The 225,365-nt window shown below is 62.3% G+C and carries 224 protein-coding genes, 1 tRNA gene, 8 pseudogenes and 2 riboswitches (1 of these 235 cut by a window edge); of the genes and pseudogenes, 96 read left to right on the top strand and 137 right to left on the bottom strand.

Annotated elements, in window-relative coordinates:
- On the top strand, positions 1–1,844 hold the 3' portion of the coding sequence (locus ASD03_RS15940) for an adenylate/guanylate cyclase domain-containing protein (protein WP_025427302.1). The gene continues 328 nt to the left of window position 1, outside the view; 1,844 of the gene's 2,172 nt are visible here — the last part of the coding sequence; its start codon lies off the left edge, out of view; the stop codon is at positions 1,842–1,844.
- Between the two features lie 72 nt (positions 1,845–1,916).
- On the opposite strand, the gene ASD03_RS15935 is transcribed toward ASD03_RS15940, so the two are convergent.
- The gene (locus ASD03_RS15935) at positions 1,917–2,984 is read right to left on the bottom strand and encodes a FecR domain-containing protein (RefSeq protein WP_025427303.1); all 1,068 of its coding nucleotides are present in this window, start codon (positions 2,982–2,984) and stop codon (positions 1,917–1,919) included.
- 646 nt (positions 2,985–3,630) lie between these two features.
- Here ASD03_RS15935 and uvrB point away from each other — a divergent pair.
- A complete protein-coding gene (gene uvrB / locus ASD03_RS15930; RefSeq protein WP_057214366.1) occupies positions 3,631–6,669 on the top strand; it encodes an excinuclease ABC subunit UvrB in 3,039 nt (1,012 codons plus the stop codon).
- Between the two features lie 575 nt (positions 6,670–7,244).
- Here the strand turns inward: uvrB and ASD03_RS38995 are convergent.
- The 4 genes and pseudogenes from ASD03_RS38995 to ASD03_RS15910 form a co-directional block, all read right to left on the bottom strand.
- Positions 7,245–7,382: pseudogene (locus ASD03_RS38995) on the bottom strand (molecular chaperone DnaJ); the annotation flags it as partial.
- Positions 7,383–7,436: 54 nt separating this feature from the next.
- Positions 7,437–8,192, bottom strand: a complete 756-nt coding sequence (locus ASD03_RS15920; protein WP_057208713.1) for a DUF4239 domain-containing protein — start codon at positions 8,190–8,192, stop codon at positions 7,437–7,439.
- Positions 8,193–8,476: 284 nt separating this feature from the next.
- A complete protein-coding gene (locus ASD03_RS15915) occupies positions 8,477–9,199 on the bottom strand; it encodes an LssY C-terminal domain-containing protein (protein WP_025427307.1) in 723 nt (240 codons plus the stop codon).
- A gap of 469 nt (positions 9,200–9,668) precedes the next feature.
- A complete protein-coding gene (locus ASD03_RS15910; RefSeq protein WP_107027611.1) occupies positions 9,669–10,238 on the bottom strand; it encodes a J domain-containing protein in 570 nt (189 codons plus the stop codon).
- 1,087 nt (positions 10,239–11,325) lie between these two features.
- On the opposite strand from ASD03_RS15910, the gene ASD03_RS15905 reads away from it, so the two are divergent.
- Complete coding sequence (locus ASD03_RS15905; RefSeq protein ID WP_025427309.1) at positions 11,326–11,538, top strand: cold-shock protein; 213 nt, start codon at positions 11,326–11,328, stop codon at positions 11,536–11,538.
- 551 nt (positions 11,539–12,089) lie between these two features.
- On the opposite strand, the gene dusA is transcribed toward ASD03_RS15905, so the two are convergent.
- A complete protein-coding gene (gene dusA / locus ASD03_RS15900) occupies positions 12,090–13,181 on the bottom strand; it encodes a tRNA dihydrouridine(20/20a) synthase DusA (RefSeq protein ID WP_025427310.1) in 1,092 nt (363 codons plus the stop codon).
- A 452-nt stretch (positions 13,182–13,633) separates the two neighbouring features.
- Between dusA and ASD03_RS15895 the strand changes: the two genes are divergently transcribed.
- The 7 genes from ASD03_RS15895 (at position 13,634) to ASD03_RS15865 (ending at position 17,501) form a co-directional block, all read left to right on the top strand.
- Positions 13,634–14,095 carry a DUF3828 domain-containing protein gene (locus ASD03_RS15895; RefSeq protein WP_057214286.1) on the top strand — a complete coding sequence of 154 codons (462 nt, stop codon included), beginning with the start codon at positions 13,634–13,636 and terminating at the stop codon, positions 14,093–14,095.
- A 162-nt stretch (positions 14,096–14,257) separates the two neighbouring features.
- A complete protein-coding gene (locus ASD03_RS15890; protein ID WP_057208715.1) occupies positions 14,258–14,641 on the top strand; it encodes a hypothetical protein in 384 nt (127 codons plus the stop codon).
- A 221-nt stretch (positions 14,642–14,862) separates the two neighbouring features.
- On the top strand, positions 14,863–15,102 hold the full coding sequence (locus ASD03_RS15885; protein ID WP_171519872.1) for a hypothetical protein: 240 nt from the start codon (positions 14,863–14,865) through the stop codon (positions 15,100–15,102).
- Between the two features lie 168 nt (positions 15,103–15,270).
- Entirely contained in the window at positions 15,271–15,510 is a 240-nt protein-coding gene (locus ASD03_RS15880) for a DUF982 domain-containing protein (RefSeq protein WP_025427314.1), read from the top strand.
- Positions 15,511–15,881: 371 nt separating this feature from the next.
- Positions 15,882–16,085, top strand: coding sequence for a hypothetical protein (locus ASD03_RS15875; RefSeq protein ID WP_025427315.1), 204 nt, complete (start codon positions 15,882–15,884; stop codon positions 16,083–16,085).
- Between the two features lie 67 nt (positions 16,086–16,152).
- Complete coding sequence (locus tag ASD03_RS15870) at positions 16,153–16,839, top strand: fumarylacetoacetate hydrolase family protein (protein WP_025427316.1); 687 nt, start codon at positions 16,153–16,155, stop codon at positions 16,837–16,839.
- 131 nt (positions 16,840–16,970) lie between these two features.
- On the top strand, positions 16,971–17,501 hold the full coding sequence (locus ASD03_RS15865; RefSeq protein WP_025427317.1) for a gamma carbonic anhydrase family protein: 531 nt from the start codon (positions 16,971–16,973) through the stop codon (positions 17,499–17,501).
- A 98-nt stretch (positions 17,502–17,599) separates the two neighbouring features.
- Here the strand turns inward: ASD03_RS15865 and ASD03_RS15860 are convergent, their stop codons facing one another.
- The 3 genes from ASD03_RS15860 to ASD03_RS15850 are packed head-to-tail and all read right to left on the bottom strand — an operon-like array spanning position 17,600 to position 19,723.
- Positions 17,600–17,995 carry a Fur family transcriptional regulator gene (locus tag ASD03_RS15860; RefSeq protein ID WP_025427318.1) on the bottom strand — a complete coding sequence of 132 codons (396 nt, stop codon included), beginning with the start codon at positions 17,993–17,995 and terminating at the stop codon, positions 17,600–17,602.
- Positions 17,995–18,825 (bottom strand): zinc ABC transporter permease subunit ZnuB, encoded by an 831-nt coding sequence (gene znuB, locus ASD03_RS15855; RefSeq protein WP_025427319.1) that lies wholly within the window; start codon positions 18,823–18,825, stop codon positions 17,995–17,997. The genes ASD03_RS15860 and znuB overlap by 1 nt, the downstream gene beginning before the upstream one ends.
- Positions 18,818–19,723, bottom strand: a complete 906-nt coding sequence (locus tag ASD03_RS15850; RefSeq protein WP_025427320.1) for an ATP-binding cassette domain-containing protein — start codon at positions 19,721–19,723, stop codon at positions 18,818–18,820. Before ASD03_RS15850 ends, znuB begins: the two co-directional genes overlap by 8 nt.
- A gap of 203 nt (positions 19,724–19,926) precedes the next feature.
- Between ASD03_RS15850 and znuA the strand changes: the two genes are divergently transcribed.
- Positions 19,927–20,952 carry a zinc ABC transporter substrate-binding protein ZnuA gene (gene znuA, locus ASD03_RS15845; protein WP_025427321.1) on the top strand — a complete coding sequence of 342 codons (1,026 nt, stop codon included), beginning with the start codon at positions 19,927–19,929 and terminating at the stop codon, positions 20,950–20,952.
- Positions 20,953–21,314: 362 nt separating this feature from the next.
- Positions 21,315–22,517, top strand: a complete 1,203-nt coding sequence (gene zigA, locus ASD03_RS15840; RefSeq protein WP_025427322.1) for a zinc metallochaperone GTPase ZigA — start codon at positions 21,315–21,317, stop codon at positions 22,515–22,517.
- Positions 22,518–23,042: 525 nt separating this feature from the next.
- Here zigA and ASD03_RS15835 read toward each other — a convergent pair.
- Both ASD03_RS15835 and ASD03_RS15830 read right to left on the bottom strand, forming a co-directional pair.
- Positions 23,043–23,423: an RcnB family protein gene (locus ASD03_RS15835; protein ID WP_025427323.1), complete on the bottom strand. Its 381-nt coding sequence runs from the start codon at positions 23,421–23,423 to the stop codon at positions 23,043–23,045.
- A 127-nt stretch (positions 23,424–23,550) separates the two neighbouring features.
- Positions 23,551–25,167, bottom strand: coding sequence for a glycoside hydrolase family 43 protein (locus ASD03_RS15830; RefSeq protein WP_025427324.1), 1,617 nt, complete (start codon positions 25,165–25,167; stop codon positions 23,551–23,553).
- 345 nt (positions 25,168–25,512) lie between these two features.
- Between ASD03_RS15830 and ASD03_RS15825 the strand changes: the two genes are divergently transcribed.
- Together ASD03_RS15825 and ASD03_RS15820 are read left to right on the top strand one after the other, a co-directional pair.
- The gene (locus ASD03_RS15825; RefSeq protein ID WP_025427325.1) at positions 25,513–26,088 is read left to right on the top strand and encodes a TRAP transporter small permease subunit; all 576 of its coding nucleotides are present in this window, start codon (positions 25,513–25,515) and stop codon (positions 26,086–26,088) included.
- Positions 26,085–27,878, top strand: coding sequence for a TRAP transporter large permease subunit (locus ASD03_RS15820; RefSeq protein WP_025427326.1), 1,794 nt, complete (start codon positions 26,085–26,087; stop codon positions 27,876–27,878). Before ASD03_RS15825 ends, ASD03_RS15820 begins: the two co-directional genes overlap by 4 nt.
- Positions 27,879–28,232: 354 nt before the next feature.
- On the opposite strand, the gene ASD03_RS15815 is transcribed toward ASD03_RS15820, so the two are convergent.
- The 11 genes from ASD03_RS15815 to ASD03_RS15765 all read right to left on the bottom strand — a co-directional run bounded on the left by ASD03_RS15815 (position 28,233) and on the right by ASD03_RS15765 (position 41,229).
- Positions 28,233–28,646: a cupin domain-containing protein gene (locus ASD03_RS15815; protein ID WP_057214282.1), complete on the bottom strand. Its 414-nt coding sequence runs from the start codon at positions 28,644–28,646 to the stop codon at positions 28,233–28,235.
- 173 nt (positions 28,647–28,819) lie between these two features.
- Positions 28,820–29,926: a TRAP transporter substrate-binding protein gene (locus ASD03_RS15810; protein ID WP_025427328.1), complete on the bottom strand. Its 1,107-nt coding sequence runs from the start codon at positions 29,924–29,926 to the stop codon at positions 28,820–28,822.
- Positions 29,927–30,381: 455 nt separating this feature from the next.
- On the bottom strand, positions 30,382–31,410 hold the full coding sequence (gene mgrA, locus ASD03_RS15805; RefSeq protein ID WP_025427329.1) for an L-glyceraldehyde 3-phosphate reductase: 1,029 nt from the start codon (positions 31,408–31,410) through the stop codon (positions 30,382–30,384).
- Between the two features lie 119 nt (positions 31,411–31,529).
- Positions 31,530–32,708, bottom strand: a complete 1,179-nt coding sequence (locus ASD03_RS15800) for a Gfo/Idh/MocA family oxidoreductase (RefSeq protein ID WP_025427330.1) — start codon at positions 32,706–32,708, stop codon at positions 31,530–31,532.
- Positions 32,709–32,723: 15 nt separating this feature from the next.
- Positions 32,724–33,485 carry a sugar phosphate isomerase/epimerase gene (locus ASD03_RS15795; RefSeq protein WP_025427331.1) on the bottom strand — a complete coding sequence of 254 codons (762 nt, stop codon included), beginning with the start codon at positions 33,483–33,485 and terminating at the stop codon, positions 32,724–32,726.
- A 76-nt stretch (positions 33,486–33,561) separates the two neighbouring features.
- Positions 33,562–34,257, bottom strand: coding sequence for a D-lyxose/D-mannose family sugar isomerase (locus ASD03_RS15790; RefSeq protein WP_025427332.1), 696 nt, complete (start codon positions 34,255–34,257; stop codon positions 33,562–33,564).
- Positions 34,258–34,263: 6 nt separating this feature from the next.
- Positions 34,264–36,738, bottom strand: a complete 2,475-nt coding sequence (locus ASD03_RS15785; protein WP_025427333.1) for a glycoside hydrolase family 2 protein — start codon at positions 36,736–36,738, stop codon at positions 34,264–34,266.
- Positions 36,739–36,829: 91 nt separating this feature from the next.
- Positions 36,830–37,921: an ABC transporter ATP-binding protein gene (locus ASD03_RS15780; protein ID WP_057208724.1), complete on the bottom strand. Its 1,092-nt coding sequence runs from the start codon at positions 37,919–37,921 to the stop codon at positions 36,830–36,832.
- Positions 37,922–37,925: 4 nt separating this feature from the next.
- Positions 37,926–38,753 carry a carbohydrate ABC transporter permease gene (locus ASD03_RS15775; RefSeq protein ID WP_225906378.1) on the bottom strand — a complete coding sequence of 276 codons (828 nt, stop codon included), beginning with the start codon at positions 38,751–38,753 and terminating at the stop codon, positions 37,926–37,928.
- Between the two features lie 118 nt (positions 38,754–38,871).
- Positions 38,872–39,777 (bottom strand): sugar ABC transporter permease, encoded by a 906-nt coding sequence (locus tag ASD03_RS15770; protein WP_025427336.1) that lies wholly within the window; start codon positions 39,775–39,777, stop codon positions 38,872–38,874.
- Between the two features lie 216 nt (positions 39,778–39,993).
- Positions 39,994–41,229: an ABC transporter substrate-binding protein gene (locus ASD03_RS15765; protein ID WP_025427337.1), complete on the bottom strand. Its 1,236-nt coding sequence runs from the start codon at positions 41,227–41,229 to the stop codon at positions 39,994–39,996.
- 471 nt (positions 41,230–41,700) lie between these two features.
- Here ASD03_RS15765 and ASD03_RS15760 point away from each other — a divergent pair, with 471 nt between their 5' ends.
- Positions 41,701–42,759 (top strand): LacI family transcriptional regulator, encoded by a 1,059-nt coding sequence (locus tag ASD03_RS15760; protein ID WP_025427338.1) that lies wholly within the window; start codon positions 41,701–41,703, stop codon positions 42,757–42,759.
- Here ASD03_RS15760 and ASD03_RS15755 read toward each other — a convergent pair.
- The 6 genes from ASD03_RS15755 to ccoG all read right to left on the bottom strand — a co-directional run bounded on the left by ASD03_RS15755 (position 42,749) and on the right by ccoG (position 49,685).
- The gene (locus ASD03_RS15755) at positions 42,749–43,150 is read right to left on the bottom strand and encodes a lysozyme inhibitor LprI family protein (RefSeq protein ID WP_057208726.1); all 402 of its coding nucleotides are present in this window, start codon (positions 43,148–43,150) and stop codon (positions 42,749–42,751) included. The genes ASD03_RS15760 and ASD03_RS15755 overlap by 11 nt on opposite strands.
- 415 nt (positions 43,151–43,565) lie before the next feature.
- A complete protein-coding gene (gene gndA / locus ASD03_RS15750) occupies positions 43,566–44,996 on the bottom strand; it encodes an NADP-dependent phosphogluconate dehydrogenase (RefSeq protein WP_025427339.1) in 1,431 nt (476 codons plus the stop codon).
- A 180-nt stretch (positions 44,997–45,176) separates the two neighbouring features.
- A complete protein-coding gene (gene ccoS / locus ASD03_RS15745) occupies positions 45,177–45,335 on the bottom strand; it encodes a cbb3-type cytochrome oxidase assembly protein CcoS (RefSeq protein ID WP_025427340.1) in 159 nt (52 codons plus the stop codon).
- Positions 45,332–47,620 carry a cation-translocating P-type ATPase gene (locus tag ASD03_RS15740; protein WP_025427341.1) on the bottom strand — a complete coding sequence of 763 codons (2,289 nt, stop codon included), beginning with the start codon at positions 47,618–47,620 and terminating at the stop codon, positions 45,332–45,334. Before ASD03_RS15740 ends, ccoS begins: the two co-directional genes overlap by 4 nt.
- Positions 47,617–48,114 carry a FixH family protein gene (locus ASD03_RS15735; protein ID WP_025427342.1) on the bottom strand — a complete coding sequence of 166 codons (498 nt, stop codon included), beginning with the start codon at positions 48,112–48,114 and terminating at the stop codon, positions 47,617–47,619. Before ASD03_RS15735 ends, ASD03_RS15740 begins: the two co-directional genes overlap by 4 nt.
- Positions 48,111–49,685 (bottom strand): cytochrome c oxidase accessory protein CcoG, encoded by a 1,575-nt coding sequence (gene ccoG / locus ASD03_RS15730; protein WP_025427343.1) that lies wholly within the window; start codon positions 49,683–49,685, stop codon positions 48,111–48,113. The genes ASD03_RS15735 and ccoG overlap by 4 nt, the downstream gene beginning before the upstream one ends.
- A gap of 187 nt (positions 49,686–49,872) precedes the next feature.
- On the opposite strand from ccoG, the gene ASD03_RS15725 reads away from it, so the two are divergent.
- From ASD03_RS15725 to ASD03_RS15705, 5 genes are all read left to right on the top strand, one after another.
- The gene (locus tag ASD03_RS15725; protein WP_057208728.1) at positions 49,873–51,291 is read left to right on the top strand and encodes a sodium:alanine symporter family protein; all 1,419 of its coding nucleotides are present in this window, start codon (positions 49,873–49,875) and stop codon (positions 51,289–51,291) included.
- A 49-nt stretch (positions 51,292–51,340) separates the two neighbouring features.
- Positions 51,341–52,126 carry a helix-turn-helix domain-containing protein gene (locus ASD03_RS15720; RefSeq protein ID WP_025427345.1) on the top strand — a complete coding sequence of 262 codons (786 nt, stop codon included), beginning with the start codon at positions 51,341–51,343 and terminating at the stop codon, positions 52,124–52,126.
- A gap of 79 nt (positions 52,127–52,205) precedes the next feature.
- Positions 52,206–52,628 carry a polyketide cyclase gene (locus ASD03_RS15715; protein WP_025427346.1) on the top strand — a complete coding sequence of 141 codons (423 nt, stop codon included), beginning with the start codon at positions 52,206–52,208 and terminating at the stop codon, positions 52,626–52,628.
- Positions 52,621–52,974, top strand: coding sequence for a VOC family protein (locus ASD03_RS15710; protein ID WP_025427347.1), 354 nt, complete (start codon positions 52,621–52,623; stop codon positions 52,972–52,974). Before ASD03_RS15715 ends, ASD03_RS15710 begins: the two co-directional genes overlap by 8 nt.
- 127 nt (positions 52,975–53,101) lie before the next feature.
- Positions 53,102–54,091, top strand: a complete 990-nt coding sequence (locus ASD03_RS15705; protein WP_057214279.1) for a hypothetical protein — start codon at positions 53,102–53,104, stop codon at positions 54,089–54,091.
- 139 nt (positions 54,092–54,230) lie between these two features.
- On the opposite strand, the gene ccoP is transcribed toward ASD03_RS15705, so the two are convergent.
- From ccoP to ccoN, 4 genes and pseudogenes are all read right to left on the bottom strand, one after another.
- Positions 54,231–55,094: a cytochrome-c oxidase, cbb3-type subunit III gene (gene ccoP / locus ASD03_RS15700; protein WP_025427349.1), complete on the bottom strand. Its 864-nt coding sequence runs from the start codon at positions 55,092–55,094 to the stop codon at positions 54,231–54,233.
- Positions 55,095–55,181: 87 nt separating this feature from the next.
- A pseudogene (locus ASD03_RS40525) lies at positions 55,182–55,331 on the bottom strand (cbb3-type cytochrome c oxidase subunit 3); the annotation flags it as partial.
- A gap of 14 nt (positions 55,332–55,345) precedes the next feature.
- Positions 55,346–56,077: a cytochrome-c oxidase, cbb3-type subunit II gene (gene ccoO / locus ASD03_RS15690; RefSeq protein ID WP_025427351.1), complete on the bottom strand. Its 732-nt coding sequence runs from the start codon at positions 56,075–56,077 to the stop codon at positions 55,346–55,348.
- A gap of 13 nt (positions 56,078–56,090) precedes the next feature.
- Positions 56,091–57,713: a cytochrome-c oxidase, cbb3-type subunit I gene (gene ccoN, locus ASD03_RS15685; RefSeq protein WP_025427352.1), complete on the bottom strand. Its 1,623-nt coding sequence runs from the start codon at positions 57,711–57,713 to the stop codon at positions 56,091–56,093.
- A 215-nt stretch (positions 57,714–57,928) separates the two neighbouring features.
- Here ccoN and ASD03_RS15680 point away from each other — a divergent pair, with 215 nt between their 5' ends.
- Positions 57,929–58,414: a hemerythrin domain-containing protein gene (locus tag ASD03_RS15680; protein WP_025427353.1), complete on the top strand. Its 486-nt coding sequence runs from the start codon at positions 57,929–57,931 to the stop codon at positions 58,412–58,414.
- Positions 58,415–58,569: 155 nt separating this feature from the next.
- Here the strand turns inward: ASD03_RS15680 and ASD03_RS15675 are convergent, their stop codons facing one another.
- The 8 genes from ASD03_RS15675 to hemN all read right to left on the bottom strand — a co-directional run bounded on the left by ASD03_RS15675 (position 58,570) and on the right by hemN (position 66,684).
- The gene (locus tag ASD03_RS15675; protein ID WP_025427354.1) at positions 58,570–59,280 is read right to left on the bottom strand and encodes a PAS domain-containing protein; all 711 of its coding nucleotides are present in this window, start codon (positions 59,278–59,280) and stop codon (positions 58,570–58,572) included.
- A gap of 443 nt (positions 59,281–59,723) precedes the next feature.
- Positions 59,724–60,647: a lipid A biosynthesis lauroyl acyltransferase gene (locus ASD03_RS15670; protein WP_038577074.1), complete on the bottom strand. Its 924-nt coding sequence runs from the start codon at positions 60,645–60,647 to the stop codon at positions 59,724–59,726.
- A gap of 11 nt (positions 60,648–60,658) precedes the next feature.
- Entirely contained in the window at positions 60,659–61,687 is a 1,029-nt protein-coding gene (locus ASD03_RS15665; RefSeq protein ID WP_025427356.1) for a zinc-binding dehydrogenase, read from the bottom strand.
- Positions 61,688–61,842: 155 nt separating this feature from the next.
- Complete coding sequence (locus ASD03_RS15660) at positions 61,843–63,126, bottom strand: beta-ketoacyl-ACP synthase (RefSeq protein ID WP_025427357.1); 1,284 nt, start codon at positions 63,124–63,126, stop codon at positions 61,843–61,845.
- A gap of 12 nt (positions 63,127–63,138) precedes the next feature.
- Positions 63,139–64,341, bottom strand: a complete 1,203-nt coding sequence (locus ASD03_RS15655) for a beta-ketoacyl-ACP synthase (protein ID WP_025427358.1) — start codon at positions 64,339–64,341, stop codon at positions 63,139–63,141.
- Between the two features lie 2 nt (positions 64,342–64,343).
- Entirely contained in the window at positions 64,344–64,829 is a 486-nt protein-coding gene (locus ASD03_RS15650; protein WP_025427359.1) for a 3-hydroxyacyl-ACP dehydratase FabZ family protein, read from the bottom strand.
- 116 nt (positions 64,830–64,945) lie between these two features.
- Positions 64,946–65,230 (bottom strand): acyl carrier protein, encoded by a 285-nt coding sequence (locus tag ASD03_RS15645; protein WP_107027602.1) that lies wholly within the window; start codon positions 65,228–65,230, stop codon positions 64,946–64,948.
- 104 nt (positions 65,231–65,334) lie between these two features.
- Positions 65,335–66,684, bottom strand: a complete 1,350-nt coding sequence (gene hemN / locus ASD03_RS15640) for an oxygen-independent coproporphyrinogen III oxidase (RefSeq protein ID WP_025427361.1) — start codon at positions 66,682–66,684, stop codon at positions 65,335–65,337.
- A gap of 215 nt (positions 66,685–66,899) precedes the next feature.
- On the opposite strand from hemN, the gene ASD03_RS15635 reads away from it, so the two are divergent.
- Positions 66,900–67,637, top strand: coding sequence for a Crp/Fnr family transcriptional regulator (locus tag ASD03_RS15635; RefSeq protein WP_051509171.1), 738 nt, complete (start codon positions 66,900–66,902; stop codon positions 67,635–67,637).
- Positions 67,638–67,778: 141 nt separating this feature from the next.
- Here the strand turns inward: ASD03_RS15635 and ASD03_RS15630 are convergent, their stop codons facing one another.
- The 6 genes from ASD03_RS15630 to ASD03_RS15605 all read right to left on the bottom strand — a co-directional run bounded on the left by ASD03_RS15630 (position 67,779) and on the right by ASD03_RS15605 (position 73,193).
- Complete coding sequence (locus tag ASD03_RS15630) at positions 67,779–68,207, bottom strand: L,D-transpeptidase (protein WP_025427363.1); 429 nt, start codon at positions 68,205–68,207, stop codon at positions 67,779–67,781.
- A 241-nt stretch (positions 68,208–68,448) separates the two neighbouring features.
- Positions 68,449–69,423 carry an adenosylcobinamide-phosphate synthase CbiB gene (cbiB, locus tag ASD03_RS15625; protein WP_025427364.1) on the bottom strand — a complete coding sequence of 325 codons (975 nt, stop codon included), beginning with the start codon at positions 69,421–69,423 and terminating at the stop codon, positions 68,449–68,451.
- Positions 69,424–70,461: a threonine-phosphate decarboxylase CobD gene (cobD, locus tag ASD03_RS15620; RefSeq protein ID WP_025427365.1), complete on the bottom strand. Its 1,038-nt coding sequence runs from the start codon at positions 70,459–70,461 to the stop codon at positions 69,424–69,426.
- Positions 70,458–71,759 (bottom strand): cobyrinate a,c-diamide synthase, encoded by a 1,302-nt coding sequence (locus ASD03_RS15615; protein WP_025427366.1) that lies wholly within the window; start codon positions 71,757–71,759, stop codon positions 70,458–70,460. The genes cobD and ASD03_RS15615 overlap by 4 nt, the downstream gene beginning before the upstream one ends.
- Complete coding sequence (cobA, locus tag ASD03_RS15610) at positions 71,756–72,598, bottom strand: uroporphyrinogen-III C-methyltransferase (protein ID WP_025427367.1); 843 nt, start codon at positions 72,596–72,598, stop codon at positions 71,756–71,758. Before cobA ends, ASD03_RS15615 begins: the two co-directional genes overlap by 4 nt.
- A gap of 136 nt (positions 72,599–72,734) precedes the next feature.
- On the bottom strand, positions 72,735–73,193 hold the full coding sequence (locus ASD03_RS15605) for a cobalamin biosynthesis protein (protein ID WP_025427368.1): 459 nt from the start codon (positions 73,191–73,193) through the stop codon (positions 72,735–72,737).
- 456 nt (positions 73,194–73,649) lie between these two features.
- Here ASD03_RS15605 and ASD03_RS15600 point away from each other — a divergent pair, with 456 nt between their 5' ends.
- The 3 genes from ASD03_RS15600 (at position 73,650) to ASD03_RS15590 (ending at position 76,057) form a co-directional block, all read left to right on the top strand.
- The gene (locus tag ASD03_RS15600; protein ID WP_025427369.1) at positions 73,650–74,435 is read left to right on the top strand and encodes a TSUP family transporter; all 786 of its coding nucleotides are present in this window, start codon (positions 73,650–73,652) and stop codon (positions 74,433–74,435) included.
- A 547-nt stretch (positions 74,436–74,982) separates the two neighbouring features.
- A complete protein-coding gene (locus ASD03_RS15595; RefSeq protein WP_025427370.1) occupies positions 74,983–75,177 on the top strand; it encodes a hypothetical protein in 195 nt (64 codons plus the stop codon).
- Between the two features lie 286 nt (positions 75,178–75,463).
- Positions 75,464–76,057 carry an isoprenylcysteine carboxylmethyltransferase family protein gene (locus ASD03_RS15590; RefSeq protein ID WP_025427371.1) on the top strand — a complete coding sequence of 198 codons (594 nt, stop codon included), beginning with the start codon at positions 75,464–75,466 and terminating at the stop codon, positions 76,055–76,057.
- A gap of 55 nt (positions 76,058–76,112) precedes the next feature.
- Here the strand turns inward: ASD03_RS15590 and ASD03_RS15585 are convergent, their stop codons facing one another.
- The 5 genes from ASD03_RS15585 to cobU all read right to left on the bottom strand — a co-directional run bounded on the left by ASD03_RS15585 (position 76,113) and on the right by cobU (position 82,745).
- The gene (locus tag ASD03_RS15585) at positions 76,113–76,538 is read right to left on the bottom strand and encodes an EamA family transporter (protein WP_025427372.1); all 426 of its coding nucleotides are present in this window, start codon (positions 76,536–76,538) and stop codon (positions 76,113–76,115) included.
- Positions 76,538–77,182 carry a cob(I)yrinic acid a,c-diamide adenosyltransferase gene (gene cobO / locus ASD03_RS15580; protein WP_025427373.1) on the bottom strand — a complete coding sequence of 215 codons (645 nt, stop codon included), beginning with the start codon at positions 77,180–77,182 and terminating at the stop codon, positions 76,538–76,540. Before cobO ends, ASD03_RS15585 begins: the two co-directional genes overlap by 1 nt.
- Before the next feature lie 122 nt (positions 77,183–77,304).
- The gene (gene cobN / locus ASD03_RS15575) at positions 77,305–81,081 is read right to left on the bottom strand and encodes a cobaltochelatase subunit CobN (protein ID WP_057208739.1); all 3,777 of its coding nucleotides are present in this window, start codon (positions 81,079–81,081) and stop codon (positions 77,305–77,307) included.
- 71 nt (positions 81,082–81,152) lie between these two features.
- On the bottom strand, positions 81,153–82,217 hold the full coding sequence (gene cobW, locus ASD03_RS15570; RefSeq protein WP_025427375.1) for a cobalamin biosynthesis protein CobW: 1,065 nt from the start codon (positions 82,215–82,217) through the stop codon (positions 81,153–81,155).
- A 3-nt stretch (positions 82,218–82,220) separates the two neighbouring features.
- Complete coding sequence (gene cobU, locus ASD03_RS15565; protein ID WP_057214277.1) at positions 82,221–82,745, bottom strand: bifunctional adenosylcobinamide kinase/adenosylcobinamide-phosphate guanylyltransferase; 525 nt, start codon at positions 82,743–82,745, stop codon at positions 82,221–82,223.
- A gap of 137 nt (positions 82,746–82,882) precedes the next feature.
- A riboswitch (cobalamin riboswitch) is annotated at positions 82,883–83,289 on the bottom strand.
- Between the two features lie 309 nt (positions 83,290–83,598).
- Between cobU and ASD03_RS15560 the strand changes: the two genes are divergently transcribed.
- Positions 83,599–85,827 carry an adenylate/guanylate cyclase domain-containing protein gene (locus ASD03_RS15560; protein WP_025427377.1) on the top strand — a complete coding sequence of 743 codons (2,229 nt, stop codon included), beginning with the start codon at positions 83,599–83,601 and terminating at the stop codon, positions 85,825–85,827.
- A gap of 25 nt (positions 85,828–85,852) precedes the next feature.
- On the opposite strand, the gene ASD03_RS15555 is transcribed toward ASD03_RS15560, so the two are convergent.
- Positions 85,853–86,476, bottom strand: coding sequence for a class I SAM-dependent methyltransferase (locus ASD03_RS15555; RefSeq protein WP_025427378.1), 624 nt, complete (start codon positions 86,474–86,476; stop codon positions 85,853–85,855).
- A 124-nt stretch (positions 86,477–86,600) separates the two neighbouring features.
- Complete coding sequence (locus ASD03_RS15550; RefSeq protein ID WP_025427379.1) at positions 86,601–88,058, bottom strand: cobyric acid synthase; 1,458 nt, start codon at positions 88,056–88,058, stop codon at positions 86,601–86,603.
- Between the two features lie 250 nt (positions 88,059–88,308).
- Here ASD03_RS15550 and ASD03_RS39985 point away from each other — a divergent pair, with 250 nt between their 5' ends.
- The 4 genes from ASD03_RS39985 to ASD03_RS15530 all read left to right on the top strand — a co-directional run bounded on the left by ASD03_RS39985 (position 88,309) and on the right by ASD03_RS15530 (position 92,552).
- A complete protein-coding gene (locus ASD03_RS39985; RefSeq protein WP_107027614.1) occupies positions 88,309–88,452 on the top strand; it encodes a hypothetical protein in 144 nt (47 codons plus the stop codon).
- A gap of 867 nt (positions 88,453–89,319) precedes the next feature.
- Entirely contained in the window at positions 89,320–90,318 is a 999-nt protein-coding gene (locus ASD03_RS15540) for an ABC transporter substrate-binding protein (RefSeq protein ID WP_025427380.1), read from the top strand.
- A gap of 283 nt (positions 90,319–90,601) precedes the next feature.
- Complete coding sequence (locus ASD03_RS15535; RefSeq protein WP_025427381.1) at positions 90,602–91,513, top strand: proline/glycine betaine ABC transporter permease; 912 nt, start codon at positions 90,602–90,604, stop codon at positions 91,511–91,513.
- Complete coding sequence (locus ASD03_RS15530; RefSeq protein WP_025427382.1) at positions 91,506–92,552, top strand: glycine betaine/L-proline ABC transporter ATP-binding protein; 1,047 nt, start codon at positions 91,506–91,508, stop codon at positions 92,550–92,552. The genes ASD03_RS15535 and ASD03_RS15530 overlap by 8 nt, the downstream gene beginning before the upstream one ends.
- A gap of 235 nt (positions 92,553–92,787) precedes the next feature.
- On the opposite strand, the gene ASD03_RS15525 is transcribed toward ASD03_RS15530, so the two are convergent.
- The gene (locus tag ASD03_RS15525) at positions 92,788–93,654 is read right to left on the bottom strand and encodes a D-alanyl-D-alanine carboxypeptidase family protein (RefSeq protein WP_025427383.1); all 867 of its coding nucleotides are present in this window, start codon (positions 93,652–93,654) and stop codon (positions 92,788–92,790) included.
- 201 nt (positions 93,655–93,855) lie between these two features.
- Complete coding sequence (locus ASD03_RS15520; RefSeq protein ID WP_158071734.1) at positions 93,856–94,971, bottom strand: acyltransferase; 1,116 nt, start codon at positions 94,969–94,971, stop codon at positions 93,856–93,858.
- A 375-nt stretch (positions 94,972–95,346) separates the two neighbouring features.
- Here ASD03_RS15520 and ASD03_RS15515 point away from each other — a divergent pair, with 375 nt between their 5' ends.
- Positions 95,347–96,696 (top strand): O-antigen ligase, encoded by a 1,350-nt coding sequence (locus tag ASD03_RS15515; protein ID WP_081788862.1) that lies wholly within the window; start codon positions 95,347–95,349, stop codon positions 96,694–96,696.
- Between the two features lie 82 nt (positions 96,697–96,778).
- Positions 96,779–97,795, top strand: a complete 1,017-nt coding sequence (bmt, locus tag ASD03_RS15510; RefSeq protein ID WP_057214274.1) for a betaine--homocysteine S-methyltransferase — start codon at positions 96,779–96,781, stop codon at positions 97,793–97,795.
- 137 nt (positions 97,796–97,932) lie between these two features.
- On the opposite strand, the gene ASD03_RS15505 is transcribed toward bmt, so the two are convergent.
- On the bottom strand, positions 97,933–99,087 hold the full coding sequence (locus ASD03_RS15505; RefSeq protein ID WP_025427387.1) for a pyridoxal phosphate-dependent aminotransferase: 1,155 nt from the start codon (positions 99,085–99,087) through the stop codon (positions 97,933–97,935).
- A gap of 58 nt (positions 99,088–99,145) precedes the next feature.
- Complete coding sequence (locus ASD03_RS15500) at positions 99,146–99,781, bottom strand: PAS domain-containing protein (protein WP_025427388.1); 636 nt, start codon at positions 99,779–99,781, stop codon at positions 99,146–99,148.
- Positions 99,782–99,915: 134 nt separating this feature from the next.
- Here ASD03_RS15500 and ASD03_RS15495 point away from each other — a divergent pair, with 134 nt between their 5' ends.
- Entirely contained in the window at positions 99,916–100,263 is a 348-nt protein-coding gene (locus tag ASD03_RS15495; RefSeq protein WP_025427389.1) for a hypothetical protein, read from the top strand.
- Between the two features lie 501 nt (positions 100,264–100,764).
- On the opposite strand, the gene ASD03_RS15490 is transcribed toward ASD03_RS15495, so the two are convergent.
- The 5 genes and pseudogenes from ASD03_RS15490 to ASD03_RS15465 form a co-directional block, all read right to left on the bottom strand.
- Positions 100,765–102,912: a VWA domain-containing protein gene (locus tag ASD03_RS15490; protein ID WP_113567277.1), complete on the bottom strand. Its 2,148-nt coding sequence runs from the start codon at positions 102,910–102,912 to the stop codon at positions 100,765–100,767.
- A 2-nt stretch (positions 102,913–102,914) separates the two neighbouring features.
- On the bottom strand, positions 102,915–103,442 hold the full coding sequence (locus tag ASD03_RS15485) for an RNA polymerase sigma factor (RefSeq protein WP_025427391.1): 528 nt from the start codon (positions 103,440–103,442) through the stop codon (positions 102,915–102,917).
- Positions 103,443–103,541: 99 nt separating this feature from the next.
- Positions 103,542–104,291: a phosphodiester glycosidase family protein gene (locus ASD03_RS15480; RefSeq protein ID WP_025427392.1), complete on the bottom strand. Its 750-nt coding sequence runs from the start codon at positions 104,289–104,291 to the stop codon at positions 103,542–103,544.
- 407 nt (positions 104,292–104,698) lie between these two features.
- Positions 104,699–105,250: a hypothetical protein gene (locus tag ASD03_RS15470; protein ID WP_025427394.1), complete on the bottom strand. Its 552-nt coding sequence runs from the start codon at positions 105,248–105,250 to the stop codon at positions 104,699–104,701.
- Positions 105,251–105,619: 369 nt separating this feature from the next.
- Positions 105,620–106,585 (bottom strand): annotated as a pseudogene (locus tag ASD03_RS15465) (transporter).
- Positions 106,586–106,691: 106 nt separating this feature from the next.
- On the opposite strand from ASD03_RS15465, the gene ASD03_RS41275 reads away from it, so the two are divergent.
- The gene (locus tag ASD03_RS41275; RefSeq protein WP_025427396.1) at positions 106,692–106,922 is read left to right on the top strand and encodes a hypothetical protein; all 231 of its coding nucleotides are present in this window, start codon (positions 106,692–106,694) and stop codon (positions 106,920–106,922) included.
- A complete protein-coding gene (locus tag ASD03_RS41270; RefSeq protein WP_309141644.1) occupies positions 106,817–107,203 on the top strand; it encodes a DUF1254 domain-containing protein in 387 nt (128 codons plus the stop codon). The genes ASD03_RS41275 and ASD03_RS41270 overlap by 106 nt, the downstream gene beginning before the upstream one ends.
- Positions 107,204–107,352: 149 nt before the next feature.
- Here ASD03_RS41270 and ASD03_RS15455 read toward each other — a convergent pair whose 3' ends face one another.
- Together ASD03_RS15455 and ASD03_RS15450 are read right to left on the bottom strand one after the other, a co-directional pair.
- On the bottom strand, positions 107,353–108,057 hold the full coding sequence (locus ASD03_RS15455) for a 4Fe-4S dicluster domain-containing protein (protein WP_057214271.1): 705 nt from the start codon (positions 108,055–108,057) through the stop codon (positions 107,353–107,355).
- Between the two features lie 107 nt (positions 108,058–108,164).
- Positions 108,165–109,739, bottom strand: coding sequence for a trimethylamine methyltransferase family protein (locus ASD03_RS15450; protein WP_025427398.1), 1,575 nt, complete (start codon positions 109,737–109,739; stop codon positions 108,165–108,167).
- A gap of 330 nt (positions 109,740–110,069) precedes the next feature.
- Here ASD03_RS15450 and ASD03_RS15445 point away from each other — a divergent pair, with 330 nt between their 5' ends.
- Positions 110,070–110,768 (top strand): B12-binding domain-containing protein, encoded by a 699-nt coding sequence (locus tag ASD03_RS15445; protein ID WP_025427399.1) that lies wholly within the window; start codon positions 110,070–110,072, stop codon positions 110,766–110,768.
- Positions 110,769–110,974: 206 nt separating this feature from the next.
- Here the strand turns inward: ASD03_RS15445 and ASD03_RS15440 are convergent, their stop codons facing one another.
- Positions 110,975–111,133, bottom strand: coding sequence for a hypothetical protein (locus tag ASD03_RS15440; protein WP_025427400.1), 159 nt, complete (start codon positions 111,131–111,133; stop codon positions 110,975–110,977).
- 39 nt (positions 111,134–111,172) lie between these two features.
- Between ASD03_RS15440 and ASD03_RS15435 the strand changes: the two genes are divergently transcribed.
- The 11 genes from ASD03_RS15435 (at position 111,173) to ASD03_RS15385 (ending at position 120,381) form a co-directional block, all read left to right on the top strand.
- Entirely contained in the window at positions 111,173–111,793 is a 621-nt protein-coding gene (locus tag ASD03_RS15435) for a DUF1638 domain-containing protein (RefSeq protein WP_025427401.1), read from the top strand.
- A gap of 378 nt (positions 111,794–112,171) precedes the next feature.
- Positions 112,172–112,480 carry a hypothetical protein gene (locus ASD03_RS15430; RefSeq protein WP_025427402.1) on the top strand — a complete coding sequence of 103 codons (309 nt, stop codon included), beginning with the start codon at positions 112,172–112,174 and terminating at the stop codon, positions 112,478–112,480.
- Between the two features lie 45 nt (positions 112,481–112,525).
- Positions 112,526–112,648 carry a hypothetical protein gene (locus ASD03_RS41110; RefSeq protein ID WP_255753466.1) on the top strand — a complete coding sequence of 41 codons (123 nt, stop codon included), beginning with the start codon at positions 112,526–112,528 and terminating at the stop codon, positions 112,646–112,648.
- A gap of 89 nt (positions 112,649–112,737) precedes the next feature.
- Positions 112,738–113,001 carry a DUF1488 domain-containing protein gene (locus ASD03_RS15425; protein WP_025427403.1) on the top strand — a complete coding sequence of 88 codons (264 nt, stop codon included), beginning with the start codon at positions 112,738–112,740 and terminating at the stop codon, positions 112,999–113,001.
- A 197-nt stretch (positions 113,002–113,198) separates the two neighbouring features.
- Positions 113,199–114,002 (top strand): formyl transferase, encoded by an 804-nt coding sequence (locus ASD03_RS15420; protein WP_057214268.1) that lies wholly within the window; start codon positions 113,199–113,201, stop codon positions 114,000–114,002.
- Between the two features lie 259 nt (positions 114,003–114,261).
- Positions 114,262–114,564, top strand: coding sequence for a virulence factor (locus ASD03_RS15415; RefSeq protein ID WP_025427405.1), 303 nt, complete (start codon positions 114,262–114,264; stop codon positions 114,562–114,564).
- Positions 114,557–115,165: a methylenetetrahydrofolate reductase C-terminal domain-containing protein gene (locus ASD03_RS15410; RefSeq protein ID WP_057210906.1), complete on the top strand. Its 609-nt coding sequence runs from the start codon at positions 114,557–114,559 to the stop codon at positions 115,163–115,165. Before ASD03_RS15415 ends, ASD03_RS15410 begins: the two co-directional genes overlap by 8 nt.
- Positions 115,162–116,253, top strand: a complete 1,092-nt coding sequence (locus tag ASD03_RS15405; RefSeq protein WP_025427407.1) for a methylenetetrahydrofolate reductase — start codon at positions 115,162–115,164, stop codon at positions 116,251–116,253. Before ASD03_RS15410 ends, ASD03_RS15405 begins: the two co-directional genes overlap by 4 nt.
- A gap of 99 nt (positions 116,254–116,352) precedes the next feature.
- A complete protein-coding gene (locus ASD03_RS15400) occupies positions 116,353–117,318 on the top strand; it encodes a methyltetrahydrofolate cobalamin methyltransferase (protein WP_025427408.1) in 966 nt (321 codons plus the stop codon).
- 481 nt (positions 117,319–117,799) lie between these two features.
- Positions 117,800–118,147 carry a hypothetical protein gene (locus ASD03_RS15390; RefSeq protein WP_025427410.1) on the top strand — a complete coding sequence of 116 codons (348 nt, stop codon included), beginning with the start codon at positions 117,800–117,802 and terminating at the stop codon, positions 118,145–118,147.
- Between the two features lie 161 nt (positions 118,148–118,308).
- A complete protein-coding gene (locus tag ASD03_RS15385) occupies positions 118,309–120,381 on the top strand; it encodes an ASKHA domain-containing protein (protein WP_025427411.1) in 2,073 nt (690 codons plus the stop codon).
- Positions 120,382–120,435: 54 nt separating this feature from the next.
- On the opposite strand, the gene ASD03_RS15380 is transcribed toward ASD03_RS15385, so the two are convergent.
- From ASD03_RS15380 to ASD03_RS15360, 5 genes are all read right to left on the bottom strand, one after another.
- Positions 120,436–120,867 carry a hypothetical protein gene (locus ASD03_RS15380; RefSeq protein ID WP_225906564.1) on the bottom strand — a complete coding sequence of 144 codons (432 nt, stop codon included), beginning with the start codon at positions 120,865–120,867 and terminating at the stop codon, positions 120,436–120,438.
- A gap of 177 nt (positions 120,868–121,044) precedes the next feature.
- On the bottom strand, positions 121,045–121,512 hold the full coding sequence (locus ASD03_RS15375) for an SRPBCC family protein (protein ID WP_025427413.1): 468 nt from the start codon (positions 121,510–121,512) through the stop codon (positions 121,045–121,047).
- 52 nt (positions 121,513–121,564) lie between these two features.
- On the bottom strand, positions 121,565–121,876 hold the full coding sequence (locus tag ASD03_RS15370; protein ID WP_025427414.1) for a metalloregulator ArsR/SmtB family transcription factor: 312 nt from the start codon (positions 121,874–121,876) through the stop codon (positions 121,565–121,567).
- Positions 121,877–122,061: 185 nt separating this feature from the next.
- Positions 122,062–122,715, bottom strand: coding sequence for a VIT1/CCC1 transporter family protein (locus ASD03_RS15365; protein ID WP_025427415.1), 654 nt, complete (start codon positions 122,713–122,715; stop codon positions 122,062–122,064).
- Positions 122,716–122,777: 62 nt separating this feature from the next.
- Positions 122,778–123,701 (bottom strand): LysR family transcriptional regulator, encoded by a 924-nt coding sequence (locus ASD03_RS15360; RefSeq protein WP_025427416.1) that lies wholly within the window; start codon positions 123,699–123,701, stop codon positions 122,778–122,780.
- Positions 123,702–123,815: 114 nt separating this feature from the next.
- On the opposite strand from ASD03_RS15360, the gene ASD03_RS15355 reads away from it, so the two are divergent.
- From ASD03_RS15355 to ASD03_RS15335, 4 genes are all read left to right on the top strand, one after another.
- Positions 123,816–124,136, top strand: coding sequence for a hypothetical protein (locus ASD03_RS15355; protein WP_025427417.1), 321 nt, complete (start codon positions 123,816–123,818; stop codon positions 124,134–124,136).
- A gap of 97 nt (positions 124,137–124,233) precedes the next feature.
- On the top strand, positions 124,234–124,437 hold the full coding sequence (locus tag ASD03_RS15350) for a hypothetical protein (protein ID WP_025427418.1): 204 nt from the start codon (positions 124,234–124,236) through the stop codon (positions 124,435–124,437).
- 455 nt (positions 124,438–124,892) lie between these two features.
- Positions 124,893–125,897, top strand: coding sequence for a GlxA family transcriptional regulator (locus ASD03_RS15340; protein WP_057210910.1), 1,005 nt, complete (start codon positions 124,893–124,895; stop codon positions 125,895–125,897).
- 507 nt (positions 125,898–126,404) lie between these two features.
- The gene (locus ASD03_RS15335; protein WP_025427422.1) at positions 126,405–127,004 is read left to right on the top strand and encodes a YdeI/OmpD-associated family protein; all 600 of its coding nucleotides are present in this window, start codon (positions 126,405–126,407) and stop codon (positions 127,002–127,004) included.
- A 56-nt stretch (positions 127,005–127,060) separates the two neighbouring features.
- On the opposite strand, the gene ASD03_RS15330 is transcribed toward ASD03_RS15335, so the two are convergent.
- The 4 genes from ASD03_RS15330 to ASD03_RS15310 form a co-directional block, all read right to left on the bottom strand.
- Entirely contained in the window at positions 127,061–127,543 is a 483-nt protein-coding gene (locus ASD03_RS15330) for a VOC family protein (protein WP_025427423.1), read from the bottom strand.
- A 172-nt stretch (positions 127,544–127,715) separates the two neighbouring features.
- Positions 127,716–129,008, bottom strand: coding sequence for a diguanylate cyclase (locus ASD03_RS15325; RefSeq protein ID WP_244445410.1), 1,293 nt, complete (start codon positions 129,006–129,008; stop codon positions 127,716–127,718).
- 519 nt (positions 129,009–129,527) lie between these two features.
- Positions 129,528–130,361, bottom strand: coding sequence for a response regulator (locus ASD03_RS15315; RefSeq protein WP_025427426.1), 834 nt, complete (start codon positions 130,359–130,361; stop codon positions 129,528–129,530).
- A 142-nt stretch (positions 130,362–130,503) separates the two neighbouring features.
- Positions 130,504–131,571 carry a cyclic nucleotide-gated ion channel gene (locus tag ASD03_RS15310; protein WP_057214264.1) on the bottom strand — a complete coding sequence of 356 codons (1,068 nt, stop codon included), beginning with the start codon at positions 131,569–131,571 and terminating at the stop codon, positions 130,504–130,506.
- Positions 131,572–131,781: 210 nt separating this feature from the next.
- Here ASD03_RS15310 and ASD03_RS15305 point away from each other — a divergent pair, with 210 nt between their 5' ends.
- Positions 131,782–133,191, top strand: a complete 1,410-nt coding sequence (locus ASD03_RS15305) for an adenylate/guanylate cyclase domain-containing protein (protein WP_025427428.1) — start codon at positions 131,782–131,784, stop codon at positions 133,189–133,191.
- Between the two features lie 32 nt (positions 133,192–133,223).
- Here ASD03_RS15305 and ASD03_RS15300 read toward each other — a convergent pair whose 3' ends face one another.
- From ASD03_RS15300 to ASD03_RS15290, 3 genes are all read right to left on the bottom strand, one after another.
- Positions 133,224–133,430: a hypothetical protein gene (locus ASD03_RS15300; protein WP_025427429.1), complete on the bottom strand. Its 207-nt coding sequence runs from the start codon at positions 133,428–133,430 to the stop codon at positions 133,224–133,226.
- A gap of 325 nt (positions 133,431–133,755) precedes the next feature.
- The gene (locus ASD03_RS15295; RefSeq protein ID WP_025427430.1) at positions 133,756–134,424 is read right to left on the bottom strand and encodes a PQQ-binding-like beta-propeller repeat protein; all 669 of its coding nucleotides are present in this window, start codon (positions 134,422–134,424) and stop codon (positions 133,756–133,758) included.
- Between the two features lie 9 nt (positions 134,425–134,433).
- Positions 134,434–135,654, bottom strand: coding sequence for a hypothetical protein (locus ASD03_RS15290; RefSeq protein WP_025427431.1), 1,221 nt, complete (start codon positions 135,652–135,654; stop codon positions 134,434–134,436).
- A gap of 107 nt (positions 135,655–135,761) precedes the next feature.
- On the opposite strand from ASD03_RS15290, the gene ASD03_RS15285 reads away from it, so the two are divergent.
- Positions 135,762–136,037 (top strand): hypothetical protein, encoded by a 276-nt coding sequence (locus tag ASD03_RS15285; RefSeq protein WP_025427432.1) that lies wholly within the window; start codon positions 135,762–135,764, stop codon positions 136,035–136,037.
- 49 nt (positions 136,038–136,086) lie between these two features.
- Entirely contained in the window at positions 136,087–136,785 is a 699-nt protein-coding gene (locus tag ASD03_RS15280; protein ID WP_025427433.1) for a thioredoxin family protein, read from the top strand.
- 148 nt (positions 136,786–136,933) lie between these two features.
- Here ASD03_RS15280 and ASD03_RS15275 read toward each other — a convergent pair whose 3' ends face one another.
- Positions 136,934–138,337 carry a DUF1254 domain-containing protein gene (locus tag ASD03_RS15275; protein WP_025427434.1) on the bottom strand — a complete coding sequence of 468 codons (1,404 nt, stop codon included), beginning with the start codon at positions 138,335–138,337 and terminating at the stop codon, positions 136,934–136,936.
- Between the two features lie 180 nt (positions 138,338–138,517).
- Positions 138,518–139,279 (bottom strand): MBL fold metallo-hydrolase, encoded by a 762-nt coding sequence (locus tag ASD03_RS15270; RefSeq protein ID WP_025427435.1) that lies wholly within the window; start codon positions 139,277–139,279, stop codon positions 138,518–138,520.
- 285 nt (positions 139,280–139,564) lie between these two features.
- Between ASD03_RS15270 and ASD03_RS15265 the strand changes: the two genes are divergently transcribed.
- Positions 139,565–140,317, top strand: coding sequence for a hypothetical protein (locus tag ASD03_RS15265; protein WP_057206249.1), 753 nt, complete (start codon positions 139,565–139,567; stop codon positions 140,315–140,317).
- A gap of 48 nt (positions 140,318–140,365) precedes the next feature.
- On the opposite strand, the gene ASD03_RS15260 is transcribed toward ASD03_RS15265, so the two are convergent.
- The 9 genes from ASD03_RS15260 to ASD03_RS15220 form a co-directional block, all read right to left on the bottom strand.
- Entirely contained in the window at positions 140,366–141,070 is a 705-nt protein-coding gene (locus ASD03_RS15260) for a peroxiredoxin-like family protein (RefSeq protein ID WP_025427437.1), read from the bottom strand.
- A gap of 85 nt (positions 141,071–141,155) precedes the next feature.
- On the bottom strand, positions 141,156–142,775 hold the full coding sequence (locus ASD03_RS15255) for a caspase domain-containing protein (protein ID WP_025427438.1): 1,620 nt from the start codon (positions 142,773–142,775) through the stop codon (positions 141,156–141,158).
- Positions 142,776–143,242: 467 nt separating this feature from the next.
- A complete protein-coding gene (locus ASD03_RS15250; RefSeq protein ID WP_025427439.1) occupies positions 143,243–143,506 on the bottom strand; it encodes a hypothetical protein in 264 nt (87 codons plus the stop codon).
- A 168-nt stretch (positions 143,507–143,674) separates the two neighbouring features.
- Positions 143,675–146,431, bottom strand: a complete 2,757-nt coding sequence (locus ASD03_RS15245; RefSeq protein ID WP_063963245.1) for a mechanosensitive ion channel domain-containing protein — start codon at positions 146,429–146,431, stop codon at positions 143,675–143,677.
- Between the two features lie 131 nt (positions 146,432–146,562).
- The gene (locus ASD03_RS15240; protein WP_025427441.1) at positions 146,563–147,123 is read right to left on the bottom strand and encodes a DUF924 family protein; all 561 of its coding nucleotides are present in this window, start codon (positions 147,121–147,123) and stop codon (positions 146,563–146,565) included.
- A 76-nt stretch (positions 147,124–147,199) separates the two neighbouring features.
- A complete protein-coding gene (locus ASD03_RS15235) occupies positions 147,200–148,204 on the bottom strand; it encodes an iron ABC transporter permease (RefSeq protein ID WP_239637572.1) in 1,005 nt (334 codons plus the stop codon).
- Positions 148,205–148,279: 75 nt separating this feature from the next.
- Positions 148,280–149,233 carry an ABC transporter substrate-binding protein gene (locus tag ASD03_RS15230; RefSeq protein ID WP_025427443.1) on the bottom strand — a complete coding sequence of 318 codons (954 nt, stop codon included), beginning with the start codon at positions 149,231–149,233 and terminating at the stop codon, positions 148,280–148,282.
- Positions 149,230–150,036 (bottom strand): ABC transporter ATP-binding protein, encoded by an 807-nt coding sequence (locus ASD03_RS15225; RefSeq protein WP_025427444.1) that lies wholly within the window; start codon positions 150,034–150,036, stop codon positions 149,230–149,232. Before ASD03_RS15225 ends, ASD03_RS15230 begins: the two co-directional genes overlap by 4 nt.
- Positions 150,037–150,058: 22 nt before the next feature.
- The gene (locus ASD03_RS15220; RefSeq protein ID WP_025427445.1) at positions 150,059–150,472 is read right to left on the bottom strand and encodes a DUF1636 domain-containing protein; all 414 of its coding nucleotides are present in this window, start codon (positions 150,470–150,472) and stop codon (positions 150,059–150,061) included.
- A 107-nt stretch (positions 150,473–150,579) separates the two neighbouring features.
- Positions 150,580–150,796: riboswitch (cobalamin riboswitch) on the bottom strand.
- Positions 150,797–150,983: 187 nt separating this feature from the next.
- On the opposite strand from ASD03_RS15220, the gene ASD03_RS15215 reads away from it, so the two are divergent.
- Complete coding sequence (locus ASD03_RS15215) at positions 150,984–151,268, top strand: DUF1330 domain-containing protein (protein ID WP_057214261.1); 285 nt, start codon at positions 150,984–150,986, stop codon at positions 151,266–151,268.
- 332 nt (positions 151,269–151,600) lie between these two features.
- Here the strand turns inward: ASD03_RS15215 and ASD03_RS15210 are convergent, their stop codons facing one another.
- Positions 151,601–152,032, bottom strand: a complete 432-nt coding sequence (locus ASD03_RS15210; RefSeq protein ID WP_025427447.1) for a helix-turn-helix domain-containing protein — start codon at positions 152,030–152,032, stop codon at positions 151,601–151,603.
- A gap of 89 nt (positions 152,033–152,121) precedes the next feature.
- Here ASD03_RS15210 and ASD03_RS15205 point away from each other — a divergent pair, with 89 nt between their 5' ends.
- Positions 152,122–152,937, top strand: a complete 816-nt coding sequence (locus ASD03_RS15205) for an oxidoreductase (RefSeq protein ID WP_057214258.1) — start codon at positions 152,122–152,124, stop codon at positions 152,935–152,937.
- 58 nt (positions 152,938–152,995) lie between these two features.
- Complete coding sequence (locus tag ASD03_RS15200; protein ID WP_025427449.1) at positions 152,996–153,997, top strand: NADP-dependent oxidoreductase; 1,002 nt, start codon at positions 152,996–152,998, stop codon at positions 153,995–153,997.
- A gap of 56 nt (positions 153,998–154,053) precedes the next feature.
- Here ASD03_RS15200 and ASD03_RS15195 read toward each other — a convergent pair whose 3' ends face one another.
- Positions 154,054–155,829 (bottom strand): SLC13 family permease, encoded by a 1,776-nt coding sequence (locus tag ASD03_RS15195; protein ID WP_025427450.1) that lies wholly within the window; start codon positions 155,827–155,829, stop codon positions 154,054–154,056.
- Positions 155,830–155,933: 104 nt separating this feature from the next.
- Here ASD03_RS15195 and ASD03_RS15190 point away from each other — a divergent pair, with 104 nt between their 5' ends.
- Positions 155,934–156,206, top strand: a complete 273-nt coding sequence (locus tag ASD03_RS15190) for a hypothetical protein (RefSeq protein ID WP_025427451.1) — start codon at positions 155,934–155,936, stop codon at positions 156,204–156,206.
- Between the two features lie 379 nt (positions 156,207–156,585).
- Here the strand turns inward: ASD03_RS15190 and ASD03_RS15185 are convergent, their stop codons facing one another.
- Entirely contained in the window at positions 156,586–157,350 is a 765-nt protein-coding gene (locus ASD03_RS15185; RefSeq protein WP_025427452.1) for an alpha/beta hydrolase, read from the bottom strand.
- A 154-nt stretch (positions 157,351–157,504) separates the two neighbouring features.
- On the opposite strand from ASD03_RS15185, the gene ASD03_RS15180 reads away from it, so the two are divergent.
- Together ASD03_RS15180 and ASD03_RS15175 are read left to right on the top strand one after the other, a co-directional pair.
- Positions 157,505–157,948, top strand: a complete 444-nt coding sequence (locus ASD03_RS15180) for a MarR family transcriptional regulator (RefSeq protein WP_025427453.1) — start codon at positions 157,505–157,507, stop codon at positions 157,946–157,948.
- 249 nt (positions 157,949–158,197) lie between these two features.
- Entirely contained in the window at positions 158,198–158,491 is a 294-nt protein-coding gene (locus ASD03_RS15175) for a hypothetical protein (RefSeq protein WP_025427454.1), read from the top strand.
- A 57-nt stretch (positions 158,492–158,548) separates the two neighbouring features.
- Here the strand turns inward: ASD03_RS15175 and ASD03_RS15170 are convergent, their stop codons facing one another.
- Positions 158,549–159,445: a LysR substrate-binding domain-containing protein gene (locus ASD03_RS15170; RefSeq protein WP_025427455.1), complete on the bottom strand. Its 897-nt coding sequence runs from the start codon at positions 159,443–159,445 to the stop codon at positions 158,549–158,551.
- Positions 159,446–159,584: 139 nt separating this feature from the next.
- Here ASD03_RS15170 and ASD03_RS15165 point away from each other — a divergent pair, with 139 nt between their 5' ends.
- The gene (locus ASD03_RS15165; protein ID WP_025427456.1) at positions 159,585–159,977 is read left to right on the top strand and encodes a RidA family protein; all 393 of its coding nucleotides are present in this window, start codon (positions 159,585–159,587) and stop codon (positions 159,975–159,977) included.
- 1 nt (position 159,978) lies between these two features.
- Positions 159,979–161,091 carry an NADH:flavin oxidoreductase gene (locus ASD03_RS15160; protein ID WP_025427457.1) on the top strand — a complete coding sequence of 371 codons (1,113 nt, stop codon included), beginning with the start codon at positions 159,979–159,981 and terminating at the stop codon, positions 161,089–161,091.
- A gap of 300 nt (positions 161,092–161,391) precedes the next feature.
- Here ASD03_RS15160 and ASD03_RS15155 read toward each other — a convergent pair whose 3' ends face one another.
- Positions 161,392–162,336, bottom strand: coding sequence for an MBL fold metallo-hydrolase (locus ASD03_RS15155; protein ID WP_025427458.1), 945 nt, complete (start codon positions 162,334–162,336; stop codon positions 161,392–161,394).
- A gap of 76 nt (positions 162,337–162,412) precedes the next feature.
- Positions 162,413–163,420, bottom strand: coding sequence for an alpha/beta hydrolase (locus ASD03_RS15150; RefSeq protein WP_057206241.1), 1,008 nt, complete (start codon positions 163,418–163,420; stop codon positions 162,413–162,415).
- A gap of 118 nt (positions 163,421–163,538) precedes the next feature.
- On the opposite strand from ASD03_RS15150, the gene ASD03_RS15145 reads away from it, so the two are divergent.
- Positions 163,539–164,570 (top strand): helix-turn-helix domain-containing protein, encoded by a 1,032-nt coding sequence (locus tag ASD03_RS15145; RefSeq protein WP_239637573.1) that lies wholly within the window; start codon positions 163,539–163,541, stop codon positions 164,568–164,570.
- 52 nt (positions 164,571–164,622) lie between these two features.
- On the opposite strand, the gene ASD03_RS15140 is transcribed toward ASD03_RS15145, so the two are convergent.
- The 3 genes from ASD03_RS15140 to ASD03_RS15130 all read right to left on the bottom strand — a co-directional run bounded on the left by ASD03_RS15140 (position 164,623) and on the right by ASD03_RS15130 (position 166,697).
- Positions 164,623–165,552 (bottom strand): sterol desaturase family protein, encoded by a 930-nt coding sequence (locus ASD03_RS15140; protein ID WP_038576195.1) that lies wholly within the window; start codon positions 165,550–165,552, stop codon positions 164,623–164,625.
- Positions 165,553–165,620: 68 nt separating this feature from the next.
- A complete protein-coding gene (locus ASD03_RS38975) occupies positions 165,621–165,920 on the bottom strand; it encodes a hypothetical protein (RefSeq protein WP_156407972.1) in 300 nt (99 codons plus the stop codon).
- A 390-nt stretch (positions 165,921–166,310) separates the two neighbouring features.
- Entirely contained in the window at positions 166,311–166,697 is a 387-nt protein-coding gene (locus ASD03_RS15130) for a cupin domain-containing protein (RefSeq protein WP_038576197.1), read from the bottom strand.
- Between the two features lie 251 nt (positions 166,698–166,948).
- Between ASD03_RS15130 and ASD03_RS15125 the strand changes: the two genes are divergently transcribed.
- From ASD03_RS15125 to ASD03_RS15110, 4 genes are all read left to right on the top strand, one after another.
- Positions 166,949–167,245, top strand: coding sequence for a hypothetical protein (locus ASD03_RS15125; RefSeq protein ID WP_025427464.1), 297 nt, complete (start codon positions 166,949–166,951; stop codon positions 167,243–167,245).
- A 302-nt stretch (positions 167,246–167,547) separates the two neighbouring features.
- Positions 167,548–167,751 carry a hypothetical protein gene (locus ASD03_RS15120; protein WP_057206239.1) on the top strand — a complete coding sequence of 68 codons (204 nt, stop codon included), beginning with the start codon at positions 167,548–167,550 and terminating at the stop codon, positions 167,749–167,751.
- 136 nt (positions 167,752–167,887) lie between these two features.
- Positions 167,888–168,133 (top strand): hypothetical protein, encoded by a 246-nt coding sequence (locus tag ASD03_RS15115; RefSeq protein WP_025427466.1) that lies wholly within the window; start codon positions 167,888–167,890, stop codon positions 168,131–168,133.
- Positions 168,134–168,573: 440 nt separating this feature from the next.
- Positions 168,574–168,837, top strand: a complete 264-nt coding sequence (locus ASD03_RS15110) for a hypothetical protein (protein ID WP_025427467.1) — start codon at positions 168,574–168,576, stop codon at positions 168,835–168,837.
- Between the two features lie 159 nt (positions 168,838–168,996).
- Here ASD03_RS15110 and ASD03_RS15105 read toward each other — a convergent pair whose 3' ends face one another.
- The 5 genes from ASD03_RS15105 to ASD03_RS15090 form a co-directional block, all read right to left on the bottom strand.
- A complete protein-coding gene (locus ASD03_RS15105) occupies positions 168,997–169,371 on the bottom strand; it encodes a DUF1515 family protein (protein ID WP_038576200.1) in 375 nt (124 codons plus the stop codon).
- Positions 169,358–169,615, bottom strand: coding sequence for a hypothetical protein (locus ASD03_RS15100; protein WP_025427469.1), 258 nt, complete (start codon positions 169,613–169,615; stop codon positions 169,358–169,360). The genes ASD03_RS15105 and ASD03_RS15100 overlap by 14 nt, the downstream gene beginning before the upstream one ends.
- A gap of 117 nt (positions 169,616–169,732) precedes the next feature.
- Positions 169,733–169,837, bottom strand: coding sequence for an LPXTG cell wall anchor domain-containing protein (locus ASD03_RS40520; protein WP_225906311.1), 105 nt, complete (start codon positions 169,835–169,837; stop codon positions 169,733–169,735).
- Complete coding sequence (locus ASD03_RS15095) at positions 169,834–170,391, bottom strand: lysozyme (RefSeq protein ID WP_225906312.1); 558 nt, start codon at positions 170,389–170,391, stop codon at positions 169,834–169,836. The genes ASD03_RS40520 and ASD03_RS15095 overlap by 4 nt, the downstream gene beginning before the upstream one ends.
- Positions 170,392–170,839: 448 nt before the next feature.
- The gene (locus ASD03_RS15090) at positions 170,840–171,412 is read right to left on the bottom strand and encodes a hypothetical protein (RefSeq protein ID WP_025427471.1); all 573 of its coding nucleotides are present in this window, start codon (positions 171,410–171,412) and stop codon (positions 170,840–170,842) included.
- A 415-nt stretch (positions 171,413–171,827) separates the two neighbouring features.
- Between ASD03_RS15090 and ASD03_RS40515 the strand changes: the two are divergent.
- From ASD03_RS40515 to ASD03_RS41105, 3 genes and pseudogenes are all read left to right on the top strand, one after another.
- A pseudogene (locus ASD03_RS40515) lies at positions 171,828–171,980 on the top strand (IS5/IS1182 family transposase); the annotation flags it as partial.
- Between the two features lie 657 nt (positions 171,981–172,637).
- Positions 172,638–173,129: a tetratricopeptide repeat protein gene (locus ASD03_RS15080; protein WP_158268925.1), complete on the top strand. Its 492-nt coding sequence runs from the start codon at positions 172,638–172,640 to the stop codon at positions 173,127–173,129.
- Positions 173,130–173,597: 468 nt separating this feature from the next.
- Positions 173,598–173,732, top strand: a complete 135-nt coding sequence (locus ASD03_RS41105; protein WP_255569852.1) for a hypothetical protein — start codon at positions 173,598–173,600, stop codon at positions 173,730–173,732.
- A gap of 120 nt (positions 173,733–173,852) precedes the next feature.
- On the opposite strand, the gene ASD03_RS15075 is transcribed toward ASD03_RS41105, so the two are convergent.
- Together ASD03_RS15075 and ASD03_RS15070 are read right to left on the bottom strand one after the other, a co-directional pair.
- A complete protein-coding gene (locus ASD03_RS15075; protein ID WP_280137620.1) occupies positions 173,853–174,143 on the bottom strand; it encodes a DUF4440 domain-containing protein in 291 nt (96 codons plus the stop codon).
- A gap of 337 nt (positions 174,144–174,480) precedes the next feature.
- Positions 174,481–175,029 carry a BA14K family protein gene (locus tag ASD03_RS15070; protein WP_025427475.1) on the bottom strand — a complete coding sequence of 183 codons (549 nt, stop codon included), beginning with the start codon at positions 175,027–175,029 and terminating at the stop codon, positions 174,481–174,483.
- Positions 175,030–175,439: 410 nt separating this feature from the next.
- Here ASD03_RS15070 and ASD03_RS15065 point away from each other — a divergent pair, with 410 nt between their 5' ends.
- Entirely contained in the window at positions 175,440–175,862 is a 423-nt protein-coding gene (locus ASD03_RS15065; RefSeq protein ID WP_025427476.1) for a YciI family protein, read from the top strand.
- Positions 175,863–176,082: 220 nt separating this feature from the next.
- Here ASD03_RS15065 and ASD03_RS15060 read toward each other — a convergent pair whose 3' ends face one another.
- The 7 genes and pseudogenes from ASD03_RS15060 to ASD03_RS15030 form a co-directional block, all read right to left on the bottom strand.
- The gene (locus ASD03_RS15060) at positions 176,083–177,414 is read right to left on the bottom strand and encodes an amidohydrolase family protein (protein WP_038577126.1); all 1,332 of its coding nucleotides are present in this window, start codon (positions 177,412–177,414) and stop codon (positions 176,083–176,085) included.
- Positions 177,415–177,939: 525 nt separating this feature from the next.
- A complete protein-coding gene (locus ASD03_RS15055; RefSeq protein WP_057206235.1) occupies positions 177,940–178,545 on the bottom strand; it encodes a hypothetical protein in 606 nt (201 codons plus the stop codon).
- Between the two features lie 223 nt (positions 178,546–178,768).
- Positions 178,769–179,353, bottom strand: a complete 585-nt coding sequence (locus ASD03_RS15050; protein ID WP_025427479.1) for a helix-turn-helix domain-containing protein — start codon at positions 179,351–179,353, stop codon at positions 178,769–178,771.
- Positions 179,343–180,011, bottom strand: a complete 669-nt coding sequence (locus tag ASD03_RS15045; RefSeq protein WP_225906313.1) for a hypothetical protein — start codon at positions 180,009–180,011, stop codon at positions 179,343–179,345. The genes ASD03_RS15050 and ASD03_RS15045 overlap by 11 nt, the downstream gene beginning before the upstream one ends.
- Positions 179,950–180,603 (bottom strand): hypothetical protein, encoded by a 654-nt coding sequence (locus ASD03_RS15040; protein WP_025427481.1) that lies wholly within the window; start codon positions 180,601–180,603, stop codon positions 179,950–179,952. Before ASD03_RS15040 ends, ASD03_RS15045 begins: the two co-directional genes overlap by 62 nt.
- 1,193 nt (positions 180,604–181,796) lie before the next feature.
- Entirely contained in the window at positions 181,797–182,174 is a 378-nt protein-coding gene (locus tag ASD03_RS15035; RefSeq protein WP_025427482.1) for a hypothetical protein, read from the bottom strand.
- 4 nt (positions 182,175–182,178) lie between these two features.
- Positions 182,179–182,445: pseudogene (locus ASD03_RS15030) on the bottom strand (repressor LexA); the annotation flags it as partial.
- Positions 182,446–182,688: 243 nt separating this feature from the next.
- On the opposite strand from ASD03_RS15030, the gene ASD03_RS15020 reads away from it, so the two are divergent.
- Positions 182,689–183,378 carry a S24 family peptidase gene (locus ASD03_RS15020; protein ID WP_025427485.1) on the top strand — a complete coding sequence of 230 codons (690 nt, stop codon included), beginning with the start codon at positions 182,689–182,691 and terminating at the stop codon, positions 183,376–183,378.
- A gap of 455 nt (positions 183,379–183,833) precedes the next feature.
- On the opposite strand, the gene ASD03_RS15015 is transcribed toward ASD03_RS15020, so the two are convergent.
- The gene (locus ASD03_RS15015) at positions 183,834–184,082 is read right to left on the bottom strand and encodes a hypothetical protein (RefSeq protein ID WP_025427486.1); all 249 of its coding nucleotides are present in this window, start codon (positions 184,080–184,082) and stop codon (positions 183,834–183,836) included.
- A gap of 248 nt (positions 184,083–184,330) precedes the next feature.
- Between ASD03_RS15015 and ASD03_RS15010 the strand changes: the two genes are divergently transcribed.
- The 6 genes from ASD03_RS15010 to ASD03_RS14985 all read left to right on the top strand — a co-directional run bounded on the left by ASD03_RS15010 (position 184,331) and on the right by ASD03_RS14985 (position 187,564).
- Positions 184,331–184,768 (top strand): hypothetical protein, encoded by a 438-nt coding sequence (locus ASD03_RS15010; protein WP_025427487.1) that lies wholly within the window; start codon positions 184,331–184,333, stop codon positions 184,766–184,768.
- Positions 184,768–184,974 carry a hypothetical protein gene (locus ASD03_RS15005; protein WP_025427488.1) on the top strand — a complete coding sequence of 69 codons (207 nt, stop codon included), beginning with the start codon at positions 184,768–184,770 and terminating at the stop codon, positions 184,972–184,974. The genes ASD03_RS15010 and ASD03_RS15005 overlap by 1 nt, the downstream gene beginning before the upstream one ends.
- Positions 184,975–185,230: 256 nt before the next feature.
- Positions 185,231–185,650, top strand: coding sequence for a GNAT family N-acetyltransferase (locus ASD03_RS15000; protein WP_025427489.1), 420 nt, complete (start codon positions 185,231–185,233; stop codon positions 185,648–185,650).
- Between the two features lie 115 nt (positions 185,651–185,765).
- Positions 185,766–186,404, top strand: a complete 639-nt coding sequence (locus tag ASD03_RS14995; protein ID WP_200951447.1) for a putative immunity protein — start codon at positions 185,766–185,768, stop codon at positions 186,402–186,404.
- Between the two features lie 34 nt (positions 186,405–186,438).
- Positions 186,439–187,059, top strand: coding sequence for a C39 family peptidase (locus tag ASD03_RS14990; RefSeq protein ID WP_025427491.1), 621 nt, complete (start codon positions 186,439–186,441; stop codon positions 187,057–187,059).
- Between the two features lie 100 nt (positions 187,060–187,159).
- A complete protein-coding gene (locus ASD03_RS14985) occupies positions 187,160–187,564 on the top strand; it encodes a hypothetical protein (protein ID WP_025427492.1) in 405 nt (134 codons plus the stop codon).
- A 230-nt stretch (positions 187,565–187,794) separates the two neighbouring features.
- Here the strand turns inward: ASD03_RS14985 and ASD03_RS14980 are convergent, their stop codons facing one another.
- Positions 187,795–187,947, bottom strand: coding sequence for a hypothetical protein (locus tag ASD03_RS14980; protein ID WP_025427493.1), 153 nt, complete (start codon positions 187,945–187,947; stop codon positions 187,795–187,797).
- Positions 187,948–188,115: 168 nt separating this feature from the next.
- Here ASD03_RS14980 and ASD03_RS14975 point away from each other — a divergent pair, with 168 nt between their 5' ends.
- A complete protein-coding gene (locus ASD03_RS14975; RefSeq protein WP_128090504.1) occupies positions 188,116–188,604 on the top strand; it encodes a hypothetical protein in 489 nt (162 codons plus the stop codon).
- 375 nt (positions 188,605–188,979) lie between these two features.
- On the opposite strand, the gene ASD03_RS14970 is transcribed toward ASD03_RS14975, so the two are convergent.
- Positions 188,980–189,381, bottom strand: coding sequence for a hypothetical protein (locus ASD03_RS14970; protein ID WP_025427495.1), 402 nt, complete (start codon positions 189,379–189,381; stop codon positions 188,980–188,982).
- Between the two features lie 83 nt (positions 189,382–189,464).
- Positions 189,465–189,638, bottom strand: coding sequence for a DUF1328 domain-containing protein (locus tag ASD03_RS37735; protein WP_025427496.1), 174 nt, complete (start codon positions 189,636–189,638; stop codon positions 189,465–189,467).
- A gap of 237 nt (positions 189,639–189,875) precedes the next feature.
- On the opposite strand from ASD03_RS37735, the gene ASD03_RS14965 reads away from it, so the two are divergent.
- On the top strand, positions 189,876–190,538 hold the full coding sequence (locus ASD03_RS14965) for a hypothetical protein (protein WP_025427497.1): 663 nt from the start codon (positions 189,876–189,878) through the stop codon (positions 190,536–190,538).
- A gap of 445 nt (positions 190,539–190,983) precedes the next feature.
- On the opposite strand, the gene ASD03_RS14960 is transcribed toward ASD03_RS14965, so the two are convergent.
- The 5 genes and pseudogenes from ASD03_RS14960 to ASD03_RS14935 form a co-directional block, all read right to left on the bottom strand.
- Entirely contained in the window at positions 190,984–191,346 is a 363-nt protein-coding gene (locus ASD03_RS14960) for an SPW repeat protein (protein ID WP_025427498.1), read from the bottom strand.
- A 94-nt stretch (positions 191,347–191,440) separates the two neighbouring features.
- Positions 191,441–192,040 (bottom strand): annotated as a pseudogene (locus tag ASD03_RS14955) (DUF6596 domain-containing protein); the annotation flags it as partial.
- A gap of 450 nt (positions 192,041–192,490) precedes the next feature.
- Positions 192,491–192,811: a hypothetical protein gene (locus ASD03_RS14950; protein ID WP_025427500.1), complete on the bottom strand. Its 321-nt coding sequence runs from the start codon at positions 192,809–192,811 to the stop codon at positions 192,491–192,493.
- Between the two features lie 174 nt (positions 192,812–192,985).
- Positions 192,986–194,503: a DUF1254 domain-containing protein gene (locus ASD03_RS14945; protein WP_057206224.1), complete on the bottom strand. Its 1,518-nt coding sequence runs from the start codon at positions 194,501–194,503 to the stop codon at positions 192,986–192,988.
- Between the two features lie 878 nt (positions 194,504–195,381).
- The gene (locus tag ASD03_RS14935) at positions 195,382–195,993 is read right to left on the bottom strand and encodes a hypothetical protein (RefSeq protein ID WP_025427503.1); all 612 of its coding nucleotides are present in this window, start codon (positions 195,991–195,993) and stop codon (positions 195,382–195,384) included.
- Between the two features lie 348 nt (positions 195,994–196,341).
- Between ASD03_RS14935 and ASD03_RS14930 the strand changes: the two genes are divergently transcribed.
- From ASD03_RS14930 to ASD03_RS14915, 4 genes and pseudogenes are all read left to right on the top strand, one after another.
- Positions 196,342–196,539: a hypothetical protein gene (locus ASD03_RS14930; RefSeq protein ID WP_025427504.1), complete on the top strand. Its 198-nt coding sequence runs from the start codon at positions 196,342–196,344 to the stop codon at positions 196,537–196,539.
- A gap of 55 nt (positions 196,540–196,594) precedes the next feature.
- Positions 196,595–196,876 (top strand): hypothetical protein, encoded by a 282-nt coding sequence (locus ASD03_RS14925; RefSeq protein WP_025427505.1) that lies wholly within the window; start codon positions 196,595–196,597, stop codon positions 196,874–196,876.
- A 145-nt stretch (positions 196,877–197,021) separates the two neighbouring features.
- Positions 197,022–197,216: a hypothetical protein gene (locus ASD03_RS14920; RefSeq protein WP_025427506.1), complete on the top strand. Its 195-nt coding sequence runs from the start codon at positions 197,022–197,024 to the stop codon at positions 197,214–197,216.
- Positions 197,217–197,271: 55 nt separating this feature from the next.
- Positions 197,272–197,586, top strand: a pseudogene (locus ASD03_RS14915) (hypothetical protein); the annotation flags it as partial.
- An 87-nt stretch (positions 197,587–197,673) separates the two neighbouring features.
- On the opposite strand, the gene ASD03_RS14910 reads toward ASD03_RS14915, so the two are convergent.
- Together ASD03_RS14910 and ASD03_RS14905 are read right to left on the bottom strand one after the other, a co-directional pair.
- Positions 197,674–197,749 (bottom strand) — tRNA-Lys (locus tag ASD03_RS14910).
- 444 nt (positions 197,750–198,193) lie between these two features.
- On the bottom strand, positions 198,194–199,111 hold the full coding sequence (locus ASD03_RS14905; protein WP_025427508.1) for a PhzF family phenazine biosynthesis protein: 918 nt from the start codon (positions 199,109–199,111) through the stop codon (positions 198,194–198,196).
- Between the two features lie 564 nt (positions 199,112–199,675).
- Here ASD03_RS14905 and ASD03_RS37730 point away from each other — a divergent pair.
- From ASD03_RS37730 to ASD03_RS14890, 3 genes are all read left to right on the top strand, one after another.
- A complete protein-coding gene (locus ASD03_RS37730; protein WP_025427509.1) occupies positions 199,676–200,380 on the top strand; it encodes a DUF930 domain-containing protein in 705 nt (234 codons plus the stop codon).
- Between the two features lie 319 nt (positions 200,381–200,699).
- Positions 200,700–201,320, top strand: coding sequence for a TetR/AcrR family transcriptional regulator (locus tag ASD03_RS14895; RefSeq protein ID WP_038576209.1), 621 nt, complete (start codon positions 200,700–200,702; stop codon positions 201,318–201,320).
- 12 nt (positions 201,321–201,332) lie between these two features.
- A complete protein-coding gene (locus ASD03_RS14890; protein ID WP_025427510.1) occupies positions 201,333–201,869 on the top strand; it encodes a DUF6151 family protein in 537 nt (178 codons plus the stop codon).
- 153 nt (positions 201,870–202,022) lie between these two features.
- Here the strand turns inward: ASD03_RS14890 and ASD03_RS14885 are convergent, their stop codons facing one another.
- Positions 202,023–202,271, bottom strand: coding sequence for a hypothetical protein (locus ASD03_RS14885; protein WP_025427511.1), 249 nt, complete (start codon positions 202,269–202,271; stop codon positions 202,023–202,025).
- 173 nt (positions 202,272–202,444) lie between these two features.
- Here ASD03_RS14885 and ASD03_RS14880 point away from each other — a divergent pair, with 173 nt between their 5' ends.
- Positions 202,445–202,777, top strand: a complete 333-nt coding sequence (locus tag ASD03_RS14880) for a hypothetical protein (protein WP_025427512.1) — start codon at positions 202,445–202,447, stop codon at positions 202,775–202,777.
- Positions 202,778–202,869: 92 nt separating this feature from the next.
- Positions 202,870–203,400 carry a GNAT family N-acetyltransferase gene (locus ASD03_RS14875; RefSeq protein WP_025427513.1) on the top strand — a complete coding sequence of 177 codons (531 nt, stop codon included), beginning with the start codon at positions 202,870–202,872 and terminating at the stop codon, positions 203,398–203,400.
- 241 nt (positions 203,401–203,641) lie between these two features.
- Here the strand turns inward: ASD03_RS14875 and ASD03_RS14870 are convergent, their stop codons facing one another.
- From ASD03_RS14870 to ASD03_RS14840, 8 genes and pseudogenes are all read right to left on the bottom strand, one after another.
- On the bottom strand, positions 203,642–204,376 hold the full coding sequence (locus ASD03_RS14870) for an NUDIX hydrolase (protein WP_057214248.1): 735 nt from the start codon (positions 204,374–204,376) through the stop codon (positions 203,642–203,644).
- Between the two features lie 2 nt (positions 204,377–204,378).
- A complete protein-coding gene (locus ASD03_RS14865; protein WP_025427515.1) occupies positions 204,379–205,485 on the bottom strand; it encodes an endonuclease/exonuclease/phosphatase family protein in 1,107 nt (368 codons plus the stop codon).
- Entirely contained in the window at positions 205,454–205,780 is a 327-nt protein-coding gene (locus tag ASD03_RS38970) for a hypothetical protein (RefSeq protein ID WP_144239152.1), read from the bottom strand. The genes ASD03_RS14865 and ASD03_RS38970 overlap by 32 nt, the downstream gene beginning before the upstream one ends.
- Positions 205,781–205,932: 152 nt before the next feature.
- A complete protein-coding gene (locus ASD03_RS14860) occupies positions 205,933–207,300 on the bottom strand; it encodes an FAD-binding oxidoreductase (RefSeq protein WP_244494643.1) in 1,368 nt (455 codons plus the stop codon).
- Positions 207,301–207,435: 135 nt separating this feature from the next.
- Complete coding sequence (locus tag ASD03_RS14855; protein WP_025427517.1) at positions 207,436–209,826, bottom strand: arylsulfatase; 2,391 nt, start codon at positions 209,824–209,826, stop codon at positions 207,436–207,438.
- 476 nt (positions 209,827–210,302) lie between these two features.
- Complete coding sequence (locus ASD03_RS14850; RefSeq protein WP_225906314.1) at positions 210,303–210,599, bottom strand: hypothetical protein; 297 nt, start codon at positions 210,597–210,599, stop codon at positions 210,303–210,305.
- A gap of 199 nt (positions 210,600–210,798) precedes the next feature.
- Positions 210,799–211,281 (bottom strand): transcription elongation factor GreA, encoded by a 483-nt coding sequence (greA, locus tag ASD03_RS14845; protein WP_025427518.1) that lies wholly within the window; start codon positions 211,279–211,281, stop codon positions 210,799–210,801.
- Positions 211,282–211,617: 336 nt separating this feature from the next.
- Positions 211,618–212,518 (bottom strand): annotated as a pseudogene (locus ASD03_RS14840) (LysR family transcriptional regulator).
- Positions 212,519–212,655: 137 nt separating this feature from the next.
- On the opposite strand from ASD03_RS14840, the gene ASD03_RS14835 reads away from it, so the two are divergent.
- Both ASD03_RS14835 and ASD03_RS14830 read left to right on the top strand, forming a co-directional pair.
- Positions 212,656–213,429 carry an SDR family oxidoreductase gene (locus ASD03_RS14835; protein WP_025427519.1) on the top strand — a complete coding sequence of 258 codons (774 nt, stop codon included), beginning with the start codon at positions 212,656–212,658 and terminating at the stop codon, positions 213,427–213,429.
- A 161-nt stretch (positions 213,430–213,590) separates the two neighbouring features.
- Entirely contained in the window at positions 213,591–215,834 is a 2,244-nt protein-coding gene (locus ASD03_RS14830) for a mechanosensitive ion channel family protein (RefSeq protein ID WP_025427520.1), read from the top strand.
- Positions 215,835–215,965: 131 nt separating this feature from the next.
- Here ASD03_RS14830 and ASD03_RS14825 read toward each other — a convergent pair whose 3' ends face one another.
- Together ASD03_RS14825 and ftsZ are read right to left on the bottom strand one after the other, a co-directional pair.
- Positions 215,966–216,766 (bottom strand): nucleotidyltransferase domain-containing protein, encoded by an 801-nt coding sequence (locus ASD03_RS14825; RefSeq protein ID WP_025427521.1) that lies wholly within the window; start codon positions 216,764–216,766, stop codon positions 215,966–215,968.
- 119 nt (positions 216,767–216,885) lie between these two features.
- Positions 216,886–217,935 carry a cell division protein FtsZ gene (gene ftsZ / locus ASD03_RS14820; RefSeq protein ID WP_025427522.1) on the bottom strand — a complete coding sequence of 350 codons (1,050 nt, stop codon included), beginning with the start codon at positions 217,933–217,935 and terminating at the stop codon, positions 216,886–216,888.
- Between the two features lie 419 nt (positions 217,936–218,354).
- On the opposite strand from ftsZ, the gene ASD03_RS41265 reads away from it, so the two are divergent.
- The gene (locus ASD03_RS41265) at positions 218,355–218,603 is read left to right on the top strand and encodes a transposase (RefSeq protein ID WP_309141652.1); all 249 of its coding nucleotides are present in this window, start codon (positions 218,355–218,357) and stop codon (positions 218,601–218,603) included.
- A gap of 84 nt (positions 218,604–218,687) precedes the next feature.
- Complete coding sequence (locus tag ASD03_RS14810) at positions 218,688–219,536, top strand: IS3 family transposase (protein ID WP_156407971.1); 849 nt, start codon at positions 218,688–218,690, stop codon at positions 219,534–219,536.
- 223 nt (positions 219,537–219,759) lie between these two features.
- Here the strand turns inward: ASD03_RS14810 and ASD03_RS14805 are convergent, their stop codons facing one another.
- On the bottom strand, positions 219,760–220,401 hold the full coding sequence (locus ASD03_RS14805) for a glutathione S-transferase family protein (RefSeq protein WP_057214243.1): 642 nt from the start codon (positions 220,399–220,401) through the stop codon (positions 219,760–219,762).
- A 217-nt stretch (positions 220,402–220,618) separates the two neighbouring features.
- On the opposite strand from ASD03_RS14805, the gene ASD03_RS14800 reads away from it, so the two are divergent.
- On the top strand, positions 220,619–220,915 hold the full coding sequence (locus ASD03_RS14800) for a hypothetical protein (protein WP_025427525.1): 297 nt from the start codon (positions 220,619–220,621) through the stop codon (positions 220,913–220,915).
- A gap of 73 nt (positions 220,916–220,988) precedes the next feature.
- On the opposite strand, the gene ASD03_RS14795 is transcribed toward ASD03_RS14800, so the two are convergent.
- The 3 genes from ASD03_RS14795 to ASD03_RS14785 are packed head-to-tail and all read right to left on the bottom strand — an operon-like array spanning position 220,989 to position 224,793.
- Positions 220,989–222,014, bottom strand: a complete 1,026-nt coding sequence (locus tag ASD03_RS14795) for an ABC transporter ATP-binding protein (protein ID WP_025427526.1) — start codon at positions 222,012–222,014, stop codon at positions 220,989–220,991.
- Positions 222,002–223,804 (bottom strand): iron ABC transporter permease, encoded by a 1,803-nt coding sequence (locus tag ASD03_RS14790; protein ID WP_244494641.1) that lies wholly within the window; start codon positions 223,802–223,804, stop codon positions 222,002–222,004. Before ASD03_RS14790 ends, ASD03_RS14795 begins: the two co-directional genes overlap by 13 nt.
- An 8-nt stretch (positions 223,805–223,812) precedes the next feature.
- Positions 223,813–224,793 carry an ABC transporter substrate-binding protein gene (locus ASD03_RS14785; RefSeq protein WP_025427528.1) on the bottom strand — a complete coding sequence of 327 codons (981 nt, stop codon included), beginning with the start codon at positions 224,791–224,793 and terminating at the stop codon, positions 223,813–223,815.
- A gap of 139 nt (positions 224,794–224,932) precedes the next feature.
- On the opposite strand from ASD03_RS14785, the gene ASD03_RS14780 reads away from it, so the two are divergent.
- Complete coding sequence (locus tag ASD03_RS14780) at positions 224,933–225,190, top strand: hypothetical protein (RefSeq protein WP_025427529.1); 258 nt, start codon at positions 224,933–224,935, stop codon at positions 225,188–225,190.
- Positions 225,191–225,365: the final 175 nt, after the last annotated feature.

Genomic DNA, 225,365 nt, shown 5'->3' with positions numbered 1-225,365 from the left:
TGCGCGACGTGCCGGAGATCGATCCCACGCTGCTTGAGCGCCTGCCCGACAATGACGAGGTCTTTGCACAGTCGATCGCGGAAAAGCCCGTCGTCCTCGGCTTCGGGTTGACCAACGAAGGAAGCTACCTGCCGCCGGTCAAGGCGGGCTTCGCCTTCACCGGCGAAAGTCCGATCGGCGCACCGCCGCGCATTCTGTCGGCCACGCCGCTGCGACCGCAACTGGAGAGCAATGCCGCCGGTCTTGGCCATATCAGCCTCAACCCCAGCGACTCCTCGGCCGTCGTGCGAGCGGTGCCCCTGTTCCTGAGCGACGGCCAGCAACTCTACCCTAGTCTCGCAATGGAGGCGCTGCGTGTGGCGCAAGGCGCATCGACCTATGTCATCGCCGGCGCGCCCGACCTGCCCGATACGATGACGGCTGCCAAGATCGGCGATTTCGTCGTGCCCTTGACCGCCGCCGGCGAACTCTGGCTCTACGTCAGTCCCGATACAACCGAGCGCTATGTCTCCGCACGGCGCATTCTCGAGGATGGAGACATGTCTCCCGACGTCAGCGCGGCAATCGAAGGCAGCATCGTGTTCATCGGCACCTCCGCCGCCGGCCTGCAGGACGTTCGCACGACGGCGCTCGGCCAGAATGTTCCCGGCGTCTCGCTGCATGCCCAGATCGTCGAGCAGATCCTCTCCGGCCACTATCTCTCTCGCCCGGACTGGGCCAATGGCCTGGAAATCCTGGCGATTGCGATTGCCGGCTGCCTGCTCGTGCTGTTGACGACTTTCGTCAGTCCCGTCATGGCGCTTGCCTGCGGCATGGCGATCACGGCGCTGGCGCTCGTCGCCTCATGGGTCGCGTTCGCCTATGCCGGCCTGCTCTTCGATCCGCTGGCGCCGATCCTTGCGGCGTCCATCACCCATTTTTCGGCCACGGCGTTCCGCTTCCTCGTCACCGACCGCGAGCGCCGCGAGGTTCGCCAGGCCTTCGGCCGCTATCTCTCACCGTCGTTGCTCTATCGGATCGAACACAATCGCAACGCCCTTCGGCTCGGCGGCGACGATCGAGAACTGACGGTCATGTTCGTCGACGTGCGCAGCTTCACCGAGATCAGCGAGCGCATGGCGCCGACCGATGTCGTTACCTTTCTCAACACCCTGCTCGATGCGCTGAGCCGGCACGTCATTGCCAATGAGGGCACGCTCGACAAGTTCATCGGCGATTCGATCATGGCCTTCTGGAACGCACCGGTCGATGTCGCCAACCATCCGCGAAAGGCGCTGCGGGCAGCGCTCGGCATGCGTGAGACCTTGGCGCGGCTCAATGCCGACGACGCCTTCGGTTTCGGCGCGACGCAGGCGGTCGGTATCGGCATCGGTATCCATACGGGGATCGCCTGTGTCGGCAACATGGGCGCCGAGACGCGCTTCAACTATTCGGCTGTTGGCGACACGGTCAACATCGCCGCCCGCATCGAGGCGGCGTGCAAGGAGGTGAGCTTCGACATTCTCGTATCGGAAGCGACGGCGCAGGCGCTGCCCGGTTGCGCGCTGCTGGAAGCAGGCGCCCTGGGGCTGAAGGGAAAGACGACGCGAACCCGGCTCTTTGCCGTCGCCGGCGACGAAGGCGTCGCCTCTTCGCTCGACTTCGGTGAGTTGCACAGACTACATTCGAGGCTGATCGAAAACCTGCGTGCACGCGCCTCGACCAGCCGCAGCCTGGCCAATGCCGCCAAGCTCAAGGCGGCGGCGATCACGCCGGGTCTGGTGACCTTCTACGGCAGGATCACTCGCCGGGCGGAGCATTTCATCGATGTTCCCGCCGAGCAGGAAAGCCGAATCGCCGAGTAGCGATCAATCGTCATTGTCACCATCAAGGACGCGTTTGGCAGCCCGGTGGGGCACCTATTGCGCGGTCTCCTGCTACTCACCGGTGTTGCGACCACGGTCGCCACCGCCGCGTTTGCCGCCATCCTGGCTGTTGCCGCCACTCTGGGCGCCGACGTTCTGGCCGGCGCTGCTCTGAGTGCCGTTGGTCTGATTGCCGCTGCTCTGTTCCGTGCTGCCAGGTCCGGTGTCGTTGTTGTCGCCGCCCTGATCCTGATTGTCGCCGCCTTGATCCTGCTTGTCGCGGCCCTGGTCGTGCTTCTCGCCACCGCGATCATGCTTCTCACCTCGATCGTGCTTCACACCTCGATCATGCTTGTCATGGCCCTGTTCGCGAAGCTGCTTTTGTGGTCGCGGCGTTTCCGGCTTAGGCTCTTCGCGGACGACCGGATCCGGTTGCTGCGCCGGAGAACTCTCGCGCTGGATTGCAGCCCGTAGCCCGCAGCCGCCTCCGGCCCAACCCATGGCGCCGGAAAGCCGCTGGCCGCCAGACAAGAACGGCAAGGCCTGGGCGTTGCCGAGTGCTTGCAGCGTACGGCGGTTGACACGGCTGGCCTGGCTGACGGCGCCGCCGGGCTTTGCCACCACACAGTCGCAGCGCTGCGTCAGCTGGCGACATCCGCCGGCGCCGCAGAAGCTCGCCGCGCCGCTGAGCAGCACCATCGCGGTCGTTCCATCGCTGCCGACATAAAAATCGAACGCCGTGCCGCGCACGCCGATGGTGCCGGCCGGCGTGACGATTTCGTAAGCCGAATGTTTGGATTTGCCGCTGACCCAGCGAAAGGTTCCCTTGGCGGCCATGATCGTCAGTTTCTTCACCGACTTGCTGCCGTCATAGACGAACTGATCGATGACCACGGATGATCCCCAGCCGACAGCCAGCTTGGTCCCGTCCTGAAAGACGAATTGTCCAAGGCCGGACTTTGACGTCCGGATCCGTTCATCCCGGTAGACCGGGTCCCTGACCGCCAACGGACCACTCTTGCCGGAGACTTCCGTCCTGATCGAGACTGCCTGGCCAATGGGCTCGGCAGTAAAGCTCGGCACTGGACAAAAAAGCGTGGCACTAACAGCGATGAGTGCGGCACTGCGCAAACGCGACATGAGCCCCTCCAAACCACTCTTTTTACCACGCGGCATGGCCGGATGTCTGCTCGCCCATTCGAGGTAACCGGCGGCAACCAGAACTAGCAAAAGCTAACCCCTCCCCGTTGCCGGCGCGAAAACAATACGTCCAAAACGCCAGATGCGCCGGGCATGTTGCCTCACGAACGGCAGGCGCAAATACAACGCCAGATAGACAACTCAATGCACCGACACACCGGAAGTCACCCGTCGAAAGCTGCCGTGAGCCGACAGGAAGACGAGGAAACGGTGGGCATTGCCTGGCCAAGGCGAACGGGCTGGTAGTCTGCTTCCGCCGGGCCATAGGGAAGCCAAGATGCACACGATGCAAGCGTCGCGCTTTCAGCTGCGACTGGCGTCATTGCCGGCTGTTTTCTTGAGCCGGAACCGATGACGGCAAGATGCAGCAGTTGGAACGACTGCAAGCTCCAGTTGATCTTGCTAGATCGGGGGTCGCACATGCGCCCGCAGACTACCTCTCCCCGTTGGCGGGCAAGCTCGGCCACCGACATGGGCAAACCGTCGCCCCAGGACCGGTAAACACCCGGAAGAATCCATGCATTTCGTTTCCCTTTTGTACTCATTCCCCCTTTATTTTCGTTATGACTCTGTCCATATTCCCGCCATGGCCCAGGATCCGAAGAAGTCTGCAAAAAATCCCCCCAGGAAAACCACAGTGCCCGGCGGCTTCGAGGAAGCCCCGCAGGCGCCGCTGTCGGGAACGCCGCTATCCGGCAACGTCTCCGATTGGGTGAAACAGCTCGAGGCCGATGCCGAGGCTTCCGCCTTCGAGAGCCAGCGCGAGGTCGCCTCCAAGGCCGGCAAGCACCGCAAGAAGGTGGAGATCGCCGCGAAATCGGCCGCAGGCCGCAAGCCCGAAGGGGCGTCCGAGCCACTGCGAGGCCCACGCGGAGCGAAGGCGCAAGGCGCCGACAGCGTGAGCGGAAGGACGTCCCGCGGGACGTCCATGGGCGGCACGACCGACCCGAAGACGCGCGCCGCGGCGGGCCTCAATCCGGTCGCCGGCCTCGACGTGTCGCTTGAGGATGCCGACAAGCTGTCCACTTCCGGCGTCACCGCCACCGTGGAGGCGCTGTCGGCGCTGATCGAGAGCGGCAATCCGCTGTTCAAGGACGGCAAGCTCTGGACGCCGCACCGCCCTGCCCGGCCGCCGAAATCCGAAGGCGGCATCGAGATCCGCATGGTCTCCGACTACGAGCCCGCCGGCGATCAGCCGACGGCGATCGCCGATCTCGTCGAGGGCCTTGCCTCCGGCGAGCGCAGCCAGGTGCTGCTCGGCGTCACCGGCTCGGGCAAGACCTTCACCATGGCCAAGGTGATCGAGGCGACCCAGCGCCCCGCCGTCATCCTCGCGCCCAACAAGACCTTGGCCGCCCAGCTCTATTCCGAGTTCAAGAACTTCTTCCCCGACAACGCGGTCGAGTACTTCGTCTCCTATTACGACTACTACCAGCCGGAAGCCTACGTGCCGCGCTCGGACACCTTCATCGAGAAGGAATCCTCGATCAACGAGCAGATCGACCGCATGCGCCACTCGGCCACCCGCTCGCTGCTGGAGCGCGACGACTGCATCATCGTCGCCTCGGTCTCGTGCATCTACGGTATCGGCTCGGTCGAGACCTATACCGCCATGACCTTCCAGATGAGCGTCGGTGACACGCTCGACCAGCGGCAGCTGCTGGCCGACCTGGTGGCGCAGCAATACAAGCGCCGCGACATGGATTTCCAGCGCGGCTCGTTTCGCGTGCGCGGTGATACCATCGAAATCTTTCCGGCCCACTTGGAAGATGCCGCCTGGCGCATCTCCATGTTCGGCGACGAGATCGACGCCATCACCGAGTTCGATCCGCTGACCGGCCAGAAGACCGGCGACCTGAAATCGGTAAAAATCTACGCCAACTCGCACTACGTCACCCCGCGCCCGACGCTGAACGGCGCCATCAAGGCGATCAAGGAAGAGCTGAAGCACCGGCTGGCCGAGTTGGAAAAGGGCGGCCGCCTCCTCGAAGCCCAGCGGCTGGAGCAGCGCACCCGCTACGACATCGAAATGCTGGAGGCCACCGGCTCCTGCGCCGGCATCGAGAACTATTCGCGATACCTCACCGGCCGCAATCCCGGCGAGCCGCCGCCGACGCTGTTCGAATACATCCCCGACAACGCGCTGCTGTTCATCGACGAGAGCCACGTCTCCGTCAGCCAGATCGGTGGCATGTATCGCGGCGACTTCCGCCGAAAGGCGACGCTGGCCGAATACGGCTTCCGCCTGCCCTCGTGCATGGACAACCGTCCGCTGCGCTTCGAGGAATGGGACGCCATGCGCCCCGACACCGTCTCGGTTTCGGCCACGCCCGGCAGCTGGGAAATGGAGCAGTCCGGCGGTGTCTTTGCCGAACAGGTCATCCGCCCGACCGGCCTGATCGATCCGCCGGTGGAAGTGCGCTCGGCGAAAACCCAGGTCGACGACGTGCTGGGCGAAATCCGCGAGACGGCCGCTGCCGGCTACCGCACGCTGGTGACGGTGCTGACCAAGCGCATGGCCGAGGACCTGACCGAATACCTGCACGAACAGGGCATTCGCGTCCGCTACATGCACTCCGACATCGACACGCTGGAGCGCATCGAGATCATCCGCGATCTTCGTTTGGGTGCTTTCGACGTGCTCGTCGGCATCAACCTCCTGCGCGAAGGCCTCGACATTCCCGAATGCGGCTTCGTCGCCATCCTCGACGCCGACAAGGAAGGCTTTTTGCGCTCGGAGACGTCGCTGGTGCAGACCATCGGCCGTGCCGCGCGTAACGTCGACGGCAAGGTCATCCTCTATGCCGACCAGATCACCGGGTCGATGCAGCGCGCCATGGACGAAACCAGCCGCCGCCGCGAAAAGCAGATGGCCTTTAACGAGGCCAACGGCATCACGCCGGAATCAGTAAAGGCAAAGATCTCCGACATCCTCGACTCGGTCTACGAGAAGGACCACGTGCGCGCCGACATCTCCGGCGTCGCCGGCAAGGGCTTTGCCGATGGCGGCCACCTCGTCGGCAACAACCTCCAGGCGCACCTCAACGCGCTGGAAAAGCAGATGCGCGACGCCGCCGCCGACCTCGACTTCGAAAAGGCCGCCCGCCTGCGCGACGAGATCAAGCGCCTCAAAGCCGCCGAACTCGCCGCCATGGACGACCCGATGGCACGGGAAGAAGCCAAGGCGATCGAAGGTGGAACGGGGCGGAAAAAGGCAACGGCACCAAATAGCGGTAAGGCCTCCCCCTCGCCGTCATCCTCAGCCTTGAGCCGAGGACCCACCACCATCGCGGACGACAATTCCCTGTTCCAGAAACCGTCGCTCGACGACATGGGTCCGGGCACCGACACCGAACGCCCGCTGTTTCGCAAGCCCGAACTCGACGAAATGGGCCGCGACGTGGCAACGCCGGCCGGCCGCAAGGATGCCGAGAGCCAGTCGCTCTTCCGCAAGAACAGCCTCGACGAAATGACTGTCGGCCGCACCGAAAAACCCGTCATCGGCAAGGTGCCGGACAAGCCGCTCATCCGCGCCAAACCGGGCGTCGGTTCCTATGAAGACCCCGTCGACGAAAAGCGTCAGAAGGGGCGGACGAAGGGCAAGACGGGGCGGCCGGGGAAGTAGCGTCGGCAACGGCGAACAAGTTTGCGTTATCCCGGCGCAGCTCTCATCACACCACGCCCAGTATGCGCGAACCAGACGCGCCAAGGATAGGACCTTTCTCAAGGCGCAGCGCCATTCAATGTGAGGGCGGCGCGGGTTGCAAAGCCTATCGCTGGCGTCAAGCTTGGGATCCACTTCTATGAGTATCTTGTCGACGTGACCTGACCAGACGAGATGACCGCGCGGCGAGGATGATATGCAGAAAGTTAAATTGGCACTCCAGAAACTGAGAGGTTCCGGTCGAATCAAACCCGTAAATGAGAACGCATCTGCGTTTAACTTCCGCTACATCAAAGCATAGTTCTTTTTGGGAGAGCAGCCGCAGAGTCGTCAATCATTCGGCAGAACTGAACTCATCCAGTTCCGTCGCCTCAGGCGGCCTGGCCAAACAGGACTGCCTTATGCGGCCACGTGGGCTTCCTCTGCTTTAGCTTTCCATAAGACCGCGCTCCGGCCCGATGGCTTGAGTACCCCCGCACGTCTTAATCGAATGATGGGCTGGCTAATTCAACTCCACCCCCCCTGTGCCTATCAAGCTCCTGCATCATCAGGCCCTTGAGGTCGCGCGGCTCGGCGAGTTGCGGATCGTAGCCGGTGTCGGCATGGATCTTCCGGCGCACCAGATCCTTCAGGAGAACGCAGGCCGCCTGCAGCCGGGCAAATTGCCCGGAATCGCGCAAAGCTTTGCGGACGGCAGCGGCTAGCCCAGCATGCATCACCGCTCCGCGCTACAGCTTCATCTCCGCCAGCGCCCTATGCAGGGGCGCATCTGAAATCAGGATCGCGCCGGTGAACGGAATGTCCATGTCGAGCACGACATAGACAGAGGCGGCGATGAACATCGCCGAAACCACGAACATGGCGACGACCACGACGTTTTGCGGCGCGCGATAGCCGAAGCTGGCGAAGATCAGCGTCATCCACGCCATCAGCATGCCGATGACGGGCATCGGTATTGCGCCTTCCGATTGCTCGACGATCGTCCAGCGCTGTTCGACGATGCGGTTATATTGCTGGCGGGCACTCACCAGCATGGATTCATGCAGGCTGTCGGCGGGCTGAATGGCCGCGAGGCTGTTACCGACCGTATCCAGCCGCTGTTGCGTGGAATTGGGTCCCTGGTGCTGCACATTGTCGACCCTTTCGGGATCGGCAATCACCCCCTCTACATAGGCGATCAGATATTGCCGCGCATCGTTGCCGGCGAGGCCATAGGTCCTGAGCGTCCGGTCGAGAAGGATCAGATTGATGGCGAAGGAATGCACATTGTCGTCGATCCCCTCGAACGTATTCTTGGCCGAATTGATCATCAGGCCGAAGACCAACGACGCCATGACCACGAAGATATTGGCAACGAGCCGCACGACGGTATTGGTGTCATCATCGCGATGACGCGCCGGCAGCTTCGGATAGAGGTGCATCATGCCAAGCGCCGCCACACTCAGGCAAAGGAACGCGGCAACGGCAATCAAGATCGCACTCATTCCGGCCCCGTTCCCGTTATTCCACTGCCCTCTGTCCGTCTGGCGCGTCCCATGGGCGGCTACTGCATGTTTCCTTAAATCCTATTCGCTTTAAAGAAACATGCAGCAGTTCAAAGTGCTACAGCGACCTTTGCCCATCTAGTCAGATGCGCGGCGCTGTAGGATAGGAACTTTATCAAAGTCCGCAACGGCTGAGGTGTTGGCCGACGGTCTCGAATCCGCGGCAGCCCGGTCGTCAGTTCACGACATCGCCGAGCTTGAGCCATCGTCTTGCGGGCCACGCTTTAGCCGCCAGTGCCAGCCGTCACCTGCCCCAGCACTCCAACCAGCGCCTTGCCATCGGTAAAATAGGGATCGCCACCGCCGTTGCGGCCGGTCGTGGTGGCGCCTATGCCGGGGATGTCGTAGGTCGAGGAAACCTGTCCGGCCTTTTGCAAATCGCCGATGACCAAGTCTCGCTCTGCGTCCAGGTTCGGGCCGATATGGTGGGTGATCTGGCCGGTGTCGTGGCTGAAGCCGACACCGCGGTCGAAGCTGGCCGAGCCGAGCCAAAGCGGCTTGCCATCCGAGCCGGTATGTTTGGTCTGCCAGAAGCGCACGTGGTTTCGCTCGTCGGCGCTGTTACCGACGGGCTTTTCAAACGCCAGATCCTGTTTCCGGCCCTCGAAGAACAAAGGGCTGACCGGTGCATCGAGGTCCGGCCGATCGAGCACCACGCTCAATCCGATGTCGACGGAGGATCGCAGGGTTATCTTGTCGGCCGGATCCCAGCCGGCCGCGGCGAAGGCGCGGATCACCTGTTCCTTGGAGCCAACGAGGCCGACGTTGATAGGGTCGCCGGGAATATCCTGCTCGGTGGTGGTGACCATGGCGCTAAAATCGTCAACCCGGCTCCTGTCGTGAAAGATCCAGAGCTCCGGCAGCAGGAAATAGCTGACCAGCAGATAGGCGACCAGCACAACCGCCAGGACGCTCAGAGATGCATGAAGTTTCCTGCGACGGGTCATCTGCGTTCACCCTAGTCCCGGTGCGGTGATATCAGCTAAAGGCGATATCAGCTAAACCTGAAACAGCCAGGAAAGCAACGTGTGGTTATGGTCATGCCGATCCTGCACCAGCCCGTCTCCGTTCCGCCACCACCGCCGCAAACTCATTCCCTGCGCTCTGAACCGACGCGACCGCCTTGCGTGTCCCAAAAACGACCGTCGAGTATGGTGCAGACGGCTGCAGCTGCACGCCGTTGACGAGTATTCCTGCATCTCGCAAAGCCCATAGCAAAACAGGCGGCCATTCAAAGTGCTGCAGCGACTTTGCGCGTCTGATTAAGACGCGCGGCGCTGTACGCGAACCGGATCGCCGCGTTTTCAAGCGCAGTGACGGCCAGTTGGAGGCAGAACGTCCGCAGGCTGCCGGCGTCGGGCCGCGAGTGGCGAGCGGCACGGCTCCCTTGCCTTCTGCGGCAAGATGCGAGCAGCGCTACTCCGCGGCGTGCGCCTTTACCTCCAGCGCCTCCAGCTCGTAGGAATAGCCTTCCAGCATTTCATAGGCCTGCTCGATCGTCTTGATCTGCTCTTCGGTGGTCTTGATCGCCTCGGCGATCGAGCGTGAGCGGGCGCGCAGCATCGAGCCGAGGACGTCGGTTTCCGGCCGGCGGCCGAGGCGGTCGAGGTGTTTTCGCACGCGGGCGCGGTGGCGCTCCAGCTCGAGGATGTGGAAGCGGCTCTTGACGATATCGTCGGAAAGCTTGCGGCGCATGGCGGCGACGGGGTCGAAGCTGCCGGGCTCGCGCTCGTCGAGAATGAAGTCGTTGACCAGGGTCTCCAGCATCATCAGGCCCTTGAGGTCGCGCGGCTCGGCGAGCTGCGGGTCGTAGCCGGTGTCGTCAAAGACCTTGCGGCGCACCGGATCCTTCAGGAGATCATAGACCGCCTGCAGCCGGGCGAATTGCTCGGCATCGCCGCCCGAGTCGGGATGGGCCGCCTTGGCCGCCTTGCGATAGGCCGTGCGGATGGCCTGGTCGTTCGCGTCGCGGTCCACGCCAAGCATCTCGTAGGGATCGATCACGCTGCCCCCTGTTCGTCTCGCATTCCGATTTCTCCGCCTGACCTAACGCACGCAACCGAAGACCGGAACCAATCACCGGTAAAGCCTGCGCGTTATCCCAAACTTGTTCAAGTGCTGATGCGGCGTGATGGGATCATCACCGCATCCGGGCGCCGCGTTCATCAAGTCGAGGCGCGCCGAAGCACTCGCCCTTCCGACGCGGCGGCGCGCACGTTCGTCCGTGGTCGGGACGAAATTGTGGTCGGAAACGGGCCGTCCCCGATTTTTCCATGCAGGACCAATGGTTACGGCGCAAACCGACCACGTGACCTGCGTCGCCCGCAACAGGAGCGATGGCCGGAAGGCGGCCCATCGAAGGGCGACGCACCTTGGCGCACGCGGAAACCGATGCGCGTTCGGCCCGCTTGTTCGGCTGCTTATCGGCCCGCGCGTGGCCGCGACAATCAACGGACGTCGCCATCAACGGCCCTCACACGCACTCCGCCCGCCGCGGGTGACCTTCGCTCTTTTCTGCGGCACGCGCCTGCCCCAAAACCTTGGTCGCCTCTTCCACTTTTGCCGATAGCGGCGATGGTTGCCCGCTGAGGAATGACACCAAGATCGCGATCATCCAGCGGCCGGAACGCGGCAGTCTGCAACATGCTCGCCGATAGCCCGCCCGGCTCTGCGTCCCCTCGCCGTTCGTCTGCACCAAGCGGCAGCCGCTACAGCGCCGCGCGTCTAATCAGACGCGCCAAGGTCGCTGTGGCGCTTTGAATTGCAGAAGCCCAAAACCCCTGAGAATGCTGTGGTTGGCGGCACATTTTCCCGAAATAAGCCGCGCGAATGGCTCTTGCGTTTTTTTGCAAATACTGTCACTGCTGCTACCGTTCGGGCGTTTTCAATCCCGGAGACTGGACTTTCTCTTTTGTGCCCGGCTTGCCGGGCCGGCCGGAAGCGGCAAATGGACGTTCTTTCCCCGTTATCGTGACTACTCGACGCCTATCCGCTTGTATGCGGAAGACGACACACCCACATCCTCACGGGGGCGCGGGTATAGCTTTAAGACTGAAGGAAAAGGACTTCTTCCATGGCCACTAAGGGCACCGTAAAATTCTTCAACCAGGACAAGGGTTTTGGTTTCATCACGCCGGACGGCGGCGCTAAGGACGTATTCGTCCACATCTCCGCTGTACAGGCCGCTGGCCTTGCTACGCTGAAGGACGGCCAGGTTGTCACGTTCGACACCGAAGCTGACCGCATGGGCAAGGGCCCGAAGGCCGTCAACATCCAGGCTTCGTAAGCCGGATCGTCCGACTGGACTTTTTGGAAGCGGCGCTCCCCAGGGGGCGCCGTTTTCGTTTGGGCTGTTGGTTTGTGTCGGGGCGGGTGCCGACGCATTGGCCGGAAGCCGCCTTCGCTTCGACCGAGGAGACCTCGGCATCCGCATCCGCAAGTATTCGCGGGGCGGCCAGGGGGATCATCGGCTCAAGGCCGAGGATGACAGCGGTTCAAGGCTGAGTATGGCGCCGGCTCAAATGAGAGACTCGCGTCGGTGTGAGGACGACGGCCGATGTTGGCGGGTCCGCCAGCTCTTTTCATTTGGCCTCAGGCGTTCTCGATCACCGTGAGGATCGACAACACACCATGTGGCCAGCAAGCGGGGCCACCGCTCTGCCTCGAACAAGTCGCCCCTCATTTCTGTGCTCGTCACAGAAATCCAGCAGCGCCGCGTCCGCGGCGCAAGGTTGCAGCTGTAGGCGCAGTCCCTAGTCGCCATGTGAGACATTCCGGCCGTGCCGACGCTGGCCCTCTGCGACATGCAGAGGATGACGTTCCGCGACGTCTCCGGACCTACTCGGCCGCCTGCTTTGCGGCTGCCGCCTCGAACACGGCATCGAAGGCGGCGTGGATGACCTCCGGCCCAGCCCCTTGGCGGGTGGCGTCAGACGACAGGATCTGGCGGTAGCGCCGTGCACCCGGCCAGCCCTGGAACAGCCCGACCATATGCCGCGTGACATGGGCGAGCCGGCCGCCATTGGCGATGTGGCCGGCCGCATAATCGGCCATCGCTTCGCGCAATTCCGCCCAGAAGGACAGGTCCAGCCGGTGGCCGCGCTCTGAGAAGTCGGCAGCGTCGTGAATGAGCGTCGGCGCGCCGGTCAGCGGATGCGGGAAAAAGCCATCGACCGACGAAAGCATGGCGCTGTCGTGATAGGCGGCCCGACCGAGCATCACGCCATCGAGATGCTTGAGCTCGTCAAGCGACTGATTCAAAGTCTGAAGTCCGCCGTTGAGGCCGATGAAAAGATTAGGGTTTTCAGCCTTCAGCCGGTGCACGAGAGCGTAGTCGAGCGGCGGGATGTCGCGGTTTTCCTTGGGCGAGAGCCCCTGCAGCCAGGCTTTGCGGGCATGGACCCAGACCGCGTCCGTACCGGCGTCGACGACGCGCGACACCAGATCGCGCAACGCCACTTCCGGATCCTGCTCGTCGACGCCGATGCGGCATTTCACCGTCACCGGGATCGTGACCGTGGCCTTCATCGCCGCCACGCATTCCGCCACCACGCCAGGCTCCTGCATCAGGCAGGCGCCAAAAGTGCCGGATTGCACCCGGTCGGACGGGCAGCCGACATTCATGTTGATTTCGTCATAGCCGAACGCTTCGGCAATGCGGGCCGCCTCCGCCATCTTGCGCGGATCGCTGCCGCCCAGCTGCAGCGCCACCGGATGCTCCGACGCATCAAAACCGAGCAGCTTCACCCGATCGCCCCTGAGGATCGCGTCGGCGACGATCATCTCGGTATAGAGCAGCGCATGCCGCGAAAGCCGGCGCGCAAAAAACCGGTAGTGCCGATCGGTCCAGTCGATCATCGGCGCCACGGCGAAGATCGGAGCCTTGAAATACGCTCTTCCGGCCGCAGATTTTGCTGCGTTCTCAGTCATTTCTTCTGTCTCTTGTTCGCTCGCGGCGGCAAAGGGCAGCGCGATGGCCACGCGCCCGCCGACGGCCAGCGTCTTGTACCGTTGCCGGCTTATATAATGGCGCAGGCAAGAAAGCGAGCCTTTGACGGGCAGCAAGGCTCCTGGCTGCGGATCGCCGTCATCGGGCGTGGCTGCTCACGCGAACGGCACGGCGGGACGCTTCGGATCAGAAATGCCGGCAACGCCACGGGCTGTTGCGACAGACGCTTCATTTCGCGCCAGAGTTTCTGGCAGACTTTGATGGCTTGCGCCCTGCCGCCTGCAAGACTTGCGTCGCGACATCCGAAGCCTTCGTCGGGCGGAGGCAGTTCGGCGGGGCCGGAAAGCCGGGCGCAAAAACGCACCAAAAATGGCTCACGCTCGAGCCGTCATCCTTGATAAAAAATCACAGGCGACTCGATCGGGGACCATTCATGCAAAATGTCACATTTGCTTTTGTGCTGGGGCTTGCGACGGCGGTTGCAACAGGCGCCTGGGCTCAGCCATTCAGGTCCCCGACCGCGCTCATCGAGGCGCTCTATGCGCCATATCTTGGCGACGGCGACACCTCGGAGCGCGACGCGTTTTTCTCCAACGATCTCACCAAGCTTTACGAGACCGACGCGGAGAAGAGCCAGGGTGAGGTCGGCGCCATCGGCTTCGACCCCGTCATCAACGGGCAGGATTGGGACATCGCCAACCTGCGCATCGGCAAGGCCGAAATCACCGGCCCATCCGCTGTCGTCACCGTGCGCTTCGAGAATTTTTCGGCGCCCGTCACCCTGCGCTACAGTCTGATGAACGAAGCCGGAAACTGGCAGGTCGACGACATCGAAAGCACCGAGGGCGATACCCGGTGGACGTTGAGCGAGATCTTCGCCAACGCGCAATATTGAAGCGGTAGATATGGCTCGAACCGCAGCACGGAAACGAATTCGCAGGTGGCCGGGCCGCGCAAACAACCAGACGCAAGCATCTTCGGCTTGACAGGCGGTATCACAGGCGATTAGGGCAGCGTCCCTGTATCGATACAGAAGGCAGGAACAAGGGAAGACGGCATGAAACGTGCGATCGTGGCACTCCTCACCCTCCAGCTCGCGGGTTGCCAGTCAGTGGCGCTCGAGGATCAGGAGATCGCGAAGCCGAAACCGCCTTCCGTGCCGACGCTCTCCGGCACCGATCTTCAGGCCCTTATCGTCGGCAAGTCGCTGCGCTACACCATTAACGGCGTCGTCTCCTCCTATTTTGCCGACGGCCGATATGGCTACCGCGATTACGAAGTGCGCGACGGCGGAACCTACACGATTGCGGGCGACGAAGTCTGCATCACCTTCGAGGATGGTGGCAGGCGCTGCGACCAATTCGCCCGGATCGGACCCGACTATGTCAGGATCGAGGAAGGCGGCCGCCAGACCAAGGTGGCAGGCGTCGGACCGGCCTGAACCGGCGACAGCGCTGCGGGCACCAGCGTCGCGGCAATGCTTCAGAAAGGCGGAGATGCCCGCGCTCGAAATTCGCCCTGCCCGTCCAGACGAGCGCCTGGCGCTGATCGAGCTTTCTCTCCAATCCGCTTCGCGAACCCCTTATTCCCAAGGGGTTCTATTATGGGGGGTTATGGCATAGTTCGCCGGGCACCGGGGCTTGGGTGCCGGGGGAGAAAGACGTGAACCCTTTGCGCTCGACACAATGTATCGCGCTGTCGCAGCCTGATATCGACACGCTGCAGCGCGTCTTCGACAACATCTGCGCCGAGCAACACTGGCCGCGCGACAGCGCCCGTGCCCGCCGCCATGCACGCATGCTGATCGACGAATATCTGGCCGGCACGACCAATGAGCAATTGCTGCTTGTCGTCGGCCGCTTGTTCGCCTCACGCTTGGCGGAGACATCGACCTCGGCCTAGGGGCGAAGTCCAGCGGTTGTGCTTCGGCAAGACGCACCCGGAAAAGCTGCTTACAAAAGCGTTATCCTGCGCTACATTAGCACAGTTGACCCTTGCCGCGTGGGAGGAGCCCTGTCGCAAGCAGTCGCGATGCCGACATTCATTGAGATGATCTCGAGGAGGAGACGCATGCATCAAATCATCTGGAACCAGCCGATCGAACTCGACTTCGTGACGGGCGATGTCCGCACCGTCAAGGGCCCGTCAGACGCGCTTGCCTGCCTTGCCGACCATTGGCCGCGGCGCGGACCGAGTTACGTCGCCGCCCGCAGCGCCTGCCGCGCCGCCATCGACGGCCGTCGCACGGTGGAAGAAGCGCGATCGCTGTTCATCTCGGCTGCAAATGAAGCCGAATTGAAAGCGCATTAAGAGGCATTTGCCACCCGCATTGAGTGCCCTGCACTCGCCCCTTGCCGTTGGCATGCGAAGAGCACGCCGGAGGGCCTGTTGATTGGCATCTGCGCCCTCTTGGAAGAAATGACTTGCGGCGGCGCGATCGCGCCCCAGACAGTGCCTGAGCATGGCATCCGGTGGTGGAGTTACCGTGCCGATTCGGCGCAGCATCTTCAAATAGCACGCAAATTTCCCGGAAATGGCCCGATTTCTGTCGTGAAGCCTTCATTTCTCTGCGCTATATCATGAGGTGCCTCACAAAAACCAATTTCGAAGCGTCTGAGTCCCATCAAGGGAAAAAGCATAATGTCCCAGAAAAAAGGGACAACGAAAACGGGAGAGATATCATGAGCGAGCAGAATCTCTATCGCATCGTTGAAGTCAGTGTGAAGCGCGACGGCGATCGTCGCGATGTCGGCATCATGACCGTGCGCCAAGCCCTGGAACTTCAAGTACCGAGCCTCGAATACAGCCATCCGGAACTGAACTCTCGGTCGGATGGACGGTTTCTCACGCGCGCCCAGTTGCAAGCCTACGCCTGCTGCGCCTGAGATAAACCCTTGCAGCACCCGAACAGGGTGTTAACGTCCGGCTGGGATTCGAAACAGCCGGACAATCATGCAAACAGTCATTCCACCTTCACCACCCGTCCTGTTGCCGATCGCCGGTAGCCTCGTGGGTTTTCCGGTGCGCCGGGTCTATTGCGTGGGCCGCAACTATGCGGCCCACGCCATCGAGATGGGTCACGACCCGGATCGCGAACCGCCGTTCTTCTTCCAGAAGAACCCGGACAACCTGCTGGTGGCCGATAAGACCTTCCCCTATCCGCCGCGCACGGCCGATGTGCACCATGAGGTCGAGCTGGTTGTCGCCTTGAAAAGCGGCGGCGCCGACATCCCTGTCGAACAGGCGCTCGACTGCGTCTACGGCTATGCTGTTGGCATCGACTTCACCCGCCGCGACCTGCAGGCCGAGGCCAAGAAGGCGGGCAAGCCCTGGGCAGCGGCCAAGGCCTTCGAACATTCGGCGCCTGTTTCCGAGATCGTGCCGGTCGAGGCGATCGGTCATCCCGTCAACGGCAATATCTGGCTGAAGGTCAATGGCGAGCTACGCCAGCAGGGCGATCTCGAGCAGATGATCTGGAAGATACCCGAAGTCATCTCGGAGCTTTCACGGCTGTTCACGCTCGCCCCCGGCGACATCATCATGACCGGGACCCCTTCGGGTGTCGGTCCGGTGGTGCGCGGCGACGCGGTGACCTGCGGCGTCGATGGCGTCGCGGCGCTTGCCGTTACCGTTCTCTAAGATCGGAGCGCTTCCGCTTTCGTTTCGGAACGCATCGCGGAAGCGCCCCATCGCATTGTCTTGACGCATCTCCCGATAAAGGAAGCGCTGCACGCGGTTTCAGGGAATGCTCCAACAACAAGGATTGCCCGATGCCGCTCTATGCCCTTGGACCGCTGCGTCCGCAAACGCCTACTGAGGGCAGCTACTGGGTGGCGCCTGATGCCAACATCATCGGCCAGGTGGAAATCGGCGAGGATGTCGGCATCTGGTTCGGCGCCACGCTGCGCGGCGACAACGAGCTGATCCGGCTCGGCGCCCGCACCAATATCCAGGAAAACACCGTCATTCACGTCGACCCCGGCTTTCCCGTGACCATCGGCGAAGGCTGCACCATCGGTCATGGCGCCATCATCCACGGCTGCACCATCGGCGACAACTCGCTGATCGGCATGGGCGCAACGGTGCTGAACGGTGCGAAGATCGGCCGCAACTGCCTGGTCGGCGCAAATGCGCTGGTGACCGAGGGCAAGGAGTTCCCCGACAATTCGCTGATCGTCGGCGCGCCCGCCAAGGCCATCCGCACGCTTGACGATGCCGCCGTCGAAGGGCTGAAGCGCTCGGCCAGCCACTACGTCAAGAACTGGCAGCGCTATGCGATGCAGCTGACGAAGCTCGACTAGAGCGTTTCCGGTTTAAACGGAGTCACAAAACGCTGACGGAAAACCGCTTCGCACTTTTCCTGGAATTGCTCTAAGCGCGACGAGCCCGCCGCGCTCAGTCAGGCGCAGCTCTGGCAGTGACCACGGATCTCGATGGTGGTCTTTTCCGTCTTGAAGTTCTGTGCACGCGTCAGCGCCGACAACCGCTGCTCGATCGCGGTGTCGTGGAACTCGGTTACCTGCCCACACCCCTCGCAGATCGTAAACGCCGTGACCCCGTGATCATGCTCGTGCTCGTGCGGGCATGTGCAGGCAACGAAGGCGTTGAGGCTTTCGAGCCGGTGCACGAGGCCATACTCGAGCAGCTTGTCGAGCGCGCGATAGACCTGCAGTGGCGCGCGAAACCCCTGGTCGCGCAGCTTGTCGAGGATTGTGTAGGCGCTCAAGGGGCCTTCGGAATGGCTGAGCGCATTCATCACCATCGTCTGGTTCTTGGTCAGTTGCGGGGTCGTCATCAATGATGCCCTCCAGGCGTGGAATGAGACGCTGTCTCCAACCGACGCCGCCCGATCGGCAGCAGACTCAGTACGAAAAGCGCAAGTGCAGCAACGACGATAGACGGTCCCGACGGCGTGTCCCAGTGCAGCGAACCGAAAAGCCCACCGGTAACGGCAAGCGCACCGATCACCGAGGCAAGAACCGCCATTATTTCCGGCGACGTCGCAAAGCGGCGGGCTGTGGCCGCCGGGATGATCAGCAGCGAGGTGATCAAGAGGATGCCGACGATCTTCATGGCGATGGCGATCACCAGCGCCATCAACAGCATGAAGAACAACCGCGCCCGCTCCGGCTTCATGCCCTCGGCCTCGGCGAGTTCAGGATTGACCGTGGAGGCCAGCAGCGGCCGCCAGAGATAGACGATCGCGAAGATCACCAGGATGCCGCCGCCCCAGATGATGTCGATGTCGGATTCCGACACAGCGAGAATGTCGCCGAAGAGAAAGCCGACGAGATCGATGCGCACCCAGGTCATGAAGGCGACGATGACGAGGCCGATCGACAGCGCCGAATGCGACAGGATGCCGAGCAGCGCATCGGTCGACAGCGCCCCGCGCCGCTGCAGGAACAGCAGTAATATCGACACGGCAGCCGCAACGATGAACACCGCCACCATCAGGTTGAGATCGAGAAGCAGCGACAGCGCCACACCCAGCAGCGCCGAATGCGCCATGGTATCGCCGAAATAGGCCATGCGCCGCCAGATGACGAAGCAGCCGAGCGGCCCCGCCATCACGGCGATACCGATGCCGGCGATCAGCGCCCGGACGAAGAAATCGTCAAGCATCGCGCTTCTCCTTCACCTCGAAGCCATGCAGGCGGGTGTGGTGGCCGCAGCCGCAATCCTCGCCATGGTCATGCACGTTGTCGTCCTCGTCGTGGTGATGGCCGTCGCCCGGGTAACAGTGCTCGGTGATCGAACCATCAGCATGCAGCACGCGCCCGTCAGGCAGATGCGTGTGGTCGTGATTGTGGCTGTAGACCGCAAGCGTGCTGGCAGCGCGCCTGCCGAACAGCTTCTGGTACTCCGGGCTCTGGCTGACGGCCTGCGGCGTGCCGCGGCAGCAGACATGGCCATTGAGGCAGACGACCGTGTCGGTTTCGGCCATGACGATATGCAGATCGTGCGAGATCAGCAGGATGCCGCAGCCGGTGCGGTTGCGGATCTGCTTGATCAGTTCGTAGAGCGCGATCTCACCGCTGAAGTCGACGCCCTGCACCGGTTCGTCGAGCACCAGCAGGTCCGGCTTGCGGGCGATCGCCCGCGCGAGCAACGCCCGCTGGAATTCACCGCCCGACAGATGCTGCACCTCGGCTTTCGCCAGATGCAGAACGCCGGTCGCCGACAGCGCCTCCTCGATCTCCCTGCCCTTCAGCGGGCCGGTCAGCGTCATCAGCCGTTCGACTGTCAAGGGCAGCGTCCAGTCGACTGCAAGCTTCTGCGGGACATAGCCGACCTTCAGGCCCGGCTTGCGCTCGACAAAACCTTCGTCGGCCTTCAGCACGCCGATCGCCGTCTTCGCGGTCGTTGACTTGCCAGAGCCATTGGGGCCGATCAGCGTGACGATCTCGCCCGGGCTGATGGAAAACTCCACGCCACGCACCAGCCAGCGGCCGTTGCGGCTGACGCCGGCATTGTTCAACCGCACCAGCGGTGTCGTTTCTGGGGATCGGAAATTCAGCATCAAAAAATTCCGGATTGGCGGTTGCCACTGGCTATCGCACACGTTATAGCATAACGCAATTGATGTAATAACATTACATTGAAACATCGACACGTTCAACCGGACGTGTGCTCGGTGTTTCAAGTGTCCGAACTGCGCCTGTCCCTGGCCGAAAACGATAGTCGGTTCAGGGCCTTGCGTGACATTCAAGCCCGGAGAAACCGATGAAATCGTCTTCCGCCCTGCTCTTTGCCTCCACAATCCTGCTGTCTTCGCCCGTTGCAGCGGCCGGCCCCAATGTGGTGGCTTCGATCAAGCCTGTCCACTCGCTCGTCGCTTCGATCATGCAGGGCGTCGGCGAACCGTCGCTGATCGTCGAGGGTGCTGCTTCGCCCCATACCTACAACATGAAACCGTCGAACGCCGCGGCGCTGCAGGCGGCCAAGGTGGTCTTCTGGGTCGGCCCGGGGCTCGAAGCCTTCCTCGACAAGCCGCTCGATGCGCTGAGCGGCGGCGCCAAGGTGGTGGAGCTCAGCGAAGCGCCGGGTCTTGAGAAGCTGAAGTTCCGCGAAGGCGGCGCCTTCGAGGCGCATGATCACGACGACGAGGGCCATGGTGAGGAGGGCCACAAGCACGCCGAGGGCGAAGCGGAACACGACGATGCCGCAGCTCCCGAGGCTGCTGCCGCAGATGACCACGATCATGCGCATGAGGGCCATGATCACGAAGGCTTCGACATGCACCTGTGGCTCGACCCGCAAAATGCTAGGGCGATGGCAGCCGAGATCGAAAAGACGCTCACAGAGGCCGACCCGGACAATGCCGGCGCCTACAAGGCCAATCTCGAGAAACTCAACCAGCGCCTCGACGCGCTGGACAAGAGCCTGGTCGCAACCGTCGCGCCGGTGAAGGACAAGCCCTTCGTCGTCTTCCACGATGCCTATCAGTATTTCGAGCATCGCTACCAGGTGCGGGTGGCGGGCTCGATCACGGTCAGCCCGGAGGTTCTGCCCGGCGCCGATCGGCTGTCGCAGATCCACGCCAAGATCAAGGAACTGGGTGCGACCTGCGTCTTTGCCGAACCGCAGTTCGAACCGAAACTGATCAATGTGGTGATCGAAGGCACGCCGGCGAAATCCGGGACGCTCGATCCAGAGGCGGCCACGCTCGATGCCGGGCCGGACCTCTACTTCCAGCTGATGGAAGGTATCGGCACGTCGCTCAAGACCTGCCTCGCCTCGGCAAGCTGATCCGTGCTCCCAAGGCGGCATAGCCGTCCTCCCAAGGCGGCAAAGGCGCGCCACGCGCCGCCCCTCTCCGTCATGCTCGGGCTTGACCCGAGCATCCAGCGTGCCTCCCTGTGGGGCTTTCAGCCGCTGGATCCTCGGGTCAAGCCCGAGGATGACGAAAGGACAGATCAAGCCCCGGAAGTGACCGGCGGACAGGTCTAACCGATGACTGAGACCGGTCGAGGCAGGACCGGCGCACAAGGCCGAAGCCTCGCGGCCGATGGCAAAGCCAGTCCACGAGCGACCGGATTGTTCAGGCGGGCGTAAGCGTCCGCCTTTTATAGGCGCGTCAAGCGTAATGGTATAACATACAGGAAACAACGATGGAAAGACTTCCCGTAACCGTGCTGTCCGGCTTCCTTGGCGCCGGCAAGACGACGCTGCTCAACCATGTGCTGTCCAACCGCGACGGCTTGCGTGTAGCCGTCATCGTCAACGATATGAGCGAGATCAATATCGACGCCGCGTTGATCCGCGACGGCGGCGCCAACCTGTCGCGCACCGAAGAGCAGCTCGTTGAAATGACCAATGGCTGCATCTGTTGCACGCTGCGCGACGATCTGCTGCGCGAAGTCCGCGATCTCGCCGAACAGAACCGCTTCGACTACCTGCTGATCGAATCGAGCGGCATTTCCGAACCCCTGCCCGTCGCAACCACCTTCGATTTTCGCGACGAGGATGGCGAAAGCCTTACCGACGTCGCCCGCCTCGACACCATGGTCACCGTGGTCGATGCCGCCAATCTGCTTGCTGACTACTCCTCGCTCGATTTCCTTGCCGATCGCGGCGAGACGGCAGGCGAAGGCGATACCCGCACATTGGTCGACTTGCTTGTCGAGCAGATCGAGTTCGCCGATGTCGTCGTGCTCAACAAGATCGGCACGGCTACATCAGAGCAGCGCGATGCCGCACGCAAGATCATCGTCGGGCTGAACCCGGATGCGCAGCTGGTGGAAGTGGATTTCGGCCAGGTGGAACTGCGCGACGTGCTCGGCACCGGCCGCTTCGACCTTGCCAAGGCCGAACAGCACCCGCTCTGGTACAAGGAGCTGCATGGTTTCAAGGATCATATTCCGGAAACCGAGGAATACGGCATCCGCTCCTTCGTCTACAAGGCCCGCCGCCCGTTCGATCCCACCCGGTTCCAGGCGTTTCTCAATCGCTCCTGGCAGGGCGTGGTGCGGGCCAAGGGTTTCTTCTGGCTGGCGACGCGACCCTATCATGTCGGCGAACTGAGCCAGGCCGGGCCGCTGGTCAGAACATCAAAGATGGGCCTGTGGTGGGCGGCAGTGCCTAGGGAGCAATGGCCGCGCGACCCGGGCTTCCTGAAGGCTGTCGGTCCCTACATCGATCCCGTCTGGGGCGATCGCCGCCAGGAGATCGTCTTCATCGGCGCCGACCCCATGGATCAGGCGATGCTGACGGCCGAACTCGACGCCTGCCTGGTCAATGACACCAGCTTCCAGCCGGACCGTTGGCGGGATCTGCCCGATCCCTTCGCGAACTGGTCGCAGCGGGCGGCCTGATGCAGGCGGCCGGTCCAAGACCACGTCGACCGCGCTTCACCTGCATGGGCCTCAATGCCGCCGGCAGGCCCGTGCCGATGTTCGATCCGTTCTTTGATGGACAGGATAATGGGGAGGAGGCACTCGCCCCGCCCGGCCCGCTGGAGCGACTGCTTTTCGGAGAGCGGGGTCGGACTGAAGCCGCGGACATTCCGTCGCTGCGTCGAACGACGGTGTAGGGAAAATCGAAGGGGTAGCCATAAAGCGCCCCCGGACTGCTGACAAAGTTGCCGCTGGTTATCTGCCGACCATTGGCAAGCTCAAGGCGATCGGAAACTTCCTTCATTCCTGTGCCTGTCACAGGAATCCAGTCAGCCCAAGTCCTTGGGCTAAAGGGTCTTTTGGCCCGACAGACGTCGGGCCACTGGATCCCCGCCACAAGGGCGAGGATGAGGAGAGCGGGTTTCGCCCTTCGTCAATAGATTCTTTCAGAGGCTGTAATAAGTTTGAAGGGGCAGCCCGAAAGGCTGCCCTCGATCAAATCGTTCAACGCGCAGACGTCAGGCCGACGATGACGCCGGTCGCAAGGCTGATCAGCAGGAAGTCGTTGTCGACACGCACCCACTGCTGGCCGCGCGGCGGCTGGCGCAGCTTGTAGCGGCGATAATCGCGCACCTGCGCCATGTGGCGGCGCTCGGCGGGGCTCAACCGATGGCCGCGCGACCAGCGTTCCTTCTTCTTGACGATGACACGCTTTTCGATTGTCACGTGCTTGTCGACATGCCGGTCCACGTGGCGGTCGACAGGTCGACGCTGATAGCGGTCGTAGTTCTGTGCGACCTCGAAGGAACCTGCCGGCTGGGCAAAGGCTGCTACCGGTGTGATCAGGAAGGAGCTGGCGACCAGAGCGGTCAGGAGACGTTTCATCGGGGTATCCTTTCGTTATTTGCACCCCGAAAATAGGTCCGGCTTCCTGAACCGAATATGAAACGCTACATTACAAATACGTAATGATATCGAGTACTTATAAGCGTTACCTTACAGACTGATATTCTCACTCTGAGAGGCTGACGTAACGGAACAGATCGAAATCCGCCGCCAGTCCCGCACCCGACGTGTCGAAGGCGAACATGCCGGCGAAAGCGCCGGTAAACGATCCATGTTCGCCGCGGCCGCCCTCGTCCGACACCACGCCAGCGTCGAGCACCGGGCCGAGGGCCTGCCAATCGACCGCCCCGTCTGCGCGCCAGAAGAACTGCAGGTCATTGTCGCGGATCTCCATGGCAAGCCCGATCGGCCCTCCGGGCACGGCGATGCCGCTTCCGACAGGAAACTGCAGCCGGCCAAGCGGGAAGTCGCCCGGGCAGGACAGGATCGTCAGCGTCCGCCCAAGAGTCTCGTGCCAGGTGAGGCCGAGCGCATGAAACTTGTGGCGGTTGTAGTAGTGCGTCAGCCCGGCGACCTGCTGATAGGTCTCCGGCGCGAAGTCGACCAAGGTTTCAGCGCGGAAAGAATGATGCTCCTGCCGGCGGGCGACCAAAGCCTGCTCGAACCAGCTGCCGATGCTTTCGCGGGCAAAGAGCCTCAAGTGCCCTGCCCGCCTTTCCAGCGAAAAGATCCGCTCCGGCAGCGGCGTGCGCAGCCACTGGAACTCGGCCGGAAGCGCGGCCCCATCGAAATCGGTTTCGACCACGCGCGGCTCCACCAAGGCCCCGACCGGGCCTGGAGCTGCGACCAGGACTTCGGGAACCGGCCCGCCGTTTTCGAGATAGAGCCAGCCGTCATCGCGCCAGACGCATTTCTGCAGTGCCGTCTCGCGGCCAAGCGTGCAGCGACGCTCCGGCGGCAGCGGCCGGCCGCAGAGATGGGTGTGATAGGCTTGCCCGTCCGGCGTCTCGACATATTGCCCGTGCCCTGCGCGCTGCAGCGGCGCATCAGGGTGATCCTTTGACGTGATTAGGTAGGTATCGGGATGGATTTCGTAGGGACCGTCGATCGTGCGCGACCGCGCCATGGTCACGGCATGGTCGTATCCCGTGCCGCCTTCCGCCGTCGTCAGATAGTACCAGCCATTGCGCTTGAAGAGATGCGGCCCTTCGACCAGACCGAGCGGCGAGCCGGCAAAGATGTTCTTCACCGGCCCGGCCAGCCTGCGCGCGCGCTCGTCCCATTCCTGCAAGAGGATACCGTCGAAGGCCGGATGTTTCGGCGAGCCGCCTCTGCGATGGTTCCACTGCATGTTGAGGAACCATTTTCGCCCATCGTCGTCATGGAACAGCGACGGGTCGAAGCCGGAGGAATTGACGTAGACAGGATCGGACCAGACGGCTTCGATCGCCTCTGCCGTGACGATGTAGTTGTGTGCGTCCTTGAAGTTGCCGTCGAAGCGCTTGACGTCGGTATAAACAAGGAAGAACAGGCCGTCGTTATAGGAAAGGCACGGCGCCCAGACGCCGCAGCTATCCGGGTTGCCACGCATGTCCAGCTGGCTTGCCCGCTCCAGCGGCCGGCGCACCAGACGCCAGTTCACCAGATCGCGCGAATGGTGGATCTGCACGCCCGGATACCACTCGAAGGTGGACGTGGCGATGTAATAGTCATCGCCCACCCGGCAGATGGACGGGTCCGGGTTGAAGCCGGGCAGGATCGGATTGCGAATCAGGGCAGTCATTCCTCGGGCATCCTCCAATTGTCGGCCGCATCCAGCCCCAAACCGCCGTGATTTTCAAGACTGCAACGTTACAGTTGGTGACGTAGCCCACGACGCGGCACGAGTGGTTCACGCAGTATTGCCATTTGCGCCCTTCACATCTGCAGTGAAACCCACTGGCGATACTGGTTGGCACCCTGTTGTGCACAATGATTGGGCAATCGCCTGACAGCTCCATTCGACTTTAGTCTGGGGTGGCGGAACTAACCGGGAAAATCGAGCCTCGGACTTGAACGCTGGCTTGAAATCGGCACTCTGGTTGTGCTTGGCACAAAAACCAAAACAGCCACTGCGGGGAGGAAATCGATGAAAGCGTTACTCGGCTTCAGCCGACTCATAGACACGACGACCGAGTTCATCGGCAAATCGGTGTCCTGGCTCATTCTGGTCGCTGTGCTCGTCAGCGCCGGCAATGCCATCATCCGGAAAATGTTCAACATGTCGTCGAACGCCTGGCTCGAGGCGCAGTGGTATCTCTTCGGGGCGGCCTTCATGTTCGCCGCCGCCTATACACTGAGCCAGAACGAACACATCCGCATCGACGTCGTCTACGGCCAGTTCTCGCGCCGCGTGCAGCACTGGATCGACCTGTTCGGTCACGTCTTCTTCCTGATGCCGTTCGTGCTGCTGATGCTCTATTACTTCGTGCCCTACGTGAAGATGTCCTACATCTCGGGCGAGGGCTCCTCCAGCGCCGGTGGCCTGATCATCTGGCCGGCCAAGGCCATCCTGCTCTTCGGCTTCCTGCTGCTCGCCTTCCAGGGCGTATCCGAAATCATCAAGAAGGTCGCGATCATGACCGGCAACATGGACGACCCGACACCCTATGTGCCGACCCATGCACCGCTTGACGACGTCGTCGCTCCGGAGGCCCGTCCATGATCGAATTCATTGCTGAAAACCTGGCACCGATCATGTTCGTCTCGCTGATCGTGTTCCTGCTGCTGGGCTATCCCGTCGCCTTCTCGCTCGCCGCCAACGGCCTCCTGTTCTTCATCATCGGCGTGGAGCTCGCTCCGCTGTCGGATTCGATCAACCTGTCCTGGCCATTGCTCAACGCGCTTCCCGACCGGTTCTGGGGGGTGATGTCGAACGACACATTGCTTGCCATCCCCTTCTTCACCTTCATGGGGATCGTGCTCGAGAAATCGGGCATGGCGGAAGACCTGCTCGACACAATCGGCCAGCTCTTCGGCCCGATCCGCGGTGGTCTCGCCTATGCGGTCATCTTCGTCGGCGCGCTGCTTGCAGCCACCACCGGCGTGGTTGCAGCCTCGGTCATCGCCATGGGCCTGATCTCGCTGCCGATCATGCTGCGCTACGGCTACGACCGCAGGGTCGCATCGGGCGTCATCGCTGCCTCCGGCACGCTCGCCCAGATCATCCCGCCATCGCTCGTTCTGATCGTTCTCGCCGACCAGCTCGGCCGCTCAGTCGGCGACATGTATGCCGGCGCGCTTATCCCGGGCCTGGTCCTGACCGGCCTCTACATGATCTATATCCTGATCATGACCTTCGTCCGGCGTGACTCGATGCCGGCCCTGCCGCTGGCCGCCCGCACACTCGGCTCCGGCGTCACCTCACTGATCGTCGCGCTCATCGTCGCCGGCGCCTTTGCCTACGCGGCGCATATCTATCTCTATCCGACCCATGGCGAGAACGCCGACATCCTCGGCGCCACCGTTGGCGTCGGCTTCATCTACGTCGTCGCTCTTCTGGATCGCGGCTTGAAGATCAATGCGATGTCGCGGCTTGCCCAGCAGGTCATCATCGTGCTGATCCCACCGCTGGCGCTGATCTTCCTCGTGCTCGGCACCATCTTCCTCGGTATCGCCACGCCGACAGAAGGCGGCGCCATGGGTGCGGTCGGTGCACTGATCATGGCGGCGGCCAAGGGCCGCCTGAGCATGGACGTCGTTCGCTCGGCCCTGGCGGCAACCACCCGGCTTTCCGCTTTCGTGCTGTTCATCCTCATCGGCGCCCGCGTGTTTTCGCTGACCTTCTACGGCGTCAACGGCCACATCTGGGTCGAACACCTGCTGACGGCGATGCCGGGCGGCGAGACCGGCTTCCTGATCACGGTCAACCTGCTCGTCTTCTTCCTGGCGTTCTTCCTCGACTTCTTCGAGCTTGCCTTCATCATCGTGCCGCTCTTGGCTCCGGCCGCCGACAAGCTCGGCATCGACCTGATCTGGTTCGGCGTGCTGCTCGGCATCAACATGCAGACCAGCTTCATGCATCCGCCGTTCGGCTTCGCGCTCTTCTATCTGCGCTCGGTCGCGGCCAAGGTGCCCTATCTCGACAGGGTCACCGGAAAGATGACACAACCGGTGACGACAGGGCAGATTTACTGGGGGGCTGTGCCCTTCGTCGGCATCCAGATCATCATGGTGGCGCTGACGATCATGTTCCCGCAGATGGTCATGCACTACAAGGGAAGCGGCGAAGTCATCGATCCGAACACCATCAAGATCGAGGTGCCCGGATTCGGGACCGGTGGCGGCGGGCTTACGCTCCCCGACAACGGCGGCGGCCTCGGCCTTCCCGGCGGTCTCCAGCTTCCGGGCGGCAGCCCGCTCGACCAGAAGCCGGCGGACCAGAACGGCGGGGCTGGCGCACAACCGCAGACGGCGCCGTCAAACGACCTGAGCCAGCCGCCTTCGTTCAAGTAACGTTCGGCTTATGCAGACAGAGGGCGGCCCCGTAAAGGGCCGCCCTCTCAGCTTGCTGCCCCCCGAAGATCGCTTTCTGGCAAACGGGCATCCCATTTTCCCTCATCCTCGCCGTTGTGGCGGGGATCCAGCGACCTGACGTCCGTCGGGCCAAAAGACTCTTTTCAGCCCAAGGACGTGGGCTGACTGGATTCCTGTGACAAGCACAGGAATGATGGAGGTTTTGGATGGCGTTCGGGCTTTCCCCCGCAAACTTGCGATGATCGAACATGCCCTTGTCGGCAGTCAGGGCTGGCCCCACAAGGGCCGCCCTCTTCATGTGGCAACAAGCCTGCTCCAGCCACCGATGTCCGCTCAATCCAGCCGCTTGGCCGGATTGTCGCGATACCAGTCGACGATCATCGGCATCATCTCCTCGAACGGGCCGCCGACGAAAACATTGAGCAGGCCCATGCGCGACGTGCTCTCGTTGCGGAAGTCGTGCATCGTTCCGCGCGGGATGACACAGATCGATCCCTTCTCCATTTGGTGCCAGGTGTCGCCGACCAGGATGCTGGCGGTCCCCTCGATCACGTAGAAGATTTCGTCATTGTCGTCGTGCGTATGCGCCCCCGGCCCTTCGTGCCGCGCCTCCACCCACCATTCGGAAATCGAGAACCGACCTTGGGTCTCCGGGCCGTCGGCTTTGAACACGGCCTGTATCGCGCCCATGTCGTAGCGCCGGCCGCCGTCCGGCCCGTGCACGATCGATTGGCTTTCGCTCGGCATGGCATCCTCCTCATCGAGCGTTAAGACAGCAACCTTACCACGAAATCTGGAGACCGCGTCCACCCGCAAGCCGGAACGAAAAAGCCGCCCGCAACCGAAGTTGCAAGCGGCTTTCATTCCGGTTCGATGCCGCTTCCCATCAGCGATGGAAAGCGCTGTAGCCAGTCGCAGGCTTAGAGCTTGCCGCCCCGCTGCAGGATCATCATGAAGGTGTCGTAGTTGTATTCGGCGATCTGGGCGTTGAGGTAGTACTCGCCGCGGAATGCCTTGATCGAGTCCCAGATCTTCTTGAAGGTCGGGTTCGAAGCTTCCATTTCGGCATAGACTTCGTTCGCCTTTTCGAAGCACGCCGACAGGATTTCCGGGCTGAACGGGCTGAGCTTGGCGCCCGAAGCCACCAGGCGCTTGATCGCCGACGGGTTCAGGTAGTCGTACTTCTGCAGCATGTTTGCGTCGGTTGCGTGGCAGGCGGTGCGCAGCAGCGACTGGTAGTTCTTCGGCAGGCCGTCGAACGCCGCTTTGTTGAACATGGCGTGGACCGTCGGGCCACCTTCCCACCAGCCGGGATAGTAGTAGTAGGGCGCGACCTTGTAGAAGCCGAGTTTCTCGTCGTCATAGGGGCCGACCCATTCGGCAGCGTCGATGGTGCCCTTTTCGAGCGCCGGGTAGATGTCGCCGCCGGCGATCTGCTGCGGCACGACGCCGAGCTTTTCGACCACCTTGCCGGCGAAGCCGCCGATGCGCATCTTCAGGCCCTGCATGTCGGCAACGGTCTTGATTTCCTTGCGGAACCAGCCGCCCATCTGCACGCCGGTGTTGCCGCCGGGGTAGCCGACGAGACCCTGGGTCGCCAGGAACTCGTTGAATAGTTCGATGCCGCCGCCATGGTAGTGCCAGGCGTTCATGCCGCGCGCGTTGAGCGCGAAAGGAACGGCAGCGCCAAGCGCCCAGGTCGGGTCCTTGCCCCAGTAATAGTAGGCGACCGTGTGGCAGGCCTCGACCGTACCGGCAGCGGCAGCATCCGCAGCCTGCAGGCCGGGCACGATTTCACCGGCTGCAAAGACCTGGATCTGGAAATTGCCGTCGGTTGCTTCAGAGACATATTTCGAAAGGACTTCGCCGCCGCCATAGATCGTGTCCAGCGACTTGGGGAACGACGAGGCAAGGCGCCAGTTGATCTTGGGATTTGCCTGCGCGATCGCAGGCGATGCGAGCGCCGATGCGCCAGCCGCAGCCAGGCCACCGAGGCTTGCGTTTTTAATGAATGAACGGCGATCCATGGTTCCTCCCTATTTCCGCCGAGGCAGAATCCGGCGCAACCGTGGTCGCGCCTCCGCCCAATGGAACCTCACCGCCTTTGCGGCACGTGCGAGGCCCCGCTCCTCCTCCCAAAGCGTCGCGATCTCCAGGATTCGCTCGCTGCGCTTTAAGCTCTACTGCAGTTTCCTTAAATCCTATTCGATTTAAGAATAAAAACATGCAGCAATTCAAAGTGCTACAGCGACCTTTGCGTGTCTCATAAGACGCGCGGCGCTGTAGTTTCTGCAAAGCCGCTGCGCACGGCATGCTTTGGAGCCATCCGTGTCGCAGCGCGAACCGGTGGCATCGACGCACCTTACACGCTCACTTATGCATGTCCAGCGGACGCTTTCCGGCGCATATTCGACTTTTGTCTAATGCGCCGGAAAGTAATCGGAATTGCTCAAAATCGAGGCAAATCAATGTATTCGCAGGATCAGAGCTCGGCCGAAGAGGCCCAGAGATTGACGTCGGCTTCGCGCGCGTAAAGGTCGATCTCGGCCAGCTCTTCCGCCGTGAACGTGTCGTTTTCAAGCGCCTTGACGCAATCGACGATCTGCTCGGAACGGCTGGCACCGATCAGCGCCGAGGTGATGCGCCCGCCGCGCAGCACCCAGGCGAGCGCCATCTGCGCCAACGTCTGGCCGCGCTTTTCGGCAATGCCGTTGAGCTTGCGGATGTTGTCGATGATCGCCGGACGGATGAAGTCCTTCTTGAGGAAGTGGTTCTGTGCGGCGCGGCTGTCCTGCGGAATGCCGCCGAGATACTTCGTCGTCAGCATGCCCTGGGCGAGCGGCGAGAAGACGATCGAGCCGATGCCGAGATCTTCGAGCGTGTGCACGAGGCCGTCGTCCTCGATCCAGCGGTTGAGCATGGAATAGCTCGGCTGATGGATCACGCAGGGTGTGCCGAGTTCCTTCAGGATCGCGGCCGCCTCGCGGGTGCGCTGCGAGTTGTAGGAGGAAATCCCGACATAAAGCGCCCGGCCCGACCGCACGATATGGTCGAGGGCGCCGCAGGTCTCTTCCAGCGGCGTGTCCGGATCGAAGCGGTGCGAATAGAAGATATCGACATAGTCGAGCCCCATGCGCTTCAGGCTCTGGTCGCAGGACGCGATCAGATACTTGCGGCTGCCCCACTCGCCATAGGGACCCGGCCACATGTCGTAGCCGGCCTTGGATGAGATGATCAACTCGTCGCGCAGATGCGCGAAGTCCGTGCGCATGATCTCGCCAAAAGCGGTTTCGGCCGATCCCGGAGGCGGACCGTAATTGTTGGCGAGATCGAAATGGGTGATGCCCAGATCGAAGGCAGTACGGCACATGTCGACCTTGCGGTCGTGCGGGGTGTCGCCGCCGAAATTGTGCCAAAGCCCCAGCGAGATCGCCGGCAGCTTCAGGCCGGACCGTCCGACGCGGTTGTACTTCATGGTGTCGTAGCGGTTTTCCGCCGGTAGCCAGGTCATCGCAATTCCTCCGCGATCGGGTTTTGATGGCGAATAAGAGACCGCCATCCTGCAAATGAGAAAGGTTTCCGCGGCTGCGGAAACCTCTGTTCAGAAACGTCTAAACTGGTCCGATGCAGCTATGAAGCGGCAGCGGCACGATTTCCCGATATTTCTTCTTGAGGTTCGATGAGCAGCGCCCGCGCCTCCTCGATCCCGAGGGCTGCCGGCTGGGTGCAGGTGGTACTGAGTTCGATGAACCGCCCTTCCTCGCCCGACTTCAGGATCGATACCATCACGTCGACGCCGTGCAGCGCGCGGTCAAGCGAGCAGCGGGCATCGCGACCCTCGAGAATGGCGATCGCCATGTCGGCAAGGCCAGCCGTGCGGTAGTTCGCCATCGGGCCCTGCGGGTGCTCCTGGTTTTCGACGGCAAAGGGATGATCCCACATTTCCAGCGGCTGGATGTTCTTGTCCCGGCCGCTCGCTTCGACCTTGCCGCCGAAGAAGTTGGGATCAGGGACGAAAATCGAGCCCTCCGTGCCGTAGAGCTCCATATTGGCGTGGCGATGCGACCAGACATCCCAGCTCGCCGACAAGGTGATCGTTGCGCCGTTTGCGAACTCCAGCAGCGCATGGATGTTGGTCGGCGTCTTCACCGGGATGACCTCGCCGTTGCGCGGCTCGCTGGTAATGGTGCGTGTCGGATTGGCCATCGAAGACAGCGCTGCCACGCGCTTCACCGGACCGATGAGGTTGATCAGGTTGGCGATGTAGTAGGGCCCGAGATCGAGGATCGGACCGCCGCCGGGAAGAAAGAAGAAGTCCGGGTTCGGATGCCACATCTCCATGCCGGGGCTGAGCACGTGGCAGGTGCCCGACGTCACGCGGCCGATCTTGCCGGCGTCGATATAGCTGCGGGCAAGCTGGTGGGCGCCACCGAGGAAGGTGTCGGGGGCGCAACCGACCGTCAGGCCCTTGGCCTTGGCAAGGGCGCGGAGTTCCTCACCCTGCTCCAGCGAGAGCACCAGCGGCTTTTCCGAGTAGACGTGTTTTCCCGCTTCGAGAATACTCTTGGATACCGGGAAATGCGCATCAGGGATCGTCAGGTTGACGACGATATCGACATCCGGGTTGGCGAGAAGCGCTTCGATGCTCTGCGCTTTGACGCCATACTCAGTCGCCCGTGCTTCGGCTGCCGCCGGATTGATATCCGCGCAGGCGACGACTTTGATGCCCCTGAAAAGCGGGGCAAGCTTGAAATAGGTGGTGGAGATGTTGCCGCATCCGATGATGCCGACGCCAAGTTCCTTGGTCATGGATCTACCTGTTTTTCAGTAGGATTGGATGGAGGCGAGCGAGCGCTTGGCGAAGCGCTGGAAGTCACTCGGATTGTCGTGCTCGGCAATGAAATAGCGCGCCTTGGTGCCGGAGAGCGCCTGGAACAGGCCCTTCCAGTCGACCGTACCCTCGCCGACATCGGCCCAGCCGTCTTCGTCCTTTTTCTCGCCCGTCGGCGCGATGTCCTTCACATGCACGGCAGTGATCCGGTTGGCATATTTCTTGATCCAGGCGATCGGGTCGGCGCCGCCGCGGATGATCCAGGCGATGTCGGCCTCCCAGGAAAGATCCGGCCCACCCTCGAAGATCAGGTCCTGCGGAATGCTGCCATCCGGCAGGGCGAAGAATTCGAAGTCGTGGTTGTGCCAGCCGAAGATGAGGCCGGCATCGCGGTAGGGCTTGCCCGCCGCCTGCAGGCGCTCGCCGAAGGCGCGCCAGCCGGCCGCGTTCGTCGGGCGATGCTCGGGCAGGAGATAAGGGCAATAGATCGCCCGGATGCCGAGCGCCTTGGCGATTTCAAGCACCCGTGCCGGATCGCTTTCGAGCATATCCAGGCCGAAATGCGCCGTCGGCATGGCGAGGCCGTTCTCGTCGAGACCGTGCTTGAAGCTTGCGATCTCCGCATCGCTGAGCGCCGCATAGAGCGCGCCGTAACCTTCGACCTGGCTATATCCTGCCTCGCCGATCGCCTTCAGCACATCGGCGAAGGGCGGGAAGTTGCGGGCGCTATAGAGCTGAAAACTGACGTCTTTCATCGAAAATCCTCCTCGGGAAATCATCGTGATCGGTCTGATCGGCCAGGGGCGGGACGAGACCCGGCCGGGTTTTTCGTCATCCGGCCCTGAGCCAGGCGTCGTAATCCGACACCAGCAGATGGACGGGGGCTGTGTCCTCCTCGATCGCCGAGAAGCGACCAACGGGTTCGCGGAAGTAATTGTCGGTAAGGTCGTCGTTGACGGTCGAAACCTCGCCCATCAACACGTCTCCGTCTTCCGCCCAGAAGGCGTGCCAGTTGCCGGGCAAAAGCGTCACGCTTTCGCCGGGCATGAGTTTCAGGAGGTCGCCGGCCTTCAGCCGACGCAGGCGCGCATCGGTCGCTACCTCGACGTCGCTTTCGTCGTCGACAGAGCCGTCGGAGTGCGAATTGTACATCTGCAGCACCAGCGTGCCACCGCCACGGTTGATGATGTCCTCGGTCTTGGCGGCGTGGCGATGCAGCGGGTTGACCTGACCGTTGCGGGTGATCATCAGTTTCTCGGCATAGACCATGCCCTGCCCCGTCGTCAGGTTCGAGGCATCGCCATTGCGCAGCGTGAAGAGCACGAGACCGACCTCATCGAAGCGGCCCTTGCCGTAATCGGTGATGTCCCATCCGAGCCGGGCATCGAAGATCGTCGGGCAATCCGAAGCGACGCGCGACTTCATTTCTTCCGGCGACCAATAGGCAAAGGGCGGAAGCACGAAGCCGAAGCTGCGCATGAAGGCATCGCTGCTGGCGATGATGTCATTGACGTGGCTGCGTTTCACGGTGGGTCACCCCTTTCCCTGGCAGGATTCAAGATCGAAGGCGGCAAAGCGCGGCACCGTGCCTTCGGCAAGTGATGTCTTCGGCGTGAAGCGGATGACCTTCGTTTCACCTGATGTGAGATCGAAGGCATTGTCGGCGTAGCGCCCGGCGACGTCGGCCTCGATCATCACATGCAGCGCCAGGCCACTCGCCTTGATCGAGACGTCGTAGGCGCCGTCGCCGATTGGCAAGACCTCAAGCGACAGCTTGGAGGGCTGAAGATCGAGAGCCTTATAGGTGCCCGGCACGTGATGGCCTTCGCCACGCATGCCGTTCGACGCCTCGAACGACCAGAACAACAGTGCGTTTTCGGGAATGTCGCGCGCCGCGATGCTCACCAAGGTCGCCGCGCGGTCCGGCGAGCAGGTGCCTGCTGCCGCCATCAGCGGCGTGCGCGCACCGTCAAGCGTAACGACGAAGGCCTGCAGTTCCACAGTCACCGGCGCGGCGGTGTCGTTGACCATCGAAAAGGTGATTTCCTTGCCGTCGGCGGACGGAATGGCGGCAACGGCCACCGGCTGGAAGAAGCGGCGCACCATGTAATGCATGGCCTTCCAGCTGCCGCCGTAGTCGAGGCTCGACCAGGAAGCGACCGGCCAGGTGTCGTTGAGCTGCCAGTAGAGCGTGCCCATGCAATGGGGCTTGAGCGAGCGCCAGTAATCGACGGCCGTGCGGATCGCCAGGCCCTGCTGGATCTGGCTGAGATAGACGAAGCTTGGGAAGTCCTTGGGGAAGCGGAAATAGCGGAACATCGTGCCGGCAATGCGCTCGTTGCCGCCGACGTTCTTCTGGTGGCTCTCGATCACCGGCGACGCGATGTTGAGGTCCTTCTCGGCAGCAAACTGCCGGATGACGGGCATGGAGGTATAGGACTGGAAACCGAACTCCGAGCAGAAGCGCGGGCGCACGGACCGGTAATTGTCGAAGGATTTGTTCTCGTGCCAGACCGACCAATAGTGCATGTCGCCGGAACCGTCGGAATGCCAGGCGTCGCCGAAATCGAGATAGCCGGAGGCCGGGCTTGAGGGCCACCACAGTGCGTCCGGCAGCGCCGCCTTCAGCGCAACTTCGACCGTACGGTTCAGGCGGTCATAGGAGACGAGATAACGGTCGCGATCCTTGCGCGGCTCGTCGAACCAGGTGAGCGCGCCCACCAGCTCGTTGTCGCCGCACCAGAGCGCGATCGACGGATGGGACGACAGGCGCTTGACCTGGTAGTCGACCTCGGCCGCGACGTTGTCGAGGAAATCGGGCGTCGAGGGATAGAGGTTGCAGGCGAACATGAAGTCCTGCCAGACCATCAGGCCCAGCCGGTCGCAGAGATCGTAGAACCAGTCCGGCTCGTAGAAGCCGCCGCCCCAGACGCGGATCATGTTCATGTTGGCGTCAAACGCTGAGCGCAGCAGGTCCTCGACACCATCAGGCGTCACCCGTGACATCAGCGCGTCGGCCGGGATCCAGTTGGCGCCCCGACAGAAGATCTCGCGGCCATTGACGCGAAAGGCAAAGCGGCTTCCCGCCTCGTCCTTGTCGGTCAGAAGCTCGATCGTGCGAAAGCCGATCTGACGCGTCACCTGCTCCTGTGGCACTTCCACGGTCAGCATCGAAAGGTTCTGCTCGCCGCTGCCGGCCGGCCACCAGCGTTTCGGCTCACTGACGGTAAAGACGTGGGTGATGCGGGTCTCGCCGGTGCCGACGGCGCAATCGAGCCGCTCCCTTTGGCCGTCGAGAGAGAAATGAACCGGGACGATGCCCGGACCATCGGCAAAGAGCGTGACCGTTACCTGCAGATCGACCGAGCCGTCGCCGAGCCAGATCTGCTTTGTCGTCACATGCTCGATGCGGGCGATCTCCAGCCGGCGCAGCGCCAGCGTACCGTAGACACCGAGCGGCGCAATCGCGATGTTCCAGTCCCAGCCGAAATGGCACTGGGGCTTCCTCAGCATGTTGCCGTTGGCGATCGGCGAATTTCCGGGGTGGTAGGGCACGTAGAAGGGCTGCGCCCTCTGCCGGCGTGCACCCTCTGATATCGAGGACGGCAGCACGATGCGGATACGGTTTTCACCGGCGACCAGCGTACGGGAGACATCGGGCCGATGACGGCGGAAGCAATTGTCGGCCTCGAGCACGAGCCGGTCGTTGACGAAGACCGAGGCGACCGTGTCGATGCATTCGAGGTCGAGATACCAGTAGCCGCCGAGATCATCCGCATCGATCGACACTGTGCGCTCGATCACCCAATCCTCGTGCGCCACCCATTGCACGTCATCCTCGTTGCGACCCACATAAGGGTCGTCGATGATGCCGGCCCTTTGCAAAGCCGTGTGCACGTCGCCCGGCAGCGCCATGGTCGTCGCGTGGCTTTTATCGCTGGAAGCGAGCTGCCATTCTCCCGCGAGGTCGAGATAGCAAGCGGTTCGATTCGGGTCCTGGGAGAGCATTTCCATATTCCGTTGATTGCCGGCGAAACTGCCGGCATGCCAGTGTGTCGAAACGCGCCGGATGATGAAAGCCGGCGCGTTTCCCCGTTGTTCAGAGACGATTTTCGCTGACCGCGTCGAAGATCGAGGCGACCGCCATGTCGAAGGAAAGCGTCACCGCCGTTCCCGGCTTGTAGCGGCGCTGGCCGCCGATGCGCACCGACATCGACTGGCCGGCAAGTTTCAGCCAGAGCAGGTTGTCGGCGCCCATCGGCTCCTCGATATCGACGACCGCCTGGTGCGACGGCTGGCCGTTCGGTGCCTCGTCGACACGCACATGCTCCGGCCTCAGGCCAAGGACGACCTTTTGGCCAGATTTGAACGGCCCGCGCGACGGATAGGCCGACACGTCGAAATCGACGCCATTGGCGCGCACGAAGGCCCGCCCATCCTTCAATTGCAGCTCGCCGCGGAAGAAGTTCATCGACGGCGAGCCGATGAAGCCGGCGACGAACAGGTTTTCCGGCGCGTTGTAGATCGTCATCGGATCGGCAAGCTGCTGGATGACACCGCTCTTCATCACCGCGATGCGGTCGGCTAGCGTCAGCGCCTCGATCTGGTCGTGGGTGACGTAGATCATCGTGTTCTTCAGGGACTGATGCAGCCGCTTGATCTCGACGCGCAGTTCCGAACGCAGCTTGGCGTCGAGGTTCGACAGTGGCTCGTCGAACAGGAACACGTCGACATCGCGCACCAGTGCCCGGCCGATCGCCACGCGCTGGCGCTGGCCGCCGGAAAGCTCGGCGGGCTTGCGCTTCAACAGCGGCTGGATCTGCAGGATCTCGGCGGCGCGGCTGACGCGCTTGTCGATCTCGGCCTTTTCGACCTTGGCCACCTTGAGCCCGAAGGAGAGGTTCTTCTCCACCGACATCTGCGGATAGAGCGCGTAGGACTGGAACACCATGCCGATACCACGGTCCTTCGGCTCCTCCCAGGTGACGTTCTTGTTCTTGATGAAGATCTGGCCGTCGCTGACGTCCAGGAGCCCGGCGATGCAGTTGAGCAAGGTCGACTTGCCGCAGCCGGATGAGCCGAGCAGCACCAGGAATTCGCCATCCTTGATGTCGAGGTTGAGCGTGTCGAGCACAGTGACGGCACCGAAGCTCAACGACAGATCCTTGACCGATACGCTGACGTTTTCCATGCCCTTACCCTTTCACTGCGCCGGCGGCGATGCCGCGGACAAAAAGCCGCCCGGAGACGAAGTAGACGAAAAGCGGCACGGCACCGGTGAGGATGGTTGCCGCCATGTTGACGTTGTATTCCTTCACGCCCTGTACCGAATTGACGATGTTGTTGAGCTGGACGGTCATCGGGTAATATTCCGGCCGGGTGAACACCACGCCGAACAGGAAGTCGTTCCAGATGCCGGTCACCTGCAGGATCATCGCCACCACGAAGATCGGCATCGACATCGGCAGCATGATGCGGAAATAGATGGTCCAGAACCCAGCGCCGTCGACGCGCGCCGCCTTGAACAATTCTTCCGGCAGCCCGGCGAAATAGTTGCGGAACAGAAGCGTCAGGATCGGCATGCCGAAGATGGTGTGAACGATGATCAGGCCGGTCAGCGAGCCATAGACGCCGAGCTCGCGCAGCACGATGACGATCGGATAGATCATCACCTGATAGGGGATGAAGGCGCCGACGATCAGGATAGTGAAGAACAGGTCGGCGCCCTTGAAGCGCCAGTTGGCCAGCGCATAGCCGTTGATCGAGGCAATCGCGATCGAGACGATGGTCGAGGGAACGGTGATGCGCACCGAGTTCCAGAAGCCGCGCGAAAGGCCATCGCAGTTGAGGCCGGTGCAGGCGCTCGACCAGGCCTTCACCCAGGGCTCGAAGGTGATTTCGAGCGGCGGCGCGAAGATGTTGCCGAGTCGGATTTCCGGCATGCCCTTCAGCGAGGTCATGACCATGACGTAGAGTGGCAGCAGGTAGTAGAGTGCCACGACAATCAGGGTGCCGTAGACCATGATGTTGCGGCCCGAAAGCGCCCGGCGCGGCTTGCGGCCCCGCGGGCCTGAAAGGGCAACGGAGGTCTTTTCCGCCTCGGGGTCGATACCGGCGGCGATGGCGTTGAAAGCGACGATCTCAGGCACGCTTGCGCCCTCCCCCAAATTCGAGATAGGCCCAGGGCACGATGATGATGGCGACGGTGATGAGCATCATGGTCGAGGCGGCAAATCCCTGGCCGAGATTCTGCGCCTGGAACATGTAGTCGTAGACGTATTTGGCCGGCACTTCCGAGGCGATGCCCGGGCCGCCGCTCGTCTGCGCCACCACGAGATCGTAAACCTTGACGATGCCGCTTGCGATGATCACCAGCGTGGTGATGAAGACGCCGCGCATCATCGGGATGATGACGAAGACATAGGTCTTCCACATCGGAATGCCGTCAACGCGCGACGCCTTCCAGATATCCTCGTCGATCCCACGCAAGCCGGCGAGCATCAGGCACATGACGAGCCCGGTCCCTTGCCACAGCGCCGCGATCAGGATGCCGTAAATGACGATATTGGAATTGTAGAGCGGGTCGAAGGCAAAACTCGTCCAGCCGAGAGAGCGCACCACCGACTGGATGCCGTATTCCGGGTTGAGCAGCCATTGCCACACGAGGCCCGTCACGATGAAGGACAGGGCGAAGGGATAGAGCATGATCGTGCGGAACGTGTTCTCGAAGCGGATCTTCTGGTCCATCAGCGCCGCCAGCAGGAAGCCGATGACCAGGCTGAAAATCAGCGAAAACAAGCCGTAGATCGCCAGGTTCTGCACCGACATCAGCCAGCGCGGCGCGGCCCACAGCCGCTCATACTGGTCGAGGCCAACGAAGGAAAGCCGCGGCAAGAGCTTGGAATTGGTGAAGGAATAGACCACGGTCCAGACCGTGCCGCCGAGGAAAATGACCACGGCCGTCAGGATCATCGGGATCGAGGCCAGCTTCGCATTCAGATTCCGCAGCCACTGGTTCGGCCGACCCGAACCGCGTGTGTGACCCATGTTTCGTTCCTCCGGAACTGCATTGGATTGCCGATGGCAGGCGGCGTCGATGACGAACGGATGTGCCGTCGCTCGAAAACCGCCTCGCCACGTTGAAGCCGTTCTCCCAATACGCCTGCCAGGCAAAGGCACGCTGGTCCGCCTGAACGTGTCGTGCCGAATGGGAGCCTTGGCCGACCCCGCCGAGGGCGGGGCCGACGGATCAAGGAAGCTCCATCAGTCCGCCGAAGCGATGATGTCGGCAAAGCGCTTCTGCGCTTCCTCCGGCGTCATGGAGGGGTTGGCGAAGAACTCGGAGAAGAGATCTTCCTTCTGTTTCTGGCTGTCAGCCGACAGAAGCTGGTCGGTCCACTGGATGACGTTGCCCTTGGCGAGGATGTCCAGGCCCTTCTTCATGCAGTCGTTGGCGGCAGCCAGATCGACATCGCCGCGCACCGGCAGCGAACCCTTCTTCAGGTTGAACGCCACCTGCGTCGCCGGGTTCAGGAGCGTCGATGCCAGCACTTCCTGGGCCTTGGATTTCTCCTCATCCTTCAGCACCGGGAAATAGAAAGCGTCGCCGCCCGTCGCGATGACTTCGTTGACGCCGAGGCCCGGCAGGCAGGTGTAATCGGTTCCGGCCTTCTGGCCGGCGAGCTGGAATTCGCCTTGCGCCCAGTCGCCCATGATCTGGCCGCCGGCCTTGCCGGTGATGACCATGTTGGTCGCCTGGTTCCAGTCCTGGACATTGGTGCCCTTGGACATGCGACGCGCGTCATCCGCAGCCTTGAACACCTTGGCAATTTCAGGACCGGCGGCCACTTCCTCGTCCTTGTCGCCAAAGACCTTGAGGAACGTGTCCTTGCCGGCAAGAGCGACGATGAGAACGTCGAAGGCACCGGCCGACTGCCACGGCTGTCCGCCGACGGCGAGCGGCACGATGCCGGCTTTTTCAAGTGCCGGTGCCGCTGCGACAAACTCGTCCCAGTTCTTCGGCACATCGACGCCGGCCTTCTTGAAGGCAGCGTTCGACAGCCAGAGCCACTGCCAGGAATGAATGTTGACCGGCGCGCAATAGACCTTGCCGTCGATGGTGCAGGAATCGAGCAGGCTCGCCGGCCTGATGATCTCTTTCCAGTTCTCCTTGGAGGCGACATCGGTCAGGTCGCGCATCAGCCCAGCCTCGACCAGTTCCTCTGCCTGGCGTCCATGGTTGAATTGCGTGGCACCCATCGGATCGCCACCGGTCAGGCGGCTGACCATGATCGGCCGCGCCGTGCTGCCGGCGCCGGCAATGGCACCGTCAACCCAGTGATTTCCGGTGGCATCGAACGCTTTTGCAAGCTCGGCGACCGCAGCAGCCTCCCCGCCCGACGTCCACCAATGCGTCACCTCGAGATCGGTTGCGTTTGCTGCACCAAATGGCAGCGCCACCGTCACCGCCAAAGCGGCCGCGAAAGAACGTAAATTCATGAGTCTCCTCCCTCACTGTAACGTTACCGTAAAAAACTTAGAGGAAACGATCCCGGTCCGCAACTCCCACCCCAATGAATTTAAACAGAAACATTTTCTGCAATCTACAGGCGTACTTTCGGACATCAAAGAGACGTGAACTGATCACGGGCAAGACCATGAAGATCCGGCATAGCGGGTTGATAACGCGCTGATTTTGATATTTTTTGTGCAGAAATGCTGGTATTTTGCTGCATATGCTCTCTCGCAGACGCAAAAAGCCCGCTGCAACACAGCACACTCAACCAGAGTGTTTCATTCACCGCAGCGCAGCAACGAAAATGCTCGACAGCGCTACTGTATCGTTACAGATTTGCCTCGGTGCCGTACGCCCATAGCAGGATAGCTCCCCGTCACATTTCGTATATAAGGCGGGAAGTGACGCTAAATGGGGCGGCGGGCGGCAACGGCAAGGGCGAGCGGGTGACAGCGATGGACAGCAAGACGAAAAACAGACCGCTGACGCCGCCGCCGGATGGCGGCAGGCCCACGCTGAAGACGATCGCCTTCATGACCGGGCTCGGCATCACCACCGTCTCGCGCGCCTTGAAGGATGCGCCCGATATCGGCGCCGAAACCAAGGAGCGCGTGCGCCTCGTCGCCAAGCAGATCGGCTACCAGCCGAACCGCGCCGGGGTGCGCCTGAGAACCGGCAAGACCAATGTCATCAGCCTGGTACTGACATTGGAAGAAGAAATCATGGGCATCACCAGCCCCATGGTCGTCGGCATCACCGAGGTTCTCGCCGGCACCCCCTATCATCTGGTGGTCACGCCCTATAGCGCTACCAAGGATGCGCTGGCGCCGATCCGCTATATCCTCGACACCGGCGCGGCCGACGGCGTGATCATTTCGCGCACCGAGCCGCACGACCCGCGCGTGGCGCTTCTGACGGAGCGCGGCCTGCCCTTCGTCACCCACGGCCGCACCGAGATGGGCGTCGTCCACCCCTATCACGACTTCGACAACGAGCGTTTTGCCTATGAGGCCGTGCGCGAGCTGGTGGAGCGCGGCCGCAAGCGCCTGGTGCTGCTGGAGCCGCCGCCGCACCTGACCTTCTATTCGCACATGCGCGCCGGCTTCGAGCGCGGCCTTCGCGATTTCCAGGCGGATGCGGTCAGCTTCCACCACATCAATATCGATCACACGCTGGTCGAGATCCGCGACGCCTTCGAGACGCTGATGCGCTCGGACAATCCGCCTGACGGCATCGTGTCGGGCAGCGGCTCCGGCGCGATCGCACTGATCGCCGGCCTTGAGGCCGCCAACAGGACACTCGGCAAGGATGCCGACATGGTGTCCAAGGTGCCGAGCGATTTCCTGCGCTGGCTTCGCCCCGAAGTGGTGACCATGTACGAGGACATCCGGGTTGCCGGGCGCGAACTCGCCAAGGCGGTGATCGGCCATATCGACGGCCAGCCGTCCGAAACGCTGCAGAGCCTCAGTCAGCCGGAGCTTCAGTCCGCCGTGCCGGTATCGATCAAACGGTAGGAACAGGGCAGTCCAGGTCACCGTCGGTGCATTTCAGGTAAACCTTGAGGTTTTCGATACGGACTTTGGTCATGCCATCACGGCACGAGTTGAAAATGAACGAATACAAGCTGCCCGTGACCACGGAACTCGAAAAGTTGCACTCGGCATCGCGGAACGCCACCCACGCCCTCTGCGCTGTTAGCAGCAGCCTTGTGGTGTCTGCGTCGTCCTTTAGTCGTGCCTCGATCTGCTTGTAGAGAGTGTTCAGTTCGGTGTCGGATTTGTCATAGGCCTTCCCGGCGCATATGTTCATGTCCGCTTGGTTCGTCAGGTCGCCGCAGCTTTGCTCCGCATATGCCGACGTGGACGTTGCCAAGACCAGGGCGGCAGTCAACAATGAAGCCTTCATGGAACTCAGTCTCCGTTTTTGAAACGACTCTGTTTCGCGCTTGGAACGAATAAATCCCTTACTGCAATTGGCCGTCTTATCAGCAACGGCGCACCGGGCGCGCTGCCGCCGCCGTTATCCGCAGCTCTCATGACAGTCTGATCATGGGCGCTCTCTTCGGTTTCATCGGCGATTCAATCACCGGTCGCACCAAGGACGGCCGTCTACTGCATACTGGTCTTCCTGCTCGATACAACCGTGTGAATAGATGGGGATCGATGACCAAACGAAACGGGGCGACCTACCGCATGTTGCCTTAAATCGCATTCGATTTAAGGATAAAAACATGCAGCAATTCAAAGTGCTACAGCGCCGCGCGTCTAATAAGACGCGCGGCGCTGTAGGCCGCCCCGTTCGAAATTCCGATTTTGCCCGCTCAGGCGTTGAGGCCGCTGCCCCACGGGCCGTGGTGGGCATCGGCGCCATCGACGCGGTCGAAGCCGTGGGCGCCGAAGAAGTCGCGCTGGGCCTGGATCACGTTGGCAGTGCCGCGGCCGCGGCGGTAGCTGTCGAAGTAGCCGAGTGCCGAGGCCAGCGCCGGCGCCGGCAGGCCACCGAGCATGGCCGCCGAAACGACACGGCGCAGTGCCCCGTCGGTTTCCTTGACCATGGCGGCAAAGGCCGGGGTGACGATCAGGTTGGCGGCATCGGGCGCCTTGGTGAAGGCGGTGGTGATTTCATCCAGGAACTGCGAGCGGATGATGCAGCCGGCGCGCCAGATCTTGGCAATCGTTGGCATCGGCAGCGACCAGTTGAATTCCTTCGAGGCGGCGGACATGACGGCAAAGCCTTGAGCATAGGCGCCGATCTTGGCGGCCAGCAGCGCGTTTTCCAGGTCCTTGATGAAGGCAGCCTTATCAGTGACCTTTAACTCGCCGACATCAGGCAGGCCGAGGATCTTCTCGGCGGCTTCGCGCTCATCCTTGGCGGACGAGATGCTGCGCGCGGCAACGGCCGCTTCGATCGCGGTTGCCGGAACGCCCATGTTCTGCGCTTCGATCACCGACCACTTGCCGGTGCCCTTCTGGCCGGCCTTGTCGAGGATCAGGTCGACGATCGGCTTGCCGGTCAGCGGATCCGCTGCCTTCAAGACCTTTTCGGTGATCTCGATCAGGTAGGAATTCAGGCGACCCTTGTTCCAGGCGCCAAAGACTTCGCCGATTTCGCCGGCCGTCATCTTCAAGCCGTCGCGCAGGATACCGTAGATTTCGGCGATCATCTGCATATCGGCATATTCGATGCCGTTGTGGATGGTCTTGACGAAGTGGCCGGCGCCGTTTTCGCCGAGCCAGGCAACGCACGGATCATTGTCGTATTTCGCGGCGATCGAGGTCAGCACCGTCTCGACGCGCTTGTAGGAATCTTCCGTGCCGCCGACCATGATCGACGGGCCATGGCGCGCGCCCTCTTCACCGCCGGAAACACCCATGCCGATGAAGGTCAGACCTGAGTCCTTCAGCGCATCGAAGCGGCGCATCGTGTCGCGGAAGTTGGCGTTGCCGGCATCGATCATGATGTCGCCCTTGGCGAGGTACGGCTTGAGGATTTCCATCTGCTGATCGACCGGCTCGCCGGCCTTGATCATGATGATGATCGGACGTGGCGGGCGGATGGCGGCGACGAACTCTTCGATGGTGTCGCAGGGCACGATCTGGCCCTGGAGTTCGCCGGCTTCCGCGTAGAATTTGTGCGTCGCTTCGACGGTGCGGTTGAAGACCGCTATCTTGTTGCCTTTTTCAGCGATGTTGAGCGCCAGGTTCGAGCCCATGACGCCGAGACCGATAAGGCCGATTTCCGCCTGTGACACGTGATTGCCTCCATTGGACAGGAGAGCCGGACGCGATCAGGATAAACGCGTGGGAGCCGGCCCCTCGAATTAAACTTCGCGCGCTCGCATTGCCCCTCGGGAAAGGGGCGGACGCGAGATGCGACGGCGGAGGCTGTTTTGGCATTCAAATCGATTAACGACAAGCGATTCTTGAGAAAATCACTCCTTTTCGGGCTTGCCGTCGCCATCGTCGAGCACGCGCCAGGAGGCGCCGTCGAGGTCTTCGTACTGGCCGCTCTTCAGCGCCCAGAGGAAGGCGACGAGACCGAGTCCCCCTAAGAACAATGCGATCGGAATGAGATAGATCAGCGTGTTCATGAGGCGCTTCCGATCGCGCCCAGCGTCGTCGGCGCCTGTCGCTCGATCGCTGCGGCAGACTTCGCCACCTTCGCGCGCAGCCGCAAAGCGTTGGCAACGACGATGATCGACGATGTCGACATGGCGATGGCTGCAATCAACGGCGTCGCGTAGCCCATGATGGCGATCGGGACGGCGATGACGTTGTAGCCGATCGCCAGCGCGAAGTTCTGGCGGATCAGCCGGCCTGCCCGGCGCGAGGTGTCGATCGCCATCGGCACGGCGTCGAGGCCCTGGTGCAGGAAGACGAAATCGGCAGCCTGCCGGCCGACGTCGGCAGCCGTTGCCGGCGCCATCGAGACGTGGGCTGCACGCAGCGCCGGCGCATCATTGATACCGTCGCCGACCATCAGCACGCGATGACCGCCTTCGGCCGCAGCCGCGCATTCGTCGACCTTGCCGCGCGGCGACAGTTCGGAACGCCAGCGGATGATGCCGAGCCTGCGGGCAAGCGCTGCCACGACCGGCTCGCGGTCGCCCGAGAGAATGCCGGTTGCAAAGCCCATGCGTGTCAGCTTGTCGACGCTTTCGCGCGCCTGTGGCCGCAGCCGGTCTTCAAAGCGGAAGCAGGCAAGCTCGCGTCCGTCGAGCGAGAGGATGACCTCCGACTGGCCGCTCGCCTCACCGGCGTCGCCACAGGCAAAGGCGCGGCTGCCGAGACGATAGATGCCGTCGGTCGTCTGTGCCTCGATGCCCGCGCCCGGGATTTCACGGATATCGCCGGAGAGAACCGGCGCGATCGCAGCCGCATCGTGGATGGCCATGGCCAGCGGGTGGCGCGAATGCACGGCAAGGCCGGCAGCGGTCGCCAGCACCGCCGGCTTGATCTCGGCCCCGTTGGTCAGGCGCGGTTCCCCGGCGGTCAGCGTGCCGGTCTTGTCGAACAGCACCGTGTCGATCTCGGCCAGCCGCTCCATGGCCGATCCGTCCTTTACCATGACGCCGTTCTGGAAGAGCCGGCCTGCGGCAATGACCTGCACCACCGGCACCGCCAGGCCAAGGGCGCATGGGCAGGTGATGATCAGCACAGCAACGGCCACCAGCATGGCGTGATGGAAATCGCCGTCGACGAACATCCAGCCGATAAAGCTCAGGAAGGCCAACAGGTGAACCGCTGGCGAATAATATTGCGCTGCCCGATCGGCGATGCGGCGATAACGCGCCCTGCCCCCTTCGGCCGCCTCCATCAGGCCCATGATTTCCGCGAGCAGCGAGTCGCGGGCAGCAGCCGTCGCCTCGATCGTCAGCGGTCCCGTCAGGTTGAGCGTGCCGGCCTCGACCGTGTCGCCAATATGCACCGGCGCGGGTGCGCTTTCGCCGTTGACGATCGAGCGGTCCAGGTCGCTCGAGCCGACGAGAATCCGGCCATCGACAGGAATACGCTCGCCGGCCGCAATCGCCAGCCGTTCGCCCGGCTTGATCTCGTCCACCGGACGGTATTCGCGGCTGCCGTCGGCATCGATGACCATCGCCCCGCGCGGCGACAGGCGCGCCAGGCTGCTGATCGCCGAGCGGGCGCGGCCGCGCATCATGTGGTCGAGCGTGCGGCCGATAAGCAGGAAGAACAGAAGCATCACCGTGCCGTCGAACCAGGCATGGGTGCCGTGAGTGATCGTCTCATAAAGCGAGATGCCGTAGGAGAGCGTGATCGCCAGGGCGATCGGCACGTCCATGTTCGTGCGGCCGTGCTTCAGCGCATTCCAGGCGGAGGCATAGAAGAACCGGCCGGCATAGATCAGCGTCGGCGCGGCGATCAGCGCCGAAATCCAATGGAAGAGATCGCGCGTTGCCGCCTCGGCGCCCGACCAGACCGAGACCGAGAGCAGCATGATGTTGGTCGAGGCAAAGCCGGCGACGGCAACGGCGCGGACCAGCTGCTTCAACAGCGTGTCGCCCTCTTCCTCGCCGGGTGCAAACAGATGCGTTTCGTAGCCGCGCTCGCGGATCGCGCGCGCCAGTTCGCGCGGATCGCTGCGCTGCCCCGCGACCTCTTCCTTCCAGACGACTGAGACCCGGCGCGAGGACAGGTTGACGCGGGCGCGCTCCACCTCCGGCCGGCTCTTCAGGGCAGCCTCGATCGTCGTGATGCAGGCGCCGCAGTGGATGCCGGGCACGCTGAGGTCGGTCTGGCGAAGGCCACTGCCGAGCGTGCGGCTGGTCAGCCACAGCTCTTCCGAACTCGGCAGGCCTTGCGCACTCCTGTCGATCTCCAGCGCGGTTTCGGCGCCGGCAGCGCAGCAACTCATGGACGCTCTCCCGGCGCGATGAAGCGAATGGCCTGGCGATAGACGACCTTGTCGCCCGACGTCGCGGTGATATCGGCAATCCATTGTCCGCGCTTAAGGTCGGTTGCGGCAACGAAGACGCCGTTGCCCTGATGCGCCATCTCGATCTGCACGTCCTCATGCTCCTCGACCGGACGCTTGAACACGGCAACGACCTTGTCGGCCGACGTTTCAGCCTTGCCTTGTCGCGTCAGCGTGTAGCGCACCGCGCCCGGCTCCAGGCTGAGCTTGCCGTCGAGGCCGCTCGCTGCAAAGGCGCGCGCCTCCTTCACCTTGCCGTTGAACTGCTGGCTGGCGACATAGGTGTTCTGGACGACGAGCCCGCTCCAGCTGTGGCTGGCGTTCCAGGCCATGATCAGGTTGACGGTGATGATGGTGCCGAAGAACAGCACCATCACGCCGAGCATGTGCCATCCGGTGAAGACACGGGGTTGCCTGCCTTGGTCAGCGGTCATTTCGCGGCTCCCGGTTGGTTGAAGTTGGCCTGGTATTCGTCGCGCTCATGGCTCGACGGGTCTTCTGCAATCAGGCTGAAGCCGTCTTCCGCTTCGCCGAGTTTATCCTTCGGCAGCGTCACGAACACTTTCAGCGCCGTCACCTTGTCCGGATCGACGCCGACGGCAAAGCTGCGGCCGTCGCCCGGTGCCTGGCCGGCAATGCGCATCATCGCCGACGGCATGCCGTCGATGGTGAGTGTGATCGTGCGCTGTTCGGGGATCATGTTCAAGAGCTTGACCATGTAGCCGTTGCGCACCGATCCATCCGATTCGAGCACGAATTGCGGGTTGCGATCGTGCAGCACGTTGAGCTCCAGCCGATCGCGCGCCAGGAGCGCATAGAGCAGGCCGATACCAACCAGCGTCCAGACGCCGAGATACACAAGCACGCGCGGCCGGAAGACGATCTTCCAGTTGAAATGCCTGACCTTGTCGACGAAGGTGCCGTCGGCGTCACGCACCCGGCCCGGGTCGATCGCCGTCGTGCCGCCGTCGGTGGCAAGCGCCATGTTGGAGGCATAATCGCTCAGCGTCGCATAGGCGATCAGCCCGCGCTCGCGCCCAAGCTTGTCCATGACGTTATCGCAGGCGTCGATGCAGAGCGCGCAGGTGATGCATTCGAGCTGCTGGCCGTCGCGGATGTCGATGCCCATCGGACAGACGACGACGCAGGCATTGCAATCGACGCAGTCGCCGACGCTCTCGCCCGCGGCTGCCGCCTTCTTCTGGTGGCGCGAGCGCGGTTCGCCACGCCAGTCGTTATAGGTGACGACCAGCGAGTTTTCGTCGAGCATCGCCGCCTGGATGCGCGGCCACGGGCACATATAGGTGCAGACCTGCTCCCGCATCAGCCCGCCGAACACATAGGTCGTGGCGGTGAGAATCGCGACGGTCATATAGGCGATCGTCGGCGCCTCGAGCGAGACGAAGCTCTTCAGCAAGGCCGGCGCGTCGGCAAAATAGAAGATCCAGGCGCCGCCGGTGGCAATGCCGATCAGAATCCAGATCGAATGTTTCGTCACCCGCTTGACGATCTTGGCCGCTGTCCATGGTCCGGCATCGAGCTTCATGCGCGCGTTGCGGTCGCCTTCAATGTAGCGCTCGACGACAAGGAACAGGTCGACCCAGACGGTCTGAGGACAGGTGTAGCCGCACCAGGCGCGCCCGACGGCTGACGTGACCAGGAAGAGGCCGAAACCCGCCATCACGAGAAGCCCGGCCACGAAGAAGAATTCCTGCGGCCAGATCTCGATGAAGAAGAAATAGAAGCGACGGGCGGCGATATCGACAAGCACCGCCTGGTCGGGCGCATGCTCGCCGCGGTCCCAGCGGATCCACGGCGTCAGATAGTAGATGCCGAGCGTGACCAGCATCACCAGCCACTTGAACTGGCGGAATCGTCCCTCGGCGCGCTTCGGGAAGATCTTCTTGCGCTTTTCGTAAAGCGGCTTGCGCACATGCGCCGCGTTGACCGCCTCGGCCTCGTGGCGTTCGACGATGGGGGCGTTTGTGGCGGATTGAGGCTGCATCTGTGGGATATCCCCGAATATATCGCGTATTGAACGCTGTTTTGCCCGATCTGGCGGCCGGAAACGTTGATCTGTGTCAAGTTTGCGGGCTAAAGCGGCCGCATGCGTCGAAACGTCCGGGCTTCATGCCGCGCGACTTGATGGCAATTGCCACACCACGACATCCCGCCAAACCTACGAGGACCGCATGGACACGATCATCGGCTTTTTGAACACGATCTTCTGGGGCTATGTGCTCATTTATGGCCTGCTCGCCGTCGGCATCTTCTTCACCATCCGGCTTGGCTTTCCTCAGATCGTGCATTTCGGCGAGATGTTTCGTGTGTTGAGCAGCGGCGGGTCGAAGGATGCGGCGGGCATCAGTCCGTTCCAGGCGCTGACCGTGAGCCTTGCCTCGCGCGTCGGCACCGGCAATCTCGCCGGCGTTGCCGTTGCGCTCTATCTCGGCGGACCGGGCGCCACCTTCTGGATGTGGATGGTCGCGCTCGTCGGCATGGCGACGGCCTATGCGGAAAGCGCGCTGGCCCAGCTCTACAAGGTCAAGAACGAAAACGGCCAGTATCGCGGCGGTCCGGCCTTCTACATCGCCCGTGGCCTCAATGCGCCGTGGGCGGCAACGATCTTCTCCGTCTGCCTCATCCTTTCCTTCGGTCTCGTCTTCAATGCGGTTCAGGCCAATTCGATCGCCGATGCCGTACAGGGCGCCTTCGGCATTCCGAAGATCGTGGTCGGCATCGCCGTTGCAGCGCTCTCGGGCATCGTCATCTTCGGCGGTATCCGCCAGATTGCGCGCGTTGCCGAAATCGTCGTGCCGTTCATGGCCGTCGCCTATCTGCTGATGGCGATCTATGTGCTGATCGCCAACGCCTCGCTGGTGCCAACGGTGCTCTGGACCATCATTTCCAGCGCCTTCGGCCTGCAGGAAGCGGCAGGCGGCATCACCGGCGGGGTCGCTGCCGCCATGCTCAACGGCGTCAAGCGCGGCCTGTTCTCCAACGAAGCCGGCATGGGCTCCGCCCCGAATATCGCAGCCGTCGCCACCCCGGTTCCGCATCACCCGGCCTCGCAAGGGTTCGTACAATCGCTCGGCGTCTTCATCGACACGATCCTGATCTGCACCGCGACATCGGTGATGATCCTCTTGTCCGGCACGCTGGAGCCCGGCTCCGGCATCACCGGCACGCAACTGACCCAGGCCGCCATGAACGTCCATATCGGCTGGGCGGGCAGCTATTTCATCGCCATTGCGATCTTCTTCTTCGCCTTCACCTCGATCATCGGCAACTATTCCTACGCGGAGAACGCGCTGACCTATCTCGGCGGCGCCAACCGTCTCGGCATCACCCTCATGCGATGCGCCGTTCTCGCCATGGTCGTCTGGGGCGCCTATGAGAGCATCGCCACCGTGTTCGACGCCGCCGACGCCTCGATGGGCCTGATGGCGACGATCAACCTGATTGCCATCCTGCTCCTGTCGGGTACCATTGCCAAGCTGACGAAGGACTATTTCGCCCAGCGCAAGCAGGGTGTCGAGCCGGTCTTCCACGCCGCCGACTACCCGGAACTGCAAGGGCAGATCGACGGCAAGATCTGGTCGCGCGATTAGGGCGGCAAGAGACAGGTAACCGGAAGCGGGAGACCTCGGAGGGCAAGGCATGCATGGTACCTTGCGGCCACTGACGCTTGCCAAGCGCTGCGGCATCTACCGCGAGCGCTCGGCGCCTGCCTCGCTTGCGGGCCATGTGGAGTGCCTTTGGAGCCATACCATGCCCGAGGGCCCGCCCTCGCCCATGGCTGTCGTTCCCGATGGCTGCGTCGATATCATCTGGTCGAGCCGGGGTCTGGCTGTTGCCGGCCCAGACAGGGTCGCAGCCTTTCCGGTCATCGGCCCCGGCGAGACCGTGGTCGGCCTGCGCTTTCGGGCCGGTATTGCCGCCTCCTGGCTGCGCACGCCGCTTTGCGAGCTGACCGGTACGGTCGTGCCGCTCGATGCCTTCTGGGGTGCCGCCGCCGATGAACTCCATGCGCGGATGACTGAGGCCGGTAGCGCAGCAGCGCGTGCCGCGATGCTTGCTCACGCGGTTGAGAAAAGGCTGGCGGCGGTCGCAGCCCCGCCTGCCGACATCGCCGCTTGCCTGGCTGAGTTGCGCCAGAGGCAACCGATGTCTGACAACCCGATCCGGCTGCTGGCGCAGACGACAGGAACCAGCGAGCGCACGCTGCGCCGCCGCTGCCACGAACATTTCGGCTATGGCGCCAAGACGCTCGACCGCATCCTCCGCCTGCAGCGTTTTCTCGCCACCTGCCGAAGCGACGTTGAGGCGAGCCTGAGCGCGCTTGCGCTTGATACCGGCTACGCCGACCAAGCCCACCTGACGCGCGAGACCAGGGAGCTGACCTCGCTCTCGCCGCGCGAAATCCGGCGCCAGCTCGCGAACTGACTGGCCGTTTCATTCAAGACGGCGACGCCCTGTGGTGCTACCCCTTGATTGCAACGGCAATGGCAAGGCGACGAAACGCATGACGACACTGGCAGCGAAAATCATCCACATCTCGATCGAGCGCGACTGGCACGAGGTCTATGTTTTCATGGCCAAGCCTGAAAACATGCCGCTCTGGGCATCGGGCCTTTCGTCCGGCCTGACGCGCGACGGGGAAGAATGGGTCGCTCCGGGACCGCTCGGCAACGCGCGCGTGCGTTTTGCCCCCGACAATGCCTTCGGCGTCGTCGATCATCTGGTGACGCTGGAAAACGGCGTGAAGGTGCACAACGCCCTGCGCGTCGTGTCGAACGACGATGGCGCCGAGGTGATGTTCACGCTGCTGCGGCAGGCCGACATGAGCGACGAGCAATTCGCCGGCGATGCCGAATGGGTGGCGAAGGATCTCGCCGCCCTTAAGTCAATCTTGGAATCAGAAAGCGACAGGACACATCATGGGTAACAAGGGCAACGATCGCCGCATCGACTATGTCGAGTTCAACGTCTCCGACATCGCCGCCAGTAAGGCGTTCTATGGCGGCGCCTTCGGCTGGACCTTCACGGATTACGGCCCCGAATATTGCGAGTTCCAGGACGGAAGATTGACCGGCGGCTTCACCACGACAGGGCCAGTCCGGGCCGGAGGGCCGCTGATCATCATCTATGCCGACAATCTGGAAGAGAGCTTGACGAAGGTCGAGGCGGCCGGCGGAAAAATCCTGCAACCGATCTTCCCCTTCCCCGGCGGCCGGCGCTTCCACTTCGCCGATCCTGACGGCTACGAGCTGGCGGTTTGGTCGGCGCAATAACCATCCCTCGCGCCGGTTTCCGCCACCTGTGGACAACCGGCGTCTGCGCCTGCAGATTTTACCCAGACTTAATCTTTGCATCCCAAGATTGCGCGCGAAAACAAGAAGCGGCAAAGGGCGCTGGGCAATGTCAGACGATCACGAGTTTCTGCGGAATTCCGTCATCATCGGCGCCCACCCCGACGACGAACTGCTGTGGTTCACCTCGATCCTGAAAAAGGTCGACGAGGTCATCATCCTTTATCGCGATATCTGGTCGGAGCCGCAGATGGGCGACGCCCGCGTTGCCGCCATCAAGGCCTATCCCCGCGGCAACGTCCGGTTCCTCGAGATGGAGGAGACCGGCTCCTTCGACTGCGCCGATTGGACGAGCCCGAAGCCTGGCCCCTACGGCATGGAGTTCGGAACCGAAGGCACGCGTCGCGAGGCCAAGCGCGTGGTGAAGAAATCGCTGTCGCAACTGATGCCCGGCAGCTTCCGCCACTCGACGCGGCCGATCGCCCAGGCCTACCGTGAAAACTACGAAACGCTCTATCGCACGCTGCAGCCGCGGTTGAAGCCCGACATGAACGTCTTCACCCACAATCCCTGGGGCGAGTACGGTCACGAGGATCATGTGCAGGTGTTTCGCGTGCTCGACCGGCTTCGCGACGAAATCGGCTTCAAGCTCTGGATGTCGAACTATTGCACCGAACGCTCGATGCCGCTGGCGATGCAGTATTTTAGCCGCAAGCCGGTCAACTACATCAGGCTGCCGGCCGATAAGGCCTTCGCCGAGGAGGTTGCCGCCGTCTATCGCGACAAGGGCTGCTGGACCTGGCGCAATGACTGGATCTGGTTCGACGACGAATGTCCCACGCAGCAAACCCGAGGGCGGCGGCTTTCACCTGTTGCCGATGAACCTGTTCAATTTCGGCACCGTCGTGCGCCGACCGGTCAACGCGCCGCTGCTTTTGGGCGCCGCCCTTTCAAGCGTCATGGTCGGCGCCACCATCGCCGCTGCGCTGGAATGAAGATAGGCCGCGTCTTTCGACGCGGCCATTTTCTTAACTTGACGATTGGTACCGCCCCTCATCCGCCTGCCAGCACCTTCTCCCCGCCAGCGGGGCGAAGGTAGCAAGCCGGGCCGGCACCGCACCCATCAACGCCGATGTTCGGCGAAAGCGTCGCTCCCAACGGCTCTCTCCCCGCTGGCGGGGAGAGATGTCCGGCAGGACAGTGAGGGGCAAACCTTAGCTCGGGGCGCGAGCGTTCCCCTACTCGCCGCCGCCGAGCGAATGCACGAACACGGCAAGCTGCTTGACTGTGGTGTCGCCGAGGCGTGGCAGCCAGGCCGGCATGACGCCGTGCTTGGGCGCCTTCATCTGCGCGACGATTGCCTGCTCGCTTGAGCCATTGAGCCAGAGCGCATCGGCAAGATCCGGCGCGCCGAACTCGCGATTGCCCTTGGCGTCGGCGCCGTGGCACGAGGCGCAATTGGCCTCGAACAGCGCCTTGCCCGGTTCGACCAGCGCCGCATCCGAAGGCGTGCCGGTGAGGCTGACGACATAGGCGGCGGTCTGCTTGATCTCTTCCGGCTTGAGGATCTCGGCAAAGGACGGCATTTCGGAGACGCGCGTCTCGTCGTCGCCGGTATAGCGGATGCCGTGCGCCACCGTCTGGTAGATCTCCTCAGGTTTGCCGCCCCACAGCCAGTCGTCGTCGTTGAGGTTGGGGAAGCCGGCCGAACCGGCGGCACCCGAACCGTGGCACTGGGCGCAGTTGACCTTGAAGGCCGAGGCGCCGGCCGCAACTGCGAACTGGTGAAGCTGCGGATCGGCGATGATCTGGTCGAGTGAGCTCGCGGCGATCTTTTCCAGATTGCCGGCCTGCGCCGCCTTGGCATCGGCAAGCTCGACGCTGAGTTCCGCACGGCTGGAGTAGCCGAGCACGCCCTTGGTCGCATCGGTTAGCAGCGGCACGGCCGGATAGACGATCATGTAACCGATCGCCCAGACGATGGTGGCGTAGAAGGTATAGACCCACCAGCGCGGCATCGGGTTGTTGAGCTCGCGGATCCCGTCCCATTCGTGGCCGGTTGTCTCGACGCCGCTGATCTCGTCGACATGTTTGTCCGACATGGATCAATCCTCCTTACGAGCGGAATGAGGAAAAGTGTTTTGCGGTTTTCCGCCCGCATTCCGCTCTGATTTCTGAGTCTCGATCACATCGTGATCGAAGGGGATGGCTGCGGCCCGATCGGCGGCCTTCTTGGCGCCGGGCCTAAAGATGAAGGCGACGACGCCGAGGAAGAAGAGCGTCATGGCAAGCAGCGCCCAGCTGTCGGCGAACTGGCGCATGGCCGTGTAGGTTTCCATGTCCGTGCCCTCCCTTAGCGATAGCCCGTGGTGTCGTCGTAGGTGGAGAAGTCGACCAGCGTGCCGAGCATCTGGAGATAGGCGACGAGCGCGTCCATCTCCGTCAGCTTCTGCGGATCGCCGTCGAAATCGCCGAGCTTGGCCTTGGGATAGCGCGCCTCGACACCCGACGTGTCCGCATTCGGGTCGGCCTGCGCCTTGATGTCGGCGGCGGCGTTCTCGATCATCTCGTCCGAATAGGGCACGCCGACGGCCCTGTTGGCCTTCAGCTGTCCGGCGACGTTCCTCACGTCGAGCGGCGTCGACTTCAGGAACGCATAGCTCGGCATCACCGATTCCGGCACCACCGAGCGCGGCTCGGTCATATGCTGCACGTGCCACTCGTTCGAATAGCGGTCGCCGACGCGGGCGAGATCCGGCCCGGTGCGCTTCGATCCCCACTGGAACGGATGGTCGTACATGGATTCTGCCGCCAGCGAGTAGTGCCCGTAGCGCTCCACCTCGTCGCGGAACGGCCGGATCATCTGGCTGTGACAGACGTAGCAGCCTTCGCGAACGTAGATGTCGCGGCCCGCGAGTTCCAGCGGCGAATAGGGCCGCATGCCTTCGACCTTCTCGATGGTGTTTTCGAGATAGAACAGCGGCGCGATTTCAACGATGCCGCCGATCGAGACGACGAGAAGCGAGCCGACGAGCAGCAGCGTTGCGTTGCGTTCCAGGGTGGCGTGTTTGTCGAGAATGGACATGGGTACTGCCCTCCTATTCCGCAGCCTTGAGCACGGGCGTCGAACCGAAGATCGGGGCTTCGTCACGCACGCGGCCGAGGATGGTCATTGTTACGTTGAAGGCCATGAGCAGAGCGCCGGCGAGGAACAGGGCACCGCCCAGCGCACGCAGCACGTAGTAGGGCAGCATGGCCGCGACCGATTCCGCGAAGGAATAGACGAGGAAACCCTGGTCGTCGTATTCGCGCCACATCAGGCCCTGCTGGATACCGGCAACCCACATGACAGCGGCGTAGACGACGATGCCGAGCGTGGCGAGCCAGAAGTGCCAGTTGACCATGCGCACGCTATAGAGCCGCTCGCGGTTCCACAGCTTCGGCGTGAGGTAGTAGATGGCGCCGAAGGTGATCAGTCCGTTCCAGCCGAGCGCACCCGAATGCACGTGGCCGATCGTCCAGTCGGTATAGTGACTGAGCGAGTTGACCGTCTTGATCGACATCATCGGACCCTCGAAGGTCGCCATGCCGTAGAAGGCGACGGCCATGACCATCATGCGGATGATCGGGTCGGTGCGGATCTTGTCCCAGGCGCCCGAGAGCGTCATCAGGCCGTTGATCATGCCGCCCCAGGACGGCATCCACAGCATGATGGAGAAGACCATGCCGAGCGTCTGCGCCCAGTCCGGCAGAGCCGTATAGTGCAGGTGGTGCGGACCGGCCCAGATGTACATGAAGATCAGCGACCAGAAGTGAATGATCGACAGGCGGTAGGAATAGACGGGGCGGTTGGCCTGTTTCGGAATGAAGTAATACATCATGCCGAGGAAGCCGGCCGTCAGGAAGAAGCCGACGGCGTTGTGGCCGTACCACCATTGCGTCAGCGCGTCCTGCACGCCGGCAAAGGCCGAATAGCTCTTGGAGCCCAGGAACGACACCGGAACCGCCAGGTTGTTGACGATGTGCAGCATCGCGATGGTGACGATGAAGGCGAGATAGAACCAGTTCGCCACATAGATATGCGGCTCCTTGCGCACCAGCAGCGTGCCGAGGAACACGGCGAGATAGGCGACCCAGACGATCGTCAGCCACAGGTCGACATACCATTCCGGCTCCGCATATTCCTTCGACTGGGTGATCCCCAGCAGATAGCCGGTGGCGGCCAGGACGATGAAGAGCTGGTAGCCCCAGAACACGAACCAGGCGAGATTGCCGCCGAACAGGCGCGCACGGCTGGTGCGCTGGACGATGTAGAACGAGGTCGCGATCAGCGCGTTGCCGCCGAAGGCGAAGATCACCGCCGAGGTGTGCAGCGGCCGCATGCGACCGAAGTTGAACCACGGCTCGATGTTGAGATCCGGAAAGCCCAGTTGGAGCGCAACCACGACGCCCACGAGGAAGCCGACGACACCCCAGAAGACGGTGGCGATGACGCCATACTTCACGACTTCGTCGAAATATTCCGACTGCGGTGCGGCCGCCTTGCCTGCTGACGCCGTGCTGAAGTCGAGGCGCCGCATCATAACGATCGTGCCGCCGAGCAGCACGAAGAACAGCACCCACATATGGGCTTCGAACTGCCGGTCCTGTGCGAATCCGGCGCCTAGAAGCGCCAGGAAAGCACCGACCCCGAGCAGGATCGTCTCGAAAGTGTATTTCATGGTTGGGTCCCCAACTTTATCCAGATGCAGACGCGTGCACACGCCTAAAGGCGGCATGCCCAGCGCAGCTTGCCGGAAAGTGTCAGAATCGGGGCACCCTCACCTTGATTCAGATCAAGGCCGGGGGCCTCCACTTGCTTCACCCTCAGGAAACAATGAGGGAGCGCCATAGGAGCTGGCGTCAGAACAGCATGAAGAGAACGAATGATAGTGGAATGATCCGGGTGTGGACGGGTTTGCGAGCGCGCCCTGCCCCGATGGGCGAACCGCGGGCCTGGCTGGCACGTGCGCATCAGGAACAGCTTGCGCTCTGCAACAGCCTGGAGGAAATCGCCGACAGCCTGCCGGCTGAAATCGACCGGCAGAAATGCGCCTATGCCGCCAAGATGCTGGAGCCGCTCATACGCGAACTGCATTCGGGCGAAGAGAGCGCGGTGTTTCGCTGGGTCGAGCAGAATTTCGGCGACGACCCGTCGATCGCGGCAACGCTCGCGCGGCTCAAATACGAACATTGCGAAGATGAGTGCTTTGCCGAAGAGCTCACGGAGATGCTGGTGAAGCTCGGCGCTGCCGACGAGAGCGTCAATGCGGAGACAGCCGGCTACATGCTGCGCGGCTTCTTCACCAATCTGCGAAGGCACATCGGCTTCGAGCAGGAATGTCTTCGCACGCTGCTTCCAGTCGACCCGGACATCAATTGAACGAACGGCGGCTCGAAAGGGCCGCCGTTTCTGTATCCGGCTCAACTGCATGTTTTCTTAAATCCTATTCGATTTAAGGAAACATGCAGCAATTCAAAGTGCTACAGCGACCTTTGTGCGTCCAATAAGACGCGCGGCGCTCTAGGCGACAGGGATCAGGCGGCGATGGCGCGGCGTCGGTCCGCATGCTCCTGGATCACCAGGATCGCACCGATGAGCTTGCCGTTGCTCGACATGCACGGCGTCAGCCGGCAGCGCACCACGACGGTTCGCGCGTCGACGGTCTTGGCGAAGGTATAGTCGACCACCTCGCCCGCAAAACAGCGATCGAGATAGCTCTTCACGCGCAGCTCGAAGCGCTGGATGCCAATGAATTCGACGATATGCCGACCGATGAGATCCATCGGGCGGCTTTCGAGATGGTTGGCGTTGAGCGGATTGGTATAGAGATACCGATAATCCGGCGTGATCACGGCGATGCGGTCAGGGAAGCTGTCGAGAATCGCCTCGTTGAGAAGCCCCTCGTCCGCCCGCCCCTTGTGTGGTGCAGCCGGCGTGCGCTCCAGTCGCAAGTCGGCAGCGTTGACCGCGCCCGTGGCTGCGAAATAGCGATTGATCAGCGACTGCAAAAGCTGCGAATGGCGCAGCACGCAGGAAATATCGTCGGCCTCGACGCGCAGAATATCGATCAGAAACTGGAACTGAAGGCGGGCATCTTCGACGCTCACGGCCTTCTCATCATAGACCGACTTCAAGATGGGATCGAGCTCGCGATCCAGAAGTCCGATCAGATGTTCGTCTGCTGTACGTACTGCATACTGCAGTTGTGAATACTTGAACCAGAACAGCTCAATCAGTGCGTTCAATTCGAAACCCCAATCCCCCACGGCCGAGGCCGCGCCGATGCACTTATATGACAGGCTTTGATGATGTAGATGCTGATCTACAGCGCCGCGCGTCTTATTAGACGCGCAAAGGTCGCTGTAGCACTTCGAATTACTGCATGTTTTTATTCCTAAATCGAATAGGATTTAAGGAAACATGCAGGCGTTGACGTTTCCCCCACATCCTCAGCGAAAACCACAAAGACTTGGCCACCCAAAGCGCTTGCAGTCTGCCCCTCGCAATACAACGGTGAGTTTACACTCATTACCGCCCCGTTCAACATCAGAAAGGGAAGCTTGCGGTTTCGAAACGACTTCAACGGCGCAAAGACGGCGATTTTCTCCAGCAAATGCCTTAGGCATAGACAAAAAGGGCGTTAATGCCTGCGGCGGCAACGCCTTTTGCGGTTCGAAGAGAATCAGTCTTACAGGTAGCGCTTGATGTGCCAGCGGTCGTGGTACCACAACCATTGCCCGGGATACTCCCTCACCCAGCTCTCCACCTTGTCGTTGAGAACCTGTGCCGTGGCGTTGACGTCGACAGCGCCATCGGGCTTGCGCGGAATGTCGATCGCCGGCTCCAGCTCCAGCCGAAAACGGTTGCCGGGCAGCCGGATGCAGCGGGCGGGATAGACCTCGCAATTGAACTGCCGCACGAGCTTGGCGAGCAGCGGGTTGGTCTGCACGTCCTGGCCGAAGAATTTGGTCTTCAGGCCCTTGCGGAATTTCTGGTCGACCAGAACGCCGACGCCGTTGCCGCGCTCTAGCTGGCGGGCGAGTGCGAAGGACGAACCCGCATGCGACGGCACGAGATTGCCCATGCGCTCCTTGCGGAACTCGAAGACCTTCTCGGCGACGTAAGGGTTGTTCGGCGGACGGAAGAGCACCGTCACCTCCAGCCCGAAGGCGGAGCCAGCGACCGGCAGCATCTCGAAATTGCCGCTGTGGGCGGTAAAGACGATAAAGGGTCGCGGGTTGTCGCGCAGCTCGAGAAAGAGCGGAACGCCGGAGACTTCGACGCGGCCGGGCTTGGTCGCCTCGGGATCGAAATCGAACAGCCGGTCGAGGAAGACATATTCCGCCGCCATGCGGCCCATATTGCCCCAGCTCTCCATGGCGATCGCTTCGATCTCGGCCTCCCGCTTCTCGGGAAAGGCGTTGCGCAGATTGGTCAGCGTCAGCTTGTGCCGGCTGGTCTTCGGGCCGATGAAGCGTGCGGCGCGATCCATGAAGCGGATCGCGCCGTCAGCCGGAAACAGCTTCAGGATCGTCAGAAGCAGAAAGACGAGTTGCGCAATCAGCCACTGCCGGAAATGATCCGCCGTCAGAACCAGCCGTGTGATCAGCATGCGCACGTGGATCAATCCATCTTCAGGATGATCTTGCCGAAGATCTGGCGCGATTCCATCCGCTCCAGTGCCCGGTCGATCTCGTCGAAACCGACCTGCGTATCGATGACCGGATGCACCAGGCCGCGCGCCATCTTCTGCATGGCGTTGGCCATGTTTTCCATGCGGCAGCCGAAGGAGCCGAGCAGCTTCAGCTGCTGCTGGAACAGCATCATCAGGTTCATGTCGGTCGACACACCGGAGGTCGAGCCGCAGGTGACCAGGCGGCCTCCCCGCTTCATGCAGAGCATTGAGCCGGCCCAGGTGTCCTTGCCGACGTGTTCGAACACGACGTCGACGCCCTTCTTCTTGGTGAGCTTGCGCACGACACCTTCGAAGCGGTCGGTGCGGTAGTTGATGACGTGATCGGCGCCGAGCGCCTTGGCCTTCTCGATCTTGTCGTCGGATCCGACGGTAGTGATAACCGTGCAGCCGATCTTCTTGGCAAGCTGGATTGCCGCCGAGCCGATGCCGGAGCCGCCGGCATGGACGAGAATGGTTTCGCCTGGCTCAAGCTTGGCGTTGTCGAACAGCATGTGCTCGACCGTGCCGAAGGTGACCGGTGCAAGCGCTGCGGCCACGGCATCGATGCCCGGAGGTGCCGGCACCAGCAGGCGTGCGGGAAGATTGATCTTCTCCTGCGCGAAGCCGTCGAGGTGGAAGCCATGCACGCCGCCCACATGTTCGCAGAGATTGTCGCGACCTTCGCGGCACGGGCGGCAGAGGCCGCAGGTGCGCGCGCCATAGATCGAAACGAGCTGCCCCGGAAGCACGCTTGAAACGCCCGGGCCGATGCTTTCGACCACACCGGCCGCCTCGGCGCCGATGACGAGCGGCATCTTGCGCTTGGCAAAGGCCATGCCGCGCCAGCCCCACACGTCGATGTGGTTGAGTGCGACGGCCTTGACCCGGAGCGTCACTTCGCCCGGGCCTGGCGCTTCCGGCTCGGGAACGTCGGTGATTTCGAGCTTGCGGTCATCGAGCAGTTGCAGGGCGCGCATGATCTTTCCTCTGCCTTGAGCGGCATCATTTCGTCTGAAGTTTCTGCGGCGTGCTTCCTTAGATCGGATCCGGTTCAAGGAAGCGTGCAGCAGGCTTAAAGCGTTACAGCGTCGCTTGCGCGTCATGTTCGACGCGCGGCGCTGTGACCGCCGACTTAGGCCGGCTCGGCGGTCATGACAAGGCTGGCGTTCTGTCCGCCGAAGCCGAAGGAGTTCGACAGCACGGCAGAGACCTGCTGGCTGCGCTTCACGTTCGGCACGACGTCGAGCACGATGGCCGGGTCGGGATTCTGGTAGTTGATCGTCGGCGGCAAGGTGCCGGTCAGCATCGTCTGGATCGAGAACACTGCCTCGACTGCGCCTGCAGCCGTCAGCGTGTGGCCGATCATCGACTTGTTCGACGAAACCGGGATCGACGGCAGATGTTCGCCGAAGACGGCCGACATCGACAGATATTCCATCTTGTCGTTTTCCGGCGTCGAAGTGCCATGGGCGTTGATGTAGCCGATGCCACCTTCGTCGATGCCGGCGTCGGCAAGGGCCGCGCGGATCGTCGCGATCGCCGGGCCGCCATCGGGCGACGAGCGCGTGCGGTGGAAGAGATCGGCCTTCTCGCCGCACCCCTTCAGGATGCCGTAGACACGGGCGCCACGAGCGACCGCTGCTTCCAGCGATTCCAGCACCAGGGTTGCCGCGCCTTCGGCGATGACGAAGCCGTCACGGTCCTTGGTGAAGGGCTTGGAGGCCTTTTCCGGCGGGTCGTTCTGGGTCGACAGCGCCGAGAGCAGCGCAAAGCGGATCAGCGCCTCGGCACTGACCGAACCGTCGGTCGCGACTGTCAGCGCGCGATCGGTGCGGCCCTGGCGAATGGCCTCGACGCCGAGCTGGATTGCAGTTGCGCCCGAGGCGCAGGCCGTCGACAGCGTCACCGGCAGGCCGCGGGTGCCGAAGCGATCGGCAAGGCGTTCGGAGATCGCGCCGAAAAGCACGGCCTCGTGAAACACCGGATCGGCCTTCTCGCGCATCGCGGCAAGGAAGCGATTGTAGGCGTCGCCCGGCTGGGTCGACGGTGGCGAGCGGTCGGCCAGTTCAAAGCGCGCGCTCCATTCCGGCTCGATCGGCGGAGCGGCGAGAAACAGCGGGCCGTTGAAATCGCCGGAAAGACCGGCCTGCGCCAACGCCTCAAGCGTCGTTTCGCGCGCCATGGCGTAGGAGCGCTCGACCGAATTGGCCGCCGGGACCTCGATGAAATCGACCATGCCCGAAATGCGCGTGTTCAGGCCTTCCGTCGGGAAACGGGTGATCTTGCGGATGCCGGAGACGCCGCCGGTCAGCGCCGCCCAGTTGTCTTCGAGACCCTGGCCGAGCGAGGTGATGACGCCCATGCCGGTGACGGCGACGATCGGACGACCGAGATGATCCTTGTAAGCGTTGCTCATCAATCGTTCCTCTTATTCGGCCGAAAGGACCGCGACGCCTTCGCCGCGTGAATGACCAATGGTCGTCACGACCGCCGTTCTGGCGCCCGCCGTCATCGGTTTTTCGAAGCTTGCGTCGAAAGCCGGAACCTTGGCGCCGTGGCCGAGCGCCAGTGCGGCAAGCGCGAGGCCCGCCGGAAACTGCGCTTCGATGCTGTGGCCGACAAGCCCGCCATAGGCGCGCACCGGCGCGCCGGCGAGCTTTGCTTCCAGAAAGGTCTTTTCGTGGGCAACGAGATCATGCAGGCCCGAGGTGCCGGAGAAGACCACTGTCTGCGCCGGATCGAGCGTTTCGGCCGGTTTTGCCAGATCGGCAAGGCGCGCCTCCAGCTTGCCGTCGCTGCGGCTGCCACGGTCGCTGCCGATCGCGTCGATCGTGGCATAGATGCGGGCGCCTCGGGCTTCGGCATATTCGCGCGATTCCAGCATCAGGAAGGCGCCGACGGAACCGAGGATCATTCCGCCGCCATCCTGGCGCTTGCGCGACCAGATCGGCTGCCAGTCGCCGACCGTCTGCGCCTGGATGGCCTCCGTCATCAGCATGATGTCGAGACGTTCGGCCGAAAATGCGCCGCCCGCCAGCGTATGTGTCGACTGTCCCGCCTTGATGCGGAAGAACGCCGTTTCGATCGCCGAAATGCCGGCCGCCTCTTCGCCCATGAAGGTGCGCGACGATCCCGTCACCTTGTGCACGATCGAGATGTTACCGGCGAGAAGGTTGGAGAGCTGGGCGAGGAACAGCGTCGGGCGCAGTTCGGTCGTCAGCTTCTCGTTCAGCAGCTGCTCGCGGTCGTTGCGCTTCAGCGCCTCGTCGACGATCAGCGAATCGACATTGATGTCGCGCTCGCCGCCGCCGGCGGCCACGATCATGTCCATGCTGCCGCAGGCGTCGAGATTGTCCTTGAGGCCGGCGTCGTCGAGCGCCAGGCCTGCTGCAAACACGCCGAGGCGCTGCCAGTTTTCCATCTGGCGCTGGTCGCCACGCTTGGCGATCTGCTGCGACCAGTCGATCTGCGGCAGCGGATGCACCGGATAGGGCTTGAACTTTTCGGCCTCGACGCGTGGCTCCGGCGCCTCGGCCGCGTTCAGAAACGCCACATGCGGCTCGACGCCGACACCCTGGCTTGTGACGATACCGACGCCGGTGATCACCACGTCGTTTGCGGATTTGCTCATCTTCACTTCTCCGAAGCGGCATCCGCCGCAAGTGCCGTCATCAGGCCCACCTCGCCGGCGCGCCTGCGCACGATATCGCCGAGCGGCACCTGATCGAACGGCATCGTTCTGAGTTTCAATTGTGCGTCACAGACCTTCTTGCCCGCAGACGTGATCTTCGCCTTGGTGACGGCGAAACCGGAGCCATCGTGCTCGAGGAAGGCTTCGATATCGAGTTCTGCCGACGGCTCGACGAAGGCCCGCATCTTGGCGCCATCGACCGACATCAGAAACGGCATTGCCGCGAAATTGGTCGCGGCCAGCACCAGAAATCCCGAAGCCTGCGCCATCGTCTCGATCAGAAGCACACCCGGCACCAGCGGATAGCCTGGAAAGTGGCCCTCGAATACCGGGCTCTTTTCGGGAACGACGGATCGCGCCGTCAGCCGGCCAGCCGACAGATCGACCGTTTCGACACGATCGATCATCTGGAAGTATTCAAGGAGCATGGAGGCTCACCCCGTTTGGTTTCGGGCTCAAGTAAAAACGCCAATGCCGCCTGTCAAGCGCGAGGCGCGACCGGCGGCATTGGAAATCGAGTGGAAAGGCTTGAACCTTGGCCCGATCAGGCCTTGGCAGCCCGCAGCTCGTCGATCTTGGCGCAGAGGTTCTTGAGCACGAAGTATTCTTCGGTCGAAACCTTGCCTTCGTTGACTTCCTGCGTCCACTGTTCCAGCGGAATCTTGATACCGAAATCCTTGTCGATCGCAAAGACGATGTCCAGGAAGTCCAGGCTGTCGATGCCGAGATCGTCGATCGTGTGGCTTTCCGGCGTAATCGTCTCGCGATCGATCTCGCTCGTTTCAGCGATGATGTCGGCAACCTTGTCGAATGTAGCAGTCACGCGCATACCTCTTTATTATTTTATTCCGAGTCTCGGCGATCCTATAGGTAAATGCGCCGCAAAAGCCAATGGCCTTGATGGCAACCTCTGCGATTTGAAATGCGGTGTTGCTAAACGGCGACCGAATGGCGCCCCCGTCCTGACTGAAGATGAGTGTCGAAAATGGCCGCCACCGACCGGGCAAACGGCCGGCCGCGTTCGGTAAGGCTGAAGACGCCGTCCTCGATCGTCGTCAGCCCGTCCACATCCCTTGCGCGCCAGAGCTTTGCCTCCTCGACGACCGCTCCGGCGAGTTCAGGAAACTCCGCCTTGATTCGCGAGAACGAGAAGGCGAAATCGCACATGATGGATGCGATCACCCGCGCCCGCAGGCGATCATCAGGCGTCAGCATGTAGCCGCGCACCGCGGCCAGGCCTGCGTTCTCCACCTGGCGCAGATATTCGCCGGTTGCCGGCATATTCTGCACATAACCTTGACGGAACTGGCCGATCGCCGAGGCGCCAAGACCGATCAGGGTTTCGGCGCTGTCACATGTATAGCCCTGGAAATTCCGGCGCAGGCGCCCTTCCCGGTTGGCAACGGCCAGACTGTCGCCGGGCCTGGCGAAATGGTCGATGCCGATCGCCTCGTAGCCGGCGGCAACAAGCATGTCGGCCGCCCGGCTCATCTGGGCAAAACGTTCGACGATACCTGGCAGGCTCTCGTCTGATATCATCGACTGGTGCTTCTTCATCCACGGCACATGGGCATAGCCGAAGAGCGCGACGCGATCCGGCGCCAGCGACACGACGGCGTCGATCGTTGCCTCCAGCGACGACAGGCTCTGGTAGGGCAAGCCGTAAAGCACGTCGCAATTGACCGAACCCACGCCGCGGGCTCGCGAAGCCTCGATCGCATCACGCGTCTGCTCATAGGTCTGGATGCGGTTGATCGCCTTCTGTACCACGGGGTCGAAATCCTGGACGCCGAAGCTCGCCCGCGTCATGCCGATCGCTGCCAGCGCGTCGTGGCGCGCCGCGTCGAGGTCGTTCGGGTCCATCTCGATGCTGATTTCGCAATCGCTGGAAAATTCGAAGTGACTGCTGAAGGCGCGCTTGAGCGCGATCAGATCGTCCGGCCTGACCAGTGTCGGCGATCCGCCGCCCAGATGCAGCGCCGTGACCTTCGCTTGGCGGTTCACCCGCCCGCCGATCGTGGCGATTTCGCGGTGCAGTCCGTTCAGGTAGCTCGCCACCGGCTCGTAGCGTAACGTCTGCTTGGTGTGACAGGCACAGAACCAGCACAGCCGGTCGCAATAGGGCACATGGGCGTAAAGCGACAGCGCCTCACCCGGCCCGATGGCCTCTAGCCAGGACTGGTACTCAGCCTGACCGACCGCCTCCGAAAAATGCGGCGCGGTGGGGTAACTGGTATAGCGCGGCACGGGGCTCGCATATTTCAGGATCAGAGCGTCGTCCATCGGTCTCTCCGTCAAGATGGCAAACGCATAGGACGGATGGGAAAGCACGCCGTTGATTTTGATCAAGCCGTCGAATTAACACGTTAAAATTGACAATGCTCAATTCAACATGAGACATTGTTTCGCGCTTCCGGAATTAGCACCTGTCAACTCTTGATTTAACCGCCCGCATCCTCTTTGGTCCCTCGAACAAACCCGATGCAGGGAAGAAAGATTTGCAGATCGTGACCGAACATCGCCGCAAGGATATCCACAATTCGGACATTCCAGCCGTCTGTGCTGCCTGCGAGGCGCGCCACGGCGGCGTCTGCGGCACGCTGACTGCTGACCAGCTTCTCGACCTCAGCCGGCATTCGACCCGCAGGCGTGTCGAACCCGGTCGCGAGGTCGTCGGCCAGGGCGAAATGACTGACAGCTACGCCAACATCATCAGCGGCGTCGTCAAGCTGAGCAAGGTTCTCTCCGACGGACGCCAGCAGATCGTCGGCCTGCAGTTCGCTCCCGATTTCATGGGCCGGCCGTTCACGCGTGAAAGCGCGCTGACCGCCGAAGCGGCGATCGACACCGACATCTGTTCGTTCCCGCGCAATGTCATCGAGCGGCTCGTTGCCGATGCGCCGGGCCTTGAACACCGCCTGCACGAACAGGCGCTGAAGGAACTGGACGAAGCGCGCGACTGGATGCTGACGCTCGGCCGCAAGACCGCGCAGGAAAAGGTGGCGAGCTTTCTCTATATCATCGCCACTCACATCGATCCGGAAAACGGCACGGCAACAGCATTCGATCTGCCACTGTCGCGCGCCGATATCGCCGACTATCTCGGCCTGACGATCGAGACCGTCAGCCGGCAGGTGACCAAGCTGCGCAAGGACAATGTCATCCACATCGAAAACAGCCGTCACGTCACCGTGCCAAGCATGGACCGGTTGATGCAGGTGGCCGGCATCGACTGAGTCCGCCGTCCAAGGTTCAGCGCGTTTCCGCTTTAAAGAAGTCGCGGAAAACCGCTGCGCACTTCTCCGGGAAATGCTCTATCTCTTTGTTTTATGCATTCTCCGACGGAAAACCGCTCCGCACTTTTCCTGGAAATGCTTTTAACGCGTGATGACGATGCGCGTGTTTTTCAGCCCGTGTTCACGGGCAAGCGCGAAGAACTCCGCGGCATTGTTGGGATGCAACCGCACGCATCCGTGTGAGGCAGGGCGGCCCAGGCGCTTGACATCATAGGTCGCGTGAACAGCATAGCCACCGTTGAAGAACACGGCGTAAGGCATTGGCGCATCATCATATTTTTTCGAGCGATGATTGCGCGAAAGCCACTTGGCCTTCCAGCTCCCCTTCGGCGTGACATAGCCCTTGCGCGCGGTGGAAACCTTCCAGCGATACATCACGACGCCGTTCTGCTTTACCACCATCGTCTGGGAGGAGAGGCTGATCTTGGCAACGAGATTGGCGGCGTTCAGCGGCTGAACGGAAAACTGCATCAGAACGGCAATCACCACAATCAGGGATGTGTGTCGCATGCTTCACTCCCCGCGTGTGAAACCTCGACTGCATGCCTCCGATCAGCGGAGAAAATCCCGCAGCAGGCTTCAGGCGCGTTGCAGCATCCTTTGCGCGTCATATTTGACCCGCAAGGCCGCAATCAGTGGAACCAAACGTCCGCAGAGAATAACCGGCCCGTAATGTTGCAAGTTTAATACATATGGAAAGAAAAGTCTTAATGCCAAGATCAACTTGCCGTGGATACGCGGTAGAAACCGATCAAATCATGGCGATCAGAAGAACAGCCAAGGTCATTGCCGAACAAGCACCATAGAATACAGCGATACCGGCGTCGATGTCTTCGCTTTCGGCAACGGCGCGGCCAGGCCCATTGATCATCGGTTCGCTGACCATGACCCCGCCATAGACGCGCGGACCCGCTAGCTGCAGGTCCAGCGCGCCGGCCATCGCCGCTTCCGGCCAACCTGAGTTGGGGGAGCGGTGCAGGCCGTGATCGCGAAACGCCACTCCGATCGCATCGGCCGCCGCGGGGCGCCCACGATGCAGCCAGGCGCCGGCAGCGATCAACAGGACGGATAGTCTCGCTGCCGGCAGGTTGGCGACATCGTCGAGCCGGGCGGAGGCCCAGCCGAAATTGAGGTATTTCGGCGATTTGTGGCCGATCATCGAATCGGCGGTGTTCAGCATCTTGTAGGCGAGCAGCCCGGGAAGACCGGCAACCGCATACCAGAAGGCAGGCGCCACCACCCCATCGGAAAAGTTCTCGGCAAGGCTTTCGATCGCGGCGCGGCAGACGGCGGGCGCATCGAGCGTCTTCGGGTCGCGCCCGACGATCATCGACACGGCGTTTCGGCCGCCTTCCAGCCCCCCCAACCGCAAGCCTTCGGCAACGCGCCGGACATGATCGCCAAGGCTCTTCTGCGCCAGGAACACCGCAACGACGACAGCCTCGAGCAGGTAGCCGATGGGGGCCATCACCGAGAACAAGCGGTGCAGGATGCTGCCGGCAAGCACGCTGGCAAGCAGCAGCACGCCGATCGTCAGGATACCGCGTATTTTCAGGGCGCCGGCACCGAGGCTCTCATGCCTGTTCAGCGCCCCATCAAAAACCGCGATCGCCTTGCCGAAAAACACCACGGGATGCGGCAGGCGTGACCAGAGCCAGTCCGGATCACCGACGACACGATCAAGCAGCAGGGCAGCCACAAGGATGAGAAGAATCTCGCTCGACACTCAGCACTCCCCTGGGCGCAACGCGTCCCCAGGGCGCAACGCGTCCCCACGGCGCAGGGCGTCCGCCAGTCGCCGGTCACCTTCCGCATCGGGCGCAAGCCCGATCCTGAGCCAGCGAGAATCGTAGTCGAATTTGCGCGTCAGGATCTGCGCCTCGCAGAGATGACGGTGCAAGGCATGGGCATCGGCATGTTCCACCAGCACGAACAGCCCGGTTCCACCGATGCGCTTGAGACCGGCCTCATCAAGAACCGCATCGAGCCCGGCGCGACGCTCAAGAATGCCCGCGGCGATCGCTTGCGTATCGCCGGACATCAATGCCTTGGAGATAACCAGCGCCGGCCCGGACACTGCCCAGGGGCCGAGCCACTCACGAAATGCATCGAGCACGGTATCGGCTGCCACGACGAAGCCCAGGCGCAGGCCAGCCAGACCGAAAAATTTCCCGAAGGAGCGGAAGACGATGAGATTGTCGTGGGCGCCGACTTGGCCGGCGACACTGAAGTCCGGCTCCAGATCGCCGAAGGCCTCGTCGACGACCAGCACGCCGCCATTCGCCGCCATCGTCGCCGCCATCGCCAGGATTCCTGCCGGCTGGAAGGCGCGGCCGGTCGGGTTGTTGGGGTTGACCACAACTGCAAGGCCGTGGTCGACGCCAAGATCCTCGGCACGCTCCACCCGATCGACGGCAAAGCCTGCCGCGGCCAGCACGCGTGCGTATTCGCCATAGGTCGGGCCGAAGACCGCGACGCGGCGACCGGTAGGAACCAGCCGCGGCAACAGCTGGATCACCGACTGGGTGCCGGGAACCGGCAAGGGCTGGATACCATCGGTTCGGTAGTAGCTGGCGGCGGCAGCGCGCGCGCCATCGATCGTCAGTTTGTCGGGCAGCCGGTGCCAGGCCTGCTGCGGCACCGGCGGCAATTCGACCGGGCGCGGATTGATGCCGGTCGACAGGTCAAGCCAGTCCTCGAAGCGGCCGCCGAAACGGGCAGCGGCTTCGGTGACGCCGCCGCCATGCACGATCGGCGCGCTCATGGCCTGCCCGCAATATCGATGAGATGCATGAACGAGCCGGCGACATTATCGCGCTTCAAACCCGCCTGCCCCAGATCTACGCTGGCGGCATCGCTGACGGAAAACAGCCGATCGGCTGCCCCTTCCGAGACGATGGTCGCATAGTGGAATTCGTGCGCCGTCATGGGTCCATCGAAGAATGTGTTGTCGAGGGGCACGACGCGGCGGTAGCCGAGGTGCCGCCTGCGCTCGGCAAAACTTGTGGTGAGCGGCAGCAGGCCGAGCATTTCGTAGCGCGCACCGTCGGCCGCGACAAGCCCCTCGCCCAGCACCATGTAGCCGCCGCACTCGCCGAAGATCCGCGCGCCACGCCTGGCCGCCGTCCCGATACCGGATCGGAAGGCTGCCGCCGCCTGCAGGCGTCCAGCATGAAGCTCGGGATAGCCGCCCGGCAGATAGACCGCATCGGCCGCCACGTCCGGGCCTTCGTCGGCAAGTGGCGAAAAGAAGGAGATTTCCGCCCCGGCGCGGCGCCAGCCGAAGAGCAGGTGTTCGTAGCAGAAGGCGAAGGCCACATCCCGTGCCACGGCGATATGCTGGCCGAGCGGTTTGAACCGGGTGACCTCGGCCATCACCCGCTCTTCCGGTGAAAGTGCTGACGCAGCGCGGATCGCGTCGAGATCGCAGGTCGCCTCGACCCGGTCCGCCGCATAGTCGATGAAAGTTTCAAGCGTGCCGTGTTCTCCTGCCTGCACCAGGCCGAGGTGCCGCTCGGGCAGCTTCAGGGCACCATCCTGCCGCAGCACGCCGAAGACAGGCATGGCCACGCGCGTCAGCGCATCGCGCAGCATCATCTCATGCCGATCGCTGCCGACCTTGTTGAGAATGACGCCGGCAACGCGGATATCTTTGCGGTGATCGGCATAACCGCGCACCAGTGCCGCCACCGAATGCGACATGCGGGCACAATCGACCACCAGGATGACGGCGAGATCGAGTGCCGCGGCAAGATCGGCCGGCGCACCGCTGCCGTCGGCGGCACCGTCATGCAGGCCCATCATCGCCTCGACGACGAGCGTGCGCCCATCGGCGGCGTAGGCCGCATTTGTCGCGAGAAGCGCGGGGCGCATGGCCCAAGGGTCATAGTTGAGGCAGGGCTCGCCGCTCGCCGCGGTATGAAATGCCGGGTCGATATAATCAGGACCTGCCTTTCCCGGCGCGATCGCCATGCCGCGCCGTCGCATGGCGCGCATCAGCCCGAGTGTCACCGTGGTCTTGCCGGAGCCCGAACAGGGCGCGGCGATCAGCAATCCGCTCATGCGGGATCCCTGAGCCCGCGGCTTGCAAGAGGATCGGCCACAAGCTGCCGCCCATCAAGCGCCCCGATCCAGTCGAGCGACGCCCGCAGGCGCACGACCTCGCCGACGACGACGATCGCCGGCGGCTCCAGACCGGAAGCGATAACATCGGCTTCGGCGCGCGCCAGCGTCGTTTCGAGCACCGTCTGCTCCGGCGTTGCCGCATTGCAGACGAAGGCCACCGGCTCTTCCGGCGAGCGCCCGGCACCAATGAGATTGGCGGCGATGGCGCCGATATGTTTCATCGCCATGTACATCACGATCACGGGCGAGCCCGAGGCAATGCCTTGCCAATTGATGCGGTCCGGCACTAGGCCGGAGGAGTCGTGACCGGTCAGGAACGTGACGGCGTGGTTGACCTCGCGGTGGGTGACGGGAATGCCGGCATAGGCAAGCCCACCAATCCCGGCAGTAATGCCCGGCACGATGCGAAACGGGATGCGGTTTTCGACCAGCGTCAGCGCCTCCTCGCCACCCCGCCCGAAGACGAAGGGATCGCCGCCCTTGAGACGCAGGACGCGCTGGCCGGCGCGCGCCAGCTCGACGAGCCGGAGAGAAATATCGCGCTGTTTCGGCGAAGGCTTGCCACCGCGCTTGCCGGCAAACTCCAGCACGGCGCCCGGCCGGGCGAGCTTCAGGCAGTCCTCGTTGACCAGCGCGTCGTGAACGATGACATCCGCCTGCCGCAGCGCATTGGCGGCATGAAGCGTCAGCAGGCCGGGGTCGCCCGGGCCAGCGCCGACGAGCCAGACGGTACCGGGCTCAAGCGCAGGCAGGCCGGAAAAAATCGTGTCGTTCATGCCGTTTCTCCCGCCACGCGCTTAAAGCCTACCGCTGAACTGCCTTGGCACCGAGCGGATTCAGATTCACAGGAATTCCGCATAGTTATTTGAAATATCTTGCATATCTTTACCAAAACGCGATCCGAGAAATAGCTCATGATGCGGCCGCCAGGGTTGCCGGCATGATTGCCAGACGGTGATCGGCAGGCCCGGCAATCGCTGCCGTTGCATGTGAAGACGTGAGCTTGGCAACCAGCAACACGCTTGCCGAGCCGGCGCCGACAAGAGCGGCGCCCTCGGCAACACCGTGGCAGCCGGTATGGGCAAAGACAATCGCCGAGGGATTTTGCAGCCGGGGCGCTTCGGCTTCAAGCGTCGCCGCATCGAAGAAGCGTGCGGCCACGGCAAAGTGCTCGGCGGCAGCGTGGATCGCCGGCTCGCCGCGCCTCGCGTCGAGCGAGGCGACGAAGCCGATATCGGCTTTGTCAGCGCCGGCCTGCGCCAACGCCTTTTCGGCAAGCGCAATCACTTCATCAATCGGCGTGCCGCGCTCGCAGCCAAGACCGAGGACGAGTGGTCCCGGCGGTCGCCGCGCTATGCTGGATGATTTCATGGTCGACCTCGGCCCCCTTCGCGGCAATCCACACGAAGCGCCGCCCGGCTCAAATCCCGGGTCGGTCTGGACAGCACCGATTCCAGCCCCCTGCCTGGGTCGGCCGCATCGGACGCTCTTTCAGTCCGCCAGAAGCGGACGCCGTCGCACATCCGTCATTTTTACCGGAGGCAACCGCACGGGTCAAACCGGATTGCGCCATCGCCATGTCGCGTTTGACGAAACCCACCACTCGCCTTCGGCGCGCGCATACCGCCAGAACCGGCAATCGACGGAAGACAGCAAACGCCCATCCGAGTACCCATAGTCTCAGAATAAGGCACTGATTTCTTGAGAGAATTCTCATCTTGCGACGAGCATCGCAGATGCACCACGACAGAAGGCTTTGCATTTCGCCGCGGCCTCTGACACAAGGCGAGAAAGGCCTGCATACTCCTCCCTCCTCGAGTCTCTCCCGTGCAAGATCTCGCTTTCCACCTGCTCGTGTTCCTGTTCGTTGCCGCCTTCATTGCCGGCTTCATCGATTCGATCGCCGGCGGTGGCGGCATGATTACCATTCCCGCCATGCTGATTGCCGGCATCCCGCCGCTCCAGACGCTGGGCACCAACAAGCTGCAGGGGCTGTTCGGCTCGGGCTCGGCAACCCTTTCCTATGCCCGGCGCGGTCACGTGAACCTGAAAGAGCAATTGCCGATGGCGCTGATGTCGGCGGCGGGCTCCGTGTTGGGCGCGCTGCTCGCGACCGTCGTTCCCGGCGACGTTCTGAAGGCGATCCTACCCTTCCTGCTGATTGCCATCGCGCTCTATTTCGGCCTCAAGCCGAACATGGGCGACGTCGACCAGCACCGCCGCATCACGCCGTTCGTGTTCACGCTGACGCTCGTGCCGCTGATCGGCTTCTACGACGGCGTCTTCGGTCCCGGCACCGGCTCGTTCTTCATGCTCGGCTTCGTCACGCTTGCCGGATTCGGCGTCTTGAAGGCGACGGCACATACGAAATTCCTGAACTTCGGCTCGAATGTCGGCGCCTTCGCCGTCTTCCTGTTCTTCGGCGCCATCCTGTGGAAGATCGGCCTGATGATGGGCGTCGCCCAGTTCCTCGGCGCCCAGGTCGGCTCGCGCTATGCCATGGCCAAAGGCGCCAAGATCATCAAGCCGCTGCTCGTCGTCGTCTCGATCGCGCTGGCCGCCCGGTTGCTGGCCGACCCGACACATCCGCTGCGCATCTGGCTGGGGCTCTGAGGCGGGACCCACCTACGCGCTGTTTGCCTGTGCTGCCGAGCGCAGGCGGCCAACGTCATCCTCACGCGACCGGTCAAAGGCTCGGATCTGAAGAGCTGGGCGTTGGCGGTCGCCTGACGTGCGGGTCCCAGAAAGGCGCGTGTCGCACTGGCCCGCAAGCTGGCGGTGGTGTTGCACCACATGCTCATGGACAGAACCAACTTCATTCCCCACAAGGTGACGCCAGCCATGGCCGCTTGAGCCGGAAGGAGACAACAACACAGGTTTCGGGTGGGCACTGCCATCAGCCCCCCCGAGCGAGGTCCCTTCGCCGGGACGATGGATGGGTTAGGCCGCAGACTTGGGCGCAGCACTCAGGTGACTGCGCGCCCCTAGATTGGCCAGCCGGTCCTCAGCAGACCCCATAGAGCAGCGGCCCAGCGTCGACTGCGAACAGAAGCAAGCACTCGGCGAGGGATTAAGCTCACAAGGGATTGACTCAAGGCCCGTTACAGAAGGCCAAGTCTCCCGCACTCCTTGGCGGGAGGTTCGAACTTAGGAGATTACAATGAAAATTATTATCGCCGCAGTGGCATCACTCGCGTTTGCGACTTCCGCTATTGCTGCTGTGCCGTCGACGCCAACCGAGAAGAAGCCCACTGTCAAAACTGCAGGCCAAGTTGAACTGGCATGGGGCAAAAACCGCTCGGGCCAAACCACGACATCGTCCGACAAGTACTCGAACGGCAGGACCTTTCGCTGATCCAGCCTAATGCAAAAAGGGCGGCTGCGGCCACCCTGAATTTTGGCAATATGCGGCTATGGCGGGAAGCGGTGACGTCCTCCCCAAGGCCCCCGCGGGTGTCACCTCTCACCGTCGGCTCGCCGGTGAAATTCCCGTAACCAAGACGAAAGTCGAGCAAGGCCGCACCTTGAGCCTCTAGTCGCTAGAGATTTCAGAGTGCCACTCATGCTTCGCCAGTCAGGGGCCGCATGGGGCCGCCTGCCCGCGAAGCGTCGTGCTGTCCTTCGCTCGCCTTGAGGTTCCAATGTTTACCACCCTGCCCGCCATCCTGATGCTTGTCGTCGGCCTGTTCACCCTGGCGCTGGCGATCCTGCGCCGCGTGCAGTCTGGCCGCTCGCCCGTTGTGCTGACCTATGGCAACGACGCGGAAGGTTTTGCCGGCAAGCTCTTTCGGATGATCGTGGCGGCGCTGGTGGTTCATCTCCTGGCGATCGCCGCCTTTCCCGATGCGGTCGGCGCCACGCTCGGCCGGATCCCGATGCTCGACAAGCCGCTCCTTCACGCCGTTGGCCTCGTGCTCATGACGCTCGGCGGCGGGTTGACGATGCTGTCGCAATGGGCGATGCGCCACTCGTGGAAGATCGGCATACCGGAGGAGCAGGACGCGCCGCTGGTCACCTCCGGCCTCTACGCGTTTTCCCGCAACCCGATTTATGTCGGCATGGTCACGGCGCTGACCGGCACCGTGCTGGCCGTGCCGAACGTCGCCTCGGTGGCGCTCACTCTCTCAGCCTGGATATCGATCTCCTATCAGATCCGCATGGAGGAAACGTACCTCTCCCGCGCTTTTGGCGAGGCGTATGGCGCCTATTGCAAGCGCGTCCGGCGGTGGATCTGAAATCACGCGGATTGCGCGCCAATGGAACCTGCGGCGGCTGGACCCGCACCCGACCTCAAAACACCGCCAGCAGCAGCGCGCCGGCGGCAATGAAAACGACACCGAGCCAGTTCATCAGGTTGAGCTTTTCGCCGAGGAACAGCACGCCGAAGATGGCGACCATGACGATCGACAGCTTGTCGATCGGCGCCACCCGCGCCGCATCGCCGAGCTTCAGGGCGCGGAAATAGGCAAGCCAGGAGGCGCCGGTGGCAAGGCCGGAAAGTGCCAGAAACAGCCATGTCCGCCCCGGGATTTCCGAAGGCTTCTGCCATTGCCCCGTTGCCGCGACGATGCCGGCCAACACGAGGAGGATGACGACGGTGCGGATCAGCGTGGCGAAGTCGGAGTTGATCTGGGCAACCCCGACCTTGGCAAACACTGCCGTGAGCGCCGCAAAGGCAGCCGAAAGCAGAGCCCAGAACTGCCAGCTCTGGCTCATCAGAACTCGACGCCCTTCTGCGCCTTGATGCCGGAGCGGAACGGATGCTTGATCAATTCCATCTCGGTCACCAGATCGGCGGCTTCGATCAGGTCTTCCTTGGCGTTGCGGCCGGTCAGGACCACATGGGTCATGTGCGGCTTTTCTTCCTTCAGGAAGCGCACGACTTCGGCCACGTCGATATAGTCGTAGCGCAGCGCGATGTTGATTTCGTCGAGCAGCACCATCGAGTTGCGCTCGTCGCGGATCAGTTCCTTGGCCTTCTCCCAGGCCTTTTCCGCCATCGCCACGTCGCGGGCGCGGTCCTGCGTTTCCCAGGTAAAACCCTCGCCGAGCGTATAGAACTGGCAGACATCGCCGAAATGCTTCTCGATCAGGTCGCGCTCTCCGGTTTCCCAGGCGCCCTTGATGAACTGCACGACGGCGCAGGGCATGCCATGGGCGATATGGCGGAAGATCATGCCGAAGCCGGCGGTCGACTTGCCCTTGCCCTTGCCGGTGTTGACAATGATCAGACCCTTCTCGTCGGTCTTCGTCGCCATGATCTTTTCGCGTGCGGTCTTCTTCTTCGCCATCTTCATCGCATGGCGGGCATCATCCTTTTCGGCGACACCTTCACCCGTGCTCACCACTTCTTCGCTCATGACGTTCTCCTCAATCATATGAATCTATCGTGGGATGCGGACGTAGTACCGCCCGCGATCTCACTCTTTGCAATTGCGCAACTCCGGACGGAAAACCGTTTCAAGCTTTCCCCGGAGCTGCTCTATTCGTTTCCGGCGCGAAGCCGCACCGCAGCCGTTGTGCGGCCGCTCAGTTCAAAGCGTGCCGAGTTGGAGCGCGGGATCCAGAGATTACGGTCGATCGCCTCCAGCAACCGCTCCGAGAGCTCGGCGAGTGCCGCCGGGTTCTTGTCGCGCAGGAAGCCTGACACCCGCTCGTCGACGATGAAAGCCTGGTAGGCAGCCTCGAAATGATGGTCGCGCACGGCACCCGTGGTTGCGGCAAAGGCAAACATGTAGTCGACCGTCGCGGCGATCTCGAAGGCGCCCTTGTAGCCGTGGCGCATGACGCCATCGATCCACTTGGGGTTGACGACGCGCGCGCGCACCACACGGCCGATCTCTTCCTCCAGCGAGCGGATGACCGGCTTTTCCGGCCGGGAGTGGTCATTGTGGTAAATCGCCGGCCGGGCGCCGCTCAGGTGCTCGGCGGCAAGGCTCATGCCGCCTTCGAACTGGTAGTAGTCGTCGCTGTCGAGCAGGTCGTGTTCGCGGTTGTCCTGGTTCTGGACCACCGCTTCGATCGTGCGCAGCCGCTCCTCGAAGAGCTCCCGTCCCGCCTTGCCCTCCTCGCCGGCGCCATAGGCATAGGCGCCCCAGGTGAGATAGGCATCGGCGAGATCGGCTTTGCTGTCCCAGCCCTTCTCGTCGATCAGCGCCTGCAGGCCGGCGCCGTAGGCTCCGGGCTTGGCACCGAAGACGCGGTAGGAGGCGCGGCGCGCGGCTTCCGCCGGCTCGACGCCCGACGCCTCCAGCCGCTGCGTCTCGGCGCGCATGCGCGCGGCGATCATATTGTCGGCATCGTCTTCCTCAAGCGCCCCGACGGCACGGATCGCCTTGTCGAACAGCGCGATCTGGTCCGGGAAGGCATCGCGGAAGAAGCCTGATATCCGCAGCGTCACGTCGACGCGCGGGCGGCCAAGCATCGCCAGAGGCACGATTTCATAGCCCATCACCCGGCGCGAGACCATGTCCCAGGTGGGCTTGGTGCCGATCAGCGCCAGGGCCTGGGCGATGTCGTCACCGCCGGTGCGCATGTTCGCCGTGCCCCAGGCCGTCAGGCCGAATGAGGACGGCCATTCGCCGTGATCCTGCAGATAGCGGCGGATCAGCAGTTCGGCGGATTTCTTGCCAAGTTCAAAGGCCGCCGGCGTCGGCACCGAGCGGCTGTCGACGGAGTAGAAATTGCGGCCGGTCGGCAGCACGTCGGGACGGCCGCGGGTCGGCGCGCCGGAAGGCCCCGGCGCCACGAAGCGGCCATCAAGGCCGGTGAGAAAGCCGGCCATCTCGGCAGCGCCGGAGTTGATGATCGATGGCTTCAGTCGCGCCTCGATCTCGCCAAGCACGGTGCGGGTGGCAGGCCAGTCCTCGGGCGCGAGCGTCTCGCCAGAAACGAACGCCGCCGCCAGCAGCTCGATGCGCTCGACAGTATCGCCGGCCGTCCGCCACGGTGCATCGGAAATGGAGGAAAGCATGTCCGGCCGTGCGCCTTCCCAGGGATCGGACATCACGCAATCGAGCGGATCGAAGCCGAGCCCGGCATCCGCGGCCATCGCCCGCTGCAGGCTCTGGTCGGCGCCTTCGCCAAGGCTGCGCGGCACCCGCGCCAGCGCCACGGTCAGGTCGGTCAGCAACCGCCCCTCCGGTGCAACGCCAAAAATGTGCAGGCCATCGCGGATCTGCATTTCCTTGAGGTCGCAGAGATAGGCGTCGAGCTTCTCCAGCGCCTTGTCGTCGCTGTCGCCCTTGTCGATACCGGCATCGTGGTCGAGGCCGATGTCACGCACGAGGTCGAGGATCTGCCGGCTGAGCAGCCTGAGCCGGCGCGGATCGCCGCCGGCCGCGTCGTAATATTCGTCGACCAGCGCTTCGAGATCCTTCAGCGGCCCATAGGATTCCGCCCTCGTCAGCGGCGGCGTCAAATGGTCGATGATGACGGCGCTGGTGCGGCGCTTGGCTTGCGTGCCCTCGCCGGGATCGTTGACGATGAAGGGGTAGACATGCGGTAGCGGCCCAAAGATCGCCTCGGGATAACAGGTCTCCGACAGCGCTAAGGCCTTGCCGGGCAGCCATTCCAGATTGCCGTGCTTGCCCATATGCACAATGGCCTGCGCGCCGAACTGGTTGCGCAGGAAAGCGTAGAAGGCGAGATATCCGTGCGGCGGCACCAGATCCGGCGAATGGTAGCTTTCCTTCGGATCGATGTTGTAGCCGCGCGCCGGCTGGATGCCGACGACAATCTCGCCGAAGCGGGCAAGCGGCAGCGCGAAGGCGCCATCGAGGAAGAACGGGTCGGTTTCCGGCGCACCCCAGCGGTCGCTGACCTCATCCTGAATCTGTTTCGGAAGCGAATCGAAGAACGTATTGTAATCGCTGAACGAAAGAACTTCGCGGATCTCGCGATCGCGGCTCGCCGCGTTGGTCGGCCCAGCCATCAGGTAGCCGATCAGTGCATCGCCATCCTCAGGCACGCCGGCGACGGGATAACCTTCGCTCGCCATGGCGCGCAGCACTTCAACCGTGCCCGCCGGCGTATCGAGCCCGACGCCATTGCCGAGTCGGCCATCGCGATTGGGGTAATTGGCCATGATGATGGCGATCCGCCGTTCGGCCGGACGGGCGCGGCGCAGTTTTGCCCAATTGACCGCAAGCCTGGCGGCAAAGCGGACCCGGTCGGAAAGCGGTTCGTGCCCGACGATGTTGGCTTCGACCTTGGGATCGTAGATCGAGGCCGCCTTGAAGGAGACGGCGCGCGCCAGAATGCGGCCATCGACCTCCGGCAAGGCAACGTTCATGGCGAGATCGCGCGCCATCAGCCCCTGCGGCGAGGCCTGCCATTGCGCGCGCGACGATCCGGAGAAGATCACCTGCAGCACCGGCGCGCCGGTTGATTCCAACACGGTCGGCTGCCTGTCGGCACCGGGCGAGGAAACGGCAAAGCCGGTGGCGTTCATCACCACGTCGGGTGCCGCCTCGGAAAAAATCGATTGCAGCGTGCCGACCGAAACGGCATCCTTGAGGCTGGAGACAAACAGCGGCAACACGCGCATGCCTTCGGCGGCAAGCGCCTCGATCAGCGCTTCGACCGGCCGGGTCTCGCCGCTCTGGACCAGGGCGCGATAAAAGCAGATCCCGACTGTCGGGGGTTCGAATCCCTCCCCCGCGACCATCCGCTCTTGGACACGTGCCTTCCATTCGCTGACGCCGATGACGCCCGCGCCCGGCCACCAGATGCCGGCCTTGAGCAGCGGTTTTGCCGGCTGCGGCTTTTCCGCGTCTGAGATCAACGCCTCGGCGTAGTCGAGGAACAGGCCGGCATTGTCAGCGCCGCCCTCGGTGAAATAGGCCCAGAGGCGCTGGCGGTCGTCGGCCTCAACGGTCGAAAACGGCTCGAGGCCGGGATCGGGCTTGTCGTCGCCGGGCAGCACCGCGATCTGGAAGCGGTGGGTGACGGCGGCGGCATGCAATGCTTCCAGCACATAACGGAAATAGCTGGCGCCACCGAGCGGCCTGACCACGATGAGTTTTGCATGCCTTGCCGTGCGCTCGACATAGGTGTCGACCGACATCGGGTGCATCAGGTTCATCAGGCTGGCGATGCGCAGGCTCAGCTCCCCGTCGCGCCGGCCATGGGCCGCCGCGATCGACGAAAGCTCGGTGTCGGCGGCCGACAGGAAAAGCACGTCGGCCGGCGTTTGCCCCAGGTCGATCGCCTCGTTGCCGTCGGCGATCGTTCCTTTCTGGGCGAGAAGCAGATGCATGTTTCTGTCCGTTCGAGCAATTCCAGGAAAAGCGTGAAATGGCTTTCCTGGAATTGCGTTGCTTCAAGGAGTTAGGCGAGTGCGGTGATGGCGGCGCGCACCGCAGCTTCGTCCATGTCGTGCAGGCCGATGACGACGAGGCGCGTACCGCGCTTCTCGCCAGCCGCCCAGGCACGGTCGTAATACTGGTCGATGCGGGCGCCAACGGCCTGGATCAGCAGGCGCATCGGCTTGCCGGGCACGTCGGCAAAGCCCTTGAGGCGCAGCACGTCATGCTCTGATATCACGCCCTTGAGGCGATCGATGAAACCTGCCGGATCGGCAATCGCGCCGAGCTCGACGACGAAGCTGTCGAACTCGTCATGAGAGTGCTCCTCGCCGGCCTCATGTTCCATCTCGTGGTGAGACTTGCGGTTGGCGATATCGCTTTCCGTGCCGACGCCGAGGCCGAGCAGGATGGCAGCGGCAACTTCGCCGTTCTTCGCCTCGATCATTGTTGGCTTGCGGTTAGTGCGCGAAGCGACCTCGTCGCGCACGGCCTTGAGGCCGGAGGCGTCGATCAGATCGGTCTTGTTGAGCACGATCAGGTCGGCGGCGGTCAACTGGTCCTCGAACAGTTCCTCGATCGGGCTTTCGTGGTCGAGATTGTCGTCCTCGACACGCAACGCATCGACCTTGTCATGGTCGTCGGCAAAACGGCCGGCGGCAACGGCGGCACTGTCGACCACGGTGACGACGCCATCGACGGTGACTTCGCTGCGGATATCAGGCCAGTTGAAGGCGGCGATCAGCGGCTGCGGCAAAGCGAGGCCCGAGGTTTCAATGATGATATGGTCAGGACGATTTTCGCGCTCGAGCAGCTTGGTCATGGTCGGGATGAAATCATCGGCAACCGTGCAGCAGATGCAGCCATTGGTAAGCTCAATGATATCGTCTTCCGAGCAGGCTTCTGCGCCGCAGCCCTTCAGCACGTCGCCGTCGACGCCGAGATCGCCGAACTCGTTGATGATGAGCGCAATGCGCTTGCCATCGGCGTTCTGCAGCAGATTGCGGATCATCGTCGTCTTGCCGGCACCGAGGAAGCCGGTGATGACGGTCGCCGGGATCTTGCCCTGGTTGGCTCTGGCAGTGGTCATGGATCAACCCTTCATTTTCAGCGGCAATCCGGCCGCGACAAAGTAAACTTCCGCGGATTTCTCCGCAACGATCTGGTGAAGCCGGCCGGCATGGTCGCGGAAATCGCGGACCATGCGGTTCTCGGGCACGATGCCGAGGCCGACTTCGTTGGAAACAAGGATGAGGCGCGCCCGCGCCTCCGGCAGGAAAGCGGCAAGGGCCGCGAACTCTGCCGCCATGTCGCGCCCTTCCATCATCAGGTTGGTGACCCACAGCGTCAGGCAGTCGACGAGCACCACGCAGTTCTCGTCATCGATGCGCGTCAGCAGCGAAACGAGGTCGAGCGGCTCTTCATGCGTCGTCCAGCCTTCGCCGCGCCTTGCCCGGTGATGGTCGATGCGCTCGCGCATCTCGTCGTCCCAGGCACGGCCGGTCGCGACATAGTGCATGCCGAGCCCGGAGGCTTCGACGAGCCTTTCGGAAAAGCTGGATTTGCCGGAACGGGCACCGCCGAGGACCAGAACCGGCCCGGCATGGGAAATGCTCATGTGCGTTGCAGCCTCACGCGCTTGGTCGCGAATTCGAGCGGCAACAGGATTTCACCGCGCCGACGGCGCGTTCGGGAAACGATCGATGAGCCAAGACAACCTCCGTGATGGCGTGGGAAGCGGGCTTCCCTTCGGGCGGAATGCCCCTGTCGGACGGCAGGTCTCCTGGCTCACGGCGTCACGAGCCCACCACATCGCGCCCCGCGTGATCACGCGAAGACCGATGCTTGGGCCCGAACGGCCCGCCTCACCTTCCCGGCGTTTTCTGGTTTCGTGAAAGGCGGACGATTCGTAGAAGAAGAGGCGTCCAACCCGGCTGATCACGAAGCCACGCCAGTGGCTTTTCCGGCTGAATTCCAAACCGCCTTCGATTGCCCCATGCAATCGAAAGGAAGCCGGCTATCAGCCCGATGGCGAACCCTGACCGTTCTACAGTCGCGGGGTCGGCTGCGATAAGGATGCCCGATTTGGGTCCATCCGTCACATTCCCAATTATTCCCCCGCATCGCCACGATCCGGGGAAACCATCCAACGTCAGATGATTAGGAAGCGGGCGCCGCAAAGTCAATCGACGCGTGCGACACGCCACCCGTCGAGATGCGGCGCGCGACAATTTGCCGGCAGCAGGCCGCAAAGGCCACTCCTGCATGTTTTTATCCTTAGATGGTATTCGACCTAAGGATAAAAACATGCAGCAATTCAAAGTGTTACAGCGACCTTTGCGCGTCCAGTAAGACGCGCGGCGCTGTAGTCGACGTCGGAGCGGACGCTCCACGGCAACTGAACTTTATTTTAGCAACGTCAGATATTGCGATAGAGTAGCCGAAAGTCGTTTCGATTATCCGGAAGGCAGATGGAACGCAGGCTCACCGCCGTGATGATTGCCGACGTTTCCGGCTATGGACTGCTCACCCAAGCCGACGAAGAGGGTACGTGTGCCCGCTTTCAGGCCGATCTGCACGGCCTGTTCGAACAAAGGATTGCCGCACATCGCGGGCGGTTGATCAAGACCATGGGCGACGGGTTATTGGTCGAGTTCCAGAGTGTCGTCGAGGCGGTCCGTTGTGCGGTGGAGGTTCAGCGCGCGAAATCCGAAAGCCGCGGCTCCGATCAGGGTCGACTGGAATTCCGCATCGGCATCAATCTTGGCGACGTCATCGTTGAAGGCGACGACATTCACGGCGATGGAGTGATCATTGCCGAGCGCCTGCAGAGCCTCGCCGAACCGGGTGGGATCATCATCTCCGGCACCGCCTACGACCAGGTCGAGAAGCACCTCGATGTCGGCTTCGTCTTTCTCGGCGAACAACGCCTGAAGCATATCGAAAAGCCGGTGCGGACTTACCGGCTGGGGCTGAACGAAGCCCGCCCCGGCAGCGTAAAGGTCGCTGGGCGCCACGCGAAGCGCTGGGCGGCACTCGTTACGTCTGCTGTCGTGCTCGGCGCTGCTGCCGGCGTGGCCTGGTGGCGGCCCTGGGAGTCGCCTGTGGAAACGGTCCAGATACAACCACCGAACCTGACCGCGCCGGACAAGCCGTCGATCGCGGTGCTTCCGTTTGCCAACGTGAGCGACGATCCCAGGCAGGAGTATTTCGCCGATGGCATGACCGATGGCCTTGTCACCGAGCTGGCTCAGGTATCCGGCTTGTTCGTTATCGCGCGTAACTCGACCTTCACCTACAAGGGCAGGGCGGTGACACCCAGGCAGGTGTCCAAGGAACTCGGTGTCCGATACGTCCTCGAAGGCAGTGTGCAGCGTGCCGGAGAACAGCTACGGATCAATGCTCAGCTCATAGATTCTCTCAGCGGCGGCCACGTTTGGGCCGGCAAGTTCGACGGTTCACTTTCCGATGTCTTTGCGCTGCAGGACGAAGTGATGCGCGGCATTGCCGACGCGCTTGCGCTTCGGTTGAATCCTGACGAGCAGATGGCCTTCGGACGCAAGGAAACGACGGTCCCGGCGGCCTTCGATGCGTTCCTGCGCGGCTGGGAGCATCACCGGCGCACGACCCCCGAAGATTTTGCAAAGGCAGTGCCTTTTTTCGAGCAGGCGATTGCGCTCGATCCTGCCTATGGACGAGCCTATGCCGCCGCCGCCATGGTCTACGCGCGCGTCTACCTGTGGCGTTGGCATTATCGGCTTGATATCTCGCGGATCGAAGCTAGAGCCAAGGCGCTACAATTTCTAAGGACCGCGCAGAAACACAAAACAGCGCTCGCCTATCAGGCGGCCGCTCTCCTGTCCGAAGCGGCCTGGCAGCATGCCGATGCGCTCGCCGAACTCAAGGAAGCGATCGCGCTCGAACCCGGCGATTCCTGGAGCTACGCGCTGACGGCCTTCGTGCTGACCTCCGCCGGCCGCCCAGCGGAGGCCCTGCCCTATATCCGTACGGCCATGCGCCTCGATCCGCACTCTCCGTCCTTCTTCATTTACGTTCTTGGACTGACGCAGTTCAGCCTGGAGGATTTCGAGGCGTCGGTGGCTGCGGTGAAGCGCAGCATCGAACTCAATCCTCAGGATGACGGTTCTTTCCTTCTTCTCGCCTCCGCTTACGCGCACCTCGGCCGGAACACGGAAGCGCAGGCAGCGATCACTCGTTTCAACGCGCTTCGCCTCGCACGCGGTGGCACTGCCGCCACCATCTCGACCAGCCCGCCCATGGATCTGGCAAAGCTGGCGGATAGCGAGCTCTTCTACCGGGGACTGCGCCTGGCCGGCGTGCCTGAGACCTTGATGAACGCCGACTTCGTAGGCAGGAACAGACTGGAAGCCGACGAAGCCCGCTCACTATTCCTGGGGCATCGGCTGCATGGACGCATGCTGGACTCGGGCGAGGAACATGAGGCTGTCATTTCAACCGGGGGCGTGGCCACTCTGACAGGAGGCTGGGCTTCCATCGGCGCTGGTCGCATGACCGATGTCGAGGTCAAGTTTGACAGGGACGAGGTTTGCTTCCTGTGGCTCAAGACAACGAACCTCTGCGGAATGGTGCTGCGAAATCCCGGAGGACTTAGCGGCAAGGAAAACGAATTCATATGGTACCACGGCGACAGGGCGTTCACGTTCTCGCAGGTCCGCTAGCCCCTTGCGCTCGCCCATGCTACCGCTACCGTACCCGCTGCAGCGCGCTGAACTGAAAAGCCTGCACTGAATTCCATGGCGTCTTATGCTGGTGCCTGATCGCTTCGACCAGCCGGAAGGACGGCCCGATTACTTCGGCAAGCGCCGCCGGGTCGTAGCGCATCACCGGCAAACCGCTGCAGCGGTTCGGCCCATCCGGCGCAAAGGTGGCGATGATGGCGTGTCCGGAAGGCTTCACGGCAGCACAAAGACGTTCGACATAGGCCGCGCGCTCTGCCGCACCGGTCAGGAAGTGAAACGCGGCGCGGTCGTGCCAGATATCGTATTGCCGCGAAGGCGACCAGTCGGTCACGTCGGCGGCGATCCACTCTACCGCTTCGCCGCGCGCGCCGAGCCGGGCTCGTGCGGCGCCAAGCGCGGTTGGAGACAGGTCAAGCACCGCGACCGACCATCCGCCCTCCTCCAGCAGCCGATCGACCAATCTAGACGCACCGCCGCCGATATCGATCAGCGATGCCGGCAAGCCCCGCCCGTACTCGTGAATGAGCCGCAGCGACACCTCGGGCGTGCCTTCGAACCAGCTGACGCCCGCCTCGTCCTTGGAGGCATAGGCAGCATCCCAATGCGCACGCCGCTCGTCGTCACTCATTGCAAACCGCCTGTTGCGCCGGTCATCCCGTGGTCAGAAGTCTGCATGTGTCGGCGCCTGCGGCACGCAGTCCGCGACGCATCTTAACGCCCCGCGCGCGTGCTGCAAATGCTGCGGGCGGGCCTCAATTGCCGAGCAGTTGATGGAGCCACGTCGGGTCAAGCACCGCCTCGAGCTCCGCGGCGACGTCATCGAGCGCCGCATCGACCGACTGGCGGTAGTTGCCGATGCCGCCTTCGATGCCGAAGCTTTTGAGCAGGGCAGCACGGTAGGCATCGCTGGAAAACAACCCATGCAGGTAGGTTCCCATCACCCGTCCGTCGGCCGAAAGGGCGCCATCGGCGCGATCGTCGATGCGGATCGAAGGGCGGTCGCAGTCAGGACCCGTGGTGCGGCCGAGATGGATTTCATAGCCTTCGAGCGGCACGTCGTGTTCCAGCGACCAGGCACGGCTGTTGCGCAGGGTCTTTTCCGGCGCCATTTCCGTTTCGACGTCGAGCAGCCCAAGTCCCTTGATTTCCCGCTCGTTGCCCTCGATGCCGAGAGGGTCGGTGACGCGCGCGCCCAGCATCTGGTAGCCGCCGCAGATGCCGATCACCCGGCCACCGCGCCGCACATGGCGCTTGAGGTCCTCATCCCAACCCTGCGCCCTGAAATCCTTGAGATCGCCGATGGTCGATTTCGACCCAGGGATGACGACGAGAGCGGCATCGGCGGGGATCGGGCTGCCCGGTTTGACGAAGACGAGATCGACCTCCGGCTCGGCGGCGAGCGGATCGAGGTCGTCGAAATTGGCAATTCTCGACAACACCGGAACGGCAACCTTGAGCGCCCGCCCCTCGCCGCGGGCCAGCTTTTCGAGCACGACCGAATCCTCTGCCGGCAGCCGCCCGGCCGCCTTCAGCCACGGCACTACGCCGAAACAGGGCCAGCCGGTGTAGCGGCCGACCGCGGCGATGCCGTCGTCGAACAGCGTGACGTCCCCACGGAACTTGTTGATCAAATAGCCCGTCACCATGCGCCGGTCCTCGTCGGGCAGGATCGCATGGGTGCCGACCAACGAGGCGATGACGCCGCCGCGATCGATGTCGCCAACGAGCACAACGGGGACATCGGCGCGGGTCGCAAAACCCATATTGGCGATGTCGCCTGCTCTCAAGTTGATTTCGGCAGGTGACCCCGCCCCCTCGACGACCACGAGATCGGCACCGGCCGAAATCTGCTCGAAGCTTTCCATCACCGCCCCGAGCAGCTTCGGCTTCAGTGCCTGATATTCCCGCCCCTTCGCCTGGCCTGCGACCTTGCCCTGCACGACGATCTGGCTGCCGACATCCGACTGCGGCTTCAAGAGCACCGGGTTCATGTGCACCGAAGACGGCACGCGGGCGGCTAGCGCCTGCAGCCATTGCGCCCGGCCGATTTCGCCGCCGTCATGCGACACGGCGGCGTTGTTCGACATGTTCTGCGGCTTGAACGGCCTGACCTTCAACCCGTGATTGGAGGCGAGCCGGCAGAGGCCTGCCACCAATACCGATTTTCCGACATCCGAGCCGGTTCCCTGAAGCATGATCTTGCGTGTCATGCGGCCACCGGTAACACCGAATTGACCGGCCGCAAAGAGCTGTATTGACACGTTTTCGCCGCATTTGCGGCGCGTCGATGACGGACTGTTTCGGCCGCTCATCAAGCTTGTCGAGTTTCCCTCCGAAACTAGCATAAATGCGACATCCCGTGACGAGTTTGGCATTCAATTCCATAAGGCGCGAGCCTATATCAGCGCCATCGAAACACACACCGGACGACAAACGTCCGGCCTCTCAAGGTCCATGCCCATGCTGTACATATTCAGCAAACCAAATTTCGTTCAGATCGCCTGGAATTCCAAGGCACCGGTCAGCCAGTCGCGCGTTCGCAACGTCGTTCTCGACGCTCCCTTCGGCCCGCTCGGCTTCATCCGCACGTCCAACGTCGGCTGACCCATCAGGCCCATAGGATCGGGCCCCTATCGGCCACGGCTTCGCATTCCGGCAGCTGACGCCTTCTCCTCCAGCCGTCTCCCTTCGTGGAGGCGGTTTTTTTTGGCCATACGGCGCATGTGAGGCGCTGGGTTTGCGCATGTCGTCGCCGCAGAACCGCCACGCACTTTTGTGCGACACGCCCTTAAACGCGAAAACCGCATCGACCTCTTATCGAGGGATGCGGCTTCCAAAAAACGCTGGTCACTCCGGAAAAACACACCGGAGGTTCGCTCAAACCCGGGACGCTATACCTTGATCCGGGTCGACGGCCGTTTCCCGCCGCGCAACAACAATTAGCCGGACATCGTTACCGGATGGTTATCGAGGATTTAACGAAAGATGAATCGCGGCATTTTTTGAATTTTTTTCGCGACATTTACAAAATGTGCGCGTGGCGCATTCACGACAGGAAAGGTCCTGATTGCAACAGATCGAAAACAAGCATTGCGGCGACCGCTATATTTTACGGCACTAATTGTCGCGAATGCTTAAATTTGGCCCGATGGAAGCCAAAAAAATCCCCTTCCATCATGTCGCAGACAGACGCTGCCCGCAGCCCGGCGCGGCCGTTTTCCGATTCAAGAGGTTGATTTCCCAACGAGAATACTTAGGCTTGCGGAGCGGTATAGAGGAGATCCGGCCGGCGACAGGGTTCCGCGGCCAGGACCAGATCGAACTCCCACACCGCCGCAGCAGGGGCTACCCTTGGCTTGTCTTTTGCCGAACCCCAGGCTGCTCATTTGGCTCGGGTGACCGGGATGCACGGCGTCCCCACGACGCCCGTTTGATCGTAGGCTGCAGTTAAAGACTGGGAGGTCTTGCAACATGAAGAAACTCCTCGCTTCCACCATTCTCGCCGCGGGTCTGTACGCGCTGGCGGGTTCCGCGCAGGCCGCGGAATGCGGTGAAGTCAGCATTGCCGAGATGAACTGGGCGTCGGCGGGCGTTGCCGCTCACGTGGACAAGTTCATTCTGGAAAACGGTTACGGTTGCACCGTGACGCTGGTCACCGGCGACACCATGCCGACCTTTGCCTCCATGAACGAAAAGGCCCAGCCGGATATGGCGCCGGAACTCTGGGTCAACGCCGTTCGCACGCCGCTCGACGCGGCCATCAAGGAAGGCCGGCTGATCGAAGCCGCCAAGATCCTGAGCGAAGGCGGCGTCGAAGGCTGGTGGATCCCGAAATTCGTCGCCGATGCCAACCCCGATATCAAGACGGTGCAGGATGCGCTGAAACACCCCGATCTCTTCCCGGCACCGGAAGACCCGTCCAAAGCCGCCATTCACAATTGCCCGTCTGGCTGGAACTGCCAGGTTTCGACCGCCAATCTCTACAAGGCGATCGATGCCGAGAAGGCCGGCTTCCAGCTGATCGACACCGGCTCTGCGGCCGGCCTCGACGGCTCGATCGCCAACGCCTTTGCCAAGAAGACCGGCTGGCTCGGCTACTACTGGGCACCGACTGCCATCCTCGGCAAGTACGAAATGACCCGCCTCTCCTTCGGCGTTGATCACGACAAGAAGGAATGGGACGCCTGCTCGGCCGTTCCGGATTGCCCGAGCCCGAAGGTCAACTCCTACCCGGTCTCCGACGTCTTCACTGTCGTGACCAAGTCGTTTGCCGACAAGGCCGGCGTTGCCATGGACTATGTCAAGGCGCGCAAGTGGGACAATGGCACCGTCAACAAGGTCCTTGCCTGGATGGATGAGAACCAGGGCACCAACGAGGATGCAGCAAAGCACTTCCTCGAAGAGTTCCCGGACATGTGGACCACATGGGTAAGCCCTGATGTGGCCGAGAAGGTCAAGGCGGCACTCTGATTTTCGCTGACGATGCAGGCGGCCCGCGTGAAAAGCGGTCGCCTGCATCGGCGTCTTCGCCAGCCGGAAAAAATTGTCGGACATGGCAAGCAATACCGGCGACGACGAACAGGTTCAGTTCGCTTCGCATGTCGCATTCAGTAAAGCGGGCGTCACGTTCCGCTGTCACATTCCTCACGCCGGGACCCGAAGAGGTCACCGCAAAGTCTGCGCAGGGATCGGCAACGACCGGTCTGAAGACGCAGTCGGCGTCATAAGACTTCAGGCCAAGAAGGGGAAAAATATGGCATCCATCTGCAGTGTCTTGCCAGAGTTGCTCTGCAAGTTCCCTGCCATTGACGACGGAACGATCCGCCTGGCTCGCAAGACCATCGACGATGGTTTCAAGGGTTTCGTCCGCACCTATGGCGACGCCATCGACACGGTCGTCCAGCCGCTTCAATGGTTTCTGAACTATCTCGAAAGCCTGTTCGTCAGCTCGCCGTGGATCGTCATCCTCGCGCTCATGGTGGCGATCGTCTATTTCGGCAGCCGCAACATCAACATCACCATCGGCACGGCGCTGTCGATGATCGCCATCGGCCTCGTCGGCCTGTGGAACGACACGATGGTCACGCTCGCAATGGTCACCGTCTGCACGCTGATCTCGATCCTGATCGGCATTCCGATCGGCATTCTGATGGCGCGCTCCGAGCGGGTGCAGTCGGTCGTCAATCCGGCGCTCGACGTGATGCAGACGATGCCGAGCTTCGTCTATCTTATTCCGGTCGTGATGATCTTCGGCATCGGCAAGGTTCCGGGCCTCATCGCCGTCGTCATCTATGCCGTGCCGCCGATGATCCGGCTCACCAATCTCGGCATCCGCCTCGTCGACAAGGAAGTGCTCGAAGCCGCCGACGCCTTCGGGTCGTCGGCCTGGCAGAAGCTCAAGAACGTGCAGATGCCGCTGGCGCTGCCCACCATCATGGCCGGCATCAACCAGACCATCATGATGTCGCTGGCGATGGTCGTCGTCGCATCGATGATCGGCGTGGGCGGCCTCGGCAAGAACGTGCTGCAGGCGATCGCCAACCAGTTCTTCACCGTCGGTTTCCTCAACGGCTTCGCCCTTGTCGGTATCGCCATCATTTTCGACCGTACCAGCCAGGCCTTCGGCAGGCGGCTACAGAAGCATTCGGAGGTTATCCATGGCTAGTCACGCGATCGAGGTGAAGAACCTCTACAAGATCTTCGGCCCCAATGGCGGCAACTATGTCGATGCCGTCAAGCGGGGCCTGGGCAAGGCGGAACTCAACGAAAAGCACGGCCACGTGCTCGGTCTGCAGGACATCAACATCTCGATGCCGGCCGGTGGCGTCATGGTGGTCATGGGGCTTTCGGGCTCGGGCAAGTCGACGCTGATCCGCCACATCAACCGGCTGATCGACCCGACCGCAGGCGAAGTGCTCTATGACGGCGTCGACGTCTGCAAGATGAACGACAACGACCTGCGCGAATTCCGTCGCCACAAGACGGCGATGGTGTTCCAGAAATTCGCGCTGCTGCCGCACCGGACCGTGCTCGACAACACCGTTTACGGCCTGGAGATCCAGGGCGTCGGCAAGGCCGAGAGCGAAAAGCGCGCGCGCGGCTGGATCGACCGGGTCGGTCTCCAGGGCTTTGAGAACCACTACCCCAACCAGCTTTCCGGCGGCATGCAGCAACGCGTCGGCCTCGCCCGGGCGCTCACCAACGATGCCGACATCCTGCTGATGGACGAAGCCTATTCGGCACTCGATCCGCTGATCCGCGTCGATATGCAGAGCGTGCTTCTCGACCTACAGAAAGAGCTGAAGAAGACCGTCGTCTTCATCACCCACGATCTCGACGAGGCGCTCAGGCTCGGCGACAAGATCGCCATCCTGCGGGATGGCCGCGTGGTGCAGCAGGGAACGGGCCAGGAAATCGTGCTGTCGCCCGCCGACGACTACATCAGCGCCTTCGTCAAGGAAGTGAACCGCGGACGCGTCATCAATGTCGAGACGATCATGCGGCCGCTTTCCGGCAACCCGGAAGGCATGCCGCTGACGATGGGCACGGTGCTGGAATCGGCGGCCCGCGCCATGACCGGCGCTCATCTCAACGTGGCCCATGTCGTCGACGAAAACGGCCGCCCGATCGGCGCGCTCGATCTGCCGACGATCATCTCGGCCATGGTGACGCCCACCAGTCACGAGGACAAGAGAGCCGCATAGACAGGCCAATCGGCAGCAAGGGCGCTCGGCACCTCCCATCGCGGGAACAGGCCGCAGCGCCCTTCGCATGTCAGGCGGGTCGTATCGTCTGCGGGGTGCAACTCGGAAGACGCACGCTGTCGGCGCTCATGCAGCAATTCAAAGTGCTACAGCGACCTTTGCGCGTCTAATAAGACGCGCGGCGCTGTAGGCCGATGTCAGCCTCGCATTCGCACCAAGTGCTCTACGGCGCTGTTCAGTTGGTCTTCGTCGTTTCGGCTGCAGCCGGCTCGACGGTGCTTGCGGACGAAAGCGTATCGCTGGTCGCCGGGAAATACTTGTCGAGCAGGCCCATCATCTGGGTGTCGCGCTTTTCGGCGGTCTCGCCGCCCATGACGACGCCGACGAGGCGCTTGCCGTCGCGCGTCGCCGACGTCACCACGTTATAGCCAGACGCCGTGGTGTAGCCGGTCTTGATGCCGTCAGCGCCTGCATAGCGGTTCATCACGCCGTTGTGGCCGCGAAGCTTCATGCCCCTGAATTCGATCTTGCGGTTCGAAAACAGCGCAAACTCTTCCGGGAAATCGCGCATCAGCGCAATGCCGAGCGTCGCCATGTCACGCGCCGTCGTCACCTGCTCCGGATCCGGCAGGCCGTTGGCGTTCTTGAACACGGTGCTGGCCATGCCGAGCTGGTGCGCCTTCTCGGTCATCACCTTGGCAAACCCGGTTTCAGTGCCGGCCAGCTGTTCGCCGATGGCAACGGAAGCATCATTGGCCGACAGCACGATCATGCCCATCACGGCTTCGCGGACGGAGACGGTGCGCCCGACGCCGACGGCCAGCTTGAAGGGCTCCTTGCCATTGGCATTTTCCGACATCGTCAGTCGCTGGTCCCACGTCAGCTTGCCGTCGCGAAGCGCTTCGAACGCAAGATAGATCGTCATCATCTTGGTCAAGGACGCGGGATAGTTCAGCTCGTCGGCATTCTCGGCTTCGAGAACGGTGCCGGTCTGCGCGTCCAGAACCAGATGGGCTTTTCCGGCGAACGCGTAGGACGCACCGCCGAGCAACAGACCGAGTGAAACCGCCGCCGACGCGAGTGTCCGGATAGTGAAATGCATGATGTTCTTCTCGTTTGAGGCTATCGATCAGCGCGCGATACCCGCGGGCAAGCTAGCGACTACATAAGTGCCGCCTTTTACAGCGATCACAAGCGAGCCGCAATCGCCTATCGGCTGCGGCTTTTCGTCGTGAGCAATCGCCCCGCTTCCGCCACAATGGCGTCAACGGACAACCTGGCTTCGGCGCCAGATCGAACCTGCCTAACCCTCACGCGCCGCGACAGCCCTCGCCCCAAAAGGCCAGCCTGACAGAAAGGGTTTTTCGATGAAACGGAAGGTCAGAGTAGAGACAACCAGCACCCCACCTATCGCAGCGAGCGTCACCAGCGTCGCGAAGCCCTGGTCGAGCGTCAGAACCGTGTCCCCATCGGGAGCGACGTGGGTCGGAACCTTCAGGCCGAAGCGCAGAATCTGGGTGACCGCCCAGCCGACAATGGAATGGGTCAGGTAGACGCTGTAGCTGACGGTGCCCAACCAGACGAAGGACGGCCACTCGAGAAAGCGGCGAAGACTCGTGTCCTCCTGCAGGTTCGCCACGGCCACAACCGTGACCGCAAAAAGAGGCGGCAGAAGGATTTCCGCGCGGCCGCCGCCGAGGCCCCAGATTGCCAAAACGACGAGCGTCAGCGCCGCTGCAGCCATCGGCGCCGCCGCCTTTCGGGGCAATCGGACGTGGAGCGAAGCGGCCCACGCCCCCAGGAAAAAAGAGAATACGCAGCGGATGATCGCAAAGATCGGATCGGTTTCGAGCCGTCCGCCCTCCAGAGCGAGCAGGATGATGGCCGCTCCACCCGCCAGAACAAGGCACCAGCGCACCGGTAACCGCAGGAGACCCACCGTCAAAGCGAAGATCAGATAGGTCCAGAACTCGACCGAAATGGACCAGCTCGGAATATTGAACCCGAGTTCGCTCAGAACCACGCCCTGCAGCAGAAAAAGATTGGCAAGGAACGCCTTTGCGTCGGACACCACAAAGGCGGGGTTATTGGAGATGATGCCGGTCTTCTGTTCAAAGATGTATTTGAGACACTCTATGCCGAGGAAGATCAGCAGCGTGAACAGATGAAGCGGATAGAGGCGCCAGAACCGCCGGCGCTGGAAGCTTGCGAGCTCTGCGGGGCTCGACAATCTGTTGGCATAGTTGAGAGCAATCACGAAGCCGCTGAGCACGAAGAAGAAGTCGACCATGAGGTAGCCGTGCCGGATGAAGGCATTCTCACTCAGCAGGCTGCCGTAACGGAAATGGTGCAGGACAACCGCAAGGGCCGCGAAACCCCGCAAGGATTCGAGCGCCAGGAGTTTGGGTTTCTTCACCATTGCGGAGAATGCTCCATCGCTGGCGGCAAGCGCCGCCATTTCGTCACGTTGCGCCCGTCGTTTAGACGGTCTGCTTCGAGAAGACAGGTCCCGCAAGGACGATTGGAAGCTACCTTCGCCCGGGAAGCCTTAAAATCCGGTAATGGGCATTCTGCGTTGAGCCAAAGACATTTGGCTTCTGTTGTCGGGGCAAGGCAAAACTGCCCGCTTTGGCAAAAGATGCCCGATTGAACCGAGCCGCCGTTTCATTCGACCTTAACCCGATTGCGCCATGCTTGATGGCAGGTCCCGGCCCTCTGGGGGCAACTGCAGACGGGAACCGCAAACCCGGAGGTGGCGCCGTGTCGGCGACGCCCCAGCAATCTCGGCGCCCTGATGCAAGTACCCCCCGCCACGGCAGACTTACCCACACGTCGGCATCCAGTGCCGGCGCGGGTAGGCTACGACGTTGGGCTCGCACAGCTGACGCGCCATTTGGCTTCGCTGCTATCCGGCCTCGGGCTCTTCCTCATGGTCTTCACGCTGATGCCCTTTCAGGGCGCCATGGAGACGGACCCGAATGCCGCCAACGATGGCAACATCATCAACCAGGTCGGCTACATCGTGCTTGGTGCGGTCTATCTGTTTGCGATGCTGCTCGTGGTCGACAAGCGGGTGCTGGCGCGGCTGGCCTCGCCGGCCTGGGTGGCGATCTTCGCCATCGCCTACTTCTCCTGCCTGCAGTCCTACGATCCGGCCGCCTCCGCCCGTGGTCTGACGCTCAGCCTTGTGGCGATGATCATGGTGGCCGGCGTGCTGGTGCTGCCGCGCAGCGAGGAGGATTTCGTTCATGCCGGGGCAAATGCCATACTGCTCCTCATCCTGATCGACTATGCCGCGCTCATCGTGGCGCCGGACCTGGCCATTCACTCGGCCGCCGGCGGCGAGCCCTGGCATGCCGGCTTCTGGCGCGGCCATCTCCTACACAAGAACGTCTCGGCGCCGGTGTTTTCGATCCTGTGCATGTTCGGGATCTATTGCCTGCGCTCCGGCGCCACGCTTCGCGGCTGGGCCATCACCCTGCTCTCGGTCAACTTCGTGCTGCACACCGGCTCGAAGACCACCATCGGCTTCCTGCCAATCGCCATAACGCTGGTGCTTGCCGGTCGCGCCGTTCGCAGCCCCGGCCTGATGATCGTCGCGCATCTGGTCATGTCGGTCGTCGTCTTCGGCCTGACGCTCGGCACGATCTATTCAGACACCCTGCTTTCGTTCACCAGGGCGATCATCGACGATGCCACCTTCACCGGACGCGACGACATCTGGAAGTTCGCCAGCGCCAGCATCGCCGAGCACCCATGGCTAGGTCAGGGTTACTCCAGCTTCTGGCTCTCGCCCGTCATCATGGGCCTTGAGGCCAACTTCGAGGCGAACTGGGACGTGCGTGGCATCGTTGCCGGCCACAACAGCTATCTCGACGCGGCGCTGACATTTGGCCTGCCCGGCGGTATCCTCATAAGCCTGCTGCTCTTCGTCAAACCGCTCCTCGACTACATCCGCGCCTCGCGCCGGCCGGAGGGTCGGGCCTTTGCCGACTTCTGCGTCATGGTCGTCATTTTCATGACTTACAACGCCATGCTCGAAAGCTTCTTCCTCAACCGCGCCGACCCGATGTGGCTGCTGACGGCGCTGGCCATCTTCGGGCTCGGCCTTGCCGGGCGCTTGGGCCTGCGCCACCAACAATAGTCCCGGCCACCCACGCCGACGCTTGCAAAGACATAAAGATATCTTTATATCTTATTGCATTCATTCTAGCCGGGAAAAGCCGATGACCGCTGCAGCCAACGTTCTCTCCGACCTTATCGCCGAAAAAGGCGTTCTTCTTGCCGATGGCGCCACCGGAACCTCGCTGTTCGCGATGGGCCTCGAAGCCGGCGAAGCGCCGGAAATCTGGAACGAGACCAGGCCCGAGAACATCGCCAAGCTGCACCAGGACTTCGTCGACGCCGGCGCCGACATCATCCTGACCAACTCCTTCGGCGGCACCCGCCACCGCCTGAAGCTGCACCACGCCCAGGATCGCGTGCACGAACTCAACAGGCGCGCGGCCGAAATCGCCCGCGCCGTCGCCGACCAGGCACCGCGCAAGGTCATCACCGCCGGTTCTGTCGGCCCGACCGGCGAACTGCTGATCCCGCTTGGCGCGCTGTCCTATGAGGACGCGGTCTCGGCCTTCGTCGAACAGATCGAAGGCCTGAAGGCCGGCGGCGCCGAAGTCGCCTGGATCGAGACCATGTCGTCGCCGGACGAGATCCGCGCGGCCGCCGAGGCCGCCGCCAAGGTCGGCATGCCCTATGTCTATACCGGCTCCTTCGACACCGCCGGCAAGACCATGATGGGCCTGCACCCCAAGGATATTCACGATGTCGCCAAGGATCTGGGCAATGGCCCGGTCGCCGTCGGGGCCAATTGCGGCGTCGGCGCGTCCGACATCCTGTCCTCGCTGCTCGACATGACCGCGGCAAAGCCCGAGGCGACCGTGATCGTCAAGGGCAATTGCGGCATTCCGGAATTCCGCGGCTCGGAAATCCATTACTCCGGCACGCCGCCGCTGATGGCGGAATATGCTCGGCTCGCGGCCGACGCCGGCGCCAAGATCATCGGCGGCTGCTGCGGCACCACCTGCGGGCACCTCGCCGCCATGCGCGTGGCCCTCGACGAGCATTCGCCGCGCGAACGCCCGACGCTCGATGTGATCATCGAAAGGATCGGCCCGCTGCGCAACAAGTCGGCCAATGAAGCTCCATCGACCCCGGCCCGGGAACGGCGCAGCCGCCGCGGCTAAAAGCACTTCCAGGGGAAGTGCGAAAAGCACGCAAGATCGACAAAATAACGAAACGCTCCGGCATCATCTGATCCCGGAGCGTTTTCATTTGTAGCGTTCGCTATGGCTCTCGCAACGAGCGGGAATGCCCCCGAAAATCAGGCGCTGCGCTTGATCGCACTGTCCGCCCGAAGATGCTGCCGCCAGGCCTCAAGCCCGATCTCGATGTTCTTGCGACCGAAGCCGACACGGAAGCGATCCTCAGCGACCGGCAGCAGGTCGGACACGAACAGGCTGGATGGCAGCAGCAGCACGCCCGCCTCTTCCACCAGGCGGCGGCAATGGGTCTCGACCCCATCGGCTCCGAGATAGCGGGCAAAACCGACGCAGCCGCCATCCGGCTCCCGCCATTCATAGAGGGCGGGGAATTCGGCAAAGAAGGCTCCGAGCTTTTCGAGGTTCGAGGCGCAAAGCGCCCGATTGCGTGTCAGCAGTTGCTCGCGCGCCTTGAGTGCGATCGTTGCCAGAACCTCGGACGGACGCGAATTGCAGATCGACAGATAGTGCTTCATCTTCTCCATGCGCTCGATCAGCGCATGATCGCGGCAGGCGATCCAGCCGATGCGCAAGCCCGGCAGGCCATAGGCCTTGGACATGACGTTGAGCGAGATGCCGCGCTCGAACAACTCGGCCGCCTGCGACAGCCTCAGCGCCGGGTCGCGCTCGAGCCCACGATAGACCTCGTCGCTGAAGAGATGGATGCCGCGTTCGGCGCAGAGCTCGGCCAGCGCCTTAAAGGTCTGCTGATCGGCGATCGAGCCGGTAGGGTTGTTGGGGAAGTTGACTGCAATCAGCCTGGTGTTCGGCTTCAGCGCCGCACGCACGTCGGCAATATCGAGGCGCCAGTTGTTTTCCGGGCGCAGCGGCACGCCGGTGACCGAAGCGGCGATCGTGACCGGCAGCGTTTCCATCGACTGATAGTTTGGCACGGTGACGATGGCGTGGTCCTGAGGGCCGAGCAGCGCCAGCATGGCGCAGTAAAGCCCCTCCTCCGCCCCGGCAAAGCAGAGAATGTCTTCAGCCGAGAGCCCCTGATAGGTCGACGCAATGGCCGCGCGCAAGGCCGGTGCGCCATAGGTTTCGGTGTAGCCGAGCGTCAGCTTGTCCCAGGCTTCCCGGTCCGCGTCGTCGGCCAGCGCCAGCAGTTCGCCCATGCCGATGGTTTCGCTGTCGCTGGCGGTCATGTGGTGGCGCGCCTTGAACTCCCAGCGGGAGAAATGCGTTTCGAGGCGGAAGTCTGGCAAGGTGGTCATATCGGGTCCTCCAATCGCTGCGTCCGGCGGACGGGCGAAACCATTGTCTTCGTCGTGATCAGGAAGCGTCGCCGCGGGCGGCAGTGAGATAGTTGTAGATCGAGGCGCGCGAGGTGCCGATCAGGCTGGCAAGATGGTCGACGGCGTTGCGGGTCTTGAACAGGCCGCGCTCCTCCAGCGCCGCCACCAGCGCCACCCGGTCCGCCCGTTTCAGCGCTGAAAGCGCGAGCCCCCGCTCCTTCAGCCAGTCATGCAGCGACGCGTTGATCTCTTCGCGCCAGTCACGCGAAAACAGCACCTGCGGCCGCGGCTGCGCAGCACCGGCAAAGGCGGAAAGCAGCTTCACGGCATTGTCGATCATCGAGACATCGAGATTGATGCAGAGCAGGCCTGCCGCGTCGCCCTTGGCGTCGCGCAACACCGCCGAGATGGACTTGATGCGCCGACCGTCGACTCCAGTCTTCTCGTATGGCCCGAGCACGTTTTCCGCGCCCGAAACCACGCCGAACTCTTCCTCGATCAGCGAATCCTCGCCGACCGCCCGGCCGGAGGAGGCATTCCAGATGGCAACGACGGTGCCGCGCTTAAGGTCATGCAGCACCACCTCCGCATGCGGATAGAGCAAGGCGCTGATGGCCGCAGCCGTTGGCGCGTGCATGGCAATGTCGAAGGCAATGGCGGGCTTTATGTTCATGTCACTGGAATGACCGATTCTGGACTTTTTGTCAATTCTAGACGTTTCGTTTAAGTGCATCATTCACCGATGCTTGCGCGCCCTGCCGGCCTGTCCTATCCCGAAGAAAACGAGATTCGCCTGGAGACACTGACATGAATGCCGGACCCGCTTCCTTCCCCGACAGGGACACCGTTGCCGACAAGCTTTCGGCTTTTGGCGAAGCGGATCAGGCCTTTATCCGCCTGCTGGCGGAAAACCCCGAGCAGGACGAGCAACTGATGGAAGGCCTCCATCGCTGCCTCGACATCGCCTCCGAAGCCCGCTTCCTCAACACGTTGAAGCTCGAAAAGCTTGGCCATTGGCTCGGCAGCGAGGCCCCGGCGCGGCTGCAGATGCGCCTGATGGAAGCCGCCCGCTCCAGCCAGCACCCGGCCTACCAGGCGTTCAGAACGGGTTTGACGAAATCAGGCGGCCTGGAGCGCGCGTTTCCGAAGGGTTGAGGTTAGGCGTTTAAAGAGCGCCATGGGGCTCGGCGCGATCACAATGAATCTTTGACCTAGCTGGTTGGTCCGCTGCACCTTGCTGCCCGAGTGGGATTTCTCGCCCTCATTCCTGTGCTTGTCACAGGAATCCAGCAGCGCCGTGTCTACGGCGCGGAAGAGCTTGAGGAAGAAGGGCCACTGGAAGGATCCTTAACTGCGCAGACGCGCCGTTACTGGATTCCTGTGACAAGCACAGGAATGAGGGAAGTGGTACCGTCCGAGGACAAGGAGACGGCACCTTTAGTCAGGACGATGGTTGCCGGGCATCGGACTATCCCTTTCGGCAACGGGGTCCTTGAACTCCCCGACGCCTACCAAACGGACCACGCGCAGAACAGGTTACGTCAGACGAAGGCAGCGCCGTATATCCCTTCTCCCCGCAAGCGGGGAGAAGGTGGCGGCAGCCGGATGATGGGCCACGCCGCGGTAACGGCGCAGCCTCATCCTCCCGCCCGACCCTCAATTGGCCGAGCCGCCGCCCGAAAGCCCCTTGGCGAGCCGCACCAGATTGACGAATTCGCCGCGATAACCGAACGGGTCCGCCCCCTTGGCCGCTGCCGCCAGATCGACGACGGCATCATAGGAATAGTCCGACAGCGCCGTCACACCCGAAAGCTTCTGCCCGAAGGCGGCCACGGCGACCGAGAAGCGCACGTCATTGGGCGCCTCTGCGAGCGATGGCACGGCGTTCGCCTCGGTAACCGGCGTTGTGATCAGTTCGCTTTGGTCGCCATCCGGTTTCTTGTAGCGGATTTTGAGGAAAGCGAGTTCGCCGGTTTTCGTCGTCGCATCGGCTGCCGGCTTCTCCGCCGCCGCGTAGCGCAGGTCGTCGTTCAGCACCGCCGGACTGCCCTTCGGCGTCACCTCGTAGATCGCCGTGACGCTGTGGCCGGAGCCGATGTCGCCGGCATCGACCTTGTCGTTGTTGAAGTCCTCGCGCTTCAGGGCCCGGGTCTCGTAGCCGATCAGGCGGTATTCGGCGATTGCATCCGGGTTGAATTCCACCTGCAGCTTGACGTCCTTGGCGATCGGGAACAGCGATGAGCCCGCCTCTTCCACCAGCGTCTTCTGCGCCTCGGCCAGCGTATCGATATAGGCGGCCGTACCGTTGCCGTTCTGGGCAATCGTCTGCATCAGCGCATCGTTGTAGTTGCCGCGGCCGAAGCCGAGCACCGACAGGAAGATGCCGCTCCTGCGCTTGGCCTCGATCATCTGCTTGAGCTCGTCGTCGCTGGCGGGACCGACATTGAAGTCACCGTCGGTCGCCAGCATGATGCGGTTGACGCCACCCTTGACGAAGGCCTTCTCCGCCAGCCGGTAGGCAGCGTCGATGCCCTCGGCACCGGCGGTCGAGCCGCCGGGCTGCAACGTGTCGATCGCCGACAGGATCTTCGCCTTGTCCTTGACCGCGGTCGGTTCCAGCACCGTGCCGGCATTGCCGGCATAGGTGACGATCGAAACCGTATCCTCGGGCTTCAGTTTCTCGACCAGCAGCCGGAAGGCGCCTTTCAAGAGCGGCAGCTTGTCCGGCTCGTCCATGGAGCCGGAAACGTCGATCAGGAACACCAGGTTCGCCTTCGGTGCCTGCGCCGGCACGACGTCATAGCCCTTGATCGCCACGTGCATCAGCCGTGTGCCGCCATTCCACGGCGTCGGCGTCACCGTCACCGTCGCCTTGAACGGCTCAGTGGCGCTCGCCGGGCGCGGCCAATCATAAGGAAAATAGTTGACCATCTCCTCGACCCGCACCGCATCGCGCTCCGGCATCTGACCCTCCATTAGCGAGCGGCGCACGAAGGCGTAGGAAGCCGTATCGACATCGACCGAGAAGGTGGAGACCGGGTCGGTGGCGACGCTCTTGACCGGATTGCTGTCGGCCTTGTTGAAGCGCTCGCGGTTTTCCTGAGGAGCCGGAGCCATCTCCTCGGCAACAACGGGCGCCGGCATAAAGGTCATCCGTGTCTCAGCGCCCGGAGCTGCAGAAAGCGGTGCTGCGCTATCGCTCATCATCTGGTTGCCCAAAGCATCCGCCTCGGCCTCGGCAGTGGGCGCCGGGTTCTCGGCTCGCGCCGCAGATTGAACCTCGACGGTCTTCTGTTCGCGGGCGCGGGCAAGCGCCTCGGCGGCTGGCTTATCGGCCGGTGGCCGACCCTCAGCATCAACGGCAACCGACCCGCCGACTGCAAAGCCGGAGGTCTCCTGCCTCTTCGCAGCAGCTAGGTTTTCGTCCACCGCCGACGCAGTCGGAGCTGACTTCGGCCGTGGCGCTGCCTTCTGTTTCGGCTCTCCCTTCACCGCGATCTCTGCCCCGGTGTCGCCGGGCAGCACGGAGTTGCGCGTCAGTTCCAGCGTCAGGAACGTGGCGGCGGGGATGACCAGCAGCGTGGCGAGTGCCGATCCGGCAAGCAGTTTCCTGTTCATGATGGGGCTCCATATCCGGTTGAAGATGGAGCTTTGACGAACCGGCAGCATTGATCCTTGGGTGATGGTCGAATTTTCTTCTGCCATGTCGAAAGCCTGCATGGCGGCCGCGAGCGCACGCGCGCGTGCCTCGTTCGAAGCCTTTGGCGGGGTCAGCCCGGAGAGCTTGTCGAAATCGTCGGTCATGATCACACGGCCTCCTTGCCAAGCAATGTCTTCAGCCGCTTGCGCGCCTCGTGCACGTGCCAGGACACGGTCGCCTCGGAACATCCAAGCACATCGGCGGCCGCGGCATGGCTCATCCCCTCGGCATAGACGAGCAGCACTGCGTCGCATTGTTTTTCCGGCAGCGCCCTGACGGCCGTCCAGAGCGCCTCCTGGCGATCGTCTTCGGCCGTCTCGCCGCCGCCAAGAACGGCCTGCTCGTTGGCATAGGCCTGTATCCTGCTGGTGTCGCGCATCTGTCGGCGCTTGTGGTCGCGCGCCGCGTTGAGCGTTAGGGTGTAGAGCCAGGTGCGAAACCGGCTGGTGCCGCGAAAGCCGCGAACGGCGGTACCCAGCCGTACGCAGACGTCCTGGGCGATGTCTTCCGCATCCGCGGCATTGCCCGACCAGCGCCAGGCGACGGCATGGACAAAATCATAGTGCCGCTCGACCAATTGGCCGAACGCCCGTCTGTCTCCAGACACCGCTTTCTCGACGAGTTCAGCGTCCAATGGCGTGCCCGCTCCTAGCTGTTTTGAACCTTAGACGTTGCACGACGACAATTCCTTGGGGCCGCGACGAAAAAAATCGCATCGGCCCCAAAGAAAAAACTAGCGCGGGAATTTTCCGACGACGGCGATCATCGGCCCCATCGGGAACAGCCGGTCGTGCCGGTTGATATCAGGCGCATAGAGGCTGGAGATCGTGCCGTCGAGGAAAAGCGCGTTGGGGCAATCGAGCTCGTCGCGGAAAAGCGTCGCGAAGTCGTGAAACCGCACCGGCCTTTTCGAGACGACGAACACCACCTCGCCCGCAGCCGTCACGCCGACGCCGTTGCGGGTCTTGAGGCTGGTGCTGTCGGGCAGGAAGCGCGGATGCAGCTCGCCATCGATCACCAGCATCGGGCCGGACTGCGTGGCAAACCGGGGCCGGATATTGGCGGCGCGATAGGCGTCCGCCGACATCACCCCCGCCTTGCCGCCATCGACATAGAAGACGCCGTTAGGAAGAAGGTGGAAATTGCCCCAGCCGGTATTGGTGTTGAGCGGCGCCTGCTCGCGCCCCTCCTCGATATGCAGGCCGACCGGCGACAGGTCGTCGTGATACATGCCGCCGTTCATGGCAAAGAGCATGTATTCGTCGCGATGGCGCAGTTCCAGCGACAGCGCCCGGAACGAGCGGAAGGGAACGCCGGCCTGATCTTTGTTGTAAAGACGGATGTCGTTATCGGCGGGGTCGACGGTGCAGGCGATATAGTCCTGCCCGAGATGGCTGACGTCACGGCAGGCGCCGAGCGCCGGGCCGGCAAGGCCGGCCGAGAGAACGGCACCGACGAGAAATGGTTTTGGAAAAAGCGGCATGAAAAACATCCAATGGAATCAGTCGCCCAGCATCATCGAGATTGCGGCGGTTCTGGCGCAGGAGCGAGGAAAATGCTGATGGCAGGCCCGGCCTCGCCGTAGACGGACAGGCCAACCGTGCTCTCCCCCTCACCCCTGTGCTCGTCACAGGGGTCCAGCCACAGCGCGTCTGCGCCGTGAAGGAACCAAAACCTCGCTGTCTGCTGCATGACGCGGTCTTTGCGCGCCGCCGACGCGGGCGGCTGGATCTCTGTGACAAGCACAGAGATGAGGGAGAGGAGAAATCGGCATCCGTAGCCGCAGCCAAACATGGCATCGTCGCGGTGTAGGTAGGTCGCCGTCGCAATTCTGTGCGCACAGGGATGAGGTAAGGAAAGTACAGGGCCTTACGGCCGCGACAGTTCCGCTCAGCCGCCAGCCATAATCCCGGCAATGCCGGCCAGCACAAAACAGCCGGCCGCCGCCGCAAGGCCGAAGATCGCCGCCAGACAGGCAAGGCCGGCAACGCCGCTGCGCAGGTAAGAGTTGGGATTACCGGTGAGGATCTCGCTCGACAGCCTGGTCAGCAATCGCTTTTCCTGCAGCGTGAAGCGCAGGTTGCTGGCGTGCTGGCGCGCCACCCGCTGCACCTCGCCGTAATTGTTGGCGATGGCAAAGAAAGTGAGCAGCAGGCCAATGCAGCCGACGACCAGGGCGGCCTTGCGTAGAAAATCGATCGCCTCCGGCAGCAAGCTCGCGCCCAATATGGAGCTGTCGAACAGACCGTCGAAGCCGGCGATGCAGGCCGCAACCACCGCGGCATGGGCGGCGGCAATCGCCAGCAGGCGCTTGTACGCCTCGTCGAGAAGCTGCGAATTGGCGGCATGAATACTGTCCAGACGCGATACCTGCGCGTCGACTTCCTCCCGCGACAAGCGCGGGGGAAAGTTGCTCACGGATACCACTGGGCTGCGCGTCATGAGATGGTCTCCAATGCCACACCGTCCAAATCGGTATAAATTCGGAAATTTTACGTTTCCAGAACACCTGCAATTTTAGTCATTTTGGAGATTTACACCATCTTTGCGTGCCGGAGCGGAACAGCGAAACAGGCGCTCGGTTTTCCATGCGCACCCAGCTGCGGGGACAGCACCAGTCAATCAGCGCCGGAAGGTGACGGCGCAGGTCGTGTGGATGCCTGTGCCGGCGGTGCCTTGGGATTGTGCGTTACGCACGTCACTTCCTGCTGTGTATGCGGCTGTGGAAAGTATGCCCGAGCGGCCATCGGTGGATGGGCAGGCTGGACCTTGCCGTGTCATTCACGGCCCCGGCCGACGCTTTACCGTCCTCTATTTCATTGGAGGCTTCGGCGCAGGTGAAAACGCCAGCGTCAGCCACACATTCCAGCCTTCCGGGCGGTTTTTGGCCCCGAACTCGTAGTATCCCTTGAGGTTCACATAGCCCGCCGTTTCATCGCCGGCGTCGAACTTGCAACCGAGCTGGGGACCGACCCCGAACACGCGGGACTTGAAATCACCAAGGGTCGCGCCTTCGCCGCTGTCCCCCGTAAGCTGCTGATAGGCGTATCCAACGACGCCGACATGGACATGCTCGTTCAGGAATTGCGATGCGGCCCAGTCGACGTGCCCATCAATGCCGTTCCGATAGTCCGTATCGGGGTTTTTGAAGTTGTAGGTCAGGCCGCCGACAATCGAAAACTCGCGACCCGTGTCCGGATTGAGATAGGTGTATCCGACCCCGCCATCCATGGCACCGTGGCCGAGCCCCAGGTTCGCCAGGCGATCAGGATCGTAGGAACCAACGGGAATGCCGCCGGTCATATAGACGAGATAGTTGTCGACGTCGTCGTTCCATTTAAGTGCCGCCTAGGGAAGGACATCGCCAAACGCGGTTAGAGAATCGCATCTTTCGCCGGAGACCGAACCGCCGAGCGGCCCAGTCAAGGTGGCGTCTACGCAGGCGTGGCTTCGTCCCGCAACGCCCAACAGGCTGAGGGCGAGCTGCCCACCCCATACGGGCTGATCGAAGGTGTAGGTCGGTCCGAAGGCAACCAGGTCGCCGCGCCCGCTCATGCCGACATCGACTTGCCCGGCCCCGCCGCGTGGAAAAGCCTCGCTCGCACCCGCGCTGATGGAGGAGTGGTAGTAGATCGAAGCGAAGGACCAGCCGGGTTTACCCGGCACCGCAGCAAAACTGCCGTATAGGCCAGGCAGCCAGAAACTGACGCCAAATTCATCCGCGCTGGCCTGTGACGCGGCAAACGCAACCACGAACACCAGCGAACCGGCGCACATCTTTCGAATCATGCGACCCCCTGCATTAGCCTACACACACTAGGTTACAATCGGGGCAATTCAACCGCATGTTTCCCGCAACGGCGGCATGTGACGGAGGCTTCAAATGCGCAGGTTCGCCATGGCGATTCTGAGCCTGTTGATCGCGGCGGCCCCGGCCAGCGCCGACGACAAGCTGGTCAAAGACCTTGACGCAAGGACAATCGAGAGCCGAGCGATCGAGGCCGTCAACTGGGGCATGCCTGTCGTCAACTTCGACCTGATGCTGCAGGCGATGATCACGGGCGCCAAAGGCAAGCCCAATCAGATCGTCTACTGGTCTCGCCTGCCGGACTGAAAGAACCAGACACTCACCCCCAATCCGGACGTCATGCATGGCAGTTCCCCCTGGAGGATGTCGGCCCGGCCGGGGTCGACAAGGGCAAGGGCGGAAAATACCTCATCCTGCCACCTGACCACTCCGGCGCGATCCCGGACGGATACATCGTGCTGCCGTCATCGACCTATCAGGGTTACGCCCTGCTGCGCTCCATTCTGAACAGCGGCAGCGAAGCCGACGTTGCCAAGGCGTCGATTACGCCAAACGGATCAGGCTCTATCCATTGTCGCAGGCCGTAAATCCGCCGACGACTTTTGTCGATGCCATCGACGTTGTCTACGATTCGACCATTCCCTACGATCTGCGCTTCTTCCAGTCTTTGAACCGCGTGGTCCAGGCTGAGCCCTGGCTCCGCCCATCAGGCCATAGTTTCGGCAGCGGCGACAGATCAAAGGTCCAGTGCGGACATGTGGAAGCGAAGCTGCGCCGGCGGATAGCGATAGTCCTGCCCGACGGGACAGGCGTCGCGGGCCAGGCATCCGTGCTCGAGACAGCCACTCCTGCCCGCCTCCGTCCTCAGATAGCTGCGACAACGGCCGACATCGAATTGCAGGCGCTCGAGCGCGCCGGCCGGACAGGCGGAAATGCATGGTTTATCCACGCAAGTGTCGCAGGGATGGCTGGCCAACCGCTCGCTATCGGCAGCCAAGGGTTCGTCGAAGGCGAGCGCGCCACGATAGCCGTGCCAGAGCCCGTAGCGCGGATGAATGAGAATGCCGAGCGGCGAAGTCTTCAGCCCCTCCGCCCGCATCGCCCATTGCTGGAATGGCTGCCAGGGTGGATCCGACGGGAAGTAGGCCGTCGCCCCACTGCCTCGAGCGATTTCCCCAATCACCGACTTCGACCACGTATCGAGCGGATCGTTGCCGCCATGGTCCGGCGCACTTTCGCGCCAGCGCGCGAAGGGCTGCCACAGCGAGCCGCCGACATTGCCGATCAGCGCGACGCTTGCAGCCGGCCGACCATCCGAAAGCAACGGCGCGGCATCGCCGGAAGCAAAGTTCAGCGTGCCGCGCAAAAAAAGTCCGTGCGGCTCAAGAGCCGCACGGACGGTTTCAAGTCGAGTTTCCGCAGATGCGGAAGGCGCCGTCATTTCGGTTTCGGCCCCTGTAGATCGTAATGCGGGCGCCAGACTTCCTTCTGGATCATGTCAGCCACCTGCGCCGCGCCGCCTTGCTCCCTGGCTCGCTCGGGACCCTTTCAGGTGAAAGCGTCGGGCATCGAGTCCTTGCGCTCGGCGATAAAGGCCTTGAGCGCCTCGTCAATATCAGGATCGAGGTAAGGCGCCTCGTAGTGCTCCAGCCAGCTGCGGGCCAGCGCATTGGCGCGCTGCTCGATGCGCTTTTCGCCTTCCACTTCCCACTGTTCGTAGGAATTGTTGTCGGCGAGCGGCGAACGGTAGAAGGCGGTCTGGAAATTGGCCTGGGTGTGGGCGCAGCCGAGGTAGTGACTGCCCGGACCGACTTCGCGGATGGCGTCGAGCGCCTGCGCGTCTTCCGAGAGGTCGATGCCTTCGGCCATCTTCTGCATCATGCCGAGCTGGTCCTGGTCGATCATGAACTTCTCGTAGGACGAGACGAGACCCCCCTCGAGCCAGCCGGCCGCATGCAGCACGAAGTTGGTGCCGGCAAGCAGCGTCATGTTCAGCGTATTGGCCGATTCATGCGCGGCTTGAGCGTCCGGAACCTTCGAGCCGCAGAGTGAACCGCCGGTGCGGAACGGCAGCTTCAAGCGGCGGGCAAGCTGTGCCGCGCCATAGGAAACCAGCGACGGCTCCGGCGTGCCGAAGGTCGGCGCGCCCGACTGCATCGAGATCGAGGCGGCAAAGGTGCCGAACAGCACCGGCGCGCCCTTGCGGATCAGCTGGGTGAACGAGGCACCGGCCAGCACTTCGGCGAGAATCTGCGTCAGCGTGCCGGCAACAGTGACCGGGCTCATGGCGCCCGACAGGATGAACGGCGAAAGCACACAGGCCTGGTTGTGGCGGGCATAAACCTTGAGTGCGCCCACCATGGTCTCGTCGAAGACCATCGGCGAGTTGGCGTTGATCAGGTTGAGCGTGACGCAATTGTTCTCGACGAACTCGTCGCCGAAAACGAGTTTCGCCATGGCGATCGTGTCTTCGGCGCGCTCGGGTGCCGTGACCGAGCCCATGAACGGCTTGTCGGAATATTTGATGTGGCTGTAGACCATGTCGAGGTGACGCTTGTTCACCGGAATGTCCACCGGCTCGCAGACCGTGCCGCCGGACGAATGCATCGACGGCGCCATATAGGCGAGCTTCACGAAGTTGCGGAAATCCTCGATGGTCGCGTAACGGCGGTTACCCTCGAGATCGCGCACGAAGGGCGGGCCATAGACCGGTGCGAAGATCGTCGCCTTGCCGCCGACCTGGGCGCTGCGCGCGGGATTGCGGGCGTGCCAGGTAAATTCGGACGGCGCCGTTTTCAGAAGCTCGCGGCAAAGACCCTTGGGAAAGTGAACGCGCTGGCCGCGCACGTCGGCACCAGCCTGTTTCCACAGTTCGAGTGCTTCGGCGTCGTCGCGGAATTCGATGCCGATTTCCTCGAGGATCGTATCGGCATTGCGCTCGATGAGCTCAAGACCCTCCTCGTCGAGAACCTCGTATTCGCGAATCTTGCGCTGGATATAGGGCAGAGACGGCCCCGGGCCGCCGCCGGTGCGCGAGGCACGCCGCGCCGCTGCTCCCCGTCCCTCGCCACGCGAGCGGCGACCGCCACCCTCAACCGCGTCCTGTTCTGTCACGTCGCTCATTTACTCATTCCTCTCCCGCGCATTTCGTGCGCCTTCAAGCACCATTTGGCCCTAATGCTACCAAGCCGCAGGGACTGTACGGGTCTCAATGCGCCAACAAGTGGCGCAACTCGAACACTGCGACCTGCGTCATCGCCGGCCAAAAACCGCATGGCGCGAATATATTGTTTTTGTTAAGAATATACAGGCCTCGAAAGAAGGTGCCCTGCCGTCGCTTTTTGTCATATGCGACGTCGCTTTCGAAAACAGATTTTTACGCGTCGACCGCTATTGATTGTTGAACGTGTCCGGATTTTAGCCCGGCCGTGCCAGGAACCGAGGAACCCTACTATGGCAGACGATGAAATCATTCTCGAGGACCTTTCCGACGAGGAACTTGTGCAGCAGATGCATGACGACCTCTATGACGGCCTCAAGGAGGAGATCGAGGACGGAACCAACATCCTGCTCAAGCGTGGCTGGACGCCCTACGACGTCCTGACCCAGGCACTGGTCGAAGGCATGCGGATCGTCGGCGTCGATTTCCGCGACGGCATCCTGTTCGTGCCGGAAGTTCTGCTGTCGGCCAATGCGATGAAGGCAGGCATGTTCATCCTGCGGCCGCTGCTCGTCGAAACCGGCGCGCCGAAGCTCGGCAAGATGGTGATCGGCACCGTCAAGGGCGACATTCACGACATCGGCAAGAACCTCGTCGGCATGATGATGGAAGGCGCCGGCTTCGATGTCGTCGACCTCGGCATCAACAACCCGGTCGAAAACTACCTGGAAGCGATCGAGCGCGAGCAGCCCGACATCCTCGGCATGTCGGCGCTTTTGACCACCACCATGCCCTACATGAAGGTCGTCATCGACACGCTGAAGGAAAAGGGACTGCGTGACGACTATGTCGTGCTCGTCGGCGGCGCGCCGCTCAACGAGGAATTCGGCAAGGCCGTCGGCGCCGACGCCTATTGCCGCGACGCGGCAGTCGCGGTCGAAACCGCCAAGGACTTCATGAAGCGCAAGCACAACCTGCTCGCTGCCGGCTGAGCCCGCTTCACGAACACGAAAGCCGGCCGCAGCAATGACGCTTGCGGCCGGCTTTTCATTTGCTGGCATGAAAACGGAGGGCTGCGCAACCGCGGCGTCTGCTGATGTTCCACGTCGCGACCGCCGCGGAACATCAGGCTGGACACCAGGGGATCAAAGCGTCTCTGGCACAGCCGAATTCGACGCGCGGCGCTTCAGGTCACGGCTCAGTTGGCGGCGTTGGCCACCTTCTTGCCGGCCGACTGTGTCGCGTTGACGGTGTTTGCGGTATCCTGACCGATGCCGCGGATTGTGTTGCCGCAGGCGCTCAACGTCATAAGCGCGATGAGCACGGCTCCGACGGTCGCAACAGTTTGTGTTTTCATGGCCAGCTTCCTTCACGTTGATCACTGGGTGGAATCGAGATGGAAAACGTATCGCGCACAATAGAACGCGCACAACCGGAAAAAGTTCACGTCATCGGTTGCGGCGCAATCGCGCGCGAAATTCTGGCCATCTGCCAGGCCAACAGGCTCGACCATGTCGACCTCTCCTGTCTGCCCGCCATCTGGCACAACACGCCGGAAAAGATCACGCCGGGGGTCAAGGAGGCGATTGCCAAGGCACGTGCAGCCGGCTTCGAGCGCATCTTCGTCGCCTATGCCGATTGCGGCACCGGGGGCCACCTCGACCGGCTCTGCGAAGAAGAATGCGTCGAGCGCATTCCCGGCCCGCACTGCTATTCCTTCTTCGCCGGCAACGATGCCTTTGCCAGCCGCTGGGACGACGATCTGACCGCCTTTTTCCTCACCGACTTCCTCGCCCGCCAGTTCGAGGCCTTCGTCATCGAGCCGCTCGGCCTCAAGCGCCATCCGGAACTCCGGGATATGTATTTTGGCCATTACCGCAAGCTCGTCTACCTCTCGCAGCAGGAAGACGAAGCGCTGCAGGCAAAGGCCAAAGAAGCCGCCGATTACCTCGGCCTCGAATACGAATACCGCTTCACCGGCTATGGCGACCTGACGAAATCACTGCTGAGCGCCTGATCCCGCAGAAGGTATGTGGCGCCCAGCTCAGGTAGAAAAGACCGAGGGAAAGCTCCGCCAACAGGATGAGCTCGGATCTGGCAGCATACACAACCCGCCTCAATTGAAACTCAATCGACGCGCTATGCTGTGGCAAGTTGATTTGGCCGATGTGGCTTTCGCGGTATCAGAACTTCGAACCGCCCCAATCCCCTAAATTCTCGACAGACAGGCAGGCTCGGCGTCAGTGCTTGCGGCCAACGCGTCTCGAAACAGATCTCGAGCCGTCTGTCCGGCCCATCGCAACGAGCATTTGATCCGTCTACGCCAGCGCGAAATGCGGAGCGGCTGTTGCAGCCGAATTACTCTTACCAACGCTTGAGGAGGACTGAGACCACTATGAACGCTCTATCTTTCACGAAACGCATCATCCGCGGCCCGCGCGACACGTTACCGATCCACCGCTTCCATGTTGGCCAACTTGTCCGCTCCAAGGGGGCGCTGACGAGAGAGTCAATATCTGGAGAAACGTATCGCATCGTTGCGACGCTGCCGATCCGCGACAATGCGCTCCAGTATCGCATCCGCAGCAGCCGCGAAACCCATGAGCGTGTAACGGATGAAGGCAATCTCGAATTGATTGTCAGTGCCGGCAAGGATGGGATGGCATTGGCCGAGCGAGCCTTCAGAACGGCACATATCCTATAACGACCATGCCAAACCGGCCAAACAGATCAGCCACGGGAGGCGATCATGAAATACCACATACCGGCTCAGATCTATCTCTTCGACTATCGCGGTCTGTTTGCCTGGATTGCTCTTTCGGTCGCGGTCTTTGTGGTCATCACCACGATCCTCTTCGGCCGGATCTTGTGATGGCGCGGCACGGAGCCAAACGCCCATCCTCACTCGTCCGCCCGGCCGACCGCTGGCCGAGCTGGCTTATCGCTAAAAAGGATCACACGATGCCACTAAGCTTCCCCAACCAAAGCCGAAGCTTCGACGATACCAGGAACGCTGTTCGCTTCCTTGGCCACGATGGCATGTTCGAAGTGCCCTTCTATGTCGAGGCGGAGGCGCTCTCGCGTGGCGCGCCGACCCGGACGACAGAAGCGGCCTGCCTTCTGGCATTCGACGCTGCACGCAACAAGATCTACGAAGTCGCAAAGGCAGCATATGCCCACGGTCGCAAGACGATCTATGTCCTGACCGCCGCGGACTTCCGTTAGACCGGACAAGCCGGCGCCTTATCTGCCACCATCGAACGAACACGCTCGTCGCGACGCGCTCGGGGTCCGATGCCCCAGCCTCGGCCAAACCGTCTCCCGATGCCACTTCTGGCATCTGCTTCCCAAATACCCGCCATTAAGTCGCCGGTAACGCGCCAGCCGCCATATCTGTTGCGACCAACGCTTCAGGGGCCGGCATGGCGGACGCAGACAATGAGACCAACACCGCGGCCAGGCAGCCGAGCCGCGTCGTCGTGGTGACGGCGGGCGGAGAAAATCCCTGGATCATGATCAATGCGCTCGCCGCACGCTTTGACGATATCGTCGTTCTCCAGGAGCAGCCGGAATCCAAGAGCCTCTTCCTGCGCCGGCGGGCGCGAAAGCTCGCGTGGCCGACAGCGATCGGGCAATTGGCGACAATGATCGCCTCGCGCTTCGGCAAGCGCTTTACCCGGAAGAGAGCGGAAGGCATCCTTAGGCACTACGGTGTATCGGGCGCGCCGGATCCGAGCGTACCGGTTTGCCAGATCACGTCCGTGAACGACGCTGAGGCTGTGTCGCAGATCCGGCAGCTCGCGCCAAAAGTCGTCTTTCTCATCAGTTGCCGCCTGTTGAAGGCCCATACCCTGGCGCAGATCCCCTGCCCGGTCGTCAACTTCCATGCCGGCATCAATCCGGGCTATCGCGGGCTGATGGGCGGCTACTGGGCGCAGGTCAACGACGATGTCATCAATTTCGGCGCGACCGTGCATCTCGTCGACGAAGGCGTCGATACCGGCGGCATTCTCTACCAGTCGCGCCAGACGCCCGACCGCCGCGATACGATGCATACCTATCCGCTGCTGCAGACGGCGGCCTCCACCGGCATCGCCATTGCCGCCGTCGACGATGCCCTCAAGGGCAAGCTGCAACCGCTCGATGTCGCAGGCCCGTCGCAACAGTGGTACCACCCGCCGATCTGGACATGGCTCTGGAATGGAATTCGGCGCGGCATCTGGTAGGAAAACCGGGCGCAGATTCGCCGATGAGGACACGCCGCCTGTGGCCGTCAGAAGGCCCTAAGGCCCTGAAATTTCTGACACTCCTCAACCGATGGATATCCCGAAGTGTGGACTTGCCCGCATTGCGGCAACGCGTAGAGTGCCGGGGGTCTTCGACGTTCTGCGCCGGCGTCGTTTTTGGACACATCCAACGTCGTGGCGAGGTGAGCCACAGCGCCCGGACATAAGCATTGTCGCAGGAAGAGGAGAACGACACCCGATGGCAGATCGCATAATCGTCTACTGGCGCGACATCCCGGCCCAGGTCATCATCAAGAAGGGCCGCACGACCGCCAAGCGCGAGCTTTCGCTGCGCTTCACCGAGGCGATCGACATGTGCGCCATGCGCACCGGCGCTGCCGAAACCGACGATTATCTCGCCGAATGGCGCAAGGCCGAGCCAGAACCCGTCTCCGACGAACTGGAAGCGGAAGCAGACCGTGCGGCCGCCGAGCTCGAAGCCGCCTATGACCGCGAGCGCCTGGTTGCCCTCGTCAAAGCAGGAGGCCGCGACAATGGCTGAGCCGAAGCTCGCAGGTGCAGCGGAGGCGAAGATCGTCAAGGGCAATGCCGCGCCTGCCGCCAAGGCCGCGACCGGCGCCTATACCCCCGCCGGCGTTTCGCCGAGCCGCCGCTCGCGCCACAAATATACCGTCCGCCTCTGGGCCGTGCGCCATTCGCGCTTCCTCGAATGGTTCTACAACCGCTTTGCCGATCTCTTCCTGCTGTTGCACCCGCTGTGGAACGCAATTGGCTACGGCCGCGTCGAGCGGCCGGTGACCTTCGTCGAACGCCACGTCAAAGGCTTTCTTTTCGACTGTCGCATGTGCGGCCAGTGCGCGCTGTCGTCGACCGGCATGTCCTGCCCGATGAACTGTCCGAAGCAGCTGCGCAACGGCCCCTGCGGCGGCGTCAGGGCCAACGGCAATTGCGAGGTCGAGCCGGATATGCCCTGCGTCTGGGTGCAGGCGTGGAAAGGTTCGCAGAACATGACGAAGGGCGATGCGATCATGAACGTGCAGAAGCCGGTCAACCAGTCGCTGCGCGAGACCTCGTCGTGGCTGCGGGTGACGGCGGAAGCCGCCGCCCGCCGCGAAGCCCAGGCAAAAGAGAACCAGGCATGAGCCCCGATTACAATCCATACGACCCCGGCGCGCCGCTCGATCCTCTGCCCGGCCACTCCTCGCGCGGACGGCTCGAGCGCGTTTTGCGTCGCGGCGAATTTGCCGTCACCGCCGAACTCAACCCGCCCGACAGCGCCAACCCGCAGGACGTCTACGAGCGCGCCGCAATCTTCGATGGCTGGGTCGACGGCATCAATGCGGTCGATGCCTCCGGCGCCAACTGCCACATGTCATCTGTCGGCATCTGCGCACTGCTGACGCGCATGGGCTATGCCCCGATCATGCAGATCGCCTGCCGCGACAAGAACCGCATCGCCATCCAGGGCGACGTGCTCGGCGCGTCCGCCATGGGCGTGCAGAACGTCATGTGCCTGACCGGCGACGGCGTGCAGGCCGGCGACCAGCCGGGCGCCAAGCCGGTGTTCGACCTCGACTGCATGTCGCTGCTCGAGACCGTGCGCATCATGCGCGACAATTCCAAGTTCCTCTCCGGCCGCAAGCTGACGACGCCGCCACAGGTGTTTCTCGGCGCCGCCATCAACCCCTTTGCGCCTCCCTACGACTTCCGCCCCTATCGGCTGGCCAAGAAGATCGAGGCCGGCGCGCAGTTCGTCCAGAGCCAGTACTGCTTCGACGTGCCGATGTTCCGCGAATACATGAAGAAGGTGCGCGATCTCGGCCTGCACGAAAAATGCTTCATCCTCGTCGGCGTCGGACCGATGGCGTCGGCGAAAACCGCCCGCTGGATCCGCTCCAACGTGCCGGGCATCCACATTCCCGACAGCATCATCACGCGGCTGGAAGGTGCGCAGGATCAGAAAAAGGAAGGTAAGCAGCTCTGCATCGACATCATCAACGAGGTCAAGGAGATCGAAGGCGTCTCCGGCGTCCACGTCATGGCCTATCGCCAGGAAGAATATGTCGCAGAGATCGTGCATGAATCGGGCGTGTTGAAGGGTCGCAAGCCCTGGAAACACGAAACGCTGCCGACCGATGCGCTTGTCGCCTCCCGCATGGAGCACATTCGCGAAGGCAAGGAAGAAAACCAGCAGGAGATGGCCGAGGCCGCGGCCCACCATCCCCACTGAGGCAATCGCAGACAAAACCGGCGCCGGCCCGTCCGGCCGCCTCCATCGCTTAACGGGTGAGATAACGAAACCCGACGCCACAGGATCAAAGGATCTTACATGACCCGTACCATCGTCGCTTCCGCCACCCGCGAAATCATCATCGGCTTCGACCAGCCCTTCTGCGTCATCGGCGAGCGCATCAATCCGACCGGCCGCAAGAAGCTGGCCGCGGAAATGATCGAAGGCAATTTCGACACCGTCATCAAGGACGCGCTGGAGCAGGTCGCCGCCGGTGCGACGATGCTCGACGTCAACGCCGGCGTCACCGCCGTCAACCCGAACGAGACCGAACCGCCGTTGCTGGTCAAGACGCTGGAAATCGTCCAGGGCCTTGTCGACGTGCCGCTGTCGATTGACAGCTCCGTGTCGGCGGCAATCGAGGCGGCGTTGAAGGTCGCCAAGGGCCGGCCGCTCGTCAATTCCGTCACCGGCGAAGAGGAAAAGCTGGAAGCGATCCTGCCGCTCTGCAAGAAATACGACGTGCCGGTTGTCGCCATCTCCAACGACGAAACCGGCATTTCGATGGATCCGGACGTGCGCTTCGCCGTTGCCAAGAAGATCGTCGAGCGCGCCATGGATCATGGCATCAAGCCACACGACATCGTCGTCGATCCGCTGGTCATGCCGATCGGCGCCCTGGGCGACGCCGGCCGGCAGGTGTTTGCGCTTCTGCGCCGTCTGCGCGAAGAGCTGAAGGTCAACACCACCTGCGGCCTCTCCAACATCTCCTTCGGCCTGCCGCATCGCCACGGCATCAATGCCGGCTTCATCCCCATGGTCATCGGCGCCGGTATGACGTCCGCGATCATGAACCCCTGCCGTCCGCAGGAGATGGAGGCCGTTCGCGCTGCAAACGTTCTGAACGGCACCGACGCCAACTGCACCAACTGGATCAGGACCTACCGCGACCACAAGCCGGCAGAAGGCGGCCATGCCGTGGCGGCGGCCGCAGCACCGGCAGCCTCCGGCGGTCGTCGCGGCGGGCGCGCCGCGCGCACCGGCGGAGCTGCGGCGAGCGAATAGGCTTTTGCTCGGCGCCGCACTGCACATCGAAAGGACAACCAGGTCATGAGTTGCCCTGGTTGTCCTTTGGCTCTCCTTGTCAGATATGCGCTCTTTGAGGATGCGGGCGAGTTCAAAAGGCTCTACGGTGCGCTCAGGACCTAAGGCATGTCGCGCAAAAGTGCGCAGCGGTTTTGCGATAACGACATGGGCAAAAACAAGAACTTAAAGCGCAGCAAGCGAATCCTGGAGATCGCGACGCGCTTTAAGTCCTGCCGGTCCTGTTCGCAAACCTCGCGGTGCTTGCCGTCACTTTCGTTGCGGTTGTCACGAGGAGGATCAACTTTGGTTCCCAGGAACGGGTCATGAACGTCTGTTTCTGGGGTAGCTCGACGACACTGGCGGCGGCGTTTGTCTGGGCAATAGCAGCTGCGAAACTGACCACGGCTCCATAGTCAAGCATCCGACCGTCGCTGTCGCAGCACAAGAGTAGGGATCATCGATGACAACGCGCCGACTTCACCTCGACACTTTCACGCTCTGGTTCGAAGCCCCTTTCGTCATGGCGCTGCGGCTGCACGAAATGCAACTGGCGGCACTGACCGGGAAAACGCAGGATCCGACCGAGCTTAGCCGCATGGTCTCCGAGAAGATCGCGGCCACCGCGGAAAGTGCCATGGCCGTGAACATGGCGCTGTGGCGCACCGGTTTCGATAATGCGGTGCGGCTGATGACCGGCGGCGGCGCATCGCTTGGCCTGGGTGGAACGGCGATCGCTGCCGCCGCCCTTAAACCCTACGGCAAGCGCGTGCGCGTCAATGCCCGGCGCCTGTCGCGCAAGACGTCATGAACGGATACGCCCCGCGAGCGCAACCCTGACGAAATGATGCTCGCAGATCTTTCCATGTCGGGATCTGACAACTATCAGGCAGCATTCCGGTGCAGTCTGAAGACGTTTACCCATGCCTCGGTCCATCGGGCAGAAGCAGGCTTTAGGAAAGACAGAACAGAATGCGCATCGAAGGCACTTCCGAAATCGAGACCAACATGACCGAAGCCGCGCACAAGGATCCCCTCGTTCTGTTCATGCCATCGGGCAAGCGCGGCCGCTTCCCGGTCGGCACGCCGGTTCTCGATGCCGCCCGCTCGCTCGGGGTCTATGTCGAAAGTGTTTGCGGCGGCCGCGCCACCTGCGGGCGCTGTCAGATCGAGGTGCAGGAAGGCAACTTCGCCAAGCACAAGATCGTCTCCTCCAACGACCATATTTCGCCTGTTGGCCCGAAGGAACAGCGCTACGCCTCCGTGCGCGAACTGCCTGACGGTCGCCGGCTTTCCTGTTCCGCCCAGATTCTCGGCGATCTCGTCATCGACGTGCCGCAGGATACCGTCATCAACGCCCAGGTGGTGCGCAAGGCCGCAAGCGACCGGGTGATCGAGCGCAACGCCGCCATCCAGCTTTGCTATGTCGAGGTCGATGAGCCCGACATGCACAAGCCGCTCGGCGATCTCGACCGGCTGAAGGTGATGCTGGAGAAGGACTGGGGCTGGAAGGACCTGCTGATCGCGCCGCACCTGATTCCGCAGGTCCAGGGCATCCTGCGCAAGGGCAATTGGGCCGTGACCGCCGCCATCCACCGCGACATGGACAGTTCACGCCCCTTCATCGTCGGCCTGTGGCCGGGCCTCAAGAACGAGGCCTATGGCGTTGCCTGCGACATCGGCTCGACGACGATCGCCATGCATCTCGTCTCGCTGCTCTCCGGCCGTATCGTCGGCTCCTCGGGCACCTCGAACCCGCAGATCCGCTTCGGCGAGGATCTGATGAGCCGCGTCTCCTATGTGATGATGAATCCCGATGGCCGCGAGGCGATGACCAAGGCGGTGCGCGAGGCGGTCAACGGCCTGATCGGCAAGGTCTGCGCCGAAGGTGAGGTCGACCGCCACGACATCCTCGACATGGTCTTCGTCGGCAACCCGATCATGCACCACCTGTTCCTTGGCATCGACCCGACCGAGCTCGGCCAGGCGCCGTTTGCGCTCGCTGTCTCCGGCGCGCTGCAATATTGGGCGCACGAGATCGACATCGACGTCAACCGCGGCGCCCGGCTCTACATGCTGCCCTGCATCGCCGGCCATGTCGGCGCCGATGCCGCCGGCGCCACGCTGTCGGAAGGCCCTTACCGGCAGGACAAGATGATGCTGCTCGTCGATGTCGGCACCAATGCCGAGATCGTGCTCGGCAACAAGGATCGCGTCGTTGCCGCCTCCTCGCCCACCGGCCCGGCCTTCGAAGGGGCTGAAATCTCCTCCGGCCAGCGTGCCGCACCGGGCGCGATCGAGCGCGTGCGCATTGATCCCGAGACGCTCGAGCCGCGGTTCCGCGTCATCGGCGTCGACAAATGGTCTGATGAGGACGGCTTTGCCGAGGCGGCCGCCGCCGTTGGCGTCACCGGCATCTGCGGCTCGGCGATCATCGAAATCGTCGCGGAGATGTATCTCTCAGGCATCATCTCGCAGGATGGCGTCGTCGATGGCGCGATGGCGGCGAAAAGCCCGCGCATCATCCCGAACGGCCGCACCTTCTCCTACCTGCTGCACGAGGGCCAGCAGCGCATCACCGTGACGCAGAACGATATCCGCGCCATCCAGCTCGCCAAGGCGGCGCTCTATGCCGGCATCAAGCTGCTGATGGAAAAGCTGGATATCGACCATGTCGACACCATCCGCTTTGCCGGGGCCTTCGGTTCCTTCATCGATCCGAAATACGCCATGGTGCTGGGCCTGATCCCGGACTGCGACCTCGACGAGGTGAAGGCCGTCGGCAACGCCGCCGGCACCGGCGCGCTGATGGCGCTCCTGAACCGCGGCCACCGTCGCGAGATCGAGCAAACCGTCAGCAAAATCGAGAAGATAGAGACCGCTCTTGAATCAAAATTTCAGGAGCATTTCATCAACGCGATGGCAATGCCGAACAAGGTCGACGCCTTCCCGAAACTGTCTGCAGTCGTCACCCTGCCGGAGCGCAAGGTGGCGGCAGATGATGGCGAGGGCGGCGGCAGACGGCGGAGGCGTAGCCGGGAGTAGGGCCGAAAAGAAGCAAGCGGACACACTGCGCCCTTTAGAATGGTCTTCAGCGCATCAACGTATGACGTCCATCAGCGTCCTGCGCAGCGGCCCGCCGCGTTCGTCATGAACCACGAGGGAGACCGTCTCGAACAGAACGTCGATCGTGACGTCGTGGAAGGATATGATCCAAAATCGTGGACTGAGGACTTCCCACCGGGCTGTTTCCTCGCCACCAGAGACTTCATTGAACGCCCACGGAAGGACCGGGTATCTGCATCCTGGCAGGCCATCGACATTCATCGGCGTGACTCGGAAATCGATAACGTCACCGAACCTCAGGACCACGTTGCCACCGCCAACCGGGGGCGAGGTCTCGTAGCAAACCAGGGCGTCAATGCCGTCATAGAACACTACGGGGTTTGCGACTGATCCCAATTCGGGAAAAGCCTCCAATGGCGTTGATACCTGCATAATTGATCGCGCGTTGCTTCGGTTGAACGTCATGGCATGCTTGCGTTCAAGTCACTGCATAGTCAAATGTTTTGGCCCAACGGCAAGTGAGGGCGGTGACAGTGCCAAGCATCCCTCCCCCCGCCTGCGGGGGAAGGTGCCGGCAAGCGGATGAGGGCTGCAACAACGCACCAGGGAGCGCGTTCGAGAAAGGCGGTGACGCTTAGAATCTCACGCGGCCCTCGCCGCAAATGCCCCCAGCAGTCCCGTCCATCCATCTTCTGAATCAAGCGCCACGCGGGCTTCATTCGCCTTCGCACCATAATTGGCGAGATCGCGATGTTCGAGCAGTACGGTGGTGCCGCCATCGACTGCGGGCTCGAAGATGACCTCCACCGCGGTCTCAAACTCCGGATCGAACACCCAGTCGGCATTCAGTTGCCAGGCAAGGAGGATGCGCCTCGGCCGCTCGCAGGCAAGCACCCGCCCCCATTCCTTCTCCTCGCCGCCATTGCCGATTTCGTACCAGCGGCCGCCCGCAAACGGCTCGACCACGACGGTCCTCTGTCCGCTTGCCGTCAGGCTATGGCTCTTCAGCCACCATTCGCCCATGCCGGCGACGAAGATGTCGAAGGCGCGCTCCGGCGTCGCGCGGACTGTCACGGTTTTGCGCACAGGGGCAGGCTCGATGTGATGCATTTCACAAACTCCCGTTTGCCTCATGGACCGCACCACAAACCATGCCGATATGTCAGATGGCTTCGTCGCGGTCCGCCACTGCCTTGAGGGCGGCGAGTTGATCACCCCAGAAGCGATCGAGCCATTGCCGCAGCGGACCAAGGCCAGCGGGGTCGATCGAATAGATACGGCGCGTGCCTGAAGGCGTGTCGTGAACAAGGCCCGCCTCTTTCAACACTTTCAGGTGCTGCGATATTGCCGGCTGCGACACCGGCAACGACCGTGCGAGATCGGCAACCGAGCAACGACCGGTACCCAGCCTCTCGAAAATCTGGCGCCGCGTCGGGTCTGCCAACGCCGCAAGCACTCTGCCTTCATAAGTCATTACTTATTATAAGCCTACGCTTATGGAAGGGCAAGCACCGCTTGAGCCCGGCGGCAAGACAGCGGGATTGGCACAATGGAACGGCACAAAGTCATGCTGTTTCATGGCGATAAGCTGCGAACGTGATTCAAAATATCAGCAGCGGGTCGGCGCGCTTCACCATCGGACCGAACGTGCTGCGCCCTCTACCCACCAAGCGCGATCGTCACTGCGACAAGTACGGCACCGATCGCTGCCATGGCGAAGGCCATCGGCCAGGGGCTTCGCCCCATATAGCTGCCGAGCCGTGCTCCGACGATAAAAAGCATGATGAGCGCGATGGCGTTCGAAACGCGCATGGCGACGTCGATCTGCTCGATGAACAGGAAGGGAATGCTCGGCGGCAGCGTCGAGATGACGACGAGCGCGAAGATGGCAAGCGCGGCCTTGAGGTCTCCGCCTGTGACCACGGAATGCTGACCGTTGGACGGCAAGGCCCGTACGCGCAGAAGCAGCGCCTCGATTTCGCTTTGCGCTGACACCAACCTGATATCATCAGGGAGGTTGTCGAGAAAGATCTGGCGGGCGCGATCGAGAGGTTCGCGCTGCAGAGCGTCGACCAGGCCGCGACGTCGCACCCGCTCGACCGCGGTCGTTACCACATGCATGACGCCATCGACGATGCCCCAGGCCAGATTGCAGCCGAAAGCGGCGACAAGCACCGCATTCACTTTCTCGCCGCCACCGACGGCCGCACTCATCGTACCGGTGAAGGACAGCGCCATCAGCAGCCCGAAAATGATCTCCGAGAGGCGATCGATCGGATCCAAAATGCGTCGCGACTGGTCATCTCGCGCCATGGCACGCCTTCCCCTTGCGCCGAGATCAACGCATGACGATCGGGTCGCTTTCGGCCGGTTTGTCAGGCAACCGCTGTTGCAAGCCGCGCCTCTCCCGACTGGATCCTCAGTTCCGCGAATGCGTCGCGAACATGATCTGCGACAGCCAGCACCGGCGCCGGCGCATCGTCGATCACCTGCAAGCCGATGTCGTAATGGCCGAGATCCGGTAGGCCGTCACGCTCGCCGAGCTGCACCATCTCACCCTGGACGAGGTAGCGCGGCAGCGGGGCAATCGCGAGGCCCGCGAGCACGGCGGCACGCTGGCCCGTGGTATAGGCGCTGAGAAAGGCAATGCGGAACCGGCGGCCGGCGCGCGACAGCTTTTCCACCGCATCGGCCCGCCAGACGCAACCGTCCTCCCACATCGACACCGGCAGCGGATCCTTAAGATGCGCATTGCCGCATTTGACGCCGGCCCAGACCAGCTTCTCCTGCATCAGGATCTCGCCGTTCTTCGGCGCGACGTCGGTCAGGCTGTTGAAGATCGCGATGTCGAGACGGTGCTCGTCGACGCGCTTGCGCATGGCGCCGCTCATGCCGATCGAGACGTCGACCGTGACGTTCGGATAGGATTCGGCAAAGCGCTTCAACACTTCCGGCAGAATGCGCTCGCCGACATCCTCGGGCGCGCCGACACGCACGACGCCGTTCATGTCGGGCAGCAGGAAGCGAGACACCGTCTCGTTGTTGAGCGCCAGCAGGCGGCGGGCAAAGCCCAAGAGCATCTCGCCCTTGGGCGTCAGCGACACCGAACGCGCATCGCGCAGGAACAGCGTGCAGCCGAGCTGCTCTTCCAGCTTCTTGATCTGCATCGAGACCGCCGACGGCGTGCGATAGACCGTTTCGGCCGCGGTGGTGAAGTTGCCCGTTTCGGCGATGGCGACGAAGGTTTTCAACACATCCATTTCCAGGAGCGGAAGCGCATGGCGCAGCATCATGTTCATGGCGGCATCCTTGTTCAATAAAACTGACAGAATGGTTCACTTCATTTCGTTTGATTGAACATCAGCAAAGACCGATAGTCAAGTTGCAAGGACGCCAAAGGAAGGAAACCAGTCATGTCCGCGACAACAATGGCCTTCTCTGCCCCGCAGGACATCCGGCACGTGAGCAAGGTGAAGCCCAAGATGAACCGCACTCCGGATCATGCCGTGCAAATGGCAAAGGCCCTGCCTGTGAGACAGGTCAATGCCGACGGCGATCTCGTCCTGTCGTTCCTCTCCCGCGTGCAAACGCTGATCGACGGCATTGCACGAAAACGACAGGCAAAACGCATCGCCCGGAATCGGGTGGAAGCCCACCGCGAATTGGCGAAACTACCCAAGCGGGTCCGCAACGACCTCATCTTCGCCGAGACGCTGATTGATCACCATGTTTGATGGAAAACATCAAACATATTCGTTTGAATGATGATTAGGGTTGCGACATATATAGATCGTGGTCGCGACCTCTGAGGCACTCAGAAGGAGCCATGAAATGTCTACTATCCATCTATCACAGACCTCGGAGCGGGCACCCTCCCTCTCGTCCATCCCGGGTCTCTTCAATCTGCGTGCACGCGCCTGGGCTGCCTGGAAGCGCTATGCCAACGAGCGCGCACTTGAAAACCTGTCCTACGACACGATGAAGGACATCGGCTTCCCATCCGTCGACGACGCGGTGCACAAGACCGAACAATGAATGACCGCCTGACCTGTTCTCGGGGACCCAAGACCCCGAGCGCGAACCGCTGAAGGGCATCGTCGAGAAGGCGATGCCCTTCTTCTTTTGTGGTTTCGCCAGATGCCGTCGGGCGTCGAAACGCCCCAAACCGGCCCTTGCGCGAACTTGTCCGATACCGACACCTGGCCCTTTCACCGCCGGCGCGTCGCAATCGGCAAACACAACCCAAAGGCGTTCTTTCTGAAAATTGCGCATCTCTGGCGTTTCTTGTCAGATTACGTCAACGACGCCGGTAAATCTGTCGCATTCCTTACAAAAGCCGCAAAGCCGGCTCGACAGCGGCTTTCCCGCCCCATGTCGCAATGCGAAATGTCTTTGCGGTCGCTGCTTTCCATGTCAATGTCGCAAACAGACAAGCCGGATGGTATCTTCCAAGCGACGAATATACGGCATCGCCAAGCACGGGAAGCCTCATGAACAAGCCCTTGACCAAAAAGCGTTCTCTCGTCTTCTTCCTGGTACCGAACTTTTCCATGCTGCCGTTTTCGGCCGCCATCGAAACGCTCCGCATCGCCAACCGCATGCTCGGCTACGAGGCCTATACATGGCGCCTCACATCGACCGACGGCGAAAAGGTTCTCTCCTCAAGCGGCATCGCGCTTGAGGTCAACTCGTCTCTCGCCGACGAACGCAAGTTCCTGGGCGGGGAAAACCGTCCGTCGATGGTGCTGGTCTGTTCCGGCATCTATGTCGAGGATTTCAACAACAAGTCGGTCAATGCCTGGCTGCGCGAAGTCTACAACCGCGGCGTCGCCGTCGGCAGCCTCTGTACGGGCGCCCATGTGCTGGCCTCGGCCGGCCTGTTGACGGGCAAGCGCTGCGCCATCCACTGGGAAAACCTGCCCGGCTTCTCCGAGAACTTCCCGCAGGTCGACGTCTATGCCGACCTCTATGAGATCGACAGCAACATCTACACCTGCGCCGGCGGCACCGCCTCGCTCGACATGATGCTGAACCTGATCGACCAGGATTTTGGCGAGAACCTCGTCAACCGCGTCTGCGAACAGGCGCTGACCGACCGCGTGCGCGGCCCTCACGACCGCCAGCGGCTGCCGCTGCGCGCCCGTCTCGGCGTCCAGAACGCCAAGGTGCTGTCGATCATCGAGCTGATGGAAGGCAATCTTGCCGAACCGCTGTCGCTCCTGGAGATCGCCGAGGGCGCCGACCTGTCGCGCCGGCAGATCGAGCGACTATTCCGCCAGGAGATGGGGCGGTCCCCTGCCCGCTACTATCTGGAGATCCGGCTCGACCGCGCTCGACACCTCCTCATCCAGTCGTCGATGCCGGTCGTCGAAGTCGCCGTCGCCTGCGGCTTCGTCTCGGCGTCGCACTTCTCCAAGTGTTATCGCGAACTCTACAACCGCTCGCCGCAGCAGGAGCGCGCCGACCGCAAGCTGACGCTGCAGATGGCGCGATAGGAACTGGTGCGAACACACAAAAAGTGCGGGTCATCCGCCCTTTTTGTTGGCAACAGGCCGTCCCTTCTTAACCTATCCGGCGATGTGAGCCCGCCAGCCGCCAAAACTTCCCTCATTCCTGTGCCTGTCACAGGAATCCAGCCAGCCCAAGTCCTTGGGCTGAAATGCCCCCTAACCCGACAGACGTCGGGTCGCTGGATCCCTGCCACAGGGGCGAGGATGAGGAGAACGGGGTGCAAACCTCGTTGAAGACGGTATCGGTCCGAATTTCAGATGGAACCGTCCGCCCAATTTGCGGTTGCGCTTGCCGCCGCAGCGATACCACAGACCACCTGGCCCGCTTTGTCGCCCCTCATTTCCCGCCATTCTGGAACCCGCTCCACCCACGTTCGCGCTTGCGTCGATCCGCATTTTTCGCTTGAACGGAAAAGGAGAACGCGTGGCCGCGCCGCAGCCGGAACGTGCTGGCACGCCTCCGCCGCTTGAACATCAGGAGCATTTCACCCCATGGCACCCGTGATCATCGATCCGAGCAAGGTCCACGAGTTCGAAGACAAAGAGCGTTTCTATGTCTGGCTCGGCGCCAACCATGCCGGCGAAACCGAGGTCTGGATCAAGATCCACAAGGTAAGCTCCGGCCTCAAATCGATCACGCCGAAGGAGGCGATCGACGTGATCCTGTGCTGGGGCTGGATCGATGGCGTGCGCAAGAGCCACGACGACCAGAGTTACATGCAGCGCTACACCCCGCGCGGCAAGAAAAGCATCTGGAGCCAGATCAACGTCGACAATGTGGCCCGGCTGATCGCCGAAGGCCGGATGACCCCGTATGGGCTGAAAGAGGTCGACAAGGCCAAGGCCGACGGCCGCTGGGATCGCGCCTATGGCAGCGGCAAGGAAATGAAGATCCCCGACGACCTGCAGGCAGCGATCGACGCCGAGCCGCAGGCGCGAGAAATGCTGGCAAAACTCAGCGCGCAGAACCGCTTCGCGCTTGCCTTCCGCACGCACAATATGAAGACCGAGGCCGGCCGCCGGAAAAAGATCGAGACCTTCGTCGAGATGCTGAAGCGCGGCGAGACGATCTACCCGCAGGCGCGGAAATAGCGCAGGCCACACCGTCAACCCTTGTCCATGAGCGCACCTGTTCAGCCGGATCTGGCTCAGGTCCGGGCGTGGAAGGCGCGCTCCAGTTCGGCGATATCGAGCTTGATCATGCCCAGCATGGCCTCGGTCACACGCCGGGCGCGCTCGCGGTCGGTATGGGCAACCATGTCGCCGAGCGCTCTCGGCACGATCTGCCAGCAAAGACCCCAGCGGTCCCGCAGCCAACCGCATTGCTCGGCCTGCCCGCCGTTTTCAAGCAGCGCATTCCACAGGCGATCGATCTCCTCCTGACTGTCGCATTGGATCATGATCGAGAAGGAATGGTTGAACGGGTCCAGCGGTCCGGCTTCGAGCGCGGTGAAGTTCTGGTTTCCCAGGGTGAACTCGATCACCTTGACGCTGCCCGCCGGCCCGCTCGGCGAATCCGCCGGCATCACCGTCGTGCGGACGATCGCCGAATTGGGCACGAGCGAGACGTAGAGTTCGACGGCCCTGAGGGCGTCCTTTTCGAACCAGAGATTTGAGACAACTTTGGTCATATGCGGCTCCTCTTCGCAGGCCCGGATCATGTCCGGCTGCTTGGAAGACGTTTCGCCGATGCCGAAACCGACAATGCTTCGCGATTCATTGCAATCATCGCGGCTAGCGGCACTAGCTCGCCACCATGCAGGAACAGGTCCTTGGCCGGACAGCGTCGCGGATTGCGGCTCGCTACGACGCCAGTGCGTCGAGCAGTGCGAGCTCCGAAATCACCCGGTTTCGCCCGGCGTGCTTGGCCATGTAGAGAAACTGGTCGGCCGCATGCAGGTAGTTCTCGAAGGACTCCGGCGCCTCGATGGTCGCAAGACCGATCGACACTGTAATCGACAGTTCCTCGTCATCCGCAACGATGCGCGATCTCGCAAGCTCGATGCGCAGCTTCTCGCAGAACGTGAAGGCGCGCTGGACGTCGAAGCCGTTGAACAGGATGCCGAACTCCTCGCCGCCGAGGCGGGCAAGCAGGTGTTCGTCGCCGACCAGCGTCGTCAACCGCTTGGCCACATGCTTCAACACGACGTCGCCGATCTCGTGGCCATAGGTGTCGTTGAGGCGTTTGAAGTGGTCGATGTCGAGAATGGCGATGGCCGTGGTCTCGCCGCGGCGCAGGCACTGCTCGACGAGGCGCGGGCCGGTCAGGAAGAAATGGCGGCGATTGTAGATATCGGTGAGATAGTCGCTCGCTGCCTGTCGCTGCAGCGTCTGCAACCGTTTCTGGATGCCGGCGGCATAGGCGATGCGACCGTTGAACTCTGCCTCAAGGAATGGCTTCTGGATGAAGTCCGTCCCGCCGGCCTCAAGGAACCGCGCTCCGATCCGGCGGTCGCCGCTGTCGGAAAGCGCGATCACCGGCAGCGCCTCATCGCCCTGGCGCCGGCGCACCTCGGCAAGCAGCGCTGCCCCAGTCATGTCGGACAAATCAAGATCGGTGACGACGATATCGATCGCCTCGCCGGAATCGAGCACCAGCAGCGCATCGGCGGCGCAAGCGACCTCGCACACCGAAATCCGCTGCCGGCGCAGGATGCCCGCAAGCTCGACCCGCGACGGCGTGTCGGAATCGGCAAGCAGCACCGTCGTCTTGCCATTGGTCAAGGCCCGGTCCACGGCGCCGATCAGGAGATTGATCGATTCCGGCTGGTTCTTGATGACACAATCGAGCGCGCCGCGACCGAGGATCTGGTCGCGCGTGTTGTCGTTGAAGGCCGCGGTGAAGACGACGGCCGGAACGTTGTTGGCGAGGATGAAGTCGAGCGCCTCACAATTGGGCGCGTCGGGAAGATTGAGGTCGAGCACGGCGAGCGAGAAGCTATCCGGCGCTGCGGTCATTTCCTGGCGCAGCGCCTCCAGCGAGGCGCAATGGGTGACACGAATACCATGCACCGTTTCCAGGCCGTATTTCAGCGCGGTGGCAAACATGCGGGAATCTTCGATCAGCAACATGCGCTTGTCGCTGTGCTTCTGCACAGAATTGATCCGACCTGGCGTGCGGCGCAATCTCACGTCCCTGCAAATCCCGATTTCGAGCCGCAGGCGTGCTGTCCCAAAAAGGGCGACGCTGGCTCCCAATATACAATTATACCCGGCACGGATCGCGCCAGACATTTTGTCTTGGCATGACCAGGCGTTACCGGGCTCCCCACTTTTGTTGCGGCCGATTGAAGACGGTCCGGATTGCAATTTCGTTAATGCGGCAACCGTAAGAGGGCTTTTCTCGCGACCCCGGCAATTTTAGGGGTCGCAAGCGCAGGAAAGCGGCAGATGCGCCGGCGTGTGTAGCCGACGGATGAGCGCCACCGCCTCGAAACGGAGGTGGCGGGCGGGATCAAGGCGCCGACAAACGGCGCATCCGGCAGCCAGGTTCGCGGAGTTCGCAGGCGCGTTAAAGCGCGTCGCGATCTTTCAGATTCGCTTGCCGCGCTTCAAGTTCTTGTTTTTACGCATGTCGTTATCGCAAAACCGCAGCACACTTTTGCGCGACATGCTTTAGGCCGGAACTTTCACCTTTTCGCTCAAGGTCTTGATCTTGATCAGCGTGTCGAGGTTCTGGTTGACGCGGCAATAGAACTCTTCGTTGACGAAGGGGCGCACGACGAAATCGTTGCCGCCGGCCTTGAGGAAGCGTGCCGACAAGAGCCGGTTGGTCGAGGACGAGACGCCGATGATGCGCAACTGGTGCGGCCCATAGGTGCCGCGAATGCGCCGCGTCAGCTCGAAGCCGTCGATGTCGGGCATGTTGTAGTCGGTGATGACGAGGCCGATATCCGGATGGTTCTTGAGGATTTCGAGCGCCGTCGCACCGTTTTCTGCCGTGCTGGTGCGGAAATTGTAGCGTTTCAGCTGCGTCGTCAGCAGCGCGCGCGCCGTCGGGCTGTCGTCGACGATGAGCACATGGTGCTTGTGGTTGGTGAGAAACCGGCAAACCGATTCCGCCAGCATGTCGACGGCAAAGACGCTGTCCTTGATGACATAGTCGACGATCTCCTTGGCCAGGATCTTCTCGCGCGTACTTTCCTGGAAGGAGCCGGTGAAGACCACGGTCGGCACGCTCATCTCGATGAGATAATTCAGCGCCTCGCCATTCTCGGCACCGGGCAGGTTGATGTTGGAAATGGCCAGCGACGCCGGGAATGTCGCATTTTCGACGGCAAACTGCAGATCGTCATAATCGCGGCAGACGATGACGTCGATGTCGAACAGCTCTTTCAGCCGCTTCGAGACCATCGACGAAAACAGATTGGAGTCCTCGGCAAGCACGATGCGGTGCTCAGCAAGAGATTCACCGGAATAGTACATTCCGGAAACGCCGAAAAATGACATTGATCGCCTATAAGAAAGAGTGTCCCCGAAGCCATGCTAGAGGAGAAAGACTTTCCCGGCTGTTAATGAGGTAGCCGTGAAATGCTGCTTGGCGCGCTTGCATTCAGGTCTGCGCATACGACCCAATAGCCCTGCGGGGCCGTCAAGCCTTCGGCGTCGCTCCGCGCCGCTCGAGCGCAGTCTTGCGGATGATGTCCGCGATCTCCGGGTTGCTGCTGGACAGCATCTGGAAATCCTCCGAATACAGCGACAACAGCGAGACCTCGGTCGCCGCGCTGACGGTCGCCGAGCGGGGCTCGCCCGTAATCAGCGCCATCTCGCCGAAGAAGCTGCCAGCGTCTAGCTCCACCGGGTTCGGTGTCGCGATACTGACGCGTCCCTCGACGATGAAGAACATCTGGTCGCCGGCCTCGCCCTTGCGGCATATGACAGCGCCCGCCGGCACGACGCGAGGCCTCAGCGCCCGCACGATCTCGACGAGCGCCGACGAGCCAAGCCTCTGAAACAGTGGCACGGTCGCCACCAACTGCCAATTGCGCACGAAGTCCCGGCGACGGACCTCTTCGTAGAAGCCGGTGGCGAGGATGCCGGCCCAGAGCGCAAAGATGCCGATGCCGCACATCATGACCAGCCCGGCAAGGACGCGGCCGGCGAAGCTTTGCGGAATCTCGTCTCCATAGCCGGTGGTCGACAGCGTCACCACCGCCCACCACATCGCCTGGGGGATGCTGCCGAACGTGTTAGGCTGGACGTCGCGCTCGATGAGATAGGCCGTGAGCGCCGCACCAAAAAGAACGATGCCGAAGATCGAGGTGATGCCGATCAGGTTACGTGCCTGTTTGGTCAGGACGCTGCCCATAAGCCGGAAGAAGGGCGATCCGCGCAGAGGCTTCAGCAGCCAGATGGCACAGTAGAGGGTCTGATCGCGCGTGCCGACAAACAGCACCGCGGCGAAAGGAACCAAGACAGCAAGCACATCGATAGCAATCGCCGGCAGCCTGTCCCAAAAGTCTCTCTCGCGCGCGGCGATCAGCGTCACGATCAGTTGCAGGACATAGATGGCCCAGATGAGAGCAAGCAGGACCTCCAAATTGAGCCTGGTTCGTCCGGTCATGTCCGGCGTCGTGAGTGCAGCGACCGCCACGAGCCCAACCACGGCGAGCAGCCCGCCGAACGGCGCAGAAATCTTCGAGAACGGCCGTGCCGACATTCATGCTCCCGCGGCCTACCACCCTCTTAGCATAAGATGCTTCAGGCCAAGCGCAATGGGGCCAACGAGACGACCCTGGAGCAGAGTTGACCTTGGCAAAAGCGTCGACGCGGCGCCGGCTCCCATCGGCTGGTCGAAGAGCCGGCTCAGTTTCTCAGCCCGCCAAGACAAGGCGCTGACCGCGCGCCCATTTCAGTATAAGATACCACCATGAGCGAAACCCAGGCCCTCTTCGACGTCCTGCGCCAGTCGGCGGCACCCGCCTTCGCCGATGCCATCGAGCGGCACGTGCGCGACGCGCCGGACCGCAAGCTCGGCCGCATCAATGCGCTCGCCTTTGCCGCCGAGCACGGGCTGGACGAAGAAAAGACGATCGCCGGTTTCCTGCACGCCTCGCGGCTTGGTCTGTTCGAACTGTCCTGGAATGTGCTCTGCCCCGGCTGCGGCGGGGTGCTCGACGCCAACACCTCGCTGAAAACCGTGCAGAGCGAGGCCTATACCTGCGCGCTTTGCGCAGCCGGCTACGAGCCGACGCTGGACGAGATGATCGAGGTGACGTTTACCGTCAGCCCGCGCGTCCGCCATATCGAGGCCCACAATCCGCACGAGCTTCCAGCCGCCGAATATTTCCGCCAGGTCTACTGGGGCTCCGGTGTCGACCTGCCTGAAGACGATTACGAGGCGAAGGCCGAGGAGTTCATTCTCGAGACTCTCGAACTGCCGCCCGGCGAAAAGGCCGTCATCGCGCTGCAGCTTCCGGCCGAGTTCATCATCATCTTCGAGCCGGTGACACACGCAGCGCAGTTCATCGACGTGTCGGGAGAACCGACGAAGGAAAGGCGCAACCTATCCCTGGTGTTCGATCGCACCCATCGGCATAACGAGACCATCAGCATGCAGCCGGGTCCGCTGCGGATCCAGGTGGAGAACCATGCGGAGGTGCGCACGCTGCCCACGGTCTGCGTCGCCGGCGAAGCGCTGCATGCGCTGCTCGGGCGCCGTCGTCCTTTCCTGACGGCCAAGCGGCTGCTGTCCAACCAGACATTCCGCGACATCTACCGCACCGATACGATCGACGTAGACCAGCGCCTGAAGATCACCAGCATGACATTCCTGTTCACGGACCTTCGCGGCTCGACCGAGCTTTACGAGCGTGTCGGTGATCTCGCCGCCTTCGATCTGGTCAAGACCCATTTCACCGTGCTCAACGAGATCGTTGCCGCCGAAGCCGGCGCCGTGGTCAAGACGATCGGCGACGCCGTCATGGCAACCTTCCCGACGCCCGATCGGGCGATCGCCGCGGCCATGCGGATGCGCGACGCCATGCGCGAGCTCAATCACGAGCGCAGCAGCGAGGACCTGCTGTTGAAGATCGGCATCCATGAAGGCCCCTGCATCGCCGTCAGCCTCAACGAGAGGCAGGACTATTTCGGCCAGACGGTCAACATCGCCTCGCGCGTGCAGCACCTCGCCACCGCCCAGGAGATCTTCGCCACCAGCACGGTGCTGCGCAATCCGGCCGCCGCCGACCTGCTCAGCGAGCGCGGCCTCAACCCGATGACACACAACGTCACGCTGCGCGGCATCACCAACGAGATCAGCATCTTCGCCATACCTTGATCGTGATGTCGGCAAGCGCGTTCAGCGCGCGCTCAGGATCCCAACAACTCCAGGAAATCGAAAAACATCGAGGGCGAGTAGGCGAACAAAACGCCGCTGCCGTAACCGATCAGCCCGTACAGGCTCGCCCCGACCCAGCCGTGGCTTTGCCACCCATAGACAATACCTACAGATGTCGCCGCGCTGATGATGGCAAGGACCCAAACACCGTGAATGAAGGACTGGAACGTCCTAGCCATTCTTGCCTCTTCCAAAGCGCCGCCTATTACTTGGCGCAAACGAACGTCGCGGCCACGAGACGGATTTGCGGGCGCCGATTTTCGTCTCTGCATTGTAGGTAGGTACGCCTGCACGCTTTGACCAGAGGTTCGGCGCGTGAGCGTTGCATCGCTGAAGCCGGCCTGACAATTCGTTGAGCCGGCACCGATTTGAAAAGAGACTTCGGCAACTGATGCAAGACGTTACGGCGTCCTTGTCGCGTCAGCGTAGGCACGCGACGCCGCGACGAGGCGACAAGGCGCTCTGCTATTCCTCACGATGCGCGGGACATAGAGAGAGCGTGGATTATTTGCTTCTGGCGCTGCGGTCGGCGGCCTCCGCCCGCTTCGGCCGGCGGATGGCTCTGACCTTGCCGCTTGCGCCTCCGCCGCAGAAGAAACGGTCGCCGCCATCGGCCTCAAGCCCCGACACGCCCATGCCGGCCGGCATGTCGAGCCGCTCCAGCACCTCGCCCGTTTGCGGATCGATGCGCCTGACATCGCTGTCGTCGCCTTCCCAGGTGCCGTGCCACAGGTCGCCATCGACCCAGGTGACGCCGGTAACGACACGGTTTGACTCGATCGTGCGCAGGATGGCCCCCGTCTCGGGATCGATCTGATGGATTTTTCGCCCCCGATGCTGGCCCACCCACAGCGTACCTTCCGCCCATGCAAGGCCGGAGTCGCCACCGTTGCCCGGCGCCGGGATCGTCGAAAGTACGCGGCCGGTCTTCGGATCGATCTTCTGGATGCAATCCTCGGCGATCTGGAACAGGTGCTCCCCGTCGAAGGCCGTGCCCGCATGGGCGGCGACATCGATGGAACGCACCGTCTCACCGCTCTCGGGGTCGAGCGCATTCAATTTGTCGCCGGTGGCAAACCAGACGTGATGGCCGTCGAACGTCACGCCATGCACCTGCTCGGCACCGGGAAAGGGACCATATTCGCGGAGAATTTCGGCTGAGGCTTTTTTCATGGTTTCATCCTAATCGCTCGGCAGCGGCCCGGGGAGTAACAACACTGTCGGGAAACCCGGCACCGGCGGCGTCATCCATCGGCGTGCACGTCCCCGCCCGATCGGCTGCACCTTGCCAGCCGCGCAAAGCGCGTCAAGCGCCCGCTGCACCGTGCGCGGGCTCGCCCCAAGCGCAATCGCCAGCGCCGAACTCGCCCACGCCTCGCCATCAGCGAGCAAGGCAAGCACCGCGCCGTGCTGTCCCTCGACGGGCGGCGCCAGCACGGCGACCTCGCGAGCGTGCCGCGGCACCAGCACAAAGCCGCGCGCTGTCGCGCTTACCTCGGCCACATCCCGTAGCTCAGCGCGAAGCCGTCCGATTTCGACGCGCAGTCGCGCCCGGTGCGATTCGTCTGCGTGCCTCGCCCGGAAGGCGCGGGCGAGAAGCGCGCTCCTCGAAGCATCCCCCGGCCAGGCTTCAGCCAGCGTCCTGGCAAGCGCAAAGAGAACCGGGCGCGTCGAGAGTGATGCTAACCTATCACCTGCCCGCACGACATGCCGGCATGCATCGATGACCAGCGCGCCGGATGCCAGCAGCGCCGCGACCTCTTCGAGCAGCAACGCCCTCTCCTCGCCACGGGCGATCAGGCGCGCAGCCGGCTTGGAGAGCGCTAAAAAGGCGCCGTCGACTTCGGCGGTCAATGCCGGGATACCGGCTTCACGCGCCGCCTCGCGCGCCAGCGCCAGCTGAGCGCGCGCCGTCTTCGTCTGCAGGCGCCTGACGGCGATGCCGGCGACAATGAGAGCGTTGGCGGCGCGTGATGCGGGCGGCAGCGGCATCGGGTCGAAGCCGTCAAGCGCCTGCTCGGCTTCATCGAGGCGGCCGATCAGGACGAGACGTCGGACCTGGAGATTGCGCGCATGGGCGGCGTTGACGCGGTCGCCATGGGCCTCGAGCACAGCCCGCGCCGTCTCAAGCGCCTTCTCCGGCCAGCCAAGGTCGCGTGAAACCAGCGCAATCTCGGCGTCAGCCACGACACATCGCGCCCGTGCCACCGCTTCCCTTGGGCCGAATGCACGCGCGGCACTTTTCAGCAGGGCTTTTGCGCGTGGGAAGTCGCCGAGCTGCGCCATCGCGATCCCGCGCAGCGCCAGCGCCGGCGCGTCGTCGCGCAGTGCGACGCGTTTCAGCGCGCCGAGCGGATCGCCCGCCGCCAGCGCCCGCGCCGCAGCCGTGATCAGCGAGTCCATCGCAATCCCGTCAAACTTGTAACTCCCGCACTCTCAGCTTCGGACGCTAACTGTATTCGCAGACCCGCAACGACCTGCGCAACCGCCGAACAAATGGATAGCCGAAAATGTCGACGCACAGAACCGGAACGATTGAAGGGTCGCGAAGGGCGATAGCTCGTGGCGCGGCCGATCGGCTCCCTCTCCTCGCCAGTCCGACCTTTGCGTTCATGGCGCTTTTGACCGGCGTTCTGAGCATCGGCGAGCCGGACATGCTCTGCACGACCTCAGCCGCGTCCCCGCTGACGGGAATGGTGGCGATGTACGGGCTGATGAGCGCCTTCCATTCCGGGCCGTGGCTGCGGCTGCTCTCCGGACGGCGAAACTCTACCCATCGGCCGTGAGCCCCGATCGTTGCCACCAGACAAACATCTCAACACCAAGGAGACCACGATGCAGAACGAAATCGTTTCACCCGAGGCGTGGCTGAAGGCGCGCCTGGACCTGCTTGCCGCCGAAAAGGAATTCTCCCGTCAACGGGAGGCGCTGACGCGCCGCCGCATGGAAATGCCCTGGGAGCGCGTGGAAAAATCCTACCAGTTCGACGGGCCGAACGGCGCCCTGTCGCTCACCGATCTCTTCGACGGCCGCTCGCAGCTGATCGTCTACCACTTCATGCTTGGTCCCGACTGGCAGGAAGGCTGCAAGCACTGCTCGTTCTGGGCCGACAATTTCAACGGCATCCCGGTTCATCTCAACCATCGCGACGTGACCTTCACCGCCGTATCGCGCGCACCGCTCACCCAGATCGAGGCTTACAGGAAGCGGCTGGGCTGGAGCTTCCCATGGGTGTCATCCTTCGGCAGCGACTTCAACTTCGACTATCAGGCATCCCGGACGCCCGAACAGCTCGCCAAGGGCGAGGCCTACTACAACTACAAGATCCAGCCGAGCACCGTGTCGGAACAGGTGGGCATCAGCGTATTCTACAGGGACGACAGGAACGAGCTGTTCCACACCTATTCCTGCTACTCGCGCGGCGTCGAGATGCTGAACGGCGCCTACCATTTCCTCGACCTCGTACCCAAGGGCCGCGACGAGGACAGCTTGAATTACCCGATGGAATGGGTGCGCCGCTGCGACCAGTACTGAGGCCACGATCAATACCGAGGCAAGGTGACCGGCCGCAGTGCAGCCGGTCGCCACCTATCGCGGCGTGTGGTGCGACGCGCGAGTTCTCCACCGCAAGGGGCACACGACGCGCAGCCACATGACGGCTGCCCCGGTTACCGATCCCGGATCATTCGCGTACCGGCTCGACGTCCGGCAGCACCCACGTCTTTTCGAACAAGGCCTTTGTCGGCGCGTAGAGGCGGAACATAAGTTCGAAGTCGCGCTGCGAATCGGTCGGGATCCAATTCGACTCTTTTCCATCAGGAGCTTTCGGACCAAGGTAGATATCGACCGAGCCGTCGGCATTCTTCTGCAGTTCGGCGACCTGCGAGGAACGGCTGGCGTGCGGCATATTGCGGATCAGCGCGTGGGTCTGGCGATCGTAGGCGGTCAGCGACCAGTATTGCTCGACCGGGACATTGGCCGGTACCGTCAGCCGGTAGGTCTTCGACCCCTCGAAAGCCTGGCCGTCCTTGTCCTTGATGGCAATAAGGTAGAACTGCCCCGCCCCCAGGCGCTTGATGCCGACATAGGCATAGCTGTAGGTGACGCCGCGAATATCGACGGGATAGGCATCCGGCTCATCGTACGACGCCTGCGCCGCCTTGACGAGCTCCGGGTCGGCCGGGAAATTCCAGCGTCCTTTGTCATAGAAGGGTTTCAAGCCGGCATCGTATTTCAACTCGAGCCATTCGCGGGCCTCCTCTATTCCTACCGCGAGCGCCTCGGTGGTCGTGGCTTCCGGCCTGAACGGCTTTCCCTTCTCGATGCCGAGAGACCGCAGCTGATCGATCATCGCCCGGTCCCGCGCCAGCCATGGTTCGCTCTGGACAATGCGATCGAGCGACTGGAAGAAGCTGACATCGTAGCGGATGGTACTGTCGAACAGCACGTCCCTGGCATCGGTAAACACCGTCTCCGGCGGAGATGCCGCCTGGGACAGCGGATAGACCTTCAGCCTCTTGGCGTAGGCCACGGACTTTTCGATATCAGCGTCGGCGTGGCTGGCGAGGTTGGACCGCAACAGCGCATAACCGCCATAGGTATTCGACTTCAGTGGTATGTAGCCTTCGGGGATCGTCCCGACATAGCCCGGCGGCAGAACGAGGTACTTTCCGCCCTCGCCCTGGTCGGCGCCGGACGGACCGGCATCCTCCAGGGGCATCTGCCACACATCGACAATGTTGCCGTTGATCGATCCACCCTCGGCAGGGGGCACCTCGATGACCACCGGCCCGACATCACGGGTATCGGTGAAGGTCATCAGATAGATCGCATCCGGGTTGGGCGTCAGCGTCTGATTTTGCCAATCGAGCGGACGGGACCAGTAGACGATCTCGTTGACCTTGCCCTTGGTCTTGGTGAGCATTTCCTGGAGCATCAGATCATAATTGACCGCTGGCATGCCCCAGATCACTGCCTCCACCGCACGACGCTCGATCGTCCGCCGTGCGAGTTCATCGGGTGAAAGTGCTGCGGCGGCCGACGACATCGCCGCCAGAGCCATCGCCGCAAAAAACAACCGCCTCATGCTGCCCTCCTGCCAATTGGCCGTGGAGCTACAGCATTGTCCGAATCGATCGCAGACGTAAGTGCGTTACTGTAAATGCAGACGCGAGAGCGGAGTTAGACGGCGGCAGCCGTCTGCGAATGCGAGAGCCGCCTTTCCGCTGAGGGCCAGCATGACTCGCGATGGCGCCCGCGCTCGAAATTATGTCGCAGCCCCTTCAAGAACCAGGACATCACCATCGGCCGGGATTCGCAGCTTCATCGCCGAAATCCCGCTGTTATCAGCAGCTTCGCGCAGGTCATGCCGGGTGATCGTGGCGTGGTCGAGCGCCTCCATATGCGTGGCGACGACCACGGCATCGCCGGATGTTTCGCAGACGGCAACGGTTTCCTGCGCATCCATGACGATGAGGTCGCCGTCCCAGCGGGCACCGCAGGAATGGGTGACGATGATGTCGGGCTTCGTCTCGGCGATCACGCTTGCCACCGGCGGATAGAGCACGGTGTCGCCGGCCCAGTAGATCGACGGTTCGCCCGCAGCTTCAAGCGTGAAGCCCATGACCGAGCCCATCAGCTCGACGACGGCCCCAAGGCCGTGGCTGCCTTCGCGCCGCGTCAGCGTCAGCCCCTGCCAGCTGGCGCGGTCGACAAGCGGGATCACGTCGGTAAAGCCCGCGGCGCGGATCTCGCCTTCATCGCCAGGCTGACAGAAGATCGGCAGATGCTTCGGCAGCCGTTCCTTGGCCACATCGTCGAAATGGTCGGAATGCAGGTGCGAAACGATGACCAGTTCCACGCCATCAAGGATCGCCTCGATCGACACCGGCAGCTCGACCATCGGGTTCTCGGACCGGTTGGCAAAGGACGGCAGGCTGTGTTTCGGCGCCAGATAGGGATCGATCAGCACCGTGCGGCCGGCATAGTCGAGCTTCAAGGTGGCGTTGCGGATCAGCTGCAGTTTCATGGGGCGCATCCTCTGGCGACATCAGGTGTTTGACGGTCGCCGGATGGTTACGATTGCGGCGACAAAATCAAGCCCCGAAATGCGACCACGGCCGGGCGAGCCGGACACGCGGCGTGGTCCCGACGACGCGGATGGGGCTGGGAGCGCCGACCGCGGGAACTGCCCGCGTTCGCAATTACCACCGCCAAAGGAGACAATCCCTAAAGTTGCATTGTTCTACCGAGCAGAACTTTAACGACCTATCGCCAAACGTGGCGACAAGCACGAGCAATCGGGAGAGACATCGTGGAAAACGTCATTAGCGGCGGAGCCTACGCGCGGGCATGGGCATGGCGTTTTGGCCTTTTCGTCGTCGTCACCCTGGCATTTCCGTTTATCGTGTATGCCCTGGTCCATATGAGCGGCGCCGCCAGAACTGATGCTGCCGGCGCCTTCGCCGTGGTGCTTGGCGTCTATTTGAAGCCGATCATCTACCTGACCTTCGCAGCGTCGCTTGCACGCATCTCGATCGCCCGGAGCAAGGTAGTCGGCATGCCGGGCAAGATCGGCATCTACATCGTCCTGCTTGCCCTGTCCGATCTTCCCTTTGCGCTCATTTTCGGGGCGCACTGGGGCGTCGCTTTCTTTTTCGGCTTCGCCGGCCCGCAATTACCCACTTCGCTCCTGAGCGCGGTCATTGCCATCATCACGCTGAGTCTTGCACGCGCACCAAGCGGTCCGATGAACGAGGGCCACGCCGCCGCGTATCGCGTCTGGTCCACCCTGCTCGTTCTCATGATGGCGTACGGCCTGCTCGGGCTTGCGATAATGCTGTGGCCATTTTTCTTTGGCCTGCATGGCTTTGGTCTCTACGGTGCGCTGACCTGGGCCAAGGTCTACCTGCACCGTTTCACCCTTTATCCCGGCCTGCCGCTGTCGCTGTTCATCGCTGCCTCGGTCTATCTCATCTACGCCAGCCGAAAACACACGGGCGGACCGGCCGAGACAGGCCAGCCCCAGCGCGGCGCAACAACAAGCTTCGGTCTTCGGCGCGACTGAAACATCACGCATGCAGGAGCGCGGTTGATTTCGCCACGGCAGCATCCATCATCGCGGCCCCTGGTTGGCGGAGGAAACCGCCACATCTCCTGCGGCGGCAATGATCTGCTCGGCGGTCGGCAAGGTTCCAAGGCCCTCGGGGCCGTTGCGTGCCTCGACCTCGGCCCAGGCAATATGGCCTGACCCATCGACAAGGAAATGGCCGACAAGCTGGGTGCCATGGTTCTCGAAGATGGACCGGTCGACGTCATTCAGCTCGAAGCCATCCTTGGTGTTGAGCACGGTATTGGCCTCCATCGGGTGTGCCGGCTCGGCCATCTCGTCGTTCGGATTGATGCGCGCTGCGGCAAACTGTTCGAAGCTGGCGTGAAAGGGCCATTGCTTCTTTTCCTCACCGTCGGCCGGGGCGAAGACCACGCGCGGCACGCCGAAGTCACGATGCGTGCGGCACTCCGGATCGCACAACACCGTCACCGGCGTCGGCTGAAACTGGAGATAGAGCCTTGCCCGCTCGAGCGGCGTGTTGATCACGGCCAGTGTCTCGACGCCCGCCTCGCGCAAGGCGGGCTGGAGCGCGGAAAATTGCCGCAGCTGGCGCCGGCAGAACGGGCAATGCAGGCCGCGAAACAGCCCGATCAGAAACGGGCGTCCGCGCAGGTCCGCGAGCGAAACCACGCCCCCGACGTTGGCGGCGGGTAGCGAGAAGGCCGGAGCAGGCTCGCCCGGTTGCAGTGCGCGGATCGCTTGGCTCATGCTGACTATCCTCCATCTGGGTCCGAAGATCACGCTGTTGTGTGGCCGCGACGCCGTTCCGGTCGGTCGCCATGCCGCGGCCCTGTCACCGCCAGCTGCAGTCCCAGGGCTGCCCGCGGGCGGCGCGGTGGCACACGAAGGTGCGGCCGCAGGAATGCATGGCGGATCTCATCGTGCGTCCGCGCCCCGTGCCGCGCTCCAGGGTCTGGCGGGCTGCGAGCTGGGCACTGGCCGGGCAGTTGGCAAAACTCTTTTTCTTGGCGTCGTCAGGCGCCGTAATGGTGTTCGATGGCGCTTTCCTGGTCGGCGTCTCGTCGGTGCTGCGCGTCTTCGCCGGCTCCGGCAGCTTCGCCTCGCGCTTGATATCGACGCAGCGGCCGCTCTTCAGCTGCTGGTTCTGGGCGCAGACGAGCGGGCAGATCCGCGCCTTCTGCGACCGCAATCGTTCCAGCACGCCATCAGACGGCTCAAGGGCCGCAAGCTCGACCTTGATCAGTTTGGCGAACTGCTCCAGCGCCCTGCGGCTTCCGAGACCCCAGAGCCCGTCTTCGCTGCCGGCGCGGCAGCCGACGCGGTTCAACTCCTTCTGGATCGAGCGCACCAGCTCCCGGTCGGGCGAGGCGGTTTCAAGCGTCGGGGTTTGGTTGGCCAGCGGCTGGGTCAATGCAGCCACCTGCTCCGTTGCGGTGGGCAGCCCCCCGACAGGCGGTGCTTGCTGTTTCGCCCCCTCGGCTTCCAGCTGCGCAGCCGCAACGTCGGCCGCCGCACGCTCGATGATCCTGATTTTCGCCTTCGCCAGCGAGACGAAGGCACCACCAGGATATTGCTGCAGATAGGCGTCGAACAGGTCTCGGTCGCTCGATCCCTTGATCGTGTCCCAATAGGCAAGCTCGGCGGCGTTGTCGCCCTTGTCGCCGCCGGCCGACGCCGCAGGCTCCGTCGATGTCGATGGCTTCAGCACCACCTCGCCGGTCAGCGAGGAATTGTCCCAGGGCACCTGCTTGCCATCGGTCGCCTCCAGCACGTCACGGCGCACGTCGATCAGCTCACGGGTGATGTCGCGTCCGGGCTTGCCGAGGTGGCGCAGCAGCGCCGCCGTGAACGGTGAGTTGCGCCCGGCGCCGTCGAGCGCAACGTTGCCGGGCTGGGTGGCAAAGGCGATCAGCGAGCCGATGCCGGTACCGACCTTCGCCAGCCCCCGGCCGATCGAGCTGGAGCGCGTGCCCATCGAGCGGGCAAGATTGACTGCCAGCGGATTGTCGCGGCAGGCATCGAGGAACACCAGATTGACCCGCGTCTCGCGCTCCATCGCCGAAAGGATCAGGTTCATCGGTACCGCCTCGAATTCAAGGTCGATATAGGAGAGAAGCTTGGCGTCGATGGGAGCGATATAGTTCTCGCCGTTCACCTGCAGGCCGTGGCCGGCATAGTAGAACAGCGCGAGGTCCGCACCGTCGAGCTTGCCGACGAAGTCGCGGATCGTGTTGCGCACGCCGGCAAGATCAAGATCGCGACCGACGACGACCTCGAATCCCAGCGCTTCAAGCTTGGCGGCCATGTCGCCTGCGTCGTTGTCGGGGTTGGGAAGCTCTGGCACATATTGGTAGGCCGAGTTACCGATGACCAGCGCCACCCGCCTTTCGGCAAGCGCCTGCGAACATATCAGCACCAGGAAGACCGCGATGACGATGCGAAGCCAATGCATGCCATACCCCCCGGGCATGCCCATGCATGCCCCCCGCTGCACGTGTCCTTAAATCGTTGTCGATTTAGGGATAAAACCTGCAGCAATTCAAAGCGCTACAGCGACCTTTGCGCGTCTGATAAGACGCGCGGCGCTGTCTTAACTCGCCTGCCCCGCCGCCGCACAGCGCCTGTTGTCGCAAGGGTGCGATCCATTGCCGGCCCTGTCAATGCCGCCGACCCGCCCTTGCGTCACCCGGTCTGCGCGAAACCTTGTGGACGCTTCGTCTCTGGAATAACGGGCGATCGCCGCATTTCATTCAATTGCCAAATGGGATTAGCGCGTCCTCACCCCTTCGGTTTAGGGCTGCGCGCAGGCCGCTTTTGCCGGCGAGGTCGCGCACCGATGCATCTGGCGCGATGTCGTGAAACGGAAAACGGCGCCGGGTGATCCCGACGCCGTTTCGAATTCCGTTTGAAGAGCTGCGCTTACTTGACGATCGCCGAACCGTTGACGATCTCGACATTCTCGTCGCCCTGCAGGCCGATACGGTCGCCGCTCGGCGTGGTGACGAAGCAGCCGCTGGGGCAGATCATCTCGGTGGCGCCGGCGCTGATCGCCACTTCCATGCGGCTTTCGCCCTCGACGACAACCAGAACAGCAGTCTCGCCATCCTTGTTCGTGACAGTCGCGGCCGAAACCGCCCCTGCCGCCAGCACGCCGGAAAGCAAAGCAATCACAAATGTCTTCATCGCCCATCGACGCCCGCGGCGCCGCCCTTTTGCACAGCCGTCCGCCCCGTCGGATAAGCGACGGTGGCTCCGGCCACCTCTTCAGCCCATGACAGCCTAGACCGTCAAAAGAAGAATTGCATGCTTTTTATCGCGGGCAGGCTGAATAGCGGCTGAACGCTCCGTTTATCAGCGGTTGGGGTTTGAGCGGCGGCTGGAAGCGCGGCGCTTGCCGCCTTCCTCTTCATTTTCCTCGTCAAGCGGCGCCGCGGAAGCGGTTTCCTTTTTCGAGGCTGTGGCCCTCGCCTCGGCCGACGTTGCGCCCTTTGGCTCGCCGACGGTTTCCGGCTCGTGGCTCTCGATGCCGGTCTGATCTTCGATCGGCACGTCCTCGATCTTCAAGGGGAACGGTGCACCGATGCCCTCGTCGCGGAAGCGCTCGTAGATGGCCACACGCAGATCGTTGCGCACGCCGCCGCCGGTCAACACATCGGCCACGTAGATCCGGAGTTCGAAGGTCATGCGGTCATCGCCAAAGGAGGTGAAGCCGACGCTTGGCGACGGGTTCTTCAGCACCATCGGATGGGCGGCGGCAATCTCGGCCAAGAGATCCATGATCCGCCGGGGCTCGCTGGCATAGGTGACGGTGACGGCGATTTCCGAACGGCCGAGCTTGTTGCGGTGCGTCCAGTTGCCGACCGACGCGTTGATCAGCAGCGAGTTCGGCATCATGATCGACTGGTGCTGGAAGGTCTCGATCTCGGTGGCGCGCACCGAGATGCGCTTGACGAAGCCTTCCGTCGTGCCGCTGACGATCCAGTCGCCGACCTTGAACGGACGCTCGACCAGGAGAATGAGGCCCGAGACGAAGTTCGAAACGATGTTCTGCAGACCGAAACCGACGCCGAGCGAGAGGGCACCGGCGACGAGCGCGAGATTGGAAAGGTCGATACCGGCAGCCGAAAGGCCGATCAGGCACGCGAGCCCAACGCCGATATAGCCGATGCCGGTGCGGATAGAGTTTCTGACGCCCGCATCCACCCGGCTGCGCGCCATGATGTTGCCGTCGATCCAGCGCTGCACCCAGCGGGTGACGATGTAACCAAGAATGAAGAACAGGATGCCCGCCATGATGCCCATGAGCGAGATGGTGATGGTGCCGATCTTGATCTCGGTGATGGCGCGATAGGTCCAGGATTCGATGTCGGCGACCTGGAAGCCCCATTGCAGCAGGATCAGCGGAATGAAGAACAGGGTCACCAGCGCGTAAATGCTGAGGCCTGCCACCAGGCCCACCTGATCGAGCCCGACCTGTTCAAGTTTGAAGCGGCGCTCGAGATAGCGCCCGGCTGCCGTTTCGGCGAACGCCCCCTGGCGCGAGACCGCCTTGCCGGTGAGGAAGCCGATATACATCATCACCAGGATCGCGCCTGTAATGATGATCTGCGTGGCGATGAAGCGGGACAGGCCGACATAGCCGGTAGCGGCGGCGATGATGAGCGACGCGCCAGTCAGGATCAGAACGATGGAGACCAGGCGCGGCCACGGGCGACCCGGCGCATCGAAAGGCTCATCGTGCTTGAGCGTCGGCTTGATCCAGGCCGAAGCAATGATGATCAGACCGATGATGACAGAGGCGGTGAAGCTCTTCACCACCGTCAGCACGACCGGCGAGCCGAGCGCTTCGCTGACGCCGCCGAACATGTAGTCAAGGCCGTTGACCAGCGCCATGGCGAAGATGGTGACCAAAAGCACCTTGGCGCCGCGATCCGACACGCGCACGAGGCGCCAGCGCGAGTCCGACGGCGACAGCACCGCATTGGCGAGCGTGGTCACGAAGAACCCGACCACCGTGACCGCAAGCGCAATCGCGATGATCGGCGTGATATCCGAACGCAGCACGTTGAAACTGTGCAGGAAGAAGAAGCTCGACAGCGCAAAGGCGCCTGTCGAAATGGTCGGAATGAATGTCGACCAGAAGGCAACCGACAGACGCCGGAAATAGCTCGGCTCCTCGTCCGACTTGTCGTGGTGGATATAGGGTGAAAACAGCTTGTTACTGCCGACGAGGAAGACGAGTGCGGCACAGATCGACAGGAAGATCGCGGTCAGCAAGGGAATCCGCTTGTATTTCCAGACGAAGGTCAGCCAGCTCATCGTGCTGCGCGACAGCACCTTGGTTTCATTGGCCGTTGCCGACAGCGCCTCGTCGAACATTTCGACCGAAACGTCGGTGTTCTTCAACAGCGTGTTGGAAAACAGCGCGCGTCGCGTCGCCGTGATGCCGTTCGACAGTTTCGTCGCCTGGACCGAAAGGCCCTCGGCCTCCCCCGTCAGCGCATTGATCTCGCCGCGTTCGGCAAGCAGCCGCTTGCGCTCGGCCGTGACGATATCGGCTTCCGGTGGCTGCCCCGCGCCCGGTGGATCGCCGAGTTCGGTCAGCCGCGCCTTGATCTCGTCCAGCCGCGGACGCGTGGCGATCGAGGTCGAGATGATCTGCTTGGCGACGGCATCGACCTGCACCTTGAGCTCGGCAAGCGCAATGTCGTCGTCACTGGCCTTGGCAATGAGGTCCCTCAGCCGCGCCAGTTCCTTGCCGGCGTGAGCCAGTTGCTCCGCCGTCTGGCTCTGGCCGGCTTCGGCAGCAACGGCTGCGTCGGTCGGCTGCGCTGGCGTCGCGGCGTTTTGCGCCGGTTGGGCAGCACCCGCTGCAGGCTGCTGCACGTTCGCTGCCGGCTGCGCCTTGCCGTCGGCGGCCGGTTGTGTGTTCTGGGCAGGCTGCGCGCCGCCCTCGGCAGGCACTGCCGGAGCTTGAGCGGGCTTCTCGCCGGGTTGCGTCGTCGTCTGCACCGGTTGGGCGTTTTGCGCCACGACAGTGCCGGCACCGGCCAGCGACAGCAGGCAGACAGAAACAGCGAACAACTTTGCCACGAAATGCAATTTCAAAACCCTCGGAAGCCCAGACCTCGCCCGGATGCGGAATCGCCCCGGCAGCCGTCACAATGCGGTTTGAATACGAAAGACGGCGGAAAGATGCAAAGACACGGTAAAACATGCCTTCACAGCCCGTAAAACTGTCAGAATCCTGCGCCCGGCTGCGCCAGATAGGTCAGTTCCGCCGCCGTCGACGTCCGACCGACGAAGGCGTTGCGGTGCGGGAAGCGACCATAGGTCTCGATCACCTCCCGGTGCCGGATTGCATAATCGATATACATGGGATCGCCGAGCTCGGTGAAAAGCTTCACCGCCATCGTCTGATCCGTCAGGTTCTCCGAGTGCTCGAACGGCATGTAGAAGAACGCCCGCCACTCCGGCCGGACCGCCATGTCGGCGCCGGCGCCGACGGCGAGCTTGGCTTCCCGGAGCGCCAGGCCGTCGGTCGCAAAGGCAAGCGGCGTCCCCCGATACATGTTGCGCGGCAACTGATCGAGAAGCACGATTGCCGCCAGCCGGTTTTCCGGCGTCGCCCGCCAGATGTCGCCGATCTCCCTGGCAAGGGCGAGGTGCGACGCCTGGAAGCGCAGGAAGCAATGTTCGTCCAGCTCGCGCGACGGCTTGAACCAGTGGTCGAGCGACAGTTCCTCGAACCAGAATTTCAGCACTTCATCCGGGGTGCAGGCCTCAGCTTGATGGGTCATTCGCTCCTCATGTCATGCCGTGGGGACGGTCGACCTATCAGATAGGCGGCAATCGCACCGTGTCCATGCCGCTGGCTTACGCGCGACGCTTCAAAATGGCAATAAAAGCCATGCCGCCGACAAGCCCGGTGATGACGCCGATCGGCATATCCTCGGGCGCCATGACGACGCGGGAAAAGAGGTCCGCCCAGATCAGCACCAGCGCCCCGACGAAGGCCGAAAGCGGGATGACCCGGACATTGTCGCTGCCGGCAAACAGCCGCACGAAATGCGGCACCATCAGGCCGACAAAGCCGATCGCGCCGGAAAAAGCGACCATGACCCCGGTCAGAAGTGCGGTGACGACGAAGAGGACGAGGCGGAACCGGCGAACGGGAATGCCGAGCGTCGTTGCCGTCTCGTCGCCCATGGCAAGCGCATTGATCTCGCGCGCCCTCAGCACGAGGTAGCCGAGGCAGGCTGTCAGCACCACCGCGGGATAGACAAGATGCGGCCATTGCGCGAGCCCGAGACCGCCGAGCATCCAGAAAATCACCGTATGCACCGCCCTTGGATCCCCGAGGAAAATCATCAGGTTGCCGACAGACGTCAAGGTGAAGGCAACGGCCACGCCTGATAGCACCAGCCGGTCGGCATTGGTGCCGAGCACCCTTGTCACGAGCGCAACAAGTGCGGTCGCAGCCAGCGCGCCGGCAAAGGCAAACAGCGGCACCGTGGCAAGGCCGAGAATGAGTCCGGTGTGCAGTAGCGCGATGATCGCGCCGAGCGCGCCGCCGGAGGACACACCGAGCAGATGCGGATCGGCAAGCGGATTGCGGGTAACCGCCTGCAGCACGGCGCCGGTCAAGGCCAGCCCGGCTCCAACCAGCCCGGCAAGCACGACACGCGGCAGGCGCACGTCCCAGACAATGCTTTCGCGCCCCGCCGACCAGACGACGTCGACGCTGCCGGGCGACAGCTTCGAGGCGATGATCGACCAGACGGTCGAGACCGGGATGGGCGCTGAACCCCATGAGACGGCGGCAGTGATCGTCAGGCACAGCAACAGCAGCGCCGCGAGAATGGCGGTCGTGGTTTTCACAGTCCGTCCCTGGTCAATTATTGGAATGGAAAGGCGGGAGCATGCGAAACGGCATGCTCCCGCAGGCCGCCTCGGTTACATCGCCTGCCCGTGAAAGGCCCTGGCAAGGCGCGCAATGGCATCGATGTTGCGTGGACCCGGTGTCGCCTCGACATAATCGAGCACGACGAAGCGGTCATTCCTGACGGCATCGATGTTCTTGAAGGCGGGGTTGCTCTTCATGAAGGCGATCTTCTGCTCGGCGGTGACCTCGCCATAGTTGACGATCACCACCACCTCAGGGTTCTTGTCGATCACCGGCTCCCAGGAAATCTCGGTCCAGCTCTTCTCGATGTCGTCCATGACGTTGACGCCGCCCGCCGCCTCGATCATTGCCGTCGGGATACCGAACCGGCCTGACGTGAACGGCTTCTCCTCGCCGGAATCATAGACGAAGACGCGGGTCGGGCGTTCGATGCCGCCGGTGTCTGCAGTGATCTTGTCGAGATCGCGGCGATAACCGTCGACCAGCGCCTGCGCCCGATCCTCGACGCCGAAGATGCGGCCGAGATTGAGGATATCGACGAACATGTCGTCCATGACAGGCTTGCCCTTGGCCATGACGTGAATGCAGGATTCGGTCAGCTCATAGACGTTGATCTTGAAGGGTTCGAGCGTTTCCGGCGTCACCTCGCCCCCGACCTTCATGCCGTAGTTCCAGCCGGCGAAGTAGAAGTCGGCGTCGGCATTGAGCAGCACTTCCTTGGTCGGATATTTTTCCGAAAGCTCCGGCAGCGCCTTGACGCCTTCGCGCAGCTTTTCGTCCAGCGTCTTCCAGCCGGATACGCCGGTATAGCCGACCATGCGGTCCTGCAATTTCAGAGCCAGCATCATTTCAGTGAGGTTGACGTCGTTGGAAACGGCGCGCTTCGGTGCTGAATCGAAGGTCACCTCGCGGTTGCAGCTCTTGACGGTCACGGGATAGGCGAGCGCCGGCGTTGCCGCCAGAACCAGCAGGGCAAAGGCGGAATGGGCAATGAAGGTCTTCATGAAATCAGTTCCTGTCGAGCAAGTGAAAAGGAAAAGCGTGCGCCGCTCGAAACGGCATTGTTGTGGGCAGTGGCGGTGACGCCGAAGGCGGCGGAAAGCGCTTGTGGGTTGAGCACGTCTTCGGGCGGGCCGAAGGCCGTCATGCGTCCCTCCGTCAGGATCGCCACATCGGTCGCGAACTCGGCTGCCAGGTTGATGTCGTGCAGCGTGGTGACGATCGTCAGCTGCAGCGTCTGCAACAACTCGAGAATTTCGAGCTGGTGGCGGATATCGAGATGGTTTGTCGGCTCGTCGAGAATGATGATGCGCGGCTGCTGGGCAAGCGCCCGGGCGATCAGCACCCGCTGCTTCTCGCCGCCCGAAAGCGTCGCGAATTGCCGCCCGGCAAGGTGGGTGAGATCGAGATGCTCGAGCGCGTGCGCAACCGTCTCGCGGTCCCTCGCGGTCCAGCCGCTCATGCCCTCACGCCGGGGGATGCGGCCCATCATCACCACGTCGCGCACGCTGAAGGGAAAGTCGCTCGGCATTTCCTGCAGCACGACGGCAATGATCTTTGCCGCCTCGCGCGCCGTCATCGCCCAGATGTCGACGCCATCGACCTCGATTGCGCCCGCTATCGGCTGGGCCGAGCGATAGAGGCAGCGCAGCAGCGAGGTCTTGCCGGCACCGTTCGGCCCGAGAATGGCAAGCCGGCTGCCGGGCGCAATGGCAAAGTCGATCTCGCGGACCAGCCGCAGGTCCGGGCGCGGTCCCCAATCCAGGGCGTGGACCCGAAGCCCGGCCCCTGTCGCGGTGCAGCTCATCGGCTCGTCCCTCCCCGCGCCATCATTGGAAATGCCAGCCGATGTCTTCGGAGACCAGCATCGCTGCCGGGATGCGCGCCAGCGTCTTGCCGTTGAGCCCGCGCGGCCTCTCGGCCGCCCGCGTCATGCCATCGCCCCTTCCGGCATAGGTGGTCGCGAACGAGACGAGATCATCGATATCCTCCTCGGGCGAGATATCGCCAAAGAGGTAGGTCGCCTTGCCGGTTGCCTGGAAAGCGATGGTGCAAGGCCTGGTACACGCGGCCATGCAGACCGTCCCAGTAATGGAGAAATCCCGGTCGAGCGGCTCGCCGAGCGCGGCAATACTGCGGTTCAGCCGCTGGATCAGATCCGCTCCCGGACGGCATGGGCCGCCGGTGAAACGGCAATCGGTGCAGACCGTTATCGTGTGCTGTCGGGAAACCGGATTGGCCATGTCTCTTCTCCTCCGGATTGGTCCGGAGAGAATGTGGCAACGCGGCATGATGACGGATGACCGTCGCGCAAAAACCAGTTCTTTTCCATCGGAACACCCCGTCCGTTGTGGTTGATCGGTTCGATGGCAGGTCTCCTGGCTCGCGGGTCGCGGCGCATCCACGTCTTCCCGGCTGATCGCCAGTGACATGGTGTGAATGCGCTTTCCGCTCACAGTTGCGGGGGCAGCCACGGTTTCGGCCCCATTTGGGTCGTCCGCTCCGTGTTCCCTTTTCAGCCGCTTCCGCATTGTCGCGGTTGCAGCACCATCAAAGCCTTCGTCGCACACTTCGGCGGAGGTGACAACCGCCGCGACAGCACGGCCTTGGCCTATCAACATGTCGCATTTTTTCATGCGCATTTGTTATGTGATAACATAACATTATTCAACACAAAAATATGTTGACCAACTCGCCCGCACCGACCAACGGGCGTATCCTTCGATGGCGCCTGTGTGGAAAAGGAGATCTGCCATGGCCGCCTATCTGATTGCGGATGTCGAGGTCACCGATGCCGCGGCCTTTGAAGAATACATACGGGAAGTGCCGGCAACGGAGGCGCGCTATGGTGGCCGATATTTGGGCGCTACCCGGGTGCTCGAGGGAGACTGGGAGCCGCACCGGCTCGTCATTGTCGAGTTCCCGGACATGCACTCCTTGCTCGAGTGGTACAACTCGCCGGCGTATCAACGCCTCAAGGCGATCCGAGAGCGCTGCGCCAAGACGCGGATCATGACGCTGGAAGGCGTTGCCACCTAAGCAGTCGGGCCGTCATTGTTCCAGCAGCTTCCGACGTTTACCGCAAAGGTGCGGCATTGGCATATCAACATGCGGCATATTTTCATATTCATCTGTTATGTAATATCATAATACAACACAAGCTAACGAATGATGCCTGCGACGCACATTGGCAGAGCACTTCTCACGCCATCAGGACGATCGATCGCGACTGTCAACCGGACCTATTAATCTGGCATCAGCGTTTGCCGGCGACGGTCATAAGACATTGCTCGACCAACGGACCGGCAACTCTGTGCTGGAAGCGATTTCAAGAGGCGTTGTCAGGCGATACTTCATCTGCCTGGGGTGCCTCATTCCGGTGCGGCGATACGAATGGGACGTGTCCCGACTGGAGCGCCGGTCGCCCGGTCGATGGTGACGGGATCGATCTCCGTTCCGGTCTCGGCGTCGAAGAACCGGGTTACCTCGCCCCCGCCGCGATGCTTGCGTCCCCACGCGCCGATGGCAAACAGAACCGGCAGGAAGTCTTGGCCAGCTTCGGTCAGGACATATTCGTCTCGTGGCGGACGATCGGAATAGCGGCGTTTCTCCAGCAGCCCCTCCTCCGTCAGCGCTGAAAGCCGCCCCGTCAGCATCGTCGGCGCGATACCAAGACTTTTGCGGAAATCATCGAAGCGGGTCAGGCCCGCATGGGCATCTCGCATGATCAGCATGCTCCAGGCATCCCCCACAAGCGCAAGGCTCCTGGCGATCAGGCATGGCTGGCTCGACAGATTTTTCATGTTAGTATCTTTTTGATAGTGACTAACTACTAATTTAATAGTAACTGAATGTTCAGCGATATTCCATGATAAAATGAAAGCACAAGCCGATGAGCAAGACAGAACGCGGCATTGCCCTGGTCACGGGCGCTTCCTCAGGCATTGGGTTGGTGACAGCACGAGCGCTGCGGCACGATGGCTACCGTGTCTTCGGTACCAGCCGAAAGCCGATGCCCGATACCCCGGACGGGATCACGATGCTGATCTGCGATGTAACCGATGACGCATCGGTGCAGACAACCGTCGACGAGGTTCTAAGTCGCGCAGGACGGATTGATCTTCTTGTCAACAATGCCGGGATCGGACTGCTCGGCGGCGCTGAGGAATCCACGACGAAACAGGCGAAAGCCGTCTTCGACGTAAACGTGTTCGGCATCATACGCATGACAAATGCGGTGCTGCCCACGATGAGACCGCAGCATCGAGGACGGATCGTCAACCTCAGCTCCATACTCGGGCTGATCCCCGCCCCCTACAATGCGCTCTACGCATCGACCAAACATGCCATCGAAGGCTATTCGGAGTCTCTTGACCACGAAGTGCGAACGCAAGGCATCCGCATCGTGCTTGTCGAGCCCGGCGTAACCCGCACATCCTTCGAAGAGAACATCACGCGACCGGACCGCCCGCTTGCCGTTTACGACACGGTTCGCGCCGACGCGGAGAGGCTGATGCGCGACATCGTCGCGAAGGGCGATGCACCCGAGGTGGTCGCCGAAGCCGTCGTAAGGGCCGCCAATGCGGCATCGCCCAAACGACGCTACACCGCCGGAAAAGCTGCAGGACAAGTCCGTTTCATGCGTCGCTTCCTGCCCGAGTCCATCGTCGACAAGAACCTTCGGAAGTTCAGCAGACTTCCCGATTGAGCTGTCGCCGCCGCACTGCTGGCGCTGCCGGCTCACCATAGAAACGAAAGTTAGTCTGATGAAATCATTCCTGATCGATCGCTATCTGAAAGGCGGCGCTCTCCGGCTCGGCGAAGGCCCACAGCCGGAGTTGCGTGAGAACGATGTCATGGTTGAGATTCATGCCGCCGGCGTGAACCCCTTGGACAATAAGATCAGGGACGGAGAGTTCAAGGTCATCCTTCCCTACCGCCTTCCACTGGTGCTGGGCAACGATGTAGCGGGCGTGGTGGTCAGGGTCGGGGCCAATGTCCGGCGATTTAAGCCTGGTGACGAGGTCTATGCACGCCCGGCCCAGGATCGCATCGGGACATTTGCAGAGTACATCGCCATGGACGAGGCCGATGTAGCGATGAAGCCGAACAATCTGAGTATGAACGAGGCCGCATCCATTCCGCTTGTTGCCCTGACAGCATGGCAGGTGCTTGTCGAGCGGGCCAACTTGCAAAAGGGACAGAAGGTCCTGATCCATGCCGGCTCCGGTGGTGTGGGCGCGATCGCGATCCAGCTTGCCAAGCATCTTGGGGCATATGTGGCGACGACCACGAGCACACCAAATATCGCTCTTGTGAAAAGTCTCGGCGCAGACGTCGTCGTCGACTACAAGAAGGATGACTTCGAGAAAGTGCTGCAGGGCTATGACGTCGTGCTGAACAGCCTAGGGAGGGAAACGCTGGAGAAATCCCTTGCTGTTCTGAAGCCGGGCGGGAAGCTGATTTCGATTTCCGGTCCGCCCGATCCGGACTTCGCGCGGCAGAACGGTTCTGGCTGGCTGCTTCAACAGGTCATGCGCCTGCTGAGTTTCGGCATCAGGAGAAAATCGAAGCGCCGAAGGATCAGCTACTCCTTCCACTTCATGACGGCCAACGGTGGGCAGCTTGGTCAGATCACCTCCCTGATCGACACAGGTGCCATACGACCGGTAGTGGATCGGGTCTTCCCGTTCGAGAGGACCAACGAGGCGCTGGACTATGTCGAAACGGGGCGTGCCAAGGGGAAAGTCGTCGTCGCTGTGAAGTGACGTCTGGGGTCCGGTCCGATTGCCGTTAGAGGAAGCAACTACCTTTAGGAAGGCGATTAGCGCAGCGGCCAGACGGCGATCAGCGCCGGCACACTGACGATGACAATCACCACCGAAAGCGGCAGGCCGAGGCGCGGATAGTCGCTGAACTTGTAGCCGCCCGGGCCCATGACCAGCGTGTTGCACTGGTGGCCGATCGGGGTCAGGAAATCGCAGCCTGCGCCAATGGCAACCGCCATCAGGAAGGCTTCGGGGCGGTAGCCAAGCGTGGTCGCGAAACTGGCGGCGATCGGCGCCATGACCAGGACGGTCGCGGCATTGTTGAGGAACGGCGTCACTGCCATGGCGGCGAGCAGGATCAGCGTCAGCGCCCCGGCCGGCGGCAGGCCCGCGGCAATCGTGCCGAGCCAGCTGGCGATCACGTCGGTGCCCCCTGTCGTGCGCAGCGAATCGCTGACCGGGATCAGCGCTGCCAGCATCACCAAAATCGGCCCGTCGACCGACCGGTAGACGTCGCGCAGCGGAATGATGCGGAAGATCACCATGGCAAGGGCCGCGGCGAAGAAGGCGATCGGGATCGGCACGAGGCCGACGGCCGTCGAGCCCATGGCGGCGGCAAGAACGAGGAGCGGCAGTGTCGCCTTGCGGATGGTGCCAAGCAGGATCTCGCGCTGCGCCAGCGGCAGGCAGCCGAAGTCCTGCAGGAACGACGGCAGTTCACGGCGCGCGCCCTGCAGCACGACGATATCGCCGGCCCTTAAGCGAATGTTGCCGAGCCGCTGCTTCAGCCGCTCGCCCTGCCGGCTGACGGCAAGCAGGTTGATGTTGTGGTTGCTGAACAGCGCCAGGCGCTGCGCGGTCATGCCTTCGAGCGGCGAGCCGCCGCCGATCACAGCCTCGACCGCCTCGATCTCCGCGCCGGTCTTTTCGCTGGATGACGGCGAACGGTCGCCGGAGATCTTCAGCTTGGCCTGCGAGACGATACGATCGAGCGCATCCGGCCCGCCTTCGAGCAGCAGGATATCGTCGGCCTCGAGCTTGACGTCAGGCAATGGCGCCACATGCAGGCCGCGCCGGAACATCGCGGTGACGACGGCACCGCCGTCGGCAATCTTGACGAGTTGGCTCAGCGACTTGCCGATCATGGGCGTACCGGCGGCAACCACCGCCTCCGAGGTATAGTCTGTGATCTCGATCGCCGCCTGCACCGAGACATGCTGGCTCGTGCGCTGCGGCACCAGCTTGTAGGCAAACAGCAGGAAGACGACACCGACGGCAGCAAGCGTGGCGCCGACGGGGGTGAAATCGAACATGGTGAAGCTCTCGCCCGTCAACTCCTGGCGCACGCGCGAAACGACGATATTGGGCGAGGTTCCGACCTGGGTCATCAGCCCGCCGATCAGCGAGCCGAAGGCCATCGGCATCAGGAACACCGAGGGCTGGACGCCGGAACGGCGGGCAAACTGGAACGCCACCGGGATCATGATCGCCAGCGCGCCGATATTCTTGATGAAGGCGGAAAGCACCGTGACCGTGATGACCAGCAGCGCAAGCTGCGCCCGGACCGAGGAAATGTTCGGCAGAAACCGCTGGATCGCCGCATCCACGACACCGGAGCGCGCCACCCCGGCGCTGACGATAAGGGCGCTACCGACGATGATGACGATATCGTCGCTGAAACCATCAAAGGCGTGATCGAAAGGCACGATGCCAACGGCGACCGAAAGCATCAGGGCGGAACAGGCAATCACGTCATATCGAAACCGCCCCCAGATGAAGAATGCCATCATGGCGCCGATGACTATAAACGCGAGGGACTGTTCGGCGGTCATGCAATACCTGGGTTCGGCAGAAGGACTGGGCGACAGCAGAGCGCGCGACAGGCGCTTGGGGCCTGACGCACAATCCGACGGGAAGTTCACCCAAGGACTACCGCATGTTTCGCCAAATCGGAATTCGCCGCAGCGACAAATCTGGGTATGAGCGCGAAACGCATCGGGTTGGCGCGGCGAACTCGCAACCTGCCCTCTTCCCACAGCTGACGGTGGAAGGCTTGTACCAATGGGCCAGCGTGGCCATCAACGGCGAAGCTGTGGGCAAGCTGCATGTTGCCGCCGGGCCGTTCGGAAGACGGAAGGTCCTGCCCAGCAAACACGGCCGGGAGATCCCTCTCCCGCCCCTCAGACTGATGACAAAGTCATCCATATGACCTGTTCGACATTCGGGCGCCTTCACGGCGCTCAAAGCACCCTCATTCCTGTGCCCGTCACAGGAATCCAGTCAGCCCAAGTCCTTGGGCTGAAAGGTCTTTCGACCTGACAGACGTCAGCTCGCTGGATTCCGGCACAGGGCCGGAATGAGGGAGAACTGGGTGAGCCTCCCGTTAGACAGGATTCTCTGGGGTATGTCGGCAATCTAGAGCATGTCGTGCAAAAGTGCGCAGCGGCTTTGTGATGACGACATGCGCAAAAACAAGAGCTTAAAGGGCAGCAAGCGAATCCTGGAGATCGCGACGCGCTTTAGAGCCGGGAGATCCCTCTCCCGGCCCTGTGTTGGTCGATTGTTGCTGTGTCGTTCGTCGCCGACGATCAGTTGGCGGTTTCCGCCGCCTTCTCGATGAGATCGGCGACCGCCTTCGGATTGGAGACATAGACGGCGTGGCTGCCGGGCACTTCGACGACGGTTGAGCCGGCGCGTTTGGCCATCATCTGCTGGGCAGCCGGCGGGATCATGCGATCTTCACCCGCAACCAGATAGTAGCTCGGCTTGGTCTTCCAAGCAGGCTCGGTGACGGCGCCGGCCAGCGCTTCGACGCCCCACGGAACCTGGGAGTCTGCCATGAAGGCGGCCGTCTCGGCATCGACGTCAGCAGCAAACGATGCGGCGAACTTTGCCTTGTCGAGGAACAGGAAGCCATCGACCGGCGGCAGGATTGGCGGCACCGGCGCGCCGGCCGGCGGGTTGGCAATCAAGGACGAGACCGACTCGCCCTTATCCGGGGCGAACGCGGCGATGTAGACGACCGACTGCACCTTCTCATGGGTGCCGGCTTCGCTGATGACGACGCCGCCATAGGAATGCCCGACCAGCACCACCGATCCATCAGCCTTGTCGATCGCCTGCCTTGTGGCAGCGACGTCGGCGGCAAGCGAGGTCGTCGGGTTCTGGACGATGCTGACGGTGTAGCCGTCCTTCTTCAGGATGTCGTAGACACCCTTCCAGCCGGCGCCATCGACGAAACCGCCATGGACGAGAACGACGTTCTTTGCGCCTGCATCAGCGGCAAACGCGGTGGTGCCGGTGGCGGCCAGGGTGAGCGAGGCGGCGGCGGCAAGCAGAGATGTCTTCAACATTTGCGCAACTCCTTAATTTGTTAGCGCGATAGTTGTTATCGCGGTAATCATTAGATATGCCTTACGCGATCACCTGTCCAGCATTTTATTATCGCAATAATGGTTTTCGTGCTAAGCTCATGAAAAGCCACGGACTTAAATATTGGAGACGACCATGACCGAACCCGCACCGCTTCCGCTCGACAGCCAGCTCTGCTTCTCGATCTACTCGGCAGCGATCGCCATCAATCGCGCCTACAAGCCGATGCTGGACGCGCTCGGCGTCACCTACACGCAGTATCTGGCCGTCAGTACACTGTGGGAACAGGACGGCTTGAGCATATCGGCGATTGCCGATCGGCTCGGCCTGGAACCGAGCACCATCACCCCGGCAGTCAAGCGGCTCGAGGCGGCCGGTTTCCTTTCAAGACGCAGAAGCACCGTCGACGAACGGCTGGTCGAGGTTTTCCTGACAGAGAAGGGCAAGGAGCTTCACCCCAAGACCGCATGCCTCACCGACACGCTGCTGCGTCGTTCCGGATTTACCGTGCCCGAGATGATCGATCTCAACGAAAAGGTCCAGATGCTGCGCGACGGCCTCACCCGCGAAGAAGCGTAGAAACATGCAGCAATTCAAAGTGCTACAGCGAGCTTTGCGCGTCTAATGAGACACGCGGCCACCGAGGGTCCTGTCGCCATCGGCAATCGCCGCACGGAAACTTGGAAATTTCCGTTGAAGCGCTACACTTTAGAGAAAGGTGCTGGATTATCGCCCGCAGGCGCCAAAGTAAGTCGTAACGCCCTGGAAGTTGCGCATGGCGTCGGGCAGAACTCCGATCCGCCTTCTGCATAGTCGAGGACCATCGATATGAAACATGCTCTTGCCGCCCTTTCCGTCGTCCTCCTTCTCAGTGGTTGCACCACTGGTGTTCAGACCTACGGCTACTCGCCGAACCTTCAGCCGATCCCCGGCAGCATCACCTATGGCGGCCAGCCTCGCACCAAGTTGAAGAAGGCGCCGGTCGGCAGTATCGTGCCGCACCAGTTCTTCGACCAATTCGGCCGTCAGGTCTTTGAGACCTACGTGATCGAACCGGATCGCTCGCTGCGCCTCGTCAGCCGCCGCTGGAGGAGCCTCGACGTCTTCGGTGACTTCGACTGATTGCGGGGCCTACCTTGCGGCAATTGAGCTTGCCGAGGCGATCGGCTGCCTCGCCTCTTACTGGCTTCCGCCGTTGAACTGCTGCAGTACCCAATCCCTCAGCACCTGCGTTGCCGGCCGCTCGGCAGCCCGCGGACTATAGACCAGATCGTAGCGGTAGCTTTCGAGCGACAGTGCAAACGGCTGGACGAGTATGCCGGAGGCAAGTTCCTCGGCAACCAGGGTCAGGCTCAAGAGACCGATGCCCTGCCCGGCCACGACCGATTGCACCGCATGGATCTCGTCGGTGAAGGAGAGGCCGCCAGCCGGGTCGATATCGGTGACGCCTGCGTGCCTCAGCCATTGCCGCCAGACCGGCGCCCGCTCGTCGTCGCGCCGCGCCGGCCCCCAATCGAAGTGAATGAGTGTCGCCTCTCGCAGCGCATCGAGGGACATCGGCGCCAACCGCGGCGCACAGACCGGCGCGAAACGATCGGCGAAAAGCGGCTCGGAAAGCAGGCCGGGATACTGCCCGTCGCCATAGCGGATGGCCGCGTCGGCATCGGCATCCAGATCCACCGTCCTGTTCGAGGCGTCGAGGCGCAGGTTCCAGTCCGGATGAGCGTCGCGAAAGCTGCCGGCGAGCGGTGCCAGCCGCTTGGCGACGAAGGCGACGGTTGAGGTGAGCCGCGCCACCTTGGTGTCACGGCTGCGGCGCAGTTCGCCGATCGCCTGCTCGAAGCGGTCGAGCCCATCGCGTAGCACCGGAAACAGCGTCTGCCCAGCCGGCGTCAGCCGCACCTGGCGCGTGCCGCGCTCGAACAGCTTCAGCTCCAGCAGATCTTCAAGCTGGCGGATCTGATGGCTGACGGCCGTCGCCGACACGTTCAGCTCGTCGGCCGCCTGCTTGAAGCTCAAGCGGCGGGCGGCCGCTTCGAAAACCCGCAATGCGCCGAGCGGCGGCAATTTTCTCATGACGGCAACAAATGACTTGAATTCATCTGTCGGCTGAAAAATGGTCTTTTGTCAGCCGGGCGAAGCCTCATCATATTGAGTTCAGCAGCCAAGGCAACGCCGCCAAGCTGAGTTGAACTCAAGCATAGAGGGATTCCCCGTGTTTCTCGAACAGGTCATCACCAAGCCCGATCCTTACGCGCCATTCCTGCTTTCGCAGGCGATCAAGGCCAACGGTTTCGTCTTCGTCTCCGGCCAGGCCGCAATCGGCGACGATGGCGAAATCGTCGGTGAGAACGATTTCGACCGTCAGGCCGAGCAGGCCTTCCGCAATCTCGACCGCGTCCTGACTGCTGCCGGCTCCAGCCTTTCCAAGGTCGTGAAGGTAACGATCTTCCTGCGCTCGATGGAAAACTTCGGGAAGATCGTCGAGCTGCGCCGCAAATGGTTCTCGGCACCCTATCCCGCCGACAGCATCATCGAGGTCTCCTCGCTCTATTCGCCGAAGGCGATGATCGAGATCGAGGCGATTGCGCTGACCGAGGATCGTTGAGATGAACGCGCACAGCACGGTCGCCTCGCCGATCCTGACCGGAACGACGCTCAAAGGGCTGGCCTTCGGCAACCGGCTTTCCGTCGCGCCGATGACCCGCATCAGCGCCACTGCCGAGGGCGTACCGACCGAAAGGATGGCGCACTACTACCGGCGCTTCGCAAAGGGCGGCTTCAGCCTCCTGACAACTGAAGGCATCTATCCCGACAAGGCCTATGCGCAAACGTATAGGGACCAACCGGGACTTGCCGACCGGAAACAGGCGGAAGGCTGGAAGGCGGTCGTCGATGCGGTGCACGCCGCGGGCGGCCGCATCTTTGCCCAGCTTATGCATGGCGGTGCGCTCGCCCAGGGCAATCGCTTCCGCAGCGACACAGTCGGACCCTCGGCACTGCAGCCGAGAGGCAAACAGATGGTCTCCTACCACGGTGAGGGTCTCTATGCCGAGCCGCGGGAGATGGATGGGACGGAGATTGCCGAAGCGATATCAGGCTTTGCGCAAGCCGCCAGGCTTTCCATCGATGTCGCCGGTTTCGACGGCATCGAGATCCATGGCGCCAACGGCTATCTGCTCGACCAGTTCTTCACCGATTACACCAACCGGCGGCAGGATCGCTGGGGCGGCGACATCGGCAAGCGGTTGGGCCTGAGCCTCGCAGTGCTGGACGCGGTTCGCAGCGCCGTCGGCGATAAGGTGCCCGTCGGCATCCGCCTGTCCCAGGGCAAGGTCAACGACCCCTTACATAAATGGGCGGAGGGCGAAGAAGGTGCTGCCATCGTTTTCAAGGCGCTGGCCACCAGTCCCGCCGACTTCGTACACGTGACTGAGTTCGAAGCCTGGCAACCGGCCTTTGCTTCCGGCGGCAGATCGCTGGTCTCCCTTGCCCGCCAGCATGCGCCCGATCTGTTCGTCATTGCCAATGGCGGTCTGCACGATATCGCCCGCGCCGAGCAGGTGCTGCAGGCCGGCGCCGATATGATCGCGCTCGGTCGCGGCGCGCTCGCCAATCCCGATTGGCCGCGCATCGCCACTGAGAAGCGCGAGGCCCGCCCGCTGAAGCTGGAAATGCTGTCGCCGATCAGCGACATCAAGGACAGCGAGCTTCAGCTTTGAGCCAAGAGAGGCGGCGCCACAACAAGGCGCCGCCCTGGCCTGGCAGCTGACAGGCCTGCTTTGAGCGTAGGAACATCCCCAGTCCCTCATTCCGGCCTTGTGCCGGAATCCAGCGACCCGACGTCTGTCGAGTCAAAAGACCCTTCAGCCCAAAGACTTGGGCTGGTCCCGCAGTTCCTACGGAACTGCGCGAGATCTCTGTGACAAGCACAGAGATGAGGACGGTTTAGGCATTGCCATGGCAAGAACCCCTGATCCAACGTTGGCCATTGCGCCTGGTGGCGACAGCGGCCTCGCCCCCTACGCGCCCGCGACGAAGCGATACGCGGCACCGTTCCGTTCGGCCCGCCCGATGCCGGGATAGCCCCAGTGGTAGCCGAGCAGCGTCAGCTTTTCCGTTGCTGCCCGGTCGATCAGCGTCTTGCGGGTTTTCAGCGCCTGCTCCGGATCGGTATCGAAACCGAAGTGCCAGTCCGGGTGCTCGAAGAAGACAATATTGCTGGTTGCCGCATCGCCTGAGATGACGAGCCCGTTGTCGCCGGCAAGTTCCAGCGAGATATGGCCCGGCGTGTGGCCGCGCGTGTCGAGCACCTGCATGCCGGTCACGATCTCGTCGCCCGGCTTGACCAGCGTCAGGCGCTCCTTGACCGCGAAAAGATCGCGCTGCGCACCGCGGGCAAAGCCGTGCAGCGCCTTCGGCATGACCTTCTCGTAGTCGGGGTTCGTCCAGAATGCCCATTCGCGCTCCGAGACGAAATATTGCGCATTCGGAAAGGTGAGCTTGCCGTCTGCCCCGACCGTGCCGCCGGCATGATCCGGGTGGGCATGGGTAAAGACCACCTTGGTCACATCCGCCGGATTAATACCTGCAGTCGCCAGATTGGCCGCAAGCTTGCCGGCACTCGCCTGGAAATTGCCGCCCGATCCGTTGTCGACGACGATCAGGTCCCTGCCGGTGCGGATGAACGGGATGTTGGTGTGGAAGGGTGCGCCCTCAGGCGTGCCGCCGAGCCGGCGCATGATTCCGTCGCGCTCCTCCGGCGCCGCATCCGGTAGCACGATGCTGACCGGCAGCGTCAGGAAGCCGTCGCTGACGACGGCGATATCGAAAGCCCCATGGGTGAAGCGGTGGGTGTCTGCGGCGTAAACGCCCTTCGGCAGCAGCGGCAATACAGCGCCCGCTACGGAGCCGGCGAGAAAGGAACGGCGGTTGAGGCCGGAGGTTTTGTCGTCTGTGCAGGTCATGGATCGGTTCCTTCTGTTTTGAGCGAGAGCAACCGGCCGGCAGCGCGTTTCCGCGGCACCGGCCGGGGGCCGAGGGTCAAGACCGTGCAAATTCGAGCAGGTCAGCGTTGAGCTGGTCCTTGTGGGTGTCGGTGATGCCGTGCGGCGCGCCGGGATAAACCTTCAGGGTGGCGCTCGGCACCAGCTGCTTCGAAGCGCGGGCGGCCGCATCGATCGGCACGATCTGGTCGTCGTCGCCATGGATGATCAGCGTCGGCACGTCGAACTTCTTCAGGTCCTCGGTAAAGTCGGTCTGCGAGAAGGCGACGATCGAGTCATAGGTGTTCTTGTGCCCGCCCATCATGCCCTGCAGCCAGAAGCTGTCGATCATGCCCTGCGAAGCCACGGCACCCGGCCGGTTGAAGCCGAAGAACGGACCCGAGGCGATATCGCGATAGAGCTTGGAGCGATCCTTCAGGCTTGCCGCCTGCAACCCGTCGAACACCTCCTTCGGCAGCCCTCCGGGATTGCTGTCGGTCTTGACCATCAGCGGCGGCACCGCCGAGATCAATCCGGCCTTGGCGATACGGCTTGTTCCGTGACGGCCGATATAGCGGGTGATTTCGCCACCGCCGGTGGAGAACCCGGCGAGGAATATGTCCTTCAGATCAAGCGCATTGATCAGGTCGGCAAGATCGTCGGCATAGTGATCCATGTCGTTGCCGTCCCAGGGCTGAGAGGAGCGGCCATGGCCGCGCCGGTCATGGGTGATGACGCGGAAGCCGTTACTGGCGAGGTGGAAGGCCTGCGCCTCCCAGCTGTCCGATGACAATGGCCAGCCGTGGCTGAGCACGACCACCGGGCTCTCCTTTGAGCCCCAGTCCTTGTAGTAGATCTCGACGCCATCGCGGGTGATGATGCGGCTGCCCATGGTCGTTACTCCCAATGTGTCGGATGTGGTGCTTGATGCGGTTTCGGCTTTCGCCGGGCGAATGACGGCTGGAACGGCGGCGGCTGTGGCCGCGGCGCCAAAGGCAGCCGAAAGAACTGTGCGGCGCGAAAGGCCAGTGGAGACTGCTGTGGAAACTGCTTCTGCTTCAATCATTGTCCTGCCCTCTTCCATCTCGGTTGACCGGCGATCTCCGTTCCGGAGCGCTGGTTGAATTGATAGAATGACCGGCCTACCCTCTCGACCGGCAAAGCTGACAACGATGGGGGCAGAAGTGACAAAACCACTCGAAAGCGAACCGGCGGAGATCGGCATCGTCGTTTATCCGCGCGCGCTGAAGTCGGCGGTCCATGGGCTGACCGACATGTTCCAGGTGGCCGGCATGCAGGCGACAGAACAGGGCGGCGCACGCGCACCTCGCATCCGCGTCAGCCACTGGCAGCTTCAGGAGGATGGCTCGGTCGAAAAGACGCTCGACACCCACCCCGGCCCCTCCTCGGGTCTCGTCGCGCTGATCCTGCCGCCGACGCTGGCGGAGCTGCCCGTAGGCGGGCGCATGGGCCAGCTGCCCGCCTTCGTGCGCGAGCAGCATGCCGGTGGCACCACTGTCTGCTCGGTCTGCGGCGGCGCCTATCTGCTGGCGGAATCCGGGCTCGCCGCAGGTCGCACGATCACCACCCATTGGTCGCACCAGGACCTGATCGCCGATCGCTACCGCGATGTCCGTGTCGATACCGACAAGCTATTGATCGACGAAGGCGATATCATCACTGCCGGTGGCATGATGGCCTGGATCGATCTGGGGCTGAAACTCGTCGACCGGTTCCTTGGAACCAATGTGATGCTGGCAACCGCCCGCTTCATGATCATCGATCCCGGTGCCCGCGAACAGAGCTACTACAGCGTCTTTGCGCCCAAGCTCGACCACGGCGACAGCACGATCCTGAAAATCCAGCACTGGCTGCACGGCGCCAACACCAAGGGCGTGACGCTGCAGATGATGGCTGAGCGCGCCGGGCTCGGCGACCGCACTTTTCTCCGGCGCTTCCAGAAGGCGACCGGCTTCAACCCGACGGAATATTGCCAGCGGTTGAGGATCGCCAAATCACGCGACCTGCTCGAGCGCTCGCACCTGTCGATCGAGCAGGTTGCCTGGCAGAGCGGCTACGACGACACCAACGCCTACCGCAAGATCTTCCGCAAGATCCTCGGCCTGTCGCCGCGGGAGTACCGGTTGCGCTTCTCGGTGTCGGACGGCACGCGACGGCCGGCCATGGCAGGACTTGCAGCCGCCGCGCCCGCCTGATCTGCACGGCGTCGACGCCGGCATGTTTCGCCAACACGTTTTCCGGGCGCCGTTAATCGCCGCTCGGCTTTCGCCCCAAGATCTGGCGCGCGCCGCTCTTTGAAAAAGGCTGCACCAGCTGGCCGACAAAGCTGCGCGACACCTTGCCGGTGATGCCGATGTCGGTGGAGGATGGCCGGTCGGGATTGAAGTAGGTGCCGAACAGCTGGTCCCAAAGCACGATGTTTTCGCCGTAGTTGCTGTTGCCCTCGGCCATGTCCTTCGAATGGTGCCAGCGGTGAAGCCGTGGCGTCGAGAAGACCCAGTCAAGCGGGCCGGTGCGCATCTGGACATTGCAATGGGTCAGAAGGCCGGTAAAGGCGGTGACGGCACCGATCCAGAGGAAGACCTGCAGCGGCGCCCCGAGCAGATAGAGCGGCAGCTGGCTGAGGCCCACCTTCAGCAGGGAATCGACGACGTGAAAGCGGCCGGTGTTCAGCACCCAAAGCCGCGTGACACTGTGATGCAGCGCGTGGAAGCGCCAGAGCCCAAGCCGCTCATGCGCCAGGCGGTGAGCGGCATAGAGCCCGAACTCGGCAACGACCAGCCCGAGCACGACCTGGGCGAACATCGACCAATGTGCCGGCCAGATATGCGGCTGCGACCCGAAGAACGGCTGCGCGAAAATGGCGACCAGTAATGGAAAGGATGCACCGAACGCCGCCGCGATCTGCACGATCCCCTTCGTCAACATCGTATGGCCGAGATTGTTGAGCGTCTCGCCATCCGGAGCAAGCCAGGTCGGCTCATAGGGCATGATGCGCTCGAACAGCGCGATGATCGCCACCACCGAGAGGTAGACGACGTTGAACCAGGGCACCGGCGAGGATGTGGCAAAAGCCAATCCGGCTGCGGCCAGTCCGCCGAAATAAAGCGCCGGCCACAACAGGATGGAGACCAAGTATCGTAGCGGCGATGAAGAGCTAGCTTGATGAAAGACCATTATTTTTCGACCACTTTTCAGAAAATCGGAGGGATGCAATACGGCAGGGGGTTATCTCAGGAAATGTTCTAATCCTCGTCCTGCGGATGGTATCGCTCCATCAGCTCGTCGCAGGTATGCGCATGGCCATCGCTGAAACGTCCGTCGGTGCAGATCCGCCGGCGACGCTCGGCCCAACTCAATCCCTCCCGGTGCTTTCGCCAGCCGGGGTCGCCGCCGTCGTCAAGCCAGCGGCGAAGCTCCGCGCAGCTGCGCGGCCGGCCGTCACTGAAACGCCCGTCGCGGCAGGGATCCGGGCGATACTGAACGAACTGTCGCTCGAGTGCAAAGCGATCGTCGCCGCTCGCTTCGAGGCGGCTGTGTTCCATCTGGGATGACGCCCCGAGCAGGTGACATGCCAGCAGACCGATCCTGAGAAAACACATGGGATGACGCCAATCCTCATCGTTGGAGCATTGGCGGCAAACTCTACTGATTTCATTACACCAGCATTGCACTGATCCGGGGGCCGATTTCGCCCGTGCCTGCCTGGCCGTCGGCCCGGCCTGCCCCTTCTAGCATCGGCATTGCCGATCAGGCGCGGGTGATCACTACTGCATGTTTCCTCAAATCCTATTTGATTTAAGGATAAAAACAGGCAGCCATTCAAAGTGCTACAGCGACCTTTGCGCGTCTGATAAGACGCGCGGCGCTGTAGGCGCCTGACAGGAATACGACGCGAGCGGGCATCAAGGAAACGCCAGCGCGACAGCCCTGCCCTAGATCCAGCGGTCGTTCTGCGCTGTGCGCTCGCCGCCGGCATGACCGGTGTTCAAAACGCCACGCGGTTCTATCAGCAGCATCCGCACCTCGCTCTCTGCAAACGGCTTGTGCTCGACGCCTCGAGGCACGACGAACATCTCGCCAGGGCCAATCTGTACAGATCCATCGCGGAAATCGATCCGCAGGATGCCATCGAGCACGATGAACGTCTCATCCGTCTCGGGGTGGTCGTGCCAGATGAAATCGCCCTCGATGCGCACGAGTTTGAACTGGTAGTCGTTCATCTCGGCGATCACGCGCGGTTGCCACAGTTCCGCGATCATCTCCAGCTTCTCGGAGAATTTGATGGGCTTGCGGTCGGACGTCTCGATGCTTTCCGTCATGTCTTTCCTCATTTCGATGAAGTGCCAACATGCATGGAGCGCGGGCATCGATCTTGAACGATCGTGCGCAGATGGCGCGGTCTACCGCGCCGCGCGTCTTATTAGACGCGCTAAGGTCGCCGTAGGACTTGGAATTGCTGCCGACACCACGTCCGGGATGCAGGCGAATATTTCCGTATTGCCCGATAAGACGGCTGATGTATCTTGTCTCCCTTCGGCACTGGCTATGGACGTCCATGAAGGAGGTTCGAATGCATGATCTCCCGCAGACCTCGGGCAGACAATTAAGTCCGGATGACATCGAAATGCTGCAGCGGGTCTTCGACGCGACCTGCTTTGCCGCCCGCGTCCCACGCCGCGGCGAACGCGCCAACCGGCTGGCCAAATTCATCATGGATGAATTTTGCATCGGCAATGGCGACGAGCGCACGCTGCTGGAATGCGCGCTGTGGCGCGAACGGCGCCGGGTACCGCCAAGGACAGAAGAGACCGAAACCGTCGACATCTGGGTTGCCAGACCCGGCCGGCGCAGTCCGCATCAGCGCTGAGGCCGCCACAAAAAAATGCGGCCTCTCCGTGGATAACCGAGACCGCATTCAAGATTGATGTGCAATGGCTTACTCTACGCCTGTCTTGCCCGCAGGACCACAACTGCAACGGGTCGCGTGTGGCGATTTCTGACCTGCCACAGACGTTTCTCTATAACTGTCTGGTCGCGAGGCCGTCGCGGCGGCGCCCGAACGATGCAAGCTGAGAAAACAGGGCCGGCACATCCCAGAAGACGGAATTTTCAGCACCGTGGAACCACCGTTCGCGTCGCGAATTTAGCCTGCAGAACGGGAGGTTCATCATGTTTGCGTCAGATACGAAAAGACAGTTCGGCCGGATCGTCAAAAACTGGAATACACGATACGACCTGGAGGAATTCATCGCCGCCTCCGGCCTGCCGCCGCTGGAGGCACGCGAGATTTTCGCGAAGCACGGCCCCTATAAGGTGGAACTTGACCACCTGATACATGCGTGCACGACGATACAAGCCGACAGTGAGAAATGAAGGCTCCCGCAGTCGCACCTACAGCGCCGTGCGTCTTATCAGACGCGGAAAAGGTCGCTGTAGCACTTTGAATTGCTGCATGTTTTCATCCTTAAATCGAAAACGATTTATGGAAATATGCAGTAGGGAGGTCAAAATGCAGCATCATTCCAAACACTTCGATTGTGCATTCAATCCAGCTGAGATCGCCATGCTCCAGCGGGTTCTCAACACGGCCTGCCTTGCAGCAAGGATGCCGCGCAGTGACTACCGTGCCAATCGCCTGGCGAAATTCATCATCGGCGAATTCCGCTCCGGCACACGCGACGAGGCGGCCCTGTGCGAGCGGGCTCTGTGGTTCGAGCGCAGAAGCGAGCCGTGGTCGTTGGCTCCCGAGCAGTGACGTTGCAAGGCAACAAGGATGACCGGCGCCGGCATGACCTGCTATCGCTGTCGCGCTTTGAATTACTGCATGTTTCCTTAAATCGAATAGGATTTAAGGAAACATGCAGTAGCGATCCGGGATCGTTTCGCTATTGCCGCCATCTTGACGTGCAAAAGACGCCGGGGTTGCAAAGCAACCCCGGCCAAACCTATCCTATTGTATGGCAATCGCCTTTCGGCCTATCAAGGCGTCAAACGCCCTCACCTACAGCGCCGCGCGTCTCATCAGACGCGCAAAGGTTGCTGTAGCACTTTGAATTACTGCATGTTTCCTTAAATCGAATAGGATTTAAGGAAACATGCAGTAATCGGCTACGCAAACGTAGCCTTCGTACGCAGGCAAAGGCCAGGAACCGCCACAAGATTGGTTCGCTCACTCAGGACATGTTATAAACGCTCATGACCCAAACAGAAGAAGACCTGGAGCTTTCGGAATTGTCCGGCGAGTTTGCCGACGACGACGTCGTTGTTCATATCCGCATCTCGCGCCCGACGGGCTCCAATCTCGACTGGACGCTCGAGGTGATCGACGAGGAGGGCTACTCCACCGTCTGGGAAGATTCCTTCCCCACCGACCGCGACGCCTACGAAGAATTCCTCGCCACGATCGAACGCGATGGCATCCACACGTTCACCGAACATCCCGTCCAGACGCTTCATTAGGCTGGCCCGGTTGGACTGAGCCAATCGAACCATTTCCGCGGCCCCCTTCACGCCTCATGCTCTCACGCGCACATCAGTGACAGCGGCAGCTTGCCGCTGTCACGTTGCTTGGCTCACCCCTGTTCGGCCAAGGCAGAGCAGCAGCTGCGAACGACACCATCACCCCTTTCCGACAATGACGAATATGATCCGCCTTATCGCCTCGGCAAAGCTGACGCCAAGCGCCATCGCCGCTATGCCGGTAACACCAAGGGCGCCGATGCCCATCAGCTTCCAGCGTTTGACGTCGTCGGTCACCGGCTTCATCTCTGCAACGTCACCACCAAGCGTCGAGACCGAAGCCTCGAGATCACCGACGCGATCGACCAACTGGTCCATCCGCTGATGGACGCCCGCCCGACTGCTCGTCGCCTTATCCTCGGCACGTTGTGCGCCCTCCTCGATCCGCCGGATCGATTCCTGCAGACCGCGCATGCCCGCGACCAGCTCTCCGAGCTGGCGGTGCACGCTGACATCGATTTCAGCTGGAGACATCTTGACGCCCTCCGTGCCTTGCGCAGTCCGCCTTTGACCAGACTGCCGCGGCGCAGAGACCGACGACAGTGCGGTCGATCTTGCGCTGATCTGCCGGCGTCGCGCCGCGCGCGCCGACAAGGTCGACGCCGACGACGCTTTTAAGGCCGGTCACAGTCTTCGGCGCCGAAATCCCATAGCCCGCCAGCGCGAAGACAGGAATCGTAATCAAGGCGCATCTTTCGAGCGCGGTTCGCAGCGTCATCATTCTGCCTTTCAATCGCATGAAGAACGGACCGGGCGCCGTCCGCCCGGATCTCGAGTACGGCCCAGGTGACGGCAGCGAGCACAAGCCCGCCGAAAAGGATCTTTGGCCGGGCGATCATGCCGGATCGAGCCGCTTGCGAACGAAGAGGAAGGCGCCGATTGCGAAGGCAGCAACAATGATGCCGGCAAACACCCATTGCAGCGGGCCACTTCCGGTCAACGCAAAGCCGAGCGAGGACAGAATGCCCGCGAGCCAGGAGATATTCTCCTTTGTTCCGCTTCGGGCGGCTTCGGCGCGGCGATAACGGTGTTGGAGGCCACGAACTCGCCCTTGGCCCAAAGCCCGGCTTCGGCAGCTCGGCGATTGACCAACCCCTTCACGCGCTTGCCGCCGGCATTGACCCATTTCATAAGCTCGCCCGGCACAGCGTCATAGTCGCCGCCATTCAGTTTGTTCAGCAAAGTCGATTTGCCGAGGCGACCGGTGTTGAAATCGAACGAGACAAGCACGGCGAACTGGTTGTCGGAAAGCGGCACCTTAACGAGACGCAAGACCCGTTCCTCGAATGTCGCCAAATCCGCCCTCAGGATATCGTCTGCCTGCGCCTCGGAGATCACCATTCCCGGCGTCACCGCCGGAGCGCCCGCGGCGCTGGTATGGCCATAGCCGATGGTCCACACACCGGCGACGTCCCGATAGGCCTTCGTCTTCAGACCTTCCCACTGCTTGACGAGCGCAAGGCCCGCCGCGTTGATGCGTCGGTTCATGTTCATGTCGTTTGTCCTGTTTAGATTGGGAACCAGAAGCAACGGTAATGTGTTGCTACAGCGCCGCGCGTCTTATTAGAGGCGCAAAGATTGCTGCAGCACTTTGAATTGCTGCATGTTTCCTTAAATCGAATGGGATTTAAGGAAACGATCAAAGGGGAGATCTAGCCATGATGGATGCCGCATTCGTGAAGATGACCGCTTTGGTCATCGTGCTTGTCAGCTGTGTCATCATGGTGCAGCCCTACTGACAAGCGGCAATTCGCGGACAACATCTGTCGCGGCGCCTGCATCGCAGGGTCGCCGGTAACAGCCGCGTCCGACCGAATAGGACATGCGGACTCTCGCCGGTTTGGAGCCTTCCCAGGAAAAGTGCGAAGCGGTTTTCCGTCAGGAAATGCGTCGAGACAAAGAGATAGAGCGTTTCTACGACTCCGTTTAGACCGGAAACGCACTAGGAGACAGAGGGGGGCTTGGACGGCGACAACGAACCCAGCAACGTCTTGAGGCTTTCGCTGTCGGGTAGGCGTTTCTCGCCTCGGTCGTCACCGCATCTCGAGCGCAGGCCACGCAAGAACTGGGCGACATCGACGAGTTCACCGATCTCCACCCGCACCTGCGCCTCGATCGTCCTGTAGATCTCTTCGAGCTCTGCCGCTTCCCCCACATCGACAGAGCCGGAAAGGGTTGAAACCCTCGCCTTGAAATCATCCAGCAGCCCATCGAACTCGCTGGCGTCACGCGCAGCCTTGGCCTCCAGGCTCGCAATCAGCATGTCGAGAATATCCAAGTGCCGCCGCTCCACCGATTGCAGGTCGAAGGCCGCACGCAGGTCCTTGCGGGTGCGTTCGCCCTTGCGCAGATGGGCCTTGAGGCGGACGCCGTTCTCCGCGCAACGCCTCCTGATTTCATCAACGGAGAATTGGCCCTCCGCCAACTGGTCGAGAAAGGGCCGGATAAGCGCCGGTGGCGCAGTGATGTTCAGCGCTGCCGAATAGAGCGCCAAGTCGATCGAAGCATCCGGCATACGCTACCTCCGCCTCATAGGGGCCTCTGGACGCCAGACTAACAGCATCCCCAAAACGCAAGCGCAGTTTTGTCGACAATGCTTTCCTATTTGTTAAGCAGAATCACCGATCGTCCGCGTCGCGACATGAAAGTCGTCGGAGCAAGACCATGAGCTACGATTGGACCGGCGGACGCCGCCGCCGCATCACAGTGGCCAAGTACGGAGCCGCTCTCGCACTCGCGACACTTCTGGCAGTGCTTGCGGCCTCAATCGCCGTTTAGGCTCTGGACCCAATAATTTTGGCTGACATCTGATTTAGATTCTTCGCTGAAGGATCCGATGAGTGGTTTGTTCTTGTGGCTCTAGGGTCAAAACCCAATCAAGCCATTGAACATTCTTCGTTGCCATGATTCAATCACTCAACCAAAGGAGGACCATCTACAACCGGTTTCATCGCTGGTCGGCACGGGGAATATGGCGGCGGCTGGTTGAGGCTTTGGTCAAGTGTGGCGATGCGGATATTCATATGATCGATAGTACGACCGCCAAAGCGCATCGATCGGCAGCCGGAGGAAAAGGGGGGGCAGATGCGCATCCGTCATCTCGCCGATCTGGTTGACATTGACATTCACGTCCTTCGGCATCAGCGAGGCCACGGCCTTGAGAAAATCGTGCGGACTCTTTTCGATCAGCGCGTGGATCGCGGCCGCCCCCCGGCTCTCCCAGGCAACAAGCATGTCTTCGAGAAACAGCTCGCCGAGCTTGGTGCGCACCGCCTTGCGGGCGCGTGTCCGGACTGGTGTCGCCGCCCCCGGCACACGCGGCAGGAAGCGCCCGGTCTTCGGGTCCTTGGCTGGCTTACCGATGCTCATGATGATGGCTCCCATGCAGCGCCACGCGTCGATTTAAGGAAACATGCAGTAGCGCCGCAAAGCTCTCTAATGTCGCCCACGCACCCACGCGCCCGGCCATCGGCAATCAGGCAACAGCCACCCGATATCCACGGGGAATTGCATTCACCTACTTGACCTTAGGTTGTATTCTGTCACCAATACTAATTTACACGCAGCGCATTCGCGGCACGCTGGGCGGCCAAAGGCGCCTCGCAGCGGATATGACAGGCAGGTTGAAGACATAACACTTTCAAATCGCAGCATAATTTATCCGTTCGATCGATGCCGACTTTGAGGAATTATGCGATGAATAAGACGGGTGTCTGATGATCCAAAATGCAGTCAGAAGGTTGAAGACCATTTTTAAGCCGCGGCTCTCCGCCGCAAATGTCTCGCCAAGGTTGCTCGAACTCGCCACGTCAGGAAATCTCGACGCCCAGGCGGCGCTCGGCGAAATCTATTTCAACGATGGCCGCAAGGAAAACTACGCTGCGTCCTACCACTGGAACGGCCAAGCCGCCCGCCAGGGCGACGCCGCATCGCAAGCCCGCCTGGCAGCGATCTACCACAAGGGCATCGGTGTCGAGCCCGACCAGCAGGAGGCACTTCGCTGGTTGCGGAGCGCCGCGCGCAAGGGTCATCACGGCGCCCGCCAGGTGATCGACAGGCGCAATCAGGACGACGGTGGCCCCGAACAGAACACGGCATCGGCCAGCCTGTGCGCAGCACTCGATCCCCGCGAAAGGCGCGAAGGACCCGTCGAAAGAAAGCCTGCGGAAAGCCTGTCAAATCAGGCGCTGGAGAGGGTCGAAGACGAACAGAGAGAAACTGGGCGCCGTTGAGTACAACGAGAGGTGTTGAGTACAACGAGAGGTGTCGCCCGGAAGGGCCGCCTGCCCCGCTAAAATGAAAAAGGCCGCTTCGATTACGAAACGACCATCCTGTAATATCCTTAGCCCGGTTCTAGGCGAATGGCAACCCTCTCGGACAAACTTTGTTCTATTTTCGTTCTTTTTTTGAGGCCGCACATTCCGGACCATGCCATCACGTGCGGCCAGGCGGTCTCAACGCGAAACTGACAAAGTCCCATCGACTTCGCCGACGGCTCCAAACGCAGATCGGACAACCAAAGCCCGCGTCCGGCCGATTAAACCGGATATCTTCAAACCGCTCGGAACAACCCACGCCCCGCCCTCGTTGTCCCTTCGGGCTCGACTTTTGCCTGCAGCCAATGCCGGTTCTCGAGGATGTGCAGGAATTTGGTTGTGCGCGTCCGATTGTGTTATCATCGCTGCCGGGAGGAGAATGTCATGGAGAATTTCTTCGCACTACTCGCCGTCGTCATCGGTTCTGCCGTGCTGGGGCTTGCCCTCGCCTACGGGATGCGCCGCCAGAGAGACAGCCACCCGCCACCCAAACACGACGACGCCACGCTGAAATTCTAGGCGCTTGCGCAAAAGTGTGAAGCGGTTTTGCGATAACGACATGCGCAAAAACAACGCTGAAACCGGAGTTGACCGCAACGTCGGTCCACATGACGCAAAAGCCGCGCCCGCCCGGATGAATTAGCCGCGGCCATCAACCAGGCAGCATCGTGCGCGAGCATCAGCACCTGCTTCGGTCGACATCGTGTCGTCGCCCCGGGCGGAAATGCGCGTCAGCGAAAAGTCCGTCGCTCGAAGCTCATCACCCGCTGGGTCGTCGTCTTCCTCTGAGAGAAGGTCGATCATTTCCGCGCGGTGATATTTCGTCCCGGACGCTCCGAACTCGACAAAGCCCTCGGCCAGCAGCACCTCGACGGCCGCTCTTGAGCGACGCAGCTCCGGACGATGAAGCGCCTCCTCGAGTGCCCGGATCTCGTCAATATGAACGGCAAAATCGGCTATGTCTCACGCGCTTCCATCAGGGGTCATCGGGGACACCATGCACTCTACAGCGCCGCGCGTATTATCAGACGCGCAAAGGTCGCTGTAACACTTTGAGTTACTGCATGTTTTTATCCTTAAATCGAATAGGATTTAAGGAAACATGCAGTAGGTCACCGGCAATCCAGCGAGGAGGCGCGTCCATCGTCTGTGGGGCTCGGTTCGGCCTGGCAGCTCAAGTAAAAGCGCGCGCCGCGACCGAACGAAGCGTCTGGCAGGTCCCGAGGAAACCCGCCGATCGCAGCCGATCGGCGGGTTCTCTTTCAGCTCAATAATACGGCGAGTAGCACTGCTGCCGCGGTCCGCCATAGGGCTGGAACGAGTTGTCCCAGGCGCGGTAGGAGCGGTAGCGGTCATAGCACCAGCTGGCATGACGCTGGTTCACACCGGACTCGACGCGGCGTGGCGGAGCAGCGATCGCACCGCCGATGATGGCGCCGGCGCCGAAGGCTGCCAGCGGATACCACCAGCCGTCATTGTGGCGACGATAGCCGTCGCGATAGCCGCGGTAGCCGCGGTGACCATTGTACCAGCCATAGCGGTATCCGCCGCCATGCCAGCCCGGCCGCGGGCGGTAGCCGCCATCCCAGTGCGGACGCGGACGGTAGCCGCCGTGCCAACCTGGGCGCGGCCGATATCCGCCATGGTTCCAACCCGGCCGCGGACGATGTCTGTCGCCGCCCCATTCGCGATTCTGTACCCTGTCCATGTCACTCTGCTGCGTCAGCTGAACGGCTGCAACCGGCATGGCATTCGCAGGCGTGTAGCTCGTCAGAGCCGTCACCGCCGCAAGGATCACAATGCCTATCTTCTTCATCTCGATACCTATCCGTTTCGAACAGGCGCAAGCTATGTCCCCCTGACGTGAACCCATGGTGAATGCGTCCTTCGTCATATTATCATTTAAAAACATAGAGATATGAACGACAGGTCATCACACTCGGAAACCAGCGCGACAGCGCAGCCGATCTCGTCGCCAGCGCATCTCGCCATCCGCGGCAATCGCCATATCTTTACGAAGATGTCTTCCCTGCGCTGGTCGACGACACCACCTGAGCACTCGGCCAGGCGTTGCGGAAACGCTGCGCTCCCTCTCTGCGTGGGGTTCACGCAGTGCCGCGACGGTGTGCGGAAAAAAGTTTCGGCGAAATGTCGGCCCCGTCGTCGGCCGATCGTCATTCAGGCAGAGAGGTCGTTGTGGCTTCGTCGATCAAAGGAGAAAAGACCATGCGCGTGATAGTTATGGTGAAGGCGACCGAGGATAGCGAAGCGGGCAAGATGCCTTCGACCGAGTTGCTCGATGCCATGGGCAAGTTCAACGAAGAACTGGTCAACGCCGGCATCATGCAGGCGGGCGAAGGCCTGCATCCCTCGTCCAGGGGCAAGCGCGTCGCCTTCGACGGCGCAAGCCGCCTCGTCATCGACGGCCCCTTCACCGAGACCAAGGAGCTGGTCGCCGGCTTCTGGATCTGGCAGGTCAAGGACATGGACGAGGCGATCGCCTGGGTGAAGCGCTGCCCCAACCCGATGCCGGGCCCGAGCGAAATCGAAATCCGCCCAGTCTTCGAGGCCGCCGATTTCGGCGACCTGATCACCCCGGAGATCGCCGAGCGCGACGACCGCCTGCGCGAACGCATCGGCGGCAATTGAGAGCGTCTTAGACCGGCAATGCATTGCGGAGAGCTGGGGTTCTAACGAATCCCGGCTGTCGACACCAGCATTGAGCACGCCATCTTCCCGGGTACGTCTTTGCCGCCTGTGCCTGGCTATCATCTGACGGCAAATCCGCCGCCGCTCGGGCCTGCGCCGTCAGCCTGCTGTACCGTTTCTCACAATCGTGTGCCAGGCAACAAGCCGTTTTAGTTGTTCCTTATTTCACCAACGTGTTCTTGTAGATGATGCCGTCCTTCATGATGATCTTGAAGTTGTTGGCGGGATCGGCCACCAGGTCGATGTTGCCCAACGGGTCGCCGTCGACGAGCAGGAGATCGGCAAGCGCGCCCTCCTCGATCACGCCGAGCTTTCCCGGATAGGGATTGCGCGGGCCGGATAGCGCCAGCAACTCCGCATTAGTCCCAGTCGCCATGGAGAGCGCTTCGGCAGGCGTGTACCAGCGAACGAGGGAGGCGAGGATCGCCCCCTGCTGCTGCGCCAATGCGCGGGAGAACAAGACATCGGTGCCCCACGCCGTCTTGATCTTGTACTTCTTCGCCAGCTCGTAGGTTCTGCCGATGCCGGGCCACACCTCATCTGCCTTGGCCCGCTCGACCGATCCCTCAGGAAAGCCTTGCCGCAACAACTCGGGAAGCGGTTGCAGGCTTAGCCAGATGCCCTTGTCGGCAATCAGCTTGGCGGTTTCCTCATCCATGAGGAAGCCGTGTTCGATGCACTTCACGCCGGCGGCAATCGCTGTCTTGATCGCATGCGACGTGAAGGCGTGTGCCGCAACGTAGGTGCCCCAATTGTCGGCTATTTCGACCGCGGCCCGCAGCTCAGCCTCGGTAAAGGTAGTTACATCCAGCGGGCTGTGGGGTGACGACACGCCGCCACCTGCCGTCATCTTGACCAGCGCCGCGCCCTGCATCAGTTGCTCACGGACCCGCATGCGCACCTCGTCGGGGCTGTCGACGACGATGCTCCCGCCGATCTGCTCCATGCGGGTGAGCGGGCCGCCGATCACCCGCGGCAGGTCGGTCATCTGGCGGAAGTCTCCATGCCCGCTGGTCACGGTGATCATGGCGCCGGAGGGGTAGATGCGCGGGCCCTCGACAATACCGGCGTCTATCGCGCGCTTCAGACCGAACACCGGCCCTCCAACATCGCGGACGGTGGTGAAGCCACGCATCAGTGTGTCCGTCGCCTCGTCGCCGGCCACAAGATTGTTGAAGCCGACGTCGCCGAACGATTCTGCAGGAGTGGACCGGGCCAGCATTGCGTGCCAATGCGCATCGATAAGACCCGGCATCAGCGTTCGGCCGTTCCCGGCAATGCGCTGGGCACCCTCCGCTTCGACAGGGCTTGTCGAGATCCGAGTGATCACATTGCCTTTGACCAGTACATTCGACGGAGCCGAAAGCGAGGTCGCTCCTTTTCCATCGAAAATGCGGACGTTCTCGAAAAGCACATCATCCGCCCACGCAGCCGGGCAGGCTCCGAGCACGAGAACTGCCGCAATCCACCGCCTGCGGGACAGCAGCACCATGAAAGCTGTGCGGACACAAGCGTACACGGCTACGGCGTGGGACAAGGCACGCGTCACAAACGTGGCTTTCATCAACTCCTGCGATTCGAAAGAATTGATACACACGGCGATTCTCCAACCTTGAGGAAGGGATGGGTCGTGGCACACGAGAGAAAGTTGCAGCATCCATTGCGATGGGCCGAGGCGCGAGCCACCGCTCGTCCATGCACTTGCAAGGCCATGTTCGCAGTCAGGCCGATCGCCATTCGGCACCAAACAATATCAACGTCTGCTTTTAGGTACAAGCAGACGTTGATGACGCAAGCCGAAGCGTCGCCATGGATCATGGTTGCACCAAGGCCATCGCGGCGCGATTCCGCCTCACCCTACAGCCCAGCGCGCCTTATCAGACGCGCAAAGGTCGCTGGATCCCGGCCACAGGGACGAGGATAAGGTCAACGGGGTCACTCCCAGGCATTATCAGCAATTGCCCGGAGCCTAGGGGGCCTGCCTGAGACCGCTCCCTCGGCAACAGGCGCGCGCCACTCAAACCGCCTCCCTCTCCCTGGAAAGCCCGAGATGCCAGTGCAGTTCGGTCAGGCCGCGCTTCAGCCAGGCCAGTTGCGGTTCCGGCATGGTGCGCAGCACCTCGTAGTCCATGACGCAGACGTTGAAGACCGTGGTCTTCACCCGCGGCCCTTCCGGCAGCTTCAGAAGCACGCCCTCGAGCTCCATCATCCGGTTGGTCGCAGCCATTGCGGCCCGGGTGCGCTCGGTCGTCTCGCCTTCGAAACCCTTGACGCTGAACAGCGACTGCGCCCGCACGCTTGGGAAGGGAATGCCGGTCAGGCTGTAATAGCGCGCCATCTGCCGGGCATACTCGTCGCCAGCCGCGCGTTCGTGTGCGGTCAGCTTGCCGTCGAGAAACATCCGGCCGAGTGTGTAGCCGGCAAAGGGACTGCCGACATCGACGCCCTTCGCTCCTGAAAAGTGGTGACTTTGCCGTGCGGCGATGGCGACCGAGCGCACCTCTCTTTCGGTTTCGCCATGCTTGATCTGCCCGCCGGGATAGCGCGCCACATCGGCCTTGCGCGGCCGGCCCGCCTTGCCTGCCCGCTTGGCCGCGGCAATGCGGGTGCTCGCCTCGAAAATACGTGTTCGTCAGTGCGTCCATCGTGCACCGGGCCTGGCACCGCCACACCCGCCCGATGGCGACGGCGAGCAGAGACTGCAGCCCGCCACCGGCGATAGCCGGCGACCCACCAGCCGAAGCTGGCGATAGTCCGCCGCCCAAGCCACCCCGTCCCGTCGCCGCCGATCGCGATCGCCCGTGGACCGGGCCACGATCCGTCAGGCCGACCGCTCAGAGAGCGGCTCATCGCTTCGCCCTGCCCTTGTTGACCGCGTGCAGCACCGAGGTGTGGTCCCGCCGGAAGATGCGGCCGAGCGCCGGAAGCGAAAGGTCCTCCCGCTCGTCATAAACCGCCGCCATGCAGCGGTGGCGCGGCTCCACCAGCCGGCGCTCCCGGCGAACCCCGATCACATCGGCCCAGCCGATGCCGGGATAGGCAATGAGCACCTCCTCGACGATCTCGCGCACCGGTCGGCGGCTGAAGAGGCCGCCCTCGCCGTCGGCATTCGTGCCGCAGAGCAGCTGCGCTTGCGACAGGATCCGCGCTTCAGCGTCGGCAAGCGCAAGCTCCAGCTCCAGCACCCGCAGCCGCTGCGCCTTCACATGGGCGCTGAGCGCGCCGAGCAACGCGTCGGGCGTTGGCGCCTGCGGCGGCTCGCTTTCGCCGGCATTTCCGCTGGTCGTGCAGTCCGCCGTCCGCGTTTCCAAAGAATGCGGCTCGGCATCCGGCCCGCCCCTCCTGCCGCGCGCGGTGCCGACGCTGCCGGACCCCTTCTGGGCGAGCTGCTCGCCCGTCGGCATCGTCGAATATCTCGTTTCAGGCTGCATCGCTCGCCACCTCCATGGTCAAATCCATCGCCGCCCCACGCCCTGCGGGATGGGCCATCTCGCGTTCCAGCCTCACTCGATAGGCGCGCTGTTCGGTCGTAATGGTGGCTGCATCGGGAAGCCCGATCATCTCAGCCAGCACCCCGGCCCGCGAGACCGCTGGCGCCTCGCTTGGCATGGCCTTGGCCGCCTTGACCGCCGCCTGCTCGGCACGAAACTGGCGAAGCCGCACCCTCACCCGCTCGCGGATCTCGGGCGAGCGCTCAGGCACTGGCCCTGTCGGGTTCAGCGCCACGGCGAGGTCGCGTCTGCGCGCCAGTTCGGCGCGCGTCGCTGCTGCCTCGCTCTTGGCCAGCGCCGCCAGCACTGGCGGCTTCGGAATCGTGCCCAGAAGCACGTTGGCGTTGGCGGCATAGTCGCCGCGGATCAGCTTCTGCGTCGCTACCGAAAGCCCGCAAGCGGGCACCCCCGCCAGCGCATATTGGTAGACAGGCAGAAGTTTTCGGGGATCGATGCCCTGCGGCATGGTCATGCCGGCCGTCTGCATCACGTTGAGGCTGCGCAGGATCGCATCGTCGCTTGCCGGCGCCAGCCGTTCAGTGAGCGCGGTAATCTCCCGGCTCAAGGTCGAATATCGGTTTGTTGATAAGGTCGTCATTTCCAAGGTTTCCATTGAGTTCTCGCTCTATCGCTTGTCGGCATTCCCGCTGGTGGCGGGCAAAGGCGCTTTCGCGCGGCGGCGCCTGTGGCCTGTGATCCTTGCGCGGCCTTGCGGCATTGCGCATCCGGTTGCGCCAGGTGGCGAGCCAGTCGAGCTTGGCCGCGTCCCGACCGGATTTCGCCGTCCAGTAATCGCGGAATTTTTCAAGCTCCAGCTCCACCTGGGCCGCGCCGAAGCCCAGCCGGGCGGCAAAATCCCGGTCCGGCTCGAATTGCTCGGGAAGGCGCGTGGCGCGCCTGCCACCTGGCACAGGACGCCGCGGCGCAAGGGTTTGGGTGTTGTCGGGAGAGTTAATTTCTTTAGGGGGTGCGGGGGATCTTTCTTTATCAGAGAGGGGGACGCCGTCCGTCGCCGTGACGACCTGTGACGTCACGTGAGCGCGGCGGCGCTGTTGCCGTTCGCGATCGCTGGCCCGGCGTTTGTCGATGTCCGATTGCTGGCCGGCCTCCGCCGCACGCACCGCACACAGGATCATCTCCGGCGTCGCGCCGCACTGGACCAGAGCCTCGACGATCGATGTGATGCGCATCGCCTAGTCCTCGCTCGCAAGGGCTAGAGAATTTCCAGGAAAAGTACGAAGCGGTTTTCCGTCAGGAAATGCGTAAAAACAAAGAGATAGAGCGTTTGTTCGGTTCCGTTTAAATCGGAAACGCTCTAGCGCCACGCGGACGAAAACACCGCGATGCCGCTGCGGCAAAGGCCGCTGCACAAACCTGTTGATCCGGCCGGCGATGGCGCGCGGTCGAACAGGCTGGGCAAGCGTCGCCAAGATCCCGCTCGCAGACGAAAGGACACGACCATCCACCGGCACGACAACGGCAGGCACGCCGCCTCGCCGCAACGACCGGTCCGCCATGGCGCTACGGTCGTGCACGCGCCGGCTCGACCAAACGCTCGCACCCGCCACCCATCTCCGCGGCCATTTCTCCGCCGACAGGACCGACGCACAAAGAAATCTCTGCAAACTCACTTCTCGCATCACGTCGCTCCTCATGATTGTCGGCACAGGTTCGCGTCGCCCAAACCGACGATCGCTCTTCGTGCCCTGCACCTGGTCTGACTTTCCTCCGCGCCCTCGCCGGCAAGCCGTCTGAAACCCCGCCTGCAGCCTGCTGGGCGGGACTGGGTTCGGCCACGTGACCGTGGCGCTGGAGCGCTGCGCGTCCGGTATGCCCCGGCATCCACGATGCCCTGGCACCCCCCATGACGCACAAACCGCTCCAGCCTTTCGAACCCGCGCATGATCACGCACCGAGATCGCATCCGATCGTCGGGGGCATGCGTCAGAAACGGTTTGCCGGCGCCGAAATGGAAGCGAGGGGCCACCGGGGAGGAGGTGGGCAGCAGCCCCTCGCTGTGATCGCCGCTGCGGCTGCGCCCGCGCGCCGGATCGGCACGCAAGGGACGCTGCAGCCGCGCCGCATGGCACCGAAAAGATCGGGGGCAGCAGCAGGACGACGATCAGTCTCTTCCACAGCGCCGCGCGTCTTGTTAGACGCGCAAATGTCGCTGTATCCCTTTGAATTGCTGCATGTTTTCGTCCCTAATCGAATACGATTTAAGGAACATGCAGTAGGGCCTCACCCGTCGTTGCCGACGAACCAATGGCCTACAATTCCCTGGCCTCTTCCCGTTCACCTGAGGGAGGGAGCCATTCCCCACCTCGCCTTCAGCCGGCGACAGAGCCACCGACAAAGGCGATGACGACTGTCGGACCGGACATCACGATTTCCTCCTGTCTCGCCAGACCGGCGCGAACGCCTCGTCGAGCTCGCGTTGCAATGCCTCGAAGTCGAGACCCGGCAGGTCCTCCTTGCCCGGCAGGTCCCTCTTGCCCGGTGCGTCCCCCTTGCCGATCAGCTCGAGCCCCGGCGCCAGCTTCATCCGGCCCGCGAGAAGCGCCATGCCCCACCGCCTAAGCCGGCCGGCCAGCCCGGCCTCACCGACCGCCCTCCTCCTGCCCGTGCGCTGCCTGCCGCAGCCAAGCGCCGGGCTGGCAGCCCAGCTGAAGGCGGCGAGCGTCACCGAGGTGGCGGAAAAGGCTGCAAGCCCGGCGAAAACAGGATTGCCGAGAAGCGTGTCCGTCACGTGCTCAAGCATGTGCCACCTCCACCACGACGATTGCCCTTGCCCGGTTTTTCAGCCGGCGGATAACGCCGCGCTCCTCCATCGCCGCCACCATCCGCGAGATGCCGGATTTCGATGACAGACCCAGATGGTCCTTCATCTCGTCGAACGTCGGCGAGACCCCGCCCTTGTCGGCGCTGTAGCAGCGAATGAATCTGAGCAGCTCGTTCTGCCGCAGCGTCAGGCCGAGCGGCTGGCGCGTGGCGCGCCTGGTTGTCCTTGATGCGATTCTGGTGGCAGTCATCGGCTCACTCCAGCAAGCAGGCAGTCATCGTCGATGCGGCCCGCCGCGTTACCTCGTCGGTCACACCCGCCCGCGAAGCACGAGGCGTCGCGCCTGGCATGCCCGGCAAAGTGCCAGCCGGCCCGCTCCAGGCTGGAGCCGCGACCGAAAATGTCGGCCTCGTAAAGTTCGATTGACTGTTCGTTTCCGTTCATATCCTATCAATAATAGGATCGTATCGTTTTATCAAGAGGAAAAATCCTATTGGACGTAGGAAGCGGAATCTGGGATGCCATTGCCATGGATCAATTGCGGCGCCTTATCCGGGAAGCAGTCGACGCGAAGAGGACGACCTACAAGGATCTGTCCATCGCGATCGGGAAGAACCACGCCTATATCCAGCAGTTCGTCGAGCGCGAGAGCCCGCGCGAACTGCGCGAACGTGACGTGCGCACCATCACCGACCTGATCAGCGCGACGCCGGACGCGGGCGAAACCGGCCAACCCCGCAACGCCACCGGTTTCAATCCGCAGATCGTGCCCGGCGAGCAGCTCGTCGGCCATCGCGACCTGCCGATTTTCGTTGCCGCCCAGGGCGGCGACGGCCATGTGATCGTCACCTTCGATGCGGTCGAATACGTCAAGCGCCCCTCGGTGCTCGAAGGCGTCAAGGGCGCCTATGGCATCTACCTCACCGGCACCTCGATGATTCCGGCCTATGAGCCCGGCGACATGGCGCTGGTGCATCCGCACCTGCCGCCGGCGCGCGACAAGGATGTCGTGCTCTACCACGTGCCACCCGCCAACGACGCCGAGGCGATCATCAAGCGCCTGGTGTCGTTCAACGACCGGGAATGGACGCTGAAGCAGTACAATCCCTATCTGGAATTCACCGAGAGCCGGGTGGAATGGTCCTTCTGCCACCGGGTCGTGGGCAAATACAGCGCCCGCTGACGCTGCGCAGGCATCGCCCGCCAGCCGCCGCCCGGAACACCGCTCCGCAACAGCTTCAAAAGTAATAGCTTTTCGAAAATGGCGCCTGCTTGACGCTACGTCATGCGCGAGAGCAGCCGGCGATAAGGATAAAAACATGCAGCAATTCAAAGCGCTACAGCGACCTTTGCGCGTCTAATAAGACGCGCGGCGCTGGAGTGCACTGTCAGCAGCGGAGCACGCAGCCGAAATGGCACGCCGCCGAGAGGAAGCCGGCACGCAGTAAAAATCCCGGGAACCGGCGCGTGCAACGTGGCCGCCGGCAGACACGGCGCCGGCTCGCATGACAGTTGGGAAGCCTTAAGCGGCCCACCGGCGCCCAAGCGCCCGCCCACACAACGCACCCCGCCGCCTGGGACACCGGAAAAGAACGCGAGACCGACGGACAGGCCCGTCTCACGCAATTGCCGATCCGTCTATGCGGCCATGATCTCCTGCATCTCGGACGGCAGGTCGCCGCCGATAAAAAGGATGGTCGCGTCTTCGAATTCGCCGGTCGACAGATCCCCTGCCCGGCTGAATGCGACAACGCCCACCTTGGTCGATGCCAGCCTTTCGGCCAGCCGGAGCGCGTGATCGGCCCCTGTCGCCTGCACCGGAGTGTCGGCGAGCAAGGCACCCCGATTTCCCCGCGTAAAGCTCTGAACGACGAAGTTTGTGACCATGTCATGCTCCTCTCTGCCACCTGCAATGGCAGCCCTAAGCTGACTCAATCTTCCGAACAAAACAAGAACAAACAGAAGGATATCGACAGGCCAGTCAGAAAAATCCTGCCGAATATATTTTTCCTATTGATGGATAAATAGGATTTTCCCTATTATGTGACCATCAATTGAAAACGAGGAAAGCCGGATCCGGCAGCGCGCCTCAAGGCTCGTGCCGGCCCTTCCTGCTGTTTCGCCAGGGAGAAGGCATGACAGTGACATCAGTACGAGAAGGTAAGCTTGTCAGCCCCTTCACCCAGAGCCGCGAGATCATCCTCGCGGTCACCATGCTCGGGCGCGGCCATTTCATCGAGGAAAGCGATTGCATCGGCACCATCTTTGCGACTGCCGCCGATTGGCTGAGGGCCCATGACGGCGAGCACGCCACCAAGCTCATCCGCTTCGATCTCGAAGCGCTCTCCGGCGAAGACATCTCCGAGACCGTCGCCGACGCCTGGCTCGACGATTTCGATCGCACCCCTGACGATGAACACCTCCTGCCCGCCTTCGTGCGCACGTCTGAGGCGTGGGAACGCTGGTGCGCGGATTTCGAGGCGCCGGGTGGTGGCCTCCGCCAGGCCGCTCCCTTCTGCCAGCCGGGCCACGGCACGCTCAATCACCGCCAGCAGTTCGGACCCCAGCCCTGATGGATATCGCACTCGACAAATCGGCCCTCTTCGCCGCCATGGAAGCCTTCTGGCAAACGGAAGACGGCAACGACAAGGGCGTCGAGGCAGCCGTAACAGCCTATATCGAGCGCATGGGCCTTGCCCCATTCAACGAGATGGCCACCCGCAAGCGCGCCACCCTTGCCGCCGCCACTGCTCGCCAGCCTGATGCGGCGCGGCGCTGATCACTCGTTCGCATCTGTTCCACCACTTGAGGGTCGAGCAACGACCCGCCCTCATCACCCAAAATGCCAGCTCAAATACCGATCTTGGCTGCCCGTGCGATCGCTCTTCATTCCCGTCTCAGACATTCGTCCCGCTGTACGCTTCTGAAAATCCGCCATGGAAAAAGATGCGCTGGCCGCCTAAAGCTAGGCGTCGTGCCCGCATCTCGCTCGGCGGATTCTTTACGCCCTGACTCGACCACATCCGGATTCGTTGATGAAAATCAGAAGCGCCACCATCGCCGACTACGACAGCCTGGTCGCCCTCGATACGATTGCGGCTGGTGACCCCGAGCGCCGTGATCATATCAGGGCGTGGATAGAGACAGGCTGCTGCTACGTGGCCGAGACGGACAAATCCGTCGGAGCCTATGGTGTCCTGGCCTACCATTTCTTCGGCAACGGCTTCATTGAAATGGTCATGGTCGGCGCGCAGTTTCGTCGCCAGGGCCTCGGAATGGCGCTCGTCGAACATTTCAAGAGCATATGCGCAACGCCGAAGATCTTCACATCGACGAACCAGTCCAACAGGCAAATGCAGCAGCTCCTGAGCGGCGCCGGTTTTCACACAAGCGGGTACATCGACAACCTCGATGAAAACGACCCCGAAATCGTGTTCTGTTTCCGCGCCGCATAGAGCATTTCCAGGAAATGTGCGAAGCGGTTTTCCGTCAGGAAATGCGTGAAAACAAAGCGCTGCAGCGGTTCTGAGACTAGAAACACCCTTGGCCGGCCGTAGAGAGGCGTTGAACGTGACAGCCTTTGGGGGACGCTCCACGCCACGCCCTGATATTGCCGAAATCCCCCGCTTCATCGAAACAGACATCGACACGCCCATCGCGCCGGGACCGCAGATGATGCCCATCGAAACGAATCCGCCACTGCTGAACGAAGAAGACCTGCGCAATATTGCGCTCTGGGCTGCCGTTTGCGCCGAACGCGCCCTCCCCATTTTCGAGACGGAGGCCCCTGATGATACCCGCCCGCGCGCAGCTCTCTCGGCCATCCGCGCCTTTGCGCAAGGCGGTGCGCGGACTGCAGCGCTGCGCAAGCTAGCCTGGGCGGCCAATTCCGCTGCACGCGAGGCCGGCGATCCCGCAGCCTCCGCCGCCGCCCGCGCCGCAATGGCTGCCGCCGGATCCGCCTACGCCCATCCGATCGCCACCCCTCACCAGGTCAACCACATCCTTGGCCCGGCAGCCTACGGCGCGCAAGCCGCAGCGCTCGCCGCCGTCGATCCGGCCGGCATCATCGAAGCGGAAGTCCGCTGGGCGATCGCGCAGGCACCACCCGAAGTCCGGCACATCGTGCAGCGAATGCCGGCGCGCGCACCAAGCAAGGGCCAGTTCCACGCGCTGCTCTACCGGCTTGATAGGGGCTTGCGCCAATGACAAAAGTTGCGTCGCGCCCGACGGAGTAAGCGGTATGGAAACAGTAGAACACAAGGTCCCCTATTTCAGCCAATGGGAAAGCCCGGAGATGACATTGGCGGTTCTGTCGGAGGGTGCGGCGGCCCTTCACCGCGATCCGCTCTGGCGCAACTCGGGCGCTGAGACGATTGAGGAATATGCGCGCTGGGCGGTGAATGTCTGCGGCATGGCCTGCCTGAAGATGATCCTGGCCGCACGCGGCGAGTTGCACCCGATCCTGTCGCTTGCGCGCGGCTGCACCGACTATGGCGGCTATGTCGTCAACGAGGCCGATGCCTCGATCAAGGGACTGATCTACGCTCCCTTCGTGTCTTTCGTCGGCGAGCGCTTCGGGCTTGCCGCCGAAACGCTGACCAACATCCCGACGACGGACATTCCGGAGGTGCTTTCCGAAGGCCGCTTCTTCATCGCTTCGGTCAGCAGCGCCATACGGTGGCCGCAGCGCGAGCCGCCTTCAAAAGGCGGACACCTCGTGCTGGTAACGGCCGCCTCGCGCGAGAGCGTCCGGTTTCACAATCCTTCCGGCCATGACCGGGCCAATCAAGCCGATGTCGTCGTGCCGCTTTCCACCTTCGACCGTTTCTTCGCCAATCGCGGTATCGCCGTCAGCTTCTGATCTCGCACCCAGCCCAAAGAACTACCCAATAAAGGCAGGCAGCAATCATCTGCGAAAATGCTAATAATCAGGTGGGGCAGGAACAGAGGGGAATTACTTTATGCCACGCCTAGCACAATTGTATTTCAAGACAGCGATCATCTTTCTGATCATCGGCATATCGATGGGCCTGCACATGGCCATCGGCCAGGATCACAGCGCGATCGGCGCCCACGCCCATGCAAACCTTTTGGGATGGGTGACGATGGCGATCTTCGGTGGTTACCACGCGCTGAACCCGGCCAAGGCGCAGAAGCGTCTGGCGATGATCCAGTACTGCGTCTACACCGCCGGCGTCGCGCTGCTGGTGCCGTCGCTGTACCTGATGCTGACCGGCAGCCCGCAACTGGAGCCGGTGGTCGCCATCGCGTCGGTCATCACCTTCATCGGCGTGCTCCTGTTTGCGGCCATCATCTTTGGCAGCAGCGAGACGGTGACGCGGCCGACCGCGGTGCCGTCGCGCTAAAGCATTTCAAGGAAAAGTGCGAAGCGGTTTTCCGTCAGGAAATGCGTAAAAACAAAGAGCCATAGCGTTCTGCGGCTCAGTCTAAACGGGAAACGCTCCAGCGCATTTCCAGGAAAAGTGCGAAGCGGTTTTCGTAAAAAACAAGGAGCTAGCGCGTTTCCGTCTTTACCGGAACCGCGCTGGCTCGCAAAGACGCGCGGCCGTCTCCCGGTGGCAAGGCCGGGCGCTCTTTACTGAGCGCTCGCCTTCAGCACCCGATACGTCGCATTGTCGAGAGCAAGGCCGGTCTCGGTGCCGTCCTTCTGGAATCCGCGCACCGTGTTCCCGCAGGCCGTCAGCGAAAGCAGCACCGGACACACCAGCGCGATGGTGGCCCTGGACATCCTCATCTCCGTCTTGATTTGCCTCGCCTGACGAGATGACGCGCCCGCTGGTAAAATCAACGTGTCCGACAACAAAAACAAGGACTAAACCAGTTTCGTGCCGGCACCGCCCACTCGACACCTTCCGAAACTTGGAGCACTCTTAAACCTGTCGTTCGAGAGGATTTCATGATCAGGCTTATGCGAAGGAGTGGCACCCCTTTGGAGCTAGAGGCAAGCCAGGTGCTGCGCATCCGCAAGACGGATCCGCGCCTCGATGACGGTCTCGGCAACACGCTGATCAATGCCGGCCAGACCTTTTTCGTCCAGGAGGAGGCAGCGGCCGTCGCCGCTGCCGTCAAGGCCGAGCTGCCATCCCTCTATCGTTTCACCCATCGCATCGGCGCGCCGGTCTGGGTCAATGTGCACGCGGCCAAGGGGCCAATGCCGCTTGCGCCCAACCACCGCGTGCCTGGCCTAGGGTCAGCGCTGGATATCGGCGGCAAGCGCCAATATGTCCGCGAAAGCCCGGAAGAGGTCAGAAGCGCGATCGCGGCGGCGGGCGGTGATGTGCAGCCGATCCCGGACGAAGGCCTCTGGGTTCAGGGAAGAGAGACGCTGAGGGAGATCCTGGGCAGCCTCGAGGCCTGGGACGAGGAATTGACGACGCCGGAATAGGCCCGCCACCTGTCTCGCCCCGGCGGCCCTGAGCCGTACTGCCGGCCCGCGCAACCGCGCCGCTACAGCTCGCCCGTCGTATTTATTTCATCAGGCGTACCGGAATCGCCGAATCGGACCTTCCCCAGCCCAAGGTCGGCATAGTATTTACCGTACCGCGCAGTACGTTCCTTTATGAACTGCGCTTCCCCGCACCCTGAGCCATTTTGGGTGCTTGCTTGCCCCGCCATCGCGCGGGGCTTTTTCTTACCGGGCGCAGAACCTTTCCAGGAAAAGTGCGAAGCGGTTTTCCGTTAGGAAATGCGAAAAACAAAGAGACCGAGCCCTTCCAGGAAAAATGCGAAGCGGTTTTCGTCCGTCGATGACGGAAACATTTCAATCGACCTTGAAGACGGCATCGCCGGCGAAGACGATGACATATTGCCCCTCCGTCGTCGGCTCGCTTGCCCAGTCCGAAAGCTGCCGCCAATAGGGCTCGCGTCTCCAGATATCGGGGAAGTCCGGATCGACAAGCACGGTGATCTGCGGCCCCTGCCGATAGATCATCATGTGCGAATTCGCAGGATCCCATTCGGGCCCGAGCCGCTCATCCGTCATCCATAGACAGAGAAAATCGCGGCAAAGCTGCGGCCGCCGCTGATAGATCCGGCAGCCCTTGCCCTCGACGCAATTCTCACACCATTCGTTGGCCGGCTTTGCCAGCGCATCGATATCCGGCAGCCGGCAACAGAGCGTGCAGGTGCCGCAGGCGCGATCGGCAAGGAAGGTCTGGTTCATGCGCGGGTCCGTATCATCTCGCTGACGGCGGCGACAGAAAATTCGATATGTCCGCCAGTGTCGGCGCCGCAGCCCTCGTCACCTCAAACGACAACGCTACCGGCCATGAACGCCAGCACCAGGAAGATCAGGAAGACGATCAAAGCAAGATAGAACAGGATCTTGGCGATGCCCGCCGTTGCCGACGAAACGCCGGAGAAGCCGAGAAAGCCGGCGATCAATGAAACGACGAAGAAGATCAGCGCCCACTTGAGCATCGCAAATACTCCTGTTTGGTTGTCGCTACGGAAAGTCGAATCCCGGCAAAAAGTTCCCGTCCGCGTGGCATTCCCGGTGATGCGCTTTACCTCGCAAAGCGTCGGAGATACGGCCCTTGCCCTTGCGTTACTCCGCAGGCTTAGTCAGCAAACGGGGTCGATACTCAGATAAGGCTAATGTCCCGGTTCCGCCCCGCATTGTAGGATATGCCCACGGTTGCGACCCTGGGGGCGGCAATGTTTCTGCAACGAACCGAAATCCGCGAGCACACGATAGAGGTGCGGGAGTTCGTTGGCGAAGGCAGCGTCGAAATCGACGAGCGCATCCTGTTCGATGACGAGGATTCCCACATCGTTCTGCTTCTGGAGATCCTGGCCGGCGACGTCACCTTCACGCTCAGGGGCCCGGATGTCGCAAACCTGGCCAGGGATTTCGCCGATCGCGTGCGGCTCTATATCATACCCCCCGCGCGGCGGGCCTACGATGCCTTTCTGGAGATCCGCGCCCGACCCGGCAGCCGGTTTCGCGCCATCATCGCTCGCATCGGCAGCGCCTTTGTCAGTGCCGCCAGCGAGTTGTCCTGCCGCGCCTGCAAGCAGGTCTGCAAGCTCCTGGCTTCCACCGTGCTCGCCTATGTCGGCGTCCCCAACCCGGAAGATCTGACGCGGGGTGAGGTGCTGCACATCACCGCCGAGCAGTCGTACGAACTCGACGAGGGGCTCGGTCATGCCGCCATCCACGGCCCGCTGGCGGAAGGCCCGATCGGAACGTTCCTTGCCCTATTTGCCGACAACGTCAGGAGTGTCGTCTGGTCCGCATTGCAGTCCGCGCAGCAAGTCTTCGAGCCGCCCGACAGGACCTATACATTCGCCTGCAGACGCCTCGGTTGCTGCCCATAAACCGCTGAACGCCGGCGCCGTGGGCGCAACGGCGCCTCGCGGTCCGGAAAGCCGCCGCCCGCGATCGCGGCCCGACAATGGAAAGCCGGCGTCGGCGCTCGCCATTGGTCTATCATTCCAGCGATTTTCCGATTTCATTGCTACCGCATGTTTCCTTAAACCCTATCCGGCTTAGGGACAAAAACATGCAGCATTCAAAGCTACAGCGACCTTTGCGCGTCCAACAGGATGCGCGGCGCTGTAGGGCCCAACCAGCATTGCAAGACGCTGCTCCGCCCCAGACCCGGAGCCCAGCCCCGGAGCCATGAGAACTTAACGAACAGTTCCAATGAACGCACGTGTCGTCAGTCCCTTGAGAACCCTTCGATCAAACCTGTCCTTCGTCCATGATGGCCCTTCGGCTTGCGCCTACCGGGGCCATCATGGATTATCAGACGATGCTCTTTCACGCATGCGCATGCGGATCGTGGCGATGCGCCCAAACCGCCCAGGCCGACACGGCGGCCACGAGCAGCCCGAGGACGGCGTGCGTCCACATCACGCTCATATTGACCGCATAGCCGAGCACCCAGGGCGACACGACCAGCCATGCCCCAAGCGCCAGATTGGCCCACTCCTCCCACTCTGCGAAGACCGAGAGAGTAGCGTAGGCCAGCACAGCAAGCGCAAGCCCAACAATCCAGGCATTCCAAGCCGGAACGGTTTCCATGCTATACCCGATCACCCAGGGAGAAAGGAAAAGGCACACTGCCAGCGCAAGATTGCACCAATCCTGCCCTCTTTTGCCTTCCATGAAATGGTACGCCATTTGATAACCTCCACGAATGAAGTTTCACCAAGGCGTCACTGCCAGCGCGCAGTTGCACGCCCTGGATTCGAGATGGTTGTTGCAAGGTGAAACTTCAAGTGGCTGTTCGCAAAGGACGTTCTGCCCGCTGCCGCAGGAAGGCCGCATCGGAAGGCGAACCGGCGAGAGCAATGGCGATCGCATAGGCTTTTGCCGCTTCGTCCGCTTGCCCCATCCGCGACAGGAGCTCCGCTCGCGCCGCATGATAGGGCTGGTAGTCCCGAAGCTCGGCCGAAAGCGCGTCGAGCGAGCGCATCGCCGGTTCCTGCCACCCCGCCTCGCACAGCGCCACCGCCCGGTTGAGCCGCACGACAGGCGTCGGCTCCAGCCGCAGCAGGCTGTCATAGAGCAGTACGATCTGCGCCCAGTCGGATGCCTCGCCCTGAACGTGGCAGGCGGCAATGGCGGCCTTGATCTGGTATGGCCCCGGCGCGCGCCGCCGCATGGCGGTATCGATCAACCCGAGCCCCTCGTCGATCTGCCCCCGGTTCCATTTCGTCCGGTCCTGCTCGCCGAGCGGCACGGTGACGCCATCGCCGTCGACGCGCGCCAGGCAGCGCGCATGCGTGATCAGCACAAGCGCAAGGCACCCCTCGATCTCTGGATCTTCAGGGCGAAGCCGGTTCAGCAGCCGGCACAGAAACAGGGCCTCCTCGGCGAGATCCCGGCCCTGCGCCGGAGGGCGTTACTCACCCTGATCCAGAGAACGAACCAGATTGGGATGAGCAGGAGGGCGTAGAGGGAAGTGGTCGTCAGCATCATGGGGATATCCCCGGTTTGAGTTGCGTACGACCCAAGAACGGAAGCCGCCGTCGGATTTCGACATGCGTCCGAAATATTTTTGGAGGATCGGCGAGAGAGGCTCGAGCGCGGCGGCCTGTTGGCATGCCGGCAAGGCCTGAAGGTGAGGATGCAGTGGATTGCGTCTGTCGAAACGGAAGCGCTGCCGACAAAAAAGACCCCATCAACCGAACACGGCTGATGGAGCCAGACAGATCACTTGATAGTGCACGGTCAACAATAGGGCGAGATGCACCACGCCCTTACCCCTGCCCTCGGCACATAGGCGCAGAGATTCGCGGCGGCCGGGACAGATTGCCTCTCGCTACTTGACGGTCACGCCCATTGCGGGCGAGCCCTCGTTCGACCAGCACGAACACGGCTCGCCGGCCGGACCTGCGCCATAGCCGCACTGCTGTCTCGGGGTCTTGCACTGTCTTGGGCTCTTCGCATCAGCCAGCGCCTTCGCCTCGGCCGCAGTTGCAGTCTTGGCCTTCTTGCCGCTCGCAGGCTTCGCCTTGGCCTTTTCGCTCAGATGGGCATTTTCGACGCCAGCCCGGGAATCCCCGGACGGACCAGTTTCGCTGCAGGACGAAACAAGCAAGAGGGTAGCAACAGCAAACGCAATTCCGGAGAAGATCTTCATGAGATATCCGGTAATCCGACAATTGCGATTTTTCAAGATGGGTGGCGCGCGGATTTACCTCCAGAGCGGCTGGCCTTGGCCAGCGCACGGCTCCGATCGGCGCTGCGAGACGAACCTTCGCCTGACGATCGAACGAGCGGATGGCGAACCATCCGCTCGTTCGACTGTTTTCCCCTATTTCACCAGTTCGATCTCACCAGGCCGCCAGGAATTGTTGAACCAAGGTTCCAGCGGACCGTACAGGCGAAGGATCATGAACCAGCCCTTGCCCGGGATTGTCTGCACCCAGTTGTTCTCCATTCCCGCCGGGGCTTTCGGTCCGAAATAGACATCCACCGAACCATCCGCATTGGCCTTGACGCCCTTGTTCTGGCTACTGACGCTTGGGGCTTGCTGGTCGGTCTGCACCATCGACCGGGTCTGGTTGTCGTAGACGATGACCGACCAGAAATCCTTGACCGGGACATTTGGCGGCAGGCGCAGCTTGTAGGTCTTGCCGCCATTAAAGGGATTGCCCTCCGAATCCTGAACCGACCACGGATATTGCGAGCCCTCGCCCACCATCTTCTCTTCCATCGCCGGTGTCACGCCGATGGCGAAGTAATAGTAGAAGACAGCACCATCCAGGTTGCTGACACCGGGCGCCGACTCGAACTTGTAGCCGCCAAAAAACGGCAGGCGCCACGTACTGTCAGGATAGAAATACGCATCCTTCGCGCGAACCTTGAAAGCGATCGTCCGGGCCGTCACGGCGCCGATGTTGGCGGCATCGGTGAGGATCTTCTTCATCCGCTCATCGGGATTGAAGGGCTTGCCCTTGACGATGCCGATCGAGGCGAACAGGCCCAAGGTGGTGGGATCGGAACCGTCCGCCGGCTCTTCCTGGATGACCTGGTTCAACAGGCTCCAGAACGAATAGTCGCCTGGCGAGACGAAATTCGCCGGAATTCCGGAGGCATTGACGAATTTCATCGGCGGCGGGTTGGCGGCCTCGTCCAGGCGATAGATCCGCAGGTGCTTCTTGACCGAGTCAACCCCGGGCTGGGTGGAACCGTCTACAACGAAGGCGCGAAAGACGAGGTAGCTGCCGAAAGTGCTCGGCCGCACCACGTGATACCCCGATGGTATGTCGCCCTTGAATCCAGGCGGCAACAGGAGGTACTTGCCGCCTTTGCCCTTATCGGCCCCGGTGATGCCGATGTCGGCCACCCACTTGTACCAGAAGTCGTCGACCATCCCCAGCACCTTGGGCGGTATCTCGGCCACCAACGGTCCCTTGCTCGTGTCGACCCAAACGTAGTTGTAGATCGTGTTATCGTTGGCCGTCAGCTCCACGGACTTCGGATCGACCAGATTTTCCCAGATCACGTCGGTCTGGTTATCAGGCCCGAACTTGCGTATCGAGTCGCGCATGCCGGCCTGATTTACGATCGGAATCGCCAGCAGATAAGCCTGCAGCGCGCGCGAACGGTCGAGGTTGTCGTAGATTTTGTCGACGGTATCGGCCGACGGGTAGCCGTAATTGAGATTCAGCGTCCCGATCGAGGACTCGATCTTATCCGGAACCGCGACGCCCGACGCAAAGGGCGTCGTCATCTTGTAGGTCTGCGCCGTATCGGCAGCAGAAGCAGTACTCAAGCCTATCAGGACTGCCGCGGCGGCGGCGCAAAGCAGTCTCGTCGTACGTATCATTGCTCTCATGGCCGAACCTTTAAAATTGCGTTGGATCTGTGAAATAGAATTCCCTCAGTGCACCACTTACGCTGCGTCGCTTCCGGGCTTAGAGCAACGTAAATTACTGTTACGAGCGTGTAACTAAACCTCGAACGCGATGCGCCCTTCGGGGCAACGAGGCTTCAGTGGCGGGCGTATCGGACGACGTGCTGCGGTCTGAGTGGCACTTCCGTCGCTGCGACGGCTGTGGCTGCCAGCAGGAGATTCCGTCTGGTCGTCATGGTCTGCCCCTCGCTAATGCAGTAGGACGTGTGTGTTGCACGCCGTCGCAAGACGGCTTTGCTTGCGCGACATTCATATTTCTACGGTACTGAGCAGCAAACAGAGTTCGAAACCACTCATTTTACGCCAGGGCTCTGTTATTTCTGGAGTTTTTTGCACGATGTCTACTTAAGGGAACCGGCGGAGCTGTCCTCAATGGTCAACATGAGACGCGAAACGGTCGACCAAAGCCAGCCGATCGATTCTTACAGAGCAGGACTTTTGGAAATAAATCAGCAGCTTAAGGAAGTTTTGGTGGGTGATCACGGGCTCTAACCGTGGACCCGCTGATTAAGAGTAATTGACTTTAGGCTGAAAACGCCACCGCCCAAGTAAAGCTGTTTCCAATGTGCTTAGGACAAAGCACGAGAAACGCCGGAACATATCGCGAATTGGCAACCGATTCTGATCGCTATTTAGATTATTTTCTGTAATTCCACAAACGACCGACACACATTGCCAATGCCGTTCGGCGTTTGGTGAACTAAGGAATTCGATCGGCTGCAGTGCGATGGCGCAACCGATAGAGAACATAAATCGTGGCATTCGGAAGATTTGGAGACGAAGAAGGTCCTTCAGAAATTGAACCGCACGCCAAGGACATTTGCATTGGAGCCTCCGTGCATGTCGCCGAGCGTCCCCCAGGCTCCGGACCGGTGGTGAACCCGCCAGAAGAAATCAACGTCGGGCATGGTTTCGAAGGAAAGGTTCAACTCGGGGCCTAGATAGAACAGGGTTCTGGCATTCCCGTTGCGTTCCAGCTCGTTCTGGCGCTCCCGTCCCTCCTGGGCATGCGTGACATAGCTGATGCCAAACGTAAGGGCTGGCGAGATACGGACAGCATCGCCAATCTCGAAACCGTCGTAGCGACCGACGACGCCGCCCCAGAATTCCGCATTCGGATGCCCGCCGAATCTTCCGGCGAGCCCCGCTTCCAGTCCAAACCTGAAGGAGCCCATCCTTACCGGGAAGTACTGGTAGCCGAGGCCGACGATCGGGAGGTCGGCGTATTTGACGCCGAAAGGATTGGCTGACTGGAACATGTCCGCGTCGACCATCGTGCCGCCGAAGGCGAATACCGACTGATCGACGTCGCGGTTCTGTGCCTGCGCGTCGGTTGTTCCCAAGAACGGCATCGTGGCAGCGCCGAGCAGCAGAGCAAGCGGGATGGCAGTTGAAGCCTTCATATCGGACTATTCCTGCACTTCATGTTTTCTCCGGCGCGCGCGTGCATCCACTTTGCGGAAGTCCGCCTAAGATTTCTTGAATAGGCAGGTTCAAAAGGTCGACGTCAAGTTTTGCGGTACAGACCTCCGGGAATGACGCCTGACGTTGATCGCGCTAGTGGCAGCCTTGCGTGTGAGCCGTGCGACGCTACCCTCGGCATCACAGCGCCTGGGGCCGGAGGGGAAACCCTCCGGCCAATTCTTCGATCCGTGCTCTTGTCGAGTCGACTACCCCGAAAAATCACTATCACTAGTGAGAGTAGCCAACCGCAACCGATGCGCCTTAGCCTCCGATCAAAGGAGACCATCATGGAAGCAACCCCCTTCATCACCGAGCTTGACGACGACGATTTGCGTGAGTTTTGCCTAGTGGGCATCTTCCACCTTGCTCATGCAAATTGGGTCAACGGGGTCGACGACGACGTGTCGTGCGACGTGCTCGAAGAGGCCTACCAGCGCGGTTGGACCGACATGCACATCGTGTTCGAGAAGGCATCAGTGAATTAGCTAGGCCTTGAGAACGGCAACCCGCGCCCTACCATCTTCTGCGGGAGGACACGCCATGCCGAAAATCGCCGCGCCGAAGCATCCCAAATGCCATCCAGATCGCGACCTCCATTGCCAGGAGGCGATAGAAGCCGAATTTCAGTCGATTGCCGATCGGGCCTTCCAGGCCGGACGGTCACGCGAGGAAGTGGCGACGGCGCTGATGGAACTTGCCGACAACAATTTCCTCGCGATGAATTCGAATGCCGAGATGTTCGAGATTGGCGCCGGTGTCGTGTTGCTCGCACGCAAGCGGCACTCGCCTCTCCTGCAGGAGGACACGCCACGTGGACATTAGCTGGCTGCAAGTGCTCACCCTGCTTATACCAACTTTGCACATGGCGACCATAGCTGCTGCGGTATGGTCACAGAGCGATCCGGCGCAAGACGACCCTGATGCGCGTGTGATAGAGACTATTTGTTTCTGAGACGAGGAACTTCCGATGACCGAGAAGACCTTCTTGACGATTGCGGCCGCAATATTCGGGATCGTTGCAATGGTGCACTTGGTTCGCATTCTCATAGGTTTTTCGGTTGTCATCGACGGCTGGACAGTTCCTATGTGGGTAAGTTGGGTCGGCCTCATCGTCAGCGGTGGCTTGAGCTACTACGGCGCCAAGCTCGCCAAGTTGATCTAATCTGGTGGGCTTTCCGTGGCCGTTTCGATCTCCAGCCACATGTAGTGGGCCGCCCCAGGCCCCCTCCTATAAGTCGGCCGACGGTTTCCGGACCGAATGGCAGAAGCTGATGAAGAAGCACGAGTTCACACGGTTCCGCGACGAGCGGATTGACTTTCACGGATTGCGCAAAAACGCGGTCATCAATCTGCTGGAAGTTGGGTGCACCGAGAACCAGGTCGGGGCGATCTGCAACATGTCGGCGCAGATGGTTCAGCACTACGGCCGAGAGGTCGCGCTGCGGTCATTGGCGAAGGACGCAATGAAGCTGATGGAGGCTCGTTGGAGCGAGATTGAACCGGCTGCTTTCCGGAACAAGAACGCAATGTAAATTGGAATCCGTTTCCAAATTCTTGGAAACCGGCAACTTCTTACAGAGCAGGAATTTTGGAAATAAATCAGCGGCTTAAGGAAGTTTTGGTGGGTGATCACGGGCTCGAACCGTGGACCCGCTGATTAAGAGTCAGCTGCTCTACCAACTGAGCTAATCACCCATCCGGACCGCTTCGGTGTTTGTCGCTGCGGTCTGGAGGGGCGTATAAAGGCGTTCTTTCGGCTTGTCTAGCGTCCTTTGTAAAATTCTTGGGAAAAAATTTCAGACGGGCGGAAAACAGGCTTTTTCCACAGGATCTGCCGCCCTTCTCGCCAACTGCGTTGGATGCACCCACCATAAGCCTCTGAAACAACACGCCGTCTTTTCCCCTGCCCGACCTTGAACGCCGCGTCTGTGGCGAATGCATGCCTCCCAAAGCATATCGCGGCCTCGGGACGACGACATGCATCAGGCTAAATACATCGAGGACAAGAACCCAAGCGCATGTCGCGCAAAAGCGTGCAGCCGGTTTGCGGGTAGCGACACGCCTAAAGTCCGACTGGCCAACCCCAGGGATCGCGGCACGCTACAAGCGCCCTGACATCCGCCCCTGCGCCATGCTCCCTTAAAGCAGCAGCTCGCCGGCGGCGATCTTCACTGCATGGCCGCCGATGCGCGCCGTGTTGATCTGGCCGCCCGCCACATCGAGATGCAGGTGGATGAAGGACGGCCGCCCCATCTCCACCCCTTGCTCGATCAGAAAGGGGTGGTGGCCATCGACCAGCTGGTCGAAGTGGTGGATGGCACCGGAAAGTGCTGCCGCCGCCGCACCCGTTGCCGGGTCCTCGGCAAGGCCCATCTCGGGCCTGAACATGCGGGTGTGGAACCGCGCCGTGTGGTTGATGCCGCCGCGACAATAGAGATAGGCAGACGCTAGGCGTCCTTCGGCAAGCGGCGCCAGATGCTCCCAGCGCTGCGGGTCGAATTCGACGGTAGCGGCCGCGGATACATCGTGCAGCGGCACCATGACGAAGGGAACGCCGGCGCTCCAGAAGGACGGCGCATGGTTCTCGAAGCCGATCTGCGAGGTCTTCAGGCTCAGCGCGTCGGCAAGCGCCTGCTTGTCGAAGCGGGCGTCGAGCCGGGTCGATCTGCGCGGCAGGTCGAATTCGGCAAAGCTCGCCTCGCCCGGCTTGATGCGCACGGCGCAGCGCACCGGCCCCACCTTCTCCTCCAGTACCTGCACGAGATCGGCGCTCTCCTCAGCCATGCCGTGGGCTCTTTCGGCGATCGCCACCGCAGCACCTACGGTCGGATGCCCGGCAAAGGGAAGCTCGCGCCCCGGCGTGAAGATGCGCAGCCGCGCCGTATGCGCCGCCCCGCCCGGCCGGCGGATGAACACCGTCTCCGAAAGGTTGAACTCCTGCGCGATCGTCTGCATCGCCTGATCGTCGAGTGCATCCGCCCCGAAGACGACGGCCAGCGGATTGCCCTCCAGCCGGTTCTGCGTGAAGACATCGTAGATCGCGTAGCTGAGCGGCATTTATTCCCCCTTGCGAATATAGTCCGGCCACGAACTTGCAATGTCATCGCCCGGGCGGCAAGCGCAAAAACGCCATCGTGCACCACACCCATCGTTATCCGATCCCCCTCGCCACTGGGCCGAAAACAAGGCCGCCGTTGACCGCATGGGACACCCGTCAGCGGCACGACTGCGCAAGAACGCCCCTGCCGGTGCCGGAAAAGTGATCGCCGCGGCCGCCAATGCGCGACCGTGCCGCGGATTTGGTGCTGATCTCATGCATGGCGCCCGAAAATGTCCCGCGCTTCCGCGTCACGACGTGCATAGGGCGAGAAGCCAAAGCACTTCCAGGAAAAGTGCGAAGCGGATTTCCGTCAGGAAAAGCTAAGAACAAAGAGGTAGAGCGCTTCTGCGACCCCGTCGAAACGGGCAACACTTCAAAACACAACGCAGCAAACCGATCTTGAACGACGTGATCTACAGCGCCGCGCATCTATTAGACGCGCAAAGGTCGCTGTAGCACTTTGAATGGCTGCATGTTTTTATCCTTAAATCGAATAGGATTTAAGGAGCGGGCAGTAGCGCATGCAGCAAACGATGCGACGGGCGGATGACACGACGATCTGGTGGGCCTTGGCGCTTGCGCTGGTGCTGCATGCCTTCGCCTTCGCCGCATTCTCGCGCCTGCCGCCGAAGCTGATGCCCCCGCCGGGCGCCGTAGACAGCATCGAGGTCGAAATCCTGGCCGGCGTGCCGGAAAAGCCGAAACCTGCCGTGCCCGCGTCGGAAGCGAGCCTGCCGGTGCCAGAACCGCAGCGCGAAAATCTGAAGACGCCGGCCAAGACGACCGACGAGCGCCCCCGCGGCAACCAGCCCGCGCCGCAGGCCCCAGGCATGGTGCACGCCCAAAACCTCTATTCCGCCGGCATCCTCGCCTCGCCGCGTAGCCGCCAGGCGCGTAAGGGTCTGGCGCAGCTGGCGCCCGAAGAGCGCGTGGTGCAGCTCTGCAATCTCGAAGCGATGGAACAGGTCCACCGCTGGAAGGCCGACCTCGATCCGGATTACCTCGTCGCCTATGCCCTGTCGGGCGTGAAGTTCTCCGGGGAAACGCTGAAGACCAATGGCGGAGCGTTTCGCAGCAAACGGCAATGGTGGCGCATCGCCTATTCCTGCTCGGTCACGCCGGATCGAACGACAGTGGTCGGCTTCGACTTCAAGGTCGGCGATGCCATCCCGCGCGAGCAATGGCAGGACCTTGGGCTTCCCATCGCCGACACTGCCGCCGACTGATGGTCGCGAACCATCCCCTCGCATTACCCGCCCTTCGCCATCGCTCCGGCGCCAAACCGTTATGGCGCGTTGCGCCAAAACCGGGGCCGCATGGAGATGTTGCGTTGCGTTAAATAGCGCGCGCAATTCCTTGAATAAATTCAGGCATTTGCCCATCATGATCCGGGCCCGTGAGGTACCCCGTGTCGCGTCCCATTCCGGCCTTCGTCAATGCAATGACACGAAAATCACCCTCATAGCCGCTCGGGATCGCTCCTATCGCCCAGTTACCAAAAAATCCCGCCATTGACACATACCGACCGTATGGTATGTTGGTTAAATGCCCAGACCAACAAAGCAATCACCCGAACGCGGCAACGCACGGATCCGGCTTCTCGATGCGGCGCGCGATGTCATTCGCGCAAAAGGCTTTGCGGCCACCAGCGTCGACGACCTCTGCCGTGCGGCTGACGTCACCAAGGGCGCGTTCTTCCACCATTTCGCCAGCAAGGACGCGCTCGGCGTCGCTGCGGCCGATTACTGGGCGGAAACGACGACCGACTTTTTCGCCGCCGCCCCCTATCACGGACCGCCCGATCCGCTGGCGCGCGTTCTCGCCTACGTCGCCTTCCGCAAGGCGATCATCCTCGGTGAAATCACCGAGTTCACCTGTCTGGTCGGCACGCTGGCGCAGGAGGTCTATGCCAGCGCGCCCGACATTCGCGAGGCTTGCGCCCGCAGCATCTTCGGTCATACCGCCACGCTCGAAGCCGACATCGAGGCCGCACGCAGCGACCGCGGCATTGTCGACGCCTGGACGGCCGAAAGCCTGGCCCGGCACACGCAGGCCGTCATCCAGGGCGGCTTCGTGCTCGCCAAGGCCGGCAACGACCCCGAGCTTGCGCGCGAAAGCCTCGACCATCTCGACCGGTACATCCGGCACCTGTTTCACGTCACTTGAGGAGGATGCGACATGAGCGATACCACCCATATCGGATGCGCCTGCGGACAGACACGGCTGAAAGTGCAGGGAGCGCCGATCCTTGTTTCCGAATGCCTTTGCGACAGCTGCAGGGCGGCCGCCGCCCGCCTTGGCGCCCTGCCCGGCGCCCGCAACATCCTGACTTCCTATGAGGCCACCCCCAGCGCCGAATACCGCAAGGACCGGATCACGATTGTCTCCGGCGAGGAGAACCTCAGCGAATTCCGGCTGTCAGAGGGTGCGGGCTCACGCCGCGTCGTCGCCACCTGCTGCAACACGCCGATGTTTTTGGAAATGAAGGGCGCGCACTGGCTCAGCCTCTATCTGCACCTCTGGCCGGCCGAGACGCGGCCGAAGGCCGAGCTGCGCACCATGGTCGGCGACCTGCCCGACGCTTCCTGGCTGCCCAAGGACATCCCCAACCTGAAGACCCACACCGTATCCTTCTACGCCAAGCTTCTCTGGGCCTGGATCGCCATGGGCTTCCGCAACCCGAAGATCGCAATAGCGCGCAAGATCGAGGCCTGACGCCGGCGTGCGGATGGGTCGGCACATGTCGGCCTTCCGTCTCGCGCCCCTGCCAGCGGCGCTGCACCAGCAACGCGACATCATGCCCACCAGCCCGGACCCCGCATCTGGCGAGCGCTGCTGACTGCATATCTGCGCACCCAACCACAGCAATCAACCGCGCGATGCGAGCATCGTCATGAAAATGGGCGTCCCGACCACGACGCCGGCGAAGACAAACAACGGTCCGTAAATCAGCGCGCTCAGCGGGATGATGGAGACACACGCCCGCAAACCGTCATTCAGGCAGTTGTGCGTCCCGCCCTCGAAAATGCCGTAGACGGGTAGAAACAACCCCGCGATGATCAGGCTGGAAGCAAACGCCAATGCGGCGGATAGGATGAGGCAAGCGAGTGTCTTCATGCTTTACGGCTATAGGATTTTGGTGATCCGAGCCAACGCCCGACCATTGGGCACCATCGGGGTCGGATACGCATTGAATGCGGCTACGCGGAAGAGTTGCCTTTACCTTGCCGAAACTGCTCTTGCGATAATCTCGGATGAAATCCTGTCACGACGCCCATCAACATCGACAAATGCCCAGCACAACAAAGCGGCTACTCAACAAGCTCAGGGAGATGGAGGCGCGGCGCGGCGTCGAACGCCCACCGTCTCGGGGGCTTTTGTCGCCGTTCGCCAGGGGATTGGCGGAATTCCTGCAGGACTATCGCCGCATCACCTCGTTTTATGCCGGGTCGTTTTCCATCGTCATCTATTGTGCATTCGCCAGCTACGTGGGTGCCATCGTCGCACTGCTGTTCCAGTGGCCCGCGATCTATCCGGCCGCAGCCGCCTGCCTAGCCACGATCATTCTTCGGCATTGGGTCCGAAACGCCAAAAAGAGGCACGATCGACATTATCGACCGTGACGCCGTGTCCTCCCTGACGACCGATGTGCAGGCGCCGCCGCACCGCCACAATGCGGATTGTACCGATAGCTTTGCCATGTAATGTGCCGGCCATGGATAAGACCACGACATTCCCGATCTCGCTCTCCGGTTTTGAGATCGAAGGGCTGATTGAAGCGGATGCACCGCGACTGATGCCGCTTTACCAGAACTGTCAGGACTATGTGGTTTTGGAGCGCGGCCATCCACCGGATGCAACCGTGGCGATCGAAGAATTTCAAAGCTTTCCGCCGGGCAGAACCGAGGCCGACAAGTTCGTCTTCGGATTGAAATCGGGCGCCGGGAACCTCATCGGCATGCTCGCCTGCGACCGCAATTATCCGCAGGAGAAGTCCTGGTGGATCGCATTGCTGATGATCGATCCGGCCTTTCGCCGGCACGGCGCGGCGAAAACACTCTGCGACGACTTCTTCAGCTGGCTGAAGACACAAGGCGCGGACCGCGTGGAGCTCGCCGTCTTCGCAGAGAATGAACAGGGCCTTCGCTTCTGGGAAGGCCAGGGCTTCGAGATGGTGCGCACCGCAGGGCCGGTCCCCATCGGGACAAAGCAGCACAGAATGGAAGTCTTGGGTCGATCGCTGTGAGCGTCTCAATTCCGCACGGTTGACGGTTGCGCCGATCGTTCGCCGAAAAGCCAACGCCGACCGTTTGAATCAGCCCCTGCCATTTTCCGGCATACGCCAAGCAGCCGCGCGCCGCCCATGGATAGCGCCGCCGTTCGCCGCCTGCCGACGAACAGGGCCGCTCCGCGCACCGGTTGACCACATCTCAAAGACGACGCGCTCCGCCGCCGCACAGCGCAATGGCCATGCCCCCGAGACATCGTCACCGCATTCCGTCAAACAGCCAGGTGAGGATCGGCAAAATGAACGGCGGATAGTTGTGCGCACCCGGATCCGGCCCCCAGATGGCGATCGCCTCGTCGATCTCCGGCTCGGGATCGCCGGCGATATGGGCGGCCACCCTTGCAACCAGCGCTTCCGCCGTTTCCGCCACCCGGTAGAGCCGGAACACCGTCACCGCCCGCCCCATGTGCAGCACGTGATAGCCGGGTTCGGCAGTCGCGGCATCGAGGTCGATGCCGGTTTCCTCCAGCGCCTCGCGGCGGATATTGCCTGGAATGTCGCAGCGGCCGTCGACCACGTCATCAGGCTCCAGCGAGCCCGAGGGGCTGTAGACCCGGGCCGGATTGGCCGTGTGCGATCCCATGCGCACCAGGATCAGGGCACCATCGGACGACACGATCACCGGCATGGCGAACAGGTGGAAGGCGGCGTCCGCGCGGGTCTTGCGCCACCACAGAAAGGTCGAATAGGGCACCACATGCCCCTCGCCGACCACGCGGCCGTCCTCGATCCGGAGCGCCCGCTGCAGCACCATCTGCCCGTCGAAGAGATGCGGGTTAGCGGCGATCTCCGCCCGCCAGTTTTCCTGCGCGGTATCCACCTGATCGAGATGGAAGGGATGCGGGCCCTCCTTCACCCGGATATCGACGCCTGAGATCGGCAGGATCTCGCCTTCTTCGGGCCAGTGGGCAAGGTTGCTTTCGAGAGTATCCATCGTCACACGTCCAGTGTCATGGCCACGGGGCAATGGTCCGATGCCTTCGGCCGGTCCCAGCCGGTGCGCGGATAGCGCTCCACCTCCTGCCCCGGCGGAAAGATCGTGCGGAAGGGCTGGCCGCCGCGGATGATTTCCGGCACTTGGGCTGCATTGCGCTGCGCGAGCGCCGGCGACAGCCAGATATAGTCGAGCTGGCAGAGGTGCCGCTCCTGCGGCCCGCGGCTGTGAAACAGCGTCCAGCGGTCGAGCACCGGCCGGCGCAGCATCGGGTTTTCGACAAAACCGTCTGCAGTCAGCACATCGAGCGCGCTTTCCTCCTCCTCGCGCGGCACGAACTCGTAGCCGTTGCGCCGGTCGCCAAGGATGTCGACCTTCTCCTGATAATCATTCATGTCGCCGCAGATCGCGAACATCTTGTCAGCCGTATGCCCGCGACCAAAGCGGCTTTCGATGATATGGCGCACGGCCTTGGCCTCGGCCACCCGCACCGGCATCGTCGCCTGGCGCCCGTCGAGCCCGTCGCGTGCCGGCCCCATGGATTTGAAATGCACGACATAAAGCGTCAGCGGCCGCCCGCCGATCCGCAGGTCCAGTTCCAGGCAATCACGCTTGAAGATCCGGTCGTTCGGCCGGCTGGAGGCAGCGAGCGCATCGTTGAAGATATCGAGATCCGCATAGGTCAGCCCCGCATGGCTCTTCACCTCGAGGCACTCGATCGGCTGGCCATCGCGCGTTTCCTCGCGCATCAGCACCGCCACGTCGATCCCGCGCGAATCATTGCCCTCGATCAGGTATTTCTGGCGATAGCCGTTGCCGACCATGCGGAAGAGATAGTTGTACTCAAACGCCTGCAGCGACGCCATGTTGTCGGCCTCCTGCAAACACAGAATATCCGCATCGCAATCGGCAATCGCCAGCGCCGACATCTGCCGCGTATCATCCGTATGCGCGATCGTCCGCGCCTCCTCCAGCCGCTGATACTCCGCCTCGCTCTTCACCTCGAAGAGTCTGAGCACCCGGTCCTGCTTGAGCTGATTGCGGAAGCCGGAAAAATCGAAGCGGCTCATGAGATTTTCAATATTGAAGGTGGCAAGTCGAAGGGACATCAAGCAATTCCATAACTGAATTGCCGCGGAGATTAGGCATTGAAGCGCAAATGTCGAGGGCGATTTCCCGGCAGGTGCGGGAGCCTCTCCTGAGTGGCCCCCAACGCTTGTTGTCCAGCGAACGGTCAGTGATGTGGAAAGCACACGCCTGCGTGTCTTCGAAACAACCGAAGACCACCGTGAAGGCGAAAACCAAGAGTTTTTTCGTGCCGACAAAGGCGACCGCATGAGAAACCGCCGGAATACAGCAAATGAAGCGGATGGATTTCTGCCCGCTGCTTGATGCAGCAGCCATGGCCCAGCGTTGTTTCCGCGCCGGTGTCGAGCTGGTCTATTCGCGGTCCCAAGCCTGACGGCGGTGGGCGCATGGCCAACGTGCCGAGCGCCGGCACGTTGGCGTTCCTAGGCACCGCGCGAATTCCTCGCTGCATGAAAGCTTTTGCCGCGTTAGCCCGATTTTCGTTCTGGCTGGATATTCTGGTTGAGCCGGAAGAGATTGCCAGGATCGTACTTGGCTTTAAGCGCCGCCAGCCGTGCATGGTTGCCACCATAGGCCTGGGCGACCCTTTCGGTTTCATCCTCCGGCATGAAGTTGACGTAGACGCCACCTGTCGCATGTGGCGCAGCCGCGGCAAAGATTGCCCGCGCCCAATCGATGGAGGGTTGTTCGTCGGCCTGGTCACGCCACCTGGTGTGAACGTTCATGACAAACTTGGCCTCGCGATGCGGATAGGCGGTCGCGTCGGGTGCCACGCGGCTGCTGGCACCACCGAGCTGCCCGATGAAGATTTCACATTCATCAGTCGGCAACGTCCCTGTATGTTCGCTCAGGATCTCAAACAACCCGTCGCTCAGGGCCGTGAAATTGTGCGACTTCCAATAGTTGAATGCCCCTGGCGTGAGAAGCGGATCGAATGCCGTCTGCCATGCGGAATATGGCTGCACGCCGACGACGTCGGCGATCGGTTCGCCAAGCGAACGCAGTGGTTCAAGTGCCTCCTCGGCTCTGCTCGGCTCACCGGCATAGCAGACGGCGAAGACGAGGATTTCCTTGCCGTGCACCTCTTCGGGCAGGAACGGCAATGGCGGCGCCTTACGCAGGACCACCCAAATGGTAAGATCGTCGGACGCAGCGGCCGCCACGCGGCGATACCCCGCAAGAAGTTCACGGGCGTGGGCAAACGGATGAACGATCAGCCCGGATACCAGATCGGGACCGACCGGATGCAGCTTGAACTCGAACGACGTGACCACGCCAAAATTTCCACCGCCGCCGCGAAGAGCCCAGAATAGGTCCGGATTTTCCGTTGTGTTTGCATGGACAAGCTCGCCGTCGGCGGTCACCACATCGGCCGAAATCAGATTGTCTACCGTGAATCCGTATTTGCGACTGAGCCACCCGAAACCACCCCCAAGCGTGAGACCGGCCACCCCTGTGGTTGAGTTGATACCGAGCGGGGTGGCAAGACCGAACGCCTGCGCCTCTTTGTCGAACTCTCCGAGCGTCGCGCCAGGCTCGACCCTCGCGGTGCGTGCCTTGTCATCGACCCGGACAGAACGCATCGGCGAAAGATCGATCAAAAGTCCGCCTTCGCAGACGGCATTGCCGGATATGTTGTGACCGCCACCGCGTACAGAGAGGAGCAATCCGTTGTCGCGGGCAAACTGCACCGCCTTTACGACATCTCCTGCGCCATGGCAGCGCACCACAGCCCCAGGCCGCCGATCGATCATGGCGTTCCAGATTGTCCTGGCCTCGTCGTAACCAGCCTGGCCGGCCAAACACACGTTCCCGCGACACCGAGTTCCCAACATCTCCAAAAGGTCGGTTGAAAGGGTGACCGTTTCGCCCTGAAGCCCACTAAATTGAACATCTGTCATTTCATCCTCCCTGCCGGCACGGATGTACGAGACGCCTCTTGGGGCGCAGACGGACGAACCGGCCCTTGCTTAGTTCAGTTGCACCGACAGCTTGTCGATGGTTCCCGTGAACTGAAATGGCACCTGGTAATCCCCGTCCTCGACGCCAGTGCGGGTATCGACGCCGACATCGAAGGTCTCGTCAATCGTCATGAGGAAGGGCACGGTGTTTGCGACCTTTTGACTGGCGACTTCTTTGCCGTCGACGTTCAGGACTCCGCTGCCGCCCTTGCCGGGGCCGCCACCATCGTATTTGAAGGTAAAGACGATGGTATGCTTGCCCGGAGTGAGCGCGTCCTGGCCTTCCCAACGGAATTTTTCCAGTGCCAGAAGGTTGTAAAGGAAGACCGGCTTGCCCTTCAGCAGGTAGAGCCCGTACCCGCCGAAGCGACCGCCTTGGGTGACCAGCATGCCATCGCCGCCGCCTTGCGGCACGTCTACCTCAGCCGTGACAGTGTAGCTTTTATTGACGATGTCGGGCGCGTTTCCGGATGGAAGACCGGATATTTCGCCTGAGTACGTAAACAAGGTTTTTCCGGCCGTGGCACTCGGGCGGGGTGCGAGAACGCGCTGGAGAAAGTCGTTGTCGAGCGGAAACACACCATACTTCGCCGCCTCGACGAGGAACAGTTCCTTCAACTCCTGAAGCTTGTCAGGCATCTTGGCCGCGAGGTCGTTGTTCTGCGAATAGTCCTCGTTGAGATTGTAGAGTTCCCAGGTGTAGCCATTGACCACTTCGGGCATCTTACCCAAACCGAGCAACCACGGCGCAAGCGGCGGCGTTGTGGATGCCATCCAGCCGTCGTGGTAGATGGCGCGGTTGGCCAGCATTTCGAAATACTGCGTCGTACGCCGAGACGCAGTATTGGCGTTCTCCTTGTCCCAGCTATAGGCCATGGAAACGCCTTCAATCGGCTTCTGCGCCACGCCGTTGACCATCACGGGAGCCTGAATGCCGGTCGCCTCGAGGATCGTCGGGACGATGTCGATCAAATGGTGGAATTGTGTGCGGATTCCACCGGCATCCTTGATACGGGCCGGCCAGGCCATGGCCATGCCTTGCCGGGTGCCGCCAAAGTGCGATGCCACCTGCTTCGTCCACTTGAATGGGGTGTCGAAGGCCCAGGACCACGCCACCGACATGTGCGGCTGGGTCTTGTCCGAACCCCAGACATCGTAATATTTCAACTGTTCCTTGACCGGAACATTGATGCCTTCGATCGCGGCCAGGTCGAACGGCGTGCCAACGGTGGAACCTTCGGCACTGGTACCATTGTCGCCTTCGATGTAGATGACGAGCGTATTGTCGAGCTTGCCCAAATCGTCCACCGCCTGGATCACCCGTCCGATCTCATTGTCGGTGTAGGCCACATAGGCGGCATAGACTTCCGCCTGGCGCGCGAAGAGCTTCTTGCTGTCGGCGTCGAGCGTATCCCACTTGGGCAGATCGTTGGGCCACGGCGTCAGTTGGGCGTTCGCCGGAATGACGCCCAGCTTCTTCTGATTGGCGAATATCTGGTCGCGCATGGCATTCCAGCCCATGTCGAACTTGCCCTTGAACTTATCGACCCATTCCTGGGTTGGATGATGGGGGGCGTGGGTGCCGCCCGGCACGTAATAGAGGAAGAACGGCTTATCAGGCGCAACGACGCTGAGTTGTCGCATGTAGCCGATCGCCTCATCCGCCATGTCAGTCGTGAGGTTGTAGCCGGGCTTTCCGATCCATGGAAAAATCTGTGTGTGATCGCGGAACAGGTAGGGTGTCCACTGGTCGGTCTCGCCGCCCATGAAGCCATAGAAGTATTCGAAACCCATCCCAGAGGGCCATTGGTCGTAGGGGCCCGCCAAGCTGTACTGATAGCTCGGCGTGTTGTGGTTCTTGCCGAACCAGGACGTCGCATAGCCGTTGTCTTTCAGGATTTCACCGACGCTGGCGTTATCGAGACCGAGGATGGAATCATAACCTGGATAACCGGTGGCCTGCTCGGAGATCACACCGAAACCCACGGAGTGATGATTGCGGCCGGTAATCAGAGCCGCGCGCGAGGGCGAGCAGAGCGCCGTCGAGTTGAACTGGGTGTAGCGGAGCCCCGCCTGCGCGATCCGGTCCAATGCAGGCGTGGGGACAACACCGCCGAAGGTACCAGGGACACCGTAGCCCGCGTCGTCGGTCATGATCAAAAGGATGTTCGGCGCGCCTTTTGGGGGCACGATCTGCGGCGGCCAATAGGGCTTCGAGTCTTTCGCGCTGAGCCCGATCGCACCACCGAATGTCGGCGGGGGGTTGGGGAGATATCGCCCGTCGACCGTCGTCGTGGCATCCGGGTTGCCCGGTGTGCCGGTGATCTGTTGTGCGCTCGCCGCACCAAACCCCATCAGGATTGTGATGATGGCGGTCGATGCAATCGCGGTCGATTTCATGCTACGCATGTCAACACCCTCCCCTCGTGGCAGCTCCGTCCGAGGGCGGACGCGCACTGCACCATTTCGATCTCGCTCGGCGGCCATTCCATACTGAAGAAAGGTTCGATCGGACTGTAGAGACGTAGGACTGTGCCCTTGGTCGCCTTGGGCACGGCCGGCAACATCGGCGGAGCTTTCAGAATCGGCACCTTGATTATTTCAGCGATGACGCTTCTGAGCAGGACGACGTGACGGCAGTGATTGCAGCGAATGCGAGCAACCGGACGGCGTCATTGATGCGCCGCTTGGATCAGTCTTCCGGATGTGGCGGAATACTACCACACAGATTGCGCTCTTGATACTGACTCAACCGCTCACGACCCGGCGTGGCTCGCCCCCGACCGTCGAGTAGCCGGGTGAAAGGCAGCGGCAGCTTTTGGCCGATACCGTTGAAAAACACCCCCGATGTGAAGTGGCTCAACGTCGGCGAGATATTAAGTTATCAGTTGCAAAAGCAGCGAAGGCGAACTTAGGAAGCCGCCAACAAAGAGGCCAACGAATCCAAGAGCTAGCGCTCCGACAAGTCCATGGTTCTCCCAGCCAGTCGAAGCTCCCACCGCTGTCGCTGCGACGATGATCGACACTGACCATACGATCTTGATGAGCACGACCGTGCGCCGCATGACTGTAGGTTTTTCTTGCGCCATGGCAAAACCAGTTTGTTTCGAGGCCTTTGTTGATTGAATATAATATCGAATTCTCTTTCCACGATAGCCGTGATTGATAGCCATCGTCCCATCCCGGGCCAGTAGCAGCCAAGCCAGCGCCTCTAGCTGTGAACTTTCAGGAGGTTGTCCATTTGGAGCAGATTTAGGAGACTGGAGTTACCACACCTCAGTTTTCCAGGATCGCACCGAATGAACATTCACAAGAATGCCCGACTGACGCCGTTGCATCGAGAGGAAATGGCCGTCGGACAAAACGCCCGCCCTATGAAATCCCCGTAATATCCAGCTCGTGTCCGCCCATGGCAGCCACATCGCCGACCCCCTTGCCCATGAGGATCCGGGCCACCGGGGAAACGTAGGAAATCGATCCGGCCTTCGGGTCCGCCTCGTCCTCGCCGACGATGCGATAGGTCTGCACCCGGCCGTCGTCGCGGCTGAAGGTGACGGTGCTGCCGAAGGCGACGATGTCAGTCGAGGTCGGGGCGGCGACGAGCTGGGCGGTGCGCAGCCGTTCGGCAAGATAGCGCAGGTCGCGCAAGGGGCCGGCCGCCTGCCGCCGGCGCTCGTTGACGTCTTCGATCCCGCTGGTCGCATCATAGGCCGCGCGCGCTTCGCGCTGCTGCTGCTCCAGCACCTTGAGGCCCGCTTCGGTGACAAGGTTGGGATGCGGCGAAACCGGGCGGTCGGGCAAAAGGGTTTCCGCCGCGGTTTCGGCACTTTCTTCCTTGGTGAAGGCAACGCTCACGATCGAACTCCGTTTGGACGCGGCAGGCTCTTACAATGCCTCCGCGCGAAAGCCCACTGTCGGTGAGGCACCGCGCTGGGGATGACAAGAGTAATCGCTGATATTGCCCCATCCGCGGGCGGCGGTCACCCCGCATTATCTGACGTCATCCGCTGGCATGAGGCACTTGGAAACCGGCACCAGGCAGAGGCGCGGATCGGCCATCCATGACAGTCCGAAGCCCGAATGAGTAAGGGCCATCGCCGCACCGGACGCCTCCTCTTGTCCGCAAAACCCGCGACGCGCCTCGCCACCCTTGCAATCAGCGGCTGCCCGCCTTCGCCGCCACGCACCCCATCAGGTGGCGAGCAACGGCCGCATCAATCCCTCCAGCCACTCGGCAAACACCTGGAAGCGACGGGAAAGATGCTGGCGGTGCGGGTAGAGCAGCGCCAGCGGCATCGGCTCGGCGCAATGGCCGGGCATGACCTCGACGAGGTCTCCGGCCTGCAGATGCGCCTTGACGTCATAGGCCGGGATCTGGATGAGGCCGAGATCCGCCAGGCAGCAGGCGATGCTGCCCTCGGCGCTGTTGACGGTAACGCGGCCGGCCATCGCCACGGTCCGTGTCTCGCCACCTTCGATCCACTCCCACTCCTCCACCCGGCCGGTTGAGGGCGACGCGTAGTTGACGGCGAAATGCCGGGCCAGGTCTTCCGGTTTTTCGGGCGTGCCATAGCGCGTGAGATAGCCGGGCTTGCGACATTGACGAGCTTGAGGTTACCGATCGGCCGGGCGATCAGGGCGGAATCACTGCGCGGCCCGACCCGCAGCGCGCAATCGACGCTTTCCTCGATCAGGTTCACCGCCCGGTCGGTCATGCCAAGGTCGACGTCGATACCGGGATATCGCTCGAGGAAGCTGGCGAGTTCAGGGCGACGATCAGCCGGCCGATCCGGCTCGGCAGCTCGACGCGCAGCCGGCCGGTCGGCCAGTCCTCTCCCTGGCGAAACAGGTTTTCCGTCTCGTCGACATCGGCGATCAGCCGCATGCAGCGCTCGTAGAAGGCCGCCCCATCCTGGGTCGGCGAAACCTTGCGGGTGGTGCGATGCAGGAGCCGCGTGCCCACCCGGGTTTCCAGCGCCTGCACCGCCGCCGACACCGACGAGCGCGGCATATCCAGCGTGTCGGCGGCGCGAGTGAAGCTGGCGCAGTCGACGACGCGTGTGAAAATGCGAAAAAGCTCGATCCGGTCCATGGTCAGCCGCTTATTGTTCGAGATTCCTGACAGGTTATGTCACGGACGGCGGCTTTATAACAGAGATGCCGACGATATGCTTCGGGTGGAAAGACGGCCGCAGCGGGCGGCCTTCAAGCACCGAAAAGGTTCTGGCCATGACCGATCACAGCATCAGAGGTAAATCCGTTCTCATCGCCGGCGGCGCGAAAAACCTCGGCGGTTTGTTGGCGCGCGATTTTGCCGAACAGGGCGCCCGCGCCGTCGCCATCCATTACAACAGCGCCGCAACTAAGGCCCCCTCCGAGGAGACCGTGGCTGCGATCAAGGCGGCTGGTGCCAATGCCTTCGCCTTCCAGGCCGACCTGACCGGCGCCAGCGCGGTGGAAAAGCTGTTTGCCGATGCCAAGGCCGCGCTCGGTGGCATCGATATCGCCGTCAACACGGTCGGCAAGGTGGTGAAGAAGCCGCTCGTCGACATCACCGAGGCCGAGTATGACGAGATGACCGCGGTCAATTCCAAGTCCGCCTTCTTCTTCCTGAAGGAAGCCGGCAAAAATGTCAGCGACAACGGCAAGGTCTGCACGCTGGTCACCTCGCTGCTCGGCGCCTTCACGCCGTTTTACGCCGCCTATGCCGGCACCAAGGCGCCGGTTGAACACTTCACCCGCGCCGCCGCCAAGGAATTCGGCGATCGCGGCATCTCGGTGACGGCGATCGGCGCGGGGCCGATGGATACGCCCTTCTTCTATCCTGCCGAAGGCGCCGATGCCGTTGCCTATCACAAGACTGCTTCCGCGCTGTCGAAGTTCTCGACCACAGGCCTTACCGATATCGAGGACATCGTGCCTTTCATCCGCTTCCTCGTCTCCGACGGCTGGTGGATGACCGGCCAGACCATCCTCGTCAATGGCGGCTACACCACGAAGTGACCGGCAAAGGGCGGTGCTGGCGCCGCCCGTCGACAGGACAGAAATTTCACAATAGCCTCATAAACGAGCCGCCCTGCTCCGCCGACGGAAGATCGACCGGAGCGGGCGGCCGTTCGACCTGCTGCGGCATCCAACGCCCCGGCGCTTCACGGATGGATTTCATGGCGTCTTTCCTGCCCACGTCGCCTCGCCTGCCTGCGCTGCTCGCCCTTCTCGTCATGCTCCTTCCGCCGCTCTACGCCCGGGCGCAGACGCCGCCGGCCCCCGTGACCGTCGTTCTCACCCATGGTCAGCCAAGCGAGGAGATCGAAAGCACGCTGCGGGCAGCAGCCGCTTCCGGCCGGCCGGTCACCGTCGAATGGCGCGATGCGCCGGACACCGCACCAAAGGCACCGATCGACGCCACCACAGCCGCCGCCACAACGCCTCAGCCCCAGTCGCCCGCGGCCGACGACGCGCTCGAGGGACTATCGGCTCGCTTCGTCAATGGCCTGCAGATGGGCCTGAATGGCACCTCGGCCATCGCTGCCGTCATGGGCGATGTCGCAGCCAGCGTGCGCGCCGAGGGACGGTCTATCCTTTCGGTCACCTCGGTGGCGCTGGCGGCCATTCTTGCCGGCCTCGCCGCCGCCGGCCTGCTCGGCTTTGTCTTCCACCGCCTCATCGGCAGCCATTTCGCCATCGTCGACGTGCTGCACCGCGTGCGCGCTTCGCTGGTGCGGCTGGGTCTCGACATCATCCATCTCGTCATCTTCGCAGGCGTCGCGCATGCGATGCTAAGGTTCTTCCTCACCGCCGGCACTGCCTCGCAAGAGCTGGCCCGCGCGCTGGTAACCGTCGCCGTCACCACGGCCGCCTATGCGGTCTGCGGCCGCTTTCTCTTCGCCCCGTCGCGGCCGCAGACGCGGTTGCTGCCCATCGCCCGGCCACGCTTCCATTTCGCCATGCTGGTTGCCTATGGCGCCATCGGTGCCGTCGTCGGCGCCAGCGTGCGCTTCGCCAACGAGCGTGCCCTGGAGCCCGCCGCCATCGAGGGCTGGTTTCTGATCGGCGTCACCGCAGTGACGTTCCTGAAGCTCTACTGGTTCATCGCCGGCCGCACCGATATCCGCAATCTCTTTGCCGGCGAAGCGCCCGGCGCCGTCCGCCGCGCCATCGCATTCGTCGTTCCCGAGTTCTATGCGCTGAGTGCGCTGACGCTCTGGCTCATGGGCTGCATCGTCGCCGGCAGCCCCAACAGCGCTCAGTGGAGCTTTGCCGGCGGCACGACGCAGGTCATCCTGCTCGGCCTTCCCATCCTCGCCTTCGGCATCCATTCGCTGGCGGGTGCGGCCGCCGATCGCCGGCGCACGCCCGCCTCCTCGCCGCTGCACCTGGCCATCGCCGGCAGCGTGCAGACCGCCCTTGCCGGCGCCGTGTGGCTGATCGGGCTGCATATCATCATCGTGCTGTGGAGGCCGATCATGATCCAGGGCGATACCACCGCCGCCGTCGACTGGATCGTCATTCTAGAGCGCGTCAGCCTTGCCGTCGTCGCCAGCTGGGTGATCTGCAGCTTCCTCTGGCGCAGTTTTGAGGCCTTTGCGCCCACCGCCCGCGTCTCCATGCCCGGCGAGACCGAGGAGGAGGCGCAGATCCATCAGACAAGCCGGCTTTCGACCATCCTGCCGCTGATCCGCAATCTCGTCTTCGGCGGTATCTTCGCCGTCACCAGCCTCGTCGTGCTTTCGGCGCTCGGCATTAACATCGCGCCGCTGCTTGCCGGCTTCGGCGTGCTTGGCCTGGCGCTTTCCTTCGGCTCGCAGACGCTGGTCAAGGATGTGGTATCCGGCATCTTCTTCATCGCCGACGACGCATTTCGCGTCGGCGAATATGTCGACACCGGCAAGCTCAAGGGAACGGTCGAGCGCATTTCGCTCCGCTCGCTGCGCCTGCGCCACCAGAACGGCCAGATCCACACCATTCCCTATGGCCAGCTTCAGGCCGTCACCAACTACAGCCGCGACTGGAGCACGGTGAAGTTCGAGCTGAAATTCGAGCGCGAGGACGATCCGGAAATAATCCGCAAGACCATCAAGAAGGTTGGCCTTGCCATGCTGGAGGACGAGGAGTTCGGGCCGGAGTTCCTGGTACCCTTGAAGATGCAGGGCATCCAGGACGTCACCGAAAACTCGCTGGTCGTGCGGCTGAAATTCACCGCCCGGCCGGGCAACCCCAGCATCCTGCAGCGCGAGGCGATGAAACGGCTGCTGCCCGCGCTGCGCGAGGCCGGCCTCAGCCTCGCCTCCAATGCCGTCACCGTGCGCTCCGGCCCCGGTGGCCTGAGCGACGCCGATGTGGCTGCGGCGAATGCGAGGCTGGCGAAAAAGCCGATCGATCCCGAAGCGGCCGCCGCCGAGACATAACGCTTGTCGCGCAAACGTGCGCAGCGACATGCTGCTAATACACGAGCTTGAAGCGCACCCTGGAAATCGCGGCGCGCCGTGCCACGGCATTTCCTGGCGGAAAACCGCTTCGCACTTTTCCTGGAGATGCTCTAGCCCGAAAGCCCACCCTGCCGCCGTGCAGTCTGCGGCGCATCGCGGCGATCACCGTCAAACAGCGGCCCACCCTGGCGCTCGAGCTCGTCCTGCGCCAGAGTCACCAGCACATCTGGCTGCGCCTCGCCAGCCAACCGGAAAGCGTCGTCGAAGCGCTGCGCCAGCGCGGGGTCAAGACGCTGGAGGAGCCGCGGCAGCCATTTGCCCTTGCCCGACCAGTGGCCGCGCCCGAGCAGCGCCAGGTCGCATAGCGGCTGGTGGAGGGCCGCGGCGATCGCCCGCATTTCCGCCGTCGGCCGCCTATCCCTGAGGTCGTCAAGCAGGTCGGTGATCTGGTAGCGAAGCATGTCCCGCCGCTCCGCCTTGAGCGGACCCGGCCCGCATGAAAGCCTGGCCTTTGCCTCGTTCTGGAGGGCCAGGCCGCGATCGATGTCCCGGCCGACAACTGTTCCGCCTGCGACCATGTCGAGCAGCACGGGATAGCCGCTGGCAAGATCCTGATCGACAAACCAGTTCAGCGTCTCGAAATCGTGGACGAAAGCCTCGACCGGAAATCCGCCGGCGATGAAGCTCTCGCGCCAGGCATTGCTCAAGTGTTCGTGCAGCACCACCAGATCGATATCGGAGGATGGCGTGCCCTCGCCGCGCAGGATCGAGCCGGCAACGATGGCAAACAGCGCGCCTGGATAGCGCTCGTTCAGGATCGTTTCGGCCGTGCGAACCGCCCGCACGCGCTGGGCGGCCGTGGCGTCGTTGTCGGGCAAACCCGCCTGACCGTCTCGTTCCGCGTCCATCATGCCCCTCTCGTCCATACGAAAAATCCCCCCGGGCGGCTGTCATCGCACGGGAGGATTTTCAAAGAAAGGCAGAAGGCTTCGATGCCGCCAGGAACCTGGCAGCGCGTGAGGCCGAGCCGTTACTGCAGCGTGCGGGTCGGCGCCTGGCCGGGCTGGCCGGGCTGGCCGGCGTTCGCCGCAGCACTTGCCGGGTCTGCCGCGTTGCGCTGGCTGTCGAGGCCGGTTGCCACCACCGACACGCGGAAGGTGCCGTCGAGCGTGCGGTCGAAGATCGAGCCGACGACGATGTCGGCCTCGTCATAGACTTCCTCGCGAATGCGGGTGGCCGCTTCGTCGACTTCGAACAACGTCATGTCCATGCCGCCGGAGATCGAGATCAGCACGCCCTTGGCGCCGCGCATCGACACTTCGTCGAGCAGCGGGTTGGCGATCGCCGCTTCCGCCGCCATCAGCGCGCGGCCCTCGCCGGTCGCCTCGCCGGTACCCATCATCGCCCGGCCCATGCCCTTCATGACGGATTTCACGTCGGCGAAGTCGAGGTTGATCAGGCCTTCCTTGACGATCAGGTCGGTGATGCAGCCGACGCCGGAATAGAGCACGCGGTCGGCGATCACGAAGGCATCGGCAAAGGTGGTCTTGGCGTCGGCGATGCGGAAGAGGTTCTGGTTGGGGATGACGATAACGGTGTCGGCCGCTTCGCGCAGGCGCTCGACACCCTCTTCAGCCATCTGCATGCGGCGCTTGCCTTCGAAGCTGAACGGCTTGGTGACGACGCCGACCGTCAGGATGCCGGCCTTGCGGGCTGCCGCCGCGATCACCGGCGCAGCACCGGTGCCGGTGCCGCCGCCCATGCCGGCGGTGACGAAACACATATGCGTGCCGCCGAGGTGATCCATGATCTCGTCGATCGATTCTTCCGCCGCCGCGCGCCCGACTTCCGGCAGCGAACCTGCACCAAGGCCCTCGGTCACATGCGCACCGAGCTGGATCAACCGCGACGCCTTCGACATCGCCAGTGCCTGGGCGTCCGTATTCGCCACGATGAAATCGACCCCCTGGAGCCCTTCGGTGATCATGTTGTTGATGGCATTGCCGCCGCCGCCGCCGACACCGATGACGGTGATCTTCGGGCGCATTTCGGTGATCGTGGGCTTCTTGAAATCGTTCATGGCTTTGTCTCCTAGGGCGAACGCCGCCAAAACAACGGATCGGGGCGAATCGGGCAGCTGTTATTTTAGGAATTGAAAAAAGCCACGGAGAAGGCAAGAGAAAAGGCTGATGCCACTTTCCACACATGATTTGTCATTTGCCGTTCGAGTGGGATTTCAGTCCTTCGCCCAGTTCGTCGTGGCGACCAAATTAATTCTTTTTATCAATGACTTGCTACATTTCCACATAGGCAACCGCCATTTGCCTCGGATCGAGCCGGCGCCACCCTCTTCTTGCTTCAATGGACCGAAACGGCGCGGCGCATCTCTTCCCACTCTATGTCGACAGGGCGGATCGGCCAATACAAGTGCCAATCGGGGGCAAACGTGAACTGCAAATTGGAGTGCGCCCCTGAGGGTGGACAGATAGGCATGATGAATTGACCGGGCTGGCCGGGTTTCCGAAAGTGGAACCCATGGCAAAACATCGCATTCACAGTATGGAATTCAAACGGCAGGTCGCGCAGGAGTTTGTCGCGGGCGAGACCTTGCATGGCCTGTCAAAGCGCCACGACGTGTCGCGCAACTTGATCCGGATTTGGGTGAGCAAGTATGAGCAAGGTGCGTTCGACGACGACGCTCAGGCCGCCGACCTTATTCAGGAATACGGCCCGGATTGCAGCGCTTGAACGCCTCGTTGGCAAACAGGCGCTGGAACTGGAGTTTCTAAAGGGGGCTCTGAAAAACGCACCGCGGCCGAGAAGCGGAGCTACATCCGCCATCACCGGCCCGCTGGTATCTCCGTCACCGAAGGATGCGAGCTGATGGGTATCGCACGCTCGACCTATTATGACCGCCCGGAAATGCCTGTCGACGATACCTCTATCGTCGAGGCGATGTTTGCCATCTGCGATGAATTTGAATTCTACGGCTACCGTCGCGTTGGTGCCGCGCTACGCCAGCAGGGTTTGGTCATCAACCACAAGAAGATCAGACGGTTAATGCGTCAACACGATCTGCATCCGAAGATTCGCCGCAGGTTCGTCGCCACCACCGACAGCAATCATGATGGCCTGATCTTCCCGAACCTGGCGAAGGACATCGTGCCGACCGGCCCCAACCAGCTCTGGGTTTCCGACATCACTTACGTCGCGCTGCCAACCCGCTTCATCTATGTCGCGGTCATCCTCGATGCCTGGTCACGGTTGATCGTCGGTTACGCCGTCAATCGGAGTATCGACGCGCGTCTGACGGTTGCAGCATTAAAGGCAGCGATAGAGCGTCGGCGGCCGCCATCGGGCTGCATACATCATTCCGACCGCGGTTCCCAATACGCAGCTCAGGTCTACAGGGATGCACTGGCTGGCGGTGGTCTCGTCGGCTCAATGGGCCGCAGGGGGAATCCCTATGACAATGCCAAAGCCGAAAGCTTCATGAAGACGCTGAAGGTCGAAGCGGTGTACCCGATGGCCTATGAAACTTTCGAAGAGGTGACCGAACACCTTCCCCACTTCATCGAGGAGGTTTACAACACACGCAGACTTCATTCAGCGCTCGGCTATCTGAGCCCGCAGCAGTTCGAGGATCAACACATCCGGCAGACTGGCAAAACAGCGGCCTGATCACTGTCCACCCTCAGGGGCGCACTCCAAATGGCGGCCAGATTTGCCCCTCACCCCAGCCCTCTCCCCGCGTGCGGGGAGAGGGAGAACCGAGCGTGCGGCCCCCTCCAATTCTCCGCACGTCCAATTCCATCCCTCTTGCGGAATGCGTCTCGGCGGGTGCCGCAAAGTCCCTTCTCCCCGCCAGCGGGGAGAAGGTCCCGGCAGGGGGATGAGGGGCGGATCACCGCGATAACCCCGTCCCTCGACGGGCGGTCCAAGCCTCAAAGCTCGGCCGCGCCCGCACCCTTTCCAGCCAGCGCTGGACATTCCTGAGATCTCCCGGCACCTCCATGCCGAAGACGTCGCCAAGCCAGGCGCAGACGCCGGCGGTGATGTCCGCGATCGAGAACTTGTCGCCGGCAAGGAACGGCCGGCCATCGGCAAGCTCCCGGTCGAGCCAACCCCATTTCCTCGGCACCGCCTGCCGCTCGGTCTCGGCGAAGGCGGGAAACTGCCTCAGGCGGTCCTTGAAGAAAGCATCGGAATGCAGCGCGACATTGCCGATGGTGCCAAAAATCACCAGCTCGGCCCGCCGGTTCCACATTTCCACTTTGGCACCGCTGACGGCGTCGCTGCCGAAAAGCTGCGGTTCGCGGTGCGTCTCCTCGAGATAGCGGCAGATGGCGACGCTCTCGGTGATGACGGTGCCGTCATCCAGTTCCAGCACCGGGATCTGGCCAAGCGAATTGAGCGCGAGGAACTCGGCCCCCCTGTGCTCCGCCTTGGCGAAATCGACGTCCACCATCGGCAATTCGATGCCCTTCTCCGCCATGAAGATACGCACCCGGTACGAATTCGGTCCCATGCCCTGATAAAGTTTCATCGCTTCCTCCCATCGGCTCGCACGGCATGATTGCCGCCCCGTCGTGATGCAGCCACTTGCCATACCAGTTGTTTTTAGCAACCAGTTTTATTTAACTATATAGTTTATTTCGAGCCGCGGTTGCGCAAGCCGACTGCGTCAAAGTCGCCAGGCGCAAAGGTAACCCGACTTGAACACCGCCGGGCTCCGTGGACTGCTGCTGCAACAGGAGCCGCGCATGCAGATCAGAGCCCTGGCCCTTTCGGCTGTCGCGCTTCTCGGCGCCGGCGCTTCCCATGCCGCCCTTGCGCCGAACTATCAGCGCGCCAACGAACTGACCGCGATCATCAGCGCCGTTGCCGCAGCAGTGCCGAAATATCCGATCGACAAGATCATCAGCCAGGGGCGCGACCGCTATACGGTGGTCGCCGGCAAATGCACCGTCATCGCCCACATCGTCGGCCTGCCGGCAGAGCCGGGGCTGGTCGGACCAAGACAGTTCAAGGTGGAGCTCGACAGACCGCGTTGCGATTGATGTTTCTGCCTGCCTGTCGACCCGGCGCAGATGCTGCCGACCGTCGGTCGCGATCGGCGCTTATCCTATGCCCTCAAAGCCGCCAGCTGCTGGCAATCGCGAAGGTCGCTTTCTGTCCAACAGGAATGGCCGTGCCGCCATAGGCCTTCAGTGCCTGCCCGTCCGGCAGCGCCAGCGTCAGCGCAAAGCGTTCGCCCTCGTAGACGCAAGCCTTGACCTCGAGCGCGATGCCGTCGGCGGTGAGCCGCACATGCTCGGGCCGCACCAGCACGTCGCGACGAAGGCCGCTGTCGGTGGAGCCGATCGCCTGGCGGAGCATCGGCCACTCCAGCGCCCTCGGCGCGCCCTCTGGTAGTGGTAGCCTGAGGATCGAGCCGCGGCCGATCAGCCCGCCGACAACACTGCCTTCCGGGCGGGTATAGATTTCCGCCGGCGGCGCCAGTTGCACCAGCCGCCCCTCCGACATCACAGCAACATCGGTCGCCAGCGCCATCGCTTCCGACTGGTCGTGCGTCACATAGACCATCGTTGCGCCGGAGCGCTCATGGAAGATGCGGAAGGTCTCCTCCATCGATTTACGCAGGTGCTGGTCGAGATTGGCGAGCGGCTCGTCGAGCAGCACCACATCGGGCGACGTCACCAGGCAGCGCGCCAGCGCCACCCGCTGCCGCTGTCCGCCGGAAAGGGCCGCAGGTCGGCGCTCGGCATAATCGGTGAGTTTTACCAGCGCCAGCGCCTCGCCGACGCGGCTGCGCCAGGTCTCGCCGGAAATGCCGCGCACCTTCAGGGGATAGCCGACATTTTCCGCCACGGTCATATGCGGCCAGAGCGCATAGGACTGGAACACCATCGCCATGTTGCGCTTTTCCGGCGGCAGCGCCCGCGAGGCATCCGATAGCCGGCGCTCGCCATAGTCGATCGAGCCGTCGGTCGGCTGCTCGAAGCCGGCGATCATGCGCAGCACCGTGGTCTTGCCGCAGCCAGATGGCCCAAGCAGCGCCAGAAACCCGCCTTCGCGCACCGTCAGCGACACGTCGGAGACGGCAGGACGACCGCCGCCGAAATCCTTGGTCAGGTGATTGAGGATCAGTTGCGCCACGGCAGCACGCCTTCCGGTAGATAGTTTGCAAGGGCCTCGAGCGCCGCCATCAGTACCATCACCATGATGACGACCAGCACCGAGAGCGCCGACGCCAGATCGGATGAGCCGCTGTCGTCGAAGTTGAAGATCGCCACCCCCAGCGTCTGCGTACCCGCCGACCACAGCAGGGCTGAAACCGTCAGCTCATTGGCGGCTATCAGAAAGACGAGGATGATCGAAGCGCCCGCCGCCGGCGCCACCAGCGGCAGGATGACGTCGCGCATGCGTCGGAAGAAACCGGCGCCCGACAGCCGCGCCGCCTCCTCCAGCGATGGGTCCATCTGCAGGAAGGCGCTCATAACCGGCTTCAGGCTGACGGCAAGGAACGAGGAGAAATACGCAATCAGGATGATCCAGATGGTGCCGTAGAGCGATACCTTGAGGATCGGCAGCGGCGCTGCAAAGGTGAGGATGAAAGCAACCGCCAAAACAATGCCGGGCAGCGCATAGGGAATCTCGATCAGGATGCCGATCGTGCTTGAAAGCGCACCCTTGCGCCGGTTCATGAGATAGGCGGCCGGCACCGCGACGACGAGCAGCCCGAGCGCCGCCGTGCTCGCCAGGAACAGCGAATTGCCAAAGGCGCTCAGCGTCATCGTCTGGCGAAAGAGAATTTCTTCATAGGCGCGCAGCGAGACGGTCTGAAGGTTGAGCGGCACGCCATAGGCCGGAACCAGCGAGCTGGCGATCAGCGCCGCCAGCGGCGCTACCAACACCAGAAACAGGATCGCCGAAAGCGCCAGTTCGACAGCCACACGAAAGCGCCCGAGCGAAAAGGCGGCGCTGGCGCCGGAAAGGCCGATGATGCGGTAGTCCCTGCCCGCCAGCGCGCGCTGTTGAAGGATCAGCCCGGCGGCCGCGATCACAGCGATCAGGCTGGAGAGCAGCGCGATCTCGCCGAAGGTGCCGGTGCCGAAGCTCGCGAGCCGCGTGTAGATCAGCGTCGGCAGCACCGAAATCCCGGCGGGAATGCCGAGGATCGCCGGAATGCCGAAATTGCCGACGCCGGAGACGAAGGCGATTGCGGCACCGGCGATCAGCCCGGGGGCGGCCAGTGGCGCAACGATATCGAGAAGGACGCGAAACGGCGACGCGCCGGAAAGTCTTGCCGCCTCCACCCCGTCGCGCGGCGACGCAGCCAGCCCCGCCTTCAGCGCCAGGAACACCAGCGGCGCGTGCTGCACCCCGAGAAGCAGAGAGATGCCAAACAGCGAATAGAGCGGCTGCGGGCTGCCGAGCGGCGGTGCGATCCCCAGCGTTTTCAGGAGCGGGCTTGCCGGCCCGGTCATCTCCACCCAGGCAAGGGCCGTCACCTGCGGCGGGATCATCATCGGCAACATGAAGGCAAAACTCAAAAACAGTTTGCCCCTGACATCGGTGAGCGCCACGGCAAAGGCAAAGAGCGCGCCGATCACAAGCGAGATCAGCATGCCGCCTGTCGCCGTCACCAGAGTGTTGCGGATGGCCGCATAGGTCGCAGGCTCGGTCAAGACAGCGATGGAATTGCCATTGATCACTCCCGCAAAGCCGGCTTTGGCGAGGCTGATGAGCGGCAGCGCGCAGAGGAAGAAAAGGCAGGCGAGCACGAAGGGCACCAGCCAGCGCGGCTCGCCGGCGGGCGAAGCACCCGGTCTCGCGCGACCCGACCCTGGCTCGCTTGACCTCACCCGCCCCGGACGCTGCAGCCCCGCAATGGGAAAGCGCAGCCAGCGGTGCCGGCTGCGCATGGTTTCACCCTGTTCGGACATTCAGGCGATCAGTTCGTACCGAAGATGCCGGAGAAGGTCTTGAGGTCGGCGTCGGAATTCTTCACGGCCGAAGCAGCATTGATCGGCAGAACCTTGATCGTCTCGCGCGCCGGATAACCTTCGGGCAGCGCCACGCCGTTGCGTGCCGGGATATAGCCCATCTTCACCGCCGTCTTCTGGCCCTCCACCGAGATCAGGAAGTCGACGAATTTTTTGGCGGCGTCAGGGTTCTTGGCGGTCTTCAGGATGCCGACCGGCTCGGTGACGGCGGAAACGCCCTCGGCCGGGAAGACGAACTCGACCGGCGCGCCCTTGGCCTTCTCGCGGATCGCCATGAAGTCGACGATCATGCCGTAGGCCTTCTCGCCGGTGGCGACCGCCTTCAGCACGCCGCCATTGCCGCCGGCAGCCGTGGCACCGTTTTCGGCCAGCGCCTTGTAATAATCCCAGCCGAGGCCGTCGATGCCGGCAAGCGTCTGGGCGTGGATGAGGGCCGCACCCGAGGTCAGCGGGCTCGGCATCGTCACCAGGCCTTTGGCGTCGGCCTTCGCCAGATCCTGCCAACCCTGAGGCTTCGTCGAGGCCGAGGTGTTGTAGATGATGCCGGTGGTGATCATCTTGGTGGAGTAATAGGCGCCGTCGGCGTCATAGAGCGCCGCGTCGTAGTTGGCCGCTTCCGGCGACTTGTAGGCGAGCAGCTGGCCGGCTTCCTTCAGGCGCTGCATCGTCACGGTGTCGGCGATCAGAAGCACGTCGGCAACCGGGTTGCCGGCCTCGATCTCGGCCATCAGCTTGGCCATCAGCTTCGTCGTGCCTTCGCGCACCCACTCCACCTCGACACTGGGATTGGCCGCCTTGAAGGCGTCGACCGTCGCCTGCGCATCCTCGTTCGGCTGGCTGGTGTAAAGCACCAGGCTCTCGGCAAAGGCGGCGGTGGAAAGCAGCGAAGCGACAAGCGCGCCGGCAACGACGGAAACAAACGATTTCATCGGCATATCCTCGGTTCAAGATGGCGCCGAGCCTTAGAGCCGGTGTTTTACAGGGGTGTGACAGGGCCGCCGGCTGACACACCCTTGACAGCACCGGCAAGCCGCGAAATCGTGCGCCCCAAACGGATGGAGAATTGTGATGGATACTTTGCTGAAAGTGGCCGGCGCTCTGGTCATCCTGGTATCGGCTGGCGCGGCCGTTGCCGTAACCCTGCCGTCCTTCGGCGCACCGGCGGTGATGTGGGCGCTGCAATGGGCGCTTCCGGGCATCGGCATCGGCATCGCCCTTGCCGCCTTCGGCTCGATGCTCGGCCAATTGAAGCGCATTCGCCTTGCCGCCGAGCGCCAGGCCGATCTGTTCCAATCCATTCTGGAACGCCGTCAGCCCGCGAAATAACGGTACCGCTTGCGATCGGCGACGACCCTATCCCGCAGCCATCGGGTGAGACCGTGGGCTCTCGCCGCAGGTCTCTTCGACGTGCGGGAAACACGTCACGCCCATAGACAGGCAAACACGTTTCCAGCTTGGCCGCGGCGAAGATGGCGGCAAGGCTCAAGCGCAACCATCTGCT

The organism is Ensifer sp. Root127, from assembly GCF_001425225.1.
GTDB lineage: Bacteria > Pseudomonadota > Alphaproteobacteria > Rhizobiales > Rhizobiaceae > Ensifer > Ensifer canadensis.
This window is presented reverse-complemented; position numbering and strand designations above follow the sequence as displayed.

Coding starts and splice junctions, on each gene's coding strand:
- ASD03_RS15290 (WP_025427431.1), bottom strand. CDS start 135,654: ATGGACTCGCTGATCACGGCTGCGGCGCGGGCGCTGGCGGCGGGCGAT.
- ftsZ (WP_025427522.1), bottom strand. CDS start 217,935: ATGAACGATTTCAAGAAGCCCACGATCACCGAAATGCGCCCGAAGATC.
- ASD03_RS14800 (WP_025427525.1), top strand. CDS start 220,619: ATGCAGATCAGAGCCCTGGCCCTTTCGGCTGTCGCGCTTCTCGGCGCC.
- ASD03_RS15470 (WP_025427394.1), bottom strand. CDS start 105,250: ATGACGCGCAGCCCAGTGGTATCCGTGAGCAACTTTCCCCCGCGCTTG.
- ASD03_RS15250 (WP_025427439.1), bottom strand. CDS start 143,506: ATGAAGACATTTGTGATTGCTTTGCTTTCCGGCGTGCTGGCGGCAGGG.
- ASD03_RS15370 (WP_025427414.1), bottom strand. CDS start 121,876: ATGACTTATGAAGGCAGAGTGCTTGCGGCGTTGGCAGACCCGACGCGG.
- ASD03_RS15915 (WP_025427307.1), bottom strand. CDS start 9,199: ATGACCCGTCGCAGGAAACTTCATGCATCTCTGAGCGTCCTGGCGGTT.
- ASD03_RS15305 (WP_025427428.1), top strand. CDS start 131,782: ATGAGCGAAACCCAGGCCCTCTTCGACGTCCTGCGCCAGTCGGCGGCA.
- ASD03_RS14830 (WP_025427520.1), top strand. CDS start 213,591: ATGGCGTCTTTCCTGCCCACGTCGCCTCGCCTGCCTGCGCTGCTCGCC.
- ASD03_RS14835 (WP_025427519.1), top strand. CDS start 212,656: ATGACCGATCACAGCATCAGAGGTAAATCCGTTCTCATCGCCGGCGGC.
- ASD03_RS15680 (WP_025427353.1), top strand. CDS start 57,929: ATGATCCGGGTGTGGACGGGTTTGCGAGCGCGCCCTGCCCCGATGGGC.
- ASD03_RS15160 (WP_025427457.1), top strand. CDS start 159,979: ATGAACGCGCACAGCACGGTCGCCTCGCCGATCCTGACCGGAACGACG.
- ASD03_RS14960 (WP_025427498.1), bottom strand. CDS start 191,346: ATGGCGTACCATTTCATGGAAGGCAAAAGAGGGCAGGATTGGTGCAAT.
- ASD03_RS15755 (WP_057208726.1), bottom strand. CDS start 43,150: ATGAAGGCTTCATTGTTGACTGCCGCCCTGGTCTTGGCAACGTCCACG.
- ASD03_RS14880 (WP_025427512.1), top strand. CDS start 202,445: ATGCCCAGCACAACAAAGCGGCTACTCAACAAGCTCAGGGAGATGGAG.
- ASD03_RS15260 (WP_025427437.1), bottom strand. CDS start 141,070: ATGAGCCAAGCGATCCGCGCACTGCAACCGGGCGAGCCTGCTCCGGCC.
- ASD03_RS15775 (WP_225906378.1), bottom strand. CDS start 38,753: ATGGTCTACGGCACCCTGATTGTCGTGGCACTCTACTACCTGCTGCCA.
- ASD03_RS15850 (WP_025427320.1), bottom strand. CDS start 19,723: ATGCTGAATTTCCGATCCCCAGAAACGACACCGCTGGTGCGGTTGAAC.
- ASD03_RS15405 (WP_025427407.1), top strand. CDS start 115,162: ATGAGCCCCGATTACAATCCATACGACCCCGGCGCGCCGCTCGATCCT.
- ASD03_RS15110 (WP_025427467.1), top strand. CDS start 168,574: ATGACCCAAACAGAAGAAGACCTGGAGCTTTCGGAATTGTCCGGCGAG.
- ASD03_RS15185 (WP_025427452.1), bottom strand. CDS start 157,350: ATGTTGAAGACATCTCTGCTTGCCGCCGCCGCCTCGCTCACCCTGGCC.
- ASD03_RS14925 (WP_025427505.1), top strand. CDS start 196,595: ATGCCGAAAATCGCCGCGCCGAAGCATCCCAAATGCCATCCAGATCGC.
- ASD03_RS15280 (WP_025427433.1), top strand. CDS start 136,087: ATGCAGAACGAAATCGTTTCACCCGAGGCGTGGCTGAAGGCGCGCCTG.
- ASD03_RS15880 (WP_025427314.1), top strand. CDS start 15,271: ATGCATCAAATCATCTGGAACCAGCCGATCGAACTCGACTTCGTGACG.
- ASD03_RS15530 (WP_025427382.1), top strand. CDS start 91,506: ATGGCTAGTCACGCGATCGAGGTGAAGAACCTCTACAAGATCTTCGGC.
- ASD03_RS15175 (WP_025427454.1), top strand. CDS start 158,198: ATGAAACATGCTCTTGCCGCCCTTTCCGTCGTCCTCCTTCTCAGTGGT.
- ASD03_RS15355 (WP_025427417.1), top strand. CDS start 123,816: ATGTCCGCGACAACAATGGCCTTCTCTGCCCCGCAGGACATCCGGCAC.
- ASD03_RS41110 (WP_255753466.1), top strand. CDS start 112,526: ATGAAATACCACATACCGGCTCAGATCTATCTCTTCGACTATCGCGGT.
- ASD03_RS15825 (WP_025427325.1), top strand. CDS start 25,513: ATGAAAGCGTTACTCGGCTTCAGCCGACTCATAGACACGACGACCGAG.
- ASD03_RS15595 (WP_025427370.1), top strand. CDS start 74,983: ATGAAAATTATTATCGCCGCAGTGGCATCACTCGCGTTTGCGACTTCC.
- ASD03_RS15655 (WP_025427358.1), bottom strand. CDS start 64,341: ATGAGCAAATCCGCAAACGACGTGGTGATCACCGGCGTCGGTATCGTC.
- ASD03_RS14865 (WP_025427515.1), bottom strand. CDS start 205,485: ATGTCCCTTCGACTTGCCACCTTCAATATTGAAAATCTCATGAGCCGC.
- ASD03_RS14985 (WP_025427492.1), top strand. CDS start 187,160: ATGCCACGCCTAGCACAATTGTATTTCAAGACAGCGATCATCTTTCTG.
- ASD03_RS15255 (WP_025427438.1), bottom strand. CDS start 142,775: ATGCATTGGCTTCGCATCGTCATCGCGGTCTTCCTGGTGCTGATATGT.
- ASD03_RS15795 (WP_025427331.1), bottom strand. CDS start 33,485: ATGAAAGACGTCAGTTTTCAGCTCTATAGCGCCCGCAACTTCCCGCCC.
- ASD03_RS14930 (WP_025427504.1), top strand. CDS start 196,342: ATGGAAGCAACCCCCTTCATCACCGAGCTTGACGACGACGATTTGCGT.
- ASD03_RS15525 (WP_025427383.1), bottom strand. CDS start 93,654: ATGCATTTCACTATCCGGACACTCGCGTCGGCGGCGGTTTCACTCGGT.
- ASD03_RS15200 (WP_025427449.1), top strand. CDS start 152,996: ATGAAATCATTCCTGATCGATCGCTATCTGAAAGGCGGCGCTCTCCGG.
- ASD03_RS15100 (WP_025427469.1), bottom strand. CDS start 169,615: ATGACGCTGCGAACCGCGCTCGAAAGATGCGCCTTGATTACGATTCCT.
- ASD03_RS14855 (WP_025427517.1), bottom strand. CDS start 209,826: ATGAAATCGACCGCGATTGCATCGACCGCCATCATCACAATCCTGATG.
- ASD03_RS15050 (WP_025427479.1), bottom strand. CDS start 179,353: ATGCAGCCTGAAACGAGATATTCGACGATGCCGACGGGCGAGCAGCTC.
- ASD03_RS15130 (WP_038576197.1), bottom strand. CDS start 166,697: ATGACGGAAAGCATCGAGACGTCCGACCGCAAGCCCATCAAATTCTCC.
- ASD03_RS15220 (WP_025427445.1), bottom strand. CDS start 150,472: ATGGCCAATCCGGTTTCCCGACAGCACACGATAACGGTCTGCACCGAT.
- ASD03_RS14905 (WP_025427508.1), bottom strand. CDS start 199,111: ATGCCGCTCAGCTACGCGATCTACGATGTCTTCACGCAGAACCGGCTG.
- ASD03_RS15335 (WP_025427422.1), top strand. CDS start 126,405: ATGGCACCCGTGATCATCGATCCGAGCAAGGTCCACGAGTTCGAAGAC.
- ASD03_RS15585 (WP_025427372.1), bottom strand. CDS start 76,538: ATGAGCCAGAGCTGGCAGTTCTGGGCTCTGCTTTCGGCTGCCTTTGCG.
- ASD03_RS14970 (WP_025427495.1), bottom strand. CDS start 189,381: ATGAACCAGACCTTCCTTGCCGATCGCGCCTGCGGCACCTGCACGCTC.
- ASD03_RS15770 (WP_025427336.1), bottom strand. CDS start 39,777: ATGGGTCACACACGCGGTTCGGGTCGGCCGAACCAGTGGCTGCGGAAT.
- ASD03_RS15230 (WP_025427443.1), bottom strand. CDS start 149,233: ATGAAGACCTTCATTGCCCATTCCGCCTTTGCCCTGCTGGTTCTGGCG.
- ASD03_RS15615 (WP_025427366.1), bottom strand. CDS start 71,759: ATGAGCGGATTGCTGATCGCCGCGCCCTGTTCGGGCTCCGGCAAGACC.
- ASD03_RS15860 (WP_025427318.1), bottom strand. CDS start 17,995: ATGACGACCCCGCAACTGACCAAGAACCAGACGATGGTGATGAATGCG.
- ASD03_RS15835 (WP_025427323.1), bottom strand. CDS start 23,423: ATGAAACGTCTCCTGACCGCTCTGGTCGCCAGCTCCTTCCTGATCACA.
- ASD03_RS15350 (WP_025427418.1), top strand. CDS start 124,234: ATGTCTACTATCCATCTATCACAGACCTCGGAGCGGGCACCCTCCCTC.
- ASD03_RS15710 (WP_025427347.1), top strand. CDS start 52,621: ATGGGTAACAAGGGCAACGATCGCCGCATCGACTATGTCGAGTTCAAC.
- cobN (WP_057208739.1), bottom strand. CDS start 81,081: ATGCATCTGCTTCTCGCCCAGAAAGGAACGATCGCCGACGGCAACGAG.
- ASD03_RS15195 (WP_025427450.1), bottom strand. CDS start 155,829: ATGACCGCCGAACAGTCCCTCGCGTTTATAGTCATCGGCGCCATGATG.
- ASD03_RS14825 (WP_025427521.1), bottom strand. CDS start 216,766: ATGATGGACGCGGAACGAGACGGTCAGGCGGGTTTGCCCGACAACGAC.
- ASD03_RS15095 (WP_225906312.1), bottom strand. CDS start 170,391: ATGAACATGAACCGACGCATCAACGCGGCGGGCCTTGCGCTCGTCAAG.
- ASD03_RS15155 (WP_025427458.1), bottom strand. CDS start 162,336: ATGACCTGCACAGACGACAAAACCTCCGGCCTCAACCGCCGTTCCTTT.
- ASD03_RS15070 (WP_025427475.1), bottom strand. CDS start 175,029: ATGAAGAAGATAGGCATTGTGATCCTTGCGGCGGTGACGGCTCTGACG.
- ASD03_RS15225 (WP_025427444.1), bottom strand. CDS start 150,036: ATGAGCTGCACCGCGACAGGGGCCGGGCTTCGGGTCCACGCCCTGGAT.
- ASD03_RS15180 (WP_025427453.1), top strand. CDS start 157,505: ATGACCGAACCCGCACCGCTTCCGCTCGACAGCCAGCTCTGCTTCTCG.
- ASD03_RS15725 (WP_057208728.1), top strand. CDS start 49,873: ATGGACACGATCATCGGCTTTTTGAACACGATCTTCTGGGGCTATGTG.
- ASD03_RS15285 (WP_025427432.1), top strand. CDS start 135,762: ATGTCGACGCACAGAACCGGAACGATTGAAGGGTCGCGAAGGGCGATA.
- ASD03_RS15385 (WP_025427411.1), top strand. CDS start 118,309: ATGCGCATCGAAGGCACTTCCGAAATCGAGACCAACATGACCGAAGCC.
- hemN (WP_025427361.1), bottom strand. CDS start 66,684: ATGGACGACGCTCTGATCCTGAAATATGCGAGCCCCGTGCCGCGCTAT.
- ASD03_RS15630 (WP_025427363.1), bottom strand. CDS start 68,207: ATGCGACACACATCCCTGATTGTGGTGATTGCCGTTCTGATGCAGTTT.
- bmt (WP_057214274.1), top strand. CDS start 96,779: ATGACCGCTGCAGCCAACGTTCTCTCCGACCTTATCGCCGAAAAAGGC.
- ASD03_RS15315 (WP_025427426.1), bottom strand. CDS start 130,361: ATGTCATTTTTCGGCGTTTCCGGAATGTACTATTCCGGTGAATCTCTT.
- ASD03_RS15810 (WP_025427328.1), bottom strand. CDS start 29,926: ATGGATCGCCGTTCATTCATTAAAAACGCAAGCCTCGGTGGCCTGGCT.
- ASD03_RS15430 (WP_025427402.1), top strand. CDS start 112,172: ATGAACGCTCTATCTTTCACGAAACGCATCATCCGCGGCCCGCGCGAC.
- ASD03_RS15665 (WP_025427356.1), bottom strand. CDS start 61,687: ATGCGCGCCCTGCAACTGCTCGATGACCGCAAGCTCGAAATCACCGAC.
- ASD03_RS15920 (WP_057208713.1), bottom strand. CDS start 8,192: ATGAGTGCGATCTTGATTGCCGTTGCCGCGTTCCTTTGCCTGAGTGTG.
- ASD03_RS15295 (WP_025427430.1), bottom strand. CDS start 134,424: ATGAAAAAAGCCTCAGCCGAAATTCTCCGCGAATATGGTCCCTTTCCC.
- ccoS (WP_025427340.1), bottom strand. CDS start 45,335: ATGAACACGCTGATCTATCTCATTCCGATCGCATTGTTCTTAGGGGGA.
- ASD03_RS15480 (WP_025427392.1), bottom strand. CDS start 104,291: ATGCCGCTTTTTCCAAAACCATTTCTCGTCGGTGCCGTTCTCTCGGCC.
- ASD03_RS15210 (WP_025427447.1), bottom strand. CDS start 152,032: ATGAAAAATCTGTCGAGCCAGCCATGCCTGATCGCCAGGAGCCTTGCG.
- ASD03_RS15740 (WP_025427341.1), bottom strand. CDS start 47,620: ATGAGTTGCTGCGCTGCCGGCGCCGAAACCGCGCTGGAGATCGACAGG.
- ASD03_RS14990 (WP_025427491.1), top strand. CDS start 186,439: ATGGAAACAGTAGAACACAAGGTCCCCTATTTCAGCCAATGGGAAAGC.
- ASD03_RS14920 (WP_025427506.1), top strand. CDS start 197,022: ATGACCGAGAAGACCTTCTTGACGATTGCGGCCGCAATATTCGGGATC.
- ASD03_RS15010 (WP_025427487.1), top strand. CDS start 184,331: ATGACAGTGACATCAGTACGAGAAGGTAAGCTTGTCAGCCCCTTCACC.
- ASD03_RS15035 (WP_025427482.1), bottom strand. CDS start 182,174: ATGCTTGAGCACGTGACGGACACGCTTCTCGGCAATCCTGTTTTCGCC.
- ASD03_RS15865 (WP_025427317.1), top strand. CDS start 16,971: ATGCCGCTCTATGCCCTTGGACCGCTGCGTCCGCAAACGCCTACTGAG.
- ccoO (WP_025427351.1), bottom strand. CDS start 56,077: ATGTCCATTCTCGACAAACACGCCACCCTGGAACGCAACGCAACGCTG.
- ASD03_RS15105 (WP_038576200.1), bottom strand. CDS start 169,371: ATGTCTCCAGCTGAAATCGATGTCAGCGTGCACCGCCAGCTCGGAGAG.
- ASD03_RS15550 (WP_025427379.1), bottom strand. CDS start 88,058: ATGACACGCAAGATCATGCTTCAGGGAACCGGCTCGGATGTCGGAAAA.
- ASD03_RS15645 (WP_107027602.1), bottom strand. CDS start 65,230: ATGCGCGTGACTGCTACATTCGACAAGGTTGCCGACATCATCGCTGAA.
- ASD03_RS38975 (WP_156407972.1), bottom strand. CDS start 165,920: ATGGAACACAGCCGCCTCGAAGCGAGCGGCGACGATCGCTTTGCACTC.
- ASD03_RS15300 (WP_025427429.1), bottom strand. CDS start 133,430: ATGGCTAGGACGTTCCAGTCCTTCATTCACGGTGTTTGGGTCCTTGCC.
- ASD03_RS15800 (WP_025427330.1), bottom strand. CDS start 32,708: ATGACCAAGGAACTTGGCGTCGGCATCATCGGATGCGGCAACATCTCC.
- ASD03_RS14790 (WP_244494641.1), bottom strand. CDS start 223,804: ATGTCCGAACAGGGTGAAACCATGCGCAGCCGGCACCGCTGGCTGCGC.
- ASD03_RS15445 (WP_025427399.1), top strand. CDS start 110,070: ATGGCAGACGATGAAATCATTCTCGAGGACCTTTCCGACGAGGAACTT.
- ASD03_RS15435 (WP_025427401.1), top strand. CDS start 111,173: ATGGAAAACGTATCGCGCACAATAGAACGCGCACAACCGGAAAAAGTT.
- ASD03_RS14860 (WP_244494643.1), bottom strand. CDS start 207,300: ATGTTGGGAACTCGGTGTCGCGGGAACGTGTGTTTGGCCGGCCAGGCT.
- ASD03_RS15440 (WP_025427400.1), bottom strand. CDS start 111,133: ATGAAAACACAAACTGTTGCGACCGTCGGAGCCGTGCTCATCGCGCTT.
- ASD03_RS15410 (WP_057210906.1), top strand. CDS start 114,557: ATGGCTGAGCCGAAGCTCGCAGGTGCAGCGGAGGCGAAGATCGTCAAG.
- ASD03_RS15560 (WP_025427377.1), top strand. CDS start 83,599: ATGGAACGCAGGCTCACCGCCGTGATGATTGCCGACGTTTCCGGCTAT.
- ASD03_RS14945 (WP_057206224.1), bottom strand. CDS start 194,503: ATGATACGTACGACGAGACTGCTTTGCGCCGCCGCCGCGGCAGTCCTG.
- ASD03_RS14890 (WP_025427510.1), top strand. CDS start 201,333: ATGAGCGATACCACCCATATCGGATGCGCCTGCGGACAGACACGGCTG.
- ASD03_RS15415 (WP_025427405.1), top strand. CDS start 114,262: ATGGCAGATCGCATAATCGTCTACTGGCGCGACATCCCGGCCCAGGTC.
- ASD03_RS14895 (WP_038576209.1), top strand. CDS start 200,700: ATGCCCAGACCAACAAAGCAATCACCCGAACGCGGCAACGCACGGATC.
- ASD03_RS15190 (WP_025427451.1), top strand. CDS start 155,934: ATGTTTCGCCAAATCGGAATTCGCCGCAGCGACAAATCTGGGTATGAG.
- ccoN (WP_025427352.1), bottom strand. CDS start 57,713: ATGAAATACACTTTCGAGACGATCCTGCTCGGGGTCGGTGCTTTCCTG.
- ASD03_RS15005 (WP_025427488.1), top strand. CDS start 184,768: ATGGATATCGCACTCGACAAATCGGCCCTCTTCGCCGCCATGGAAGCC.
- ASD03_RS15910 (WP_107027611.1), bottom strand. CDS start 10,238: ATGCTTGGCGTGGACCGCGACGCGAACGACCAGGCCATCCGCACGGCC.
- ASD03_RS15150 (WP_057206241.1), bottom strand. CDS start 163,420: ATGATTGAAGCAGAAGCAGTTTCCACAGCAGTCTCCACTGGCCTTTCG.
- ASD03_RS15830 (WP_025427324.1), bottom strand. CDS start 25,167: ATGACTGCCCTGATTCGCAATCCGATCCTGCCCGGCTTCAACCCGGAC.
- ASD03_RS15890 (WP_057208715.1), top strand. CDS start 14,258: ATGAAACGTGCGATCGTGGCACTCCTCACCCTCCAGCTCGCGGGTTGC.
- ASD03_RS15870 (WP_025427316.1), top strand. CDS start 16,153: ATGCAAACAGTCATTCCACCTTCACCACCCGTCCTGTTGCCGATCGCC.
- ASD03_RS15120 (WP_057206239.1), top strand. CDS start 167,548: ATGTTTGCGTCAGATACGAAAAGACAGTTCGGCCGGATCGTCAAAAAC.
- ASD03_RS15360 (WP_025427416.1), bottom strand. CDS start 123,701: ATGAACATGATGCTGCGCCATGCGCTTCCGCTCCTGGAAATGGATGTG.
- ASD03_RS15495 (WP_025427389.1), top strand. CDS start 99,916: ATGAATGCCGGACCCGCTTCCTTCCCCGACAGGGACACCGTTGCCGAC.
- ASD03_RS15765 (WP_025427337.1), bottom strand. CDS start 41,229: ATGAATTTACGTTCTTTCGCGGCCGCTTTGGCGGTGACGGTGGCGCTG.
- cobA (WP_025427367.1), bottom strand. CDS start 72,598: ATGAACGACACGATTTTTTCCGGCCTGCCTGCGCTTGAGCCCGGTACC.
- ASD03_RS15660 (WP_025427357.1), bottom strand. CDS start 63,126: ATGAGCAACGCTTACAAGGATCATCTCGGTCGTCCGATCGTCGCCGTC.
- ASD03_RS15125 (WP_025427464.1), top strand. CDS start 166,949: ATGCATGATCTCCCGCAGACCTCGGGCAGACAATTAAGTCCGGATGAC.
- ASD03_RS15895 (WP_057214286.1), top strand. CDS start 13,634: ATGCAAAATGTCACATTTGCTTTTGTGCTGGGGCTTGCGACGGCGGTT.
- ASD03_RS14885 (WP_025427511.1), bottom strand. CDS start 202,271: ATGAAGACACTCGCTTGCCTCATCCTATCCGCCGCATTGGCGTTTGCT.
- znuB (WP_025427319.1), bottom strand. CDS start 18,825: ATGCTTGACGATTTCTTCGTCCGGGCGCTGATCGCCGGCATCGGTATC.
- ASD03_RS15540 (WP_025427380.1), top strand. CDS start 89,320: ATGAAGAAACTCCTCGCTTCCACCATTCTCGCCGCGGGTCTGTACGCG.
- ASD03_RS15820 (WP_025427326.1), top strand. CDS start 26,085: ATGATCGAATTCATTGCTGAAAACCTGGCACCGATCATGTTCGTCTCG.
- ASD03_RS15815 (WP_057214282.1), bottom strand. CDS start 28,646: ATGCCGAGCGAAAGCCAATCGATCGTGCACGGGCCGGACGGCGGCCGG.
- ASD03_RS14950 (WP_025427500.1), bottom strand. CDS start 192,811: ATGAAGATCTTCTCCGGAATTGCGTTTGCTGTTGCTACCCTCTTGCTT.
- ASD03_RS37735 (WP_025427496.1), bottom strand. CDS start 189,638: ATGCTCAAGTGGGCGCTGATCTTCTTCGTCGTTTCATTGATCGCCGGC.
- ASD03_RS14975 (WP_128090504.1), top strand. CDS start 188,116: ATGATCAGGCTTATGCGAAGGAGTGGCACCCCTTTGGAGCTAGAGGCA.
- ASD03_RS14980 (WP_025427493.1), bottom strand. CDS start 187,947: ATGTCCAGGGCCACCATCGCGCTGGTGTGTCCGGTGCTGCTTTCGCTG.
- ASD03_RS15425 (WP_025427403.1), top strand. CDS start 112,738: ATGCCACTAAGCTTCCCCAACCAAAGCCGAAGCTTCGACGATACCAGG.
- ASD03_RS15490 (WP_113567277.1), bottom strand. CDS start 102,912: ATGACCGACGATTTCGACAAGCTCTCCGGGCTGACCCCGCCAAAGGCT.
- ccoG (WP_025427343.1), bottom strand. CDS start 49,685: ATGCAGCCTCAATCCGCCACAAACGCCCCCATCGTCGAACGCCACGAG.
- ASD03_RS38970 (WP_144239152.1), bottom strand. CDS start 205,780: ATGGCTGCTGCATCAAGCAGCGGGCAGAAATCCATCCGCTTCATTTGC.
- ASD03_RS14850 (WP_225906314.1), bottom strand. CDS start 210,599: ATGGCTATCAATCACGGCTATCGTGGAAAGAGAATTCGATATTATATT.
- ASD03_RS15310 (WP_057214264.1), bottom strand. CDS start 131,571: ATGTCGGCACGGCCGTTCTCGAAGATTTCTGCGCCGTTCGGCGGGCTG.
- ASD03_RS41105 (WP_255569852.1), top strand. CDS start 173,598: ATGGAGAATTTCTTCGCACTACTCGCCGTCGTCATCGGTTCTGCCGTG.
- ASD03_RS15045 (WP_225906313.1), bottom strand. CDS start 180,011: ATGACGACCTTATCAACAAACCGATATTCGACCTTGAGCCGGGAGATT.
- ASD03_RS15205 (WP_057214258.1), top strand. CDS start 152,122: ATGAGCAAGACAGAACGCGGCATTGCCCTGGTCACGGGCGCTTCCTCA.
- ASD03_RS15330 (WP_025427423.1), bottom strand. CDS start 127,543: ATGACCAAAGTTGTCTCAAATCTCTGGTTCGAAAAGGACGCCCTCAGG.
- cobW (WP_025427375.1), bottom strand. CDS start 82,217: ATGACCACTGCCAGAGCCAACCAGGGCAAGATCCCGGCGACCGTCATC.
- ASD03_RS15000 (WP_025427489.1), top strand. CDS start 185,231: ATGAAAATCAGAAGCGCCACCATCGCCGACTACGACAGCCTGGTCGCC.
- ASD03_RS15420 (WP_057214268.1), top strand. CDS start 113,199: ATGGCGGACGCAGACAATGAGACCAACACCGCGGCCAGGCAGCCGAGC.
- ASD03_RS15535 (WP_025427381.1), top strand. CDS start 90,602: ATGGCATCCATCTGCAGTGTCTTGCCAGAGTTGCTCTGCAAGTTCCCT.
- ASD03_RS14805 (WP_057214243.1), bottom strand. CDS start 220,401: ATGAAACTTTATCAGGGCATGGGACCGAATTCGTACCGGGTGCGTATC.
- ASD03_RS15340 (WP_057210910.1), top strand. CDS start 124,893: ATGAACAAGCCCTTGACCAAAAAGCGTTCTCTCGTCTTCTTCCTGGTA.
- ASD03_RS15240 (WP_025427441.1), bottom strand. CDS start 147,123: ATGACCCATCAAGCTGAGGCCTGCACCCCGGATGAAGTGCTGAAATTC.
- znuA (WP_025427321.1), top strand. CDS start 19,927: ATGAAATCGTCTTCCGCCCTGCTCTTTGCCTCCACAATCCTGCTGTCT.
- ASD03_RS15715 (WP_025427346.1), top strand. CDS start 52,206: ATGACGACACTGGCAGCGAAAATCATCCACATCTCGATCGAGCGCGAC.
- ASD03_RS15500 (WP_025427388.1), bottom strand. CDS start 99,781: ATGAACATAAAGCCCGCCATTGCCTTCGACATTGCCATGCACGCGCCA.
- ASD03_RS15935 (WP_025427303.1), bottom strand. CDS start 2,984: ATGTCGCGTTTGCGCAGTGCCGCACTCATCGCTGTTAGTGCCACGCTT.
- ASD03_RS15875 (WP_025427315.1), top strand. CDS start 15,882: ATGAGCGAGCAGAATCTCTATCGCATCGTTGAAGTCAGTGTGAAGCGC.
- ASD03_RS37730 (WP_025427509.1), top strand. CDS start 199,676: ATGCAGCAAACGATGCGACGGGCGGATGACACGACGATCTGGTGGGCC.
- ASD03_RS14935 (WP_025427503.1), bottom strand. CDS start 195,993: ATGAAGGCTTCAACTGCCATCCCGCTTGCTCTGCTGCTCGGCGCTGCC.
- ASD03_RS15735 (WP_025427342.1), bottom strand. CDS start 48,114: ATGACCGCTGACCAAGGCAGGCAACCCCGTGTCTTCACCGGATGGCAC.
- ASD03_RS15275 (WP_025427434.1), bottom strand. CDS start 138,337: ATGAGGCGGTTGTTTTTTGCGGCGATGGCTCTGGCGGCGATGTCGTCG.
- cobO (WP_025427373.1), bottom strand. CDS start 77,182: ATGAGCGAAGAAGTGGTGAGCACGGGTGAAGGTGTCGCCGAAAAGGAT.
- ASD03_RS15390 (WP_025427410.1), top strand. CDS start 117,800: ATGACAACGCGCCGACTTCACCTCGACACTTTCACGCTCTGGTTCGAA.
- ASD03_RS15650 (WP_025427359.1), bottom strand. CDS start 64,829: ATGCTCCTTGAATACTTCCAGATGATCGATCGTGTCGAAACGGTCGAT.
- ASD03_RS15760 (WP_025427338.1), top strand. CDS start 41,701: ATGGACAGCAAGACGAAAAACAGACCGCTGACGCCGCCGCCGGATGGC.
- ASD03_RS15015 (WP_025427486.1), bottom strand. CDS start 184,082: ATGGTCACAAACTTCGTCGTTCAGAGCTTTACGCGGGGAAATCGGGGT.
- ASD03_RS15065 (WP_025427476.1), top strand. CDS start 175,440: ATGCGCGTGATAGTTATGGTGAAGGCGACCGAGGATAGCGAAGCGGGC.
- ASD03_RS15785 (WP_025427333.1), bottom strand. CDS start 36,738: ATGCTCTCCCAGGACCCGAATCGAACCGCTTGCTATCTCGACCTCGCG.
- ASD03_RS15555 (WP_025427378.1), bottom strand. CDS start 86,476: ATGAGTGACGACGAGCGGCGTGCGCATTGGGATGCTGCCTATGCCTCC.
- ASD03_RS14785 (WP_025427528.1), bottom strand. CDS start 224,793: ATGAAATCGTTTGTTTCCGTCGTTGCCGGCGCGCTTGTCGCTTCGCTG.
- ASD03_RS15455 (WP_057214271.1), bottom strand. CDS start 108,057: ATGACGGCGCCTTCCGCATCTGCGGAAACTCGACTTGAAACCGTCCGT.
- ASD03_RS15090 (WP_025427471.1), bottom strand. CDS start 171,412: ATGCCGGATGCTTCGATCGACTTGGCGCTCTATTCGGCAGCGCTGAAC.
- ASD03_RS15705 (WP_057214279.1), top strand. CDS start 53,102: ATGTCAGACGATCACGAGTTTCTGCGGAATTCCGTCATCATCGGCGCC.
- zigA (WP_025427322.1), top strand. CDS start 21,315: ATGGAAAGACTTCCCGTAACCGTGCTGTCCGGCTTCCTTGGCGCCGGC.
- dusA (WP_025427310.1), bottom strand. CDS start 13,181: ATGACTGAGAACGCAGCAAAATCTGCGGCCGGAAGAGCGTATTTCAAG.
- ASD03_RS15215 (WP_057214261.1), top strand. CDS start 150,984: ATGGCCGCCTATCTGATTGCGGATGTCGAGGTCACCGATGCCGCGGCC.
- ASD03_RS15505 (WP_025427387.1), bottom strand. CDS start 99,087: ATGACCACCTTGCCAGACTTCCGCCTCGAAACGCATTTCTCCCGCTGG.
- ASD03_RS15170 (WP_025427455.1), bottom strand. CDS start 159,445: ATGAGAAAATTGCCGCCGCTCGGCGCATTGCGGGTTTTCGAAGCGGCC.
- ASD03_RS14875 (WP_025427513.1), top strand. CDS start 202,870: ATGGATAAGACCACGACATTCCCGATCTCGCTCTCCGGTTTTGAGATC.
- ASD03_RS15670 (WP_038577074.1), bottom strand. CDS start 60,647: ATGCTGATCACACGGCTGGTTCTGACGGCGGATCATTTCCGGCAGTGG.
- ASD03_RS15040 (WP_025427481.1), bottom strand. CDS start 180,603: ATGCGCATCACATCGATCGTCGAGGCTCTGGTCCAGTGCGGCGCGACG.
- ASD03_RS39985 (WP_107027614.1), top strand. CDS start 88,309: ATGCTGTACATATTCAGCAAACCAAATTTCGTTCAGATCGCCTGGAAT.
- ASD03_RS15060 (WP_038577126.1), bottom strand. CDS start 177,414: ATGGTGCTGCTGTCCCGCAGGCGGTGGATTGCGGCAGTTCTCGTGCTC.
- ASD03_RS15270 (WP_025427435.1), bottom strand. CDS start 139,279: ATGAAACTGCAGCTGATCCGCAACGCCACCTTGAAGCTCGACTATGCC.
- cobD (WP_025427365.1), bottom strand. CDS start 70,461: ATGAGCGCGCCGATCGTGCATGGCGGCGGCGTCACCGAAGCCGCTGCC.
- ASD03_RS15365 (WP_025427415.1), bottom strand. CDS start 122,715: ATGGCGCGAGATGACCAGTCGCGACGCATTTTGGATCCGATCGATCGC.
- ASD03_RS41275 (WP_025427396.1), top strand. CDS start 106,692: ATGCGCAGGTTCGCCATGGCGATTCTGAGCCTGTTGATCGCGGCGGCC.
- ASD03_RS15905 (WP_025427309.1), top strand. CDS start 11,326: ATGGCCACTAAGGGCACCGTAAAATTCTTCAACCAGGACAAGGGTTTT.
- ASD03_RS15140 (WP_038576195.1), bottom strand. CDS start 165,552: ATGGTCTTTCATCAAGCTAGCTCTTCATCGCCGCTACGATACTTGGTC.
- cobU (WP_057214277.1), bottom strand. CDS start 82,745: ATGAGCATTTCCCATGCCGGGCCGGTTCTGGTCCTCGGCGGTGCCCGT.
- ASD03_RS14965 (WP_025427497.1), top strand. CDS start 189,876: ATGTTTCTGCAACGAACCGAAATCCGCGAGCACACGATAGAGGTGCGG.
- ASD03_RS15450 (WP_025427398.1), bottom strand. CDS start 109,739: ATGAGCGACGTGACAGAACAGGACGCGGTTGAGGGTGGCGGTCGCCGC.
- ASD03_RS15780 (WP_057208724.1), bottom strand. CDS start 37,921: ATGGAAAACGTCAGCGTATCGGTCAAGGATCTGTCGTTGAGCTTCGGT.
- ASD03_RS14780 (WP_025427529.1), top strand. CDS start 224,933: ATGGATACTTTGCTGAAAGTGGCCGGCGCTCTGGTCATCCTGGTATCG.
- ASD03_RS15590 (WP_025427371.1), top strand. CDS start 75,464: ATGTTTACCACCCTGCCCGCCATCCTGATGCTTGTCGTCGGCCTGTTC.
- ASD03_RS15375 (WP_025427413.1), bottom strand. CDS start 121,512: ATGCATCACATCGAGCCTGCCCCTGTGCGCAAAACCGTGACAGTCCGC.
- ASD03_RS15400 (WP_025427408.1), top strand. CDS start 116,353: ATGACCCGTACCATCGTCGCTTCCGCCACCCGCGAAATCATCATCGGC.
- uvrB (WP_057214366.1), top strand. CDS start 3,631: ATGGCCCAGGATCCGAAGAAGTCTGCAAAAAATCCCCCCAGGAAAACC.
- ASD03_RS14870 (WP_057214248.1), bottom strand. CDS start 204,376: ATGGATACTCTCGAAAGCAACCTTGCCCACTGGCCCGAAGAAGGCGAG.
- ASD03_RS15115 (WP_025427466.1), top strand. CDS start 167,888: ATGCAGCATCATTCCAAACACTTCGATTGTGCATTCAATCCAGCTGAG.
- ASD03_RS15515 (WP_081788862.1), top strand. CDS start 95,347: ATGCAAGTACCCCCCGCCACGGCAGACTTACCCACACGTCGGCATCCA.
- ASD03_RS15520 (WP_158071734.1), bottom strand. CDS start 94,971: ATGGTGAAGAAACCCAAACTCCTGGCGCTCGAATCCTTGCGGGGTTTC.
- ASD03_RS15380 (WP_225906564.1), bottom strand. CDS start 120,867: ATGACGTTCAACCGAAGCAACGCGCGATCAATTATGCAGGTATCAACG.
- ASD03_RS15605 (WP_025427368.1), bottom strand. CDS start 73,193: ATGAAATCATCCAGCATAGCGCGGCGACCGCCGGGACCACTCGTCCTC.
- mgrA (WP_025427329.1), bottom strand. CDS start 31,410: ATGACCTGGCTACCGGCGGAAAACCGCTACGACACCATGAAGTACAAC.
- ASD03_RS15720 (WP_025427345.1), top strand. CDS start 51,341: ATGCATGGTACCTTGCGGCCACTGACGCTTGCCAAGCGCTGCGGCATC.
- ccoP (WP_025427349.1), bottom strand. CDS start 55,094: ATGTCGGACAAACATGTCGACGAGATCAGCGGCGTCGAGACAACCGGC.